Genomic DNA, 226,078 nt, shown 5'->3' on the forward strand with positions numbered 1-226,078 from the left:
CGAAGCCGCGCGACACGAAGCCGCGCAGTTCGCGTTGCAACATCACTGGGTCGGGCGTGGTCAGGCCGGTGTAGGCCAGGTCCGGCGGCACGCCGATTCCCAGCGTGCCCACCACCGCGCACGGGCCCAATTTTTCATGCGCCGCCAGGGCCTCGCTGAGCCACCAGGCGGTCGAGGTCTTGCCATTGGTGCCGGTCACGGCCAGCAGCGCGAGTTGGGTCGACGGCCAGCCGTAGAACGATGCTGCGATCGGCCCGGTGGCCGCCTTCAGTCCTTCATAGGCGGCGACCGAATCGCTCTCGAAGCCGTAGGCCTCCACACCCTCGCGCTCCACAAGGCAAGCCACCGCGCCCTGCGCCAGCGCCGCGTTCACATGCGCGCGGCCATCGACTGCCGCGCCAGGCCAGGCGATGAAGCCATCGCCATCGCCGACACGACGGCTGTCCGCATGCAGGTGCCCGCCCACGCGCGAGCGCAGCCAGTGGCCGGCTTCGTTGGGCGACTTGAAGCGGATGTCGTCCATCAGAAGCTTTCCTCCACGCCCTTGCTCACGACCGCCGGCTTCACCGCCAGGTCGGGCGCCACGTTCATCATGCGCAGGGTCTGCTGCACGACTTCGCTGAACACCGGTGCGGCCACGATGCCGCCGAAGTAGCTGCCCGCGGTCGGCTCGTCGAGCATCACCGCGACGATGATGCGCGGCTTCTCGATCGGCGCCATGCCGGTGAACCATGAGCGGTACTTGTTGCTCGCGTAGCCCTTGCCGACCTGCTTGTGCGCGGTGCCGGACTTGCCGCCGACCGAGTAGCCGATGGTCTGCGCCAGCGGCCCCGTGCCGCCGGGGCCGGCCGCCATCTGCAGCATGCGGCGCACGGCCTTCGCGTTCTCGGCCGAGAACACCTTCACGCCCACCGCGGGCACGTCGCTCTTGAGCATCGTCGCCGGGATCAGGCTGCCGTCGTGGGCAAACGCGGTGTACGAATGCGCCATCTGGAACAGCGAGGCCGACAGGCCATAGCCGTACGACATGGTCGCCTGCTCGATCGGCCGCCAGCTCTTCCACGGGCGCAGCCGCCCGGTCACGGCGCCCGGGAAGGTCAGCTGCGGCTTCTGGCCGAAGCCGAGCGAGCTGAAGGACTCCCACATCTCGCGCGGCGCGAGTTTCTGCGAGACCTTGGTGGCGCCGATGTTGCTCGACTTCTGGATCACGCCTTCGACGGTCAGCGTGCCGTAGTTGTGCGTGTCGCTGATGGTCGAGCCGGTGATGGTGAGCCGGCCGGGAGACGTGTCGATCAGCGTCTGCGGCGTCACGCGCTTGAGTTCCAGCGCGGTCGCGATGGTGATCGGCTTCATCGTCGAGCCGGGCTCGAAGGTGTCGGTCAACGCGCGGTTGCGCAGCATCTCGCCGGTCAGGTTCTGGCGCTTGTCCGGCACGTAGCTCGGGTAGTTGGCAAGGGCCAGCACCTCGCCGGTGATGGAATCCAGCACCACCACGCTGCCGGCCTTGGCCTTGTTGGTCGTGACCGCGTCGCGCAGCTTCTGATAGGCGAAGAACTGCACCTTGCTGTCGATGCTGAGCTGGATGTCCTTGCCGTCGACCGGCGGGATCGTATCGCCCACGGCCTCGACCACGCGGCCGAGCCGGTCCTTGATCACGCGGCGCGAGCCCGGCTTGCCGGCCAGGTCCTTGTCGAAGGCCAGTTCGATGCCTTCCTGCCCGTGGTCTTCCACGTTGGTGAAGCCGACCACGTGCGCGGCCGCTTCGCCTTCCGGGTACTGGCGCTTGTATTCCTTGCGCAGGTAGATGCCGTCGATGTTCAGCGCGGCGATCTGCTTGGCGATGGGCTCGTCGACCTGGCGCTGGATCCAGACGAAAGTCTTGTCCTCGTCGGCCAGTTTCTTGTCGAAGTCCTTCTGCGCCATGCCGAGCAGCTTGGCCACCTGCTTGAGCTTGGCCCGCACCTCGGGGTCGTCCCGCTCGATGTCCTCCGGGATGGCCCAGACGCTCGGCGCGATGACGCTCGACGCGAGGATCAGGCCGTTGCGGTCGAGGATGCGCCCACGGTTGGCCGGCAGCTCCAGCGTGCGGGCATAGCGCACCTCGCCCTGCCGCTGGAAGAAGGCGTTGTTGAGCACCTGCACATAGGCGGCGCGGCCGGCCAGCGCGAGGAAGCCGATGGCCACGCCGGCCACGATGAACTTGCTGCGCCAGACCGGGGTCTTGCTCGCGAGCAGTGGGCTGGTCGTGTATTGAACGCTGCGACGAGGCATATCAGTGGCCTTTCTTCGCAGGAGCAGCACCGGCGGGCAACGGTGGCGGCGGCGACACCACGGCCGGGATGACGCTGCCGTCCTGGCGGACGTAAAGCGTGATGGCGGGCGTGGTGGTCGCCATCTTCAGCTGCTCCTTGGCCAGCTTTTCCACCCGCAGCGGCGTGGCCTGGGCCCGCTTGTCGACCTGGAGGCGGTCGAACTCGACCTCGAGCCGGTGCGCCTCGGCATTGACGCGCTCCATCTCGGTGAACAGCTGGCGCGACCGGTACTGCGTATGCACGAGCAGCAACGCCGTCGCGAGGACGGCGATGAGCAGGAGCAGGTTGAGCCGGGCCATCTGTTCAGTTCTCTCTAGACGGTCTCGGTGCGCTCGGCCACGCGCAGCACGGCGCTGCGGGCGCGCGGGTTGGCCGCCACCTCGGCATCCGACGGGAAGATGCGCGCCACGCTGCGCAGCTTCATCGCCACCGGCGCGGCAAAGGGCGCGCGGCGGTCGTACACCTCGCGCGAATGCTTCGCGATGAACTGCTTGACGATCCGGTCTTCCAGCGAGTGGAAGCTGATCACCGCCAGCCGGCCCTTGGGTTGCAACACGTCGATGCTCGCTTCTAGCGCTTGTTGCAGCTCTTCAAGCTCGGCGTTGATGAAAATCCGAAGAGCCTGAAATGTGCGCGTTGCAGGGTTCTGGCCCTGCTCGCGGGTTTTGACCGCGCCAGCCACGAGCTCGGCCAGTTCGGTGGTGGTTGAAACTGGGCCCCGTTCCTGTCGGCGAGCAACAATCGCCTTTGCAATCGGAACAGCAAACCGTTCTTCGCCATAGTCACGTATTACCTCGGCAATCTGCTGTTGTTCGGCTGTCGCCAGCCAGTCGGCCACGCTCTCGCCGCGCGTGGTGTCCATGCGCATGTCGAGGGGGCCGTCGAATCGAAAACTGAATCCGCGCGCCGGGTTGTCGATCTGCGGCGAGCTGATCCCCAGGTCCATCAACAGGCCGGCCACGCTGCCCGAGGGCAACTCGCCGATGTCGCGGAAGCCCTGGTGACGGATGGAAAAACGCGCATCCGTGATGCGCGTTGCTTCGGCGACCGCTTCCGCGTCCTTGTCGAACGCGATGAGGCGGCCCTCCGGCCCCAGCCTTGAAAGGATGAGGCGGGAGTGCCCACCCCTCCCGAAGGTGGCGTCCACATGTGTGCCCGCTGCTGCCGGTGCGTCGGCAAACAGGGCGTCGACCGCTTCGTTCAACAAGACGGTCTTGTGGGTCCATTCGTTGTCCACGGTCGCCTTCAGAACGCCAGGTCCTGGATCGCGCCATCAGCCATGCCGGCGGCGAGTGCCTCGGCTTCCTTGGCGTCGTGCGTGGCCTTGTCCCAGAGCTCGAAATGGCTGCCCATGCCGAGCAGCAAGGTGTCTTTGCCGATGTTGGCGGCGGCACGCAGTTCCGGCGAGACGAGGATGCGGCCGGTGCCGTCCATGTCGACGTCCATCGCGTTGCCGAGGAACAGGCGCTTCAACCATTGGTCCTTGAGCGGCATCGCGGCGATGCGCTCGCGGAACTGCTCCCATGCGGGGCGCGGGAAGATCATCAGGCAGCCGTGCGGATGGCGCGTGATGGTGAGTTGGCCGTTGGCGGTCGCGCTGAGGACGTCACGGTGCCGGGTCGGCACGGACAGCCTCCCCTTTGCATCCAGACTCAGCGATGAAGCGCCTTGAAACACGAAAACGACCTTGGTTGTGAGACGGTGAAAAACCTCCGAATGGGGCTTTTACAGACACTTTTTCCCACTTAACTGCACTTTTTTGCACTGTAGCAGGAAACAAGTACGTCGCAACAGACGGTCGCGGCTATTTTTTGTAATGGAATCAACGACTTAGCGGCGTTTTCGAGGGCTCAAAAACGTGAATGTCGTTGAAAATGAAGCACTTAGATCACGCACTGAATGTGATGCGTGAAGCGGCCAGAGCGGCCGCGTGGCTCAGAGGATGAACCGGGAAAGGTCCTCGTTGTGACTTAATGCCTGCAGACGGGCGTCCACATAGGCGGCGTCGATGCGCACCGTCTGGCCTTCCAGCTTGGTCGCGTCGAAGCTGACTTCGTCGAGCAGGCGCTCCATCACCGTCGACAAACGGCGGGCGCCGATATTCTCGGTGCGCTCGTTGACCTCGAAGGCGATGCTGGCCAGCCGGGTGATGCCGTCGGGCGTGAATTCCAGCGTGACGCCCTCGGTGGCGAGCAGCGCCTGGTACTGCTTGACCAGCGAGGCGCGGGTCTGGGTGAGGATGCTCTCGAAGTCCGAGACGGAGAGCGAAGACAGCTCCACCCGGATCGGAAAGCGGCCCTGCAGTTCAGGAATCAGGTCGCTCGGCTTGCTCAGGTGGAAGGCGCCGCTGGCGATGAACAGGATGTGGTCGGTGCGCACCACGCCGTACTTGGTGCTGACGGCCGTGCCTTCGACCAGCGGCAGCAGGTCGCGTTGCACGCCCTGGCGCGAGACGTCGGGGCTGCCCGACGATTCGCTGCGGGTGGCCACCTTGTCGATCTCGTCGATGAAGACGATGCCGTTCTGCTCCGCGCTGCTGATGGCCTGCGCGCGCACCTCGTCTTCATTAAGGAGCTTGCCGGCCTCCTCGTCGACCAGGAGACGCATGGCTTCGGAAATCTTGAGCTTGCGCGTCTTGCGCTTCTGGCTGCCGAGCTGGCCGAACATGCCGCGCAACTGCTCGGTCATCTCCTCCATGCCGGCCGGGCCCATGATCTCCAGCGGGGCACGGGCCTCGGCCAGGTCGATCTCGATTTCCTTGTCGTCGAGCTGGTGCTCGCGCAGCTTCTTGCGGAAGGCCTGGCGGGTGGCGTTGTTGCTGTCGGCCTCGACCACGCCCTCGGCGTTGCGCGCCGATGGCAGCAGAACGTCGAGGATGCGGTCTTCCGCCGCGTCCTCGGCCCGCATGCGCACCTTGGCGCTCTCGGATTCGCGCGTCTGCTTGACGGCGATCTCGGCCAGGTCGCGGATGATGGAGTCGACGTCCTTGCCGACATAGCCCACTTCGGTGAACTTGGTCGCCTCCACCTTGATGAAGGGCGCGTCGGCCAGACGGGCCAGGCGGCGCGCGATCTCGGTCTTGCCGACGCCGGTCGGGCCGATCATGAGGATGTTCTTCGGCGTGATCTCGGCGCGCAGCTTGTCGTCCACCTGCTGCCGGCGCCAGCGATTGCGCAGCGCAATGGCCACGGCGCGCTTGGCTTGCGGCTGGCCGACGATGTGGTTGTCGAGTTCGGAGACGATTTCCTGAGGGGTCATGGACATGGTGGGACGGCGCAGCCTCAGAGCATTTCGACGGTGTGGTTCATGTTGGTGTAGATGCAGAGCTCGCCCGCGATCTCGAGCGATTTCTTCACGATCTGATCTGCCGGCATGTCGGTGTGGTCCAGCAAAGCCTTGGCCGCCGACTGCGCATAGGCACCGCCCGATCCGATCGCCACGATGCCGCCTTCGGGCTCCAGCACGTCGCCGTTGCCGGTGATGATCAGCGAGGTGGTGGCATCGGCCACGGCGAGCATGGCTTCGAGCCGGCGCAGCACGCGGTCAGTGCGCCAGTCCTTGGTGAGCTCGATGGCGGCACGCGCCAGTTGCCCCTGGTGCTTCTCCAGCTTGGCCTCGAAGCGCTCGAACAAGGTGAAAGCGTCGGCCGTGGCGCCGGCAAAGCCGACCAGCACCTTGCCGTGATAGAGGCGACGCACCTTCCGCGCGGTGCCCTTGATGACGATGTTGCCCAGCGTGACCTGGCCATCGCCGCCGATCGCGACCTGGTCGCCGGTGGGGGTCTTGCGACGCACGCTGACGATCGTCGTTCCGTGAAACTGTTCCATCGAAGCCACTTGGGGTTGTGGCGGGGCGATGCAAGCCCCGCCCGGTTAATTCGCGCGCACAGCGACCGAGGCGTGGTCGGCAATGCCGATCACCTTGAAGAAAGCGGCCAGCATGCGCTGCACGTCGACGAACTCGACCCGCTGGCCGCGCGCGGCGCGTGCCATCGCCCAATTGAGCAGGGTGCCGGCCGCGGCGAAATCCATGCGGACCAGGGCGGCGCACGACACCGTCGGCACTTCCGCGCCGACCAGCTCCGCGTCAAGCTCGTGCAGGACGTCGTGGCATTCGCCAGTCAACTCGCCGACCAGCAGGTTGTGGCCCGCGACCGCCGGCGCCGGCGCCGGCTCCACCGAAGTCCCGAGGCCCATGCGCACGCTGGCCAGCGACATGCCTGTCGAGGTCTTCGGCAGGGGCGCCGCCACGTCCACCGCGGCGTAGCTGCCGGCCGGGTCTTCCCAGGGCGGCGGCGACACCTCGTAGGTGATGCAGTAGTTGAGTGCCGTCAGCTCGAAACCGTCGACGTCGTTCATCACGCGCAGGATGGCCATGCGCAACTGCCACCAGACCGGCTCGATGTTGCGGTTGTTGGTGGGTGTGGCCGTGCCCAGCACGTCCAGCAGGTTGTCCGATCCCGCGAATCGCAACTGCACCGGCGAACCGGCCCAATGCTCCATGAGGGCGCGCAAGGGCCCGGCGGCTTCGGCGTCGATGCCCGAGAGATTGCGCCAGTCGAGCGTCCAGACCGGGCCGGCGCCGGAAAGAGCCTGCGTCAAGCCAGCCAGACCGCCGCGGGTCAGCTGCTGTGGACAGGACCAGTCCATGCCTTCCGGTGCGCTGACACCGCCATCGGGGTCGACCGCGCCGGCCACTTGCACCTCGCGCGCCAATGCGCGCAGCGAAATCCATTCGGGCCCCGGCTTCTTGAAGCGCTGGGCGTAGCGCATGCTCGTCTGCGAGAACTTGTCGAAATCGCCAGTGGCGCGATAGAAGTCGAGCAGGGCGCGCCAGATCTCGACGTTGTCGGCCTGCGGGCTCTCGGGCGCCAGCGTCTGGAGCAAGATCGCCTCGGCGCCGGGATCGTCGCCATGAGCGAAGCGGATCGCGGCCTCCTCGAGCCCGCTGTCGATGCCCGGGGGGCGCGGCAGGTTCGCCGCGTCGGACGCGGTGTCGGGAGGAATCGGAGGCGCCTGTCCCGGCTCGGTGTCCGCGTAGGCGCGGGCCTGTTGCGCGGCCATGGCGGCCGGCGTCATGGCCTCGCCATTGGCGCCCTGCTGGCGGTTCTTCCACCATTGCTGCGACATCTGCTCTTCGATCTCGTCGATCTTCTTGAGCGTGAGCGCGCGGCCCGCGGTCTTGCCGGTGGTGCTGCTGATGCTGAAGGAGGACGGCGTGGCGTCGCGCGAGCCGGCGGCTTCGCGTTGACGGAGCTTGCGCAGCATGTCGAATTCGCGGCGGCGCACGAAGTCATTGCGCTGCCGCCGCTCGATCATTTCCTTGAGCATCTCCCGGCTGTAGCCGGTGTCGGCCGAGCCGGCATCCTGCTCGTCCAGTTCTGCCCAGTCCTTGAGCGGGTTGCGGACGAACTTGGCTACCTTGGACAGCAGCCGGCCAGGCTCCTCTTTGGGCATATCAGTTCTTCACCACACTATCTATCGCGTGACCCGCAACGTATGAAACCCGGGCGCGCAATGCCTGTTCGTGGGCACCCGCGGAACCGGCTTTGCAAGGCCGCTGGGCGCGCCCCCTCGAGGGGGAGGCGCCGCAGGCGCTTCGGGGGTGGGCCTTCATGTCAGGAGCCCTTAATCACCGAACATCTTCTGCTTGAGCTCGCGGCGCTGTTGCGCTTCCAGCGACAGCGTGGCCGTCGGGCGGGCCAGCAGGCGGCCGACACCGATCGGCTCGCCGGTCTCGTCGCAGTAGCCGTAGTCGCCGGCGTCGATGCGCTGGATCGACTGCTCGATCTTCTTGAGCAGCTTGCGCTCGCGGTCGCGGGTGCGCAGTTCGAGGGCGTGTTCTTCCTCGATGGTGGCGCGGTCGGCCGGGTCGGGCACGACCACCGTGTCTTCGCGCAGGTGCTCGGTGGTTTCACCGGCGTTCTCGAGGATGCCCTGCTTCAGGCCGACCAGCTTGAGCCGGAAGTAGGCCATCTGCTTCTCGTTCATGTACTCGCTGTCGGGCATGGCGATGACTTCGGGATCGGTCAGCTGTTCCGGCGTCTTGGTCTTCCAGTTGTTGGCGAGCTTGGGGTCTTTCTTGAGCGCGACGTGCGGCGGCGGCACCAGCGCGGTCGAGGCGACCTGGGTGAAGCTGGACTTGGCGGCGGTGGAGGCCACGGACTGGGCCATCGACGGCACGGTCAGCTGGGACAGGCGCGAAACGCGTCCGACGCGGGGGGCCGGCGTGACAGGGGCCGGAGCGGGGGTGGGGGCGGCAGCCGTTTTTTTCATGGGGGTCGTGACAGAAGCGGAAGCGGAAGGGACGGCAGGATGACTGGCCGGTTTTGCGGAAGTGGCAGTGAGGGGCGCGGTGGAGCTGGTTTTCGTGGCGGAAGCCTTGGGCGCTTCTGGCGCAGCCTGCTTGCCGGCCGTCTTCTTGACGGCTGGTGCGGCGGACGCGGCCTCGGCGGCGGGTTTCTTCACGGTACTGGCTCCTAGGACGGGCTGGATCGCGCTCTACAGGTACTCTCTCCCCGCAAGAACGTTTGCGAACACATGCCTCGCGGGTTCCCGATTTTTATTGCAAGCTCGCCAGCAGCGACCACGGGTTATACCCCCGAATTCAGACCACGAACGCGCTCTCTACTGTGCCGGTAGTGACTTCTCTTCTGCCATGGCAAATGAAAGCGCCTCCCGGAACAGGCGCGCGATTGTATAGACGAAAGTGTCAAGCTGCCTTGAGGCAGCGCAAGACTTGACGCATTTCGGTTCCGGGAACACCAGTAAAGCGGCTTCGCCGGGGCGCCGGTCCATGCCTGGGACATCGTGGAACCGGCTTCGCCGGGCCACTGATGTCGCCCCCGGTGAGGGGGTGGAAGTCGCGCCACGCAGTGGGGCAGCGACCTGGGGGAGAGCTTAAACGAGGCACTGGTCGAGACCCTGCTCCAGGATCTCGCGCGGCAACTCGATGCCGATGAACACCATGCGGCTCTGGCGGGCTTCGTCCGGGCCCCAGGCCGGGCCAAGGTCGCTGCCCATCAACTGGTGCACGCCCTGGAAGATCACCTTGCGTTCGGTGCCCTTCATGTTCAGCACACCCTTGTAGCGCAGCATGCGCGGGCCGTAGATGTTGACGATGGCGCCGAGGAAGTCCTCCAGGCGGGCCGGGTCGAAGGGGCGGTCCGCCTTGTAGACGAAGCTCTTGACGTCGTCGTCCGTGTGGTGATGGTGGCCGTGGCCCTCGTGGGCATGCGAAGGATGGTCGCAGTTCTCGCCGTGTTCGTGGTCGTGATGGTCGTGGTCGTCTTCCTTGAGGAAGTCGGGGTCGATGTCCAGCTTGGCATTGAGGTTGAAGCCGCGCAGGTCGAACACGGAGGACAGGGGCACCTCGCCGAAATGCACGGTCTGCTGCGGCGCGCGCGGGTTCATGTGCTTGAGGCGGTGGATCAGCGCCTCCGTCTCGTCGGCGGCGACCAGGTCGCTCTTGCTGATGAAGATCTGGTCGGCGAAACCGACCTGGCGGCGGGCCTCCTGGCGGTCGTTCAGTTGCTGGGGCGCATGCTTGGCATCGACCAGCGTGAGGATCGAGTCGAGCAAATAGCTTTCAGCGATCTCGTCGTCCATGAAGAAGGTCTGGGCGACCGGGCCGGGATCGGCCAGGCCGGTGGTTTCGATGACCACGCGGTCGAAGTCGAGCAGGCCCTTGCGCTTCTTGGCGGCCAGCACTTGCAAGGCCTCGCGCAGGTCTTCGCGGATGGTGCAGCAGATGCAGCCGTTGCTCATCTGCACGATCTGCTCCTTCGACTCGGTGACGAGGATGTCGCTGTCGATGTTTTCCTCGCCGAACTCGTTCTCGATCACGGCGATCTTCTGGCCGTGGGCCTCGGTCAGGATGCGCTTGAGCAGCGTGGTCTTTCCGGAGCCGAGGAAGCCGGTGAGGATGGTGGCGGGGATGAGGGCCATGGGGTGCTCCGGTCGCTAAAACAGGGAAAGGGGCGAAAGTTTAGCGGGCTCGGAATGGGCCTGCTTCAGTAGGGCCGGGCTTGGATGCAGGGGATTCAGGGCCTTCTCACGACTACAAGCCCCTTGAGGTACTCGCCCTCAGGGAACTCGATGGTCATGGGATGGTCGGGGGCGGCGCCGAGGCGTTCGCTGATGTAGCCGTCGACGCCGGCATCCAGGCCGGCGGAGGCGACGATCTTGTGGAACAGGTCGGCGCCGATGCCGCCGGAGCAGGAGAAGGTCAACAGCACGCCGCCGGGCACCAGCAGTTGCAGGGCGAGGCGGTTGATGTCCTTGTAGGCGCGGGCGGCGCGCTCGGCATGGGCCACCGTGGGGGCGAACTTGGGCGGGTCCAGCACGATGGCGTCGAAGGTCTTGCCTTCGGCGATGAAGCGGCGCAGCGAGGCGTTGACGTCGGCGTCGAGGTACTGGTTGCTGGCACCCGCGAAGCCATTGAGGGCGACGTGGGCTTCGGCCCGCTTCAGGGCGGGCAGGGAGGAATCGACGGAGGTCAGTTCCGCGCCCGCCAGGGCGCCCGCGGCGCGCAGGCCGGCCAGGGCTGCGACGGTGAAGCCGCCGGTGTAGCAGAAGCAGTTCAGCACGCGGCGGAACTTGCGGTGCGCGGCGATCTGCGCGAAGCGCTGTCGGCTGTCGCGCTGGTCGAGGTAGAAGCCGGTCTTGTGGCCGGTGGCGATGTCGAGCGACAACTGCCAGTCGTGCTCGCGGATGGTGAGCTCGGTCGGACCTTCGCCGCGCAGCCAGCCGGTGGTGGGCTTCAGGCCTTCGCGCTCGGCGCCGCTGGCGTCGGAGCGTTCATAGAGCGTGGCCAGGCCGGTGGCGGCCAGCAGGGCATCGGCCAGTACCGCCTTCCAGCGCTCCACACCGGCGGAGAGGAACTGCGCGACCAGCGTGTCACCGTATCGGTCGACGATCAGCCCGGGCAGGCCGTCGGCCTCACCATGGATCAAGCGCACGCCATCGCTTTGCAGGTCGAACAGGCCGCGGGCGTTGACCGCACGGGCGACGCGCCCGGAGAAGAAGGCGGCATCGATGCGCTGCGCCTCGTCGAAGCTCCAGGCCCGGGCGCGGATCTTCGACACCGGGCTGAATGCCGCCCATGCCAGGAACTTGCCCTCGTGCGACTCGACACGCACCGTCTCGCCCGCATCCCCGCCGCCCTTGGCAATGGCCGATTCGAAGATCCACGGATGGCGGCGCAGCAGCGACCGCTCCTTGCCCGGCCGCAGCCGCAATGCTTTCATTTGGGTTCCCTGGTGGCCTTTGCTTTCGGCCGAGTCTCGGAGCGCACCTTGGCGCGTGGATGGGCCGCGTCATACGCCTTGGCCAGATGCTGGAAGTCCAGCCGCGTGTAGACCTGCGTGGTGGTGATGTTGGCGTGGCCGAGCAGTTCCTGCACCGCGCGCAGGTCGCTGCTCGATTGGAGCAGGTGGCTCGCGAACGAGTGGCGCAGCATGTGCGGATGCACGGGCGCCGGAAGGCCCGCCTTCAGGCTGCGAACGCGCAGGGCCTTCCAGACGGCTTGTGCTGAAAATCGCGCGCCGTTGCGACCGATGAAGAGCGCCGCGGCGCCTTGCGGGTCGCGCAACCGGGCCGCCTCCAGCGCGGCGCAGTCGTCGCGTACGGCAAGCCACGCGGTCAACGCCTCGCTGGCCTTGGCGCCAACCGGCACATTGCGCCGCTTGCCGCCCTTGCCCAACACCTGCGCCTCGCCCGCAGCCAGGTCCACCCAGCCACGCGCGACCGTGCTGGCCCGCACGTCCAGCCCGACCAGTTCGCTGACACGCAGGCCGCAGCCGTAGAGCAGCTCGACGATCGCGTGGTCGCGCGCCTCGGTCCACGGGTCGGCCTCGGCATCATGGTGTTCCGCCAGCCGCACGGCGTCGTCGACGGCCAGGGCCTTGGGCAGCGGACGGTCGGCCTTGGGAGCGTGCACGTCCTGCACCGGATTCGCGTCGACCAGGCGCTCATTGCCCATCCAGCGATAGAAGCCGCGCCAGCAAGAGAGCACCAGCGCAATGCCGCGCGATTCGCGCCCTGCCCCGTGCAACTGGGCCATCCAGCGGCGGATGTGGGCGGTCTGCACCTGCTCGAGCGGCATGTTGGCGGCTGCGGCCTTCTCGGCCAGCGTGCGCAGGTGGATCGCATACAGCTCGACCGTGCGCGCGGCCAAGCGGCGCTCGACGCGCACATGCTCCAGATACCGCTCGATCAGGTCCGAACCCACGGCGAATCTCCTTTCAGGTACACGCTACAAATAGCCGGCCAGCGCATTGTTGACGATCGCCAGCGGCTCGCGCACCACGCCCTTGAAGAACAGGAACGGGGCCCGCCCGCAGGTGGGCGATGCCGCCGCGTATTGCACGTCGAAGGCGCGGTCGAAGCCGCTCGCACGCGCCAGCCGCTCGATGCGCCAGAGGTGGTACGGGTCGGACACGACGATGACGCGCTTGACGCCGGCCGCCTCCAGCACCGGCCAGGACATGGCGAGGTTCTGGCGTGTCGATGACGACTGCGACTCTTGCAGCACGGTGCCGGTGAAGCCGACCTCCCGCGCATAGGCCTCCATGACCTGGGCCTCGATGCGCGCGTCCTCGGTGTCCTTGCCGCCCGACACGACGAGTTGCCGCACCTGGCCGCTGCGCGCAAGTTCGATGCCGCGATCGACACGATTGGTGAGGCAGGGATTGATCTCGCCGCTGAGATAGGCGCGGTTGCCGAGCACCAGCGCGGCATCGGCCTGCCCCGTGGGGGGATGCGCGATGCGTTCGTGCGCGTTCTGCCAGATCATGGCGGCCAGCGACCCGTGCAGCGCGCAGAGCACCAGCGCCGCGGACAGCAGGCGCCAGCGCCAGGCCTTCGCGCGGGCCAGCAGGTTCAAGGCCGCAGCCGCGAGAGCGCGGCCGAAGCCAGGTCGGCGATTCGCTCCAGGAAGTCGGTGCCCATCTCGGGATTGAAGCGTTGCGCATCAGGCGACGCCAGCACCAGCAGGCCAAAGGCCGGCGCGCCCGGCTCAGCGCGCAGCGGAATCAGCGCGATGGACACGGCGGCGCGCGCATCACCCAGCCAGTTGGCCGCCTCGAAGCCGGAATTGAGCCCGCAATACGGCGCGGTGAGCGAGGTGGCCAGCGTCTTCACGTCGTCCGTGACCCACTGGGCGTAGCCCTCACTCCAGTAGGGCACGTCGCAGTCCCACACCTTGATGGCGGTCTGCGGCACCATGAAGAGCGTCTGCAGGTCGGCGGCGATCTGCCAGGGCAGGCCGCGCGCGTCGCGCGTGGTCAGCAGGCCCCGCGTCCAGCGCTGCAACCGGTCGGCGGTGACGACGTTCTCGGTGCCGTGGCGCACCATGTCCATCACGCGGTGTTCCAGCGCCTTGATCTTCTCGCGCAGCATCTCGGCCTGGCGTTCCTGCAGGCTGACGGCGCGGTTGCCATGCGGGCTCGTCAGTTGCACCTGCGCTAGCAGTTGCGCATGGCGTTCGAAGAAGTCGGGCGTGTTGGCGAGGTAGTTGGCGATGTCGTCTTCGGTGATCGGATTCATGGCGTCGGAATGGGTGGGTTTCATGGCTGCTCGGGGACCTCGATGTCGCCTTCGAAGACGGTCACGGCCGGGCCGGTCATGAACACCGGCTGGCCGACACCCGCCCATTCGATGGTGAGGAGCCCCCCGCGCGTTTCCACGTCGACGCGATTGTCGAGCAGGCCGAGCCGGATGCCCGACACCACGGCTGCACAGGCGCCGGTACCGCAGGCCAGCGTCTCGCCCGCGCCACGCTCGAATACGCGCAGCCGGATCCGCGAACGGTCGACGACCTGCATGAAGCCGGCATTCACACGCTGCGGGAAGCGCGGGTGATGTTCGATGAGGGGGCCTTGCGTGGCCACCGGCGCGGTGTCGACATCGCGAACGACCTGCACTGCATGCGGGTTGCCCATCGACAGCACGGCGACGGCGAGGATCGCGCTCTCCGCATGGGTGCTGACGGCCAGGTGCCAGGTGTGCCATTTGCCCTCGGGCTGCGGCGAGAGGCCGGCCGTGTCGAAAGGCACCTTGTCGGGTTCGAAGATGGGCGCGCCCATGTCGACGGTGACGCGGCCGTCGGCGCCCATGCGCGGCTCGATCACGCCCGAAAGCGTCTGCACCCGCACCGCGTCCTTGGTGGTGAGGCCGCGCTCGCGCACGAAGCGCATGAAGCAGCGCGCGCCGTTGCCGCACTGCTCCACCTCGCCGCCATCCGAGTTGTGGATGACGTACTGGAAGTCGATGTCCGGCGCCGGCGAGGGCCGCACGGTCAGGATCTGGTCGGCGCCGACGCCGAAGTGGCGGTTGCCGAGGAAGCGGTATTGCGCAGGCGTGAGGCCGAGGCTGCCGCGGGTCTCGTCGAGCACGACAAAGTCATTGCCGGCCCCTTGCATCTTGGTGAAGCGAATTCGCATGGGCACGATTATCCTGCGCGGCATGCGGACCGCCTTCATCGTGTCGAGCGCGATCAATTCGAGCGCGGGCATGTTCACGCCGGAAGAACGGTTGCGGGACACGCTGGGCACGATCGATTCAATCCGCCTGCACGCGCCCGACGCGGCCATTCATTTGCTGGACATGTGCGGCGTCGGCCTACGGCCGGCGCAGACGCAACTGCTGTCCGCGCGGGTGACGCGGCTGTTCGACTACTCGGGGCTGCACGACGTGCAGGCGATCTGGAAGGTGCCGAACCTCGACGTGGTCAAGAACCTGACGGAAATGACCTGCTTTCATCATTTCCTGCACAGCCAGGAAGCGCTGCTGGGTGGCGTCGATCGCATATTCAAGATGTCGGGGCGGTACCGGCTGGACGAGCGATTTCGCATCGGCGACTACGACGATCCGCGCTGCCGGGGGCAGATGGTCTTCTCGGGCAGGTTCACGAGCCAGTTCACGCCGGAAGTCACGGGCAACGACCCCACGGACAACTTCCAGCTGATGTCGCGCCTGTATTCCTTCGATGCATGCCTGCTGCCGACGGTGCGCAGTGCCTACGGACGGATGATCGAGCGGATGGTCGAGCGGCTCAATGCGGGTGGCTATATCGACATCGAGCACCTGTTGCACCGGTACATGCCGCGTTCGCGCATCGTTATCCGCACGCCGATCGGGTTGTCAGGGAGGCTGGCGCCGAATGCGAGGGAAATCAGCGACTGAAGGCTCCCGTTGGGCCTTGTTCAGCCGCAGCGTGCGCCGACGATGCGGCCACTCGCCTCGACGTCGACATTCAGGCGCCTCGGATCCACGTCGCGCGCAGGCGGGTCGGTCGGCAGAACACTGCGCGCGCTGCGGGCACCAGTGCGCTGGCGCATGTCCTCCAGCAACTGCGCGTCGACCTGCTTGCCCAGCGCAAAGCGGGCTTCGGTGGAGCGACACTCTTCAGGCATGCCTTCGGCGAAACGAGGCGGCGGTGCCAGTTCAGACGACAGGGGCCGCACGTCGCCGCGCATCTGGCAGCCGGTCAGGCCGGCCGTGCCGAGCAATATTGCGCCTGTGATTCGCGCGCATTCCAGCCAGTTCATGTGGTACCCCCGCTTTCTCGTTTTCGACGGGTTGCATGGTAGCCCCGCAGTCCCGCCGTGCCGCCGATGCGACCCTCTGCGCAACATGAGATAGGCCGGCAGTTAAATCGGCCGCGGTGCGGGCGTCCGCGCGGTCCGTCGATGCGGGTGCAAATGGCGGGTACCGTAGCGCGATGAACACGCGCACTTCCTCCTTGCCTCGCCTCGTCTGGCCGGGCCAAGAGTTCCTGCCCGGTTACCTCGCGGCGCTGGAACGCGGCTGGTCACCCAACAACCTCCGCGCCGAAGCCGGGCGCGAGGAAATCGAAAGGATCCGGCAGGACGCCGACGCCTTCCTGGCTGGCCTGGTCGATCGCGAAGGCGCCGGCCCGCCCGTGCCCATGCCCGACGGCTCGACCGTGCCCAAGCTGCCGGGCTATCGCCGCTGGATCTGGGACGGGGAGTTCTGCGGCAGCATCGGCTTTCGCTGGCAGCGCGGCAGCAACACCTTGCCGCACTACTGCCTGGGACACATCGGCTATGCGGTGGTGCCGTGGAAGAGCGGGCGCGGCTACGCCACCGCGGCATTGCGGCTTTTGCTGCACGACGCGCCTGCCGAAGGCCTGCGATACGTGGAGATCACCACGGCGCCGGACAACCTGGCATCGCAGCGCGTGATCGTGCGCAACGGCGGCGTGCTGGTCGAGGAGTTCATGACCGTGCCGGCCCTCGGCGGCCATCGCGAACTGCGCTATCGCATCGAACTCGACGCACCACTCGCCTGAGACCAACATGCCCCCTCGCCGAAGTGTGCGGCGAGGAAGTCCAGGAAGCAGGCGATGCGCGCCGCGAGTTGCGTGTTCCGGTAGTAGACGGCGTTGATGGCCTGGCGCACTTCGACCGTGTCCTTCGCCAGCACCTGCACCAGGTCGCCGCGCTCGCGGTCGCCCGCGGTCATGAAGTCCGACAGGCAGACGATGCCCTGGCCCTGCAAGGCGAGGAGGCGCAGCGTCTCGCCATTCGAGGCGCCGATGGTCGACGTGATGGGCCACTCGTCGCCGTGCGCGCCGCGCAGGGGCCAGCGGTTCAGCGATTCGAGGTGCGTGAAGCCGAGCAGCGTGTGCTTGTCGAGATCGGCCACCGCCTTCGGCCGGCCGTGTGCCTTGAGGTACGCCGGGCTCGCAAGCAGGCGCAGGCGACTGGTCGCGAGGGGCCGCGCATGCAGCGTGGAATCGCGCAGATCGCCGATGCGGATGGCGACGTCGGTGCGGCGCTCCAGCAGGTCGATGTTGAGTTCGTCGGTGTTCAGCTCCAGCGTGATCTGCGGATAGCGGCGGCGGAACTCGGGCACCAGCGGCACGACGGCATGCAGCATGAAGGGCGTGGCGGCGTTCACGCGCAGGCGCCCGGCGGGCTGCTGGCGGCGCGCGGCCATGTGCTCCTCGGCATCGTCGATGGAGGCCAGGATGGCGCGGGTGTGGACAAGGAAGGCATGGCCCTCCTCGGTGAGCTCGATGCGGCGCGTGGTCCGGCGCAGCAGGGTGGTGTCGAGCTTCTTCTCCAGCCGGCCGAGCGCGCGGCTGACGCCGGAGACGGTCTGCCCCAACTGGTCGGCCGCGGCAGTGATGGAGCCCGTGCCGACCACGGCGGCGAAGGCCTGCAATTCCTCGAGGGTGGTTTTCATTGTTGACTCGCAGTCAACAGAATTGTGCCGACTGACGGGTTTTTCTGCAAAGACGATCGGCCGACACTCCGTGCCTTCCCACAGGAGTTGTCTTCCATGCCCATTGCCCTCTTCGCGCTGACGCTCAGCGCCTTCGCCATCGGCACGACCGAGTTCGTGATCGTCGGCCTGCTACCCACCGTTGCCGCGGATCTCGGCATCGACATACCCTCGGCCGGCCTGCTGGTCAGCCTCTATGCGCTGGGCGTTGCGATCGGCGCGCCGGTGCTGACCGCACTGACCGGCAAGGTGCCGCGCAAGCTGTTGCTGCTGGGGCTGATGGCGCTGTTCACAACGGGCAACCTGCTGGCCTGGCAGGCGCCGAGCTACGAGACGCTGGTGGCCGCACGCGTGCTCACCGGCCTCGCGCATGGCGTGTTCTTCTCGATCGGCTCGACGATTGCGACCGGCCTCGTCGCCAAGGACAAGGCCGCCAGCGCCATCGCGATCATGTTCACCGGGCTCACCGTGGCGCTGGTCACGGGCGTGCCGCTGGGCACCTTCATCGGCCAGCACTTCGGCTGGCGCGAGACCTTCCTGGCCGTGTCGGCACTGGGCGTGATCGCCTTCGTCGGCAGCTGGCTGTTCGTGCCGAAGGACATCCGCCACACGCCGCCGGCCTCGCTGGCGCAGCAGGCCAAGGTGCTGGCCGAGCCGCGCCTGCTGCTGGTCTATGCCAAGACAGCCATAGGCTACGGCGGCACCTTCATTCCGTTCACCTTCCTCGCGCCGATCCTCACCGACGTGGCCGGCTTCAGCGCCGGCGCGGTGGGCTGGGTGATGCTGGTGTATGGCGTGTCGGTGGCGATAGGCAACATCTGGGGCGGCAAGCTGGCCGACCGCATGGGGCCGATCCCGGCGCTGCGCATCATCTTCGCGCTGCTGGCCGCGGTGCTGCTGGTCTTCAACTTCACGGCGCCGCACAAGTGGCTGGCGCTGCTCACCGTGATGGCCTGGGGCGCGGTCGCCTTCGGCAATGTGCCGGGGTTGCAGGTCTACGTGGTGAAGCAGGCGGAGCGCTTCACGCCGCAAGCCGTCGACGTGGCTTCGGGGCTGAACATCGCGGCCTTCAACCTCGGTATTGCGGGTGCGGCCTGGGCCGGTGGGCTGATCGTCACGCACCTGGGGCTGATGCACACGCCTTGGATCGGCGCGCTGGTGGTGCTGGTCTCGCTGGCGCTGACGCAGTGGAGCGGTGTACTCGATCGCCGCTCCGGCATCCCGATGCGCACGCATGGGCCGGTTCCGGTCGGCCACTGAACTTCTCTTTTCATCTCAAGCACTGAAACCATGAACACGAACAACACCCTCCCCGCCTTCGGCCTCGGCACCTTCCGCCTGACCGGCCAGACCGTCATCGACTCGGTCAAGACCGGGCTCGCCCTCGGCTACCGGCTCGTCGACACGGCGCAGATCTATGGCAACGAGGCCGAGGTGGGCCAGGCCATCGCGGAAAGCGGCGTGCCGCGCAAGGACTTCTTCATCACCACCAAGATCTGGACCGACAACTACCCCCAGGCCAAGCTGGCGCAGAGCCTGAAGGACAGCCTCGCGAAGCTGCGCACGGACCATGTGGACCTGACGCTGATCCACTGGCCCTCGCCCGCCAACGCGGTGCCGGTGGCCGAGTTCATGGGCGCGCTGGCCGAGGCCAAGGCGCAGGGGCTGACGAAGCGCATCGGCGTGTCGAACTTCAACATCGCGCTGATGCGGCAGGCCATCGACACGGTCGGCGCGCAGGAGATCGCGACGAACCAGGTCGAGTTGCATCCCTATTTGCAGAACCGCAAGCTGGTCGAGTTCGCGCGCGGCCAGGGCATTGGCATCAGTTCGTACATGACGCTGGGCTACGGCAAGGTGCTGCATGACCCCGTGCTGCAACGCATCGCACTGGCGCATGGCGCGACGACGGCACAGGTGGCGCTGGCCTGGGCGATGCAGTCGGGGCATGCGGTGATCCCGTCCTCGACGAAGCCCGCGAACCTAGAAAGCAATCTGAAGGCACGGGCCCTGCGCCTGAGCAACGCGGAGATGGGGCAGATCGCCGCGCTCGACCGGGGTGAGCGCCTCGTCAGCCCAGACGGACTGGCGCCCCGCTGGGACTGATCAACGCGACTCAGCCCAGGCCCGCAGGATCGGCACCGCCTCCGCATCCAGCTTCTGTTCCGCCGGCAGCGCGCGCTCATGCAGCGGCGCGCCGGCTTCGGCACGCAAGGTCTCGACATCGATCGGGTGGCGATCCGCCGCGGAGACGTTGGCGAAGGCCTCGCCCGATTGCGCCAGAGACGCCGCGTAGTAGAGCTTCCGGATGCCCACGATGTGCATCGCCGCGGCGCAGAGCGCGCAGGGCTCGCACGAGGTGTAAAGGTCGCAGCCGGACAGGTCGACCGTCTCCAGCTTTCGGCAGGCATCGCGGATGGCTTCCACTTCGCCATGCGAGGTGGGGTCGAAATGCGCGACCGAATGATTGAAGCCCTCGCCGACCACCTCGCCGTCCTTCACCACCACCGCGCCGAAAGGCTCGGTGCCCGGCGTGTCCAGTGCGCGGGCCGACAGGGCCAGGGCGCGTCGCATGAATGTCTCGTCGTACAAAACTCACTCCTCAAATCAGGACGCCGTCGCGCGCGACGATCTGGCCACCGGCCACGACCAGCTTGCGCGCCGGCCGCGCCACGATGGCCTGGGCCACGGTCTGGGCATCGACCAGCACCAGGTCGGCGCGGTCGCCCGGCACCAGCCCGTAGGCCTCGAAGCCGCAAGCGCGCGCGCCGGCATGGGTCACGCAGTCCAGCGCGACGTCCAGTTCATCGTCGCGCCGCAGGTTGTAGCGCAGGCCGATCAGCATGGCGCGCTCCAGCATGTCGGGGTTGCCATAGGGCGACCAGGTGTCGCGGATGCCGTCGTTGCCGCCGAACACGGTCACGCCGGCATGTCGGCACACCATCAGGGGCGGAACGTTGCGCGAGGCCGAGCCGGTGGTGACCAGCACCACGCCCAGCGCCGCCATGCGCGCCAGCAGGGGATCGCGCTCGGCCGGCGCCAGGTCGCCCAGGCAGAAGCCATGACTGATCGCGACCTTGTTCTGCATGCCCAGCGCCTGCGTGCGGTCCAGGATCAGGTCGAGCGAGAACGCGCCCATCGCGCCGGGCTCGTGCAGGTGGATGTCGAGCGGGCACCCGTGGCGTTCTGCGAGGCCGAACAGCACGTCGAGCGAGCGCACCGGGTCGCCGTCGATGGCGCAGGGGTCGAGGCCGCCCAGCACGTTGGCGCCGGCCTTTATGGCCTGGTCGAGCAGTTCGGCCGTGCCCGGTCGGGTCAGCAGGCCGGATTGCGGAAAGGCGACGATCTGGATCTGCTGCCCCAGGCGCTCCATCGCCTCGCGCGTACGCACCACGCCTTCGAGGTGCCGCAGGCCGGCCTGCGTGTCGATGTCAACATGGGTGCGCAGGCGCGTTGTGCCGAGCGCCAGGAAGGCCCGGGCCAGGGCCAGCGACTGGTCGGCCGCATCATGGCCGCTGGCATGGCGGAAGGCACGCTCGTTGTCGATCTTGTCGACCAGGCGCGTGCCAACCTCGTTGCGGTACCAGTCCATGCCCCACAGCGTCTTGTCGAGATGGGTGTGGCCTTCGACCAGGCCCGGCAGCAACAAGGCGCCGCCGCCCTCTTCGACCGCGCAACCGGCCGGCGCCTGCAAGGACGGGCCGAGCACGGCGATGCGCCCGCCCTGCACCAGCACATCGAGCAGCGCACCGCCGGCGGGCCGCACGTCGCGGATCAGCAGCGAGGCCATGCTTCGCCCCGGATCGTCGTCAGCCATTCCCGGAGCACCTCAATGCTCCTCCAGCACCGAGATGATGTTGCCCGCCGGATCGCGAAACCACGCGATGACCGGGCCGCCCGGGTCGCGGCAGATGTCGTTGGAATCGGTCTCCAGCCCCGGCAGGTCGTAGGACTCGAAGCGCACGCCGCGCTCCTTCAGCGCGGTCACGGTCCGGTCGACGTTTTTCACCGGAAAGTTGAGCACGGTGTAGGTGGCCGGCGCGTGGTTGGGCTTCACGTAGACCAGCACCTTGGTTCCGCCGCCCAGGTGCAGCGTCATCAGGCCGTCGTCTTCCGACACGTCCAGCCCCAGCGTCTCGCCGTAGAACGACAGCGCGATGGTCATGTCGTCGACCGAATAACCGCTGAAGGCCTTGCTGTTTTTCAGCATTCGTCTTCTCCTTTGACTTGGCTCGTGGGGAAGCATAGCGTCCGCGCCGGCCGAACGGTTCAGGTCGCCGGCAGCTTGAAGTCGTCGCAAGATCCGGACCGCGCCTGCCGCCACGGGCAATGCGGGTTATCCGCAATCCGGGTTTCCGGGCGGGACAGCACGCCCGGGCCAGTCTCCCGATAATGCTGCGATGGTCCGCTCAAGCCAACAAATCCATCCGTCACGCACGCCCGCCCCCTTGCTGCCCGCCGCGACGGTGCTGCTGCTGCGCGACACGCCGGCCGGCCTCGAGGTGCTGATGACGCGGCGCTCCGACACCGCCAGCTTCGCGCCGGGCGCCTACGTCTTCCCGGGCGGTCGCATCGACGACAACGACGTCGAGGCGCGTCCCATCGCCGCACGCCGGCGCACGCAGAGCCGGCTACAGTTGACGCAATCGATCGCGGCCATCCGCGAGTGCTTCGAGGAACTGGGCATCCTGCTGGCACGCCACACCGACGATGGCCGCATGGTCAGCGGCGCCGAGGTGGCCGCCATGGACCGCGGCAATCCGCCCGCGATGCCGCTGGCCGCCCAGTGCGCGGTGAAGGGGCTGCGGCTGGCCGCCGACGAGATCTACACCTTCGCGCACTGGATCACCGACCGCGACCTGCCCAAGCGCTTCGACGTGCCATTCCTCGTCGCGCGCATGCCCGACAACCAGGTGGCCGTGGCCGACGAGGCGGAGCAGTTCGAGCCCTGCTGGGTGCGCCCCACCGATGCCTTGGAGCGCCATGCGAAGAAGCGCTTCTTCATGATCTTCCCGACCGTGCGCACGCTGGAGAAGCTGGCCGCCTTCGACACCGTCGACGCCGTGATCGCCGCCTGCGGCCGCGAGCAGCCGCTGTGGACCAGTTGCCCGCGCGGCGGCCTGCTGGGCGGCAAGGAGATGCGCTACATGGAGCACGAATCGCCTTTCGGCGAACTCGCTCTGGTCTGCCCGGACGGCCAGATGCTGCATGCGCTCGACTGGCAAGCCGAGGAGCCGGTGCGCCTGCTCAAGAACGTGATGCGCCTCACCGCGCCCAACCCCAGTGCGATGACCGGCCCCGGCACCAACACCTACATCGTGGGCGATGCGGCCACCGGCTACCTCGTGATCGACCCCGGCCCGAACCACTTCGATCACATCGGCCGCCTGTGGCGCATCACCCAAGGCGACATCCGCGCCATCATCTGCACCCATTCGCATGCCGATCATTCGCCGGGCGCGCTGCCTTTGCAGGCGCTGTGCAAGAAGCAACGCCCGCCGATCCTGGGCCTGCCTTCGGCGTCCAGCGCACGCGCCACCGCACGCTTCACGCCGGACCGCGCCTTGGCCAACCAGGAACGCATCACGCTGTCCGCGCAGGAATTGCCGGCCGACGGCGTGCCCGCCCCGACGCACACGCTGCGCGTGATCCACACACCCGGCCACGCGGCCAACCACCTGTGCCTGCTGCTGGAAGAGGACGGCCTGCTGTTCAGCGGCGATCACATCCTCAACGGCAGCACCACCGTGATCGATCCGCCCGACGGCAACATGACCGCCTACCTTCAGTCGCTGGACCTGCTCGACGAGACCTGCGTGGCGCATGCGGTCGAGTTCATCCTGCCCGCGCACGGCTACGTGCTGGGCCAGGCGCGCGGCGCCATCGCGCGCCTCAAGGCGCACCGCCTCAAGCGCGAGGCCAAGATCGCCGCCGCCATGCGCCAGCAGCCCGACGGCACGTCGGACGACTGGCTGCCCATCGCCTACGACGACGTGCCCTCGCGCATGTGGCCGGTCGCGGCGCGCTCGCTGCAGGCGCATGTGGAGCGCATTCGGTCGCTGGCGCAGACATGACGAAACAACGCGCCGACGCAGTCCAGGACGAGGAAGAAGGCATCCGCCTGGCCAAGCGCGTGGCCGCCATGGCCAACGTGTCGCGCCGGGAAGCGGAATTGCTGATCGAGAACGGCGCGGTGCGCGTCGATGGTCATGTTGTCGAAGTCCCGGCCCGGCGCGTGCGCGACGAACAGCAGGTCGAGATAGCCAGCGGCGCCCGCCCGGTGGCCGTCGAGCCGGTGACGCTGCTGCTGCACAAGCCTGCCGGCATCGCCTTCGATGCGCCGTTGGCCAAGCTGCTGGTGGCGAAGAAGCACAGCGAGAGTGACCGGCGGCCCGCGCTGCAGCGTCACTTTGCGGGGCAGCAATGCTTCACGCCGATCGAGACCGGCGCCAGCGGGCTGATCGTGTTCACGCAGGAGCCCCGCGTGCAGCGCAAGCTGGTCGAGGATGCCGGGCTGATCGAGAACGAAGTGATGGTGGATGTGGAGGGCCCGGTGGATGCCGCGGCGTTGCACCGGCTCAACCAGTCGCCCGTCATCGACGGCCGGGCCATGCTGCCAGCCAAGGTCAGCATCGGCCGCCAGACCGAGGCACGCACGGGGCTGCGCTTTGCCATCAAGGGCAGCTGGCCGGGCCAGATCGCGCAGATGTGCGACATGGTGGGGCTGCGCATCCTGCAGATGAAGCGCATCCGCGTGGGACGCTTGCCGTTGGCGGGGCTGGAAGTGGGGGAATGGCGCTTCATGGCGCCGGGCGAGCGCGTCTGAAATAAAAGTGTGAAGCACGCCTGTAAGCCGGATTCTGTGCACCGGATGCCTCTTGCGACGCACCCGGCGTGACCGCCATTAATCTGGGCCGCCGGTCACCCGGACGGCTCGATGCCACCTACCCGCCAGCTCAGCGGAACCACCTCGATACTGGCCTACTTGGTGTTGCTGCGCGCAGAGATTGCCCGTTTCACCCGATGCCGGGTTGCCCCGTCACCGACTCGTCTCTGTTGCTCTGATCCTCACCTCACGGTGGAGAGTCGTTAACTCCTGCGCTGTCCTGTGCAGTCCGGACGTTCCTCCAGTGCGCTCTTTCGAGACTTGCACCAGCGGCGGTCCGGCGTGCTTCACAGGCAGCATTATCCCGCCACAATCGCCGTCACCGTTTCTTGACCATCCAGGAGTCCGAATCCATGAAAGCCCAGAGCATCCTCGACACCATCGGCCGCACGCCGCACATCCGCATCCAGCGCCTGTTCGGCGATGCGACGCAGCAGGTCTGGATCAAGTCGGAGCGCGCCAACCCGGGCGGCTCGATCAAGGACCGCATCGCGCTGTCGATGGTGGAGGACGCGGAGAAGTCCGGTGCGCTGAAGCCCGGCGGCACCATCGTCGAGCCGACCTCGGGCAACACCGGCATCGGCCTGGCGATGGTCGCAGCCGTGAAGGGCTACAAGCTGGTGCTGGTGATGCCCGACTCCATGTCGGTCGAGCGCCGCCGCCTGATGCTGGCCTATGGCGCCAGCTTCGATCTCACGCCGCGCGCGGGCGGCATGAAGGCCTGCATCGCGCGCGCCGAGGAGATCGTCGCCTCCACGCCCGGCGCCTGGATGCCGCAGCAGTTCAACAACCCGGCCAACATCGACGTGCATGTGCGCACCACGGCCGAGGAAATCGCGGCGGACTTTCCGGAGGGCATCGACGTGCTCATCACCGGCGTCGGCACCGGCGGCCACATCACCGGCTGCGCGCAGGTGCTGAAGAAGAAGTGGCCCAAGCTCAAGGTGTTCGCCGTCGAGCCGGTCGCTTCGCCGGTGATCTCGGGGGGACAGCCTTCGCCGCATCCGATCCAGGGCATCGGCGCCGGCTTCATCCCGAAGAACCTGGACACCAGCCTGCTCGACGGCGTGATCCAGGTCGATGCCGAACCGGCCCGCGAGATGGCGCGGCGTTGTGCGCGCGAGGAAGGCATGCTGATCGGGATTTCATCTGGCGCCACGCTGACCGCCATCGCGCAGAAGCTGCCTGAGCTGCCGGCCAATGCGGTCGTGCTGGGGTTCAACTACGACACGGGGGAGCGGTATCTGTCGGTCGAAGGCTTCCTGCCCGCGTAGCCCTGGCCGCCTGTTGCGACAGATCGCCTGAGCGGGCCGGCAACGCGTGAGCGTTGGCCGGCCTTTCTTGTGGCTTCGAGCTCAGTCCTTGAGCCAGAGGCGCTTCAGGCGCTTGCCCTGTGGCGTGCGATACCGATCGAAATCGCTGCGATCGACAGTCAGTACGTTGTAGATGCCGGTCCTGTCCGCGGCGAACACCAGCGCCACGTCGGCCAGATCGGCGCCACCGTCGCTGCAGCGCTCTGTGAAATCGGCGATGGCCGCCAGATCTGCCGGGTCGCTCGACAGTACGGTCAAGCGTCCCGCGGCCGCCCAACGCAGCAGGTTGAGCCAGGCGGTGTCGTCGAGCAGGTGGCTCGCCTCGGTCAGCACTTCCCAGCAGGTATAGAGCCGTTGCCCAGCCAACTGCCGGAGCATGGCCACCGCGCCGGAGTGGTGCGCGTCGCCATCGTTGAAAAGGGCGACCAGGAAGCCGGTATCAGCGAGCGTATCCGTGCTTTTCACGCAGACGTTCCAGCACGGCACGCTTGGTCGGGTTGGCAACGCTCTCGGGTTGGCGCAGGCCGCCACCCTTGCCGATGTACATCGCGTCGATCTCGGCCACCAGTTGCTCGGCCGGCAGGACCTTGCTCGCGTAGGCGGCGATGCTGCGGCGGATGAACTCGGACTTGCTGACGCGCAGCGCGGCGGCCGCGCGTTCGAGCAGCGTTTCGTCTTCGGCAGGCAATCGGATGGAGAGGGTCATGGCAGCAGCGTGCGTATTACATGAGTGTAATACAATAGGGGTTCCGATTGCCGCCACCTGCCCGATCACCACGGGCCGCTCGCCATGATCCGCCTCTCCGAAATCAAGCTCCCCCTCGACCCGCCCTCCGACGCCTTGCCGCGCGCGGTGCACGGCCTGCTCGGCGTCGACGCCGACGCCATTGCCAACATCCATGTCTTCAAGCGCAGCTTCGACGCCCGCAAGGTCGACCTGTTGCAGGTCTACATCGTCGACGTGACGCTCACCGACCCGTCGCGCGAGGCGCAACTGTTCGCCAAGCTGGCCGGCAACCCGCGCGTGATGCCGACGCCGGACATGGTCTACCGCGTGCCTGCGCAGGCGCCCGCGGACGTTCCCGTGCGTCCGGTGGTGGTCGGCTTCGGCCCCTGCGGCATCTTCGCGGCGCTGATGCTGGCCAAGATGGGCTTCAAGCCGATCGTGCTGGAGCGCGGCAAGACGGTGCGCCAGCGCACCAGGGACACCTGGGGCCTGTGGCGCAAGAGCGTGCTGAATCCCGAGTCGAACGTGCAGTTCGGCGAAGGCGGCGCCGGCACCTTCTCGGATGGCAAGCTCTACAGCCAGATCAAGGACCCGCGCTTCCTCGGCCGCAAGGTGATGGAGGAGTTCGTCAAGGCCGGCGCGCCGCCGGAGATCCTCTACGTCGCGCATCCGCACATCGGCACGTTCAAGCTGGTGAAGGTCGTCGAGACGATGCGCGCGGAGATCATCGCACTCGGCGGCGAGGTGCGCTTCGAGCAGCGCGTGACCGACGTGCTGATCGAGGGCGGCCATATCCGCGGGCTGACGGTGCTGGACCAGGCCACGGGCGTGACGAGCCAGGTGCGCGCCGACCATGTGGTGATGGCGCTCGGCCACAGCTCGCGCGACACCTTCGCGATGCTGCATGAGCGCGGCGTGCACGTCGAGGCCAAGCCTTTCTCGATCGGTTTCCGCGTCGAACATCCGCAGGGCCTGATCGACCGCGCGCGCTGGGGCCGCCATGCCGGCCATCCGCTGCTGGGCGCGGCCGACTACAAGCTGGTGCACCACGCGAGCAACGGGCGCTCGGTCTACAGCTTCTGCATGTGCCCGGGCGGCACCGTGGTCGCGGCGACGAGCGAGCCGGGACGCGTGGTCACCAACGGCATGAGCCAGTATTCGCGCAACGAGCGCAATGCGAACGCGGGCATCGTGGTGGGCATCGATCCGCGCGATTTCCCCGGCTGGTCGGCCGATACGCCGGGGGATGCGCTGGCCGGAATCGCCCTGCAACGTGAATTGGAGTCGAATGCCTTCGTGCTCGGCGGCGGCGATTACCGCGCGCCGGGGCAACTGGTTGGTGACTTCGTTGCAGGCAATCCGTCGACTGCGCTCGGCAACGTCGAGCCCTCGTACAAACCGGGCGTGACGCCGACCGATCTGCACCAGGCGCTGCCCGCCTATGCCATCGAGGCCATGCGCGAGGCCTTCCCGGTGTTCGGCCGCAAGATCAAGGGCTTCGACCTGCACGATGCTGTGCTGACTGGCGTGGAAACACGCACGTCATCGCCCATCAAGATCACGCGCGGAGAAGACCTGCAAAGCCTCAACGTGCGTGGCCTCTATCCGGCCGGCGAAGGCGCGAGCTACGCGGGCGGCATCCTGTCGGCGGGCGTGGATGGCATCAAGGTCGCGGAAGCCGTGGCGCGCAGCGTGCTGGCCGATGCGGCGCAGGATCGGACGGCGAGCCTGTGATGCAGCCCTTCACACGTCCGACACTGGGCCAGTTCGCCGTGGCCACGCTGGCGATGGCCGTCGTGGTGCTGGCCTCCAACATCCTCGTGCAATTCGCCATCAACGACTGGCTGACCTGGGGCGCCTTCACCTATCCGGTGGCCTACCTGGTGAGCGACCTGGTCAACCGGCGCTTCGGCCCGGGCGTGGCGCGGCGCGTGGCCTGGTTCGGATTCGCGGTGGCCATCGTCGCCTCGCTGGCGCTGGCGCCGATGCGCATCGCGCTGGCCTCCGGCCTTGCATTCATCGCGTCGCAGTTGCTCGATATCCGCGTGTTCGACCGGCTGCGCCGCGCGCTGTGGTGGCGTGGCCCGCTGATCGCGACCGTCGTCGCGGCAGTGCTCGACAGCATCGTGTTCTGGGGTGTGGCCTTTGCCGGCGAAGGTGGGCCGTGGCTCAGTTGGGCCGTGGGTGACCTGATGGTCAAGCGGGGTGTCGGGGTGGCGATGCTGCTGCCGTTCAGGTTGCTGATGGGGCGGACGACCATGCCGCCCTCCGCTGCCATTGCCGGGTCGGACTGAGGCTCGCAAGAACGCCACTTGCCGTGTTCCGGTTACAGCGCCGAAATCCCGATTGAACGAAGCGGCGAAAAAAAGGGCCGGTCCATTCGACCAGCCCCTTTTTCATCGCGCGACGCGCGTGAACTTCGCTCAACCCTTCGCGTTCTGCAACGCCGCGATGCGCTCCTCGATCGGCGGGTGTGTGGCGAACAGCTGGCCCATCTTGCCGGTGATACCCATCGCCTCGACCGCCTTCGGCAGTTCGCCCGCGGGCAGGCCGCCCAGGCGCGCCAGCGCGTTCATCATCGGCTGCTTGCGGCCCATCAGTTGCGCGGCGCCCGCATCTGCGCGGAACTCGCGCTGGCGCGAGAACCAGGCCACCACGATGGCGGCGGCAAAGCCCAGCACGATGTCGAGCACGATGGTAGTAATCATGTAGCCGATGCCGGGGCCGGAGCTGCGGTCGTCGCCGCGGCGCAGGAAGGAATCGACCGCGTAGCCGATCACGCGCGACAGGAACACGACAAAGGTGTTCATCACGCCCTGGATCAGCGTCATCGTGACCATGTCGCCGTTGGCGATGTGCGCCACCTCGTGGCCGATCACGGCCTCGATCTCCTCGTGCGTCATGCCTTGCAGCAGGCCGGTCGACACCGCGACCAGCGACGAATTCTTGAAGGCGCCGGTGGCGAAGGCATTGGGCTCGCCTTCGAAGATGCCGACCTCGGGCATGCCGATGCCGGCCTTGTCGGCGAACTTGCGCACGGTGTCGACGATCCAGGCCTCGTCGGCGTTCTGCGGGTTGTCGATCATGCGCAGGCCCGACGACCACTTGGCCATCGGCTTGCTGATCAGGAGCGAGATGATCGCGCCGCCGAAGCCCATCACCAGCGCGAAGCCGAGCAGCGCCGTGAGGTTGAGCCCGTTGGCCGTGAGGTAGCGGTTGACGCCGAGCAGGCTCGCGACGACGCCGAGCACCGCGACGACGAGCACGTTGGTCAGCACAAAAAGAAGGATGCGTTTCAAGTTGATTTCTCCGTGGGGAACACCGGGTGACACCAGCGCGCAGATGAGGGCCGGGTGGTCCGATTCAAGCTGCGCTCATCGCTTTTCCCGTGTGGGTTGTTTTTCTACTCAGGGGAGCGGCGCGGACGAAAAACGTCAGGGTCATCATAGAAGCAAAAGTTCCTGTTGTCGGCCCACCAGCCGGGCACGCCGAGCACCGGCAAGGGCACGAAGGGCTTGGTCGCGAGGTGCGCTGCATCAAGGGCGGTGGCAATGGCCGCATCGTCATTCGGGATGGAGGGATCGGGGCCCGGTGCACGCAGGATATGCGCCGTGTGCTGCTTGCGCGGAAAGACCAGTTTTTCCATCAGGGCATGGCCGAAGATCAGGAGCCGCGCCTGCTGCCACAACGCGCGCTCGCTGACGAAAAGCCGCTGCCAGTCACGTGCGACGAGCGCGGCCCAAAGAGCCGGCGGCGCATCGAGCACGGCGCCGTTTTCGTCGAACAGCGTGAGTGCATCGCGCAAGGGTCCGCGCGTGGCACCGATACCGGCGCGTGCGATCTCGGCGGCCTGCAACTGGTTCAGGCGGCACTTGGCCTGCGGGCACTTCAACCACACGAGGCCGTTGAAGAAGTCGTGCATGTTGTCGCGCGTGGGCACGGTGCCAGTGCGGTGGATGAAGGCTTCGTAGGCTTCGTCGGCGGGCAGTTGGTCGTGCGGCACGAAGTGCGGCGAACCCGCTGGCGCCGCGGCCTGCAACGCTTGCGCGGTCGATGTACGCGCGGCGACGGGCTCCAGCGATTCGCCCGGCACGCGCCAGGGCGCCAGCCATTCGCGGGACCAGTCGATCGGCGGCATGCCAGTGAGTCGAAATGGGAGTTCGCCGGATGAGGAATATCCGGTTCGAGACGCTACGGTGCTGGCGCGCCGATCCAGCGGATGCGGTCCGGGTGCTGCAACACAGCGAACTCCGCCGGCAGCTTCTCGAACAACTTGATGGAACTGGCGTGCTTGCCGAGCAGCTTGGCTGCGCGCAGCGCCTGCGCCACGTCGTTGAGCGCGACCTCGGTGCCGTCGCGCAATGCGGGCACGGCCTGGAGGATGAATTCGGCGGCCTCCGATGCGGCCGATGCCTTGGCGCTTTTCTTGGCGGCGGACTTGGCTGCCGCCTTCCTTGTGGCGGGCGCCGCCTTGGCGCGAGGTGTCTTGGCGGGGGCGTCGCTCGGAGCCCCACTCGCCGTCTCGCTCACGGCCCCGTTGGAAGCGCTTCTTGCGGCGGCCTTTGCGGCAGTCTTGCGTGCCGCGGTGCGCGCGGCCGGCACGGACGGCGCCGCGGTCGTGCTGCTGCGAGCCGACTTGCTCTGATGCTGCAAGTCGGTGAACGCGTCGTAGGCCGCAGTGGTTTCGTCGCCGGTCTTGCCCTGCTGCCCGATGCCGCAGACGCGGCAGCCCTTCTCGCGCAGCCGGATCACCAGCGGCGCGAAGTCGGAGTCCGACGACACCAGGTAGACCACCTGCGGCCGCTCGCTGACGGCCAGGTCCATCGCATCGACGGCGAGCGCGATGTCGGTGCTGTTCTTGCCGGCCGCGAGGTTCACCATGGGCCGCACGCCGAGGCGCTTGAACAGGGACTGATGCTTCAAGGCGACTTCGGCCGTGCAATAGGCGCGCCGGATGTGCAGGTGGCCGTGCTCGGTCATCACCTTGTGCACCGCCTGCTCCATCACGTCGGCCGAGACGTTGTCGGCGTCGATCAGGAGCATCACCTTGGGCATGGCATTCATATGAGCAATCCAGTTCTTGGAGTTCGTCAGCCTCGGTACTTGACGGTGTTTGGCTGCTCAGGAGGGAGCAGTTCAAACTGTGCGGGAAAGCGTCGAAAGAGCGGCGTCGAACTCGATTTCTCGCCGAGCACGCCCGCATCGCGAAGCTTCCTCGCCGCTTTGCTGAGGTGCAAGGGCTTGTTGGTCCTGAGTTCAGGAAGGACGGCCAGGATATTCTTCACCGAGGGCACAGCCACCACGGTCGAAGAGACCGCCGGTGGCGTCGGCTTGACCTGATTCGGAGGCGCCTCCGTTGGCGCCGCGGTGGCTTGGCTCGGCGAAGCCTGCGCCGGCGCAGCGACCTTGGCCTCCGAATCGGGCGGCGACTCCGGCTCCACAACATCCAGCAGCACGACATCGTCGTAAAAGCTCTCGGAATTGGCGAAGATCTTGTTGGCCAGGCTGTAGCAGAGCACGCGGCAGCCCTTCTCTCTCAGCCAGGTGGCAAGCGGGACGAAGTCGGCATCGCCCGAGCAGATCGCGACGATATGGATGTCATTCGTGCACACCGCCTCCACCGCATCAATGACCAGCGCGCTGTCCGTCGTGGTCTTGTCGACGATCAGGTTGGCGACAGGCCGAACGCCGTGGCGCCACAGGACCGCATGAATGCTCTTGAGGCTTTCCGGCCGCCCGTACGCTCGTCGGTAAATAACGCGGTCCGCCAGGGAGCGGACCGTCAGCAGCACATGATCGAGCGCAGTCGCATCGTTCAAATTGTCTGCGTCAATGAAGACCGCCAGATTCTTTGCCGTCGTAGATGCACCGGCCCCGAGGGCACTCATTACACGAGTTTCCAGTTCAGCGTTTCGCCGCCGCGCAATGGCTTGAGCGTGGCGTCGCCGTAGGGCACAGTTTCCGGCACGGTCCACGTTTCGCGCTTCAGCGTGACGGTGTCGGTGTGGCGCGGCAGGCCGTAGAAGGCGGGGCCGTGGAAGCTGGCGAAGCCTTCGAGCTTGTCGAGTGCGCCGGCGTTGTCGAAGGCTTCCGCATACAGCTCGATGGCGGTGAGCGCGGTGTAGCAGCCGGCGCAGCCGAGTGCGTGCTCCTTGAGGTGTGCGGCGTGCGGGGCGCTGTCGGTGCCGAGGAAGAAGCGGTCGCTGCCGCTGGTGGCCGCCTCGACCAGCGCCAGGCGGTGTGTCTCGCGCTTGAGCACCGGCAGGCAGTAGTAGTGCGGGCGGATGCCGCCGGTGAAGATGGCGTTGCGGTTGTAGAGCAGGTGGTGCGCGGTGATCGTGGCTGCCGTGAATGGGCCGGCGTCGCGCACGTAGTGGGCGCCCTCCTTCGTGGTCAGGTGCTCGAACACGATCTTGAGCTCCGGGAAGTCGCGGCGCAGCGGGATCATCACGCGGTCGACGAAGGCGGCTTCGCGGTCGAACAGGTCGATGGCGGGGTCGGTCACTTCGCCGTGGATCAGCAGCAGCAGGCCGTGCTTCTGCATCGCTTCCAGCGTCTTGTAGGTCTTGCGGATGTCGGTCACGCCGGCATCGCTGTTGGTGGTGGCGCCGGCCGGGTAGAGCTTGAGGGCGCGCACGCCGGCTTGCGCGGCCAGGGCGATTTCCTCGGGCGGCAGCTTGTCGGTAAGGTAGAGCGACATCACGGGCTCGAACTTCAGGCCGGCCGGGACCGCGGCCAGGATGCGCTCGCGGTAGTCGATCGCCTGCTGCGCGGTGGTCACCGGCGGGCGCAGGTTGGGCATGATCAGCGCGCGGCCGAACTGGCGCGCCGAATGCGGCACGACGGCTTCGAGCGCGGCGCCGTCGCGCACGTGCAGGTGCCAGTCGTCGGGGCGGGTGATGGTGAGGGTGTCTGCGGGGCGGGTCATGGGGGCGATTCTCCCATCGCATCGGGCCGTATCGCGACGTAGCATCGGCCCATGACCACCTACCGAGGAAGCTGCCATTGCGGCGCCATCCGTTTCGAGATCGACACCGTGATCGACCGCGTCACGCAATGCAATTGCTCGGTGTGTACGAAGAAGGGCATCCTGCACCATCGCGTAGCGCCGGAGAACTTTCGGCTGCTCGGGGACGATGCGACTCTGGGCACCTACAAGTTCGGCACGCGTGTCGCGAAGCACCATTTCTGCACCACCTGCGGCATCCACACCTTCACCCGCCCGCGCGCGGCGCCGGAGCTCTACACCGTGAACGTGCGCTGCCTGGACGACTACGACTTGCAGGCCGAATCGCCGGAGATCGCGGCCTTCGACGGGCGGCACTGGGAGCAGGAAGCCGGCAAGCTGGCATAGGCGCGACAGGCGCTGCGCGGCAGGTCAAGGTAAGTCCTATACGCCCGGAATGTCACTGCGTTAGGATTCGGCGCGCCAAATGCCCGACTGGCGGGCGCGGCCCTTCCCCATTTCCCCGATGTCTTCCCCCAACGAATCCGGCCCCGTGCTGGACGCCGCGAGCCCCCTGCCCCCCGAGATCGAAGCCGCCGACGAACCCGTCAAGGTGCCGCTGGCCATCGAGGACTGGGCCACGGTGATCATCATGGGGCTGCTGGCCTGCATCACCTTCGCGAACGTGGTGGTGCGCTATGTCACCGACGCCTCCTTCGCCTGGACCGAGGAGTTCTCGGTGTTCCTGATGATCCTGCTGGCGATGGTGGCCGGCTCCGCTGCCGTGGCGCGGGACCGGCACATCCGCATCGAGTACTTCTCGGAAAGCGGCTCGATGGCGCGGCGCAAGCGCCTGTCGCAGTTCGGCGCGGTGATGGTCGCGGCGCTGTTCTTCCTGATCGCCGGGCTGAGCCTGCGGATGGTGTGGGACGACTACAAGTTCGAGGAGACCTCGCCCGGGATCGGCGTGCCGCAGTGGTGGTATTCGATCTGGTTGCCGATCGTGTCGACGGCGATTGCGCTGCGGGCCTGCGGGTTGTTCGTGCGACGTGGTCGCCGCGAAGAGGGAGGCGCGGAATGAAGGTGCTTGCTTCGCGTGATTCGCTGCTGCCGTTCGATGGAGCATCGGAATGATCGCCACCCTCCTCTTCGTCGCCTTCGTCGTGATGATGCTGGTCGGCGTGCCGATCGGCGCGGCGCTGGGCCTGGCGGGTGCGGCCTGCATCGCGCTGGCCAACGTGGACGCGCAATGGTTCGGGCTGCTGGCCGTGCCGCAGAACTTCTATGCCGGCCTGGGCAAGTACCCGCTGCTGGCGATCCCCATGTTCGTGCTGGTCGGCTCGATCTTCGACCGCTCGGGCGTGGCATTGCGGCTGGTGAACTTCGCGATTGCCATCGTCGGGCGCGGTCCCGGCATGCTGCCGCTGGTCGCGATCCTGGTGGCGATGTTCCTCGGTGGCATCTCGGGCTCCGGCCCGGCCAATGCGGCGGCCGTCGGCGCGGTGATGATTGCCGCAATGTCGCGCGCCGGTTATCCGCCCGCGTTCTCGGCCAGCGTGGTCGGCGCGGCTGCCGCGACCGACATCCTGATCCCGCCGTCGGTGGCCTTCATCGTGTACTCGGTGATGGTGCCGGCCGCATCGGTGCCGGCGCTGTTCGCCGCCGGCATGGTCCCCGGCGTCCTCGCCGGGCTTGCGCTCATCATCCCGGCGGTGTGGATGGCGCGCTCGAACAAGATGGGCGCGCTCGAGGCGACGCTGCCGCGGCCCGAGTTCTGGAAGAGTTTCCGTGAAGCCACCTGGGGCCTGGCCGCGCCGGTGCTGATCCTCGGCGGCATGCGCGCCGGCTGGTTCACGCCGACCGAGGCGGCCGTGGTCGCGGTGTTCTACGGGCTGTTCGTGGGCATGGTGATCTACCGGACGATCCGGGTGAAGGATCTGTTCGTGATCCTGCGCGAGTCGGGCGAACTGTCTGCGGTGATCCTGCTGGTGGTGTCGCTTGCGGGCATCTTCGCGTACTCGCTCGCAACGCTTGGCGTGATTGACCCGGTGGCCAAGGCGATCACCAATTCGGGGCTCGGCGAATACGGCGTGCTGGCGCTGCTGATCGTGATGCTGATCACCGTCGGCATGTTCCTCGACGGTGTCTCGATCTTCCTGATCTTCGTGCCGCTCCTGTGGCCGATCGTGCAGTTCTACAAATGGGACCCGGTGTGGTTCGGCGTGATCCTCACGCTGAAGGTGGCGCTGGGCCAGTTCACGCCGCCGCTGGCCGTGAACCTGATGGTGTCCTGCCGCATCGCCAACGTGCGCATGGAAGACACGGTGCGCTGGGTCGGCTGGATGCTGTTCGCGATGTTCCTGGTGATGGTCGCCGTGATCGCGTGGCCGCAACTGGCGCTGTGGCTTCCCGCCAAGCTTGGCTATTGATTTTTTGGTTCCAGAAGGAGACTGCTTTCATGACGTTCCGTCGCTCATTGCTCGGCCTTGCCGCCATCGCCACCGCGCTCGCCACTTTCTCGGCTGCGGCGCCGGCCCAAACGGCCTACAAGCCTGAATACAAGTTGTCGCTCGTGCTGGCGCCGCCGACCGCATGGGGCCAGGCCGGCAAGATCTGGGCGGACCTCGTGAAGGAACGGACGCAGGGCCGCATCAACATCAAGCTGTACCCCGGCGTGTCGCTGATCCAGGGCGACCAGACGCGCGAGTTCAGCGCACTGCGCCAGGGCGTGATCGACATGGCCGTCGGCTCGACCATCAACTGGTCGCCGCAGATCAAGCAGCTCAACCTGTTCTCGCTGCCCTTCCTGATGCCCGACTACGCGGCGATCGACGCGCTGACGCAGGGCGAGGTCGGCAAGGAGATCTTCTCGACCATCGAGAAGGCCGGCGTGGTGCCGCTCGCCTGGGGCGAGAACGGATATCGCGAGGTCACCAATTCGAAGAAGCCGATCAAGTCGCCGGATGACCTGAAGGGCATGAAGATCCGCGTGGTCGGCTCGCCGCTGTTCGCCGACATGTTCACCGCACTGGGCGCCAACCCGACGCAGATGAGCTGGGCCGATGCGCAGCCTGCGCTGGCCAGCGGCGCGGTCGACGGGCAGGAGAACCCGCTGTTCCTGTTCACCGTGCTGAAGATGCAGAACGTCGGCCAGAAGTACATGACCACCTGGGGCAACGTCGCCGACCCGCTGATCTTCGTGGTCAACAAGGAGATCTGGGCATCGTGGACGCCAGCCGACCAGGCGATCGTGCGGCAGGCGGCGATCGACGCGGGCAAGCAGGAGATCGCGCTGGCGCGCAAGGGACTGGTCGAGCCCGGCAAGCCGCTGCTGAAGGAGATCGAGGGGATGGGCGTGACGGTGACGCAGCTGACGCCTGCGGAGCGCGAGGCGTTTGTGAAGGCGACCCGGCCGGTTTATGCGAAGTGGAAGGGGACTGTGGGGGCTGACTTGGTGAACAAGGCTGAGAAGGCGATTGCCTCGCGCAAGCAGTAGACGCGCAGGGCGGGCACGCCGGCATGTTCGCCGAGTGCCCAATCACTGCCGTGCAATCGCGATCACAGGCCTCGGACCTGCATCGCCGACCACTGCCGGCGCCTCCCAGCCACCACCCAAGGCCTTGATCAGGCCGACGGTCGCCTGGTACTGCGCCGACTTCACCTGTAGCTGCTGACGCCGGTTCTGCAATTCGCTGCGGCGTGCATCGAGCAGGTCGAGCTGGCTGACGTAGCCATTGCGGTAGCGAGCGTCGCTGAGCACGGTCGCCCGGGTGGCCGACGCGACGGCGCGGGCCTGCACCACCGATTGCTCGTCGAGCAGGCGCAGCGCCGCGAGCTGGTCCTCGACTTCGCGGAAGGCGACCAGCACCTGCTCGCGGTAGCTGGCCAACGCGCCGTCGAGTTGGGCCGAGGCGCCCTTCAGGCCCGCTTCTCGCCGGCCGCCATCGAACAGCGGCAGCGATGCCAGCGCGCCGATGCCCCAGGAGCGCGCCGACCACTTGAGCAGGTCGCCGAGATCGGCGGACGCGTAGCCGCCCGCGCCTGTCAGCGAGAAGGTCGGGAACCAGTCGGTCTTGGCGACGCCGACGCGCGCCTGCGCGGCTTCCACCGTCCTTTGCGCGGCGGCCACGTCCGGGCGGCGTTCGAGCACGGTTGATGGCAGGCCTGCGGGAATCGTCGGCAGCGCGGTCGTCCAGGCCACCGTGCTCACGCTGAACTGCGAGGCGACCGCCCCGGTCAGCACCGCCAGCGCGTGCTCGACCTGGGCGCGCTGGCGGTCGAGCGCGAGCGCGTCGGATTCGTTGGAGGCGAGCTCGGTCTGCACGCGCGCCACGTCGAGTTCGGCCAGGTCACCGGCACGGTAGCGGCTTTCGATGAGCTTCAAGGTGCCTCGGTAGGCCTCGACCGTGTCGCGCACGATGGCGCGTTCATCGTCGAGCGCGCGCAGTGCCAGATAGGTCTGCGCGACTTCGGCCTGCACCAGCAAACGGGCGCTTTGCAGCAAGGCCTCGCGAGATTGCGCATCGAGCGCCGCCGCATTGCTTGCACCCGACAGGCGGCCGAACAGGTCGAGCTCATACGACACGGTCGCGCCCGCCGTGATGAGCGTGGCCGCGCGCTTGCTGCCGTCGCCACGGTCCAGACCCGCGCCGCGAATGGCACCCGCGCCCAAGCCCACCTGCGGCGAGCGATCGGCATCGACCGCGCGGGCAATGGCACGCGCCTCGGCCAAACGTGCGGCGGCTTGCTGCACAGTGGTGTTGGCGGTTGCGGCACGGTCCACCAGCGCATTGAGTTCGCTGTCGTTGAAGGCGCGCCACCAGGCACCATCAGCCTGCACCGGCGTCGCGGCCTTGGGCGCCACAGCGACGGCCTGCTCCTTGAACTGCGCAGGCGTGGTCACGCCGGATGAGAGATCCGCCGTCGAAGCACACCCGGCCAGCACGAGCGCCGCGACCAGCGGCAGCAAGGCGCCGCGCAGGGAAGAAGAAATACTTGTTGTCATGGTCAGGACTCCTGGCTCATTTATTCGTGCGACTGATGCGGGGCCGCAGGTTGCGCATTCAGCGCACCGCCGCCACTGCCGGTCTTGAAGGCTTCGAGGTGCGGCACCTCGCCATGCAGCTTGAGCGGCCGGTTGCCGGTCAGCCGACGCAGCACCACATAGAACACCGGCGTCAGGAACAGGCCGAAGGCCGTCACGCCGATCATCCCGGCGAACACCGCCACGCCCATCGCGCTGCGCATCTCGGAGCCCGCGCCCGTCGACAGCACCAGCGGCAGCACACCCATCACGAAGGCCAGCGAGGTCATCAGGATCGGGCGCAGCCGCAGCCGGCTCGCCTCGATGGCTGCCTGCACCGGCGTTCGTCCGGCAAACTCCAGCTCGCGCGCGAACTCCACGATCAGGATCGCGTTCTTCGCACTCAAGCCCACCAGCACGATCAGCCCGATCTGCGTGAACACGTTGTTGTCCCCGTGCGAGAGCCAGACGCCCGTCATCGCGGCGAGCAGGCCCATCGGCACGATCAGGATGATCGCAATCGGCAAGGTCAGGCTTTCGTACTGCGCGGCCAGCACCAGGAACACCAGCAGGATCGCCAGCGGAAACACGAGGAAGGCGGAGTTGCCGGCCAGGATCTCCTGGTAGGTCAGCTCGGTCCATTCATAGCTCACGCCCTTGGGCAGCGTCTCGGCCGCGATGCGTTCGATCGCGTCCTGCGCCTGACCGGATGAATAGCCCGGCGCGGGGCCGCCGTTGATGTCGGCCGCGAGGTAGCCGTTGTAGCGCATCGCGCGTTCCGGGCCGAAGCTGGACGACACCTTCATCAGCGCCGACAGCGGCACCATCTCGCCCGAATTGGAGCGCACCTTCAAGAGGCCGATGTCCTCGGCGCGTGCACGGTACGGCGCGTCGGCCTGCACGCGCACGCTGTAGGTGCGGCCGAACTTGTTGAAGTCATTGGCATAGAGGCTGCCGAGGTAGATCTGCATCGTGTCGAAGATGTCCGTCACCGGCACGCCAAGCTGGCGCGCCTTGGTGCGGTCGATGTCGGCGTAGAGCTGCGGCACGTTGACCTGCCAGCTCGTGAACAGGCCGGCCAGCTCCGGCGCCTTCTGCGCCTTGGCCATGAACGCCTTCACTGCCGCGTCCATCTGCTCGTAGCCCACCGAGCCGCGGTCTTCCAGTTGCAGCTTGAAGCCGCCCGTGGTGCCGAGGCCCGCCACCGGCGGCGGCGGGAACATCACGATGAAGGCGTCCTGGATGCCGGCGAACTGCTGGTTCAACTGGCCTGCGATGGCGCCGCCGCTCTGGTCCGCGCGCTTGCGCTCGTCGAAGGGCTTCAGCGTCGCGAACACGATGCCCGAGTTCGAGCTGTTGGTGAAGCCGTTGATCGACAGGCCCGGGAAGGCGATCGCGTCCTGCACGTTCGGGTTCTTCTTCATGATGTCGCCCATGCGATGGATCACGTCCTCGGTGCGATCCAGCGTGGCGCCGTCGGGCAGTTGGGCGAAGCCGATCAAATATTGATTGTCCTGCGCCGGCACGAAGCCGCTGGGCACCGCCTTGAACAGGCCGAAGGTCACGCCGACGAGCGCCAGGTAGATCACCAGCATGATCGTCTTGCGCGAGATCACGCCCTTGACGCCGGTGCTGTAGGCCTCCGAGCCGCGATGGAAGAAGCGGTTGAAGCCGCGGAACAGCCAGCCGAAGGCACGGTCCATGCCGCGCGTCAACGCGTCCTTGGGCTGGTCATGGCCACGCAGCAACAAGGCGGCAAGCGCCGGCGACAGCGTCAGCGAGTTGATCGCCGAGATCACCGTCGAGATCGCGATGGTCACGGCAAACTGGCGATAGAACTGTCCCGTCAAACCGCTGATGAAAGCCAGCGGCACGAACACCGCGACCAGCACCAGCGCGATCGCGATGATCGGCCCGGACACCTCCTTCATCGCCCGGTAGGTCGCCTCGCGCGGCGTCAGCCCCGCCTCGATGTTGCGCTCGACGTTTTCCACCACCACGATCGCATCGTCCACCACGATGCCGATCGCCAGCACCAGCCCGAACAGGCTCAGCGCATTGATCGAGAAGCCCAGCACATGCAGCACCGCGAAGGTGCCGACGACAGAGATCGGCACGGCCAGCAGCGGGATGATCGACGCACGCCAAGTCTGCAGGAACAGGATCACCACCAACACCACCAGCGCGATGGCTTCCAGCAGCGTGTGCAGCACCGACTCGATCGATGCACGCACGAACTGCGTCGGGTCGTAGGCGATGCGGAATTCCACGCCCTCGGGCATGTTCTTCGACAGCTCGTCCATGGTCTTGCGCACATTGGCCGAGATGTCGAGCGCATTCGAGCCCGGCGCCTGGAACACGCCCATGCCGACGGCCGCGTCGTTGTTCAGCAGCGAGCGCAGCGAATAGTCAGCCGCACCGAGTTCCAGCCGGCCGATGTCGCGCAGCCGGGTGACCGCGCCGTCGCTGCCGGTCTTCACGATGATGTCGCCGAACTCTTCCTCGTTCTGCAGGCGGCCTTGCGCGTTGATCGACAACTGCATGTCGACGCCGCTGAGACCCGGCGATGCGCCGACCACGCCGGCCGCGGCCTGGATGTTCTGGCTGCGGATGGCGGCGACCACGTCGCTTGCCGAGAGGCCGCGCTGCGCGACCTTCTGCGGGTCCAGCCAGACGCGCATCGAATACTCGCCGCCGCCGAAGATCTGCACCTGGCCCACGCCCGGGATGCGCGCGAGCCGGTCCTTCACGTTCAGCACCGCGTAGTTGCGCAGGTAGTTGATGTCGTAGCGATCATTCGGCGAGACGAGGTGCACCACCATCGTCAGGTCAGGCGCGCTCTTGACGGTCGTGATGCCGAGCCGGCGCACTTCTTCTGGCAGGCGCGGCTCGGCCTGCGAAACGCGGTTCTGCACGAGCTGCTGCGCCTTGTCGGGGTCGGTGCCGAGTTGGAAGGTGACGGTCAGCGTCATGACGCCGTCGGTGGTCGCCTGGCTGCCCATGTAGAGCATGCCTTCGACGCCGTTGATGGATTCCTCCAGCGGCATGGCCACGGTCTCGGCGATCACCTTCGGATTGGCGCCGGGGTACTGCGCACGGACCACGACCGAGGGCGGCGAGACCTCGGGGTATTCCGAGATCGGCAGGCCGCGCAGCGCGATCAGGCCGGCGATGAGCATCAGCACCGACAGCACGCCGGCAAAGATCGGCCGGTCGATGAAGAACTTGGACAGGTTCATGGTGTTCCTTCAGGGCGAGCGCGGGGCGCTTACGAATTCGAGGCGAGCTTGGGCGCGGCCGGGGCTTGCGCGGTCGCATCCATCGGCACGCTCTGCGGTGCCACCAGCGCGCCGGGGCGCACGTGCTGCAAGCCGTTGACCACCACGCGCTCGCCCGTCTTCAGGCCGGTGGCCACCACGCGCAAGCCGTTGGCCGGCGCGCCGAGCGTGACCTCGCGGTACTCGGTCTTGTTGTCGCCGTTGACGACCATCACGAACTTCTTGTTCTGGTCGGTGCCGATGGCGCGTTCGCTCACCAGCATCACGTGGCTGCTCTTGGCCTGGCCCATGCGGATGCGGGCGAACTGGCCGGGGATCAGCGCGCCGTCCTTGTTGTCGAAGGCCGCGCGCACGCGCACCGTGCCGCTCTTCGCATCGACCTGGTTGTCGATGAGCTGCAGCTTGCCTTCGAAGGGCGTGCCGCTGCTCGCGGCCGTGCCCATCTGCACCGGGATCTGGCTGATCAGGTTGCGGGCACTGGCGCCGCCGGGCATGTCCTTCAGCGCCTTGATGATCACGCCTTCGTCGGCGTCGAAGCTCGCGTAGATCGGGCTCACGGACACCAGCGTGGTCAGCACCGGCGCGCCGGGGCCGGCGGCCACCAGGTTGCCAACGGTCACCTCGACCTTGCCGATGCGGCCCGACACCGGCGCCTTCACCTGCGTGTAACCGAGGCTCAGGCGCGCGGTCTGCAACGCGGCCTGGGCGGCGCGCAGGTTGGCCTCTGCCTCCCGCTTGCCGTTGCTGCGCTCGTCGAGTTCGCGTTGCGCGATGGCCTGCTCGTTCCACAGGCGCGTGGCGCGGCCCTGCTCGCTGGTGGCCTGCGTGACGCGGGCTTCCGCTGCGGCGACCTGCGCCTCGGCACGGTCGACTTCGGCCGCGTAGGGCGCCGGGTCGATGGTGATCAGCAGGTCGCCCTGCTTCACCAGCGATCCCTCCTTGAAGTGCACCGCCTGCACGGCGCCGGCCACGCGCGAGCGCACGTCGACGCGCTCCACCGCTTCGAGCCGGCCGGAGAACTCGTCCCATTCGGTGATCTCGCTGTTGGCAACAGTTGCCACCGACACCGGGATGGCCTGCGGCGCCGGCGGCGGGTTGCTGGCGCCGACCTGCTCCGTGTGCAGGCTCACAAAGACGACGCCCGAGGCGAGGGCCAATGCCGCGGTCAGCGCGGTCACCGTCGGCCAGAGACCCTTGCGCGCGGCGGAGGAAATTTGTTGCTTGGTCATGATGTTTCGTCCTTCTGGGTCAATTTCGGAAAAGCGGTGCCACCAGCGCTCACATGGCGCTGGAAGGCGTTTTGTTCTGGAAGCCAAGGGCCGAGGTCTCCGTCGGCCGGGAATGCAGCGGCTGGCGCTCTTTGCGCCAACTCAGTCGTCTGTCGTGGTCACTCCGCCGGGGGCGGCGTCGTCGCGCTGAAGAACTCGCGGAAGTGCTGTTTCACCGTCACCGCACAGGGGCACTCGCCCGTCGCACCTTGCGACAAGGCCTCGGCCCATTGCGACGCGGGTGGCAGCACGATGCTCTGCACCTCGTTGCCGGCCGTGCGCAAGCGGCCCGCATAGGTCAGCGCCTCGTCACGCATCGCGTCGTCCTGCCCGACCAGCACCAGCGTGGGCGCCAACTGGCCGAGCCGCAACGACGCACCAGGCACCGCATAGGGATGCATCGCATCCTTCGGCTTGCCGAGGTACTTCGCCCATCCGGCCGCCCACTTGCACTGCGGCACGTCGTCCGTCGCCTTGCGCAGCGAGGGCGTGCCGACGCAGGGGTCGAGCATGGGCGACAGCAGGATCTGCCCGGCCAGCGGCGGATGGCCGCGATCCCGCGCGATCAGCGCCACCGCAGCGGCCAGGTTGCCACCCGCTTCCTCGCCCGCGAGGAACACGCGCGCACCCTTGCCGCCCAGCTTGGTGCGGTTCTTGTAGAGCCACTCGAGCACATCGAAGCCCACTTCGATAGCGCCGGGGAACGGGCTCTGCGTCGCCAGCGGATAGGCAAAGGAGACGACCACCGCGCCGGTGTCGGCCAAGAGCCGCGCCACCATGCGCCCGTCGTCCAGGTCGCCGCAGACGAAAGTGCCGCCGTGGAAATGCAGGATCAGCGGTGCGCCGGCCACGCCGGAGCGCTCGCCGTAGATGCGCACCTTGACCGGGTCGCGCCGAGGCAGGTCGATCTTCATGTCGCACTCGGTCACGCCCGGCACTTCGGTGCTTTCAGCGGGAGTGGTCGGGCGGGGTGACATGGGCTTGCCTTTGAAGGGTCAATACGAAACTGCGATGGTTTGAATATTAGGCGCTGGCGGCCCCTTGAAATCAACGCCAAACCTCTCACTCTGTTTCCGTCCGACGAACAATCGCGGGTTTTCTTGCGTGTGAGAATCCCGCTCCCCCGGCCGACTGGCCTGGGCTTCAGGAGCTGACCCCATGGACCCCATTCACGCGATGCGCGCCTTCGTCCGCGTCGTCGAAGCCGGCAATTTCACCCGCGCCGCCGATTCGCTGGACCTGCCCAAGGGCACGGTCACCAAGCAGATCCAGGCGCTGGAGGAGCGCGTGCAGGCCAAGCTGCTGAACCGCACCACGCGCCGCGTCACGGTCACGCCCGACGGCGCCGCCTACTACGAGCGCGCCGCCCGCCTGCTCAACGACTTCGACGACCTGGAGTCGAGCATGACCAATGCGCAGGCCAGCCCCAAGGGCCGGCTGCGGGTGGACGTGGGCTCCTCCACCGCCAAGCTCATCATCATCCCGGCGCTGCAGACCTTCTGCGACCAGTACCCCGACATCCAGGTCGACCTGGGCGTGACCGACCGTCCAGTGGACCTGATCGGCGAGAACGTCGACTGCGTGATCCGCGCCGGTGACCTGCAAGACCAGTCGCTGGTGGCGCGGCGCATCGGCACGATGCCCTTCGTCACTGTCGCCTCGCCGGCCTACATCGCGCGCTACGGCATGCCGAAGCACCCGAGCGAGCTGGAGAAGCGGCACCATGTCGTCGGCTTCTTCGCGTCGAACTCGCGGCGCAACTACCCGCACGAGTTCAACAAGGGCGACGAGCGCATCGAGCTGTCGGTGACGTACCGCGTGTCGGTGAACGAGAGCAATGCGCACCTGGCCTCGGTGCTGGCGGGCTTCGGCATCTCGCAGTGCGTGAGCTTCCAGGCAGCGCCGCACATCGAGAAGGGCGAGCTGGTCGAGGTGATGCCGGACTGGACGCGCGACCCGCTGCCGGTGCATGTGGTGTATCCGCCGAACCGGCACCTGAGTCCGAAGGTGCGGGCCTTTGTCGATTGGGCCGCGGAGTTGTTTGCGAAGCATCCCAACTTGCAGCGGACTTGAAGGGCCGGGGGCCGCGGTGCTCAGTCGCCGAGGAAAGCTTGTACCGCCGCCACGGTTCGCGCAGGATCCTCCTCATGCGGGACGTGGCCGAGGCCATCGAACACCTGCACGCGGCTGCCGGCGATGTCGCGTTCGAAGAGTCGAGCCTGTGCCGGCGGAATCAGCCGGTCCAGCGCACCCCAGAGGATCAATGCGGGCTGCTTGACCTGCGGGATCTGCGCCGAGAAGTCCTCGGTCTGCACCACCTTGAAGCGCTCGACCAAGGCTTGGCGATTGCCTTGGCGCAGCGTGATCTCGTAGTAGCGGTCAATGAGTTCCGGCGTGACCTTGGCCGGATCGCCATACACGTTGCGCACGCTCGACTCGATCATCCCGCGCGGCAGCAGGTTGTGCATCAGCGGCGCCATGAAGGGCAGGCGCGCGAGCCGGAAACCCAGCGGCACCGATTCCGACCGGAACGGGTAGCCCGCGGCATCGACCAGCACCAGCTTGCCGACACGCTGCGGATAGTCCACCGCCGTCTTCCACGCCACCCCGCCGCCGAGCGAGTTGCCGCCGACCACCGCCTGCCGGATGCCGAGCTTGTCCATCACGGCGACCACGAAGCGCGCATAGCGAGGCATCGTGTAGTCGCCGTCGGGCGCGGGGCCGGTCAGGCCGAAGCCGGGCAAGTCCATGCGCACCACGCGGTGCCTGGCCTTCAGCGCATCGGCCCAGCCGTCCCAGGTGTGCAGGCTGGCGGACGTGCCATGCACGAGCACGATGGGCATCGGATCGTCACGCCGGCCTTCGTCTCGCAGGTGGACCTGCATGCCTTCGATCTCCACGAACTGCGAGGGCGGCTGCGCCCAGCGCGGCTTGAGTTCGTCGACCGGACGGTCCGGCGCCCAGGGCGATGCGAGCGCCAAGGCCGGAAGGGCCAGCAACAACAGGATGATCGCGCGAGCGGCTTGGCGGAGATTCATGGGCGTCGGAGCGAATGGCAACCGCGCGAGTATTGCGCGCCCTCGCCCTGCGCCGAAGTCATGCCTGCGACCCGCGACCGGCCCCGGCAATTGCCGGACCATGCGGAGGCGCAAGGCGCCTGGATGATCGGGGACGACTACGACAGCGAACTCCGCTACGACGCCCGTTCCCTGCCGGCGCTTCAAGGCCTGGACAACCCTGAACGCGTGATTGAACCGATCGGATCGCTCAAGCGCTCGCCGACGCATGCAACGGGTCGTAGGCCGGCTCGCGCAAGATCTGATGCAACTGGCGCCGGCGAACGCCCATGTTCCCGCCGTCGAACAGCGGGAGCGCGATGGCGTCCTGCAACCAGCCGGCCAGGGGCAGTGCCTGGTCGTAGCTGTCGATGCCGACCACCCGCATCAGGTCGGTGATCACGCGGACCGCCGATTCGGAGCCGAAGATCTTGGACTGGAGTGCGAGCTCGAGTGCCCCCGGCAGTTGCTGGTCCATCGCGTGGCAGGCCTTCCAGCCCAGATACCTGGCTGCCTCGATTGTTGTCTTCGCGTCGGCCAGGGCATAGCCCACCGCCTGGTGTTCGATGATCGGGACCGGTCCGCCGCGATGTTCCGTCATGGCGAACCGGAGCGCGAAATCGAAGGCGGCACGCATCAGCCCCACGCCCATGATGCCGACCAGCGCAGCGGTGCCGGCGAAGCTGCCTTCGATGATCTCCTTGCCTGCGCCCTGCCCGCCCACCAGGTTGGCCTCGTCAACCGTGACGCCGCTCAGTCGGAATCTCGGCACCAGGTGGCCGCGGTGGCCCATGGCATCGAGGTCGCGCACGGTGCTCAGGCCTTGCGCGCCCCGGGGCACGGCAATGACAGAGATGGATCGGTCGGGCGGCGCCTGGGGATCGGTCCTGCAGACCACGCACAGGAGGTCGGCGCCCGCGCCGTCCCACCCCGTGGCGCTGGACACCCATTGCTTCTCGGCGTCGATACACCATCCTCCGTCGACCCGCCTGGCAGTGCTCCGGACCCCGGCGCCGGGCGCCGGCGAGGCGAAATTGGCGCTTCCGCCGGGTTCGCTGTTCGCCAGTGCCGCCAGCGGCGCTCCCTCCCCGCTCAGGAAGGGGGCGATGAACCGCCGCTGCTGTTCCGGGCTGCCGGCGATGAAGATCGGCGCGAGCCCCAGGATATTGGCGAACAGCGTCAACGACACATTGCAGTCCACCGCGTGGAACTCCTCGGCCGCGATGGCCATGTCCAGCAGCCCGGTCCCCTCCCCGCCAAAGGGCATCGGGATCAGGCGCCGCAGAAATCCCTCCCGGATGACCTGCTCGTACATCGGACGCGTCGCGAGAAATCGCTCGCGGGGCGTCGCGAGGTGCCGGATCGCGCCCGGAACCTGCGAGAGCACCTCACGCGCCACGCTGCGCGCGTGGCGTTGCAGTTCGCGTTGAATTGGACTGAAAGTGAAATCGATCGCCATGGCTTGCTCCGGTGATTGCTGATGGCCGGAGTCTGTTGCGCAGGGCTTGTGTTTTCGTGCACGGCGTCTTGTTGAAAGGCGCTCGCTGGCATACAACCCGTGGGTCATGAAGTCCTGGTCCACAGAAGCAGTTCCTGGCCCTGAACAGTTCGATTACTGGCGGGAAGTCGTGTGCGAGGCCTTTGCCGCGCTCGACCCGCGGCCCCTCGAGCCGGGCGTCAACTTCAGCAGCCGGGCGGACCTGAGCGAGATGGGGGCCGTCAACGTCGCTCGCATCCGCTCAGGTGCGCAGACCGTGGTGCGGGGGTTCGCGCAGATCAGGCACGATCCGCAGGACCGCCTGTTCGTCAACCTGCAACTGACGGGCCATGGTTTCGTGCGCCAGGGACATCGGGAGGCCAGGGTCATGCCCGGCTCATTCACGGTTGTCGATATCGCAAGACCGTACACGCTGCATTTCGAGGGGCGCTTCGAGCTCCTGTCGTTCCGGGTCCCACGCCACCTGTTGCTGCCTCGGGTCAGCGATCCGAACGGCCTCATGGCGCGGCCCCTGGGAGGGCCCAGCGGCACAGGATTCGTCGCCGCTTCACTCATGCGCTCGCTCGCGGAGGCCGGCACGGACAGCTTCGCCACGCAAGCGGCGGAGCGAATGTCCGTTCAACTGTGCGAGTTGATCTCGGACGCGGCGCGCGAGCCAGGTGCTGGCCGGGATTTCGGCGCCGAACCGTCGCAGGCCAACCGGCAGGCACTGGTGCGTGTCGTCAAGGCCTACATCCTGGGCGCCCTCGGTTCGCACGATCTCGGCGCCGAAGCGCTGGCAAGACGCTTCAACGTGTCGCCCCGCTACCTGCACAAGGCCTTCGCGCAGGAGCCGTCCAGCCTGGCCGCCTGGATTCGCGAGCAGCGCTTCGAGCGCTGTGCGTCGGACCTGGGCAATCCGCAAGACCGTCGTCCGGTCTCGGCCATCGCCAGCCGCTGGGGCTTCCAGGACATTCCCAACTTCACGAAGTCCTTCGGCATGCGCTATGGGTGCAGCCCCTCGGAATACCGTCGACTTCGGCGCCAATGAAAAAGCCCCGCAATGTGGGGCTTCGACAGGTGCGGGAAGGCAGGCTCAGTGCTGCAGGATCTTGTTGAGGAAATCCTTCGTCCGCGGCTGCCGGTTCTCCGGATGGCTGAAGAACTCGTCCTTCGAGCAGTCTTCCAGGATGCGCCCGCCCACGTCGATGAAGATCACGCGGCTCGCGACCTTGCGCGCAAAGCCCATTTCATGCGTGACCACCATCATGGTCATGCCTTCCTTGGCCAGCGTCACCATCACGTCCAGCACTTCGCCGACCATTTCGGGGTCCAGTGCCGAAGTGGGTTCGTCGAACAGCATCACGATCGGGTCCATGCTCAGCGCACGGGCGATCGCCACGCGCTGCTGCTGGCCACCGGAAAGCTGCCCCGGGAACTTGTCCTTGTGCGCCATCAGGCCCACGCGATCCAGCATCTTCAGGCCGCGCGTCTTGGCTTCGTCCGGGCTGCGGCCCAGCACCTTGATCTGCGCGATCGTCAGGTTCTCCGTCACCGACAGGTGCGGGAACAGTTCGAAGTGCTGGAACACCATGCCGACCTTGGAGCGCAGCTTGGGCAGATTGGTCTTGGGATCGTGCAGCGGAATGCCGTTGACCGTGATCTCGCCCTTCTGGAAGGGCTCCAGCGCGTTCACCGTCTTGATCAGCGTCGACTTGCCCGAGCCCGACGGCCCGCACACCACGACCACGTCGCCCTGCTTGATGCTGACCGAGCAATCGTTCAGCACCTGGACCGGGCCATACCACTTGGATACGTTCTTGATTTCAATCATTTCTCAACTCCGATCATCTGATGATGGCGATCTTCTTGTGCAGGCGCTTGACCAGATAGGACAGCGAATAGCACAACACAAAGTAGACAACGGCTGCCAGCAGGTAGGCCTCGATCGGCCGCCCGAAGTTCTTGCCCGCCGTCTCGAAGCCCTTGAGCAAATCATAGGCACCGATGGCATACACCAGCGAGGTGTCCTGGAACAGGATGATGGTCTGCGTGAGCAGCACCGGCAGCATGTTGCGGAAGGCCTGCGGCAGGATCACCAGCTTCATCTGCTGGCCGTAGGTCATGCCGACGGCCTGCGCCGCATGGACCTGGCCGCGCGGAATCGACTGGATGCCGGCGCGCATGATCTCGCTGAAGTAGGCCGCCTCGAAGGCGATGAAGGTGATCACGGCGGAGATTTCCGACCGGTAGTTCACGCCCACCTTGCCGAACATCGCGTAGAAGGTCGCGGGCATCAGCAGGAAGAACCACAGGATCACCATCACCAGCGGAATGCTGCGCATGCCGTTGACGTACAGCGCCGCGGGCGCGTCCAGCCACTTCTTGCCCGACAGGCGCATCAGCGCGAGCAAGGTGCCGAAGATCACGCCACCGATCGTAGCCACCACCGTCAGCGTCACGCTGAAGTAGAAGCCCTTGAGGACGAAGCTGCTGATGACGTCCCAGTTGTAGAAGCTCAGGTCGAGATTCATCATGTCAGTGTCCCCCTCCGCCGGCGCTCACGATGAAGCCGGGCACGCGGGTCTTGCGTTCGATGTACGACATGATCCGGTTGATGGTCAATGCGGAGAGGATGTAGAGCACCGTCACGGCCAGGTAGACCTCGATGCCGCGCGATGTTTCTTCCTGCACCTGCATCGCATACATGGTCATCTCGGAGATCGACACGGCAAAGGCCACCGACGAGTTCTTGAAGATGTTCATCGTCTCGCTCGTGAGCGGCGGCATGATGATGCGGTAGGCCATCGGCAGGATCACGTAGCGGTAGTACTGCGGCGTGGTGAAGCCCACCGCCATCCCCGCATAGCGCTGGCCCTTGGGCAGCGCCTGGATGCCGGAGCGCACCTGCTCGGCAATCCGCGCCGAGGTGAAGAAGCCCAGCGCCAGCACCACCAGCATGAACGGCGGCACGCCCTTCATGAACGGCACCAGCGCGGGAATCACGTGGTACCAGAGGAAGATCTGCACCAGCAGCGGAATGTTGCGGAACAGCTCGACCCAGGCATTGCCGAATCGAACCAGCCACGGGTTGTCGGGCAGCGTGCGGATGATGCCGATCAGCGAGCCCAGCACGAGGGCCACGATCAAGGCCACCAGGGCGACGGACACCGTCCAGCCCCAGGCACTCAGCATCCACTCCCAGTACGTCGGGTACTTGCCCCCGGGGTCTTCAGTCAGCCAGGCCCAGTTTCCCATCGGGATCTCCTCTCATCATTCGAATATCGGCGAACGCCGTTGTGAAGAAAGACGCCCGCCGAATGGGCGGGCGTCCTGCAAGTCAGCGCCGCACCGGGATCACTTCTTGGCCTGGTAGTCTTCCATCGGCTTGTCGTTCGGATTCGCCCATGCGTCCTTGGTCGCTTGCGACAACGGCAGGTTGATGGTGACGTTTGCCGGGGGGATCGGCTTCAGGAACCACTTGTCCCAGAGCTTGGCCATTTCGCCGCTCTTGATCTGGTTCTTGATGCTGTCGTCCACGGCCTTCTTGAAGGTCGGGTCGTCCTTGCGGATCATGATGGCGATCGGCTCCACGCTCAGCACTTCACCGACGATCGCGAAGTCCTTCGGCGACTTCGACTTGGCGATGTTGGAAGCCAGGATCGAGCCGTCCATCACGAAGGCATCGGCGCGGCCCGATTCGAGCAGCAGGAAGCTGTCCGAGTGGTCCTTGCCATAGAGTTCCTTGAAGTCGATGCCGCCGGCGCGCTCGTTCTTGCGCAGCGTCTGCACCGAGGTCGTGCCGGTGGTGGTGGCGACGGTCTTGCCGTTCAGATCCTTGATCGAGGTGATGCCCGAGTTGGCCTTGACGGCAATGCGCACTTCTTCCACGTACGTGGTGACGGCAAAGGACACGTCCTTGGCGCGCGTGGCGTTGTTGGTGGTGGAACCGCATTCGATGTCGACGGTGCCGTTCTGGACCAGCGGCACGCGGTTCTGCGAGGTCACCGGCTGGTACTTGGTTTCCAGCTTCTTGCCGACGGCCTTTTCCAGGTCCTTGATGATGTTGGCGCAGACGTCGTAGTGGAAGCCGGTGTACTGGCCGTTGCCCAGCGTGAACGACAGGCCCGACGATTCGCGCACGCCTTCGGTGATGACGCCCGAGGCCTTGATCTTGGCCAGCGTTTCTTCCGCGAATGCGCCGCCGGCGGCCAGTGCGGAAATCGCAAGCACCAATATCTGTTTCTTCATGAAGGCTCCTTGGAGGATAAAAAAGTGTGGAAATCGTCCGAAATTTTAAGCATTCACGTTTTCGGGAATACCCGCGCCTGCTTTCGGTGCATTGGGCACCCTCTCGGACTGAAGCAGGACGCGATTGTCACCTAGTGTTAAGCAGACTTTGTGCCCGACGGCTGCGCCGCAGGCGGCACGGGTGTGACCAATCTCACAGGCTGTGTCAGGTGTTCGGGCACCAGCAGCGCGGCCATCTGCTCGCGGGTCATGATGCCCAGCGATTCCGCCACTTCGTCGATGGGACCGCCGGTCTTGAGCGCGGTCTTGGCGATCAGCGCGGCCTTCTCGTAGCCGATGATCGGATTCAGCGCCGTGACCAGCGTGACCGATTCGCGCACCCGCTTCGCCAGGAATTCACGGTTGGGTTCGATGCCTTCCACACAATTCTTTTGCAGCGTGATGCAGGCATTGCTCAGGTGCTGGATGCTCTTGAACAGGCTCCAGCCCATGATCGGCTCGAAGGCGTTGAGCTGCAATTGCCCCGCCTCCGACGCGAGCGTCACGGTGATGTCGTTGCCGATCACCTCGAAGGCGACCTGGTTCATCACTTCCGGGATCACCGGATTCACCTTGCCCGGCATGATCGACGAGCCGGCCTGGCGCGCCGGCAGGCGGATCTCGCCGAAGCCCGCCTGCGGTCCGCTGGAGAGCAGGCGCAGGTCGTTGCAGGTCTTGCTGAGCTTGGTGGCCACGCGCTTCAACACGCCCGACAGTTGCACGAAGGCGCCCGTGTCCTGCGTGGCCTCGATCAGGTTGGCCGCCTGCTTCAGCGGCACCTGGGTCTGCTCGGCGAGGTACTGGCAGGCCAGGTTGGCATAGCCGTGCGGCGCGTTGATGCCGGTGCCGATGGCGGTCGCGCCGAGGTTGATTTCCTCGATCAGCGCGCGGGCCTCGCTCAATCGCTCCTCGTCCTCGCCGATCATGATCCCGTAGGTCAGGAACTCCTGGCCCAGCGTCATCGGCACCGCGTCCTGCAACTGGGTGCGGCCGATCTTCAGGATGTCTCGGAATTCCAGCGCCTTGGCCTCGAAGCTCTTGCGCAGGTCGGCCATGCAGGTCAGCAGCCGGCCGATGGCGAACCACAGCGCCAGCCGCACCGCCGTCGGGTACACGTCGTTGGTGCTCTGCGACGCGTTCACGTGATCGTTGGGATGCAGCGCGTCGTAGTTGGCCTTGCCGTGGCCCATCTTCTCGAGCGCGAGGTTGCAGATGACCTCGTTGGCGTTCATGTTGGTCGAGGTACCGGCGCCGCCCTGGATCACGTCGACCACGAACTCGTCGAGCAGCTTGCCTTCGATCAAGTCCTCGCAGGCGAGGATGATCGCGCCGGCGCGGTCCCGGTCGAGCGCGCCCAGGTGGGCGTTGGCGCGGGCGGCCGCCTTCTTCACATGGGCCAGCGCGCGCACCAGGTCCGGCATCGCCGAGATGCGGGTGCCGGAGATCGCGAAGTTCTCCACCGCGCGGGCCGTGTGCACGCCCCAGTAGGCGGCCGCGGGAATCTGCTTTTCACCCAGGAAATCGTGCTCGGTGCGGAAGGTGGAATCCATGGCTTGACCTCGCGTTGAAGAAGTGCGGCGACTGTAGTTTTGCGAGCCGGCCAGCGCCAATGCCGTATGCGCGCGCCGTCATGCGCGCTTGTCATAGTTTGGTCAGGCGCCGCTGCCGCGTGCGACCGCCACGGGGTTGGCCTTCAGGTAGGCCCACAACGCATCGGCCGCGCTCTTGCCGGCCGGCGCGGCTTCCACGGCGCTGCCCTTTCCCGCGCGACCCGACGTCTTGGCCGCTGGCGGCGCACTGGGCAACTCGCGGTAGGCCTGTATCTCCAGCGTGACATCCAGCCCCTGCACTTCCGGCGGCAGCGCGCTCACCAGTCGGCGCGCCTTCACCTCGCGCCGCACCGCGCTCTCGGGCAGGAAGGCGATGCCATGGCCTTCCAGCGCCATCACCTTGAGGCCTTCGGCCATGTCGGTCTCGTACACCCGATCGAGATGGATCGCGGTCCCCGACTCCTTGAGCAACTGGTCCACCACGCGGCCCAGGTACGCGCCCGGCGCATAGCCCAGGTACGGCAGCGGCCGGCCCGCACGGCCCGGCAGCCGGTAGCGCGGCGATCCATCGGCATCGGGCTTGACCCAGGCCGACACGCGCTCGTTGCCCAGGCTCACCATCTCGTAGCGGTTGGCATCGAGCTGCAGCGGCTGCGAAGGATGCTGGTAGGAGATCAGCAGGTCGCAGCTGCCCTCCACCAGGCGCAGCACCGCGTCATGCACGTTGAGCGCGATGAGCCGGCTCTTGATCGGCCCGAAGCGCTCGCGCAGCATCGTGACCCAGGCCGGGAAGAAGGTGAAGGCCAGCGTGTGCGGCACCGCGAACTCGATGACGTCCTGCGCCGCCGCGGTGTGGCCGCGCAGCATGGCGCGCGTGCTTTGCAGCCCTTGCAGCATTTCGAGCGCCTGGCCGTAAAGCGTCTGGCCTGCGGGGGTCAGGCTGGTGGGATAGGAGGTGCGGTCCACCAGGTCGGTGCCGGCCCAGCCTTCCAGCGCCTGGATGCGCCGCGAAAAAGCCGGCTGCGTCACATGCCGCAATTGCGCGGAGCGGCTGAAGCTGCGCGTCTCCGCCAGACTGACGAAATCTTCCAGCCACTTGGTTTCCATAAGTCGAAGGATTATGTTCTTCCGGCATGGGCTTGGAATCCCTCGCCGAGGCAGGGAAAACGCCAAAACCCCGCGACTTGCGGTGAGGTGCGAGAGGGCTAGGATGCCCAGGCCATGCCAACCAACGAACTGAACGAACTCAACGCCACCGACCTCTCCCGCCGCATCGCGCGCCGCGAGGTGTCCTGTGTCGAAGTCATGCAAGCCTCGCTTGCGCGCATCGACGCCCTCAACCCGCGCTACAACGCGATCGTCTCGCGACGCGATTCCGAAGCCTGCCTCGCCGATGCCCGCGAGCGCGACGCGCAGCTCGCGCGCGGCGAGCGCATGGGCTGGATGCACGGCTTCCCGCTGGCCGTCAAGGACCTCAGCCATGCGATCGGCCTGCCCACCTCGATGGGCTCGCCACTCGCACCCAAGACGCCTGCGCGCACCGACAGCCTGCACGTCGCGCGTGCGCGCGCGGCCGGCGCCGTCATCATCGGCAAGACCAACACGCCGGAGTTCGGCCTCGGCTCACACACTTACAACCAGGTCTTCGGCATCACGCGCAATGCCTGGGACCCGAGCAAGACAGCCGGCGGCAGCAGCGGCGGCGCGGCCGTAGCGCTGGCGCTGGGCATGCTGCCGGTGGCCGATGGCAGCGACATGATGGGTTCGCTGCGCAACCCGGCCGGCTTCAACAACGTGATCGGCATGCGCCCCTCGCGCGGCCGCGTGCCGGGCTCACCCGACGACGACCTGTTCTTCCAGCAACTGGGCATCGAGGGGCCGATGGCCCGCACGGTGGAAGACACGGCGCGCCTGCTCTGCGTGCAGGCCGGCTTCGACACCCGCGTGCCGCTGTCCATGACCGACCCCTTGCCCTCGGCCGACGCGCTCGACCTGGACGGCGACGTGAAGAAGGGCCTGCGCATCGGCTGGCTCGGCAGCATCTGGCCGGACCTGCCCCTCGAAGACGGCGTGCGCGAGCTCTGCGAATCCGCGCTGAAGACCTTCGAGGCGCTCGGCTGCGAGGTCGAGCCCTGCGTGCTGGACGTTCCGCGCGAACAGAACTGGACGGCCTGGCTGCGCCTGCGCCAGCTCATCGTCAGCGGCAAGCTCAGCGCCATGGGTGCCGACCCGGCGTACCGCGCGCTGATCAAGCCCGAGGCACTGTGGGAAATGGAACAGGGCAAGCAGCTCGATGCTGCTTCACTGCACCAGGCCACGGTGTTCCGGTCGAATGTGTACCGGGCCTTCGTGCGGCTCTACGAGCGCTTCGATTTCCTCGTCGCGCCGACCGCCCAGATGTTCCCCTTCGACGCCGAGATGCACTGGCCGCCGAAGGTCGCCGACGTGCCGAGCAAGACGTACCACCACTGGATGGAGATCGTCACGCCCTTCACGCTGGCGGGCGTGCCGTCGCTGAACCTGCGCGCGGGCTTCGGGCCGCAGGGGCTACCGATGGGGCTGCAGTTGGCCGGGCCGATCAATGCCGACCTGGCAGTGCTGCGCTTAGGGCATGCCTACGACAAGGCATGCGCGTGGTCAGGAATGCAGCCCCCTGTCTTGACCCCGGCTCAGAAGGTGTGAAGATTTCGTAGCGAGGGCGCCAGCCGGGAGGCCGGTTCGCGGAGCGGAACCGCACTCCCGTGCGGTGACAACGCAGTTGCGGCGAGGCTGACAACTGCGCGAAGCGCTTGTCATGCCGGAGCCAACACCGCAGACCCGAGATCGGCGTCCGCAGTAGAAAGATTCACACCTTCTTAGACCAGGTAAGTCTCCGCCAGCAACGCCCAGTACGCGGCCCCGATCGGCAGGTTGCCATCGTTGAAGTCGTAGGCCGGGTTGTGCACCATGCACGCCCCGTGTTCCTTGTCGCGACCATTGCCGATCAGAAGGTAGGAACCGGGCCGCTTCTCCAGCATGAAGGCGAAGTCCTCGCTGCCGGTGACGGCCGGGCCTTGCGGCTCCACATGCGCGTCGCCCACCAGCGCGCGACCGATGCCGCGGGCGAACTCGGTTTCATCCGGTGTGTTGACCAGCACCGCATAGCCCTTGCGATAGTCGATCTCCGCGCGCACGCCGAAGCTCTCCGCCTGGGCGATCACGATGGCCTTGAGCCGCTGCTCGAGCATCACGCGCATCTCGCGCGTCAGCGCCCGCACGCTGATCTCCATCGTCACGGTCTGCGGGATCACGTTGTTGGCCTTGCCGCCGTGGATGGCGCCCACGGTGACGATCCCCATCTCCTGCGGATCGGCATTGCGCGAGACGATGGTCTGCAGCGCCATGATGATGCTGGCCGCCGCCACCACCGGGTCCTTGGCGAAATGCGGCAGCGCACCGTGGCCGCCCACGCCGTGCAGCGTGACGGTCGCGTAGTCGGATGACGCCATCGCCGAACCTTCGCGGAACACCAGGTCGCCCTGGCGCCGGCCCGGCATGTTGTGCATGGCGTAGATCGAATCGCAGGGGTACTTGTCGAACAGGCCCTCGTCGATCATGCGCACCGCGCCGCCCATGCCTTCTTCCGCCGGCTGGAAGATCAGGTTGAGGGTGCCGGAGAAGTCGCCCTCCTGTGCGAGGTACTTGGCCGCGCCGAGCAGCATGGCCGTGTGGCCGTCATGGCCGCACGCATGCATGATGCCGGGGCGCTTGCTGCTGTAGGCGAGGCCGGTCTTTTCCTCGATGGGCAGCGCATCCATGTCGGCGCGGATGCCCACGCTGCGCGTGCCGTTGCCGCGCTTGATCTGGCCCACCAGGCCGGTGCCGCCGATGTTGCGTTCGACCTTGTAGCCCCACCGGTTGAGCCGCTCCGCGACGAGTGCGCTGGTGGCATGTTCCTCGAATCCGAGCTCCGGGTTCTCATGGATGGTCTGGCGCACCGTGATGAACTCGGCGGCGTGTTCGCGCATGTACTTCAGGTAGTGGTCGGGTGTCTTGGGCATGGTGATTCTTGAGCGTTGTGTTGTTCGTTGTCTTGAAAAATGGCGTGCCTCGGTTCAAGGACGCAATGCCATCGTCGCGGGCAAGCGCGTCCACGGCAGGTCGCCCGGCTCCACCGCCATCGGGCCGGCGGCCTTGGCGACGAGGATGGTGCTGGCGATGGGTGTGAAGTCGGCGCGGAAGTGCACCGAACTCTTGTTGACCAGGATCTTCATGGCTTCCGGCTCGATGCCGACATAGCGGAAGAATTCGCGGTCGAGCATCTGCGTCTTCTGGGAACTGACCACGACGAGCACGCCGTCGACGTCGAGGCAGGCGCTGGGGCCGAGCGAGACCTTGCTGCCCCGCCCCATCGGCCCCTTCATCATGACCTTGCCATCGCTGAGCTTGCGCACGACGGCGCGCACCGGCACCGGCGGATCGCTGAACTGCCCCGCCCAGGTCGGCACCGATTTGCCCAGCGTCACGTCGATCTGCGCGCCTTCGCCGGCGACATGCGCGGCGGCGGCGGCCTCGGGGTCGAACAGCAGGCCGATCGCCACCTTGCCCGGCATGCGCTCGCCAGCCTTGAGCGCGAGCAGCGCGCGCAGCATGCCGGTGGTGTTGCTGTCGCCGCCGGCGCCGGAGTTGTCCTGCGTGTCGGCGATGACTACGGGCTTGCCGGCATCGGCGGCCAGCGCCATGGCTTTGGAGACCGCGGCCTCGGGCGAGAGGATGTCGAGGATCCATTGGCTGCGCGGCTGGTCGGCGCGCTCGAACAGCGCCTGCGCGGCCGGCTCGGCCTCGTCCCCATAGCCCCAGACCACCGGTCCGCATTCCGAGATGTCGGCAGCCGGAAAACCCATGGCAAAGCTCAGCACGCTGTCGTGCTTCGCATCGAGCGACTTGAGCGTTTCATACACGCCATCAGCCGGGGCCATCATGGTGCACTGCGCATTGAGCGAGAGCAGGAATGACAGGCGGCGCACGGCCATCGGCTCCTTGCTGCCGCGCGCCAGGCGACGCTCCAACAGCTTTGCCGCCAGCCGGCCGGTGTCGGCCGTGTCCACGTGCGGATAGGTGCGGTAGGCGACGAGCGCGTCGGACACGTCCAGCATCTGGCGCGTGACGTTGGCATGCAGGTCCAGGCTGGCGACGATCGGCACCGCCGCGCCCACACGCGCACGGATGCGCGCGAGCAGTTCGCCTTCCGGGTCTTCCAGGTGTTCGGTGACGGCGGCGCCGTGCAGGTCGAGGTACACCGCGTCGACCGGGCCGCTGGCCAATGCCGCCACCAGGTCTTCGTCGATGGCCGCGGCGATGCGCTCGAAGGCATCCTTCGTGACATGCGCCGACGGCACGGCGCCGGCCCATGCCGATGGCGCCAGCGTCCAGCCGCGTTCCTCGGCATGGTCGATGAAGCCACTGATGGGCAGCGTCAGGCCGCGGTAGGCGTCGATGATGGCCTGGCCGCGCCGGTACGGCGGAAAGGCCGAGCCGGCTTCGAAGGCGGCCCAGTCGGCCTTGGTGGGAGCGAAGGTGTTGGTTTCGTGCTGGAAACCGGCGATGAAGACTCTCAAGTCAGGTCCTTTGGGTGAGCAGAATTTTTTCTTGTGGTCCCTGTGTCGGCACGGAATCTCAGGATCGGTGGAAGGCGAAGTCGCGCCCCGGCGCAGCCGCCAGCAGCCGGCGCGTGTAGTCCTGCTTCGGCTGGAAGAACACGTCCGACACCGCGCCCTGCTCCACGATCTGGCCCTGGTGCATGACGATCACGCGGTCGCAGATCTGGCTGGCCACGCGCAGGTCATGGGTGATGAACAGGATGCCGATGTGGGTCGCGCGCTGGATCTCGTCGAGCAGCTTCAGGATCTGCGCCTGCACCGACACGTCCAGCGCCGACACGGCCTCGTCGGCGATGATGAGCTTGGGCTTGCAGGCCAGTGCACGCGCAATCGAGATGCGCTGGCGCTGCCCGCCCGAGAACTCGCTCGGGTAGCGGCGCAGTGCCTCGGGCTTGAGGCGCACCAGGTGCATCAGGTCTTCCGCCTCCTTCCAGGCCTGGTCGCGGCTCACGCCGAAGTTGAGCGGCCCTTCGATGATCGAATCACCGACGGTCTGGCGCGGGTTCAGGGAGCGGTACGGGTCCTGGAAGATCACCTGCACGTCGCGGCGATAAGGCGACAGGCCGCGCCCCTTCAGATGCCCCACCGACTTGCCGCTGGCATGGATGTCGCCCGAGGTCGGATCGATCAGCCGCGCGATGCAGCGCGCCACCGTCGACTTGCCCGAGCCCGATTCGCCGACGATGCCCACGGTCTCGCGCGGACGCACCTTGAGCGAGACGTCGCGCACCGCGTTCACCGTGCGGCGCTTGCCGGGCCAGGAGCCGGTGGTGTACGTCTTGCAGATGTTCTTCGCGTCGAGCAGCGGCTCCGCGTCGGCGACCGGCGCACGCGCCTGCGAGGCCAACTCGGGCACCGCATCGAGCAGCATCTTCGTGTAGGGCTCGCGCGGGCGCGTCAGCACCTCGTGCTTGTCGCCCTTCTCGATCATGTGGCCGAGTTGCAGCACCACCACCTCGTCGGCAATCTCCGCCACCACGCCGAAGTCGTGCGTGATGAACAACACCGCGGTGCCGTTCTCGGTCTGCAACTCGAGGATGAGCTTGAGGATCTCGGCCTGCGTGGTCACGTCGAGCGCGGTGGTCGGCTCGTCGCAGATCAGCAGCACCGGCCTGAGGATCAGCGCGATGGCGATCACGATGCGCTGGCGCTGGCCGCCGCTCAACTGGTGCGGATAGGAGGCGTAGATGCGTTCCGGCTCCGGCAGCTTCACGCGCGCCATGATCGCGAGGATCTTCTGCCGACGCTCGGCCGCGCCCATCTGCACGTGCTGCACCAGCATCTCGTCGATCTGGTCGCCGCAGGTCATGACGGGGTTCAGCGCGGTCATCGGCTCCTGGAACACCATCGCCATCGAGGGGCCGCGCAGGTCGCGGAACTCGTTCTGCGGCGCGCCGACAAGTTCCTTGCCTTGCAGCTTGATCGAGCCCGCCGTGGGCGTGAGTCCCGAAGGCAGCAGGCCCATGACGGCATTGGCGATGACCGACTTGCCGGAGCCCGATTCGCCGAGCAGGCAGACGATCTTGCCGGGCGGCACGTCGAAGCTGATCTTCTCGACCGCATGCGGCCGGTCGCCGCCGCGCGGCAGCGAGATGGCGAGGTCGCGCACCGCGAGGACTGGCGTGGAGGAAGTGCTTGCGTTCATGGCTTCACTCGCCTCGCTTGTTGAACTTGGGGTCGAGCGTGTCGCGCAAGCCATCACCCATCACATTGACCGACAGCACCGTGAGCGCGAGGAAGATGCCGGGGAACAGCACGTTGTGCGGGTACTGGTTGAACTGCGCACGGCCCTCGGCCATGATGTTGCCCCAGGTCGCCATCTCGGCAGGCAGGCCCACGCCGAGGAAGGACAGGATGGCCTCGACCAGGATAGCCGTCGCGCACACGTAGGTGCCCTGGATGATCATCGGCGCGATCGCGTTCGGCATGATGTGCTTGAGCAGGATCTTCCACGTCGGCGTGTCGAGTGCGATGGCCGCTTCCACATACGGCTCCTCGCGCACGCTCAACACCACCGCTCGCACCAGCCGCGCCATGCGCGGGATTTCCGGCACGGCAATCGCGAAGATCACGATCGGCAGCGTGCCGCCGAACAACGCCACCAGGCTCACCGCAAAGAGGATGCCGGGGATGGCCATCACGCCGTCCATGAGCCGCATCACGATGCCGTCGAGCCGCCGGAAATAGCCGGCCATCAGCCCGACCGCGAGGCCGAACACCAGCGTGAACAGCGCCACCGCGATGCCCACCGTGATCGACACGCGGGCGCCGTACAGCGTGCGGCTCCAGATGTCGCGGCCCAGGCTGTCGGTGCCCATCACGAACAGGTGCTCGAAGGTGTTGCCGTCCAGGCTGTTGAACTCGCCGCGCGTGCCGGGCAGCAGGTTGGCGCTGCCCGGGTCGATCGCGCCGGGGTCGATGGTGCCCAGCACCGGCGCGGCGATGCCCATGAGGATCAGCACCACCAGCACGCTGCCCCCGATGCGTACCGACCAGTTGTCGAGCACGCGCTTCCACAGCGGTCGGCGCTTCTTCGCGGGTACCGCCGCCTCGACGGGCAGGGGTGCCTCGTCGAGCGCCGAAGTCATGTCGGTCATTTCTCTTGTTCCTCGACGCGCGGTCAGTAGCGGATGCGCGGATCGAACACCAGGTAGCTGATGTCGACGAGCAGGTTGACGGCGACGTAGATCACCGAGAAGAAGAGCGTGATGCCTTGGATCAGCGGAAAGTCGCGCGACAGCACCGCATCGACCGTGAGTTGCCCGAGCCCCGGAATCGCGAACACCGATTCGGTCACCACCACGCCGCCGATCAGCAGCGCGATGCCGATGCCGATCACCGTGACGATTGGCACCGCCGCATTCGCCAGCCCGTGCTTGATGAGCACGCGCGCTTCGGAGATGCCCTTGGCGCGTGCCGTGCGCACATAGTCCTCGGTCATGGCCTCGGCCACGGCGGCGCGCGTCACGCGGGCGATCAGTGCCACGTAGATGATCGACAGCGTGATCGCCGGCAGGATCAGGTTGCGCAGCCACGGACCGACACCGTCCCCTATCCGGTTGTAGCCCTGCACCGGCAGCCATTGCAGCTTCAGCGCGAAGATCCAGATCAGCACATAGCCGATCACGAAGGCCGGTATCGAGAAGCCCAGCGCGGAGAAGCCCATGAGCCCGCGGTCGAGCCAGCCCCCATGCCGCCAGGCCGCGATCACGCCCAGCGGCACCGCGATCAGGATGGTGAAGAGCAGCGTGACACTGGCCAGGGAGACGGTCGGCTCGATGCGCTGCGCGATGAGTTCCGTCACCGGCTTCTTCATGAAGAAGGATTCGCCCAGGTTCCCCTGCACGACCTTCCAGCCCCAGCGTGCGAACTGCGTGGGCAACGCATCGTTGAGACCCAGGTTCTCGCGCACCTTCTGCAAGTTTTCCGTGGTCGCGTTGTCGCCGACGATGTTGGCCGCCGGATCGCCCGGCGCCAACCGCGTCATGAGGAACACGATGAGGGCCACGACGACCAGCACCGGGATCGTGGCGACGATGCGCCGCAGGAGAAAGCTCAGCATGGGGCCGTGCTCAGTTCTTCTTCAGGCCCCAGAACACACCGACGGGCGATGGGATCAGGCCGGTGACCACGTCCTTGCGCAGTGCCGAATACAAGGTCCACTCGCCGATCGGCGCATACACAGCCGCGTCGATCACGCGTTCCTGGATGGCAGTCGCCAGCGGCTTGCGCTGCTCCTCGGTGGTGGCGGCGAGGAATTCGCCCTTGAGCTTTTCCAGCGGCTCGTCGGTGGTCCAGCCGAACCAGCCTTTCTCACCATTGCCGGTCATCGGTGCGAAGAACATCGGGTTCATGTTGTCGGCCACGCTCCAGGCCGTGATGAAGGCATTCCAGCCGCCTTCCGCCGCCGGCTTCTTGACCGCGCGGCGCGCGACCAGCGTCGGCCAGTCCATCGAGACCATGTCGACGTTGAAGCCAGCCTGCTTCAGCAAGGCGGCCATCACCGGCGGCAGCTTGTTGAGCGAGGTGAAGTTGGCCGGGTACATCAGCACGATCGGCTCATTCTTGTAACCGGCCTCCTTCAGCAGCGCCTTTGCCTTCTCGAACTGCGGCTTGCCGGTGAAGTAGGAAGTCTTGTCGGACCAGTAGGTCGAGCCCAGCGGATAGATCGAGGGATTGGGTTTGTAGAGGTCCTTGCTGATCATCTGCGCACGCAGCAACGCCTCCTGGTTCACCGCCATGAACGCGGCCTGCGCGATCTTCACGTTGTTGAAGGGCGGCACCATGCGGTTCAGGTGCAAGGCGAACGAGGCCGACGGCACCTGCTTGCCGAGTTCGATCTTGGGGTTGTCCTTGAGCGTCGCGTACTGGTCCGGCGGGGAGATCTCGAGCATGTCGACTTCGCCGTTGGTGAGCGCGTTGACCTGCGTCTGCGCATCGTTGAGCACGATCCACTCCAGGCGGTCGACGTTCACGATCTTGCCGCCGGCTGTGCCCGAGGCCGGCTCCTTGCGCGGCACGTACTTGGTGTTCTTGATGTAGACGACCTTCTCGCCCGGGCGGTATTCGTCGGTCTTGAAGATGTAGGGGCCGGAGCCGACGGTGCTGCTGATCTGCTGGTCGGCCGGCGTCTCGGCCACGGCCTTGGGCATGATGAACGGCGGATTGGCCGATGGCTTGGCGAGCGCCTCGATCACCATGCCGAAGGGCTCCTTGAAGGTCATCACGAAGGTCTTGTCGTTCTTCGCGTCCATGCTGCCCATGGCGGCCATCATCTTCTGGCCCAGCGCATCGCGTTGCGCCCAGCGCTTGATCGACTGGATGACGTCGGCCGAAGTGACAGGCTTGCCGTCGTGGAAGGCCAGGCCGTCGCGCAGCGTGAAGGTCCATGTCTTGCCGTCGGCGCTGCTGTTGTAGTCGCCCACCATCTGCGGGCTGACCTTGCCCTTGATGTCGACGCCGAACAGCGTGTCGTACACGTTGTAGCCATGATTGCGCGTGACGAACGCGGTGGTCCAGATCGGGTCGAGGATCTTCAGGTCGGACTGCGGCACCATGCGCAGGACCTTGGGCGCATCCTGCGCCAGCGCAACGCCGGCAGCGGTCGACATCAGGCCGCCGACAAGGAGGGTGAGGAGGGACTTCTTCAATGACATGGCTGGCAGTTCCTAAGGTGAAAAACAGGTCGCAGAGACGCGACAACAAAAATCAGCGGGGCTTCTTGCGTGGCAAGACGTCGAATCCGGACTCGACCTGGACGGCGAGCTTGGCCAGGCAGGCCTCGAACACCTCGACCTCTTCGCTGCTGAGCACCGACAGCAACGACTTCTCCATCTTCCGGCCGAGGCGATCGCACTCCTTGACGATCTCGCGGCCCTTCGCGGTCAGGTGCAACTGCACCCAGCGCGCATCCTCGGTGCCGATCTGGCGCACCAGCAACTCGCGCCGTGCCAGCGCAGTCACCAACTTGGACACCAGCGTCTTCTCGAGCCGTGCCTCGCTGGACACCTCGCCCTGCGTGATGCCGGGCCGGCGATGGGCCAGCCGCAGCACGCGAAGCTCGCGCAGGCTCACGTCGCAGGCCTCCTCGTAGATGGCGGAAGCCATCTGCTTGGCCTGGTCGTTGACGACGTCCATCCTGAAGGTCAGGAAATCTATGGCGGGGCGTGACATGCATCTCTCCTTTTTTATTTCTATCGGCAATAGTTGCTAGCTGCAACTATGTATGAACATTAGCAGCATCCGTGCCATCTGACGATCCCGGGGATTTCCCGATGTCGGCACCAGATTGGCGCATTTCAGAGGAACCGTTCCTGGGCGGAATCGATGTCGATCTCGACCCTGGCCGTCAACCGGGCCAGGCATTGCTCGAAGGATTGAAGTTCCGCATCGGACAGAACGGACAGCATCGATTTCTCCATCCTCCGACCCACGCGCTCGGCGCGCCGGACCACGTCCTGCCCGTACTCGGTCAGGAACAGGTGGCCCGACCGGGCGTCCTGCGCGCCGGTTTCGCGCACGATCAGTCCGCGCTCGGCGAGCGCCTTGACGATCCTGGAGCTGCTTGATTTCTCGAGTTCTGCGAGGCCGGCGACCTCGCCCTGGGTGATACCCGGTTGATGGGCCACGAGCCGCAGAACTCGCAGTTCGCGCAGGCTCACGCTGCACGACTGTTCATAGATGTCCGATGCGAGCGCCTTGGCCTTGCGGCTGAACACGTCCACCCTGTACGTGAGGAAGTCAATGGCTGCATGCGACATCCCGGCTCTCCCTGGTTGCAATTGGAAACAGTTGCCAACTGCAACCTCCCCTGGAAGCACCATAGCAGCATCCGTGGCGGGCCGTCATCCGCGATTGCACCGATATTCCACGCCGCGGGTTCGGTCCACGCTGGCGGGCTTTTCATCCGATCCACCGATTGGGAAGCGCCCGCACCGGGAAGGGGCGAAGCGACGGGCGCACAGCCACGGAACCGCCGCCTCGAGCGGCTGCCCGGGAGTCGCAGGCGCCCTGGGGTTGGCTACTGGACGGCCGTCACCACGCCCCGTCCGGAGAAGTGCCCCTCTGCATTGGCCAGGAAACGCAGGAAGGACGCCTCGGTCGCCTCCGGCGACCAGCCGGCCAGGTGCGGAGTGATGAGGAGGTTGTCGAAGCCGATGAGTTGCTCGGGAGGCTTTGGCTCGCTCTCGTAGACGTCGAGGCCGGCACCGGCGATGCGCTGCTCGCGCAGGGCTGCGGCCAACGCCTCCGTATCGACCACGCTGCCCCGGCCGATGTTCACGAGAAAGCCCTTGGGCCCCAGCGCATCGAGCACCTCTGCATTGACGATGTGCTTCGTCGCCGGGCCGCCGGGCGCCGCGCACACCAGCACGTCGGCCCATTCGGCGAGCGCCTTCAGGCTGTCGAAGTAGGGGAGCGGCGAGCCTTCCTTCGGCTTGCGGTTGTGATAGCCGACGGGCATGTCGAAGCCGGCCGCGCGCCGCGCGATCTTCTGCCCGATGGTGCCCATGCCGAGGATGCCCAGGCGCTTGCCGGAGACATTGGGCGGTTGCGGGATCGCGAGGCGCCACACGCCTTCGCGGCACTTCTGGTCGAGCATGCGGAAATTGCGCACCGCGGCGATGACGAGGCCGAAGGCATGGTCGGCCACGCAATCGTCGTTGGTGCCCTGCCCGTTCGCGACCACGATGCCGCGCGCACGGGCCGCGTCGAGGTCGACCAGTTCGAAGCCGGCGCCCATGCAGCAGATCAACTCGAGCTTGGGCATGGCGGCCATCTCGGCGGCGGTGACGCCGAGCACGCCGATGGTCAGCACCACGCGGTACTCCGCGCCGCGCTCGGCGATGGCGGCGACGCGATCGGCGGCGGTCGGCGCGTAGCGCATGTCGTAGTGCTCTGCGAGGCGGGCCTGGTGTTCGCTGGAGAGCGTGGTGGCCACCAGCAATGGAATCTTGTCGGACATTCGGTATCGGCTCCTGGGAAAAGCTAGAGGACAGGTGCGGCTTCGACTTGCTGCATGGACCACATCCGGGCGTAGCGACCATCCTGCGCGAGCAGGCCGGCATGGGTGCCGCGCTCGACGATGACGCCGCCCTCCAATACGAGGATTTCATGCGCATCGACCACCGTCGAGAGGCGGTGCGCAATGACCAGCGTGGTCTTGTTCCGCGCGGCGCTCTGCAACTCCGCCTGGATCGCGCGTTCGTTGGCGGAGTCGAGCGCCGAGGTGGCTTCGTCGAAGATGAGGATCGGTGGGTCCTTCAGCAGCGTGCGCGCGATGGCGACGCGCTGCTTCTCGCCACCCGACAGCTTGAGGCCGCGCTCGCCGACCGGCGTGGCATAGCCCTTGGGCGTGGCGGCAATGAAGTCGTGGATGCGCGCGGCCTTCGCGGCGGCCACGACCTCTTCGTGCGTGGAACCGGGGCGACCGTAGGCGATGTTGTATTCGACGGTGTCGTTGAAGAGGACGGTGTCCTGCGGGACGATGCCGATGGCCTGGCGCACGCTGGCCTGCGTCACGCTGCGGATGTCCTGGCCGCCGATGGTGATGCGGCCGCCGCCGGCGCCGGGCGACCCGACTCCGACGTCATAGAAGCGGTACATCAATCGAGCCAGCGTGGACTTGCCTGACCCCGATGGTCCGACCACCGCGACCGTCTTGCCTGCGGGGATCTCGAAGCTCACGTGCTTGAGGATGGGGCGCGAGGGCTCGTAGGCGAAGCTGACGTCTTCGAAGCGGACGGTGGCGTCGGGAGAGGTACCCTCACCTCGGCCCTCTCCCGCTCGCGGGAGCAGGTGCAGATTCAACGGCTTGGCATCGGGCGCGTCGCGCACCTCGCGCTCCTTTTCCATGAGCACGAACATCTTGTCGAGGTCGGTCAGGCTCTGCTTGATCTCGCGGTAGATCACACCCAGGAAGTTGAGCGGGATGTAGAGCTGGATCATGAAGGCGTTGACCATCACCAGGTCGCCCAGCGTCATGCGCCCCTCGACCACGCCAGAGGTCGCGCGCCACAGCATCAGCACCAGGCTCACCGCGATCAGCATCTGCTGGCCCGTGTTGAGCATGCTCAAGGTGCGCTGGCTCTTGATCGCGGCCTTGCGGTAGCGGTCCAGGCTGGCGTCGTAGCGCTGCGCCTCGAACTCCTCATTGTTGAAGTACTTGACCGTCTCGTAGTTCAGCAGCGAATCGACCGCGCGGCTCTGCGCCACCGAATCGAGCTCGTTCATGGTCTTGCGGAACTGGGTGCGCCACTCGGTCACCGTCACGGTGAAGGTGATGTAGAGCACCAGCGCCACCGCCGTGATCCAGACGAACAGCGAATCGAACTTCACGCCGAGGATGGTCAGCACCAGCGTCAGTTCGATGATGGTCGGCACGATGCTGTAGAGCGACATCGAGATCAGTGAATGCACGCCGCGCGTGCCGCGCTCGATGTCCCGCGTCATGCCGCCCGTTTGCCGCTCCAGGTGGAAGCGCAGGCTCAGCGAATGCAGGTGCCGGAACACCTCCAGCGAGATGCTGCGCGCCGCGCCTTCGGTGGCCTTGGCGAAGACCAGTTCGCGCAATTCACCAAACAGCGAGGTCGAGAAGCGCAGCAACCCGTAGGCCACGAGCAGGGCGATGGGCACCACCAGCAGCGCCTGCGCCATGTCGGGCTTGGGCGTCATGGTGTCGACCAGGTTCTTCAGCAACACCGGCACGCCGACATTGGCGACCTTGGCGCCCACCATGAAGCTCAGCGCCGCGAGCACGCGCCACTTGTATTGCCAGAGGTAGGGGAACAGGCGGCGCAGGGTCGCCCAGTCGGAACGGTCGCTGCGCTCCGGCGCGTGGGCGCCCGCGTGAGAAGGTTGAGAGAGTGTTTCGCCGCTGCGGCGCATGGATGACAATCGTGGATGTAGTTTTCTTCAGATTGTGCCCATGTCCCATACTCCAAGCGCCAATGCGGCCACGACCCTCAAGAGCCTGCCGACCGACATGGACCTGGTGCTCAAGGTCATCCCGATGCCGGCCGATTGCAATGCCAATGGCGACATCTTTGGCGGCTGGGTCATGGCCCAGTGCGACCTGGCCGGCTCCGTGATCCCGGCGCGCTATACGAAGGGGCGCATGGCGACCGTGGCGGTCAATGAGTTCGTGTTCAAGCAGCCCGTGCGCCTCGGCGACATCCTGTCCTTCTATTCGAAGCTGGTGAAGGTCGGACGCACCTCCGTCACGGTGACGGTCGAGGTGTTCGCCGAGCGCTTCAAGACGCAGGGCGAATACATCAAGGTGACGCAGGCGACATTCACCTACGTGGCCATCGACGGGAACGGCCGGCCGCGGCCGATCGAGCGGGACTGAAAGGAAACCCACCCCCGAATGCGCCTGCGGCGCTCCCCCTCAAGGGGGCGCACCCAGCGGCCCGGCAAAGCCGGTTCCGCGGGTGCCCCCGAACAGGCAATACTCGCGCTCGTTTCATATATCAGGGCTGGAAGCCGGAGTTCTTGACGACCGGCGCCCACTGCGCCTTGTAGGCGGCCAGCATCGCCACCGTCTGCGCGCTGCTGCTCGCCACCGGCACCATCTCCGCCGACTTGAAGCGGGCCTGCAAGGCCGGGTCGGCCATCGCCTGCTGGATGGCCGTGGCGATGGTGCGCTGGCGCGCGGCCGGCATCGAGGCTGCCGCATAGACCACGTTCCAGCCCGAGGCCGAGAGGTCCAGCCCAGCCTCCTTGAAGGTCGGCACGTCGGGCAACGTGGAGGAGCGGCGAACGCCGGACACGGCCAGGATCTTGATCTTGCCCGTCTTGGCCAGCGGCTCCAGCGCATCGAGCGAGTCGAAGGCGATCGGCACGTGCCCGCCCATCAGGTCGTTCATGAGCGGCGCGGAGCCCTTGTAGCCGACCACGGGCATCTTGATCCCCATCTTGTCGCCGAGCATCAGGCCAAAGAAGTGCGGCAGGCTTCCGGTCGCGGGCACGCCGGCCGCCACCTTGTCCTGGTTGGCCTGCATCCAGGCCCGCAGATGGCCGAATTCGCGCACCGGCACCGCCGGTCCGACCGCCACCCCGAAGTCGTAGCTCGTGATCTGCGAGAGCGCGACATAGTCCTTGTCGGGGTCGTAGCCGTTGTCCTTGAACACCAGCGGCGCGACCAGCATGGTGGCCGGGTTGGCCAGCAGCACCAGGTTCTGGCCCGAGGTGTCCTTGTAGACCTGCTGCGCGGCCAGGCGACCACCCGCGCCTACGCGGTTCTCGACGATGACGGTGACGCCAAGCCTGGGCGCGATGGCATCGGCCAGCAGGCGCGCCGCGCGGTCGGAGGTGCCTCCGGCCGGATAGGGCACGACGATCTTGAGGGTGCCGCCTTCGAGTGCGGGCGTTTGCGCCAGGGCAGTGCTGCCGAGCGCGGCGAGCACGGCGCCGGCGGCAAGGACTTGTCGTCTGGTGAGGGTCATGGGCTTCGTCTCCTGCGGATTGTTGTGTCGCGCACTCTAGCGCGAGCCACGCCGCGGAAACGAACCCGGGCGGCCAGCTCGCCGCCGTGCTGGATCAGACCTTCGAGAAGTCCGGCTTGCGCTTTTCCATGAACGCGCTGAAGGCTTCCTTTGCCGCCGGCGAGCGCATCGCGTTGGCGAAACTCACGCTCTCCACGCCGATGCGTTCCAGCACCGCGGGCTGCTGGCCCATCTTGAGCAGGCGCTTGGTCTCGACCAGCGCCGACAGCGGCTTGCCGGCGAGCTTGCGGGCCTGCGACTGCGCGATGCCGTTGGCTTCGGTCGGTGGCACGACACGGTTGACCAGGCCGACTTCCAGGGCGGCCTCTGCCATGAAGGGCTCGCCCAGCAGCAGCGCCTCGGCGGCGCGGTGGTAGCCGAACATCTGCGGCGCCAGGATGCTCGACGCGGCCTCCGGCACCAGGCCGAGGTTGACGAAGGGCATCGAGAAGGCGGCGTTGTCGCCCGCATAGACCAGGTCGCAATGGAACAGCAGCGTGGTGCCGATGCCCACCGCAGGGCCGCAGACGCTGGCGACGATCGGCTTGGGGAAGGCCGCGATGGTGCGCAGGAAGCGGATGGCCGGCGACTCGGCGTCAGTCGCCGCCGCCGGCTTGGCCGACTGCGCCATGAAGTCGCCGATGTCGTTGCCGGCGCTGAAGATGGTCGGGTCGCCCTGGATCAGCACGGTGCGCACGGCGGCGTCGTTTGCCGCCTGTTCGAGCGCATCGGAGAGCGCGTTGTACATCGCGCCGGTGATCGAGTTCTTGCGCTCGACGCGGTTGAAGGTCAGGGTCATCACACCGGCTTCGGTGTGGACGAGGATGTCGCTCATGGTGAGTCTTTTCCGTTCAAGGTGATTGAGGGGAACTGGGTGCGTGAAGAATCCGTAGCGAGCGGCTCGAGGTTGCGAGGAGGACCGGAACCGTACCCAGGTACGGTGAGGACCGCAGTCGCAAGATCGAGTCGCGCAGCAGGTTTATTCATGCACCCAGAAATTCTCTGACGAAGTCGAGGCGGTCCTGGCCCCAGAACATGTCCTGGCCGACGAACATGGTCGGCGCGCCGAACACACCGCGCTCGACGGCTTCCTGGGTGGTGGCCTTGAGCTGGTCCTTGGTCGCTTGCGCGTTGGCCAGCGCGAGCACGGCCGCGGGATCGAAGCCGGCAGCTTGCAGCACCTCGCCGACCACGGCCGGGTCGTTCATGTTCTTGCCATCGACCCAGATCGCGGTGTAGATCGCTTTCACGAAATCCGGGAAGCGCTCGGGCTGTTGCGCCTGGATGCCGGTGGCGGCACGCATCAGCAGCAGCGTGTTGATCGGGAAATGCGGGTTGTGCGCGTAAGGCACGCCGTAGCGCTTGGCGAAGCGCATCAGGTCCGTGGTCATGTAAGGACCCTTGGGCTTGATCTCGACCGGCGAATGGTTGCCGGTGGCCTGGAACACGCCGCCGAGCAGCATCGGCTTCCAGTTGATCGTGGCGCCGGTGTCGGCCGCGATGTGGGGCAACTGCGTCGCGGCCAGGTAGGCGGCCGGGCTGCCGAAGTCGAAATAGAAATCCACTGTCTTGCTCATGCCGTCTCCTTCGTTGTCATCGTGATCAGAACTTCTCGGACCAGGGGCGCAGGTCGAGCTCATGCGTCCAGGCGTCGCGCGGCTGCGCGTGCAGCATCCAGTACATGTCGGCGATGTGGTCGGGGTTCAGGATGCCGTCCTGCGCCTTCAGGGCGTAGCGCTCGGGGAAGTTGCTGCGGATGAATTCGGTGTCGATGGCGCCGTCGACCACGACGTGCGCGACGTGGATGCCTTGCGGGCCGAGTTCACGGGCCATCGCCTGGGCCAGTGCCCGCAACGCCATTTTCGCGCCGGAGAACGCGCCGAAGTTGGCCGCGCCACGCAGTGATGCGGTGGCGCCGGTGAAGATGATCGTGCCGCGGTGCGCGCCATCCGGCACATTGCGGGCCACCATCTTCTTCGCGACTTCGCGGCCGTTGAGGAAGCCCGAGAAGCAGGCCATCTCCCACACCTTGAAGTATTTGCGCGCCGTTTCGTTGAGGATGCTCTCCGGCACGTTGGCACCGATGTTGAACACCATCACCTCGATCGGTCCGATGGTCGACTCGATTTCCTCGACGAGCTTGATCACTTCCTCTTCCTTGCGTGCGTCGCAGGCAAAGGCGCGCGCCGCGCCGCCATCGGCCTCGATCTGCGCGACCAGGGGCTGCAACTTGTCCAGGCTGCGGCGCGTGACGCAGGCAACGTAGCCCTCGCGTGCGAAGCGGCGGGCGATGGCGCCGCCGGTGGCGTCGCCGGCGCCGACGATGAGTGCTGCTTTGGGCATCGTTATTCCTTGAAGTAGACGATCTGGTTGCTCGTGGCCAGCAACTCGCCAGCCTCGCTCCACAGTTGCGCGGCCTGGTCGAAGAAGCCATTGTGGAACCGTTGCCCGGTCGCGCGGCCGAGCAGGTAGCCCGTGCCGACCGCGGCCAGTTCGGTATTGCCCGCATGGAAGTAGGTCGTGATCGACACCGTGCCGGCCGGCACATGCTTCGCCCGGCGCAGCCAGACGCGCGGATAGAACATGTCGCTCATCGACGCCAGCGAAGCAAAGTCCAGTGCACGCGGCACGGCATCGCGCAGCCAGATGCGGGTTTCGCTGTGGTCGCCACTGCCGTCCCACTTGGTCGGCACGTGCCCGCTGATCGGCCGCATGTCGTACTGGTTCAGCCAGGCCACGCCCGAAGGCCCGATCCCCATGCGCGCGACCTCCGCCGGCGGCGGCGCCTGGGGCACCGGGATGTCGCTGGCGCGCCAGGTCTCGCGACGCGCGGCCGTGACCACCGTGGCCGTGGTGTTGACCTGCTGCATGCCGTTGGCATCGGCCTGCGTGATGTGGATGGTCCAGTGCTGCGTCGAACGGTTGGTGCGCACGGGCGTGGCCTGCACCTCGAACGCGCCTTTTTCGATGGCCGACGCATAGTTGACCGTGATCGCGATCGGCGCACCCAGCAACTCCGGATGCGACAGAACCGCCTGCAGCACGATCCCCGCCGTCATGCCGCCGAACGGCCCCACCATGTTCCAGTAGTCCGGGCTGGTGACGCCGAAGTAATGCCCCGCGCGTACAGGGCTGGGTTTCAGCGCGAGGGCCGAGTCGAAGGTGTGCGTGGCAGTCATGAGTCCAGTGTCTCTCCAATGATCCCTTCAAGCCGTCATGAAGGCGACGCGCGCCATGTCGACCCCGGTCCTCTCTCCCTCCCCGCCCTCAACGGAAGTTCGGCGTAGCGAGCGGGATGAGATGCAAGGCGCGGGTGTCAGGAAACCGGAGCGACCTGCAGGTCGTGAGGATTTCCTGACGGGCCCCGCAACGCCGCAGATCGCCCGCGCAGTAGCCGTCCTACACGCGTTCGAAGATGCCGGCGGCGCCTTGCCCCATCCCTACGCACATGGTCACCATGCCGTACTTCAGGTTCTTGCGGCGCAGCGCGTGCACCACGGTGGCCGAACGGATCGCGCCCGTCGCGCCCAGCGGGTGGCCCAGGGCGATCGCGCCGCCCATCGGGTTCACCTTGCTCGGGTCCAGCCCCAGCGTGTTCATGACCGCCAGCGACTGCGCTGCAAAGGCTTCATTGAGTTCGAACCAGTCGATGTCCTCATGCTTCAGCCCCGCATAGCGCAGGGCCGCCGGGATCGCCTCGATCGGGCCGATGCCCATGATGTGAGGCGGCACGCCCTTGCTGGCGAAGCTCACGAAGCGCGCGAGCGGCGTCAGGCCGTATTGCTTGATCGCCTTCTCGCTCGCGATGATCAGCGCGCCCGCGCCGTCGGAGGTCTGCGAGCTGTTGCCGGCTGTCACCGTGCCGCGTGCGGCGAACACGGTGCGCAGCTTGGCCAGGCCTTCGATCGTCGTGTCGGGGCGCGCGCCTTCGTCGAGGCTCACGGTGCGCTTCTTCGCGATCGATTCGCCGGTGGCGAGGTCGGGCGTGCGGTCGGTGACTTCGATCGGCGTGATCTCGTCGGCGAATTCGCCGGCGGCTTGCGCGGCAAGCGCCTTCTGGTGCGAGGCCAGCGCGAACGCGTCCTGCGCCTCGCGGCTCACCTTCCACTGCTGCGCCACCTTCTCGGCGGTCAGGCCCATGCCATAGGCGATGCCCACGTCGCCTTCACGCTCGAAGATCGAGGGCGACAGCGAGGGCGAGTTGCCCATCATCGGCACCATGCTCATGCTTTCCACGCCGGCCGCGATCATCACGTCGGCTTCGCCTACGCGGATGCGGTCCGCCGCCATCTGCACGGCCGACAGGCCCGACGCACAGAAGCGATTGACCGTGATGCCACCGACGCTGGTCGGCAGGCCGGCCAACACCGCGCCGATGCGCGCGACGTTCAGGCCCTGCTGCGATTCAGGAATCGCGCAGCCGCAGATGATGTCTTCGATGGCCTTGGGGTCGAGGTTGGGCACGGCGGCGAGCGCTGCCTTCAGCGTGGTCGCCAGCAGGTCATCGGGGCGGTAGTTGCGGAAGTAACCGCGATGCGACTTGCCGATCGGCGTGCGCGTGGCGGAGACGATGTAGGCGTCTTGGACTTGTTTCATTGAATCTGTTCCTGGTGTCTTGCCCCCTCTCCCGCCAGCGGGAGAGGGTTGGGGTGAGGGTCTGCGCCTTCCTGAAGCGCCCGAAGAATGACTTCCAGCACGGCTTCCGTCTGCGCCAGCACTTCGTTGTTCCAGAAGCGCAGGACGTGGAAGCCTTCGGCATTCATCAACGCCGTTCGGCGCTCGTCGTATCCGGCTTCGTCCACATGCTGGCCGCCATCGAGTTCGACAACAAGCCTGGCTTCCAGGCATGCGAAGTCGGCGAAGTACGGGCCGATGGGGCGTTGCCGGCGGAACTTGAAGCCTGCGAGGCGTCGGTCGCGCAGGTGGTACCAGAGCAGGGATTCGGCGTCGGTTGGGGATTCGCGCAAGGTTCTTGCCCTCACCCTAGCCCTCTCCCGCGAGCGGGAGAGGGGACCAGACGCCGAGTCGCCGCTCATGTTCACTCTTGCGTCAGTTGCGGACGGGCTTGCCCGTCGACAGCATCCCCATGATTCGCTCCTGCGTCTTGGGATGCACGATGAGCGAGCAGAACGCCTTGCGTTCCAGCGCCATCAGATATTCCTCGGTCACCAGCGAGCCGGCATCGACATCACCGCCGGTCACCACGTTGGCGATCAGGCTGGCGATGTGGAAGTCGTGTGCGCTGATGAAGCCGCCGTCGCGCATGTTCACGAGCTGGCCCTTGATCGTCGCGGCGCCACTGCGGCCGGCCACGCGGAAGCTGCGGCGCAGCGGGGCGCGATAGCCGGCGTCGGCCATGGCCTTGACCTGCTGTTGCGCCACGTAGAGCAGTTCGTCCTTGTTCGGCACGATCACATCGCTGTCGAGCAGGTAGCCGAGCTTCTTCGAATCCAGCGCGCCGGTGCCCACCTTGGCCATCGCCGCGGCGGTGAAGCCTTCGGTGAGGAAGGGCAGCAGGTCGGTGCCGGTCGATGCCGACGCGTTCTCGGCCGCACGGCGTGCGATGTAGGTCAGGCCGCCCGCGCCGGGGATCAGGCCCACGCCGACTTCGACGAGGCCGATATAGCTTTCCATCGCGGCCACGCGCTTCGACGAGTAGATCGCGAGTTCGCAACCACCACCCAGCGCCAGGCCACGTACGGCCGACACGACCGGCACGCTGCTGTAGCGGATCTTCAGCATGGTTTGCTGCAGCGCTTCTTCCGCGCCTTCGACCGCACCGATGCCGGCAACCACGAAGGCCGGCAACATCGCCTGCAGGTCGGCGCCGACCGAGAACATTTCGTCCGGCGACCAGATCACGAGGCCCTTGTATTCGGCTTCGGCCAGGTCGACCGCGGCGGCCAGCGCCTCGGCCACGTCGGGGCTGATCGCATGCATCTTCGAATGGATGCTGGCGATGAGCACTTCGTCGTCCAGCGTCCACACGCGCACGTCGCCTTCGTCGCTGATCGTCGTGCCGGCCTGGTTGGCGTCGGGCGCGTTGGCGCCGAGCACGCTCTCCGGGAACAACTGGCGCTCATGCACCGGCAGCTTGCGCTGCGGCACGAACTTGTTGGCCGATGCGCTCCACGAACCTTCGGGCGTGTGCACGCCACCGGCTTCCGCGACCGGGCCTTCGAACACCCACTTCGGCAGCGGCGCGTTGGTCAGCGCCTTGCCGGCATCGATGTCTTCCTGGATCCATTGGGCGACTTGCGTCCAGCCGGCTTCTTGCCACAGCTCGAACGGACCTTGCCTCATGCCGAAGCCCCAGCGCATCGCGAAGTCGATGTCGCGCGCGCTCTCGGCGATGGTCGCGAGGTGGATCGCAGCGTAGTGGAAGCTGTCGCGCAGGATGGCCCAGAGGAACTGGCCTTGCGGGCCTTCGCTCTCGCGCAGCAACCGGAGACGCTCGCCAGCCGGCTTCTTCAGCATGCGGCCATAGACCTCATCGGCCTTCTCGCCCGAGGGCACATAGTCGCCCTTGGCCAGGTCGAAGCGCAGGATGTCGCGGCCGGCCTTCTTGAAGAAGCCGCCCTTGGTCTTCTGCCCCAGCTTGCCCAGTTCCAGCAGCTTGGCCAGCACCGGCGGCGTCGCGAAGTTCGGGTAGAACGGATCGCTCTTCTCGTCCAGGTTGTCCTGCAGCGTCTTGACCACATGGGCCAGCGTGTCCAGGCCCACCACGTCCGCCGTGCGGAAGGTGCCCGAGCTTGCGCGGCCCAGCTTCTTGCCGGTCAGGTCGTCGACCACGTCCGGCGTCAGGCCGAACTTCTCGACTTCCTTCAGCGTCGCCAGCATGCCGGCGATGCCGACGCGGTTGGCGATGAAGTTGGGCGTGTCATGCGCGCGCACCACGCCCTTGCCGAGCGTGCTGGTCACGAAGGCCTCGAGCTGGTCCAGCACTTCCGGTTGCGTGGTCGGCGTGTTGATCAGCTCGACCAGGAACATGTAGCGCGGCGGGTTGAAGAAGTGAATGCCGCAGAAGCGCGGCTTCAATGCTTCAGGCAGCGCTTCGCTGAGCTTGGTGATCGACAGACCCGAGGTGTTCGAGGCCAGGATCGCATTCTTCGAAACGTGCGGCGCGATCTTCTTGTAGAGATCGAGCTTCCAGTCCATGCGCTCGGCGATCGCTTCGATCACCAGGTCGCATTCGCCGAGCTTGTCGAGGTTGTCGTCGTAGTTGGCCACTTCGATCAGCGAGGCGTCGGCCACGTCGCCGAGCGGCGCGGGCTTGAGCTTCTTGAGGTTGTCGATGGCGCGTGTGACGATGCCGTTCTTGGGGCCTTCTTTCGCGGCCAGATCAAACAGCACCACCGGCACGCGAACGTTGACCAGGTGCGCAGCAATCTGCGCGCCCATCACGCCGGCGCCGAGCACGGCGACTTTCTTCACTTGGAATCGGGACATTGAATTTCCGTCTGATGTTTCTTACTGCACGCGGACCCACGTCTGGGTGCGCCCGATGCCGAGCACCGAGCCGCGCACTTCCAGCTTCTTGCCGCCCTCGATCGGGGTCAGGCGAAGCGTGTAGTTCTTGCCGTTTTCGGGGTCGAGGATCTTGCCGTCTTCCCAGACGTCCTTGCCCTCGACCTTCTTGGCGCCACGGATGATCTCGAGGCCGACCATGGGCTTGCCCTTGCGGTCGTCGCTGCACTCGTCGCAGACCGCGTCCTGCTTGGCGTCCTTGCGCAGCAGCTTCTCGATGCGGCCGCTCACCACGCCACCGGATTCGGTGATGCGGATCTGCGACTTGACCTCGCTGGTCTTGTCATCGATGGTCTGCCAGGCGCCCACCGGCGTCATCTGCGCGAACGCGGACGTGGCGGTGGCTGCAAAAAGGATGGCGGTCAGTGCAAGCTTCTTCATGGTCGTCTCCTCGTTTTGTATTGCTTGGATCAGGCGAGCGCCGCGTCGGTGTCCATCAACACCTTGCTGCCGGTGCGCGCGTTGCGCATCAGCGTGGCGGTCTCGGTGAACAGCTTGGCGAAGTAGAAGCGCGCCGTTTGCAGCTTGCCGACGTAGAACGGGTCGGTGTTGCCGGCCGCGATCTCGCGCAGCGCCACTTGCGCCATGCGGGCGAAGAGGTAGCCGAACACCAGGTGGCCGGCCACGCGCAGGTAGTCCACAGCGGCAGCGCCCACTTCGTCGGGGTTCTGGAAGCCCTTGAAGCCCACTTCGGTCGTCAGCTTGGTCAGTTGCTCACCGAGCACGGCGATGGGCGTGATGAACTCGCTCATCTTCTCGTTGACGCCTTCTTCGGCGACCAGCGCGCCGATCAGCTTGCCGAACTTCTTCAGCGTCGCGCCGTTGTTCGACAGCACCTTGCGGCCCAGCAGGTCCAGCGACTGCACGGTGTTCGTGCCTTCGTAGATCATGTTGATGCGGTTGTCGCGCACGTACTGCTCCATGCCCCATTCCTTGATGAAGCCGTGGCCGCCGAAGACCTGCATGCAGGCGTTGGTCGAGATATGGCCGTTGTCGGTGATGAAGGCCTTCACGATCGGCGTCAGCAGCGCGACGAGTTCGCCGGATTCCTTGCGCACCTTCGCGTCGGGATGGTGGTGTTCCTTGTCCAGCAGCAGCGTGCAGAAGACCTGCAGCGCGCGGCCACCTTCGGCGTAGGCCTTGGCGGTCATCAGCATCTTGCGGACGTCGGGGTGCACGATGATCGGATCGGCATCCTTGTCCTTGGCCTTCACGCCGGAGAGCGAACGCATCTGGATGCGGTCCTTGGCATAGGCCAGCGCGTTCTGGTAGGCCACTTCGGTCAGGCCCAGCGACTGGTTGCCCACGCCCAGGCGGGCGGCGTTCATCATCACGAACATCGCGGCCAGGCCCTTGTTGGGCTCGCCGACCATGGTGCCGATGGCGCCGTCGATGGCGATCTGTGCGGTGGCGTTGCCGTGGATGCCCATCTTGTGCTCGAGGCCGGCGCAGAAGATCGGGTTGCGATCGCCCAGCGAACCGTCGGCCTTGACGTTGAACTTCGGCACCGCGAACAGGCTGATGCCCTTGCTGCCCTTGGGCGCGTCCGGCAGGCGTGCCAGCACGAGGTGGATGATGTTCTCGGCCATGTCGTGTTCGCCGGCCGAGATGAAGATCTTGTTGCCGGTGATCTTGTAGGTGCCGTCGGCCTGCGGTTCGGCCTTGGTGCGCAGCATGCCGAGGTCGGTGCCGCAGTGCGGTTCGGTCAGGCACATGGTGCCGGTCCATTCGCCGCTCGTGAGCTTGGGCAGGTAGGTCTTCTTCTGGTCGTCCGTGCCGTGGGCTTGCAGGGCTTCGTACGCGCCGTGCGACAGGCCGGGGTACATGGTCCACGCCTGGTTGGCGCTGTTGAGCATCTCGTAGAGGCACTGGTTCAGCACGTAGGGCAGGCCCTGGCCGCCGAAGGCCGGGTCGCACGACAGCGCCGGCCAGCCGCCTTCGACGAACTGCGCATACGCTTCCTTGAAGCCCTTGGGCGCGGTGACTTCGTGCGTGGACTTGTCGAGCGTGCAGCCCTCTTCGTCGCCGGAGATGTTCAGCGGGAAGGTCACTTCGGAAGCGAACTTGCCGGCTTCCTCGATCACCGCGTTGATGGTGTCGACGTCGGTCTCGGCATGCTTGGGCATGGCCTTGAATTCATCGGCCACATGAAAGACTTCATGCAGCACGAATTGCATGTCACGCAGCGGCGGGGTGTAGGAAGGCATGTGCGAAAGCTCCTGAGCAGGTCGATTGAAAGAATGAAAAAGGAATCAGCCTTGGCGCGAAGGCGCCGGCTGAGTGGGCGAGAGCCGCGGTGCGGACGGTGTCGCAAAGCGGTTGAGGATGTTTTCGAAGCCCTTGCGCGCCCGCTCGATGGAGCCCGGCGTGTGCAGGAAGCGTGCTTCGTAGTGGGACGCGAGGATCAGGCCGTGGATCTCGAAGGCGATCTGGCGCTCGTCGATGTCGGCACGAAAGTGGCCCTCGGCCGTGGCCTGTTGCACGGCGCGGAACATGGCGGCCTGCCAGATGCTGACCGACTCGACCAGCGCATCGCGCACCGGGCCCGGGCGGTCGTCGAATTCGGTGGCGCCGCTGATGTAGATGCAGCCCGAGTCGATCTCGACCGAGGTGCGCTTCATCCAGTTGTCGAACATGGCACAGAGGCGAGGCAGGCCGCGCGGCGACGACATGGCGGCGTAGAACACCTCCTGCTCAAAGCGGGCGTGATACTCGCGGACCACGGAGATCTGCAACTCCTCGCGCGAGCCGAAGTGGGCGAAGACGCCCGACTTGCTCATCTGCGTGAGTTCGGCCACGGCGCCGATCGACAGGCCCTCGAGCCCGATCTGGGCGGCCAGGTTGAGGGCAGCGTCGACAATCGCGGCCTTGGTCTGCTGGCCTTTCTGGGCGGTGCGGGAGCCTTTCGTGGACACGGCGGTGGCGGACATGAATGCTTATTTAAAAACGAACGGTCGTGCTATTTTGCAGTGAAACCGGATCGGGCAGAAGCGCAAAGCCCCCGAAGTTTGGTGGACTATTGCGCGACTTGGCGACTTTCGATGCCGTCTCCGCCGACACGAATCACAGCCGTCGAAGGCGATGCGCCCGCCTATGATCCAAGGCGCCACCAGGGAGCGCCGCCCGTGAAGAACCCCTCCGCCACCCCCATCGAGACCGAGTCCGACCGCCGGCTCGACGAGTCGCTGATCCGCACGCTGCATGCCCTGCTGCTGGAAGCGAGCGTGTCCGGCGCCGCCGCCCGCCTGGGCATCGCCCAACCCGCCATCAGCCGGCACCTGCGCGCGCTGCGCAGCCTGACCGGCGACCCACTGCTGGTGCGCGTCGGCAACCGCATGGTGCTGACCGAGCGCGCCGAATCCCTGCGCGCGCCGGTGCGCCGCATCCTTTCGGACCTCTCGCTGCTGCACGACGGCGCCGACGCCTTCGACCCCGCGATCGCGCGCACGCGCTTCATCCTCGCCACCTACGACTTCCTGCCGCGCCGCTTCTATGCCGACCTGGTGCGGCGCGTGACGCAGGCCGCGCCGGAGGTCGAGATCGTCATCCGCGGCCTCGGCGAACGCTTCGACCACTACAAGCAACTCGGAGAAGGCGAGATCGACGCGGCCATCACGGTCTGGCCCGAACTGCCGCCGCACCTGCGCGCCACGCCGCTGCTGGCCGACGACTTCGTTTGCGTGATGCGCAGGGGCCACCCGCTGGCCGCGGCGCCGCTCACGCTCGACGCTTATTGCCGTGCGGCGCACCTCGCCACGCTGGAGCAGGTGCCGGGCCAGGGGACCGTGATGGACGCACTGCTGTCGGAACTCGGCGTCTCGGTTCACACGGCGGTGCGCACGCAATACCTTGGCCTTGCCGCGGAGATGCTGGCCAGCAGCGACCTCGTCTTTGCCACCGGTCGGCTGCTGGCGGGACAACTGGTGGCCGACGCAGGGCTGGTGATCGTGCCCTTCCCGGCGCCGATCAAGCCGCTGCGCTTTCGGATGGTCTGGCACGAACGCAGCCACCGCAATCGCGCGCTCGCCTGGTTCCGCTCGGAGTTGGTCGCTACTGCGCGGGCGCTCAAGAACGAGCCCATAACACCGGCGCCATAACCTGCATCACGGCGCGCGGTCTGGCGTTGCAGACGGGCACTGCCTATCGTCGGAAGTTCGCCATTCGAAGGATTGAAGGACGTCCCCGACATGCTCTCGACCCAGGAACTCATCGCCCGGTTGCCCAAGGTGGAACTGCATTGCCACCTGACCGGCGCGCTGCGCCCGTCTACGCTGGCCGCGCTGGCCGCCCAATACGGCGTGCCGCTGCCGCGCGCGGTGGACCAGCTCTATGCCTACAAGGGCTTCTATGAGTTCATCGAGGTCCTGCGCCTCGTCTCCAGCGTGCTGCGCCGCGCCACCGACTTCTAACGCGTGATCTACGAGGCCGTCGAGGACGCATTCCGCAGCAGCAATGTCCGGCACCTGGAGATTTCCTTCAACCCGCAGTACTTCTTGCCCAACGGCGTCAGCTACGCCACCCAGGTCGAAGGCCTGGTCGCCGGCATCGAGGCGGTTGAACGCGACTTCCCGGTTTCGGTCCTGCTGCTGGCCGCCTTCGACCGCGAATGGAGCCCCACCAACGCCGACGAGGTAATGGACATGGTGCTCGCGCATCGGCATGAGCGCGTGGTCGGCATCGGGCTGGACGGCCCTGAACGCGCCGGGCCGCCGGCGAACTTCGAAGACTTGTACCGGCGCGCCAAGCAGGCCGGCCTGCACAGGACGGCGCACGTCTGCGAGGACAACCAGACCTTGCAGGAGGCGCCCCCGTCGCACCTCTATGACTGCCTCGACCTCCTCCATTGCGACCGCCTCGACCACGGCTACAACCTCATGGCCAGCCCCGAGGCCGTGCAGCGGGCGCGCGACAGCGGCGTGTACTTCACCACCTGCGGCATCACCAGTGTCTCGGCCAACCTGCCGCGGCGCCTGAATTCCATCGAGGCGATGCGTGCCGCCGGCCTGCGCATCACGCTGAACACTGACGACCCGACCATGTTCCACACCGACATGGCGCACACCTGGTGTCACGTCATCGAAGGCCTTGGCTGGGGCTGGCGCGAGGCCACGGCGCTGAGCCTTGGTGGCGTGGACGCGTGCTGGCTCGGCCAGGACACCAAGGCTTCCATGCGCCTCGAGTTCGAGCGTCAGATCCTGCAACTCAAGGCCGATTCGCTGGCGTCGCTTCCGCATCGCGCTTCCGTCCTTCAGGCAACCTCCACCGTCCACTGACCATGACCTTCCACACTTCCCGCCGTCGCGCGCTGCGCGCTTCCCTCGCTGCATTGGCGATGGCCGCCGCGTTCCCCGCGCTGGCCGACACCTGGCCCAGCCGGCCGATCACGCTCATCGTCCCTTATGCCGCCGGCGGCAACGTCGACGTGGTGGCCCGCTGGATCGCACCGGAACTTGCGAAGCGTCTCGGACAGCCCGTCGTCATCGACAACGTGACCGGCGCGGGCGGCGTCATCGGCACCGAGAAGGCCATCCGCGCCAAGCCCGACGGCTACACGCTGCTGCTGTCGGTGGAAAGCACCATCGTGATCGCGAAGATGGTCACGCCCGCCACCGTCAAGTACAACGGCCTGAAGGACCTGCAGCCCGTGTCCTTGCTTGGCTCGCAGCCTCTGGTGCTGGTCGGCAAGCCGGACCTGCCGGCGCAGAACGCCACCGAGTTGTTCGCCGCGATCAAGAAGAGCCCCGGCAAGTACAGCTACGCCACCTCCGGCGTCGGCACTTCGCTGCACTTGGGCGGCGAACTGCTCAAGCAGCGCGGCAGCGTTTCGATGGTGCACATCCCGTACCGTGCCGGCTCACAGATCGTGAGCGACCTCGCGGGGAACCAGATCGACCTGGCCGTGCTGCCGCTGTCGATGGTGATGCAGCAGGTGCAGGCGGGCAAGATTCGCGCGTATGGCGTGATGAGCGACACCGCATCGCCCGCGATGCCGGGCGTGCCGCCGCTTGCGCAGGTGCCGGCCTGGAAGGGTGCCGACGTGTCCGTGTGGCAAGGCGTGTTCGCGCCGGCCGGCACGGACATGGCCATCGTGACTCGCATCAACAAGGAGTTGGGCGAGATCCTGCAGACACCGGACCTGCAGCAGAAGTTCAACGAGTCCGGCAGCACGCGCCTGGGCCTCGGCCCGGTGGAGTTCGCGAAGTTCCTGCAAGGCGAGGACGCGAAGTTCGCGCGCGTGGTGTCGCAAGGTCACATCCAGGTCGATTAGTACGGTCTTCTGCGGTGGAGTGTTGGCGATCCGGGACGCCGAACCTAGAATCCCGACCGCAGGAGAGCGAGCGGCCAGGCCGCTCCACCGAAGGCGCAAACTCCCATGAACGCTCAGGTCGACCTTTCGCAGGGTCGTGTACTGCACCCATCGATATCGCCGTCTGGAGAGCCATCTGGCACACGCCCGATGCACCGAAGGAGCAACACCCCCGCGGGCGCGGCGGTCGAAACTCTCAGGTAACAAGGACAGGGGGAGCGGCTTTTGAAATCATTTCAAAGGACCTCCCATGCGCGTGATCGTGTTGGGCGCCGGCTTGCTCGGCGTCACCTCGGCCTATTACCTTCAGAAGCTCGGCCATGAAGTCACCGTGGTCGACCGCCAGGCCACCCCCGCCGCCGAAACCAGCTTTGCCAACGGCGGCCAGATCTCCGTCAGTCATGCAGAGCCCTGGGCCAACCCCAGCGCGCCGATGAAGGTGCTGCAATGGCTGGGCAAGGAAGACGCGCCGCTCCTGTTCCGTATCCGCGCCGACATGCGCCAGTGGCTGTGGGGCCTGCAGTTCCTGCGCGAGTGCACGCCGGCACGCACCCGGCACAACATCGAGCAGATCGTGCGACTGGGCACCTATAGCCGCAGCATGCTGCAGGCCCTGCGCAGCGACACCGGCATCGGCTACGACCAGCGCACCCAGGGCATCCTGCACTTCTACACGACGCAGAAGGAGTTCGACGGCGCCTTGAAGCCGGCCGAACAGATGCGTGCGCTGGGCTGCGAGCGGCTGGTGATCTCTGCCGATGAAGCAGTCAAGCTCGAACCCGCGCTGGCCCACATCCGCCCGCAACTGGCCGGCGCCACCTACACCGCCGAAGACGAATCGGGCGACGCCAACCGCTTCGCGCGCGAACTGGTCAAGCTCTGCGAAGCGTCCGGCGTGAAGTTCCTCATGAGCCACACCGTGACCGCGATCCGCGAGGCCGGTGGCAAGGTCGAGCATGTGGAGGCCACCGACATCGAGGGCCGCTTCCAGCGCCTGCAAGCCGATGCATACGTGATGGCCATGGGCTCGCTCAGCCCGATCTATGCGAAGCCGCTGGGCATCGAATTGCCGATCTACCCGGCCAAGGGCTATTCGGTGACGCTGCCGGTGAAGGACGCGTCGAAGGCCTACCAGGTCTCGCTGACGGACGATGAGTTCAAGTTGGTGTTCTCACGCTACACCTCGGATGACGGTCGCGGCGACCGCATGCGCATCGCCGGCACGGCCGAGCTCAACGGCTACGACCGCGACCTGAATCGCATCCGCTGCGAGGCGATCGTGCGGCGCGTCGAGCAACTGTTTCCTGGTGCCGGCGACACGACGAGGGCCCAGTTCTGGACCGGGCTGCGCCCGGCCACGCCGAGCAACGTGCCGATGATCGGCAAGACGAAGCTGCCGAACTTCTTCCTGAACACGGGGCATGGCACGCTGGGGTGGACGCATGCCTGTGGGTCGGGGAAGTCGATCGCGCACATCGTGAGCGGGCTGGCGCCCGAGGTCGATTTCGCATTCCAGCGTTGAGTGCATTGAAACATCGCCGCACGCGGACTTGACCAGACGCGAAGGTCGCCAAGAAACGCAAAGGACGCGAAGAATCCAGAAGAAAAGCTTCTGAATTCCTTTCGCGTCCTTCGCGGAACCGTCGCGTCCTCTGCGTCCGGTTCCCGTATTCAACTCTCAGCGGTCAGAGCTTGAACGGCACCACTTCCTGGCGCTGCTCGCCCAGGCCGTCGATGCCCAGCGTCATCACGTCGCCCTTCTTCAGGAACACGGCATTCGGCTTCTTGCCCATGCCCACGCCCGGCGGCGTGCCGGTGGTGATGATGTCGCCCGGCTCCAGCGTATTGAGCTGGCTCACGTAGCTCACCAGCTTGGCGACGTTGAAGATCATGGTCTTGGTGTTGCCGGTCTGCATGCGCTCGCCGTTCACGTCGAGCCACATGCCGAGCTTCTGCGGATTGGGCACTTCGTCGCGCGTGACGAGCCACGGGCCGATCGGGCCGAAGGTGTCGAAGCCCTTGCCCTTGTCCCAGGTCAGGCCGCGCTCGAGCTGCCATTCGCGCTCGCTCACGTCGTTGACGAGCACATAGCCCGCGACGAAATCCAGCGCTTCCTTCTGCGACACCCAACGTGCGCGCTTGCCGATGACCACGCCCAGTTCGACTTCCCAGTCGCCCTTGACCGAGCCCTTGGGCAGCATCACCGGATCGTCCGGACCCTGGATGCAGCTGATGGCCTTGGTGAACACCACCGGCTCCTTCGGGATCGGCATGCCGGACTCGGCCGCATGGTCTGCGTAATTCAGGCCGATCGCGATGAACTTGCTCGTGTTCGCCACCGGGCAACCCAGGCGCGGCTTGCCCTTGACCAGCGGCAGCTTGTCGGTCTTGAGCTTGCGGATCTTGGCCAGCACCTTGTCGTCGAGCTGGGCGCCGCCCAGGTCCGGGATCACGGCGCTGAGGTCGCGCAGTTGTCCGTTGTCGTCGATGAGGCCTGGCTTTTCCTTGCCGGGTTTGCCGTAGCGCACAAGTTTCATGTCGAAAGTCCTTTCAGAGAGGGATGGGAAGTGTAGTCAGCGCAGCGGGTCAGTAGGTGGCCCGGCCGCCGGACAGGTCGAAGGTCGCGCCGGTCGAGAACGCGCAGTCTTCGGTGCAGAGCCACGCGACCATCGACGCGATCTCCTCCGGGGTGCCGAAGCGACCCATCGGGATCTTCGACAGCATGAAGGCGATGAACTCCGGCTTCATCTGGTCGAAGATCGCGGTCTTCACCGCCGCCGGCGTCACGCAGTTCACGCGCACGCCGGTGCTGGCCAACTCCTTGCCGAGCGACTTGGTCAGCGCGATCACGCCGGCCTTGCTGGCGCTGTAGGCGCTGGCATTCGGATTGCCCTCCTTGCCCGCAACCGATGCGATGTTGACGATGCGCGACCAGGGCCGTTCGCGCAGGTGCGGCACCCATTCGCGGCAGCAGAGGAAGGTGCCGGTGAGGTTGACGTCGAGCACCTGGCGCCAGGCATCGACGGGATAGTCGGCCACGCTCGTGTTGGGACCGGTGATGCCGGCGGAATTGACCAGCGCATCGACCACGCCGCCCGCATCGCGCTGCGCGAGCGTGGCTTGCACGGCCTTGGCCACGCCGGCCGCATCGGACACGTCGACCGCGACGGCCTTGGCATTTGCACCGAGCCGTTGCGCCGCCGCTTCCACGGCCGCTGCGTCACGGTCCCACAGCGTGACGCTGCCGCCTGAATCGAGCAACCGCTGCGCAATGGCAAAGCCGAGGCCGGTTGCGCCGCCCGTGATGACCGCATGACGGCCGTCGAAGTCGAGGCGGTTCATATCGTGATGCCGCCGTCGACCGAGAAGGCCTGGCCGGTCGCGAACACCGCCTCGTCGCTCGCGAGGAAGACCACCACCGGCGCGATCTCCTCGGCCTGCGCCAGCCGGCCCATCGGCTGCCGCGCGATGAAGGCCTTGCGTGCGGCTACCGGGTCTTCGTTGGCATTGATGCGCTCGCCGAGCGAGGGCGTGTCGACGGTGCCAGGGCACACCGCGTTGCAGCGGATGCCCTGCGCCACGTAGTCGGCCGCGACGCTCTTGGTCAGCCCAAGCACCGCCGCCTTGGTGGTGCCGTAGACGTTGCGATTGGGCAGGCCCTTGATGCTGGAGCAAACGCTGGCCATGTTGATGATGCTGCCCGCGCCTGCGGCGAGCATGCGCGGCAGCACGGCCTGGATGGTCCAGAACTGGGCGCGCACATTCAGGTTGAAGGCGAACTCGAGATCGGCATCGGTGGCTTGCAGGATCGGGCCGTTGTGCACCACGCCCGCGCAGTTGAACAGCACGTCGATCGCCGGCATGCGCGCCACCAGCGCCTGGATCGCGGCCTTGTCGAGCACGTCGAGCACCAACGTCTGCACGTTGGCGGTGCCGGCATAGCTCTCCAGCAACTTCGGGTTGACGTCGGTCGCCCACACCTGCGCGCCTTCGGCCGCCATGGCCAACGCGGTGGCACGGCCGATGCCCTGCCCGGCCGCTGTGATGAGGGCCGTCTTGCCTTTGAGTCGCATGCTGTCTCCTGGATGGAATGAGGTGGCGAGTTGCCGAGAGGTACGGCCGCCGAGGGTTTCGCCCGATGGCTGCGGCGAGGCCGGGATCGTATTCTGAATTGGCCTTACCACTTGTCCAATTAAGGACAACCCTTAACATCCGGCCTGAAACGCCCCGCGACCTTACGCGCATCCCCGTGCCCCTGCAATCCATCGAACCCAAGCGCCTGTACCGGCAGATCGCCGACCAGTTGCGCGCACTCATTGCCAAGGGCGAATTCGCGCCCGGCGCGCGGCTGCCGGCGGAGCGCGACTTGGCGCGCGAGCTGGGTGTGAGCCGGCCCTCGGTGCGCGAAGCGTTGATCGCGCTGGAGGTTGAAGGCTGGGTCGAGGTGCGCACGGGATCAGGCGTGTACGTGCTCGATCGATCGAAGCGTTCCAGCGCTGCCGTCGAGGTCACCGAATGGGGCCCGCTCGAACTGATCCGCGCCCGGCGCGTGGTCGAGGGCGAGACCGCCGCACTGGCCGCGATGCATGGCAAGAAGCGCGACTTCGACGCGATGCGCCGCGCCGTCGACAACATGCGTGCACAGTCCGAGCAGAGCGTCATGCCGCTGGAAGGCGACCGCGCCTTCCACGTCGCCATCGTCGAGGCCAGCGGCAATGCGGTGCTGGTCGAGACGGTGCAGGGCTTCTGGGATTCGCGTGACGGCCCGCTGTTCACGCGGCTCGGCGGCTATTTCGAGAACGCCGTGTCCTGGCGCCATGCGATCACGGAGCACGATGCCATTGTGGACGCGATCGTCGCGCGCGACCCCGATGCAGCGCGTGCCGCGATGCATGCGCACATGGACAAGTCCCATCAACGTTACAGCGCCAGTTGGAGGCGCGCCAAGGCCGCCTGACCCGCATCACTCCATTGGTAATGCGCTTGCCGAAGAATCCTTTCCTGACCCCACGAATTCACGCCCTGCCCACACAGGAGAAAACACGATGACCCCCTTTATCCGACTCCATCCCGCCGACGACGTGGTCATCGCGCGCGCGCAACTGGTCGGCGGCACCACCGTCGAAGGCGTTGCGGTGCGCGGCCTGATCCCGGCCGGCCACAAGGTCGCGATGCGCGACATCGCCACCGGGGAACCGGTTCGCCGCTACAACCAGATCATCGGCTTTGCCAGCAAGCCGATCACGGCCGGCGAGCATGTGCACACGCAGAACCTGAACATGGGACCCGACAAGGGCCACTTCGAACGCGACTACGCTTTCGGCGCGGACGTGAAGCCCGTGCAACCGCTGCGGGAGGCGACCTTCCTCGGCATCAAGCGCGCCGATGGCCGCGTCGCCACGCGCAACTACATCGGCGTGCTGACCAGCGTGAACTGCTCGGCCACCGCGGCACGCGCGATCTCCGACCACTTCTCGCGCAAGACCAATCCTTCCGCACTGGCGGCGTATCCCAACGTCGACGGCGTCGTTGCGCTCACGCACGGAACCGGCTGCGGCATGGACACGGAAGGCTTCGGCATGCAGATCCTGGAGCGCACGCTCACGGGCTACGCGACGCATCCCAACTTCGCCGCCGTGCTGGTGGTGGGCTTGGGCTGCGAGGCAAACCAGATCAACGCCTGGCTGGCGACAGGCTCGCTGTCGGAAGGCGAGAACTTCCGCACCTTCAACATCCAGGACACGGGCGGCACCCGCAAGACGGTCGAGAAAGGCATCGCGCTCATCAACGAGATGCTGCCGCGCGCCAACGCGGTCAAGCGCGAACCTTGCAGCGCGTCGCACATCACGATCGGGCTGCAATGCGGCGGCTCGGACGGCTACTCGGGCATCAGCGCGAATCCGGCCCTGGGCCATGCGGTCGACCTGCTGGTGGCGCATGGCGGCACCGCGATCCTCAGCGAGACACCCGAGGTCTATGGCGCCGAGCATTTGCTGACGCGCCGCGCGGTCAAGCGGGAGGTCGGCCAGAAGCTGGTCGATCGCATCGCCTGGTGGGAGCACTACACCGCCATCAACGAAGGCGAGATGAACAACAACCCCTCGCCCGGCAACAAGGCCGGCGGGCTCACCACCATCCTCGAGAAGTCGCTCGGCGCGGTCGCCAAGGGCGGCACCAGCAATCTCGAGGCCGTCTACGAATACGCCGAGCCGGTGACGGCGCATGGCTTCGTCTACATGGACACGCCCGGCTACGACCCGGTCAGCGCCACGGGCCAGGTGGCCGGCGGCGCCAACATGATCTGCTTCACCACCGGCCGCGGATCGGCGTATGGCTGCGCGCCCTCGCCTTCGCTCAAGCTCGCGACCAACTCCACGCTGTGGAAGCGGCAGGAGGAAGACATGGACATCAACTGCGGCGAGATCGTCGACGGCACAGCCTCGATCCAGGAGATGGGCGAGCGCATCTTCCGGCTGGTGCTGGCAACCGCCTCGGGCGAGCACAGCAAGAGCGAGAAACACGGCTACGGGCAGAACGAGTTCGTGCCCTGGCAAGTCGGCGCCGTGATGTAGCGCGCAGGGCCATCGTCGCGCGGGCCCATCTTTTCAACCAAGACCTCACACGAAGAAGGAGACATTGAATGGCCACCACCGCTTTCGGCATCCTCGACGGTACGGGCTTCGAGCGCCTGGACCCGCGCTTCAACACCTGCATCCCCGGCCCCGAGCGCCTCGTGCGCCTGTGGACCGGCGGGCGCTGGTGCGAAGGCCCGGCCTGGTTCGCGGCGCACCGCACGCTGGTGTGGTCGGACATTCCCAACAACCGCATGATGCGGTACGACGAACTCAACAACACCGTCGGCCTGTGGCGCCAGCCGTCGAACAACACCAACGGCAACACGGTCGACAGGCAGGGGCGACTGATCAGTTGCGAGCACCTGGGCCGGCGCGTGGTGCGCAACGAGCCCGACGGCACGCAGACCGTGCTGGCCTCGCACTACCAGGGCAAGCGGCTCAACTCGCCGAACGACGTGGTCGTGCATTCCGATGGCGGCGTCTGGTTCACCGACCCGAGCTACGGCATCCTGTCGGACTACGAAGGTCTCGCAGCCGAACAGGAAGTGACTGGCTGCTATGTCTACCGCGTCGACCCGACGACGGGAGCCGTCGAGAAGGTGGCCGACGACTTCGTCAAGCCCAACGGCCTCGCCTTCTCGCCCGACGAATCGATGCTCTACATCGCCGACACCGGCGCCAGCCATGACGACGCCGCGCCCAAGCACATCCGCCGCTTCAAGGTGAATGCCGATGGCAAGAGCCTCGGCGCCAGCACGCTGTTCGCGGACTGCACCAACGGCCTGTTCGACGGCTTCCGCATCGACACCAAGGGCCGCCTCTGGACCAGCGCAGCCGATGGCGTGCATGCCTACGACCCCGACGGCACCTTGATCGGCAAGATCCTCGTGCCCGAGGTGGTGTCGAACGTCTGCTTCGGTGGCGTCAGCCGCAACCGCCTCTTCATCACCGCGACCACCTCGCTGTATTCGATCTACCTGAACGCCAGAGGACTCTGAATCCCCATGCCCCAAACCCTTGCAGCCGCCGTCCTGCGCACCCAGTGCGCCAACATCCTGAAGGCGGCCGGCAGCACGCCGGAAGAAGCGCAACAGGTCGCGGACAACCTGGTGCTGGCCAACCTCAGCGGCCATGACTCGCATGGCGTGGGCATGCTGCCGCGCTATGTCGATGCCATTGCCGAAGGCGGCCTCACGCCGAACGCCTCCGTGAAGGTCAACATCGACATCGGCACCATGATGTCGCTCGATGGCCAGCACGGCTTTGGCCAGATCGTCGGCGTGCAGGCGATGGAGCTGGGCATCGCGCGTGCGAAGCAGCACGGCAGTTGCATCTTCACGCTGGCCAGCGCGCACCACCTGGGGCGCATCGGTCACTTCGCGGAGATGGCGACGGCGCAGGGGCTGGTGTCGATGCACTTCGTCAACGTGCTGTCGCGGCCGGTCGTGGCGCCGTGGGGTGGTGGTGACGGGCGCTTCGGCACCAACCCGTGCTGCATCGGCATTCCGCTGGCGGGCGCAGAGCCCTTCTTGCTCGACTTCGCGACCAGCCGGGTGGCGCAGGGCAAGATGCGCGTCGCCCACAACAAGGGCGTGCGCGTGCCCGATGGCTATCTCATCGACGAACACGGCGCGCCGACCAACGACCCGGGCGTGGTGGTGGTGCCGCAGAGCAACGGGCTGTTCGGCGCGCTGATGACCTTCGGCGAGCACAAGGGCTATGGCATGGCGATGGCCTGCGAACTGCTCGGTGGTGCGCTCACCGGCGGCGGCACCTGGCATCGGCCGGCGGACACCGCGCGGACCGTGCTCAACGGGATGCTGACGGTGCTGATCGATCCTTCGAAGCTGGGCACGCAAGCAGCCTTCGAGCAGGAGGCGACGGCCTTCGTCGATTGGCTGCGCCAAAGCCCACCGGGCGCGGGCTACGACCATGTGCAGATTGCGGGCGAACCGGAGCGTGCGGCGCGCGTGGCGCGCGAGGTCGAAGGCATCTGGCTCGACGACGCGACCTGGGGCGAGATCGTTGCGTCAGGCGCGAAGGTCGGCGTGACCGTCGCCTGACTTGCTGCCTTACTCCCTCTCCCTCCGGGAGAGGGTTGGGGTGAGGGCACCGGGCGATTGCAAAGGCCGCGCCGGTTGCCAAGGCCCAGTGCCCTCACCCTGCCCTCTCCCAAAGGGAGAGGGGAAAGACCAAGTCAAAGCGGCGCGCGCGACGTGATCACCTGCCCCACACCCGCCGCCGCACGTGCCCGCACTTCGTCGAAGGTGGTCTGCCGCACGATCTCGCCATCCTCGAACACGGTCTGCAGCATGTCGGCCTGACCATCCGGCAGATCATCGAGGCGGCAAGCCGCAACGCTTCCAGCCGCGGTGCGCGTGAGCGTGATCCGCCCCTTCTTCGAAGCCTTCCCCATGTCCCCCACAGGCGACTTCCACACATCCCGCCACACCCCCTCCACCTGCATCGCCGAGCACTTCATCGCCCACTGCATCGTGTCCCGGTTGACTTGCTGCAACAGCCCGCCGCCCATGCCGAAGGCGATGTTTTCCGCAGAGAAACCGTTGTGGTACAGGTTCGACAGGCACAGCCTTAACGAGTCGAGGGTCACGCCATCGCCCTGGATGATCCGCACGTTGTTCAACGCGCGAAAGCCCTTGCTGTTGGTCGTGGTCCCGAAGCGCGCCGCGAGGATGTTCGCCACCCTGAGCACCGTCTCGGCCGGCTCGCCGCTGTCCGGCCGCACCACGAGCGTCGCGCCGGACTGCACGACCAGGTCCTTGAGTTCGGTGCCCCAGATGCGGTCGCAGGCATTGAAGATGTCGTAGCTGTCGCTCACCACGGCAAACAAGGCGCCCGGCTTGCCGAACTGCGCGACCATGTTGCGGTACGCATCCGACTCCCGCTCGCGCCCCCAGCCGGTGATGGTGCTGTGCTCGGCCGCGGGAATCGAGAAGCCGGCCATGTCGCAGTCGTAATAGCGCCGCCCCGCGACCAGCGCGATCACGGTGTCGGTGCCCATGAAGTTGACCAGGTGGGCCAAGCCACCGAGCGCCGCCGATTCCAGGCTCGACACGCCGCGCGCGCCGAAGTCATGCAGCTTGAACGGTATCTGCCCTTGCGGGTCGTCGCAGGTTGCTTCGAGGTAACGCAGCAGCGTCGCCTTGGCCGCAGCCGACAGCGTGGCCACGGTGGTCGGGTACCAGATGGCGCGCAGCAGTTCGGTTTCGAGGTAGCTGGTGAGCCAGAAGAAATCCGGGTCGGTGTTCTCGATGGTCGCGAGCACGTTGTGCACCGGCACCACGCTGCCCTCCGGCACGGCGCGGATGCGCACCGGCATGCGCCCGCCATGCTTCTCGATGAGACGCAGCCACCCTTCGCGATTGAAGGGCTCGCCATGCGCGGCCATGATCGCCGTGGCTTCGTCGACGTCGTCGATCGTCACCGGCGTGGAGAGGTATTCGCGCAGGTAAGCCTGCAAACCGAAGAACAGCGAATGGCTGAACGCGCCCCCACGCGACTCGATGTAGCTGAACACCGTCTGCGTCCCGGGCGGGTACTGCATCCAGTGCGACGCCTTGTAGGAGTCGGTGCGCAGCAGCAGGTTGCTGCCGAGCGACGAAGGGGAGAAATTGCTGCGAGACATGTGAAAGCTCCTTTCACTTTGGCGCCCGTCAACCAGGCGCCGTTTCTACAAAATGGCCCAGGCGCTCAGTGCTTGCCCAGGCCGCCCAGAAAGTGGTTGGCGATGAAGAAGTGGTCCTCGTACATGCACTCCTGCATGTCGAGGAACTCCGCGATCGGCACCCAGCGCACCGCAGCCGCGTCGTCGTCCGCGCGCACGTCCGACAGGCCCGTCCACTGGTTGTGCGACAACTCGAAGAAGAAGCCGTGCGTGATGGTGCGTCCACGTTGCGAGCGCTCCGGCGCGTCGAAGACATGACTGGCCTTCATGCTGCCGTTGAGCACGGGCACCGGCACCTTCAGCCGCGTCTCTTCTTTCAGTTCGCGGACCGCCGCATCCTGCAGCCGCTCGTGCTGCCCGACGAAGCCGCCGGGCAAGGCCCACGTCCCCTTGCCGGGATGGAACTTGCGCTGCACCAGCAGGATGTGTCCCGCCTCGACCACCACCGCATCGACCGTCGTGTAGATCGGCGGAAACTCACTGCCCGCATAGCGGTACTTGTCGCGGTAGTCGATGAGGAAGGCGCGCTCTTCGCACAAAGCCGCGTAGTCCTCGGTCCGCGTGAAGCGGTCCAGGAACGCAGCCGTGCCATCGGGCAGATCGGAAGGCGAGAGTTGTCCGCGCATCTCCGGGTCGAAGTAGAGGTTGCGCACATCGGTCGCGTGAATGCTCTCGACCGCATGCAGGCCGACGAACTCCCAGGACGGAAACAGCTTGAGATAGTAGCTCGACGCATCCTTGAGATGGCCGACCAGCGCGACCTTGGTCTTTGCGGGCTTGTGCCCATCCTGCACGATGAGCTTGTCGACCGCGGACTGGATCGATGCGATCCAGAGCTGGTCGTTGTAGGGCGAATCGCCCACCCCGACGACACTCACGCGCATCTGGTCGGCACTGCGCAGGCAGGCGCGCACCATGCGCTCGCGCTCGTCGAAGGTGAACGGGTTCTTCGCGCTGCGCGGTGTGCGGTCGGAGCCGACCACCACGATGACGCGATCAGCCGCGCGTGCGGCTTCCTCGATGAGTCTCTGGTGACCGAAATGGACGGGCTGGAAACGGCCGATGACGACCGCGTACGGGTACTTGCGTGTGCTCACTTGGGAATCCCCCAAAATTGGCGCGATCAACTCGCGCTTGCGCTCACGATAGCACCGGCGTTTGGATCGTTCAACACGCGGCCGCGAATTTCACACAAGGCGTGTGAAAAACGCATCAGCCCTGCCGCGCAGGCTCAGAGCATCAAACCGACGCTGGCTTCCAGATGTTCCGACGGCATGCGCCGGAAACCCGAGCGGGTGTAGCGCTGCAGTCGCCCCACCACAAAGGCCGTCAACGCCGCCGCGCGCACTTGCGCATCGACGGTGGGCGTGGCCGACCCTTCGGCCGTGGCCGCATCGCGCAGGGCTTGGCGCAAGGTGGATTCGATCTTGTCGAAGAACTGGTTCATTCGGTTTTGCAGGCGCTCGTTCTCGTAGACCAGCGCATCGCCGACCATGACGCGCGTCATGCCGGGATTCTTTTCCGCGAACTGGACCAGCAGGGAAATGATGCGGGCGGCCTGCTCGCTGCCCGTCCCGTCGCGCTCGGTGACCTGGTTGACCAGCGTGAACACGCTTTGCTCGATGAACTCGATGAGCCCTTCGAACATCTGCGCCTTGCTGGCAAAGTGCCGATAAAGCGCGGCCTCACTCACGTCGAGCTTGGCGGCCAGCGACGCGGTCGTGACCCGGTCCGCACCCGGCTGTTCCAACATGGTGGCCAGCGCCTGCAGGATCTGCACGCGCCGTTCCCCCGGCTTGGGACGCTTGCGCGGGCCGGCTGAATGGACTTCAGCCGGAACTGCCTCGCGGTGATCGCCTGACTCTTCGTCGTGCTGCATGTGTGCCGAGCAAATATGTAATGAAATGATTCTCGCACACGCTAGTTAGTACGCGCCTACTGGAAACGTACCATGGCGTGCGTAATCTGCAACATTTGCACACAAACAGGCCCGGATTCCGGGTTAATCCGAAGGCATTACGAACGCCGCCCGGCCGGCAGACCGGGGCCGGGCGCTTCAGCGGGCGCGGATCATCGTGCCGTAGGCCTGGTCCGTGAGGATTTCCAGCAGCATGGCATGCGGCACCCGGCCGTCGATGATGTGCACCGCATTGACGCCGCTCTTGGCCGCATCGAGCGCGCCCTCGATCTTGGGCAGCATGCCGCCCGAAATCGTGCCGTCGGCAAACAGTTCGTCGATCTCGCGCGCACTCAGGTTGGTCAGCAGCTTGCCCTCCTTGTCCAGCACGCCCGGCGTGTTGGTCAGCATCATGAGCTTCTCGGCCTTGAGCACGGTGGCCAGCTTGCCGGCGACCACGTCGGCATTGATGTTGTAGCTCTCGTTGTCCGCGCCGAAGCCGAGCGGACTGACCACCGGGATGAAGGCGTCGTCCTGCAGCGCCTTCACCACGCTGGGGTCGATGGCGACGATCTCGCCAACCTGGCCCACGTCATGGTGTAGGTCGGGGTCGTTGCGGTCGGGCATCTTGAGCTTCTGCGCCCGGATCAGGCCGCCGTCACGCCCGGTCAGGCCGACCGCCTTGCCGCCGGCCTGGTTGATCAGGCCCACGATGTCCTGTTGCACCTCACCGGCCAGAACCCACTCGACCACTTCCATGGTTTCCGAATCGGTGACGCGCATGCCCTGGATGAAGTGCCCCTTCTTGCCGAGCTTGTTGAGCGCCGCCTCGATCTGCGGGCCGCCGCCATGCACCACCACCGGGTTCATGCCGACCAGCTTGAGCAGCACCACGTCCTCGGCGAAATCGGCCTGCAATTCCGGATCGGTCATGGCATTGCCGCCGTACTTGATGACGATGGTCTTGCCGTGGAACTTGCGGATGTAGGGCAGCGCCTGGGCCAGGATCTCGGCCTTGTCGCGCGGGGGGATGTTCTGGATGTGATCGGTCATGGAAGTCACTCAAAAACGGAGTGCGCGGATTTTGCAGCCATTTCGTGAAACGCCGCGGAACCGCGGGGAGCCTATGGGCGCAGCCAGCGCGGCACCTTGAAGCGCACGATCATCAGGTAGGCCGAGACGTAGGTCGCGACGAACAGCAGGCAGAACAGCATCAACGCGATCGTGTTGTTGCGAAACAGGACCGCCGGCACCACCGACAGCGCGGCGAACATCCACAGGTAGGGCGAGGTGCGGTTGTTGCGGGCCAGCAGTTGGCGGGCTTCGTCATCGGCAAAGGCAACGCGCACGATGCGGCGGAAGATCAACTGGTGGAAGTGCAGCGCGTCCGCCGTACCGGGCGACTGGCCCCGCGCCAGCTTGCGGTAGATGGAGAACAGCGTCTCCCACACCGGGTAGATCAGCAGCAGCATCGGGAACCAGGGCGATACGGTCGGGTTGCGCTTGACCAGCGAAACGCAAGCCACCGCGATCACGATGCCCCAGACATAGGCGCCGCCATCGCCCGCGAAGATCTTGCCGCGCGGGTAGTTCCACATGAGAAAGCCCAGCGTCGCGCCGACCATGCAGATGACCATCGCGGCGAGTTGCCGGTCGCCGACCTGCAGCGACACATGAGAGATGGCGAGGCAGACCAGCACCGCCACCGTGCCGGCCAGGCCGTTGTAGCCGTCGATGATGTTGAAGGCATGCGGCAAGCCGCCGATGGCCAACGCCGCCAAAAGCATGCCGGCATAAGGCACGGCCTGCATCCAGCCGTCTACAGTGGCAAAGCCGGTGCGATAGACGCCCAGGTCGAGCAGCCAGCACAGCAACAGCGCCGACCCGATCGTGAGCGCCAGGCGGACGCGGACCGGCACTTTCTGCGTGACGTCCTCCGCGATGCCGCCAAGCACCGCCGGCGCAATGCACAGCAGCATCAGGCCAGAGGCGGTGACCGGCCAGCGCACATTGAACGGATCGCCAGGCCACCCGGCCGCAAGCCAGGCCACGCCGGTACCGATGAAAATGCCGGCCCCGCCGAGGCGCGGCACATGGCCCTTGTGGAAGCGCTGCGGCATGTCGTGCCCGTAGCGTCGCGCATGGCGGCGCCCACGGCGCATGAAAGCGAGCACGGCAATCGCCGAGACGAAGAAACTGATGACGATCAGGGCAATCATTGGGGGTGGAACGGGAACCTAGAATTCCCAACCGAAATTAGACCATGCCCACGCCCGCTTCCAGCCCCGCAAAGCCCATCACGGTGTCGATCGTGAGCCACGGCCAACTGGCATTGATCCTGCCGCTGATGGCGCAACTGGACCGGCACTGCGCGGCCGTGATCGAGAAGGTCGTGCTCACGACCAACATTCCGGAGCCCGACCTGGCCGCCGGCATGCAGTGGGGCTTTCCGGTCGAGCGCATCGACAACGCCACGCCCAAGGGCTTCGGCGCCAACCACAACCAGGCCTTCGCGCACTGCGGCACCGACTGGTTCCTGGTGCTGAACCCCGACATGCGCTTCGACAACGACGTGCTGTCGCCGCTCGTCGCGCAAGCCGCACCGGATGCCGGCCTTCTCACGCCGCGCATCCTCGAACCCGGGAAGACGGCGCCCGAGCAACACCGGGCCATCATCACGCCGCTGGAGATCCTCACGCGCAGGCGGCCGGGCTATGCGATCCCTTCCGTCCCGGCCTGGGTGCCGGGCCTGTTCATGCTGTTGCGCAGCCAGGCCTACGCACAGATCAAGGGCTTCGACGAACGCTTCTTCATGTATGGCGAGGACTTCGACATTTGTGCGCGTGTGCGGCTCGCGGGATGGAAGCTGCAGGTCGGCGAGAACCTGCTCGCGCGCCATGAAGCCCAGCGGGCCAGCCATGCGAGCCGACAGCATCTGTCCTGGCATGTCGGCAGCTTGCTGAGGGTGTGGACGTCGTCGGCGTTCTGGCGCTATCGCGCGTTGCCGCCGGCATAGGCCACGCGTCAACCGGACTCCAGCAGATCTTGCGCCACCGACTGCCAGCCGCGGTCGAAGCGCTCGTAGCGGCCGCGCGCCGCGGCCAGCAAGACAGGCACCCAACGAATCAAGCGCGAGGCCGGCAGCTCCGTCCTGAAGCGCTGGTGCGCCACCTTCTCGCGCTGCGCTTGCAAGCAAGCCGATGGCACCTGCGGGCCCAGCGATGCGAGGCGATCGAGCAGCACCTCGGCGCGGCGCAGGCGCTCGGCATGCTTGGTGCCGCGCGGCGCGATCGCCTTGGCCAGCTTTTCGCGCAACGTGGGGCGCCGCGCGCCGATCTGGTTGCTGGCGTGCTGGCGGTAGTCGATGAGGGGCTCGGGCAGCACATCCATGCGGCCCGTCGCGGCCGCGATGGCAGCGAGCCATTCGTCGTGAACCCACTCGGGCGGGAAAGGCAGCGCGGCGGACAGCAGGCTGCGGCGGAACACGGTGGTAGCGCCAGTGACGAGGTTGCGCCGCTGCAGGACGGCAAAGGCCTGCCCCGAAGCAATGCCGGCGAGTTCCGAGGGCTTGACTTCGAGCGCCTCGAACAGGGTCGAGCCCAATGGCGCCAGTTCGCCATCGACCAACCTTGCATCGGAATGCAGCAACAGCAGTTCCGGGCGAGAGCGAAACGCGTCCACTATCCGCGCGAGGCGGCCGGCATGCCAGACATCGTCCTGGTCGCACAGGGCGATCAACTCGGAACGGCAGGCGCGGATCGCCTGCTCGAAGTTGCGCGTCACGCCGAGGGCCGGCCGGTTCTCCAGCACGGTCAATGCAGGAGCCGTCGCGCCATGTCGCGCAAGCGTCGCGCGGACGATGGCGATGCTGTCGTCACGCGATTCGTCATCGGACACCACGATCTCGTCCGGCGGAGGCACCTGCGCGCAGACGCTCTCGACCTGCGCGGCGAGGTAGCGTGCGCCGTTGCGGGTGCAGAGGGCGACCGAGACGGACGGACTGTTCATGGGGCGTCAGGGCGCCTCGACGCGCGGCGGCCACGCGTAGCTGAAGTCCTCGGCGTCAGCGGTGAGGTTCGGGTTGTAGGCCGGGTCATGCCGAAGCAATTCGGCCCAACGCGACTTCATGTAGTTCTCCTCACGCAGGAAGCGCTCGCGCTTCTCCGGTGCGATGTCCTCGCCGCGCGTGGCGGATTCGTGATGCAGCAGGTCGGCATACGGCGTCCACACGTTGCGATAGCCCGCCTCGCGCAGTCGCAGGCAGAAGTCGATGTCGTTGAAGGCGACCTTCAATCGCTCCTCGTCGAGACCACCCACCTCTTCATAGACGGACTTGCGCACCACCAGGCACGCGGCGGTCACCGCCGAGAAGGACTGGATCAGTGCGGCCCGCCCGGCATAACCGTTCAAGCCCTTGGGCAGCCCCTTGTTCGCATGGCCCGCCACACCACCGCCGAGGCCCAGCACCACGCCCCCATGCTGCAAGGTCAGGTCCGGATACCAGAGCCGCGCGCCGACCGCGCCGACACCGGGCTGCAAGGCCAGGCTCACCATCTCGGAAAGCCAGTCCGCGGAGAGCACCTCGATGTCGTTGTTGACCAGCGCCACGACTTCGCCGCGGGCCTGCGCCACGGCCATGTTGTTCAGCGCCGAATAGTTGAACGGGCTGTCATCGCGCAGCACGCGGAAGTCGGGCCGCGTTGCCAGTTCCTTGAAATACGCCAGCACGGCAGGGTCGTCGGAGCCGTTGTCGACGATCAGGATCTCGTAGTTCTTGTACGAGGTCTTGCGCACAATCGAATCGATGCACTGCCGCGTCAGCGCCAGCCCGTTGCGCGTGGGGATGACGAGCGACACCAGCGGCGGCGAATCGGGCAAGGCGTAATGGGCGCGATAGCCGAAGCCGACGTACTCGGCCGTGGCGCGCACGCCGGTCCGCTCGAAGTGCTCGTTCAGTGCGCGCTCGCCGGCCACGGCCGCATAGGGCTTGGCATTCATCGAGCGGGCCGTACTCTCCGAATGGATGCGCCAGTGGTACAGCACGCGCGGCACGTGTTGCACCTGCTGCGGGCCGATGCGTTCCATGCAGCGCAGCACCAGGTCCCAGTCCTGCGAGCCTTCCATACCCTGGCGGAAACCACCCACCTCGCGCACGAGTTCGGTGGACAGCACGCCCAGGTGACTGAACACGTTCTGCGAGCGAAACAGGTCGGGATTCCAGTCGGGCTTGAAGTAAGGGTCGGAGCGCTGGTCCTTCTCGTCGATCTTGTCTTCGTCGGAATAGATCAGGCGCGCATCGGGATGCTTCTCGATGCAATCGGCGACCCAGAACAACGCATGCTCGGCCAACAGGTCATCGTGGTCCATGAGCGCGATCCAGGGCCCGCTCACCACCTCCAGCGCGCTGTTGGATGCGGCCGAGATGTGCCCGTTCTTGGGGCGGAACACGACCTTGATGCGCGCATCGTCCTGACTGTATTGGCGCAGCACCTCACGCACTGCCTCATTGGGCGAGGCGTCGTCGGCGATGCAGAGCTCCCAATGCGGATAGAGCTGCGAGCGCACCGACTCGATGGCCGCGCGCAGCCAGACCGGGTCGGGGTTGTAGGTGGGCATCAGCACCGAGATCAGCGGCGTCGCCGTCATCGCGGCCACGCGCGCGACGATGGCGGCGCGCTGCTCGGCGCTCAGCACGTCATGGGCCTGCACCCAGGCCGCATAGTTGTTGCCCGGCCGCGTGCGCCGGCGCAACTCCCACATCACGCCCTGGCGGCCCGCCTTGCGATAGACGCGCAAAGCCTGTGGCATGCGGCCCATCAGGCGTGGCCCGTGCTGCACGGCCTTGCCGGCGATGCGGAACAGTTGGGCTAGACGTTTCGTCGCCATGGTTCTTCCTTGGTATGCACGTCTATTTCGGCTGCGTGATGGCGGGGTCGAGGAAGGTGGCGAACTGCTTCACCCAGCGCGCCCGCACGTGCGATGCGTCCTTGTAGATCGTCACGCCGTCGGCATCGGTGCGCGTGCACTGGCCTTGCGGCGTGCAGAGCGTGGCCATGGGGTCGATCACGATGGCACCGTTCTCCTCCGCCACGCGCTTGAGCCGATCGTGGATGGCCTGCTGCGACGGCGTGACCTGCGCGGTCGGCGACTTGCGCGCGGCCGACATGTGCCCGAGGCGGCTGCCGCTGATCAGCGCCTTGGGTTCGAACTCGCCGTCGACCGGGATGTTGAGCACCAGGAACACCTTCTTTCCTGCCGCCTTCAGCGTTCGGATGTTGGCCGCCAGCGCATCGAATGCGCGGTCCACGCCGTCGCCGCCCCGAAGCATGTGGCGCGTGCCGCCTTCGCGCACATAGTAGTGGTCAGGCGCGGGCACATCGGGCGGCGGGGGTTGGGGGCCGACATCGAAGTAGCAGGCCCAGCAGCCGCCGAGCACCACCGTGTCGATCTGCGGGCTCATCGCAAATTTCAGCAGGGTCTGCACGCGCTCGGGGCAGCCCGGGTCGCGGTCTTCCACAAGGTTCGGGATCGGCGGGCAGGCGCCGCGCGTGGCGAAGTACAGGCTCTGCAATCGACCCGGCTCGGTGCGCGCGATCTCGAGGGCGCGCGGGCCGTATTGCTCCACATGGCTGTCGCCGAGCAGCAGCACATTACCCTTGCCCTCGCCGATGCGGTAGACCGGCTGGCCGTCGACCGCGATCTCCTTCATGCTGCCCGGGTAGTCCCAGTCGGTGCCGGCCGAGATGATCGCCTGCAAAGCGGGGTCGCTGTTGCGCGGCGGCAGGAGACGAGAGAACGCGATCGCGCCCACCGTGGCCAGCACCAGCATGCCGATCACCAGCCAGCGAATGGCCGCCGTGCCCTTGCTCTTGCGGATGGGTTGCTCGATGAAGCGATAGGTCAGCCAGGCCAGCGCCACCGCCGCCGCCACGGCGACGACACGCGTTGCGAGATGCGGCGTGCCGCCCTCCACCACACGCGCGTAGGCCAGCAAGGGCCAGTGCCACAGGTACAGCGGATAGCTGATGAGCCCGATCCAGACCATGGGCTTGGAGCCGAGCAGATGGCGGTTGAGCCACGCGCCCATGCCCGCCGAAATGCACAGGCAGGCCCCGAGGATCGGCAGCAGCGCCCACCAACCCGGGAAGGCCTTGCCCTTCTGGATCATGGCCAGGCCCAGCCCGATAAAGACCAGGCCGGCGAGGCTGCGCAGCCCCGCGCCGCTGACACGCGTCCCCGGCAGCCGCCGCAAATGGGCATGCGCGAGCAATGCGCCGGCGGCCAGTTCCCAGATGCGCGACAGCGGCGAGTAGAAGGTCGCATCGGCATGCCGGTGCACCCCGGCCACGTTCAGCAGAAAGGACAGGCCCGCGGCCACGCTCATCCAGAACACCAGCCCGCGCGGCCCCTTCCAGCGCCAGACCAGTCCGAGCAGCACTGGCCAGAAGATATAGAACTGTTCCTCCACGGCCAGCGACCAGAGGTGCAGCAAGGGCTTGGCCTCGGCCGCAGTGTCGAAGTAGCCTGCCTCGCCCCACAGCACGAGGTTCTGCACGAAGCCGGCACTCGCCATCAAATGCTTGCCCAATTGCCGGAACTCGTCCGACAGCAGCACGTACCAGCCGAATGCGAAAGTCGCCGCCATCACAGGCAGCAGCGCCGGGAAGATGCGGCGGATACGCCTTTCGTAGAACTCCCGATAGCTGAAGCCCGCGCCGCCGAGGCTGCCGAAAATGATCGTGGAGATCAGGAAGCCCGAGATCACGAAGAAGATGTCCACCCCGATGAAGCCGCCGCGCACCTCGGCCGGGAACGCATGGAACCCGAGCACGGAGACCACGGCGATCGCCCGCAGGCCGTCGATGTCGGGGCGGTATTTCGGATGAAGGAGGTGGGGCGCTTCTGGGTGTGGCGGCATGCTGGGACGGGTCGGGAAGGATTGGCCCGGTCGGCGCCGCGGTGTTGCGCAGCGGGATCGTGATTATCTTCGCAATGCACAGCCGACGAGGCCTGCGAAACACAGGTCAAATCGGGGATCACAGTCGCCGGCTCCCAAAAAGGGGGACGGTAAAATTGTTAACTATGAATACTTAAGGACAAGAATGCGGTTGCTTTCAGTGGTGCTTTCGGGGGGAGCGGGTTCGAGACTCTGGCCACTTTCTCGCCAGGCCTATCCGAAGCCATTCATGAAGTTGGGGGGCGCCACGCTGTTGCAGCAGGCGATCGAGCGCGGCCAGGCTTGCGGCACCGGCAAGCTGATGATCGTCACCAACAAGGACCACCTGTTCCTCACGCGCGACGTGCTGCGGCAGATCTCCGATCCGCCGGAAACCACCCTGCTACTGGAACCCAAGGGCCGCAACACCGCGCCCGCCATCGCACTGGCAGCGCTGCAATGCACGGCGCAGTTCGGCGGCGACACCGTGATGCTGGTGCTGTCGGCCGACCACCTGGTGCCCGACGTGGAGGCGTTCGTGGCCAGCGCCAGCGAGGCTTTCCGACTCGCGGAAGCCGGCAACCTGGTGCTTTTCGGCATCAGCCCGACCAGCCCCGACACCGGCTTCGGCTATGTGGAAGTCGAGCACGTGTCGCGCGAGAGCCAGCGGGTCAAGCGCTTCGTCGAGAAGCCCGACCTCGCTACGGCGCAGGAGTACCTTGCCACCGGGCGCTACTACTGGAACAGCGGCATGTTCTGCTTCACGGCGGATGCAATCCTCGAATCCTTCGAGCGGCATGCACCGCAGGTCCTCAGGGCCGCTCGCAACGCGCTGGCGTCGGCCAAGACCAGCGAAGACATGATGCAGTTCGACATGCACACCTTCGGCCTGCAGCCGGACATCAGCATCGACTACGCCGTGATGGAGCGCGCCGACAACGTCCACGTGGTGCCGGCCAAGTTCGGCTGGAGCGACGTGGGTTCCTGGCCGTCGGTGGCCAAGGCGCTGACGCCCGATGCGAGCGGCAACACGATGCCGGCCGACGTGGTCGCCATCGACACCACGGGCACGCATGTGCAGGTGCAGAGCCATGGCCCCAAGGTGGTCGCCACCGTAGGCGTGTCGGACCTGGTGATCGTCGACACGCCCGACGCGCTGCTGGTCGCGCACAAGGACCACGCCCAGCAGGTGAAGAAGGTGGTGGATACGCTCAAGGCGCGTCACCACGAGACCGTCACCCTGCCCGCAGTGGTGCATCGGCCGTGGGGCACCTATGCCTCGCTCAAGGAAGAAGACGGCTACAAGGTAAAACGGATCACCGTGCGGCCGGGCGCATCGCTCTCCCTACAATATCACCATCAGCGCGCCGAGCACTGGGTGGTGGTCACGGGGACGGCCATCGTCCAGATCGGAGACGTAGAACACAAAACAATGCCAGGGGAATATCGCTACATCCCCCTCGGCGAAACACATCGGCTGACCAACGTGGGCGACGAGGAGCTGGTGCTCGTCGAAGTTCAATGCGGGAGCTATCTCGGCGAGGACGACATCGTGCGCCTCGCCGACACTTACGGACGGGTATGAGTCAGGCACATTCGAATTTGCATCGCAGCGCGTGGGCTGATTGGTGGGAGGGCACGCGCCGCACCGACATCTGGTGGACGTTGGCATGGTTTGACATCGTGCTGCGCTACCGCCGCTCCATGCTCGGGCCCTTGTGGCTGACGCTGAGCATGGGCGCGATGATCGGTGGCATGGGGCCGCTGTACAGCTCGCTGTTCGGCACCGAGCTGAGCAAATTCTTTCCCCACCTCGCGCTGGGGATCATCTTCTGGGGCTTCTTCTCCAGCATGGTGACGGATGCCTGCAACACCTTCATCGGGTCGTCCAACTACCTCAAGCAGGGCTACTTCCCGATCAGTCTTTTCGTCTGGCGCGGCATGTCGCGCAACCTGATTGTTTTCGGCCACCAGATCGTTCTCTACATCCCGGTCGCGATCTGGGCTGGCGTCTCGCTGTCGTGGTCGGCGCTGCTGTTCATCCCGGCGTTCCTGATCCTGCTGATCAACGCACATGCGCTGGGGCTGGCGCTTGGGCTCGTCTGCACGCGCTTCCGCGACGTCACGCAGATCATCACGAGCGTGATGCAGATGCTGATGTTCCTCACGCCCGTGTTCTGGCTGCCTGAGAGCCTGCCGGGACGCGCCAAGTACGTGCTCTACAACCCGTTTGCGCAAATGCTGGAACTCGTGCGCGCACCGCTAATGGGCAACGTGGCGGATGCGCACAACTGGTGGGGCATCCTCGGCTGGACGACCGCGAGCGTGATCGCCTGCGCCATGCTTTTCTCGAAATACCGCCGCCGCGTGGTCTACTGGCTGTAAGGAACCATGGCCTCCATTTCCCTCCTAGACGCCTCGGTCAACTTCCCGATTTATGGCGCCGGCTCGGCCTCTCTGAAGAAAACGCTGGCCTCATCGGTCACGGGTGGCCGCTTCGGCCAGGACACGGGCGTGCGCGTGGTGCAGGCGCTGGGCAACATCAACCTTGAGTTGAAGAGCGGCGACCGCCTCGGCCTGATCGGCCACAACGGCGCCGGCAAATCGACACTGCTGCGCACGCTGGCGGGTGTGTACGAGCCCTCATCGGGGGAGTTTTCGCGGACCGGCACCGTGGCCAGTCTGATCGATCCGGCGCTGGGCATCGAGGCCGACGCGACCGGCGTCGAGAACATCATGCTGCGCGGCCTGGTCATGGGCATGAGCAAGCGCCAGGTCGACGATTTGACGCCAGGCATCTGCGAATTCAGCGGGCTCGGCGACTACGTCAACATGCCGGTGCGCACCTATTCCACGGGTATGTTGATGCGCCTGGCGTTCGCGATCTCGACCAGTATCGAGGCCGACATCCTGCTGATGGATGAGTGGCTGTCGGTCGGCGATGCGGAGTTCACCGAGAAGGCCGAGACGCGCATGAAGAGCGTCGTCGCCAAGTCGGGTATCCTGGTGCTGGCCTCGCACTCGCTGGACCTGATCGCGAAGGAATGCAACCGGGTGATCTATCTGGAGCACGGGCGGATGGTCGAGCCGACGGAGGCGCAGGTCGAGGCGCTGGAAGATGCCCGGGCCCGGGCCCGGCCCGCATCGACGACGACGGTCTGATCCTTCACTGGCGCTGCGCACTCCTGAGCGCGCGAATCTCTTCGATCCGCTGCCCGATGCGCTTGCCGGCGGCCTCCAGCGACAAGTTGGCTTCCGCACTGGCCTTGGCGCGCGCCCCGAGCGCCCGCGCTGCTTCCTGGTCGTCGAACACGCGACGCATCAATTCGGCCGCGTGCTCGGTCGACGGCTCGGCCCATTCGAGGTCAGCGTGATATGGCGGGATGTCGCGGCCGAGCTTCACCAGTTCATGGCGGACCAGCAGGCTGTTGCTCTCGTCCATGAAGTCCACGTTGCCGGAGAAGCCGGTGGCGATGACAGGCTTGCCCATGAGCATGGCTTCGGCCATGGTCAGACCCAGGCCTTCGCTGCGATGCAGTGACACATAGGCGTCGCAGGCCTCCATGAGCGAGAGCACCTCGTCGGGGCTGTAGACCGCGTTGATCACCTGGATGTTGGCGCCGGCCGCGGCGTCGTGCAGTTCCTGGAGTTGCACGGGATGGCGGTCGCCGAACGAGGTCTTCAGCACCAGGCACACCGCTTCATCGGGGCGGAAGGCGGCCTTGAATGCGCGGATCAGGCCCAGCGGATTCTTGCGCTCCATCACGCTCATCATGTGGAACGTGAAGAGGAAGGTGTAGCGCGTTGGGTCCAGCCCGAAGTGGGCACGCTCACGCCGCTCGAAGGGCGCCAGCTTCACGCCCGGGAACAGCGTGTGAACAGGCAGTGAAAAGCGCTCGCGCAGTCCGTGCGCGACGAACTCGGTGGCGGCCCAGATCTCGTCGACCTGCTGGACCTGCACGCTCCATGCCTCGGGAACCGAGTCGAACTCCCAATACCAGTAGCCGATGCGGTAGGTACGCGGCGCACGCTCGAACAGGTCGGCGCGCGCATAGGCATCGTCGAAGAAGGGCTCCGGCTGCGTGTGGATGATCGTGATGTCGTGCGACTCCATGCCGCGGAAATCGACATGGTGCGGGTCGTCCTTCGCGTCCGCGCGCACGTCGCGCAGCGACGCAGAGATCCCGACGCTCTCCATCGCATGCACCATCGACTCGACCGACACGCGCAACCCGGACGGATAGCAGAAGTGGCCGATCACGTTGACGCCGGGCTGCGCGAGCGCCGCGGCCACGGCCGGCGCGTCGAGTGCCGCGCACCATGCACGGACATGCTTGGGCAGGCCCGCCTTCGGCGAGGCCAACCACGCCAGCAGGCCCTGCGCCGCGTGCTCGTCGTCCAGTGCCCGGGGGTTGGCTGCACGCCAGGCATCGCGCACCTGGTAGCTCGTGCGGATCTGCTCGGCGGGTGCAATGTCGGGCTCCGGCCACCGGCGCCCGTCGAGCCAGCTGCCGGTCGCACCGTATTCCACGGCGAACCATCCAGCCAGCGCTTCCCTGCCGAACATCGTGGAGCCGTCAGGGTGTCGTGCCTGCCATGCGGGCGCGAATGCATGTGCCAGGCGCAACTCGCGCGCGGGATCCTGCGCGGCCTCGAGCAGAAGCCACCAGAGCTGCTCCAGTCGAAGGCCCGTCTGTCGAAGTCCGGTCCGCATGAACCAGCGGAACAACGCGGGCATCCCGACCGGCGTCAAACCGTGCGGCAGCACGGACCGAAGCGCCGAACTGCCCAGGTAGGCCTGTCGCGCCGCAGCGGAAAAGTCGCCCGCGAGCACACCGGCCACATGATCGAGTGCCGATGCATCGAGCCCCAATTCAACCGCGCCCGCGTGCAAGACCCAATCGCCCCAGTCGCCCTGCGCACCGCCGGCTGGTCCGTCGGGATATCGCTTCCGGAGATCGGCGCGGCGACGCCAGAGGTCGATGCAGAAGCGCGCGGCGCTTGGTGCGTCGGTGATCTCCGCGGGCGTGCACGGCGGGCATACCACGCGTTCCGCTGGCACCCCGGCCACTTGCGACAGGGCGCTGTCGTTGAAGAGGTCGAGCAGAGGGGGCGCCACGACCTTGGCGCCGCTTGCGCGCAGTTCAATGCGCAAGCGCTCCTGCTCGGCAAGGAATGCCAATTCGTCCGCCTGCGTCTGCATGGCCGCCCGGTCGCGCAGGAAGGCCATGCGCTGCGGCATCCGCCAGGGCGTTGCGAGCCACCAGGCGCCCTTGGCGGCCCGTCGTGCGTAGCGTGCGAAGACGTTGTCAACCATGGCGTGCGACGAAATCCTCGTAGGCATGGCGCAGGCCGGTGTCGAAGGGGGTTTGCGCCTTCCATCCCATGGCGGCAAGGCGGCTCACGTCCAGCAGCTTGCGCGGCGTGCCGTCGGGCTTGGTGGCATCGAGCTTCAGTTCGCCCTGATAACCGACGGTGGCCTTGACCAATTCCGCGACCTCGCGGATCGTCACGTCAGTGCCGACGCCGATGTTGACGAGCGGCGTGACCTCGGGCCGCGTGAGTTCCCCGAAGCGCTCGTCCGGCATTTCCAGCAGGAAGCGCACCGCGTCGCCGAGGTCCTGCGAGTACATGAACTCCCGCTTCGGCTTGCCCGAGCCCCACACCACGACCGATGGGTCGTTCCTGACCTTGGCCTCGTGGAAGCGCCGGATCAGCGCAGGCAGCACGTGCGAGTTCTCCGGGTGGTAGTTGTCGCCGGGGCCGTACATGTTGGTGGGCATCACCGCCAGGTAGTTCGTGCCGTACTGGCGATTGAAGGCCCAGCACGACTCCACCCCTGCGATCTTGGCCAGCGCGTAGGGACGGTTGGTCGCCTCCAGCGGGCCGGTCAACAGGTACTCCTCCTTGATCGGCTGCGGGCAATCGCGCGGGTAGATGCAAGACGAGCCGAGGAAGATCATGCGATCGATCCCCGCCTCGTGGGCTGCGTCGAACACGTTGAGCTGGATGCGCAGGTTGTTGTGCAGGAAGTCGACCGGGAAGTTGGAGTTGGCCATGATGCCGCCGACCTTGGCCGCGCACATGACGACGTGATCCGGCCGGTGCTCCAGGAAGAAGGCGCGCGTGGCGGCACGGTCCTCCAGGTCCAGTTCCGCGTGGCTGCGGGTCAAGATCTCGTAGCGCGGATCCGCTTTCAATGCCAGCAGTGTGGCCGAGCCCACCAACCCGTTGTGGCCCGCGACATATACCTTGGTTTTCTGCATGAGGTCCCTTGATTCTTGAAAGTGTTGCGGTGGAAGCAGCCTGCGCGACTCAGTGGCCGCGCAGGCTGCGGACCAGCCTCAGCACAGGATGCCAAATGAAGCGGGTCGCACGAAAGATCGCAAATCGCTGGGCCATTGCGCGTAGGCCACCTTGCTCATCGCCGGTCGGCGCCAGCGGAGGATGCTGGTATCGGCCTTCATAGAACACATCGCTCGGCGTCAGGACGAAGCGCACGAGTTCAGCCTCCGCATCCTCCCAGCGCGCACGGCCCTCGACGACGCCCCGCAGGCCCTGCGCTCCTAAGGCAACCGCGTCCTTGAAATCCAGAGGCCGTGGGTTGCGCGGGTCGTAGAGCAGCCCGTTGACGCCTGGCACGATGTACTCGTTCATCGTGCCGAAGTCCGGCGCGACAACGCATTGGCCTCGCCCCATGGCCTCCAGGAAGGACTGGCCGATGCCCTCCTCCAGCCGCGGCGCGAAGTAGACGTTGGCGCGCGCCATCACGGCATTCAGGTCGGCCTTGTTCTCGAACCAGGTCGATGTGGTGACGTGGTGCCGGGCGACATCCTCGGCCGACGGCAAGCTCGGCGGCGGCGTGCCCGGATCGGTCGCGAGGTGGATGTGGAGACTGTCGAAGGTCGTGTCGGCGATGAGCGCCCGGATGGTCTTCCAGGGCAGTTCCGCCTCGCGGCGCAACCAAAAGAAGCCATGCAGTCCTTGCTGCGGCGGCGCGGGCACCGCCTTGATTGGCTGGTAGTAGCGAACAAGGTGGCTTGCGATGCCGAACCCGGTCGTCATGCAATGGACCGCATTCGAGAAGTTCAGCACCTTGCAGCCCTGGAACGGCTCCCAGAAGCCCGACAGGTTGAACAGCGGACCTTGGCAGAGACCGAACTGATCCAGCATCGGGATGTAGATGACATTCGGGTGCACCCGCTTGAAATACGCATCCGGCGGCTGGCAATACGATTGGAACATGATGACGATGTCATACGACGCCACCTCCGACCACGCCACGCCCTGGCCGTCTTTCCACGCGTCATCCCAGAAGCGGTCGACCTGGTGGCCATGCCGGGCCAACACCTCCGGCAGGAATGCGTTCGATTGGGTGGTGCGATGAAATGAATGATCGACGTACGCGATGCGAGCCATGTCCTACCTTCTCACCGTGGCGTGGAGTCGCTTGGCCAGCGCGAACGCCGTGGGATTCCGGCGCAGGACGTCCTTGAGCGCGATCTTCATGAGTTGGCGGGCGCCGGGGGCGTTCCTTGGCGCTGTGGCGGCAGGCGACATGTCAGCTGGATGCTGAAGGGTATCCATCGAGACCCATCCGAGCGCCTGCATGAAATCCGCGTCCGACACATGCCTTGCGAACAGATCACGAAGGAACTCGGTGCGGTTGGTCGGAAAGCATCGAAGATCCGGTACGCCGGCAAACAGGTAAAAGCAGTGATAGAGCCCGGCGACGTCAGTTGGCGAGAGCAATGGAAAGCGCTCCGCGACCACCCGCATGCATTCCATGCTATGCCCGCGCGCATCGCTCGACGTGCCGCCCAACGAGTAGTTGACGGTCGCCTCGCGCGTGTAGATGAAGGTCACAGCGGCCTCCATGCAAGTCATGATCCACTTGAAGTCGGCCGCGATCTTGTACGACGTGTCATAGGGGCCGGACTTTTCGTACGCGCCCCGCGTCGCATAGATGCCATTGTGGCAATCGTTCGCGCACGTGAAATACGAGCCGGGGTGGACAAAGGCTGGCGCCCAGTCGCGTACTTCGTCGTCGACCTGGACCAAAGCGCCCGTGAAGAGCATGGCCGCGCTCGCGCCGTCGCCCATGCGTCGGACGACGATCTCGGCCGCATCCGGCTCCAGCCAGTCGTCGGAATTGAGGACACAGATCAGTTGTCCGCGTGCCAGCGGGATGGCCTTGTTGACGGCGTCGTAGAGGCCCTTGTCGGGTTCGGAGGCGTAGTAGTCGAGCTTGTCGGCGTAGCGGAGCACCACATCCATCGTGTCGTCCGTGGAGGCGCCATCCAGCACGATGTGCTCCACGTTGGCATAGGTCTGGGCCTGCACGCTCTCGATGGTCCGCGCCAAGGTGCGCGAGTTGTTGCGCACGACGGTGATGTAGGACACCAGCGGCGCGTCCTCCGTGCCGGACTTGACGAGGCCCCGCGTACGCAGCCCGCCCTCGGTGCGCGCTGTCGCTTTCGAAGGCGGCAATGCGTCTATCCAGAGGGGCCAGGTCCCCTTTGCCGCCGTGGCCGGCAGGGCGTCGAAGCGCCGGAAATGCGGGCCGTGGCTGCCGTTGCGATAGTCGACGATGTTCGCCTGCACGATGCCGTCGGGCCGGGCATAGCGGGTGGCCAACGCCCCGGGCGCCAGCACGTGCCGGCGTCGGTTGGAGGGACGCTCCACGTGTCTCTCGTGAGCCTGGATCAAGGTGTCCGAAATGATGTCAGCGCAACGCGCCCAACTGAACAGTCGGGCACGTTGCAGGCCAGCCTGCGCCAGTTCGCGGCGATAGGCATCAGACCTCGCGATCTGCCCGATCGCGTCCGCTACGCCGGCCACGTCGTCCGCATCGAACATCAGGCCGGCATCGCCAACCACTTCCGGCAGCGAAGAGTTGTCGGAACAGATCACAGGCGTGCCGCAGGCCATGGCTTCCAGCGGAGGGAGACCGAAGCCTTCGTAGCGCGAGAGGTAGGCAAAGCACATCGCGTCGCTGTAGAGTGCGGAGAGGTCCTCGTCGTCGACAAAGCCGGTCAGCACGATGCGGTGCCTCCACTTCCCGGCGGCGGCGAGCGCCTCGTTCACTCGCTCCAGTTTCCAGCCCGACATACCCGAGAGCACCAGATGCAGTTCGCTCGCTTCATCGGCCTCCAGGTGACGCACGAAGGCATCGACGACATGTTCGAGGTTCTTACGGATCTCGAGCGTGGCCAGGCTCAGAAGGTAGGGCACGCCTGCGGGGATGCCATAGCGAGCGCGCACGGCCACCTTCTTCGCTTCGTCGTCGCAGGGTCGGAAGGCGGCGCCTGCGGCGAGCGGGATCGCTGTGACTTGCCGAGGACTGAGGTCCGGCCGAGCCGCCAGCAGGTCTCTCTTTGTGCACTCGGAAATTGCGAAGATGACGGTGTGCTCGTCCAGGCTGTCGATGATGGCACGCACCTCCGCCGCCGCCACCTCTGAAAAATACTCCGGCCGATTGACGCCTATCAGGTCGTAGATGATGTGCGCCTGCAGAACGCGGTGATCGGCCAACCAGGCAGTGGGTGCAACCCCGAACGGCGAGAGCAGGATGTCCGCATCGTCGGAGGGCCGGTGGTCGGGCGCCTGGTGGCACGGGCCGTCCAGGCGGCTGGCATCGACATAGTCCGCAGCTCGTTCTTCATCCCCATCGCGATAGAAGAGCCGCGTGTCAAAGCGCCCGGAAGCCGTCAACAGCGGGAACACCTCATCGCAAACTCGATAAATCCCTGTCCTCACGCCTTGGGCCAGCACGTACATGTCAAGGGCCAGGCGAGGCTTCGATTCACTCATCGTTTCAATCAATCCAAAATTGTTCGTTGACCCGGCGAGCCATCTCCGCCGGGTGGCAAGATCCCTGCACTTGCCTTGGCCTGCAATGCCGAGAGTTCCGGCTTCATCCGCGACGCGCCACATCCATCACTGCCGGCGCCTCGCCAGCATGTCGAGGATCTGGAAACAAAATCCAGCCGGCCCCGACAATTGTGTCTTGAGAGTTTACGGAAGATAGTGAACACAGTCGCCGGAAGGCGGCACGATGCGGCGTTTCAGGCCGGGGCTGAGGCGGCGCAAAGGATTCTTTGCGGCAAAATCGTTTGATTTGGAGCGTGCTTCATCGGCCAATTGGCCTATGGCTTCGCCCCTACAGTTTACAAAGGACAACGATGAAGAAACGCGCGGTAGTGACTGGGATCACCGGCCAGGATGGCGCCTACCTGGCCCAACTGCTGCTGGGCAAGGGCTATGTGGTGTACGGGACGTATCGCCGGACGAGCTCGGTGAACTTCTGGCGAATCGAGGAACTCGGCATCCAGGACAACCCGGACCTGCACCTGGTCGAATACGACCTGACCGACCTGGGCAGTTCGCTCGGCCTCATCAAGACCGCCGAGCCCGACGAGGTCTACAACCTTGCGGCCCAGAGCTTCGTCGGCGTCAGCTTCGACCAGCCGACGACCACCGCACAAATCACCGCCATCGGCGCGTTGCACCTGCTGGAGGCCATTCGCCTGATCAATCCGAAGATCAAGTTCTACCAGGCCAGCACCTCGGAGATGTTCGGCAAGGTGCAGGCGATTCCGCAGGTCGAGGACACACCTTTCTATCCGCGCAGCCCGTACGGCGTGGCCAAGCTCTACGCGCACTGGATCACCGTCAACTACCGCGAGAGCTACGGTATCTTCGGCAGCAGCGGCATCCTGTTCAACCACGAAAGCCCATTGCGCGGACGCGAGTTCGTCACGCGCAAGATCACCGACAGCGTGGCCAAGATCAAGCTGGGCAAGCTCGACGTGCTGGAACTGGGCAACCTCGACGCCAAGCGCGACTGGGGATTTGCCAAGGAATATGTCGAGGGCATGTGGTTGATGCTGCAGGCGGCGGAACCCGACACGTTTGTCCTCGCCACCAACCGGACGGAGACCGTGCGCGACTTCGTTCGGATGGCGTTCAAGGGCGCGGGCATCGCCATCGACTTCAAGGGCTCTGGCGAAGCCGAGTCGGCCGTCGACACGGCCACCGGCAAGACCGTCATGCGCATCAACTCGAAGTATTACCGTCCGGCCGAAGTGGAGTTGCTGATCGGTGACCCGGCGCGCGCCAAGGCCAAGCTTGGCTGGGAGCCGAAGACCACGCTGGAGCAGCTCTGTCAGATGATGGTCGAGGCGGACTTGCGGCGCAACGCGCAAGGTTTCTCGTTTTGAGAATCCTCGTCACCGGCGCCGACGGGTTCACCGGACGCACATTCGACACGCGTGCGCGCGAAGCCGGTCACGAGTTGGTACCCCTTCGCAGCAACCTCAAGGACGCGGAGGGATTGAGGCGTGAGGTTGGAGAAATTCATCCGGACGCCGTGGTGCATCTGGCCGGCATCGCCTTCGTGGCGCATGCCAACGATGACGCGTTCTATGCAGTCAACGTCGTGGGCACCACCAACCTCCTAGATGCGCTGGCCCGACTGCCGGTGCCGCCCAGCATGATCCTGCTGGCCAGCAGCGCGAACGTCTACGGCAATTGCAAGCAGTCGCCAATCGCGGAGACGCAGGCGCCTGCGCCGGTGAATCATTACGGGATGAGCAAGCTGGCCATGGAATACATGGCGCGCACCTACATGGACCGCTTGCGGCTGGTGATCGCCCGTCCGTTCAACTACACCGGGCCCGGCCAGGACGTGAACTTCCTGATCCCGAAGCTGGCGAAGCATTTCGCACACCAGGCGCCGACCATCGCTCTCGGCAACCTGCATGTCGAGCGTGAATTCAACGACGTGCGCACGGTGTGTGACGCATACCTGTCGCTGCTGGCGCATGGCGAGCCGGGGCAAACCTACAACGTCTGCTCGGGCCGACCGTACAACCTGCAGCATGTGGTCGACCTGTTCGAGCGTCTGACGGGCCACACGATCAACGTTTCAGTCAATCCCGAATTCGTGCGGCCGAATGAAGTCCATCGGCTCTGCGGCGATCCGTCGAAGCTGGTCGCGCTGCTCGAGAAAGTCGGCGTTCACCTTGGCGTTCCGCCGCTGGAAGAAACGCTGAGGCGCATGCTAACGGTAGCTGTTCCGCGCGACCCGGTCACCTGATCTGACCCGAAGACTTAAGCGGCCTACCTCGTCGGGCTAGACATGATGGTCGATCTATGGGCGAATGAAGCACCGTCTCCGGAATCGTGGGTTGCGCATTCTGAGAGAGTCCTGACCACATGCGGCGGACTTCCCCAATCGCAAACCGTACAGAGACGAGCCATGGATTTGGCTGCCCACAAGGAAAGTATTTCGATTGCTGTGTGTGAAGCTGGGCGGGAGCCGAGCCATCTCGCGCCTACCTTCGGTCTTGGCGTGTAGGGGGTGTTCAATGCGCTGTGCAAGTACCGTCCGGTACGCCATCTCAGAGTGATCTATGCAGACCGGGTACGGGCTGTATCGAGAGTTGAACCGACACGGCTTCGTTGCAAGATAGATCGACAAAGCAGCCGGTGGTGATTGAACCTGGGCACCATGCTCCACAGTAATTGGATCCGCGGCCTTGACGGTCTTCCAAGGAATGCAGCGACGAATCGACTCGGCCTTGTGCAAGCCAGTGATCACATTGGAAGCGTTGTCGTAGTTGTCGCCCTTGCGGCAGACCGAACGCTCGATGCCAGCTCTGCAAGGCGCTCGCTGTAGCAAATGGTTACGAACCTCGCCCCTCTAGTCGAATGTCCAACCCATATGTCATACGGTTTATAGCCTCTATCCAGAAGTGTTGTTACAACGGACATCGACCTCGACACTGGAGTTAGCGGGCTGCATCTCAACTACCGCGCGTAAAGGTCGTTCGAAAACGCCATCTCTTGGGCGTCATGCTATATCTCGAGCAATAAATTCACGGACTCTGAGCTCACCCAAAATATCAGTGCGACATCTTAAGACAGTGAAAATACTGTATGTACGAAGCCTCAATATTCTCGGATATTTCCGCCCCTGCCACAAAATCTTCATAAAAGAAGATCCCTGATTGAGCCGTTTTTAGCATTTCGCGGACCCCCAGTCGATGCGCAATAAAAAAGCCCGATTTTCTTAGCAAAGAATCCAACTGCATAGGCGTATATTCGATAAAATGCTCAGGATGAATAAAGCCGCCTCCCACGTCGCGCGTATGAATTTGGGTGAGGAGTCTGTTAGGAGTATCCAAGCAAAAGGCCCCTCCTTCCTTAAGAACTCGATGCACCGAACGGCACATTTTTTCGCCTGCCTCCTTCGAGACGTGCTCAATTGACTGTCCCGACCAAACAAAGCCCACACTATTGTCATCGAAAGAATCCAATTCCGTCATGTCGTTAAAATGCAGAACAACATCACCAGAAACATCCTCTAAATCAATTTTTATTTCCTTGTACATATCACACCGACGATCCGGCGGCAAATCAATTAGGAACAGCTTACTGAACCGATGAGGATAGCCCATCCTAAAGAGAGGGCAATTTGCCCCCCCAAATCGAGCACTAGCTCTCCGGCCGGTAGAAAATTGGTTACCAAATTGATCCGTGCTTTGTGAATATACGCAAGATGGTTGTCGTAAGCATACTGCCGCTCTTCAATTGGGGACATTGACCTCTCCATAAAATCGTTGTAGGTTACACCCAAGTGAAGCTCAAAGCCAGCAACAAGGCGCTCGATCACATGCGATCTTGCGCGCCGCGCCACCTGCCAGGTTCGATACGTGCGGCAGCCGGGCGCCCGGATGGCGCCACCCGGCCATTTGGGCACCAAGTGCTGCCGAGAGGCAGTTTAAGAAGCCTGCGTTCGGTTCGACGCGCTCAAGATTATCAAATTGCCTGCGAGAGACGGTTCGCCCATAGCGCCTTCACCGGTTTGCTTATGCCATGGCGCTTGGCTTGGAAAGGGCGGCAGGGTACCGGAGGGATAGCGCATTCATCGGCCTACTGTGGCACTCGATCAGGTACGAGGTGGTGCGCTTGCAAACCTCGCTACCAACGCCAGCAGTGCACGTATCTATCTTCATCCAACGATGTACCTCAACTCGCTGCCCTGGCCTTATGTCAAGTCAGCGCGAGCTCGCTGCTTTGACCTAGTAGATCTTCGAATTCTGTTCACGCCAAGAAACAAACTCTTTTTTCCAACGATCATGGTAGCCTCATCTACTAAGCTTGCGATTTGATCGCCAGTCATTGTGAATGGCACTGCCGCGAGGACCGGGCACAATTTTTCTGTAATGGACAAGAATTTTTATCGAGCCTTCGAAGACAAGTTTCGTGGATCACGCGAGTTGATCCTTTCGCGACTGGCGATCTATCGCCCCTTCATCAAGGTCCTCAGACAGTATCTCGAGCAGGCAGCGGCGCTTGATTTGGGATGTGGCCGCGGGGAGTGGCTGGAGTTCCTAGGCGGGGAGGGCATAGATGCTCTCGGTGTCGACATAGACGAAAGCATGCTGAAGGCATGCGATGAGCGGCAACTCAAGACAAAATGCGAAGAAGCCGTCAGTTATCTTGCTGGCTTGCCCGACGAATGCCTTGCAGTTATCTCAGCTTTTCATGTCGTCGAACATATTCCGTTTGATCAGCTGCAAGTGTTGATCAAAGAGGCATTTCGTGTCTTGCGTCCTGGTGGACTGCTCATCATGGAGACGCCAAATCCCGAAAACATTCAGGTTGGCACTCATACTTTTTACATCGACCCAACCCACCGAAGGCCGATCCCTCCGGCCCTTCTTGCGTTTTTGCCCGAATATCGAGGATTCGCCACGGTAAAGATTTTACGGCTCCAGCATTCGGAGAGACTCGCCTCTTCGCCATCGCCCAGCCTTTTTGAGGTCCTAGAAGGAGTTAGCGCCGACTATGCCGTGATTGCTCAAAAAGCCGCGGCGCAGGCTGTGATGGCCGCCTTTGATGCCTTGTTCAATGCCGATCAGGGCCTGACGCTCCACACTTTGGCGAGCCGATACGATGCAGAGCAGGATCGACGGATCAAACAGACGCATTCTTTTGTAGAGCAATTTGCAGAGACTGCAAGTCTAGCGGCTACACATGCACATCAAGCTTTGAACGAGGCAAAACACGCAGAGACGTTAGTTCAGCGCGCCATCACGGCCCACGGCCTCATTGATAAGCAGCTTGCGCAATTCGAAACGGCGCTACAACGGCACGCCGAAGTCGAAGCCCTCACCGATGCGCGCTTCGAAGCCACATTGCGAGAGCATCGGGCGGCGGAAGCCCGCACCAATGCGCGATTCGACATCACATTGCGAGAACATAAAATAATCGCTGCCGCGGCAGAAGCTCGCATCAATGCGCGACTTGACACTGCACTGCAACAGCATCAATTGGAAAAAGCCGCGGCAGAAGCCCGCATCCGGGAAATGCTAAATAGCAACTCGTGGCGAATAACTGCGCCGCTGCGGTGGCTAAGTGAAGTTTTACAGGAATTCAAGTTAGCCCTTTCACATACCGGCAAAGCAGTTGTGCGCCACACTCTGCTTAAGGGAATGCATTTCGCATTCGATCGACCAAATTTACGCCGACTCTTGGCGAAATTGATTAGACACGTTCCTCGCGCACATCACCGTCTTAACATTTTTGCCATCCACTATGGACTGATCCCTCCGGCGCCAGTTACTGGCTCAAATCCCGAAGAGCCGAATCCGATATTAACACCGGATGCGCTTCGGATTTACGCGAAATTGAAAAAATCGATAGCAAATGACTGAATTGAAAAAATGAAAATTGTCATTGACATGCAAGGCGCCCAAACGGAGAGTCGCTACCGAGGCATCGGCAGATATACTATTGAGTTTGCTCGAGCGATCATCAGGAATTCGAGAGAGCATGAAATCATTCTCGCGCTGAACGGACTATTTCCGAGCACTATTGAGCCTATTCGCGCCGCTTTCAATGATTTGCTTCCTCAAGACAATATTCGTGTTTGGTATACCCCAGGACCTGTTGCGGAGGCGATACCAAATAATAACAAGAGACGGAGGGCGGCTGAACTTTTGCGAGAATCATTTTTGAAGAGTTTGCGAGCAGACGTAATCCATATTCCATCTCTCTTTGAAGGGTACGGAGATGATGCAGTCACAAGCATCGGGCGCTTAGATGTATCTACGAAAGTCAGCATTACTCTTTATGATTTGATTCCACTATTGAACCCAGAGCAATACCTTGCACCGAACCCAAGCTATTCCGAATACTACCATCGAAAACTGGAGTATGCAAAGCGCGCCGCACTTTATTTAACTATATCTGAATCATCTACCCTTGAAGCCATTGAGCACCTTTCGGCGCAGAGTCGTCGCGTCTTCAATACTTCGGTAGGCATCGATCCAGCTTTTCGACCCACTCATATAGGCAACTCGGAGCAAAAGTCTTTGCGTCAGCGATTTCTGCTGACGAAACCGTTCGTCTTGTATGCAGGTGGAGGCGATAAACGCAAAAACTTGCACCGATTGATAATGGCTTTTTGCACAATGCCCGAGTCACTGCGCAACGAATACCAACTTCTTCTCGTCGGAAAAATTGACGGCGAGGAAATTGAGAAATTCAAGAGGATTGCGGAGACGCAAGGCCTGCAGGACCAAAACTTGCGCTTTGCCGGCTACGTGAATGAAACCGACCTCATTAGTCTTTACAATCTTTGCGAACTCTTTGTTTTTCCTTCATGGCACGAAGGATTTGGGCTCCCGGCAGTGGAGGCCATGGCGTGTGGGGCACCTGTCATAGGGGCTTGTACCTCAAGCGTGCCGGAGGCCATTGGATTGCAAGAGGCTCTCTTCGATCCTTTTGACATCAATGACATTTCGCAGAAGATGGGGGCTGCATTGCAGGACGGGATGTTTCGAAATGTGTTACGTGAGCATGGCTTGCAACAGGCCAAGAAGTTTAGTTGGGACGAAACAGCACAAAAGGCACTCTTGGCTTGGACGACCGTGAGCGCGCACCAGGCTCCTCTTATCAGTCCTTCCAAGAAAAAAAAGCGCTTAGCCTATGTCTCGCCGCTTCCCCCTGAGCGAACAGGAATCGCAGACTACAGTGCAGAATTAGTGCCGAGTTTGGCGAAGCATTACGAGATCGAGCTCATCGTCGCCCAAGACAGCACAAACATTTCATGGGCTCAGCAGTATGGCAGCTTGCGAGATGTCGCCTGGCTTAGAGCCAACGCGTCCAAACTCGATCGTGTCTTATATCACGTTGGCAACTCTCCGTTTCATCAGCACATGCTTGGACTACTCGAAGAAATCCCAGGCGTGATCGTGCTGCACGATTTTTATTTAAGCAGCCTAATGCATTGGTGTGAGTTGACTAAAGGTGATGCCCACGCTTGGACGAGCCAGCTTTATTTGTCACACGGCTATGAGGCTGTTCGTCTTCGTTATCGCGCGGCCGATCGGGCCACACTCGTCTACCCAGTGAATTGGTCAGTAGTCCGAGGAGCGCAGGGAGTAATTGTCCATTCAGAATATTCACGGACACTTGCGCGCGATTGGTATGGAGCTAATGTTTGTGCTGCGTGGAAGGTTATTCCTCATTTGAGGGCATCTGAGACTCAAATGGACAAGGCTGAGGCGCGTAGGGAACTTGGAATCGGGCAGGGCGACTTCCTGGTGTGCTCTTTCGGTTTCATGGCGCCGACCAAATTCAATCACCGCCTGTTGGAGGCTTGGATCAATAGCCCGCTTGCGTCGGATGAACGTTGCCGCTTAGTCTTCGTTGGGGAAAACGATGGGGGCAACTACGGCGCCCTAATATTGGAGAAAATTTGTGGTAGCGGGTGCGCGCACCGTATAAATATAACTGGTTTTGCTTCGACCAAAATGTTTCACCAGTACCTAGCAGCAGCAGATCTTGCGGTTCAATTGCGAGTCGACTCACGCGGCGAGACTTCCGGCACGGTTCTTGATTGCATGAACAATGCGTTACCTGTAATTGTAAATGCCAATGGCTCGTTCGCGGAACTAGATCGCGAGGCAGTGTGGATGTTGCCAGATGCCTTCGACGACAATGAGCTGATTGCTGCCATGGAGAAACTTTGGCGCGATGTCGCGCTTCGCGATAATTTGGGGCATCGAGCGCGTCAAGTCATTTCGAAGAATCACGCACCCATTGAATGTGCCCAGCAGTATGCAGACGCGATTGAGAGTTTCTTTACTGAATCCAAAGCTGACGTACCCACTTTAATTGACGCGATTGCCAACGAGTGGCAGTCGGGGGCTTCAGATGATGCCGACCTTCAGGCGCTCGCAAGCGCTATCGCCGCATCCTTCCCCGTCCAGCAACCCGCCAAGAGCCTGTATTTGGACGTTACCGCGACCTGTAGCAACGACCTGAATACAGGCATTGAGCGCGTAGCCCGAGCGCTGACAATGATTCTGCTTGGGTCGCCTCTTAAAGGATACCGTACCGAACCCGTGTATCTCAGCCAAGCGGGCGGTAGGTGGCACTATCGTCACGCGCGACGCTATACGCTCGGTCTTCTTGGATGTCCGCAAGACGCTCTGACGGATGAGACCGTGGCCCCTCAATGCGGGGACATGTTGGTTGGCTTGGACATATCCGGCGACACGATGATCCGGGCAAGTCAGGCGGGTTTGCATGCCGAGTTCCGCGCGCAGGGTTGTAAGGTTTACTTCATGGTGTATGACCTTCTTCCGGTTTACATGCCTCAGGTCTTCCCCCCCGGAGCGGATAAAGGTCACGAAGACTGGCTCCGGTCCGTCGCAGCAGGGGACGGTGCTATTTGCATTTCTCGAACCGTCGCTGACGATCTCAACTGTTGGTTGAGAGAAAAGGGCGACCATAATTTGGAGAGACGGCCATTCCGGGTAATGTGGTCTCATCTTGGTGCTGATGTCGAGAGTTCGGCACCGAGTAGCGGTTTGCCTGGCAATGCGGGGACGGTTCTGGCTCAGATTGGCTCACGGCCCAGTTTCCTGATGGTAGGAACTATCGAGCCGCGCAAGGGGTATCTTCAGGTAATCAAGGCTTTTAGCCGACTCTGGGATAACGGGGTTGATATCAATCTGATCATCGTGGGGCGAGAAGGCTGGAAGGACCTGCCGCAGGCAATGCGGCGAAACATACCCGAGACTGTCGAGCAATTGCGGAATCATCCTGAATTGGAGACTCGCCTTCTTTGGTTGGACGGGATCAGCGACGAGTATCTTGAACTAGTCTATGCTGCGTCAACTTGCTTGATAGCCGCCTCCTACGGCGAAGGTTTTGGCCTACCTCTAATCGAGGCGGCGCAAAAAAGATTACCCATCGTTGCGCGCGACATACCGGTGTTCAGGGAGGTCGCTGGGAGCCACGCGCACTACTTTCAAGGCGAGGATGGTGACGCGCTCGCGGATGCGATACTGGATTGGTTGGCACTCCATGCTGATGGCAAGGCACCATTGTCCGATCAGCTGCCTTGGCTAACATGGGGACAGAGCGCGCGATCGCTAATTTATGCGCTCGATCTCGGGCAAGGCTGCTAACTCTGGAGATTGCTGGTGGACATGAATCGCCGGCGAAGATCTATACGATTTGGGTGAATGCTGCTCCTGTCAGCAAGGACGGACCCGTGCCTCCCCTGGTGGCGACAGGATGAATGCTTGCACGCCAATTGGCTAGCTAGGCTATCAGTGGAGAACGCATTCGATTTGCCTCTCCCTTTTCGGAAGCGCTCGCGAGTGCAAGGAATAATGTGAGGAAGTCGATTTGCCCGTCAAGCCGTGCACGAGTGCAATCAGTCTTTGGCAAATGGACATTCTTTTCTACGCTATGGACCTTCCGCTATCAATCCGGCACCAGTGATGGACTGGCGAAGCTGGCACCTGTCCAAACAAGCACCTAAAACTCTGATTATTCCTTTCAAGAACCCAGCAACTGCAAAAAATAGGTCGCACGCACCATGATGCTTTCAATCATTATTCCAGTTTTTAATGAAGCTGAAGCAATTTTGCCATTCTTGTCCGAAATCAGCAAGACTGTCAAATCCTTGCCGATCCAATATGAGCTAATTTTTGTGAACGATGGCAGCACCGACTCCACTTTGCAGACACTCTTGCAAGAGCAAGAAAAGGACCATTCAATTCGAATCATCGATCTAAGTCGGAATTTTGGCAAAGAGGCAGCGCTGACCGCCGGACTTACTGCAGCGAAGGGCGATGCTATCGTCCCAATTGATGTTGATTTGCAGGATCCTCCAGAAATTATCATCGAAATGCTGGGCAAATGGAAAGAGGGTTACGAAGTCGTTCTTGGACGTAGAATAAATCGTAATTCAGACAGTTGGGCAAAAAGGTCTACCGCGAATTGGTTTTACAGACTCCACAACAGAATTGCGCAACCACGATTACCAGAAGACGTCGGCGATTTTCGACTGATGGACCGAAAGGTTGTGATCGCATTAAATCGCCTTTTCGAATCTCATCGGTTCATGAAGGGCTTATTCGCATGGGTTGGTTTTCGGACCACTATCGTCGACTACGTTCGCGCCCCTCGATTTAACGGCACAAGCAAATTTAATGGATGGAAGCTTTGGAATTTTGCAATAGAAGGCATTACCAGCTTTAGCACGTCGCCTCTGAGAATCTGGACCTATGTAGGCTTAATAGTGTCGTTCGCCGCCTTTGCGTTTGGGGCGTTCATTTCCCTGCGAACTGCCATTTATGGGGTGGACGTGCCGGGATACGCGTCAATCGTGGTCGCGGTTACATTTATTGGCGGCTTACAGTTAACGGGGATTGGCGTACTAGGGGAATATTTGGGGCGAGCCTATATCGAGACGAAAAGACGCCCAATTTTTATTGTTCGCGAAATTTTCGAGATGGAAATTGGCACATCTCAAAACGACAACAGCCTATTGCCACCTCAAGCCTCCCGCACGGTACGCAGTCAACCGGGAAATTGAGAAGCTGAACCTCTTGCGCACGATTCAACGTGATTCATTAGCGAACCGACCAATCCATTGGATCGTTTTTGCGGAACCGAATTGTTGTATCCACTGATAACCAATGGTAAGGCAACACCCAATGAACCTACTCCTCCGGAAGTGCTTTAACAGCAACCTCGCACCAATTGCTTTTGGACTATGCGCGTTCCTCCTTGTTGTCGGCCCGCGCGTTTTGAACGTACAAAATGTGGCTTGGCTTTCTTCAGGCGACCCTGCCGCTCATTACTTGGGTTGGGCGTTCTTCAGAAAGTCTCCCTGGACATTTCCAATAGGATTAAATCCTAGCTATGGATTGGAGCTGTCAAGCTCAATAGTCTACTCAGACTCAAATCCGCTCCTTGCCTTTCTCTTCAAACCTTTTGACTTGATCCTTCCCGCGACTTTTCAGTACTTCGGATTTTGGTTGCTTGCTTGCTTTTTGCTGCAGGCATGGTTCGGTTGGAAAATTGCGGGTCTTTTCTGCGAGAGCACCAACGCGCGACTCGCTGCGACCGGGCTTTTTGTATTTTCCCCTCCCATGATGTGGCGCTTAAATGGCCATCTAAATTTAGTTGCGCATTTTCAAATTCTCGCCGCGCTCTATCTTACTCTCGCCCGATCACTACCCTCGCGGCCGGCAAAATGGATTGCATTGCTTGCTGTCGCAGCGCTTACGCATTCGTATCTACTTGCAATGGTAGGAGCGCTTTGGTTCTTCAACTTATTACAGCGCGTTTTTGATCGTGTCACACCACTGCGATCAGCGGGCCTTGAGTTCGTAATTGCGGTTGCTGTTACTCTCTTAGTCGCATGGCAGGCGGGGTATTTTGTCGTATCAAACGATCTTGCCGCCGGAGGGTTTGGATACTATCGAATGAATTTGCTGGCCCTGCTGGATCCGAGCGGCTGGTCTTACGTCCTTAAAGACATTCCCGAAAGTCCAGGCGAATATGAAGGCTTCAATTATCTTGGACTCGGAGTAATATTGCTCGGAGTTTTTGCGATTCCTGTGTTGTTGAAGACGCCAACACTTTTGTCCGCGAAGATTTTAAGATTTCGTTTTCTGTTTATCGTCTTTGTTTTGTTATCCTTATTCGCAATATCTCACAATATAGGCATTGCAAGCAAAGAATTTGACATCCCTATGCCTGACTGGTTTTTGAGAATCGCTGGCATTTTTCGCTCCTCCGGTCGAATGTATTGGCCCGTATTTTACGGCATTTTGATGGCAATGGTTTATTTTGTCGTAAGAGGATATCCGACAGTCGGCACGCGTCTCCTAATAATTGCAATTATCCTCCAAATTGTGGACGCCCATTCCGCATACAGCAAGATTCGTGCAAATCTCATGATTCCGGCATCGCGATTAGTTGACAGCTCTCTAACAAATAGTGATTTAAATTTAGCTGCCACTCACCGTCTAAAAGCAAGATGGATCCAACCCTCCAACGTTTCAGAGAACTGGAAGACGATAGCGTCCTTTGCCGTGACAAACGGACTCTCTACAGATGCCGTCTATCTTGCACGAGTGAGTTCGGTCGCTCTCGCAGAGGCAAGATCGAATGCACAGCGTATTTTGACATACGGACTTTTCGAGCGCGACTCCATTTATTTTTTTGATGAAACGAGTTTTCGCTCTATATTGATAAGAGGCCCCCGTCCGACTGATTTGCTTACAAATGTAGGCGGCCTACATGTTCTTGTTCCTGGTTGGAAGGAGTGCCGCCTATGCCCCAATCTTGGCGAGGAGGCAGCACTACCGCGCTGGACACCAGGAAAGCGCATGCTGACGAATGACGGCGGCGAGGGCAGCAACTATCTCGGTTCCGGCTGGTCGAATCCGGAGAAATGGGGTAATTGGAGCGACGGGTCTACGGCAGAATTGATAATCCCATTGGGCGATCGCATTCCGGAATCTTTGACTATAGAGTGGTTCGCCTTTGTGAGCAAAGCTCACCCAAAGCAATCAGTAGAAGTGGTTATCGGCGGCATGTCAATTCGGAAATTTGAGGTTACGTCGCCAGACAGAAACATAGTAGAAATCGAAATTCCGCGGTCAGCAATTGATTCAAATGGTTACGACCGTCGTCTGCCGGTGCAATTCAAACTTTCCAATAGTGTGTCGCCACTAGCGCTTGGAATTTCCGATGATTCGAGGAATTTAGGAATTGGAATATTGGCCCTTACTGTGCACTAACGGCGTGGCAGAAGCGATCAAAGAGTTCCAAATCAATAGTAGCGACACAATGCGTTTCTGCGCCACCCTGCGAGCGCGACGCTTTACCGCAAGCAGAGCTCGGACCATTTTATCAATTCACAACTATGGCCGTCGAGAACCTTATCTTCATGTGCGCGACATGTGACTGCGAGTTTCCTAGGAGGCGTCGAGATTGGTCGGCTCAGTTTCAGTTCGATCCCCCGCGCAGACCTTGATTAAGTCAATGCAAATGAGCTATACACGAACACCATTTCGCCAACTTGTCAAACTTTATGCCGCGATTCTCTCGACCGAGCGTTCAGTCGGCATGCTCGCAGACCGCAACACATCCTTGACAGAACAAGAGTTCAGGAGCGAGCTTTCGGCAATCCATGCGCAGCTTGCGATTCTTGATCGTACAGCGACAAAATGTGCCAGCAATCTGTCTACTCGATTGGAAGATCTTACAGCGACGGTCAAGGGCGAGCAATTTGCGGACTCACTACGACAGGGGGCGGTAGAGTTTGCTCCGCTTTTGCGGCAGATTCGTAGAGAAACACCAGATAACGTGGCGCTCCATGGGTGGAACTCATACTCTCAGTGCGATGAAGACGGAATTATTCGAGAGTGTTTGGCTCGGATCGCACAAGTTTCTAAGCCATCCAAGACGTTCATTGAAGTGGGTTGCGCAGATGGTCTTGAAAACAATACCCACCAACTGCTAATTGACTTGTACCGTGGATGCTGGCTCGACGGCGCCTCCGATAAGATCGCGCGAATCGGCGAAGCGCTTGGCTCACTAAGGTTTCCAAATCTTCTGGTAAAAGAAGAATATGCAACGCTCGCGACTCTCGATCCAATTATTTGCGAGTTCACAGGTTTTCTAGGAACAAAAAATCCCGACCTACTCACGTTCGACGTCGATGGCAATGACGCGCATCTAGTAGCTCGTACGTTGGAGTTAATTAGCCCGAAACTGTTGTGTGTCGAATACAACTCGAAATTTCCACCGCCCACGTCGCTAGTCATGAAATACAGAGAAAATCATGTATGGGGCAACGACGATTTCTATGGTGCTTCGCTGCAAGCTTGGATAGAGGTTCTGCCGGGCTACACGCTGGTCGCCTGCAATCTAAGCGGGGCGAATGCCTTTTTTGTACGCAATGATCTTATTGCGCCGTTCACTGTCTACGAGCCCTCAAAGCTCTTCCAGCCGCCCAGATATTGGCTGTGCGGGACGCGCGGTCACGGGTCGAGCATGAAATGGCTGCGTCAGGTCTGCGCGGATGCGGAACGACGTGAACGTCTCCAACAGGTATCGCCCCCAATCGTTACTCGAATTGTAGAGGCTCGCGTATTCGGCATCGATCCTTTCGACTTTGAGATCCATTCACGCGAAGATCGATACATTTCAACGCAACTGGCAACTGACGGCCATTGGGAGCCCTTCGAGACCGACGTTCTGCGGCGCCTTGCGCGACCAAGTGACTTCATCCTTGATCTCGGCGGAAATATCGGGTGGTACGGCGTCATTGCGTCAAAGGTAATTGGCAAGGACGGCCGTCTGCTAACGTATGAACCTGACCCCAGTAACTATGAGATCCTCAAGCGTAACCTCGCGCGCTGCTTACCTGGGCCATCGATTATCGCGCGCCAAGAGGCTGTTGGCGACCGAACCGGCTTGGTGAAGCTCTTTCTGTCGAGTTTCAACATGGGCGATCACCATCTATTCGACGATGGCGAAGCCCGTCAGGCGATTGAAGTTCCACTTAATCCTTTGGACACGATCCTGCGTCAGGAGGAGCGGCTACCTGACATAATCAAGTCGGATACGCAAGGGTCTGAGGGGCAAATCATTCGCGGTGCGCGCAATCTTTTTGCAGAAGGGTGGCGTCCAACTATGATTTTGGAGTTTTGGCCTTACGGACTAACATCGTCTGGCGACAACGCGCTTGACTTGTGGCACCAGTTGTGTTCTCTGGGCTATGAGATGTATGAGGTCAACGAAGAGCGCCCAAAGCTCTATCTAATCACTACCCCTATGATGCAGCAGCTGCTGAACACAGTCCTGACGGTCGAGTCGCAGGCGTTCATCAATATCTTGGCGATTCATCCATTTAGTGGAAGACTCGAGAGCGTTCGCGCCCTGATCTCAGGGGACGCGTAATAGCGTTCGGGCGTTGTATTAGAGCTCATCACTCGGCTCATGGCTTCCATTGATCTCGGAAAGAAGCCACGCCGAGTGGCCTTGCCACACCCATCAAGGAGCTGTCAGGATTTTTGTGTTCGAGGCCGGTTATTGAATTTGCTCTCGACTGATTTCACTTTTATGTCTTCAGGCCCCTGCCAGGCCGCCGGAGGCGCCCGGGTTGAGCCATGTACCCATGGTTCAACCTCCTGATTTTGCGTTGCCTTGGGCCGCATTCATGAAGCGCTCTTCATAGAGGATCGCGAACTGGTTCATCGCCTCCTTCCAGTTGTGCGCCGCTCGCCCCCAGTCGGCCGTGATGTTGCGCAGCGCCAGCCACAGCAGTTTGGAGGCTGCGTCATCATTGGGGAAGTGCCCGCGCGACTTGATGATCTTGCGCAGTTGCGCGTTGATGCTCTCGATGGCGTTGGTCGTGTAGATCACCCGGCGGATGGACGGCGGGAACGCGAAGAACGGAATCACCCGGTCCCACGCCCGGCGCCAGGCCGCCACCACGGTGGGGAACTTGGCGCCCCAAGGGCCTTGCGCGAAGGCGTCCAGCTCTGCCTCCGCCGCTTCGGCGCTGGCGGCCGTGTAGATCGGTTTGATGGCTGCGGCCAGCAGCTTGCGATTCTTCCAGCTTGCGTAGTCCATCGAGTTGCGAATCAGGTGCACGATGCACGTCTGCAGCGTGGTGGCCGGATACACCGCCGCCAACGCCTCGGGCATGCCCTTCAAGCCATCGGTGACGGCAATGAGGATGTCGTTGACGCCGCGCGTCTTCAGGTCATTGAACACCTTCATCCAGAATTTGGCCCCCTCGGTGCCCTCGATCCACAGACCCAGGATGTCGCGCGTGCCGTCGGGCAGCACGCCCAGGTCCAGGTAGATGGCCTTGTTGCGCACCACCGCGTCCTTCTTGATCTTCACGCGCAGCGCGTCGAAGAAGATCACCGGATACATCGGCTCCAGCGGGCGAGCATGCCAGGCGCCAACCTCGGCCATGACGGCGTCGGTGACCGAGCTGATGAATTCCGGCGAGACCTCCACGCCGTAGCTCTCCTGCAGGAAGCCCTGGATCTCGCGCATGGTCATGCCGCGTGCGTACATGGCCACGATCTTGTCGTCGAAGCCGGTGAAGCGGCGTTCGTGCTTGGGGATGAGCACGGGCTCGAAGCTGCCGGCGCGGTCGCGCGGCACCTCGATGCGCAGCGGTCCGTCACCGGCCAGAACGGTCTTGGCGCTCCTGCCGTTGCGCTGGTTGGCGCCACTGGCCTCGGGCTTGCTCGCGCCATTGGGGTAGCTCGATGAGCGCCTTCTTGAACGCGGCCGTCGCCTCGTTGACGGCCTCACCGGTCATGGGGCCGGTGACGAACTGGTCAATCAATTCCTTGGGAATCGACGGCAGCGCCGCCATCCGAGCGGCGATCGCCGCATTCTTCGCTTTTGCCTTGCTTACTGGCATACATGCTCCTGGTCGTCATGCTATGCCTCGAACACAAAATTCAGGACAGGCTCGCAACCGCGCCTTGCGAGACCGGCCGCCCCGATCAATCAAACCTCTCGCTCGCCTCAAGCGACACGCCCTGCGCATCCTTTGAGGACAAGACTGGCGCAAGCTGGATGTCCGGCCATTCGACGCCAACCTCGGCATCGTCCCAAGCAATGCACCGCTCGTACGCCGGCGCATAAAAATCCGTCGTCTTGTACAAAAACTCCGCCGATTCACTCAACACCAGAAACCCATGCGCAAACCCCACAGGCACCCAAAGCTGCTTGTGATTCGCCTCGCTGAGTTCCACCCCCACCCACTTCCCAAACGTCGGCGAAGACTTCCGAATATCCACCGCCACGTCAAACACAGCCCCGCGCACGCAGCGCACCAGCTTCCCCTGCGGCTGCTGGATCTGGTAGTGCAATCCGCGCAGCACCCCTTTCGCCGAGCGCGAATGGTTGTCCTGCACGAACTCGACGTGCTGCCCCACGGCCTCGTCGAAGGCCTTCTGGTTGAAGCTTTCGTAGAAGAAGCCGCGCTCGTCGCCGAACACCTTCGGCTCGATGACGATGACTTCCGGGATCGCGGTCGGCGTTGCCTTCACGAGCGCACCTCGTCGGTCAGCAGGTGCTTCAGATACTTCCCGTAGCCGCTCTTCTCCAGCGGGCCGGCGAGCTTGGCGAGTTGCTCGTTGTCGATGAAGCCGTGGCGCCAGGCAATCTCTTCCGGGCAGGCGATCTTGAGTCCCTGCCGGTGCTCCAGCGTCGCGATGAATTGCCCCGCCTCCAGCAGGCTGTCGTGGGTGCCCGTGTCCAACCACGCATAGCCGCGCTGCATGATCTGCACGTTGAGCTTCTGCAGGTCGAGATACGCCTGGTTGACGGCCGTGATCTCCAGTTCGCCGCGCGCACTCGGCTTCACGGCCTTGGCAATGTCGACGACCTGGTTGTCGTAGAAATACAGGCCGGTCACCGCATAGTTGCTCTTGGGCTGCAGCGGCTTTTCCTCGATGCTGCTGGCCTTGCCCTTCGCGTCGAACGCGACCACGCCGTAGCGCTCGGGATCCTGCACGTGATAGGCGAACACGGTGGCACCACTGTCCTTGGCGTCGGCATCCGCCAGCAGGGGACCCAGGTCATGGCCGTAGAAGATGTTGTCGCCGAGCACCAGCGCGCTGGGGGCATCGCCCAGGAAGTTGTCGCCGATGATGAAGGCTTGGGCCAGGCCGTCGGGGCTGGGCTGCACCGCGTACTGGAGGTTGATGCCCCACTGGCTGCCGTCGCCCAGCAGTTGCTGGAAGCGCGGCGTGTCCTGCGGCGTGCTGATGATGAGGATGTCGCGCATGCCGCCGAGCATCAGCGTGCTCAGGGGGTAGTAGATCATCGGCTTGTCGTACACCGGCAATAGTTGCTTGCTCATGGCCAGCGTGGCCGGATGCAGGCGGGTGCCGGAGCCGCCGGCCAGGATGATGCCCTTGCGCTTTGTCGTTGTTGTCATGGTTCTTCTTCGTGTTGTCCCGGGTTCTGTCAAAGTGTCTCGCGCAGCATGCGCGCCACGCCCGCCTGCCAGTGCGGCAGGTCGAGGCCAAAGGCGGACCGGAACTTGCCCGTGTCCAGCCGTGAGTTGTGCGGCCGTGTGGCCGGCGTCGGGAAGGCGCGGGTCGGCACGGGGTCGACCGTGTCGGGCGATGCCTTCAGCTCGACGCCCGCGACCTGCGCCTGCGCGAGCACATAGCGCGCATAGCCGTTCCAGGTCGTCTCGCCGCCGGCCACCACGTGATAGAGGCCGGCCTTGGACGCGTCGCGCAGCGTGTCGCGGATGGCATGTGCCGTCACGTCGGCCAGCAGCTCGGCGCCGGTCGGCGCACCGACCTGATCGTCGATGACGGTGAGGCGGTCCCGCTCCTTCGCAAGCCGCAGCATGGTCTTGGCGAAGTTGCCGCCGCGCGCGGCATAGACCCAGCTGGTGCGAAAGATCAGGTGCCGGGCGCAGTGCCGGGCCACGAGCTGTTCGCCTTCGAGCTTGGTCTGGCCGTAGACGCTCAGCGGGCCGGTGGCACTGTCCTCGCGCCAGGGCGCGGTGCCGCTGCCGTCGAAGACATAGTCGGTGGAGTAATGGACCATCAGCGCGCCAATCGCCTGCGCCGCTTCGGCCAGCACGCCGGGCGCTGTCGCGTTGAGCTTGCGTGCGAGTTCGGGTTCGCTCTCGGCCCTGTCGACTGCGGTGTGCGCGGCGGCGTTCACGACGACGTCGGGGCGCACCTTGTGGACCGTCTCGGCCAGTAGCTCAGGGTGGCTGAAGTCGGCGTGGTATTCGGTGCTGTGTGAATCCAGGGCCACCAACTCACCCAGAGGCGCCAGGCTGCGCTGCAACTCCCAGCCCACCTGCCCGCCCTTGCCCAGCAGCAGGATCTTCATGCGGCTGCCTTGGTGTCGTACTGCTTCTGCACCCACTCGCGGTACGCGCCGCTCTGCACGTTGCGCACCCATTCGCCGTTGGCCAAGTACCACTCGACGGTCTTGCGGATGCCCGTGTCGAAGGTCTCCGCCGGCTTCCAGCCGAGTTCGCGCTCCAGCTTGCGTGCGTCGATGGCGTAGCGGCGGTCGTGGCCGGGACGGTCGGTGACGTAGCTGATCTGCGCCGCGTAAGGCTTGCCGTCGGCACGCGGCTGCAATTCGTCGAGCAAGGCGCAGACCGTGTTGACGATCTCGATGTTGGGCTTCTCGTTCCAGCCGCCGACGTTGTAGGTCTCGCCCAGGCGGCCCGCCTCCAGCACGCGGCGGATGGCGCTGCAATGGTCCTTGACATAGAGCCAGTCGCGCACCTGCATGCCGTCGCCATACACCGGCAGCGGCTTGCCGGCGAGTGCGTTGACGATCATGAGCGGGATGAGCTTTTCCGGGAAGTGGAAGGGGCCGTAGTTGTTCGAGCAGTTGGTGGTGACCACCGGCAGCTTGTAGGTGTGGTGCCAGGCACGCACCAGGTGGTCGCTCGCGGCCTTGCTGGCGGAGTACGGGCTGTTGGGCTCGTACTTGTTGTCTTCCGTGAAGGCCGGGTCGGTGGCCGACAGCGAGCCGTAGACCTCGTCGGTCGACACATGCAGGAAGCGGAACGCCGCCTGCTGCTCCGCCGGCAGGGCCGACCAGTAGCCGCGCACCGATTCGAGCAGGCGGAAGGTGCCGAGCACGTTGGTCTGCACGAAGTCCTCGGGCCCGTGGATCGAGCGGTCCACATGCGACTCCGCCGCGAAGTTCACCACCGCGCGCGGCTTGTGCTCGGCCAGGAGCTTGTCGACCAGCGCGCTGTCGCCGATGTCGCCCTGCACGAAGAAGTGCCGCGGATTGCCTGCGAGCGAGGCGAGCGTCTCGGGGTTGCCGGCATAGGTCAGCTTGTCCAGATTGACAACGGGTTCGCTGCCCTGCTCGACCCAGTCGAGAACGAAGTTGGCGCCGATGAAGCCCGCGCCGCCGGTAACCAGAATCATGGAGTCCCCTGGATGCAAAAAATTGAAACCGGCTGTCTCCCAGCCGGCGAGCAGGCGATTATCCCTGCCCTGAACACGCGTGGCCGTGCCACATTGCCACCGGTCTGTCCCTTCGCGAACATGCTGGTTCCAGCACTTGCGAGGGTGATCCGGCGGCGGAACGCCCAAGGGCACGGCAGCGCAAGCACAATCAAGAAGCGCTTGCGCCATCGCCGCGGCGTACGATGGCCCGCCCCCGCGTCAACGGGCCGGAGCGCAGCCAGTATTGCAACAACCGCCCCTGAAGGAAATTGGACAAATGGCGACCCCCAAAGACGATGACAAAGCAGCCGACCGCATCAAGGAATCCGCTCAGCAGATCTGGCTGGCCGGCCTGGGCGCCTTCGCCAAGGCGCAGCAGGAAGGCGCCAAGGCCTTCGAGGCGCTGGTGAAGGACGGCACGGGCCTGCAGAAGAAGACCCAGCAAGCGGCCGAGGAAACGCTCGCACAGGCGCAGACCCGCATGGCCGGGTTCGCCAGCGAGTTCGGCGCCAAGGCGGTCGGCCAATGGGGCAAGCTGGAGAACATCTTCGAGGACCGCGTGGCGCGTGCCCTCGAAAAGCTCGGCATGCCCTCGGCCGCCGAGTTGACGGCGCTGCAGGCGCGCGTGGCGGAGCTCGAAGCCGAACTGGCCAGCCGCAAGGCGCCGGCCCGCACGGCCAAGACGGCAGCGAAAAAAGTCCCGGTGCGGCGCGTCAAGCGCAGCGGTCCTGCCGATCGCTGATCGCCAACGGACCGCGCTCGGGCGCATCCGGGATTCAGCCGCCGGCCCGCGCCGCATGCTGCACGGTTTGCGCTAGAGTCCCTCCAGAGTCAAAAACCGGGACAACGACATGGCCAAGAAGGCGCCACGCCGAACTGCGCAACGCATCCTGGAGGCGTCGCTCGACCTGTTCAACCGCTTCGGCGAACCGAACGTGTCGACCACGCTCGTCGCGGCCGAACTCGGCATCAGCCCCGGCAACCTGTACTACCACTACCCGGCCAAGGACGCGCTGATCAACCGCCTGTACGAGGACTACGAACAGGAGCTGAACGAACTGCTGAATGCCGCCGAAGGCGTGAACGACGTGGAGGACGCCTGGTTCTTCATGCACAGCCTGTTCGAACTGATCTGGCGCTACCGCTTCCTCTACCGCGACCTGAACGACCTGCTCAGCAAGAACCGCCTGCTCGAAACCCGCTTCCAGCTCGTGCTCGACAACAAGGCCCGCGCCATCCGCGCGCTGCTGGCCGGCATGGCCCGCGCCGGCCACCTGGAGATCGACCTGCGCGAGGTGGAGGCGCTGTCGCGCAGCATGGTCGTGGTGCTGACCTACTGGCTCAGCTACGAATACGTGCGCAACCCGCGCGAAGCACTGGAGCCGGCGCACGCCCAGGCCGCGCTCTTGCGCGGCGGCCTGCACACGCTGCACCTGCTGGCGCCCTACCTGGCGCCCATGCAGCGCAGCTATCTTCTGACATTGAGTGATGCCTATGCCCCCGATGAAGACGAGGCCCTGACAGCTTGACCACTCCTCCCGCCAACATCCGTGCCCAGTCGCTGTTGACGCCTGCGGGACCCACGGCGCGCCCGTGGACGCCCTTGCCCTACACCGACGTCGTGCGCTTCGAGGCCGGCGACCTGCTCCGGCACTGGACGCGGCTGCATGCCGGCCAGTGCCTGCCGCCGCCTGCGCCCGGGTCGCTGGCCGAAGGCTGGGCGCTGTACCACAGCGGAGATTTCGAGCGCGCGGCCGCCGTGGGCCTGGCGCACGGAAGCTTGGAAGGCCATGCGCTGGCCAACCAGGCCACCGCCATCTATGCCAACTACGTCGAGCCGCGCGAAGGCACCCGGCTGGCCTTGTTCCGTGAAGTCGCCGACCGTGCCGCGGCCCAATTGGCGCAGGAGCCCGACAACTGCCATGCCCTCTATTGGCAGGCCTACGCGCTCGGCAACTACAGCCAGGGCATCAGCGTGGCAAGGGCGCTGGCGCAAGGCCTGGGCAGCAAGGTCAAGCACATGCTGGAGCGCGTGATCGAGCTGCAGCCCGGCCATGCCGACGCGCACATCCAACTGGGCGTCTTCCATGCAGAGGTCATCGACAAGGTCGGCCCGCTCGTCGCCCGCATGACCTACGGCGTGCGCGCCGACGCCGCGCTGCGCCTGTTCGAGCGCGGCCTGGAACTGCACCCCGACTCCGCCGTCGGGCTGATGGAATACGCACGCGGCTTGCTCATGCTGGATGGCGACAGCCAGTTGCCCGAGGCAACCCGTCTCTACGAGAAGGCCGCAGCGATCCAGCCGATCGATGCGCGCGAGCGGCTGGAAGTGGAGTTGGCGCGCGCGGGGCTGGAAGACTGAATCGACGCAGCGTGCTGAGACAATGCGCCGCATGACCGATATCCAGACCCGCTTCGAAGCTGCACACGCGCAATCCAAACTGTTGTCCGAACGCCCGGACAACCCGACCCTCTTGAAGATCTACGGCTTCTACAAGCAGGCCACTGCCGGTGACAACACCGAGAAGAAGCCTGCCTTCAGCGACTTCGTTGCCCGCGCCAAGTGGGACGCCTGGACCAGCCGCAAGGGCATGAGCGCGGATGACGCGAAGCAGGGCTACATCGACCTGATCGAGTCGCTTCGCTAACGAATCGCCACGCCGATCAGGCGACGATGCCGCGTGCCCGCAGGCTCGCGATCTGCTCGTCGTTCAACCCCATCTCACGCAACACGGCGTCCGAGTCCGCGCCAAGCGCCGGCGCAGCGCGCCGATGGCTGGCGGGCGTCACCGACAACTTGGGCACGAAGCCGGGCAGCATGAGCATGCTGCCATCCGCCTGCGCAGTCGGCTGCAGCATGCCGCGCGCCGCGTAGTGCGGATCGGCGGCGATGTCGGCCACCGTGTAGATGCGGCCCGCCGGCACTTGCGCGGCCTCCAATGCGGCCAGTACTTCGGCGACCGTCCGTGAGGCGGCCCAGTCGCCGATGGCCGCGTCGATCATCTCCACCTGCGCCACGCGACCGGCATTGCTCGCGAGTGCCGGGTCGGCCGCCAGGTCGGCGCGGCCGATGCACTGCATCAGGCGACGAAAGATGCTGTCCCCGTTGCCGGCCACGATCGCATAGCCGTCGCTGCACCGATAGGCATTGGTCGGCGCGATGCCCGGCAATGCGCTGCCGGCCGCCTCGCGCACCGCGCCGAACGCGCTGTATTCGGGCAGCAGGCTTTCCATGCAATTGAACACGGCCTCGTACAGCGCCACGTCGATGACCTGGCCCTGGCCTTTCGGCATCGCCGCGCTTGCCGTGGTGTGGCGATGCTGCAACGCCAGCAGCACGCCGATCACGCCATGCAGCGAGGCCAGCGTGTCGCCGATCGACACGCCCACGCGCACCGGCACCCGCCCCGGCTCGCCCGTCAGGTGGCGCAGGCCGCCCATGGCTTCGGCGACCACGCCGAAGCCGGGACGATCCTTATAGGGCCCTGTCTGCCCATAGCCGCTGATGCGCAGCATGACCAGCGAAGGGTTCAACGCGTGCAGCGCTTCCGGGCCCAGGCCCCAGCCCTCCATGGCGCCCGGCCTGAAGTTCTCGATCAGCACGTCGGCCTCGGTGGCGAGTTGTCGCACGATGGCCTGCGCCTCCGCCTCGCGCAGGTCGAGGGCCAGCGAACGCTTGTTGCGCGATTGCGCCTGCCACCAGACGGACGTGCCGTCCTTCAGCATGCGCCATTGGCGCAGCGGATCACCCGAGCCGGGCGGCTCGATCTTGACGACCTCGGCGCCGAAATCGGCGAGCGTGCGGGCCGCGAACGGCCCGGCGATGAGTTGGCCCAGTTCAATCACACGCAACCCCGATAAGGGGCCGGCGGCCGGTGTTCGAATGGGCGATGAGGCAGTGGCTTGCATGGTCGAGAGTGTGCATGCGGGCAAGCCCCGCTTCATGTAACCCAAAAGCCTTCACGCAGGGAAAACACCTAGCGACGTGCGACTTGTGACGTTTGGCACTCATCCCTACAGTTCTTGAAACCGCGCTCGCACGCGGAGGCACTTGGGAGGGCATTGGCATGCTGCCAGACAGAGAAGTCGTTAATTTGTCACGGGAAGAGTCTTTCACCGCGAAGGTGGTGGGCTATCCGAGTCCGGCCGCGCGCTGGCACTTTCACCCTGAATTCGAGATCCACCTGGTCTTCGAGACCGAGGGGGTCTACTTCGTCGGCGACCACATCGGCCGCTTTCAGCCGGGTCACCTGGTGATGATGGGCCCGGACCTGCCGCACAACTGGATCAGCGACCAGCCCGCCGAAGGCACGGCGGACCCGCGCGGCATCATGGTGCAGTTCGGCGCCGCACTCGCCGACGGCATGGTGCGTACCTTCCCCGAGTTCCGCAAATTGGCGCCCTTGCTGGGCGAGGCCAATGCGGGTCTGGTGTTCAGCCCCGCCACCGCGACGGCGGCCCGGCCGATCATGGAGGAACTGGTCGGCGCCACCGGCCTTCGCCGGGTGGCGCTGCTGCTGTCGCTGTTCGAGTTGCTGTTCGCCGACGCCCAGCGCCGCCGCCTCGCCAGCGCCAGCTACAAGCCGGAGGCGCGCTCCTTCATGTCACATGCCATCAACCACGTGCTGGCGCACATCGGGCAGAACCTGCACACCGAGTTGCGCGAGCCGGTGCTCGCCGGACTGGTGGGACGCAGCCCCAGCGCGTTCTCGCGAGCCTTCCGCAAGCACACCGGCCAGTCCTTCGTGCGCTATGTGAACGAGTTGAGGATCAGCCGCGCCTGCGAACTCCTGGCCCACAGCGAGCGGCCGGTGCTGGATGTGTGCCTCGACGTCGGCTTCAACAACCTGTCGAACTTCAACCGCCAGTTCCTGATGCAGAAAAGCATGCCGCCTTCCAAGTTCCGCCGGCACCACCGCATGCAGGCGGCGGCATCCAGCGAGGGCGGCTACACCTCCGCCGCGTGACAGGCTTTCAGCCGGATGTGTCCGCGTCGCCGAGCAAGTCGTCGAGGTTGCGCGTGATCTGCTCCTCGATCTGCCGCGCGTAGGACTCCATCAGGAAGCCCAGCGTCATGCGCAGGGTGAAGTTGTCCTCGGTCACGCGCAGCGTGCCCTCCGCACCGGGGCGCGAGAACTTGGCGGTGTCGCTGACCCAACCTTCGGAATACTTGCAGTCCATGCCGTATTCGCTCTCGACCTTCTCGAGCCAGCCCCGCGCGACCTCGCGCGCGCCCTCCAGCCCCAGGGTGTGATTGCGTTCTATGTGGATGTCAGACACCGGGCTTTCCGTTCTCGTGAGTCATGTTTTTCAGGGCCTCCTCGCGTTGCTTCTTCGGCAGGTCGGCGAGCTTCGCGGCAGCCGCATGGAAGCGTCGCCAGTCGCGGCCCTCGCGCTCGTACAACGCCTCGAAGGCCGGCACTAGGTCATCGTAAACCGCCTGCGCGCCGAACAACGCATTATTGGCGCGCGCAACCCAGCGATCGTATGCGCCTTGCTGCGGTCCGCTCCAACCGGCGCGCATCGTTGCGTAGCGCGTGCGAAAGTCGTCCAGCGCGGCCTTCTTGCGCGCGTCCACGGCCTGCATGTCGCGGGTGCCGTTGTCGCTGTCGTCGTAGATCGCTTCCAGCTGGCGGCGGGTCTCCAGCGTGAGTTGGCGGAACTGCTGGCGGCGCTGGTCGAACTGCGCGTATTCGGTACGCGCCGCATCGCTGGCCTGGGTGGCGAGCCATTGCGCACCGCCGATGCGTTCCACCGCCGTGGCATAGGACTCGTTGAAGGCGGTGTCGCCCGGCACGTAGAGCACCTGGTGCGCCAGCTCGTGGAACATGAGGCGGGCCAGTTCGCCCTCGGGGTAGCCGATGAAGGTGGACAGCAGCGGGTCGCCGCCGGCCCAGTTGAGCCAACCCAGCGTCGAGTAGGCCGGGACCGGATACACGCCAGCCTCGAAGCCCTCGGCGCGCTGTGTCTCAGCCTCCGCCAGCGCATCGGCGTCGCGGTAGTAGCCCCTGTAGCCGACGCAACCCGCCACCGGAAAACACCAGGTCTTGAGCTTGAGCGAATAAGGCGGCGCGGCCACCACATTCCAGACGGCGGCGGCGCGATGCAGGTCGGCGTATTCGGTGTAGCTGGCGTTGTCGGGCAGCGCAAGCTCGGACACGGCAAAGCGCCGCATGCGCTGGGTGAGCGCCAGCTTGTCGCGCAGCGCGGTGGAGATCCCCGGATCGGCCAGCCATTTCGGCACGGGCTTGGCCGCGCGCATCAGGTCGAGGTGGCCATTGGCCGACTGCCAGTAGTAGCCCAGGTTGCTGCAGCCCGAGAGCGACGCCAGCGTGCCGGCCAGCACGGCCAGCAGCAGCCACGCGACCTTGCGGCGGCGCGTCATGATGCGGTGGCGGCAACACGCGCGTCGTCGCGCTCGACCTGCACCAGGCAATCGTAGAAGGTCGGGCCGCGGCCGATGTCGGTGAGGCGCTGGCTGGTGAGCTGGTTGACGTTGGTGCCGTCCATGCCCAGCTTGCGCCACCAGATGCCCAGGCCGTGCACGACACCGGCGCGGGCGCGGCGCGAGACTTCGGCGCGGCAGCGGTATTCACCGCGCGCATTGAAGACACGCACGATCGCGCCGTCGTCGATGCCGCGTGCGGCTGCGTCGTCGGCGTGGATCTCGAGCAGCGGCTCGACCTCGATCGCCCGCAGGCTGCGCACGTTGACGAAGCTGGAGTTGAGGAAGTTGCGCGCCGGCGGGGAGATCATCGCCAGCGGAAACTCGCGCGAACTGCCGGCGGGTTCGTAGTTGGGCACATGGTCGGGCAAGCCGTCCTGGCCCATCGCGACCAGGCGCTCGCTGAAGAATTCGCAGCGGCCCGACGGCGTCGGAAACCCACCGTCGGCAAAAGGTGCGTCGGGCAGCTTCAGGCTGGTGAAGCCTTGCGTTTCCAGTTCGTTGAAGTCGATCACGTCGGGCGCAAAGGCCTGCCGGCACAGCGCCTCGTCGTCGTCGCTGAAGCAAGGCTCGGTGAAGCCCATGCGGCGCGCCAGCTCTCGGAACACCCAGGCATTGCTGCGCGCCTCGCCGCGCGGGGCCACGGCCGGGCGGTTGAGCAGCACGTCCGTGTGGCCGTAGCTGGTGTGGATGTCCCAGTGCTCGAGCTGCGTGGTGGCGGGCAGCACGTAGTCGGCATAGTCGGCAGTGTCGGTCTGGAACTGCTCCAGCACCACGGTGAACAGGTCTTCGCGCGCGAAGCCGGCGACCACCTTGCCGGATTCGGGTGCGATGGCGACGGGGTTGCTGTTGTAGACCACGAGCACGTTGATCGGGTTGGCCGTGTCCAGCAGGGCGTCGCCAATGTTCGTCATGTTGATAGTGCGCGGCGTGCGGCCGGCGAGCAGGTCGGGGCGTTGCAGCGCGGCGCGGTCGACCGGGAAGAAGCCGGTCGCGCTCAGCAGCACGCCACCCGCGCGATGGCGCCAGGCGCCGGTCAGTGCCGGCAAGCAGGCAATGGCGCGCGCCGCATTGCCGCCGCCGCGCACGCGCTGCATGCCGTAGTTCATGCGGATCGCGGCCGGCTTCGTGGTGCCGTAGGCCTGCGCCAGCGCGACGATCTGCGCCTCGGGCACGCCGCAGACGGCTGCTGCGCGCGACGGCGGCCATTGCAATGCGCGTTCGCGCAATTGCTCCCAACCCAGCGTGTGCCGGGCGATGTAGTCGTGGTCGAGCCAGTCGTGCACGATGAGTTCGTGCATCAGCGCGAGTGCGAGTGCGGCATCGGTGCCCGGCAGCAGCGCGATGTGCTCGTCGCACTTGTCGGCGGTCTCGGTCTTGCGCGGGTCGATGCAGACCAGGCGCGCGCCGTTGCGCTTCGCCGCCTGCGCATGACGCCAGAAGTGCAGGTTGCTGCCGATCGAGTTGCTGCCCCAGATCAGGATCAGCTTCGCTTCCGCGAAGAACTCGACCCGCATGCCGACCTTGCCGCCCAACGTAAAACTTAAGGCTTCACCACCCGCGGTCGAGCAGATGGTGCGGTCCAGCAGCGATGCACCGAGCTTGTGGAAAAAACGACGATCCATCGATTCGCCCTGCACCAAGCCCATCGTGCCAGCGTAACTGTAAGGCACAATCGTATCTGAATGTTTCGTCAGCTTCAGGCGTGCCGCGATTGCGTCGAGCGCCTCGTCCCACGAGACCGGGGCGAACTGGCCGGAGCCCTTGGGTCCGGTGCGGCGCAATGGGGTGGTCAGGCGCTCGGGGTGGTCGTTGCGCTCGATGTAACGCGAGACCTTTGTGCACAGGACGCCGGCGGTATGGCTGTGATCGGGGTTGCCCTGCAACTTGACCGCGACGCCGTCCCGCACGGTGGTGACCAGCGCGCAGGTGTCGGGGCAGTCGTGCGGGCAGGCGCCGCGCACGACGGTGGCATTGGCGAATGGAGTTTTTTCGGTGGGCGCCAGGGCATCAAGCATCGGGCGAGTCTAGTGAGTTGTGCACGCACCTTGCGTGCTGAGGGGTTCCGGAATGTTGAATCGCAGACAGTTTTCCATGGCGGCTGCCGGTGCGGCAGCGCTGGGCAATTTCCAGATCGCGCGCGCGCAGAGCGAGACGCCGATCGTGCTGGGCCAGTCGGCACCGTTTACCGGTCCGTCGGCGCAGTTGGGCATCCAGTTCTACCAGGGCGCCAAGCTGTATCTGGACATCTACAACGCCCAGCCGGGGCGCGACGTGCAGTTGAAGTTCCTCGACGACGGCTATGAGCCCGAGCGCACAGTCGCCAACACGCGCAAGCTGATCGACGAGGACGTGTTCGCGCTGTTCGGCTACATCGGCACGCCGACCAGCCTGGCCGCGCTGCCGCTGACGGTGAAGGACAAGGTTCCTTTCGTCGCGCCGTTCACCGGTGCGATGGCCCTGCGCGAGCCGTTCCAGAAGAACGTGTTCCACCTGCGCGCCTCGTACAACGACGAGACGGCGTTGATCGTGCGGCAACTGACGTACCTGGGCCTGAAGCGGATCGCGGTCTTCTATCAGAACGACGCGTATGGCAAGGCGGGTCTCGACGGTGTGACGCTGGCGATGGGGCAGCAGGAACTGAAGCCGCTGGCGCTGGGAACGGTGGAGCGCAACTCGGTGGAGGTGGCGGCTGCCGTGAAGCACATCGTCGCGGCGCAGCCGGAGGCGATCGTGCAGATCGGCGCGTACAAGGCATGCGCGGCGTTCATCCGGGAAGCGCGCAAGGCGGGCTATGGCGGCACGTTCTTCAATGTGTCGTTCGTTGGGACGCAGGCCTTGGCGGACGAGTTGGGCAAGGACGGCGCGGGCGTCGTGGTGTCGCAGGTCGTGCCCTCGCCCTACAACCCGGCCAACGGGATCACGCGCGAGTTCTCCGAGGCGGTGCGCAAGAGTGGCGGCAACACCAAGGCGAACTTCTCGAGCATGGAAGGCTACCTGGCAGCGAAGGTGCTGACGGAGGGGCTGAAGCGCGCGGGTGGCAAGCCGACGCGCGAGACCCTGATCACCGGGCTGGAAGCGATCGACAAGCAGCAGTTTGGCGGGTTCGACGTGTCGTTCTCATCGAAGAACCATGTGGCTTCGAAGTTCGTGGAGTTGTCGATGATCACGGGGGATGGAAGGGTTCGGACATGATGGGGACGCTTGCGTCTCTGGAATTGCTCGTTGATTTGTTGATGCCGGTTCGTTCTCCCTGGTAAGAGCGCCCGGCACGCGGTACGGACCGGCCGACCCTACTGCACCGGCCCCTTCGGGGCTCCCTTGCAGTGCTCGCATTTGGCGGGGTCCACATGAACTCGCTGCGCTCAAACAGCATGTGGCCCTGATCCGCCAAATGCTGCGCGCTTCAGCGGCGCACAAGGGATCGACCAACCCGCACCGCGCACCGGGCTTGGGGGTGATCGAATGCCGCGTCCTCTTTTGGGGGGGCTGCCCTCACTCCGGCCCTCTCCCAGAGGGAGAGGGAGCAATACCGCGCAACTTGTCCACGGCGGTGGGTGGGGTTCGGTGCGCGACAGGTGCCGCCTCTGTGCCGCCGAAGCGCGCAGCGATCCGCGGATCAGGGCCACGTGCTGTTTGAGCCGAAGGCGAGTTCACGTGGACCCCGCGGATCGTGAGCACTGCAGGGGAGCCCCGAAGGGGCCGGCACAGTGAAGGCACATGGCGTGCACCGCACGCCGCCCACCGCCGCGCCCCGTTTGCAAATCACAGGCCGCGCCGGAACCTCAGCCCGTCAACCCATCCACCGCCTGGAACATCGCCTGCCGCGCCTGGCTGATGATCTGCCCCTTCCACGCATCGGTGTCTGTGTAGAACGCATCCATCATCTGCGCGTGGATGGTGTCGGCCAGTTCCGGCGCGGCGCCGGGATGCGCGTGCAGCCAATGGTCGGCGCGCAATGCGCCCATGACTTCGAGCAGCGGCTGCGTGCCGTACTCCAGCGCGATGGCGGTGAACTCCGCCCGCGAACACTCCTCGTAGACCGCGTTCATCATCAGCCCGGTCAACTTGGCCGAAGTCGACGTGCCGTCGTAGATCGACGTCACCGGCGCCTTGTCCGTGCCCCACCAGGCATTGGCGCGGGCATACGCGGCCTTGTCGTCGCGGCAGGCGAAGATGCGTTCGCCGATGCCGTTCGGGCCCAGGCCCGTGTGCAGGTCGATCCAGGCGATCTTGCGGGCCTGCTGCGCCTGGGATCGCAGCACCTGCCGGAAAGTGCTGTTGCTCCAGGTCGGCGCCTTGCCACCGAAGAACAGGCCGTCGTCGAACTGGTACTGGCCACCGCTGATCGCGAGTTGATAAGCAGGCAGGCCGTGCTTCTCGACCCATGCGCCGATCTCGGCATCGTTCTTCGGCGCGGGCGGCCATTCGGCGGGCAACAGCAACGAATGCAGCTTGGCATAGCCCGCGTTCACCGGGAGCGGCTGGCTGAAGTCGACGAAATTGCGATTGAGGTCCACGTTCTCATGCGTAACGCGTCGGCCATGCGCGAAACCGTGGGGGTTGAGCGCATGCAGGTACAGCACCGCGACACCAGCCTTGGCGGCCTTGTCACGCCATTCGGCGTCATGCAGCGCAAAGCCTTGCACGCCGCTGCCGCAATGGCCTTCGATGCCGTGGCAGGCGCTGCTGACGATCAGCAGATGCTGCGCATCGGGCGAACCATCGAGCGCGACATCCATCGACAGGTCCTCGCCGTTGGGGCCCTTGAGGGGATGCGGATGCGCATCGACCTTGAGGCCGGCGGCAACACAGCCTTGCAGGAACTTGCGGCGCGCTTCGGCGTAGGTGGGCGAAAAGGCTTCGACAACCCCGATCACGCTGCACCACCCGGCTTCAGGAACTGCTCCGCAATGCTCACCCAGCAGGTCGCACCCAGCGGGATCAGTTCGTCATTGAAGTCGTAGCTCGCGTTGTGCAAGGTGCAAGGCCCACCGCCGTGATGCATGGCGCGATGCGACCCGTCGCCATTGCCAATGAAGGCATAGGCACCGGGCTTGGCCTGCAGCATGAAGGAGAAGTCCTCGGCGGTCATCGCGGGATCCTGCGGCAGCACGTTCTCTTCGCCCACGATGCCGGCCATCACGCGGCGTGCGAAGTTGGCCTCGTCCGGCGTGTTGATGGTCGGCGGGTAGTTGCGCACGAACTCGAATTCGCACTCGGCGTTGTGCACCGCGCACAGGCCCTCTGCGACCTGCTTCATGCGCGCCTCGATCAGGTCCAGCACCTCCAGCGAGAAGGTGCGCACCGTGCCGCGCAATTCGACGTTGTTCGGGATCACGTTGACCGCCTCGCCGGCATGGAACATCGTGACCGAGATGACGCCCGCGTCGGTCGGTTTCTTGTTGCGCGTGAGGATGGTCTGGAAGGCCTGCACCATCTCGCAGCCGATCGGCACCGGGTCGATGCCGGTGTGCGGCAGCGCCGCATGGCCGCCCTTGCCGCGGATGACGATGCGGAACTCGTTGCTCGAGGCCATGCAGGGGCCGGGGCTCACCGCGAACTGGCCGGCCTTCATGCCGGGCCAGTTGTGCATGCCGAACACGGCCTCCATCGGGAACTTCTCGAACAGGCCTTCCTTGATCATCTCGCGGGCGCCGCCGCCACCCTCTTCCGCGGGCTGGAAGATCAGGTAGACGGTGCCGTCGAAGTTGCGGTTCGTCGCCAGGTGCTGCGCCGCCGCCAGCAGCATCGCGGTGTGGCCGTCATGGCCGCAGGCGTGCATCTTGCCGTGGTGCTTGCTCGCATGTTCAAAGGTGTTGAGCTCGGTCACGGGCAACGCATCGATGTCGGCGCGCAGGCCGACCGCACGTTTGCTGCTGCCGTTCTGGACGATGCCGATGACGCCGGTGGTACCGAGCCCGCGATGGATCGGGATGCCCCATTCGGTGAGCTTGGCTGCGACCACGTCGGCCGTTCGCACTTCCTGGAAACACAACTCGGGATGGGCATGCAGGTCGCGTCGAACCGCGGCGATGCCGGCCGCCTGGGTGACGAGGGAATCGATGAGTTTCATGGTGCGGACAGTCTAGGCCTTGCTGCAAAGGCTCGCATGGGCGACTACCCGATTCCCTCGCGGTGCGCTCAGCGGCCGGTTTCCTTGAGCCAGGCTGCGCGCGCAGAAAGCGCTGTGTCGGTGAAGTCGGTGAACAACCCGTCCACGCCGAGCCGGTAGTACGCAAGGTACTCGTTCTTCGGATCGCCCTTGTAGTCGCTGGCGAGCCGCCGGCTCTCGTTGCGGAAGGTGAACGGGTGGACGAACAGGCCGGCCTTGTGCGCATCGGCCACCAGCGTGGTGGGCGGCATGGAGACGGAATCCGCGTCGTTGAGCTTGCCGTCGCCGTTGATGTCCACCTGCTTGCCATCGGCGCCGATGGTTCCCCTGGTGCTGATGATGTAGCGCTTCCACGGGCCGATGCCGTCGGCATAGGTGGCGATCTCGGCCAGGCCGGCCGGCGTCGCCATCACGGCGAACGTGCGCTTGTCGCCGGCCTTGGTCCATTCGTACGGGCGCTCCACCGGAACCGCGTAGGTCATGGCGCCGGTCTTCGGATCGATGCCGTCGCCGTCGATCAACTGGATCAGCTTGGTCTTCAGGCCCTTGCCCTTCATGTACTTGAGGCTGCCGGGCTCGAAGGACTGCACGTACACCGGCGCCGTCTTGCTGTTGAGGCCGGCCTTGTCGAGCATGGCGATGAGCTTGTCTTCCATTGGCAGGCCGAGGTCGCGGAACCAGGTGGGGTTCTTGGTCTCCGGGTAGATGGCGATGGGGCGCCCCGTTTCCCTCTGCTTCGCGGCGGCCAGGTCAAGCACTTCCTGGAAAGTCGGAACCTTGTAGAGGCCATTGAACTGCTGCGGGCGCTCGGGGTCGGTGGAGATCGCGCCGAGCGTCTTGATCTCGGCCAGCGTGAAGTCCTGGCTGAACCAGCCGGTCTGCGTTTCGCCGTCGACCTGCATCGTCTTCTTGCGCGAGGCGAACTCGGGTTTGGTGGCGACGTTGGTGCTGAGCGCGAGGTTGGGGTCGTGGCGCGTGATCAGCACGCCGTCCTTGGTGACGATGAGGTCCATCTCGATCACGTCGGCGCCGAGTTCGATGGCGCGTGTGTAGGCCTCGATGGTTTCCTCCGGGACGTAGCCGGAGGCGCCCCGGTGCGCCACCACCAGCGGCGGCCGGCCGTCGAGCGTAGGCAAGGGCCGCTGGCCGACACCAGCCGTCGTGCAGGCGCCCAGCGCGGCCAGCGCCGCGGCGGACAAGGCCATCGACACCGCGCGTGATGCAGGAAATGCGGAAGGAAGTGCGGAAAGGATTGCGCGCATAGGTTCTTCTCTTTCTCTCGCCGTTGAAAACCGAGAGCCTACCTTCGTCATGTGTCAGCACTTGTCACAACTTGCCTGCGCCTGGTTTCCGTGGCGCGCCTCCATCGCATTGAGGATGAATTTCGAGAACGAACGCACACGCGGTTGCCAAGCGTTGCAAGGGGGCGACGCAGCACTTGCAGTTCCGTGAGAATGAACCCATGCCACACGTTCTCTCCAGCCGCAGCCTGCACATCGCGCAAACCCTGGTGCGGATGAACACCGTCAGCAGCAGGAGCAACCTGGAACTGATCGACTTCATTCGCGACCACCTGGCCGGCATCGGCGTGCGCAGCCGTATCACCCGCAATGCCGACCGCACCAAGGCCAACCTGTTCGCCACGCTGGGCGCGGGCAAGCCGGCCGGCGTGATCATCTCGGGCCACACCGACACGGTGCCGTGGGACGGGCAGGACTGGAGCGTGGACCCACTCTCGGGCATCGTGCAGGCCTGGCCCGAGGGCGTGGGCGAGGATGGCGAGGTCGCGCATTCGGTGCCGCGCCTCTATGGCCGCGGCTCGGCCGACATGAAGAGCTTCATCGCCATCGCGCTGGCCAATGCCGAGCGCTTCATCGAAAGCAACTCGCCCTTCGCGGTGCACTTCGCGTTCAGCTACGACGAGGAGGTCGGCTGCTTCGGCGTGAAGGAATTGATCGCCGACATGAAGGAGGCCGGCATCAAGCCGCTGGCCTGCATCATCGGCGAGCCGACCGAGATGGTTCCAGCCATCGCGCACAAGGGCGTATACCGGTACAGGTGCTGCGTGCGCGGCAAGGAGGCGCACTCGTCGCTGACGCCGAACTCGGTCAACGCCATCGAGATGGGCGCCCGCGTGATCGGCAAGCTGCGCGACATGGCCGAGGGCTTCGAACTGAGCGAGCCGCGCTACGAAGGCTTCGACGTGCCCTACAGCACGGCCAGCGTGGGCCAGTTCCGTGGCGGCATGGCCGACAACGTGGTGCCGCGCGACGCCGAGTTTCGCTACGAGTTCCGCAACCTGCCGACCGCGGACGCGCAGGACATGCAGAAGGAGGTGCTGGCTTTTGCCGCGAAGACCGAAGTCGCGATGAAGAAGGTCGCGCCCGAGGCCGGCTTCACCTTCGAGACGATCTGCGAAGTGCCCAGCTTCATGGGCTCGGCCAACGACCCGGTCACGCGCCTGGCCCAACGCCTTTCCGGGGAAGCACGCGTGACGCAGATCGCCTTCGGCACCGAGGCCGGTCTGTTCAAGAGCGCCGGCATCCCGACGGTGGTGTGCGGCCCCGGCAGCATCCACCAGGCGCACCAGCCCGACGAGTTCGTGACGCTGGACCAGTTGGCCCGCTGCGAAGAGTTCATGCGAGGCCTGGCGACGGTCAAGTCGATCGGGTGACATGAAGCGCGTCGCGCTGGCCCTGCTGTGCGGTGCGGCGCTGCTCTATGCGCTGTCCAGCGTCATGGACGCACGCTACCCGGATGCAGCATGGGGCGCGTGGGGCTACGTCGCGGCCTTTGCCGAAGCGGCGATGGTCGGCGCCATTGCCGACTGGTTCGCGGTGGTCGCGCTGTTCCGGCATCCGCTCGGCCTGCCCATACCGCACACGGCCATCATCCCGAGCAACAAGGACCGCATCGGCGCCAAGCTCGCCGGCTTCATCTGCAACAACTTCCTCGGCACCGAGCAGGTGCTGGCCAAGCTGCGCGAGTTCGATGCCGCTGGCCGGCTGGCCGACTGGCTGGCCCGGCCCGCCAGCGCCGACAAGCTCGGCGAATGGGGCGTGCTGGCCGCACGCTACGGGCTCTCCGCCTTCGACGATGCGCGCGTGCGCGACTTCCTCGGCAACATTGCCAAGGCAGGCATTGCGCAGCTCGACATCTCCCGCGCCGCCGGGCAGGCGCTCGAAGCCCTGACCGCCGGCGGCCGCCACCAGGCCCTGCTGAACGACGCGCTGGCCCAGATCTCCGAACTGCTGGAAGGCGAGACCGCGCAGGCGCAGATCACCGAGGCGATTGCGCGCGAGGTCAAGTCGCTGCGCTTCGTCGGGCTGGACCAGGTCGCCGCGCGGCTTGGCACGAAGAAGGTGGTGTCGGCCGTCGCCAGGAGCCTGGCCGAGATCGCGTCCGAGCCGGACCATCCGTTGCGCGCGCGTTTCGACGACGCCATGGCCGTGTTCATCGCCCGGCTTCGGCATGACCCCGCTTTCCAGCAACGTGGCGAGGACATCCGCGCCGAACTGATGGCGCACCCTGCCCTCGGCGAGTACCTCCACGGCCTGTGGGACGCGTTGCTCGGCTGGCTGCGCGACGACCTGGGCCGAGCCGACTCCATCATCGGCCAGCGCATCGCCGCCTTGACCTCGGCGCTCGGCACGCGCCTGCAGGCCGACACGGAGATTCGCCAGTGGATCAACGAGCAGGTCGAAGCCGCTGCGCCGCTGGCCATCGAACGCTACCGCGAGGACATCCGCCGCTACATCGTCGAGCGCGTCGGCCAATGGAACGCCCACGAGATGACCCGCGAGCTGGAACAGCACATCGGCCGCGACCTGCAATTCATCCGCATCAACGGCACGCTGGTCGGTGGCTTGGTGGGTCTGGTCATCCATGCGGTGACGCATTGGGTCCGCGGCTGATCGGGAAAGCAGTACTTTCGACCAGATTGCAACTGATCCGACACAACTGTATCTTTGTGTGTCCGAGAAAGGCTGCTTCGATGGACCTGGATTTTCATGTGCAAAAGATCGACGCGCTCACGCCTCGCGCCGCCAAGATCGCCCTGCGAATGCTGGATGGCGACCCGCGCATTCCTACCGAATGGGTCGTGACCCTGCGCCCTGCCCTGGTGGGCCGCAGCACCGAGTCGGAGGGATTCAAGAGCACCGACTGGATGACGATGGCCGCCATCGAGAAGCCAGCGATCCGCCGCGTGGCCGAGTTCTTCGAGAGCCGCGAGCAGCGGCATGCGCGACTTTGGGTAATGAGCCTGCGCAAGGCGTCGCAGCAATTGAATGATCGGCGAGCGGCCGATACGGTCAACGGATCGCTGGCGGGCTGAACGTACAGCGCCCCGATGGCGCTCAGTTCGCCAGCATCCGCTCCTGCGCAATCACCAGCAGCCCATCCATGATCAGGCTCTCGACCAACTCGAAGGGCGACACCATCGACGGCGCCATCTTCCAGCCCGCCCCGCCGGCCATGTAGCGCACCGGCTCCGCGCGGCAATGCTTGCGCACATGCTCGACCATGCGCTCCACCGCACCCGCGATGGCGTAGGTGCCGCCGCTGGTGAGCGCATCGCTGGTGTTGGTCGGGAAGTCGGTCACCTCGCCGGTCGGCACATGCAGGCCCGCCGTGCCCGACTCCAGCGCCTTCAGCATGATCCCGTGGCCCGGAAGGATCAGTCCGCCCAGGAACCGGCCGTTCACGTCGATGGCTTCCACCGTCACGGCCGTGCCGATCAGCACCACCACCATCGGCCGCGCCGGCCCCTCGCGCAGCATGCGGTGCCGCGCGCCGATCATCGCCACCCAGCGGTCGGCGCCCAAGCGCGTCGGATGGTCGTAGCCATTGATGATGCCGGCCTCGGCCGAGCTCGACACCACCCAGCGCGCGGCGCAGTCGAATCGTTCGTGGATCTGCTCCTCGGCGCGGCGCCGAAGCTGGTCGCCGGCCACCACGCAACCGAGCATCGAGCCGGGCTGCGGCAAGTCGGCCCAGGCCCCCTCCGCGAGGCTTTCGATGTGGTCGAGGAATTCGGCCCCGTGTCCCAGCAGGTTGGCGCCGGGACGCGGCGCATCGTACATGGCCCACTTGAGGCGCGTGTTGCCGATGTCGATGGCAAGAAAGGTCATGCGCGGCATTATGCTGAGCCCTTTTGATTAACACAGGGACACACAGTCATGCGCAGCGTCATCCTCGAATCGTTCGGCAACCCCCAGGAGGTCCTCACGCTGGGCGAGCGCCCCCTGCCCGAACCCGGCCCCGGCCAGGTTCGCGTGCGAATGAGCATGTCGCCGATCCACAACCACGACCTGGCGATCGTGCGCGGCGTGTACGGCTACAAGCCGCCGCTGCCGGCCACGCCGGGTACGGAAGCGGTCGGCACCGTCGATGCGCTCGGCGAGGGCGTGACCTCACCTGCCAAGGGACAGCGCGTGATGATGGCGGGCGCCACCGCGACCTGGGCCGAGTATTTCCTTGCACCGGCCGCCAAGCTCATCCCCGTGCCCGATGCACTGCCCGACGAGGCAGCCTGCCAACTCATCGCGATGCCGCTGAGCGCCGCGATGCTGCTGGAAGACCTGCAGCTGAAGCCTGGTGAATGGATGGTGCAGAACACCGCCAACGGCGCGGTCGGCAAGACCGTGGCGGGGCTGGCCAAGGCGCGCGGCATCCATGTCGTGAACCTGGTGCGGCGCGATGCGGGCATCGCCGAACTTGAAGCGCTCGGCATTGCCAACGTCGTCTCCACGGAGCAAGCGGGCTGGCAGGAGCGCGTGAAATCGATCACCGGCGAGGCGCCGATCCTGCGCGCGGTCGACTCGATCGGCGGCGACGCGGCGAACCAGATCGCCGGCGTCATGGCGGTCGGCGGCACGCTGGTGTCCTTTGGCGCGATGTCGGGCAAGCCGCTGGTGATCGGCGCCGACAACCTGATCTTCAAGCAGGCCACGGTCAAGGGCTTCTGGGGCGCCAAGCGCAGCGAAAGCACGCCGCCCGCTGAGTTGGCGAAGCTGATCGGGGAGTTGATGAAGGCGGTGGCGACCGGGGCGCTCAAACTGCCGGTGGAGGCTGCGTTCGACATTGCCGATGCAGCCAAGGCCGCTGGCGCGAGCGATGTTCCCGGTCGCACCGGGAAGATCGTGCTGACGGCGAAGTAGGACGCTGGATCAGTTCTGCTTCCACGGCAGGCCGCGGAAGCGCCAGCCGCCGACATGCCCGCGCTGGCCGTGCTCGTCGGGGTTGCCTTCAAAGCCTTCGAGGATGTTGTAGGCCTCGATGCCCAGCTCGGTCGCACGCTTTGCGGCTGAAATCGAGCGCACGCCACTGCGGCACAACATGACCGCCTTTCGACCCTGCGGCACCGCCGCACGCAGGCCTTCGTCGAAACCCGCGTTCAGCGCCATGCCCGGCCATTGCTTCCAGGCCAGGCCGACGCTGCCAGGCACATAGCCCACCCATTCGCGCTCGGCGTCGCTCCGGACGTCAACCAGCACCGCCTCCCCGCTGGCCACCCATTGGGCGGCCAGCATCGGACTGATGTCGCCCGCGTAGCCCGCTGCGGGCTGGACGGCGCCGGAGGGCGCGGAAGTTGCAGTGGAGGAGGAGGTCAAGGCGGTCATGCGCAAATTCTGCCACTCGTGGACGGATCGCGAGTGACAGAAAAAACATCCATACACCATCCGTACACCATCCATATGGATGGTGTACGATGCGCCCATGCCCTCCTCCAGCCTTTCCACGCAGCCGCGCGCCAAGCCGCCCGCCGAGTCCGAAAAGATCACCATCAACCTCGGCTACATCGACCTCGGCCAGGTCGACCTGCTGGTGGCCGAGGGTTTCTATTCGAACCGCACTGACTTCATCCGCACCGCCATCCGCAACCAACTCACCACCCACGGCGATGCGGTGAAGCAGGTGGTGGCACGCAAGACGCTGGTGCTGGGGCTGCAGAGCTTCGGCGTGGCGGAACTCGAGGCGGCACGCTCGGCCGGCCAGATGCTCGACATCCGCGTGCTGGGCCTGGCGAGCATCGCGTCCGACGTGTCCGTCGAGTTGGCGCTGGCCACCATCCAATCCATCACCGTGCTCGGTGCGCTGCAGGCCAGCGCCGCCGTGAAGGCCGCCTTGGCCAGCCGCATCCACTGAACAAGGATCCACCATGAACCCCGTACTCCAGCGCCTGATGAACGAGGCCACGCGGCTCACCCGCAGCGGCAACCTGCAGGCTGCGACTGCGGCGATCCAGCGCGCGCTGCACATAGGCAAGTCGCGCCGTGCCGAAACCGCGACACCGCCGCCAGCGCCCACGCCCGACGGAGATGTGATCGAGGCCGAAGTCCGCGTGATCATCGACCCGCAGCCGCCGGCCGGGTTCACCCGCGCGGAGCCGGTCGAGGTCGTCGAACCTGTCGAGATCGACGAGCCGGTCATCGTCCAGGACCTCCCCGAGACCGAGCAATGGACCGACGGCCGCTTCGCCCACGGTGGACGCACCCTGGCCTACAAGCTCTACCTGCCGCCTCGCTCGGCAGTCGCGGCGGCCGAGCCGATGCCGCTGGTGCTGATGCTGCACGGCTGCACCCAGAACCCGGCCGATTTCGCGGCCGGCACCCGCATGAACGACCTGGCACGCGCGCAAGGATTTGCCGTGCTCTACCCGGCGCAGACGCAGCAGGCCAACGCGCAGGGTTGCTGGAACTGGTTCAAGCCGCAACACCAGCAACGCGGCCGGGGCGAGCCGGCCTTGCTCGCGGCGCTGACGCAGAACGTGATGGCCGACCATGCCATCGATCCGGCGCGCGTCTATGTGGCCGGCTTGTCGGCCGGCGGCGCGATGGCGGACATCCTCGGACGCCGCTACCCGGACATCTTCGCGGCGGTCGGCGTGCATTCGGGCCTGCCGGCCGGTGCCGCCAGCGACCTGATGTCGGCCCTGGCCGCGATGCGCGGCGGCACCGCGGCCACCGCGCCGCATGCCGGCAAGGCGCCGCCCGTGATCGTGTTCCACGGCGACGCGGACGCCGTCGTGCATGCGAGCAATGGCGCCGCGATCGTCGCCGCGGCGCATGGCGGCTTCGCAGGCGCCGACGGCGCGCCCCAGATCATGCAAGGCCAGTCTCCCGGCAACCAGCGCTTCACCCGGAGCACCTGGCCCGCCGCCAACGGCCGGGCCACCATCGAGCACTGGCAGCTCCACGGCGCCGGGCACGCCTGGGCCGGCGGCAGCCGCAACGGCAGCTTCACCGACCCGAACGGCGTCGACGCCAGTGCCGAAATGTGGCGCTTCTTCCTGGCCCATCCCCGACGCTGACCGTCGCCCGCCCTACATCCTGTGACCCAATCCGTCGCAGGTTGACATTTCTTTGCGTGGCAACTGCCAGCCGAATGCGATGCTGGCGCGTTGATCCATGACGCCCTCCTGACTGGCGTCCACTTCATGACCCTTTCTTACAGATTTTTCTCGTCCCGCACGGCCCGTTGGATCCTGGCTCTCGCGCTGGCCTGCACCGGTGCGCAAGCCATGGCGCAGGAAGATCCGCCCGGCCGCGTGGCCCGACTCAATGCGCAGCAGGGCACGGTGAGCTTCTCACCGGCCGGTGACGATTCCTGGTACGACGCCATCCCGAACCGGCCGCTGACCACCGGCGACCGGCTCTGGTCGGACCGCAATGCCCGCGCCGAACTCTTCGTCGGCTCCGCGGCGCTTCGGCTGGACAGCAACACCGCCATCGAGTTCACCGAAATCAACGACCAGGCCATCCGCATCACCGTCCAGCAAGGCACCGCGCAGCTTCGCGTGCGTGACGACCTGAGCGGGCAGAAGGTCGAGGTCGACACCGGGAACCTCGCCTTCGTCGTCCAGCAACCCGGGGACTACCGCGTGCAGGTCGATTCGCAAGCCGACCTGACCCAGGTGATGGTGGCCAGCGGCGCCGGCACGGCCTACGGCGAGAGCGGCGAGCAGACCATCGTCTCGGCGCGCCAGCAGATCGTCGTGAACGGCCGCAACCTGGCCAATGCCGCCACCGCGCCGATGCCGCTGGACGATGCCTTCGAACGCTGGGTGGCCGAACGCAGTCGCGCCGAGGACGCCTCGATTTCCGCACGCTACGTGTCGCGCGAAACAGTCGGCTACCAGCAGCTCGACAACTATGGCGACTGGCAGAACGACAACGACTACGGCCCCGTCTGGTATCCGCGCAACGTGGCATCCGACTGGGCGCCCTACAGCGACGGCTACTGGGTAAGCGTCGCACCCTGGGGCTGGACCTGGGTCGACAACGCGCCATGGGGCTTCGCGCCCTTCCACTACGGGCGCTGGGCGCAGGTCGGCAATCGCTGGGGCTGGGTGCCGGGGCGGCAGCAATCGCGGCCGGTGTATTCGCCGGCGCTGGTCGGTTTCGTGGGCGGCGGGCGAGGTGGTTCGGCGCAGGTGCCCATCGGCGGTGGGCGCAACGGCATCGGCTGGTTCCCATTGGCGCCCGGCGAGGCGTGGCGGCCCGGCTACCACGCCAGCCAGCGCTATGTGGAGCAGGCCAATCGCATGGCGCTCTACAACCGGCAGCCACGCAACGACTTCTACGCCAACCAGCGCCAGCAAGCCGTGACCGTGGTGCCGAGCGACGTGTTCGGCCGCGGCCCGATCGGGCGGCGCGACCACATCCGCATGCCCGCGGCCGCCTTCGCCGGCGTGCCGGTGGCCAATGCACCGGGGATTGCACCGCCGTCGCACTTCGCACCGCAGATCGGCAGCGCGCCTTCGGGCTTCATGGGCCGTCCGGCCACGGCCATTCCGCCACCGCAATGGCAGCAGCGGGATCGGCAGCAACAGCAGTACGGCTACCGGCCACCGCAGGAATGGCGGCAGCCGCAGGATGGGCGCCAGCCACAGGACTTCCAGCGGCAGCAGCCCGGGCAACAACCGCCGCGCGGCCTTGCGGGCCCGTCGCCGCAGCAATTGCAACAGCAGCAGGTGCAACAGCAGATGCAGGCCCAGCAGCAACAGCAGCTGCAGCAATACCAGCAGGCCGTGCAGCAGCAACAAGCCGTCCGCCAGCAGCAAGAAGCGCAGCAGCGCGCGGCCCAGAACCAGGCGGTGCAGATGCAGCAGCTCCAGGTGCAGCAACAACAGCAGGCGCTTCGGCAGCAGCAGGAAGCGCAGATGCGCCAGGCGCAACTGCAGCAGCAACAGCAGATCCAACAGCAGCAGGCCATGCGCCAGCAGCAGGAGATGCAGCAACGCGCCGCGCAGGCGCAAGCGCAGCAACAAGCCCTCGCCCAACAGCAGGCGATCGCGCAGCAACAGGCGCTGGCCCAGCAGCAGATGCAAGCCATGCAGCAACAGCAGCAGGCGATGCAGCAGCGTGCGCAGCAGATCCAGCAGCAGCAACAACAAGCCGCGCAGCAGCAGCGTCAGCAGGCCCAGCAACAGCAACAGCAACAACGAACGCAACAGGGCCTGCCCGGTGAGATCCGGGACGGCTCGCGGCAACGTCGCCTCCCAGGCCAGCAGGGCGGCGACGGACCTTGATTGAGCGCCCCCAAGGACGCGCATCGGTCAGGAAGACTTTGATCGAGACCTGTGCGACACCGCTGCCGGCTACAGTCGGCAACGGAGGTTCCCGATGCGCACTTTTGACTTCGATCTCTTCGTGATCGGCGGCGGCAGCGGCGGTGTCCGCGCCGCCCGCATGTCGGCCGCCCGCGGCGCCCGCGTGGCACTGGCCGAGGTGGCCGAGCTGGGCGGCACCTGCGTCAATGTCGGCTGCATTCCCAAGAAGCTCTACAGCTACGCGGCTGGCTATGCGGAGGCCTTCCACGAGGCGCCCGGCTACGGCTGGAACGTGGGCCAGCCAAGCTTCGACTGGCAGGTGCTGAAGAAGCATCGCGCCGCAGAGATCAAGCGCCTCAACAACACCTACCGCGCCCTGCTCGATGGCCCCGGCGTCACCATGCTGCCGGACTGGGCGTCGCTGGCCGATGCGCACACGGTCGTGGTCGACGGCAAGCGCCACACCGCGAAGAACATCATCATCGCCACCGGCGGCATGCCCTTCGTGCCGCAGTTCGTCGGGCGCGAGCACGTGGTGGTGTCGGATGCGATGTTCGACCTGGAGCCCTTCCCCAAGCGATTGGTCGTGGTCGGCGGCGGCTACATCGCCTGCGAGTTCGCGTCGATCTTCAACGGCCTCGGCGCGCAGGTCACGCTGCTGCAACGCCGCACGCACATCCTCACCGAGTTCGACGAGGATGCTCGCGCCTTCCTCGCGGGCGAGATGAAGAAGGCCGGCATCGACATCCGCTTCAACGCGCAGATCAGCTCGATCACGCGCGGCGCCGACGGCCTCGACGTGATGCTGGACCGCGGCATGCAGTTGCAGGCCGACGTGGTGCTCGGCGCCACCGGCCGCGTCGCCAACACGCAGGGCCTGGGCCTGGAGAACGCCGGCGTGGCGCTCGACGACAAGGGCGCGATCGTGGTGGATGCGCAGTACCGAAGTTCGGTGCCCTCGATCTACGCGCTGGGCGATGTCTCCACGCGCCTGCAGCTCACCCCGGTGGCGCTGGCCGAGGCGATGGTGGTGGTCGACGAACTGTTCCCCGATCCGAAGCAGGCCAGGCGGCCGCGTCGCAAGGTCGACTACGAGTTCACGCCCACAGCCGTGTTCACGCATCCCAACGTCGGCACCTGCGGTTACACCGAGGCCGGCGCGCGGCAGAAGTTCGGCGAGGTCACGATCTACAACAGCGAGTTCAAGGCGCTGCGGCACACGCTGTCGGGCAGCAAGGAACGCACCTTCATGAAGATCATCGTGGAGAGGAAGACCGACCGCGTGGTGGGCATCCACATGGTCGGCGCCGACGCCGGCGAGATCGTGCAGGGCTTTGCGGTGGCCATGCGCGCGGGCGCGACCAAGGCCTGTTTCGACAGCACCATCGGCATCCATCCGACGGCGGCGGAAGAGTTTGTGACGATGCGCGAACCGTCCCCTTGAACTGCAAATACATCGGTGCAAACTATGGCGAATGACTTTTCCGGGAGGAAGGCACGCCATGGCGACCCAAACGAAAACTTGTGTTTACACCATCCTCGTCGGTGAATACGAAGCACTGAACGAACAACCCGTCGCGGCGCGTTCCGACATTCCCTTCATCTGTCTCACAGATGACAGCAGACTCACCAGCCAGACCTGGAAAGTGGTGCATGTGCCGACCGCCTTCGGCATGGATCCGGTGCGCAGCCAGCGCATCCACAAGATCTGTCCGCACCTGGTCGACGCATTCGCCGAGTTCGATCGATCGCTGTACATCGACAACTCCGTCATCCTGAGCGCGACGCCCGAGGAGATCATCGAGCGCTATCCGATGACAGCGGGCATCGGGCTTCCGACGCACAGTTTTCGCGAGAGCGTGATGGATGAATTCATCGAGGTCGCACGCCTGGGCTTCGACGAGCAGGTGCGCATCTTCGAGCAACTCAACCACTACATGACGCAGGGTGATCCGAGCCTGGCCGAGCGGCCGCATTGGACCGCGATCCTGCTGCGCAACCACTCGGACCCGCTGGTGCGCAAGGCGATGGGGCGCTGGGCGTCGCACGTGCTGCGCTACTCGCGGCGCGACCAGCTGTCCTTCAACGCGGCATTGCGCGATGTCGGATTGACGCCCGATCGCTGGGACATCGACAACCACCAGTCCTGGTTCCACACCTGGCCCCACATGCCGCATCGCGAGCGCTTTGCCGGACCGCGCAATCCAATGGTGTCGCACATGCCGCCGAATGTGCGGATCCGCCTGGAACAGGAGCAGGCCGCGGCGGCGAAGCAGGCGGCAGACACGCTCCGGGGCCAGCTCGAATCCATGACCGCCGAGCGCGATCAGGCGCGCGGCGAGCTCGAGGACGCGAAGCGCCAACTGGGTGCATGCCGGATGCAGCTGGAGCATGAGAACCAGCTGCTGCGGGACAGCCTGGAGAGCGCCCGGCGCGAGGCCGACGCGACGATCGCAGCGACGGTCGCCGCGATCCATGCCAGTACCAGCTGGCGCGTGGCGGCGCCGCTGCGGCAGCTCAAGCGCTGGATCGCCTGACTTCGCGCTTTGTCGGACCGATGCGCGCGGGTGTGGCGTAGGTCTTCCCGAATATTCCGGACAGGCCCGGCGACATTGCACAATGAGCCATGCCCTACATGCCCCCTTTCACCCCGCCGGCCCGCTTCAACGATGCGACAGAGGCGCTGGCCCGGGTCCGCGCCATCTACGACGAAGGCCTGGAGCACCTGCGCGACGCGATGCAGCGCTTCGTGGCCGGCGCGTCGCTGCCGGGACGCATGCGCGCCTGCTACCCCTTCGTGCGGGTGCACACGCACACGGTGTCGCGCCACACGCCGCCGGAGAACGCCGGCCTGAGCTATGGCTTCGTGGCCGGACCGGGCCGGTATGAGACGACACTGACGCGGCCGGACCTGTTCGCGCGCTACTACACCGAGCAGTTCCGCCTGCTGCTGGAGAACCACCAAGTGGAGCTGGAGATCGGCACCAGCAGCCATCCGATCCCGATCCACTTCTCCTTCGCGGAGAACGATCACATCGAAGGCACGATGAGCGTCGAGCGGCGCGCGCTGATGCGCGACGTGTTCGACCTGCCCGACCTGGGCGCGATGGACGACGGCATTGCCAACGGCACGCACGAGGCGCGGGCCGGTGAGCCACAGCCGCTGGCGCTGTTCACCGGTGCGCGGGTGGACTATTCGCTGCACCGGCTGCGCCACTACACGGGCACGGCGCCGGAGTGGTTCCAGAACTTCGTGCTGTTCACCAACTACCAGTTCTACATCGACGAGTTCGTCCGGCTGGGGCACGAGGCGATGATGGACGAGAACAGCGAGTACGTCGCCTTCATCGAGCCGGGCAATGTGGTCACGCCGCGGCGCGGCCTGAAGCCGGACGCGGCCGGTGGGTATGCCCGCCTGCTCGACGGCACGCAGGGCACGCCACCGCCGCGCCTGCCGCAGATGCCGGCCTATCACCTGGTGCGCTCGGACGACAGCGGCATCTCGATGGTGAACATCGGCGTGGGGCCGGCCAATGCGAAGACGATCACCGATCACATCGCGGTGCTGCGGCCGCATGCGTGGATGATGCTGGGCCACTGCGCGGGTCTACGCAATGCGCAACAACTGGGCGACTACGTGCTCGCTCATGCCTATGTGCGCGAGGACCATGTGCTGGACGAGGAGTTGCCGCTGTGGGTGCCGATTCCGGCGCTGTCGGAGATCCAGTTGGCGCTGGAGAAGGCGGTGGCCGAGGTGACGGGTTTTCACGGCCCGGAACTCAAGACGATCATGCGCACGGGCACGGTGGCCAGCACGGACAACCGCAACTGGGAACTGCTGCCGGACAACCGGCCGCAACGGCGATTCAGCCAGAGCCGTGCGGTGGCGCTGGACATGGAGAGCGCGACCATCGCGGCGAACGGCTTCCGCTTCCGGGTGCCCTACGGCACGCTGCTGTGCGTGAGCGACAAGCCGCTGCACGGGGAGATCAAGCTGCCGGGCATGGCCAACCATTTCTATCGCGAGCGGGTGGAGCAGCACCTGCGCATCGGCATGGCGGCGATCGAGATCCTGCGCAGCGAAGGGACGAGCCGGCTGCACAGCCGGAAGTTGCGGAGTTTTGCGGAGGTGGCGTTTCAGTAACGCTTCTATTGCGCTCGCTTTGGAGAGCGCCCGTCACGCGATACCCCTCTGGTCGCCTTCACTGTGCCGGCCGCTTCACGGCTCCCCTCCAGTGCTCGCGTCTTGCGGGGTCCATGTGAAACTCGCCTTCGGCTCAGACAACACATGGCCCTGATCCGCGAAACGCTGCGCGCTTCGGCGGCACAGAGGCGGCGACCCGCGGGGCATCGCATGCCGGGCTTGGGGGTGATCAACGGCCCAAGCGCTTTCGAATGCCTCAAGCCTCCAGTTCGAAGCGCTCGCGGAAAGCTTCGCAAAATGCCGCGCTGCCGGTGATGGACAGGCTGAAGCAACGGCGCGGCGTCGCGCCGGGTTCATCGGTCACGCTGACATCGCAGTCCCACTCGCCGCCCTCTTCCACCGGCGCCCGGCGGCCCGCGAACGTCGCCTCGGCCCATGCAATAACGGTGGCGATTTCGGCCTCTACGTCCGCCGCATGCTTCCATTCGACGGACGCCATCGCGTCGAATACTCCGGTGTCGTCGCTGCCTTCGCTGTAGTCGAAATCAAGCCAGCGCAAGCTCACGGCTTGCCGCCTGTCGCAGCGCGGGCAGCCGCTTCGCGCAGCTTGTCCTTCTTGCTCGGGCGCTTGCCCTTGATGCCGCCGTTGGGCGACTGGGCGCCGGGTGCGGTCAGGGGCGTCGCCGATGCCGCAACGGCAACCTCGACCGGCTCGAAGCCCGCGATGCGCTCGCGCGGCACGCTCAGGCCCTGGCGCTTTTCGATGAGCCGGAAGTGCGCCTCGGCATCGGCAGGGATGAAGCTCACGGCCAGGCCACTTTCGCCGGCGCGGCCGGTGCGGCCGATGCGGTGCACGTAATCGGTGGCCGAGCGTGGCAGGTCGTAGTTCACCACCACGGGCAGTTGCGCGATGTCGATGCCGCGCGCCGCGAGGTCGGTGGCGACCACCACCTGCACGCGGCTGGCCTTGAAGTCGGCGACGACCTGGGTGCGTTTGCCCTGGCTCAGCATGCCGTGGAAAGGCTCGGCCTCGATGCCGGCCTTGCGCAGCTTGTCGGCGACGATCTCGGCGGCATGCTTGGTCGCGACGAAAGCCAGCACGCGGGTCCATTTCTGCTCTTGAACGAGATGCCGCAGCAACTGCGTGCGGCGGCCGGTGTCGACCTCGATCGCGCGCTGGGCGATGTCGGGCACCGTGGCTTCCGTGGCTTCGACCTCGATGCGCAGCGGGGCGTTCAACAACTGCGCCGCCAGCGCTTCGACGGCGGGGACGAAGGTCGCGGAGAAGAACAGGTTCTGCCGTTGCGCAGGCAGCAGCCCGAGGATGCGTTGCAGTTCCTCCGCGAAGCCGAGGTCCAGCAGCCGGTCGGCCTCGTCGAGCACCAGGGCCGACACGTTGCCGATCTTCAGCGCGTTGTGGTCCAGCAGATCGATCAGGCGACCGGGGGTCGCCACGACGATGTCCGCGCCACCGCGCAGGGCCATCATCTGCGGGTTGACCGAGACGCCACCGAACACGACCGCGATCTTGGGCCGCTCGGGCAAGTGCTGGCCGAGGATGCGCAGCGTCTCGCCCACCTGCGCCGCGAGTTCGCGCGTGGGCACCAGCACCAGCGTGTGCACCGTGCGGCGCGAGCGGTGCCGGGGTGCCTCGGCCCAGCGTTGCAGCAAGGGCAGCGAAAATGCGGCCGTCTTGCCGGAGCCGGTCTGCGCCAGGCCCAGCACGTCCTGCCCGCGCAGGATGGCCGGGATGGCGCTGCCCTGGATCTGCGTCGGCGCGAGGTAGCCCGCGCCGGTGGCGGCTTGCGAGAGAGCGGGCGCGAGGCCGAGTGATGGAAATGGCATGAAGGGCAATGAATGGCGATGAACAAATCGGACAGCGGCAGCCGCCTGGTGTACTCCACCGAGACGGGCAGGGTCTGCCCCGGGTGCGGCCAACCGGTTGCGGCCTGCACGTGCAAATCGAAGTCGACGGGAATTCCCGTCACAGACGGCATTGTGCGTGTGTCGCTGGACACCAAGGGCCGCAAGGGCAAGGGCGTGACCGTGGTCAAGGGTGTGGCGCTCGACGCAGCGGCCCTCGCGCTGCTGGGCAAGCAGCTCAAGTCGGCCTGCGGATCGGGCGGCACGACGAAGGACGGCGTGATCGAAATCCAGGGCGACCATCGCGATACCGTCATCGCCGCGCTGCAAAAGCAGGGCATGGTCGTGAAGCGCGCTGGCGGCTGAACTTGAGACCTCGCTGAAATGACCCCCGAAGACCTCGAAAAGCTGGTGACGATGCCGATGCCCTTCGGCAAGCACAAGGGCGTGCTGATCGCCGACCTGCCCGGCAACTACCTCACCTGGTTCGCGCGCGAAGGCTTTCCCAAAGGCGAGATCGGGCGGCTTCTGCAACTGATGCACGAGATCGACCACAACGGATTGAAGGGGCTGCTCGCGCCATTACGCAGGCGATAAGCCAGGCGCCGTTCGCAGAAGGCCTATTCCGGCAGCAGGAAACTCATCGGCCGCCGGCACAAGCGCGAACGCACCGCGGCCCGGATGCGTGCCCGATCCATGCCGCTCACGTTGTGCGCGCGCAGCGCGACCCGGAAGGCGCAAAAGAAGCTGACGCCGACGTTGAGCAACCCCAGCATAGGAATCGCCGCCACGCTCCACCACAGCAGCGAGGACTTCAGCACCTCCGGCCCGATCGTCGCCGCCGCCACGGCGATCTGCCCGGTGGACAGCGTCACGTGCGGCACCTCCAACGGCAGGCCGAAGAAGGCCGTGACCACCGGCACCAGTCCCATCATCATCCCGAGCGAGATGTTCGCGGCCAGTCCCGAGACATGGGTGCGCAGGAACCCCGCCCAGCGCTGCGCCCGCGCCACGCCGAGCGCCCGGGTGATGCGCGGGTTGTAGCGGATGGCCGAGTCGATGCGGTGCAGCACGAAGAAGTTCTCCGCCCAGCCGGCGATCAGGCTGCTCGCGAACAGCACCACGCCGGTGGCCGCGGCCATCGGCACCAGCGGTCCGTAGAGGCGCAGCGAATGCAGGGTCTCGTGGGCATGGTGCTCGTCGATCGCATGGATGCCGAACACCCACACCAGCAGCAGGTACAGCAGCAGCGCCGTCGGCGCGACCAGGAACACGTTGCCCAGCACGGCCGCCACCTGCGAGCACACGAGGTTCGCCACCTCGTCCACGAAGGATTCGACCGCGCCCGCCGAATCCAGGTCCTTGAGCTTGGCGGCCATGGCCGGCGCCGTCATGGCCGGCTGCTTGGTGGCCAGCGTCGCGTGCGTGAACTGGATGACGATGAAGCTCAATGCATAGAGCACGCCCACGCCGAAGCCGGTCCAGAACGCGGTCAGGGCCAGTGCCAGCCAGCCGAACTTGAGCAGCACCGTGAAGCCGGTGATGAAACCGCCGCCGGCCGCCGACAGCAGCATGCCGCGGTATTCCGCCCGGTCGCGCGTGATGTAGTGCTCGCCGACCTCGGCGCTGCGCTCCACGACCTTGGCGGCCAGCAGCGAGGAGTTGTTGGCGATCAGTTGGCGGATGCTGTTGCGCTCGCCGCCGGCCAACACCAGGCGCGCCACCAGTTGCGCCATGGTGCGCTGGTGCTGCTCCGACAGCAGGCAGTCGAGCAGGTCGCGAATGCGCACGAGGCGTGCGCGCAACTGCCGCAGCTTGAACACCAGTTCCACCGAGATGCCGTTGTCGTCGAGGTGGGTGTACACGGCATTGGCGGCAGCGCGACATGCTTCGAGCCGGTTGCGGAAGGCCAGGAACGCCGCCTGCAAGGTCTCCGGGTCGCGCGGCTGCCGCACCAGTTCCTCGCGCAGGGCATCCAGGTCGGGCATGAGCTGGTGGAAGGGCTCGCTTTCGCGCAGCGATCCGCTCATGCCAGCACGCAACTCGGCCGAGAAGCCGGTCGCGACCACCTGGCTGGCGCAGAAGGTGATGGCGTCCAGCACGCTGTGCTGCCATCGCGGCAGGCCCTCGACAAGGTCCTGCGACGCCAGCTTGCCAATGCGGCCGAGCACATCGATGTCCAGTTGCTGGATCCATGCGGCATCCGAATCGCGGGGCAAGGCCAGCCGCATGAGGCTGGAGGCGTCGGTGGTCTCGGGCGTGCCCGGCAGGAACCTGTGGTGCAGGCGCTCGACGACTTCGCTCAGGAAGGCGCCGCGCGACGGGATCCCGTGTTCGGCCAGCCAGGAGGTCAGGTCGACGGTGCGCCCGAACACCAGCCACCAGGCGCGCAACCGCTCGTGGATTTCCGGCCGGGCTTCCACGGCGTCGAGGATCTGCCCCACGCGCTCGCCGGCAAGCTGCGGCGAGGACCCATCGCCGCGGATCCAGTCGAACAAATCGATCAGCCAGATGTGCCGCTGGGCCAGGCTGGCCTGCGGATCGAGCCGGTGCAGGAGCGCGTCGAGGTCGTTGGTCGCCGCGAGCCTGTTCATGCCGTCCGGCCCCGCGACGCCTCCGCGCCCTCGCGCAACCAGCGGGCCACCACCTGCGGCACGCATTCGGTCGCCTTGCCGCGCAGCCATTCGAATCCGTCGGGAGGGCTGTCGAGCTCGGGCGCCACGACCACCTTGTCGGCCGATGCCGGCGCCGCATACGCCAGCGACGCGGCGGGGAAGACGGACAGCGAGGTGCCCACCACCAGCAGGCGTCCGGCCGCTGCAACGTGAGCCCTTGCTTCCTCCAGATGCTGCACGGCTTCGCCAAACCAGACGATGTCCGGCCGGAGCTGGCTGCCTTGCGGGCACAGCTGGCCCATGTGGATCGGCTCGGCGCCGATGCGCTGGCGCAGGCCGCTGCGCTCGCCCCGGGCAAAGGCCAGCTCGCCATGCACATGCACCACCCGAGTCGAGCCGGCACGTTCATGCAGGTCGTCCACGTTCTGTGTGACGACGACCACGTCGAAGGCTTTCTCCAGTTCCGCGATGGCCCGGTGCGCCGCGTTCGGCTGCGCCTGCGCGGCCTGTTGGCGCCGCTCGTTGTAGAAGGCCTGGACCACTTCGGGATGCTTGCGCCAGCCTTCGGGGCTGGCCACCTCCTCCCATGCGTATTGCCGCCAAAGGCCACCCGAATCGCGGAAGGTGGGCAGGCCGCTTTCGGCACTCACGCCGGAGCCCGAGAAAATCACGATCCGGCGAAGGTCGGGGCGGGTCATGGTTGCGTATGCTTCCGTGATGGGGCGGCCAGCATATCTGGAGGGGTGGGCGGCCAGCAAGCGAGCGAAAGACTGACAAGGCACCGGCATCCTTGCACGACTCACCCGGGTCGAAGCAAAAGGCACGCTTGCACTTACTTTCGCACTTTCAGCTAGGTACGGATTTCGTTGGCAGCACCTACGATCGCTGCCATGAATCGCGCATGGGGACGGATGGATGATTGTCGGCATTGACCTGGGTACGACCAACAGCCTGGTGGCTGCGTGGCGCGGTGGCCAGTCCGTCCTGATCCCGAACAGTCTTGGCGAGGTGCTGACGCCCTCGTGCATCAGCATCGACGACGATGGCACTGTGCTGGTCGGCCGCGCCGCCCGCGAGCGGCTGCAGACCCATCCCGACCGCACCGCCGCTGTCTTCAAGCGCTACATGGGCAGCGACAAGACGCTGCGCCTGGGACAGCGCGACTTCCGTCCGGAGGAGTTGTCGGCGCTGGTACTCAAGTCGCTCAAGGCCGATGCCGAGGCCATGCTCGGCGAGCCGGTGACCGAGGCGGTCATCACCGTGCCGGCCTATTTCTCCGATGCCCAGCGCAAGGCCACGCGGGCCGCCGGGCAACTGGCGGGCCTGCGCGTCGACCGCCTGCTCAACGAACCGACCGCCGCGGCGCTGGCCTACGGCATGCACCGCATGGGCGCCGAGACACGCTTCCTGGTGTTCGACCTGGGCGGTGGCACCTTCGACGTGTCGATCCTGGAGCTGTTCGAGGGCGTGATGGAAGTGCGCGCCTCGGCGGGCGACAACTTCCTGGGCGGGGAGGATTTCGTCCACTGCCTGGTCGACCTGTTCTTCGAGCGCAAGTCGCTGCCGGCCGGGCTGCGAAAGGACGCGCTGTTCATGCAGCGGACGTTGGCGCAGGCCGAGGCAGCCAAGCGCGAGCTCAGCGGCCAGGCCCGCACGTCGATGTCGGTGCGCCTGGACGACGAAACCATCACGCTGGCGCTCGACGAGCCCACGCTGGAGCAAGCCTGCGCGCCGCTGCTCAAGCGCCTGCGCACGCCGGTGGAGCGCGCCTTGCGCGATGCCAACCTGCGCGGCGCCCAGCTCGACAACGTGGTGCTGGCCGGCGGCGCGACGCGCATGCCCATGATCCGGCGCCTGGTCACCACCATGTTCGGCCGCTTCCCGGCGATCGACTTCAATCCCGACGAAGTGGTGGCGCTGGGCGCCGCGGTGCAGGCCGGCCTGAAGGCCAAGGATGAGGCGCTCAAGGAAGTGGTGATGACCGACGTGTCGCCCTATTCCCTGGGCGTCGAGATCAGCCGGCGGCTGTCCGAGACCATTGCGGCGCACGGCCATTTCGACCCGATCATCGAGCGCAACACGCCGGTGCCGGTGAGCCGCGTGAAGACCTACCTGCCCATGACCCACGGCCAGCAGTTCGTCGACCTCAACATCTTCCAGGGCGAGGCTCGCATGGTGAAGGACAACGTGCACCTGGGCCGCCTGCGCGTGGAGATGCCGCGCGGCGCGACGGACGATGCCGGCGTCGAAGTGCGCTTCACCTACGACGTCAACGGCCTGCTGCAGGTGGAGGCCACGCTGCGCAAGACGCAGCAGACCTCCAGCCTGGTGATCGAAGGCAACCCCGGCCTGCTCACCGATCAGGAGATCGCCGAGCGCCTGCGCTCCCTGGCCGAGCTGAAGATCCACCCGCGCGACACGCTGGAGAATCGCACGCTGATGGCGCGCGCCGAACGCATCTACCAGCAGCTGCGTGGCGAGGTGCGCGAATGGCTGGGCGCACAGATCACCACCTTCGAGCAGGCCTTGGCCGGCCAGCAGCAGCGCGCCATCGCGTCGATGCAGCGGCAGCTCGAAGAGCACCTGAACCGCATCGAGCGGGACGGCTACATCATGGATACCGACTGATCGTGGCGGCCAGGCAAATGGACGACGACACGCCGGAATTCCTCCAGGTGCTGGGCCTGGACAGCGATGCCAGCGCGCGCGAGATCCGTGGCGCCTACGCGCGGCAGCTCAAGCGGATCGAGCCCGCCGCACAGCCGCAGGCCTTCCAGGAGCTGCGCGAGGCCTACGAGTTCGCCCTGCACTGGGTGGCCGAGGATGCGAAGCCCGCGCGCCATGCGGAACCGGCCACGCCGGAAAGCGCCCGCCAGTTGCAGCATGCCAATGCGCAGGCTACCGCGCGCGCCATGTTGGAGGAATTCAAGCTGTCCATCGCCGGCCAGCCGCCGCGGGATACCGAGGACGCGCGCCTGCGCCTGCGCGCCGCGCTCGACGATCCGCGCCTTCAGGACCTGGACGCGCGCTTCACCTTCGAGGGCGGCGTTGCCAACCTGCTCGCAGATGGCTGGCGGCCGGGCCACCAGCACCTGTTCGGTCCCGCCGTACTCTGCTTCGAATGGCGCACCGACCGGCCGCGCCTGAAGGCCTACGGGCACTCGGGCACGATCATCGACAAGGCCATCGGCGAACTGGAAATCCACCAGACCCAGCCGGCCGCGCGGCGCGAGGAACAGCGCGAAGTGATCCGCGACCTGCGCAGGGAGACCCCGCCGGCGCGCGGCGAGGCGAGCTACAGCCCGGACTTCATGCGCCAGGTCATCGCGAGCTATCCGAACTGGCTGCATGTCGTCACCCATACCGCGAACCTGACGCTCTGGCACGAAGACGGCATCGCGGCATCGCGCCGCTCGCGCTCCGAGGCCGCACGGAAGCTCGGGCGTGCGGTGGGCATGGCCGTGAAGTGGCTGCTGGTGCTGGCGGTGGCCGGCGTCCTGGCCTGGGCATGGCTGTCGGAAGGCGACGTGATACCGCATGGCGCCGGCTTGGCTGCGTCCCAACCGGACGATGCGTCGGGGCGGGGCGCACTGGAGACGCCGCCGGCCGCGCGCGCCGTTGACGACGCGAAGTAGAACGGATGAGCAGCGAAGTCCTTCCGTCCTTTCTCGCCGCACTCGAGCTGTCGCCAGCCGCGCAGGAGCGCGACGTGCGCCGCTCCTATGCGCAACGCCTCAAGAAAATCGACCAGGAGACCGACCCGCACGGCTTCCAGGCCCTGCGCGATGCGTACGAAGCCGCGCTGAACTGGGTCCGCAGCCCGCGCGATGAGGCACCGGTGGCGCCGGTCGTGGTGCAGCAGGCGGTCCGTCCAGACCCGTCGGCCACGGCCCAGGAGGTGCTGAGGGCCTTGTCGCAATCGATGGTCGCAGAGCCCCTGGTCAACCTGCGGATGGCGGAGGATCGCCTGCATGCTGCGCTGGATGACCCGCGTCTGCTGGACCTGGATGCACGCTGGATGTTCGAGGGCGGCATCGCGGTGCTGATCGCGGAAGGCTGGCAGCCCGGGCATGAGTTCCTGGTGCCGGCGGCGATCGAGCTCTTTCGCTGGCGCGTGGAGCATTCGCGGCTGCAGGGTTTCGGCCGGGCGGGGCAGATCGTCGACAGCGTGATCACCGAGCTGGACCTGTACGAGCAGCACGCGCCCGACCTCCGCCTGTCGCTGGACAAGGTGGTGCGGCTGCTGCGGGGGCACGAGCGGCCCGAGGTCGGCTTCCTGATGACGCACATGCAGTTCGTCGAGCACATGGCGCGGGCGTATCCGCACCTGGTCCATGTGATCACCCATCCGGGGAGCATCCAGCAGTGGCGGGAATGGGAGGCGCAGGCGATCGCGGCGCGGCCAGCGCCGGTCCAGGAACCACCGCGGCGTGGGCTCATGCGCATCGTGGACCGCAGGCCCGGGTTGATATTGCTTGCGATGCTGGCGGTCGCGTTCGCCCTGCTCTTCTTCACGGCGCCGAAGTCGCCTGGCCGGTCTGCGCCTGGCACGGCTTCCGGCACGCCGGCAGTCACGGCGCCGTCAGCCACATCGCAGGCCCCGTCGCACACGGCGCAAGAGCTTGCCTTGAAGGCGGGCAAGGAGGCGATGGCTCGCGCCATGAAGCCCGCGGAATACGAGCGTCCACCGGCGGTGGTCTATCCGGCGGCCTCACAGCGCCTCGGAGAGACCGGCAAGGCGCTGATCCAGGTCATGGTTCGCCGAGATGGAACTCCCGGCGAGGTCGAGGTGTTCCAAAGTTCAGGCTACGAAAAGCTGGACCGCGCAGCGCTCGACGGCGTTCGCGGCGCCAGCTTCGTTCCTGCGAAGGGCCGCGATGGCCAGCCGGTCAATGCCTGGTTCATCGTCCCGATCAACTTCACGCAGGACAAGAAGTAGCGTCCCGCTACATCGGCGCCATCTCGAAGCGCAGCGCTGCCCGCTTCATCGATGCGGTCGCGGCGAGTTCGGTGACATCCACCGGCTTCCCGACGAAGGCGATGCGCAGGTAGGGCACCGGCACCTGCAGGAGGCGGAAGGCGCGCAGCAGGATCTGCGCAGCCAGTGCGCTGTCAGGTCCGCCGACCGCGAGGTTGACCGGCTCGCTCTCACCGCGCGCCATGACCAGGGCCAGGTCCGACACCATCGGCGAGGACGCGGCGACGAGTGCGGAAAAAGCTTCGGGCGACAGCGGCGGCGAGCCGTCGGCGGGCGGCGCTGGCGCCGGCACCCAGACGGTCAGCATCTGGTCGCTCAGCTTCATTTCGGGGCCGAGCGACTGGTAGCCGATGCGGGCCACCAGGTCCGGCGTCAATTGCGGCGGTGCACTGGCGCAGGCCCCGAGCATGGCGCTCGCCGCCACGGTGCCCGCGGCAAGCAGCCGCCGCACATCACGTCGTCTCATCGATAGGCTCCTGCATAACGGTCGATCGTCAGTCCCTTCATGTCGATGCCAGGCTTGCGGCCCGAGATCACGTCGGCCATCACGCGACCGGTGCCGGCGGCCATGGTCCAGCCGAGCGTGCCGTGGCCGGTGGCCAGGTACAGGTTGGGCAGGCGCGTGGCGCCGATGACGGGCGTGCCGTCGGGCGTCATGGGGCGCAGGCCGCACCAGAACTCGGCGCGCCCGGTGTCGCCGCCGCGCGGGAACAGGTCGCTGACCACGTGCTCCAGCGTCTGGCGGCGCGCCTCGTGCAGCCTGAGCGTGTAGCCCGCCAGCTCGGCCGTGCCGCCGACGCGGATGCGGTCGCCCAGGCGCGTGACGGCGACCTTGTGGGTCTCGTCCATCACGGTGGACTCCGGTGCGCCGGTGGCGTCGGTGATCGGCACGGTGATCGAGTAGCCCTTGACCGGGTACACCGGGATGCGAATGCCCAGCGGCGCGAGAAGCAAGGGCGAATAGCTGCCCAGTGCGACCAGGTAGGCATCGCCCTTGACGGTGCCGGCATCGGTGACCACGCCGTCGATCTGCTGCGCGCCGGGCTTGAGCCGCTCGATGCGCGTGCCGTAGCGGAACTGCACGCCCTGCTGCACGGCCATCGCGGCCAGCGCCTGGGTGAACTTGAAGCAGTCGCCGGTCTCGTCACCGGGCAGCAGCAGGCCGCCGGCGAACTTGTCGCGCACGCCGTGCAGCGCGGGCTCCTGCCGCACGCAGCCGTCGCGGTCGAGCAGTTCGAAGCGGACGCCGTAGCGCTGGAGCACGGCGATGTCGGCGGCGGTGTGGTCGAGCTGGGCTTGTGTGCGGAACAGCTGCAGCGTGCCCTGCATGCGCTGGTCGTACTGGATGCCGGTCTGGTCGCGCAGTTCCTCCAGGCATTTGCGGCTGTACTCGGCCAGCCGCACCATGCGGCCCTTGTTGACTTCGTAGCGCGCGGCCGTGCAGTTGCGCAGCATCGACAGGCCCCAGCGCACCATGCCCAGGTCCAGGTGCGGCCGGACCACCAATGGACGGTGGTGCATCAGCAGCCACTTGATCGCCTTGACCGGTACACCGGGCCCGGCCCAGGGCGCCGAATAGCCGGGTGACACCTCGCCGGCATTGCCGTAGCTGGTCTCCCGTGCGGCCGCGGACTGGCGGTCGATCACCGTCACCTCGTGTCCTGCCACGGCGAGCTGGTAGGCCGCGGTGACGCCGATGACGCCACTGCCGAGCACGACAACCTTCATTCGTTTCCTTTGGTGCGCCTCGGGGAGGGCGTCAAGGCAGTGTAGATTGGGTTTTCGATATCAATGCTCCTTGACGCCAGGCGTCTTCCGCGATGCATCTATGGCGAACAACTTGGGCTTGTTCGGGGGCACCCGCGGAACCGGCTTCGCCGGGCCGCTGGGTGCGCCCCCTTGAGGGGGAGCGCCGTAGGCGCATTCGGGGGTGGGTCATCCTTCACCAAACAACTCCGGCATTTCCCGATGTGCCTTGGCCGTGACCGTCAGTTCGCGACCGTCCAATGCCTGCCGCACCCAGCCGCGCCGCAGCGACAGTTGCAGCCAGGCCGCGGCCAGCGCGCCACCGAGATGCGGCCGGCGCTCGCTCCAGTCGAGGCAGGCGCAGGCGAAGCGGCGACGTGCCTGGCGCGCGGCGGCGATGTCCAGGCCCAGGCTTTCGAGGGCCAGCGCGCCATGGGTGGTGAGTTCGTACACGCCGCCCTGTGCCACCGCCTCGATCCAGCCCTGCGCCAGCAACTGGTCATGCAATGCGACGCCGGCCGCGCCCGCCATGTGGTCGTAGCAGGTGCGCGCGGCGCGCAGGTTGGTGGGCGTACTGGGCTTGAAGCTGCTGCGCGTGGCGCCTGCGACGACGAGCAGGCCTTCCAGCGCCGCGGCCACGTCGTTGCCTGCCAGGCGAAAGTAGCGGTGCTTGCCCTGCGCCACCGACTCGACCAGCTTCTGCTCGCGCAGCCGTGCCAGGTGGGCGCTTGCGGTCGAGGGCGCGACGCCGCCGACGGTGGCCAGTTCGGTCGCGGTGCGGGCATGCCCGTCCATCAGGCTGCACAGCATGCGCGAGCGCGCCGGCTCCGCGATCGCGGCGGCCACGCGGGCCAGGTGGGTGTCGGCTTGATCGCTGGCGTCGTCATCCATGCTTCGATGGTAGACGAAGCATGCAATCCGGATCAACTGCAATATGGGAGTCATGAACCCTGCCAACGCCATCGATGCGGTGACGCATGCCGATCCCTATCCGTACTACGCGACCCTGCGCCAGGGTCCTCCGCTTGTGTTCGACGACATGCTCCGCCTGTGGGTCGCAAGCCGTGCCGACGTGGTGGCCGCCGTGCTGGGCCATCCGGCATTGCGAGTGCGTCCGGTGGCCGAGCCGGTGCCGCGCGCGATCGCCGATGGCCCGGCAGGCGCGGTGTTCGGGCGGCTGGTGCGCATGAACGATGGCCCGCTGCATGCCGTGCATCGGCCCCTGCTGCAACGGGCGTTGGCCGGGCTCGACCCGCAGGTCACGCGCGCTGAAGTGCTGGGCGTGGCCCGACGGCTGGCGTCCGGCTCGCTCGATGAATGGATGTTCGCGATGCCGCTGTGTGCGTTGGCGCACCTGCTGGGATTCGCGGAAGAGGATGCGCCGCGCATCGTGGCCGATGCGCGCGCCTTCTCGGCCTGCCTGTCGCCGCTGTCGACGCGCGATCAGCTCGATGCGGCGGACGGCGCGGTCTTGTCGTTGAGCGATCGCTTTCGCCATCTGATTTCCGAGCGTCGCATCCGCAACGGCAGCCTGCTCGACGCCGTGCTGGCACAGGCACGCGACGACGACATGGTCAATGCCGACACGGTGCTGGCCAACCTCGTCGGACTCTTCTCGCAGACTTGCGACAGCACTGCCGGCTTGATTGGCCAAGCCGTGGTGGCGCTGGCGCGCGAGCCCGGTCTTGCCGCCGCCGCCGACGCGCACGGCGACGGCTTCGCGTTGCTCATCCAGGAAGTTGCGCGCCACGACCCGCCGGTTCAGAACACGCGGCGCTTCGTGGCCGATGCGTGCACGGTGGCCGGCGTCAATCTGCGGCCGGGCGATGCGCTGCTCGTCATCCTTGCCGCCGCCAATCGCGATCCTGCATTAAACCCCGACCCGGATGCATTCCAACTCGAACGCGCCGCGCGACGCAATCTCGGCTTCGGACTGGGCGCGCACGCGTGCCCGGGCCAAGCGTTGGCGCAGGCCTTCGCGGCCTCCGGCGTGCAGGCGTGGGTCGAACAGGGCATCGACCTCGACGCGATGCGTCGATCAGGATGGGACTACCGTCCCTCGGTCAACGGCCGCATCCCGTGCTTCCGGGCCCAGGATGCGCAGTGAGCGCCGACGCGAAGCAAGCTCAGTTCGTCGACGCCACCGGCTGCGCCGCGGCCGGCGCGAACGCGCGCCTGTCGGTGCACAGCTTGCCGGCGTCCGTGGCGAAGCTCTGCACCGCGTTGGCCATGGCCGCATTCAGCACGGTCATGTATTCGCCATTGCCGTTGTTCCAGTTGCCGATGGTGCCCATGCCGTGGTAGCGGCGTGTCACCGGGCCGTCCGGTGTCTGGAAGCTGGCCTGGAGCACGACGTGCGATACGAGGTTCAGGCCCGCGGACCAGGCATGCGCCAGGCGCAACCCGAAGCTGGCGCCGACCTGGTTGCTGGTATCGGCTGTGGGTGCCGCGCCGTCCTGCGGTTGGAAGCCCATGGCACGCGTGGACTCCAGCGCCTGGTGCGTCCACTTGACGACGTCTCCGCTGCGGATGGACTCCACGACCATCGGCGCGTGGATGCCGAACATGAGCGCACCGACGGTGCCGGGGTTCGACCGAAGGTCCTCGATCGGCCCGAGGAAGAGCGCGCAATTGCGTGCCAGTTGCGCCGTGGTGTCCGCGACCGGCGGCCCGTTGGGGCGCTGCGTGGTGGGGGCCGCGACGGGCGCCATGTAGACCATGTTGAGCGGTTCGGCGGCATCGAAGGCGTGCGCGAGGCAAGGCAGCAGGGCAGCGCCGGCGGCCAACGTCAGGCAATGCAGGGCTTTCATGGTTGCGCTCCCTGGTCGACGGAGAACATGCCGACCGTGTCGACCCGGCGGATCGTGCGCGTGCCGCGGCGGTCCACCAGCACGCCCGAGAAGGTGGCCTTCATGCCGTTGGCGATCAGGTTGAACGACTCCTTCTTCGGCTCTACCGCCCCGACGGCCGGCTTGGCCTGCGCATCGATGTCGAGCGCGACCATTCGCAAGGTCTCGGTGATCGACTCGCGCATGTACGAACGCAGCAGGCGGCCATCGTCGGCCGTCAGCTTGGCGATCACTTCCGCCCGCGTGCCGGCCGGCAGCGGTGCCTGGTACACCGCGTTGCCATAGTACGAACGCTCGGCCTGGCCGTCCTGCCAGAGGTTGATGCCGGTGCGGGTAGTGAAGGCGCCAAGGCCAGGCTCAAGTGCGTATTGCACCAGCAAGGTCATGTAGGCATCGCCCTTGGCCGTGGCGGCGATGCGTTCGTCGCGCTCACGCTGCACGGGCATGGTGGACAGCACTTCGGCCGATTGGAGGCGCAGGGGAAAGCTGGCCTCGGTGGCCTGCTTCAGGGCGACGCGCGCCTCCTTGCGGAAGTCGATGTCGAGCAGCGGGTCCACCGTCGCCTGGATCTCGGCGGCCATGCCCTTCTGGCGGGACTTCTGGACCTCCACGTCGATGAGAACGCCGATCAGCCCACCCGGCGCGGCGGACGCACCCGGCGCCGTCGCGCTGAACATGAACCCATCCTGCGCCACGACGACGCGCACATCGACCGCCTTGATCTTCTGGCGGTTTTCGGCTGACAAGGGTTTGTGGAACTGGGCACAACCGGCCAGGCACAGGGCCATGGCGGCCACCAGCAAACGTTGAATTGACAAGACTTCCTCCCGGGGACATTGCTTCTTGGATCGCCCGGGAAATCTACCTCAGGGTTCCAGCGGCAACGATGGGGGTAGACCCCATCGCAACGAAAGTGCTAGTGGAAGCCGGTGCATTTGCACGACCTGCATCACCAGCAAGCGTTGCGCGCCGGGGTAGGCAGCGACTTGCTTCTCATCCAGCACGATCTGCACCTTGGCCGCGAGGTACAACAGGTCGCCGTTGTCGTAGTCGATGAACAGCAGTCCGGCGCGCGGCGACAGCAGCAGGTTGCCGAGCGTGTTGAAGAAGAAGTTGCCAAAGTAGTCGGGCACGACCAAGGTGCGCTCGTCGACGACATGCACGAAACCGCGCGGCCCGCCACGATGCGACACGTCGACGCCATGGGCCCGTGCCGCACCTTGCGAGCGCGCTTGCGGATGCGCCGTGGCAATGAAGAAGGTGTCGGCTTGCGCGATGAAGCGCATGGCTTCGGCGTCGAGACGGTCGGCGTGTTGGGGCGGCATGGCCGCGTCATCGCCCGCAATGAACGAAGGCTCGCGCGGCCAGATGTACTTGGGGCAGTTGCCGAAGCTTTGCGTGATGCGCACCGAGAAGCCATCGACCCCGACGCGGTCGACGATGCCGTTGGCCCGGTTGCGCCGACGCGTGTGCGGCTGGATGCCGAGCAGGCCGATCGATGCACCCGCCTTGAGCGACGCCGCCGCCGGGTCACCCGGCAGCGGCAAGGCCGCGATGTCGAGGTGACGGTCGTCGGGTGAGCGGATGAATCCGGGGGGCGCGGCCAGCACCGACGCCCACGGCTGCCCGTCCTCGTCGACCAGCCCCGTCAGCAGGAACGGTAGAAGCGCGAAGAAGCTGCGGTGCTGTTCCGGCATCGCCTCGCGCATGATGCGCGTGCCGACCTCCTCCAACTTGGCGCGCGAGCCGGCATGGGCCTGCAACGCCTTCTCGCCTTCGTGGAAGGGCGCGTCGGCTTCGAGAACATCGGGAGTCATGGTCATGGGCCTCACAGAAGAACGTGGATTCATTGTTCTTTCTTTCACCCTCCGGATGAATCACCCTCCGTGCACTGCACTGCTGCGTTTTTCGGTCTAATGCGGCGATGGATCGCCTCAAGGCCATGCAGACTTTCGTGCAGATTGCCGACCAGGGCAGCCTGACCGGCGCGGCGCGCGTGCTCGACAGCTCGCTGCCGGCGGTGGTGCGCTCCCTGGCCGCGCTGGAGGCGCACCTGGGCGTGCGCCTGTTCCACCGCACCACGCGTCGCAACGCGTTGACCGAGGAAGGCCGCAACTACCTGCAGAGCGCACGCGAGGTGCTGGCCGCCGCCGATGCGGCCGACCAGGCACTCAAGCGCGAGGCGCGCGAACCCGCTGGCCAGCTCACCATCACCGCGCCGGTGCTGTTCGGCCACATGTACGTGTCGCCGGCCGTCACGCGTTTCCTGCAGCGCCATCCCCAGATGCGATGCAGCGTGCTGCTGCACGACCGCAAGGTCGACCTGCTGGAGGAAGGCATCGACGTGGGCATTCGCATCAGCCCGCTGGAGGATTCGTCGCTGGTGGCGCAGACGCTCGGCACGATCCGCACGATGGTGGTCGCGAGCCCGGCCTGGCTCAGGCAGCAGGGCGTGCCAGCGCATCCGCGGGACTTGCAGGGCGCCGAGTGCGTGCGCATCCACCAGAGCATGGTCGGCGACTGGACCTTTCGCGAGCCTGGGAGCGGCAAGCCGATCCGCGTGCAGACGGACGGCCGGCTCTCGTTCAACCACATCGCGCCGGCCGTCGAGGCCTGTGCGGCGGGCATGGGCTTCGGCATGTTCCTGTCGTACCAGGTGATGCCGCAGGTCGCGCAGGGCCGGCTTCAGATCGTGCTGCAGGACTTCGAGGCGCCGCCGCGGCCGGTCAGCGTGATCTACCCGCATGCGCGGCTGATGCCCGCGCGCACGCGGGCCTTCGTCGACTGGATGAAGCAGGAGTTCAGCGGGTTCGCGCTGTGACGTCAGGCGGCGGACTCGCTCACAATGCGCCGGTGACCTCCCCCGCCCTCTTCCATGTGTCGCAGCTCAGCAAGCGCTACGGCGACACCACCGTGGTCAGCGACCTGTCCTTCGACATCGCGCCGGGCGAATGCCTGGGCGTGATCGGGCCGAACGGCGCCGGCAAGACGACGACGATCCGCATGTGCCTCGGCCTGACGGTGCCGGACACCGGCGACATCACCTACCGCAACGGCGGTACCGCGCCCCTGCAGATGCCGCGCGATGCGCTGGCCATCAAGTCGCAGATCGGCGTGGTCACGCAGTTCGACACGCTCGACCCGGACTTCAGCTGCGCCGAGAACCTGGTCGTCTACGGCCGCTACTTCGGCTTCTCGAAGGCGCAGATCCTGCCGCGCATTCCGAAGTTGCTGGAGTTCGCGGCCCTGTCGCACAAGGCCGATGCCAAGCCGGGCGAGTTGTCCGGCGGCATGCGGCGCCGGCTGTCGCTGGCCCGTGCGCTGGTGAACGACCCCAAGCTCCTGCTGCTCGACGAACCCACCACCGGCCTGGATCCGCAGGCGCGGCATTTGATGTGGGAGCGGCTGCAGGTGTTGCTGCAACAGGGCAAGTCGATCCTGTTGACCACCCACTTCATGGACGAGGCTGAGCGCCTGTGCTCGCGCCTGATCGTGCTGGACCATGGCCGCAAGATCGCCGAGGGCAGGCCACGCGACCTGATCGCCGAGCACCTGGAGCCGGACGTCATCGAGGTCTATGGCAACGGCGCGCTCTCGCTGGCCGAGCGGCCGGAACTGAAGGCGCTGGCGGCGCGCGTCGAGGTCAGCGGCGAGACGGTGTTCTTCTACACGCAGGATGCGCGCGGCCTGCTGCAGGCGCTGGCGTCGCACCACGGCCTGCGCACCTTCCACCGGCCTGCGAATCTCGAGGACCTGTTCCTCAAGATGACCGGGAGGCAGATCCGTGAAGACGGCTGAACTTGTTGCACGAAAGGAAGCCACATGCCCGCTTCTGCATCACTGAGCGAACCTGAGTCGGTCTGGCGGGCCCCCACCCTGTCGATGCGCTGGTGGCCCGTGTTCCTGCGCAACCTGCTGGTGTGGCGCAAGCTCGCGGTGCCGAGCCTCATCGGCAACATCGCCGAGCCGCTGATCTGGCTGGTGGCCTTCGGCTACGGCATGGGCATGCTGGTGGGCGAGGTGGATGTCGGCGGCACCAGGGTGCCCTACATCCTGTTCCTGGCCAGCGGCTCGATCTGCATGAGCGCGATGAACGCGGCCTCCTTCGAGGCGCTCTATTCCGCCTTCTCGCGCATGCATGTGCAAAAGACTTGGGACGGCATCATGAACGCGCCGGTCGGGCTGGACGACATCGTGATGGCCGAGATGCTCTGGGCCGCCTTCAAGTCGATCTTTACCGTGACCGCGATCCTGTTCGTGATGCTGGGCCTGGGCATCAGCCACAGCCCGAAGCTGCTGGTTGCCTGGGTGGTACTCGTGGGCTCGGGCATCACCTTTTCGTCGATCGCGCTGATCTTCAATGCGCTGGCCAAGGGCTACGACTTCTTCACCTACTACTTCACGCTGTTCCTCACGCCGATGATGTTCCTGAGCGGCGTGTTCTTTCCGCTGGAGCAGTTGCCCGGCGTGGTGCGCGCGGTGGCGGCCTGGCTGCCGCTGACCAATGCGGTACTGCTGGTGCGGCCGCTGTTCATGGACCAGTGGCCGGCCGACTGGGTGCGGCATGTGCTGGTGCTGGTCGTGTACACCGTGATCGCCTTCTGGGCCGCCTTGGCCCTCACGCGCAAGCGCTTCAGTGCCTGAGGGCGCGCAGAATCCCGACATGCGAATGCTCCGATACGTCCTGATGAGTTTGCTGATGGCGCTGCTTTGCGCGCAGGCCATTGCGCGGCAAAGCGTGGTCGACATCCCCACGCGCCCCGGCGTCACCGAACGCGCGCTCTGTGTCGAGCCCGACGTGGGCGCCCCGCGCGCCGCCGCCGTCTTGCTGCCGGGCGGACACGGCTCGCTCAAGCTCTATCCGAACGGCAGCATCGGCTGGGGCGACCTGGGCTTCCTGGTCCGCACGCGCGAGCAGTTCGCCGCGCAGGGCATCGCGGTGCTCGTGCTCGATGCGCCTTCGGACAAGCGCTCCGGTCTCGGCGGCTTTCGCGACACGGCGGAGCACGCGACAGACATCGGCGCGGCCATCGCCTGGCTGCGCGAGCACGCGGGCGTGCCGGTCTGGCTGGTCGGCCACAGCCGCGGCACCGAATCGGCTGCGTCGGCCACCTTGCGGCTCGGCGCACCACCGGCCGGACCGGATGGCCTGGTGCTGGCCTCCAGCATCCTGGCCGACAGCAGTTTGGTCTCCGGCAAAGCCGTGACCCACTACGCCATCGAGCAGGTGAAAGTGCCGGTGCTGGTGCTGCACCATGAAGCGGACCCTTGCAGCGTCACGCCGCCGGGCGAGTTGCCCTCGCTGGCCGACAAGCTGCCCAAGGATGCGCGCACGAAGGTGGTCCGCCTGTCGGGCGGGCGGCAGGTCGGCGATGCCTGCGGTCATGACGGCCTGCACGGCTTCGGCGGGCTCGATGCCCTTGCCGTGAAGACCATCGCCGACTTCATGCTGGAGGCCCCGTGACGTCAGCCACTCCCTTGCACATCGGCATCGTCGGCTGCTCGGCCGAAGGCGCCGCGCTTTGCTACAAGACCATCTGCGTCGAGGGCGCCTTGCTGCTCGGCCCGCATGCGCATCCGGAGGTGTCGATGCACACGGCCTCGCTGGCCGACTACGTGCGCTGCCTGGAGCGCAATGACATGCAGGGCATCGCCGGGCTGATGCTGGCTTCGGCCCACAGGCTCGCGCGGGCCGGCGCGGACTTCCTGGTCTGCCCCGACAACACCATCCACCAGGCGCTGCCGCTGGTCGCGCCGGCCTCGCCGCTGCCGTGGCTGCACATCGCCGAGGTGGTGGCGGCGGAGGCGCAGCGGCGCGGCTTCCGGCGCCTGGGCCTGCTCGGCACGCGCTGGCTGGTCGACAGCAACGTCTATCCGGAGAAGCTGACCTCGCGTGGCCTGCAGTACGTGCGCCCGACCGCCGCGGAGCGCGACGACAGCAACCACATCATCATGGACGAACTGGTGCGCGGCATCTTCAAGCCGGGTTCGGTGGCGCGCTACCAGCGTGTGATCCAGCGCCTCAAGGAAGACGACGGCTGCGATGCGGTGGTGCTGGGCTGCACCGAGATTCCGCTGATCGTCGACGACAGCAACTCGATGCTGCCCACGCTGGATTCGACGCGCCTGCTGGCGCGCGCGGCGTTGCGCAGGGCTGTCGGAACGCCCTGAATCTCGTCACGGTTGCAGGTTGGCTGCCGGCTTCTGCCGGCGGAGATCGCGTAGAGCAGAGTTCATCAATGCTTTACATCGCGAGTCAGAATCACTAAAATGTTCAACGATGTTAAACACAAGGAGGTGACGCAATGGAAGTGGTTCTGAGGAAATATGGCAACAGCACGGTGGCGGTCATGCCTCCCGCCGTGCTGCGCGATCTGGGACTCAAGTCAGGCCAGACGATGAGCCTGGAGACCACGGCCGAGGGCAGCATTGTGTTGTCACCAAAGCGCCGCTTCACGCTCGCCGAGTTGCTGAGTCAATGCGACACGAAGGCTGAGCCGCCGGCGGACATGGCGCTTTGGGACACATCCAGGCCGGTCGGTAACGAAGTATGGTGAGAGCGGCCAGCTTTGATCGAGGCGACGTCGTAAGCGTGAGTCTGGACCCCATCGTCGGACATGAAACCCGTGGGCAGCGCTTCGCCTTGGTCTTGACGACGAAGGAATTCAACCGCTTCGGAGACGTGCTGGTGGCGCCGATCACGCAAGGCGGCGATTATTCGCGCTATGCCGGCTTTGCAGCGTCCCTCATGGGCACTGGATGCAAGACGCAAGGCGTCGCGCTGATGAACAAGATTCGGATGCTCGACCTTGCAGCCCGTGGCGCGCGCAAGGTAGAGCGCGTTCCGCAGGAAGTCATTGATGACGCGTTGGGACGGCTCATGGCGCTCTTTGAGTAGTCGAGGAACCGGCGGCTGCCGATCGACCCGACCTACGAAAACTAGAGCCGCCTTCCCCGCGGCACCACGCTCAACTGCATCGTCGCCGTCGCAGGCGCCGCAGTCAGCGTGGCCTGTTGCGGCGCGATGTCGATGAGCTGGTCCGCATGCCAGACCTTGATGATCGCCGCGCCTTCGGGCACGTTGAGCGTGGCCACGCCCTCGGCGTTGGTCAGCGATGCCCAGGGCGAATCGCTCACGTAGACATAGCCGCGCATCGAGTTGTGCAGGTGGCAGCCGAGCAGCACCGCGCCGGGCTTGTCGAAGGTGGCGTCGGCCGACTTGGCCGCCTTGCCTTCCGCCTTGCCGTCGATGCGCAGCTCGAAGCCGCCCGCGGCATCGTCGTTGAACTGCGCGATGCCGGCGGCCGAGGCGCGCACGTGGTGCTCCCACGGGTCGTTGTTGACGAAGTGCGCCTTCGCGCCCACCGCCACGACGCTGACCGCCGGCACGAAGCGCATGTTCTGCTGGCTGATGACCACGTCCTTCGGCAGCCCGGCCGGCGTGGTGGAGCGGCCCGCGCTGACCACCACCACGACCGCGTTGGTGACGGGCTTGCCTTCCTTGTCGAGCACGCTGACCTGCAGCGAGGTGTTGGCCGCCGCGAAACCGGCGAGTGCGAGCAATGCCGCGGCGACGAGGCCGCGTGTCCTGGTCTTCATGGGACGCCTTCCTGGAGCTTGTGGCGGATCAGGACGGGATGATGTGCCAGACCTTCAGGTAGTTGTCGCCGTACTTGTCGCCCGGCTCCTGGTCTTCCGGCCAGGTGTAGAGCGGCTTGCCGCGGAAGGCCCACTGCTTCTTGCCGTCGTCGCGGGTGATGATGGTGTAGTCACCGCCCGCCTTGGCGCCGTCGGCGGCAATGACCGGCGGCCACTTGACCGCGCAATCGCCGTTGCAGACCGACTTGCCCGAGTTCGCCACGTCCTTGTCGAAGGTGTAGAGCGTCAGGCCCTTGGCATTGACGAGCATCCCGCCCGCGGCCTTGACCGGCAGGTTGGTCGGCGCCGTCGCGCAACCGGCGAGAACGGCAAGACTCAGGGCAATGCAGACAACCAGTTTCATGAACTTCCTCGACGTGGCGTGTGAATGATGGGCGCGAGATTACACATTTGGATACATTTGTGCGAGAGGGTGGACCCGGAAAATTTTCACGCTCAGCGGCAAATGCGCGCCGCGGACAGAATCGGCGCATGACCGATCTATCCCAATTCCCCATCACAGCCAAGTGGCCCGCCACGCACCCCGACCGGCTCCAGCTCTATTCGCTGCCCACGCCCAACGGCGTGAAGGTGTCGATCATGCTGGAGGAGACCGGCCTGCCTTACGAGGTGCACCTGGTCGACTTCGGCAAGCACGACCAGATGACGCCGGAGTTCCTGTCGCTGAGCCCCAACAACAAGATCCCGGCGATCCTCGACCCCAACGGCCCGGGCGGCAAGCCGCTGGGGCTGTTCGAATCGGGCGCCATCCTGGTGTACCTGGCAGGCAAGACCGGCCAATTGATGCCCAAGGACGATGCCGGCCGTTACGAGACCCTGCAGTGGCTGATGTTCCAGATGGGCGGCATCGGGCCGATGTTCGGCCAGGTCGGCTTCTTCCACAAGTTCGCCGGCAAGGACTATGAAGACAAGCGCCCGCGCGACCGCTACGTGGCAGAGGCCCGGCGCCTGCTCGCCGTGCTGGACAAGCACCTCGAAGGCCGACAGTGGATCATGGGTGACGAATACACCATCGCCGACATCGCGAGCTTCCCGTGGATACGCAACCTGAACGGCTTCTACGACGCGGGCGAGCTGGTGGGCTTCAATGACTTTGCCAATGTGGCACGCGTGCTGGCGGCGTTCGTCGCGCGGCCGGCGGTGGCCAAAGGGCTGACGATTCCTGCGCGGCCTGCGTGATGACTCAGTGGTAGTCGTCCTCGCGCTGGTGGCGGATCGCGGCGATCGTGACGATGTCGCCGGGCTCGATCTCGAACAGCGCAACGTAGCCAGTGCGACCGAACGGAATCACGAGTTCGCGCACATAGGAGCTGGCGCCGGCCTTGCGGCACGTGAACGGCGTGAAGCGCAGCGTCGCAATGCCCTGCCTGATCGCATCGTCGGCGCGCTCTGCCAGGTCCAAGTCACCGCCGACGGCCAATTGTCTTTCGAGGATGAAGTTGAAGAGGCGCCGCAGATCATCACGCGCTTCCGGCGTGAATCGAACCCGGTAAGTCACCGCGCGGCTTGCGCAAGTCGCGATCTCGCCTCAGCAAGCTGGGCCGCAAGGCCTTCGAGGACCTCGTCCGCCTCGATGTACTGGCCCGACTTCCTTGCCTTGGCAAGCGAACGCATGCCGCGTGCTACGAAATCCGCTTGCTCCATGCGCTGACGAACCGTATTCCGAACCGCGGTTTCCACGAAGCTGGAAAGCGATTCGTCCTCGCCCAGTACTTGCTCGATTTGCGCACGGAGTTCCGTCGCGACGCGGACAGATGGAATGGTTGCGGATTTCATGCGGCAAATGTAGCGCATTTGCGAGACAAATGCCCCTCGTCGTCACCGCTCCGCCCTCGCGCCCCGCACCCGCTCCTCGATCCACCGCGCGAACCCGCGCTCCGCCTGCAACCTGAATTCATTGCGCGCCTGGTTGCAGGCCGCATGCGCGAGCCGGCGATGCTGCTGCTTGCGCACGCTCCCCAGCGTTGCGTCGTTCAGGTGCTCGATGGTGGCGGACTCCGGCCTGCCGTGCGGCTCGTCGAAATCCATGGGCAGCTTGCACCAATGGCAGTTGGGGCCGAAGGTGGATCGGAGGGCTTGGACGCTCATGGGCTTGGACTGTACCGGCGCCGCTGGCGCTGACGACGCTTGTGCGTGACGTACTCAGGGGGCTGCCGTCGATACAAGGGTTAACCCTTGGTTTTTGTTAAAGTCCGCTTCCGCCATCAGGTAGCCGACAGCGATCCAGGCGCATCATCCAGCCCCCACAAACCCGACGGCGGCGCACCGCAGACGGAGACACCCATGTTCGGAATGAGCAAAGACATCTTCCTGATGGTCGACGCCTTGGTCGCCATCGTCCTCCTGATCCTGCTGATCACGCGCTGGCGCTTTCATCCATTCATCGCGCTGACGCTGGCGGCCGGCTTCCTCGGCCTGACCTCCGGCATGCCGATCAGCCTCTTGATGAAGTCCTTCCAGGACGGCTTCGGCGGCGTGCTCGGATTTGTCGGCATCGTGCTGGGCCTGGGCACCATGCTCGGCAAGATGATGGCTGCGTCCGGGGGCGCGGACCGCATCGCGCGCACGCTGGTCGACGCCTTCGGCAAGGAGCGCGTGCATTGGGCCATGATGCTCGCCGCCTTCATCGTGGGTATCCCGCTGTTCTTCGAGATCGGCTTCGTGCTGCTGATCCCGCTGGTGTTCATCGTGGCGCGGCGCACGGGCGTGTCGATCATCAAGGTCGGCATTCCGCTCTTGGCGGGGCTGTCGGTGGTGCACGGCCTCGTGCCGCCGCATCCGGGGCCGATGATCGCCATCGGCATCTTCGGCGCCGACATCGGCAAGACCATCTTCTACGGCCTGCTGATCGGGCTGCCGACCGCGATCATCGCGGGCCCGATCTTCGGCAGCTTCATCGCCAGGTACGTGCCCGGCCACCCGTCGGAAAAACTGATGGCGCAACTGGGCGAGGAACCCGAGGCGCGCGACCTGCCGGGCTTCGGCATCACGCTGCTCACCGTGCTGCTGCCGGTCGGGCTGATGATGCTCAAGGCGCTGTCGGACATCGCGCTGGACGAGAAGAACCTCATGCGCCAGTGGCTGGACTTCATCGGCAACCCGATCACGGCGCTGCTGGCGGCGCTGCTGCTGTCGATCTACACCTTCGGTTTCCGGCGCGGGTTCGACAGCAAGCAGATCCTCAAGCTGGTCGACGAGAGCCTGGCGCCGACGGCGGCGATCATCCTCATCATCGGTGCGGGGGGCGGCTTCAAGCAGATGCTGATCGCCAGCGGCGTGGGCGATGCGATCGGCAAGATGGCGTTGCAGGCGCACCTCTCGCCGATCCTGCTGGCCTGGCTGGTTGCCGGCGTGATCCGCGTGGCGACGGGCTCGGCCACGGTCGCGACCATCACCGGCGCGGGCATCGTGGCGCCGCTGGCGACGATGGTGCCGGGCGTGAACCGCGAGTTGCTGGTGCTGGCGACCGGGGCCGGCTCGGTGATCCTGTCGCACGTCAACGATGCGGGCTTCTGGCTGGTCAAGGAGTACTTCAACATGAGCGTGCCGGAGACCTTCAAGACCTGGACGGTGATGGAGACGCTGGTGTCGATCGTCGCGCTGGTGTTCATCCTGTTGCTCGGAATGGTGGTTTGAGAACGCGTGGATGCGGATAGAGTGACGACCGCCGCGCCGTGCGGCACAACGACTGTGAGACCCGCATGACCACCCGCATCGCCATCGGCGTCGACATCGGCACCACCAGCACCAAGGCCGTCGCCTTCAGCGTCGAGGGCAAGGTGCTGTCCCATCACGCGGTCGACTATCCGCTGCTGCGGCCCGAACCGGCCGCGGCGGAGCAGGATCCGGAGCAGATCTTCCAGGCGGTGCTCGCGGTGATCGCGTCCTGCGTCGCGCAATGCGAGGCGGCGCCGGAGGACGTGGTCTGCGTGTCCTTCAGCGCGGCGATGCACAGCCTGATCCTGGTGGACGCCGAGGGCACGCCGCTGACCCACAGCATCACCTGGGCCGACAACCGCGCCGTGTCGTGGGCCGAGCGCATCAAGACCGAATGGAACGGCGACGCGATCTACCGGCGCACCGGCACGCCCATCCATCCGATGTCGCCGCTGGCCAAGCTGGTGTGGCTGCGGCACGACCGGGCCGAGTTGTTCGGCAAGGCAGACCGCTTCGTCGGCATCAAGGAGTACGTGTTCTTCCGGCTGTTCGGGCGCTGGCTGGTGGATCATTCGATTGCCTCGGCCACCGGGCTGTTCAACCTCTCGACGCTGGATTGGGATGCCGAGGCCTTGCAACTGGCCGGTGTGAAGCCCGGGCAGTTGCCGCAGCCCGTGCCGACGACGGAGCATGTCGCGGGGCTGGCACCCGCGGTTGCCAAGCGATTGGGCCTGGCGGTGGACACGCCTTTCGTGCTCGGCGCCAACGACGGCGTGCTGTCCAACCTGGGCGTGAACGCGATCTCGCCCGGCGAGGTGGCCGTCACCATCGGCACCAGCGGCGCGATGCGCACCGTGGTCGACAAGCCGCAGACCGATCCGTCCGGCCGCACCTTCTGCTACGCGCTGACGCAGCGGCACTGGGTGGTCGGGGGGCCGGTGAACAACGGCGGCATCATCCTGCGCTGGGTGCGCGACGAGTTCGCGGCGGCCGAGGCGGAGACGGCCAAGCGCCTTGGCATCGACACCTACGAAGTGCTCACGCGCATTGCCGAGCGCGTGCCGGCCGGCGCCGAGGGGCTGCTGTTCCACCCGTTCCTCGCGGGCGAACGTGCGCCGTACTGGAATGCCAACCTGCGCGGCTCCTTCTTCGGCCTGGGCATGCACCATCGCAAGGAGCACATGATCCGCGCGGCGCTGGAGGGCGTGATCTTCAACCTGCACAGCATCCTGCCGGCGGTGGAATCGATCATCGGGCCGAGCACCACGATCAAGGCGACCGGCGGCTTCGCGCGCTCGGGCCTGTGGCGCCAGATGATGGCGGACGTGTTCGACCGCACGGTGGTGGTGCCGGAAAGCTTCGAAAGCTCATGCCTGGGTGCGGCGGTGCTGGGACTGTATGCGCTGGGGCATGTGGATTCCATCGAGGTCGTGGCCGGCATGGTCGGCGCGACGCATCGGCACACGCCGAATCCGCGCAACGTCGCCCTCTACAAACGGCTGCTGCCGATCTACTCGGCCTTGCCGGAGAAGCTGGCGGCGGAATACCGGGCGATTGCGGCGTTTCAGCAGGGGGAGTGATCTTGTTTCGCTGCGGAGGACACCCGATGCCCTCGGCCCGTGGAACGGTCCGTGGCGCTTTCAGTCGCCCTTGCGCCAGAACCGTTTCGCCTTGGCGAGTTGGCGCAGCGCCTTGCGACAGCCGCGCGCCGCGGCGGGTTGTTGCGCCGTCAGCCAACCCACGGCGAACCAGGCGTGCGGGTCGGTCGCGGTGGCTTCGCGGTACGTTGCAAGCGCAACCGTCTCGTCGTTGAACTCGCCCAGCGCATCCTGCGCCGGCACCAGGCTCGCGACGTAGCGCTTGACCTCGGCCTTGTCGAACAGCGGAGCCACGAACTCGGCCAGGTAGCGCAGCCGCTTGAGGCGCTTGCGGGTGCGGTGCTGCGCTTCGGCAGGGAGCGACTCGAAGCGCTTGCCGTCGCGCACGACCTGCTTGTGAAGCTTGCCCAGCCGCGCCTGCAGGATCTGGCGCACGGCGGCCGCATCGACCTGCGCCGTCGTTGCGTCGTCAGCCGGCGATGCGGTGAAACCAATCAGCGACACCAGCGCGGCCTGGAACGCCGGCGCACGCACCACCTCACCGGCAGACGGGGCCGGCTGCGCATCGTCGGATGACTTCATGGCGATGGCCGGCGCCCCAGCGGCGTCGAATCGGGGCTGCATGACCGACAGCAGGAGTTCCCGATCGCGCTGTGCACCGAGCGCGCGGAACACCTCGACCAGCGGCGCTTCCCATGCCGCATCGAAGCGCCCCGGCGCGAGCCCTTCCAGTTCCCGCAGCGCAGTGCGCGTCCGCCGGATGCCGATGCGCAACTGATGAATCACCTCGGCGTCCTCGCTGCCCGCGGCAATGGCGCTGGCGTTGGGGAGGATCTGGGCCAGGCAGGCGGCCAGCACCGCGCGTTGCACGACGTCGCCCGTGATCGCGTTCGAGCCATACACCGGCGGCGACGCCTTGACCGGACGCTCGCCCTCCTCCGCAGCCATCAACCGCTGCCCGCGCTCCGCCTTCGTGACCGTGCTGAACCACAGCCCATGCCGCTGCGACCAGCGCAGCGCAAGCGCGACCAGATCCTCGACGCGGCCATCGACCAGTTCGAGTTCCAGTTCGCAGACCTGCGACGCGCGCCCCTCGCGGCCGTCCGCTGGCGGCGTCATGACCTTGCCGGTGTCCAGTGCCAACTCGACAGTCGTGTCGCCTTCGCGCTCGTTGCGTGCCAGGCGCCAGATGTCGGTGCCGAAGGTCTCGACCAGCGGGATCGCGCCGTGGTCCAGCAGTTTGTCGAGCAGGTCGCCGACCGGCGTGCCGGCATGGCGCTGCGGATCATGCGCCGGCGCTGCGGCGCCGCCGCCCAGGTCGACGTTGTGTTCCAAGCGGTGCAGCGGCCCGTCGCCGAGCGCCTTGGCGGTCTGCACCCAGCGCCGCCCTTCCTTGCGCAGCCGCAAGGCCACGCCGCGCGCGGCGAGCAAGCCGTCTGGCGTGTCGAAGTAGTGCGCCTGCATGTGCTGGCGGACGGCCTTGGCGGCGCGGATGTCCTGCTCGACCGCCTTGAGATGGCGCGCGGGCACCTGGAACTTGAATTCGATTTCCATGAAGGCCTTCGGGTGGGATGCGGCAGATGTTGGCATGTCGTGCAACGCTTGCACATCGGGCGCACACGGATAGCCGGCACGGCCACGCTAATATGCCGGTGCGTCCAGGCTCCAGACAAAAAACGAACATGCAGCGACCTGAGGGAGAGGCGAGAGAGGCATTCCCCACGGCATTCCAGGCCGTGCTGCTGTATGTCGCGCTGCTGCTTTGCGAGCTGTTGGTCGGCGCGGCCTTGCGCGACATGCGCGGCCTCACAGAGTTGGCCTCCGACCAGACCAGCGCGCTCACCCTGGTGCTCGCCCACGGCTGCGTGTTCGTGGTGGTGATGCATTTCCAGAACATCACCTACCGGAGCCTGTTTCATCATTCACCGGCCTCCCGCCGGGCCACGCTGCTGCTCGTGGTGCCGCCGGTCCTGCTGCTGGTGCCGGCGCTGATGCTGACGATCTCGGCCGTGCTGGAGGTGCTGGTGCGCCTCGCGCCCATGTCGACCGGGCAGGAGCTGATGTTCCAGCGCATGAGCGACAACGGCATCGCCTCGCTGATGGCCACCTGCCTCCTGGCGCCGGTGCTGGAGGAGATGCTGTTCCGCGGCATCGTGCTGCGCGGCTTCCTGCGGCAGTATTCGCGCGGGCACGCGATCCTGGGGTCGGCCATCCTGTTCGGCGCGGCCCACATGAACCTCTACCAGTTCGTGGTGGGCCTCGCGATGGGCCTGGTGCTCGGCTGGCTCTACGAACGTACGCGCTCGCTCATCCCCTGCATTGCGCTGCATCTGGCCTACAACAGCGGGCTGGTCGGGATGGGTCGGCTGCTGGACAGCCAGTCGGGCAACTTCTCGCTGGCCAGCGTTGCCACGGTCTGGCTGGTGTCGCTGGCCGCGGCCGCCTGCGGCACGCTGGCGCTGCGGCGCATGCTGTCGCACCGGCCACGCTGACGGCATCCCGCGCTGCCGGCCGCCCCAGCTAGTTTCCGCAAGCCCCGGCGCGCCCATGCGCCTAGAGTGGGCGCCACCATGCAGTACACACACGAACATCTCGAGATCCAGAAGACGATGCGCCGTTTCATCGACGAGGAGATCAATCCGCACGTCGACGAATGGGAAGAGGCCGAGGCCTTTCCCGCGCACCAGGTCTTCAAGCGCATGGGCGACCTGGGCCTGCTCGGCCTGAACAAGCCGGAGGCCTTCGGTGGCGGCGGGCTCGACTATTCATACGCCATGGCGCTGGCCGAGGCGCTGGGCCACATCAGTTGCGGCGCGGTGCCGATGGCCATCGGCGTGCAGACCGACATGTGCACGCCGGCGCTGGCGCGCTTCGGCAGCGACGAGCTGCGCCGCGAGTTCCTCGCACCCGCGATTGCCGGCGACATGGTCGGCTGCATCGGCGTGAGCGAGCCCGGCGCCGGCAGCGACGTGGCCGGCCTCAAGAGCGTGGCCCGCAAGGACGGCGACGACTACCTCATCACCGGCCAGAAGATGTGGATCACCAACAGCTTCCAGGCCGACTGGATGTGCATGCTTGTCAACACCAGCGAGGGCTCCGCGCACCGCAACAAGTCGCTGGTGATGGTGCCGATGAACCTGCCGGGCATCGAGAAGGCCAGGAAGATCCGCAAGATCGGCATGCATTCGAGCGACACCGGCCTGATCTACTTCGACGACGTGCGCGTGCCGCAGCGCTATCGCATCGGCGAGGAAGGCCAGGGCTTCGTCTACCAGATGCAGCAGTTCCAGGAGGAGCGGCTGTGGGCGGCGGCGAGTTCGCTGGAGCCGATGGAAGACTGCATCCGCGACACCATCGAATGGGCGCAGCAGCGGAAGCTCTTCGGCGGCACGCTGGCCGACCAGCAATGGGTGCAGTTCAAGTTGGCCGAACTCAAGACCGAGGTGGAGGCCCTGCGCGCCCTCACCTACCGCGCCTGCGACCTGCATGTGGCGGGCGAGGACGTGACCGAGCTGGCATCGATGGCCAAGCTCAAGTGCGGGCGCCTCACGCGCCAGGTGGCCGACACCTGCCTGCAGTTCTGGGGCGGGATGGGCTTCACCTGGGAGAACCGGGTGTCGCGGCTTTATCGGGATGGGCGGCTGGGGTCGATCGGCGGCGGGGCTGACGAGGTGATGCTGGGCATCCTGGCGAAGACGATGGGGATTGCGAAGCGGCCTCCGCGGTAGGACGACCCGTGCACGTGTCGCGGCCGCTTGCGCGAACGGCCGCACGCTGTGCCTGCGGCGCCCGGAATTGCGTTTTCCCTGCCTGCCGTCCCAGAATCGCGAACACTCCGGGAGACCAGCATGGCCAGCATCAGCGGTATCGCCCACATCCAGCTTTCCGTCTCCGACATGGCACGCTCGGTGCCCTTCTACGAGAAGCTGCTGCATGCCATGGAAATGGTCACGCTGGTCAACACGCCGCAGTTCTTCTATTGCATCGGCGGCAAGACCGGCGTTGCCATTTCTCCCATAGAGCCAGAGTTCCGGGACCAGCCTTTCAACCAGCGTCGCGCGGGCCTGCATCACCTGTGCTTTCGCGCCAGGACGCGGGCCGACGTGGATGCGCTTTTCGAGGTGGCGACGGATCTCGATGCGAAGATCGTTCGCCGGCCCACCGAGACGGACTGGGCGCCGGGCTAATACTCCGTTCTCTTCGAGGATCCGGACGGCATCCGCATCGAAGTCAACTTCGTTCCAGGCAAGGGACACCTGAACTGATACAGCCCCGCCGCCTGCCGGGCACCCACCTTGCGCGACGCAAGGCGGGCAGGCTCGCAATTACTTCCGCACCTTCCCCACTTCCGCCATCAGCTCCTTCACCGTCGCCTCGCCCACGGTCGCGGTGTACTTGTCGATCACCGGCTTGACCTTCTCGCGGAGCTTTGCCACTTCCGCCGGCGGCAGTTCGCTGACGGTCATGCCGGCGGTCTTCAGCGCGGCCAGGGCGCTGTCGGCCGCGCCGCGCGACACGCCGCGCTGGAAGGCCGTGGCCTCGGCGGCGGCGTCGGAGATGATCTTCTTCTCCTCGTCACTCATCGAGTCCCAGGTCTTCTTGCTGATGATCAGCGCCTGCGGGTTGTAGATGTGGCGGGTCTGCGTGATGTACTTCTGCACCTCCGCGAACTTCGACGACAGGATCACCGTGTTCGGGTTCTCCTGGCCGTCCACCGCCTTCTGGTCCAGCGCCGGGTACAGCTCGGGGAAAGGCAGCGGCGTGGCGTTGGCGCCCAGCGTGTTGAACAGGTCGACGTAGATCGGCGACTGGATCACGCGGATCTTCAGGCCGGCGATGTCGTCGGCCTTGGTGATCGGACGCTTGCTGTTGGTGAGGTTGCGAAAGCCCAGGTCCCAGTAGCCCAGGCCTTTCAGGCCCTTCTCGTCCAGCTTGGCGAACAGCTTCTGGCCGAAGGGGCCGTCGGTCACGGCATCGGCTTCCTGTCCGTTGTTGAACAGGAAGGGGAAGTCGTAGACCGCGAACTCCTTGACCTGCGCGCTGAGGATGCCGGCGTTCAGCACCGTGATCTCGATGGTGCCGCCCTGCAGCGCCGACACCGTCTGCAGGTCGCCGCCGAGCGTGCCGCCCGCGAACAGCTTGACGCTGATCTTGTTGCCCGACTTGGCGGCCACGATGTCGGCGAACTTCTGCGCGCCCTGCGCCTGCGGATGGCCGGTCTGGTTCTGGAACGCGAACTTGAGGGTGCGTTCCTTCACCTGCGCGCCGGCGCTGGCCATGGCGAGCACGGCGGCAGTGGCGATGAGTGTCTTCCAGAGCTTCATGAGCATGTCTCCTGTCTTCCTATTGAATCGAAAAGCGATGAATCGGTATCAGTTTTTCATCACGCTATCGCGTGACCCCGACGTATGCAACCTGAGCGTGCCTTGCCTGTTCGCGGGCACCCGCGGAACCGGCTTTGCCGGGCCGCTGGGTGCGCCCCCTTGAGGGGGAGGCGCCGTAGGCGCTTCGGGGGTGGGCCTTCATCTCAGCCACTGAAGAACTTCGCCGGCCAGATCACCAGTTGTGGGAACAGCACCATCAGGAACATCACCGCGAACTCCGCGATCATGAATGGCACCACGCCCTTGGTGACATCGTCCATCGATATCTTCCCGACCCCGGCCACCACGTTGAGCACCGTGCCCACCGGCGGCGTGACCAGCCCGATCGAGTTGTTGATGATGAACAGCACGCCGAAGTAGACCGGGTCGATGCCCGCGGCCTTGACGATCGGCATCAGCACCGGCGTGAGGATCAGGATGGTCGGCGTCATGTCCATCGCGGTGCCGACGATCATCACCAGCACCATGATCGCGAGCATCAGCAGGATCTTGTTGCCCATGAAGGGCTGCAGCAGGCCGACCACCTTCGACGGCAGGTCCGCCACGGTGATGAGCCAGGCGCTGACCATCGCTGCGGCAATGAGGAACATCACGATCGCGCTGGTCTTGGCCGCGCCGACGAAGATGCCGTAGAGGTCCTTCCACGTGATCTCGCGGTAGACCACCATCGACACGAACAGCGCATACACCGCAGCGACCACGGCCGCCTCGGTCGGCGTGAACACGCCCATGCGCAGGCCGACCAGGATGATGATCGGCAGGAACAGCGCCCACAGCGCATCGCGGAAGGCGCGCAGGATGTCGGCGCCCGACTTGCGCGGTGGCGGGATGATCTTCTCGCGCCGCACAAGCCAGGCCCATGTCAGCCACAGCGCGCCGCCGATCATGAGACCCGGTGCGATGGCCGCGAGGAACAGCTTCGAGATCGACACGTTGGCCGCGACGCCGAAGATCACCAGCCCGATGCTCGGCGGGATCACCGGACCGATCACGCCGGTGGCGGCGATCAGGCCGGCCGAGCGTGCCTTGTCATGTCCCGCGCTCACCATCATCGGCAGCAGCAGCGCGGTCAGCGCCGCGGCATCGGCAACGGCCGAGCCCGACAAGGCGGACAGCAGGCATCCAGCCAGGATGGTCACGTAGCCAAGCCCGCCCTTCACGTGCCCCACCAGCGCCATCGCGAAGTTCACGATGCGACGGGACAACCCGCCGACGTTCATGATCTCGCCGGCCAGCATGAAGAAGGGCACCGCCAGCAGCGGGAAGCTGTCGGCGCCGCCAATGACGTTCTGCGCAAGGATCTGCGCGTCGAACAGGTCGAGGTGCCACATCAGCGCCACGCCGCTGGCCAGCAGCGAGAACGCGATCGGGATGCCCATGGCCATGGCCAGCAGCAGCGAGCCGACGAATACGAGGATGGTCATGGCTTGCGGCCTCCGTGCGAGGCGTCCGCGCCGTGGGGTCCGAGAATCTGCTGCAACTGCACCGACTCCTCCGACTCCTGGATCATCACCAGGTCTTCATCCGAGATCTGCCCGGTGAGGATGCGCACCAGGTCGAGCAGCAGGATGCCGCCGGCCAGCACCGCGAACACGATGCCCACGCTGTAGACGATGGCCATCGAGGCGCCGGTGACCGGGGCGGTCACGTCCCAGTTGATGCGCGTCTGCGCCAGGCTGCCCTGGAACAGCAGCCAGGTGATGTAGATCATGATGAGGTGGCCGGCCACGGCGCAGAACTTCTTGCCGATGGGCGGCAGCTTCTGCACCACCATGTCCATGCCGAGGTGGCCATGCTCCTTCAGTGCCACGATGGCACCGAGGAAGGTGACCCAGATGAAGAGCCAGCGCGAGACTTCCTCGGACACCGTGATGCCCGAGTTGAACCCGTAGCGCAGCACCACGTTGCCGAACACCAGCACCACCATCACCGCGAGGAAGAACGCGATGACGGCCTCGACGGCCTTGCAGGCGCGGTCGATCCAGCGGTTCATGCCGCAGCTTCGCTTTCGCGCAAGGTCTCGACCAGCGCACGCAGGGCCGCCAAGTACGAGATCGGACCGAGGCCCTGGATCGTTGCCTTGACAGCCGGCGAGATGATCGAGTGCGCGCGCCATGCCTCGCGTGCGGCGATGTTGGACATGTGGACCTCCAGCGTAGGGAACGGCATGGCCTTGATGGCGTCATGCAGCGGGACGCCATGTTGCGTCAGGCCGGCCGGATTGACCAGCGCGCCCTGCGCCACGTCGATGTTCTCGTGCAAGAAGTCGATCAGAGCGCCTTCATGGTTCGACTGCAGGATGTCCAGCGTCACGCCGAGTTCGGCGGCCAGCTTCTGCAAGCGTTCGTTGATCTGGGCCAGCGTGGTGTGGCCGTAGATGTGCGGCTCGCGCCGACCGAAGAGGTTGAGGTTGGGTCCATGCAGGACAAGGATCTTCATGGTGCTCACTTGCGGATGCGCGCGAGTTCGTCGTTGTAGAGCTTGACCATGACCGGGTCGTAGCTGGCGGCGAACTTGTCGGTGACCGGCTTGGCGATCTGGCGCATGCGGGCCTGCTCGGCGGGGCTCACCTCGTTGTATTGCATGCCCTTGGCCTGCAGTTCACCCACCGACTTCTGTGCCGCGGCACGGCTCACCTGGCGCTGGTAGCCGCGTGCCTCGTTGGCGGCCTCGTTCATCCACTTCTGTTCGCTGGGCGAGAGGCCGTCCCAGAACTTCTTGCTCACCAGCACGATGTTGGCCGCATAGACGTGGTTGGTCGCGCTCAGGTACTTCTGCACCTCGAACATCTTGTTCGACAGGATCACCGAATACGGGTTCTCCTGCCCGTCCACCGCCTTGGCCTCCAGCGCGCCGTACAGCTCGGCAAAGGGCATCGGCACCGGGTTGGCCTTGAAGGACTTGAAGGTCTCGAGGAACACCGGGTTGGGGATCACGCGGATCTTCAGGCCGTCGAGGTCTTCCGCCTTGGTGATGGGGCGCTTGCTGTTGGTGACGTTGCGGAAGCCCAGGTCCCAGTAGCCCAGCGCGACCAGGCCCTTCTCCGGCAGCTTGGCGATCAGCGCCTGGCCCAGCGGGCCGTCCAGCAGCGCATCGGCTTGCGCGAAGTTGCTCACCGAGAACGGGAAGTCGACCAGGCCGAACTCCTTCACGATGCCCGCGAGCGAGGTGGTGGCCGGCGCCGACATCTGCTGCACGCCGCCTTGCAGCGCGGACTGTTGCTGCAACTCGTTGCCCAGTTGCGAGGCCGGGAACTCCTGCACCTTCATCTTGCCGCCGCTCTTGGCGGCGAGCAGTTCGGCGAAGCGCTTGACGCCGAAGCTCACCGGATGGTCTGCATTGTTCAGGTGGCCGAAGCGGATCACGCGCTCCTGCGCCTCCTGCGCGACGGCGGAGGCGACCATGGCCAGGGACAGGCCGGCGGCGGCCAGCGAACGAAGAAGAAGGGTTCTCAAGACGGACTCCAGGCAAGAAGGATCGGGCGGGCCGCGGACGTGTTTCGACACGACTGTGGCCGGATGCGGCGCGATGTTAGATTTTGTGGAAAACTTTTCCACTAGGGAAAACGCTTGCGCGTTTCTGGGATTACAGTGACGATTCCGCACCACGAGACGAGGCCGATTCCACAGGCCGCGGGCACAACGACATGAGCGCAATCATCGAACGCAGCTTCAAACTGATGGAGCACCTGGCAGCGCATCCGGAAGGCCGGCCGCTTTCTTCGCTGGCCGCCGACCTCGGCATGCCGCTGAGTGCCACGCACCGCCTGCTGGTGGAACTGGTGCGTTGCGGCTATGTGCGACAGGACCAGAGCCATGGCGACTACACATTGACCATCAAGCTGGTGTCGCTGGGCCTGAGCTTTCTCAGCAACAGTGGCATCGTCGACGTGGCGCAACCATTGCTCGACAACCTGGCCAACGAAGCCGGCGAACTGGTGCGCCTGGCCGTGGTCGACGGCGACGACCTCACCTTCGTGGCCAAGGCCCAAGGCGCGCGGCGCGGGCTGCGCTACGACCCGGACATGGGCCTGTCGGTCAACCTTTCATGCAGTTCGGCGGGGCACGCATGGCTGTCGACGATGACGGACGAGGAAGCGCTGGAACTGGTGGCGCGCCAGGGCTTCGGCAAGCCGGGGGAGTTCGGCCCGAAGGCGCCGACCACCGTGAAAGCCGTGCTGGCCTACGTGCGCGCGGCGCGCAAGCGCGGCTTCAGCATGATCAACGAGGTGTTCGCGCCTGCGATGACGGCGATGGCGGCGCCGGTGCGCATCGGCAATGGCAGGACCATCGGTGTCATCACCATTGCGGGGCCGCTGGTACGTCTGACCGAGGATCGCATGCTCGAACTGGGCCCGGCATTGTTGGCGACCGCGGAAGACGTGGCGCATGCGAGCGGGGCCTCGGCGATGTTCAAGCGCAGGGCTTGACCTCCCGACTTGGCCCCGGTTAGATCCGCCTGGACTCCATCGGCGTCACGCTGAGATACAGCGGCTGCGTCCCGCGCAGGATTCGCAACACGCAGTGCTTTCCGATGCGCGATTCGTCGAGCAGGCGCTGAAGGTCGTCGACCGTGCGAACCGCCGCGCCGTCGATGCCAACGATCAGGTCATCGGCCAGCAGCCCGGCCAAGCCGGCGGGCGATCCCGGCTGCACCTGCGAGACGCGCACGCCACTGGCCTGTTCGACGCCGAGGAAGCGGGCCACGCGACGCGACATCGGCACGGTCGCGCCAGACAGTCCGATGAACGCCCGCCGCACGCGACCATGCGCGAACAGTTGCTGCACCACCCACTTGGCCGAGTTCACTGCCACCGCGAAGCAGATCGCCTGCGCGCCCGGGATGATGGCCGTGTTGACGCCGATCACGCGTGCCCGCGTGTCGAGCAGCGGCCCGCCCGAATTGCCGGGGTTGAGCGCGGCGTCGGTCTGGATCACGTTGTCGATCATCCGGCCCGTCTTCGACGGCAGCGAGCGGCCGAGCGCCGAGACAATGCCGCTCGTCACCGTATGGTTGAAGCCCAGTGGATTGCCGATGGCGATGGCCACCTGGCCCACGCGCAGCTTTGACGAGTCGCCCAGTTCGACGTGCGACAGCGCACGGCTCGCGCCAATGCGCAGCACCGCCAGGTCGGTCTCCGGGTCTTCGCCGACGAGTTGCGCGTCGCTGCGCGTACCGTCCGGCCGCAGCACCTCGAGCGAGGTGGCGCCGTGCACGACATGGCTGTTGGTCAGCAGGTAGCCGTCGGGTGTGAACAGAAAGCCGGAACCGGTGCCGCCCTGCCGGCCGCGGGGGCTGGTCTTGTGCGCCGCGATGGCGACCACCGCGTCCTGCACCTTCTCGACGGTCGAGGCGACGGTCTCGGAGTAGGCGTCGAGAAGCTCGTCGTCGCTTGTGAAGTCTGGTCGTGCGCCCATGATTGGGCTCAGTTGGTGGTCGATTGCGCGAACACAAGACCGCGGCGTCGCGGCCCCTCGCATGCCGTCGATCAGGACTCAGCGGCCACGGCTTCGAACTGCCGGTACAGCTCCGGCTGGAACCACCGTTCGCGAGCGTTGTAGCGGCGCTCGCCCGAGATCACCGGCACGTCCTGATGCTCCGCGGCCGAGTGGAAGGTCAGCTCCAGCTGCACGCCGTTCGGGTCGAAGATGAACAGTTGCCAGAGCGGCGTGGCCGGCACCAGGTTCTCGCGGTACGGCAGGCCGTAGCGCTCGAAGCGCTCCTTGAAGGCGCCGTAGCCCTGGCATGTGACGGAGACGTGGTCGATGGCAGCCGTTCCCGTCTGCACCGTGCCATCGGCCTCCTTCGCGGCATCGCCCGCATAGAGATGGAAGATCGCCTCCGCGCCCGCCTGCGCTGGCTTGAGCCATGCGCCGGGAAAGCCGATGGGCGGACGATCGGCGACGACCATGCCGAGCACCTCGGTATAGAAGCGCACCGTCGCTTCGAGATGGGCCGTCTTGATGGCCGTGTGGAAGAGCTGGCCGAACAACATCGCGCATGCCTCCTGCCGCTGAAAAACGCGGAGGAGCAGGATACGGCAACGCCGGAAAAATCGCTTGCGCGTCAATGCGCGTGGGCCCGCGTTGACTTCGCATTTTCCGGAACGCATCATCCCTGCGGCCCGATGCCGGCACACCGCGCGTTGCAGCCATCCACACGGAGAAAACACCACATGAAGACCATCAAGGGGCCAGCGATTTTCCTGGCCCAGTTCGCCGGTGACACGGCGCCCTTCAACTCGCTCGACAACATCGCCGCATGGGCCGCGGGCCTCGGCTACAAGGGCGTGCAGATCCCGAGCTGGGACGGCCGGCTGTTCGACTTGAAGAAGGCCGCCGAGAGCAAGACCTATTGCGAGGAGGTGAAGGGCACGCTCGCTTCGCACGGGCTGGAGATCACCGAGCTCTCCACGCACTTGCAGGGCCAGCTCGTGGCGGTGCATCCCGCGTACGACGCCGGCTTCGATGGCTTCGCCGCGGCCGAAGTCCGCAACGATCCGGTCAAACGGCAGCAATGGGCGGTCGAACAACTGCACTTCGCGGCGAAGGCTTCGGCCAATCTGGGATTGACGTCGCATGCCACCTTCTCCGGCGCTCTGGCCTGGCCCTACTTGTACTCCTGGCCGCCGCGCCCGCCGGGCCTCATCGAGGAAGCCTTCGACGAACTGGCCCGGCGCTGGAAGCCGATCCTCGACGCCTTCGACAACGCGGGCGTCGACGTCTGCTACGAGATCCACCCCGGCGAGGACCTGCACGACGGCGTGACCTACGAGATGTTCCTGGAACGCGTCGGCGGCCACAAGCGCGCCTGCCTGCTCTACGACCCGAGCCACTTCGTGCTGCAGCAGCTCAACTACCTCGACTACATCGATAACTACCACGAGCGCATCAAGATCTTTCATGTGAAGGATGCGGAGTTCAACCCGACCGGCAAGCAGGGCGTGTACGGCGGCTTCCAGTCGTGGATCAACCGCGCGGGGCGCTTCCGCTCGCTGGGCGACGGGCAGGTGGACTTCGCGGCGATCTTCTCGAAGATGGCGCAGTACGACTTCCCGGGCTGGGCGGTGCTGGAGTGGGAGTGCTGCATCAAGCATCCGGAGGACGGCGCGCGCGAAGGTGCGACCTTCATCGCGGACCACATCATCCGTGTGGCCGACCGGGCCTTCGATGACTTCGCGGCAGGGGGCATCGACACAGCGGCCAACAAGCGGGTGCTCGGCATCGGCTGACACCTCGTCGCCGTCGCATCGCTTAGAGTGACGGCGACATGCTTGCCAACCTCACCCCCTTCCTCCTGCACTGGGCCATCACGGCCCTGTCCCTCTGGATCGCCAGCCTGCTGTTCCGCGGACTCAAGTTCGACAGCACCGGCGCGCTGATCGGCTCGGCCCTGCTGCTGGGCCTGGCCAATGCGGTGGTCAAGCCGCTCTTGATCGTGCTGACCCTGCCGCTCACGCTGGTGACTTTCGGGCTGTTCCTGCTCGTGATCAATGCGCTGATGATCCTGCTGGTCGCGGCGCTGGTGCGCGGCTTCCACGTGTCGGGCTTCTGGACGGCGTTGTTCGCGAGCATCTTCATCTCGGTGCTCAGCATCGTGATCGGTGGCTTCTTCGTGGGCGGCACGCCGGACACCCAGATCCAGATGCCTAGCAGCGGGCAATGGTTGTAGCGGCCTGCGGGGCCACCTGAAGTCAGGTTTGCGAGCCGCGATCTGCTATTTTTTTTATAGCGCCAGACAACGCTACGCGTTAGTGCGTACGGACACAGTCAGTTAACAGTCAGTCTGTTGAGCCGATGCTTCCCTGACCAACTGGGGACACATCCGCATGCGCATCAAGAGCCAGACCGACTTCTTCTCGGGAGTCATGTTCGCCGCCGTCGGGGGCGCTTTCGCCATCGGCGCCACCACCTACAACATCGGAGACGGCGCCCGCATGGGGCCGGGTTACTTCCCGCTAATGCTGGGGATCATCCTCGCGATCCTCGGCGTGATCATCATTGCCGAGGGGCTGATCGTCGAGACCGCTGATGGCGAGCCGATCGGCAAGTGGGCCTGGAAGCCGCTGTTCTTCGTGATCCTGGCCAACCTCGCGTTCGGCGTGCTGCTGGGCGGCTTGCCGAGCATCGGCGTGCCGGCGATGGGCATGATCATCGCGATCTACGCGCTGACCATCATCTCCAGCCTTGCCGGTGAACACTTCAAGCTGCGCGACGTGCTGGTGCTCTCCACCATCCTTGCGGTCGGCAGCTACATCGCCTTCATCTGGGCGCTGAAACTCCAGATCCAGGTCTGGCCCACGTTCATCACGGGCTGAGGAGAGCTGCACCATGGAACTCTTTCATAACCTCTCGCTCGGCTTCGGTGTTGCGTTCACCTTCACCAACCTGCTGTACTGCCTGGTCGGTTGCATCCTGGGGACGCTGATCGGCGTGCTGCCCGGCATCGGCCCGGTCGCGACGATCGCGATGCTGCTGCCCGCCACCTATGCGCTCCCGCCCGTGTCGGCGCTGATCATGCTGGCCGGCATCTACTACGGAGCGCAATACGGCGGCTCCACCACCGCCATCCTGGTCAACCTGCCGGGGGAATCGTCCTCGGTGGTGACCTGTATCGACGGCTACCAGATGGCGCGGCAGGGGCGAGCGGGTCCGGCACTCGCTGCGGCCGGCCTGGGCTCGTTCTTCGCGGGTTGCGTCGGCACGCTGATCCTGGCCGCCTTCGCGCCGCCGCTGACCGAGTTGGCCTTCAAGTTCGGTCCGGCCGAATACTTCTCGCTGATGTGCCTGGGCCTGATCGGCGCCGTGGTGCTGGCCTCGGGCTCGCTGATCAAGGCGGTGGCCATGATCGTGCTGGGCCTGCTGCTGGGCATCGTCGGCACCGACGTGAACTCCGGCGTGGCGCGCTTCAGCTTCGACGTGCCGGAGCTCACCGACGGCATCGGCTTCGTGGTGATCGCCATGGGCGTGTTCGGCTATGGCGAAATCATCGGCAACCTGTCGCAGCCCGAGCATGAACGCGAAGTGTTCACCGCCAGCGTGAAGGGCCTGTGGCCGACCAAGGACGACTTCAAGCGCATGGCACCCGCGGTGATGCGCGGCACCACGCTCGGCTCGGCGCTGGGCATCCTGCCCGGTGGCGGTGCGCTGCTGGCGGCTTTCGCGGCCTATGCGTTGGAGAAGAAGATCAAGATGCGGCCCGGCGAAGTCGCCTTCGGCAAGGGCAACATCCGCGGCGTGGCATCGCCGGAGTCGGCCAACAACGCCGGTGCGCAGACCTCCTTCATCCCGCTGCTGACGCTGGGCATTCCGCCGAACGCCGTAATGGCGCTGATGGTCGGCGCCATGACCATCCACAACATCCAGCCAGGCCCGCAGGTGATGACCAGCAACCCGGAACTGTTCTGGGGCCTGATCGCCTCGATGTGGATTGGCAACGCAATGCTGATCATCCTGAACCTGCCGCTGATCGGCATGTGGATCAAGCTGCTGACGGTGCCCTACAAGTTCCTGTTCCCGGCGATCGTGCTGTTCTGCGCGATCGGCGTGTATTCGACCAACAACAACACCTTCGACATCTGGATGGTCGCGGCCTTCGGTTTTATCGGCTATCTGTTCCTCAAGCTCAAGACCGAGCCTGCGCCGCTGCTGCTGGGCTTCATCCTGGGGCCGATGATGGAAGAGAACCTGCGGCGTGCGCTGCTGCTGTCGCGGGGGACCTGGAGCGTGTTCGTCACCCGGCCGCTGTCGGCCGGGCTGCTGCTGGCGGCGCTGCTGCTGCTGGGGATCGTGTTGCTGCCTTCGATCAAGTCGAAGCGGGAAGAGGCGTTTGTGGAGGAGTGAGCGTCTGCGCCGCTGCTTGCGCAGCGACATGGAAGGAGCCGCCCCAGGGCGGCTTTTTTCATGGCCGTTTGCCGACCTGATGCAGTGCCGCACTGCATCGTCATTTGGCAACTGCGCCGGTGATCCTTGACCATGCGACGACGCGGACTACGATGCGTCCGATGCCCCGTTGCGGATCGCATCAGATCAGCACTCCCGCCATGAACACGTCATGAAGACCCAGTACTACACCGCCTCGAGCCTTGACGGATTCATCGCCACGGAGGATGACTCGCTCGACTGGCTTTTTCCCCTTGGCGACGTCAACGACACGAGCTATCCGGGCTTCATCAAGGAGGTCGGAGCGATCGCGATGGGCTCGTCCACGTACGCGTGGATGCTCCGGCATGTCGTCAAGCCGGGAGCCGGCCAGGAAGCGCCGTGGCCCTATGCGCAACCGACCTGGGTGTTCTCATCGCGCCAGCTTGAACCGATAGCAGGGGCGGACATCCGCTTCGTGCGGGGTGACGTGCGCCTCGTCCACGACCAGATGCGGCAGGCCGCTGCGGGCAAGAACCTCTGGGTCGTCGGCGGCGGGGATCTGGCGGGCCAGTTCCACGACGCGGGGCTGCTGGACGAAATCATCGTTCAGATCGGGTCGGTCACCCTGGGCCAAGGCAAGCCGCTTCTGCCTCGCCGGATCGCGGGTGCCGCAGCGCTGCGGCTGACATCCGTTCAAAGCGTCGGCACCGGCTTTGCGGAACTGCGGTACGAGGTACCCGCACGGCCATGATCGCCATGCGTCCCTTGGTGCCTTGCACACGCCGTAGCGCGATCGCCCATGCCGCGATCATGCTTGTCGCAGGCCAATCGTGGGCGGTGGGGCATTCGTCTGCAAGCGAGCCGGACCGCAAGTGGTACGAGGCCGCCGCTGCGCAGAGGAAGCTCGCCGAATCATGGGGCGATCAGTCCTACGGCGCCGTGCTCGTATTGGATGGCACAGTCGCCGGCGAAGGTCCGAGCCGGGTGGTGAAAAACCAGGACGCCGACGCGCATGCCGAGCGCGAAGCCATCCGGGATGCGCAACGGCGTCTGGGACGCACGGATATGGCGGGCTCGGTGCTGTATTCGACTTCGCGACCCTGCGCCTTGTGCGAAGCCGCGGCGGCACGAGCGGGGGTGAGCCGCATGTATTTCGGTCCATCGCTCGTTGACGCCGGTGTGCCGCGGCCTGTTGCGCAGTGACGTGACCTACACCAGTTCCTTGCAGGCAACAAGCGCCGGGTCCACCTCCACCGCAAACGGCATCCGATCCAGGACATCCGCCTGGACATCCACCCCCGGCGGCACTTCGATCAGCCGCAGGCCATTCGGCGTCAACTGGAACACCGCCCGCTCGGTGACGTAGAGCACTTCCTGCCCATCCGCCCGCGCCCGCGCACCGCTGAAGGTGATGTGCCGCACCTTCTTCACCAGCTTCGAGACATCCCCATGCCGCCGGATGGTCACCTCCTCGCCCTCATGCTCCACCACCAGCCCCTTCGCCTCGAAGGTGCCGCAGAACACCACCTTCTTCGCGCGCTGCGTGATGTCGACGAAGCCGCCCGGGCCGACGATGCTGTCGCCCAGCCATGACACGTTGACGTTGCCTTCCGCATCCAGTTCGCCCATGCCGAGGAAGGCGATGTCGACGCCGCCGCCGCTGAAGAAGTCGAACTGCTCGGTCGACTTGACGATGGCGCTGGGATAACGGGTCGCACCGAACAGGTGGCCGCCGAGCAGCTCGCCGTTGTGCGGGCCTTGCTCGATGGTGGTCCAGCCGATCTCGCGGGCTTCGGCCTGGGCCACGGCCGGGATGCCATCGGGCACACCGAAGCCGAAGTTGACGCACGCGTCGGCGCGCAGTTCCTTCGCGGCGCGGCGGGCGATGAGATAGCGCACGCCATCCGGCAGCGGCATGGCGGCACGGGTGGCGGGCGCGCGTTGCATGCCACTCATGCTGAGATCGTAGGCCGCGCCGGTGGTCTGGGTCTGCGCCGCGAACTGGCAGACCATGTCGACCAGCACGCCCGGCACGCTGACATCGCGGGCTGGCGAGATCGATTCATCGAGCACGTCGCGCACCTGCGCCAGCACCTTGCCGCCGCAGTTGTGCGCCGCCATCGCCGCCGCGAAGGCGTCCATTTCAGACGGTTCTTCGCGCGAGGTGAGGTTGCCTTGCGGGTCGCAGGCGGTGCCGCGGATCAGCGCGAAGTCGACCTGGATCGGCTTGTACCAAAGGAGCTCCTTGCCGCCCAACTTGATCACTTCGACCAGGTCTTCCGTCGCCTTGTCGTTGCAGCGCCCGCCGCCGTGGCGTGGGTCGGCAAACGTATGCAGGCCGATGTGCGTGACCAGCCCATGGCGGCCTGCGCCCGTCTCACGCATCAGCGTCTGGATCGGCCCCGCCGGCAACGTGTAGGCCTCGATCTCGTTGGTTCGCGCCAGCTCCTGCATCTTCTTCGACCAGCTCCAGTGGCCGCCGATCACGCGCTTGACCATGCCCTTGTGCGCGAAGCGCGTGATGCCGGTGGCGACGCCGTCGCCGATGCCCAGGCCGTGGATCAGCGTGAGGTTGCGCGGGTGCCCCGTGGTGAGGAAGCGCTTCTCGATCGCCTCCGCGATGTGATCGGCCTCCTGCAAGCCACCGCCGGAGCCGCTGAGCACCACGGTCGCGCCATCGAAAACTTCGTTTGCCATTTGCTCGGCGCCAACGATTCTGACTTTTTTCATTGCACTTCCTTGTGATTGCGCTTGACCGACGGGCCAAACGTCTGCCATGATTGTAATAACTAACCAGTTACATACATCAGGGTTTCACCCTAAATTCCAAGGAGACCAGCATGAAATTGACGATGGAACACACGCAAGTCGCCGACATGGCCCGACGCTTCGCCAACGAGGTGATCCGCCCGCAAGCGGAGCGCCTGGACCGGGAAGAAGCCTTCGCCGGCGACATCTATGCAGCGATGGGCGAGAGCGGCCTGTTCGGCATCACGGTGCCGGACACCTATGGCGGCGCCGGCCTGGATTGCCTGGCCTACAGCATCGTGATGGAGGAACTGAGCCGCGGCTACGGCTCCATCGCCGACCAGTGCGGCCTGGTGGAACTGCTGACCACCCTGCTCTGCGCCCACGGCACCGACGCGCAGAAAGAACAGTGGATCGAGCCGCTGATCCGTGCGCAGAAGCGCGGCGCCTACTGCATCACCGAGGCCGGTGCGGGCTCCGACGTGTCGGGCGTGAAGACCACCGCGGTGCGCCAGGGCGACGGCTGGGTGCTCAACGGCGCCAAGCTGTGGATCCACAACGCGCCGGTGGCCGACGTGGCCTTCGTGCTGGCCCGCACCGACCCGGCGGCCGGCAAGCGTGGCATGAGCATCTTCATCGTCGACTGCCACTCGGCCGGTGTCTCGCGCGGGCCGAAGGAACACAAGCTGGGCCAGCGCTCCTCGCAGGTCGGCGAGTTGGCCTTCAACGACGTGGTGCTGCCGGCGGATGCCATGCTCGGCACCGAGGGCCGCGGCTTCCACATGATGATGAGCGTGCTGGAGAAGGGCCGCATCGGCATCGCCTCGCTGGCCGTCGGCATCCTGCAAGCCGGGCTCGACGCCTCGGTGGAGCAGGCCAAGATCCGCAAGCAGTTCGGCGCGCCGATCTCCGAGTTCCAGGGCATCCAGTTCATGCTGGCCGACATGGCCAAGGACACCGAAGCAGCGCGCCTGCTGGTGCGCTCGGCGGCTTCGAAGATCGATGCCGGCGAGGATGCCACCGCCGCATCGTCGATGGCCAAATGCTTTGCCGGTGACGCCGCCGTAGCGCACAGCAGCAACGCGATCCAGATCTTCGGCGGCAGCGGCTACATCCGCGGCTACGAGGTCGAGCGCCTGTACCGCGACGCCAAGATCACGCAGATCTACGAAGGCACCAACCAGATCCAGCGCGTGATCATCGCGCGCAATTTGCTGAAGTAGGCCCACCCCCGAACGCGCCTGCGGCGCCTCCCCCTCAAGGGGGCGCACCCGGCGGCCCGGCAAAGCCGGTTCCGCGGGTGCCCTTGAAATGGGGCTGCATCAGGCTTTACGGCTAAACCACAACACGACAAAGCGGAGTCAATCCCATCATGAAGAAGACAGCCATCGTCAGCGGCGCATCGCGCGGCATCGGACGCGCCACCGCCCTCGCCCTCGCAGCCGAAGGTTTCGACATCGCGGCGCTGGCCTGGAAGGACGGCGAGAAGCTCGAACAGCTCAAGGCCGACGTGCTCGCCACCGGCCGCCACTGCCAGGTCTACGAGATCGACATCGCCGACCGCGCGAGCCACCAGCCCTTCGTCGATGCGGTGGTGGCCGAGTTCGGCGAGATCCATTGCATGGTCAACAACGCGGGCGTGTCGGTGCTGCAACGCGGCGACCTGCTCGAAGTCAGCGAGGAAAGCTACGACCGCTGCTTCGACACCAACACGCGCGGCACCTTTTTCCTGTCGCAGGCCGTGGCCAAGCACATGGTCGCGCAACAGCGCCAGGACGGCATCTACCGCAGCATGGTGTTCGTCACCTCGTCGAACGCCGCAGCGGCAACGGTGGAGCGCGGCGAATACTGCATGTCGAAGATTGCGCTGCACATGGCCTCGCGCCTGTTCGCGATGCGGCTGGCGCCGCTGGGCATCGGCGTGTTCGAGGTACAGCCCGGCCTGATCCTCACCGAGATGACCGCGCCTTCCAAGCCCAAGTACGACGCGCTGATCGCCAACGGCATGACCATCGAGCCGCGCTGGGGCATGCCGGAAGACGTGGCCCGCGTAATCCGCACGATGGCCGCCGGACTGCTGCCTTACACGGTGGCGCAAGAGGTTCGCGTGGATGGCGGCCTGCTGATCCAGCGCTTCTGAACCCAACGAAGAAATTCAAGGAGACACGACAACATGACCGACCTCAAGCTCCCCGACACCGCCGGCCGACTCACGCCCTACAGCCTGCAAGGCACCCCTTGGACTGCACAAGCGCCAGCCTGCGCCTTCAACCGCGTGGTGTTCTCCGCGGCGCACGTGGTGGCCGACCCCTTCGCCGACGTGGCGCCATCGAGCGGCGGCAAGATCGACTGGGAAGCCACGCTGCAATACCGCCGCTACCTGGCCGAACTGGGCCTCGGCATCGCCGAAGCCATGGACACCGCGCAGCGCGGCATGGGTCTCTCCTGGGCCGACTCGCTCACGCTGATCCGCGAGACGCAGAAGGCCCTGAGCGGCACCAACGTCCCCATCTACAGCGGCTGCGGCACCGATCATCTTGACCCGGCCACCGTGCGCACGCTCGACGATGTGACCGCCGCCTACCTGGAGCAGGTCGATGCGATCCAGCACTCCGGTGGCCGCCTGATTCTCATGGCCAGCCGCGCGCTGGCCCGCGTGGCGAAGACGCCCGACGACTACCTCAAGGTGTACCGCACGGTGCTCGCACGCGCCGAGCATCCCGTGGTGCTGCACTGGCTCGGCGACATGTTCGACCCGGCGCTCGCCGGCTACTGGGGCACCGACGACCTCACCGCCGCCCGCGACGTCGCGTTGCAGGTGATCGCCGAATCCACCAGCAAGGTCGACGGCATCAAGATCTCCCTGCTCGACAAGCAGCGCGAGATCGACATGCGCCGCATGCTCCCGGCCAGCGTGAAGATGTACACCGGCGACGACTTCAACTACCCGGAACTCATCGCGGGTGACGAGGTGGGCTACTCGCATGCGCTGCTCGGCATCTTCGACGCGATCGCGCCGGCAGCCTCGCACGCGCTCACCGCGCTGGCACAGGGCGACAAGCAACGCTTCCTCGACATCCTCGAACCCACGGTGCCGCTGTCGCGCCGCATCTTCGGCGCGCCGACGCAGTTCTACAAGACCGGTGTCGTGTTCCTCGCCTGGCTCAACGGCCACCAGTCGCACTTCGTGATGCTGGCCGGCCACCAGGCGATGCGCCCGCTGCCCTACTTCGTCGACATCTTCCGCATGGCCGACCAGGCCGGCCTGCTGCGCGACCCCGAACTGGCCGCGTCGCGCATGCGGCAGTTCCTCGCGCTGCACGGCGTGCAAGGCTGAAGGCGGACAAGCGATGGGCGAAATCCTCTCGTCGCGCGAAGGCGCGGTGCTGACCCTGCGGCTGTCGAACCCCGGCAAGGCCAATGCGCTGGACCTCCACATGCTGGGCCAGCTCGACCAGCACATCGATCAGGTCGAGCAGGACGCGAGCGTGCGTGCGGTGGTGCTGCGCGGCACGATCGGCGGCACCTTCTCGTCCGGCGCCGACATCGCGCAATGGGCGCCGATGACGCCCGGCCAGTTCGCCGATGAGTGGATCGCACACGGCAACCGCGTGTTCGGCCGGCTCGAACGGCTGCGCTGCCCGACCGTGTCCGCCATCGAGGGCCTCTGCTTCGGCGGCGGCCTGGAACTGGCGCTGGCCACCGACCTGCGCGTGGGCAGCCACGCGGCGCGACTGCGCTTCCCGGAAGTAGGCATCGGCGCGATGCCGGGATGGGAAGGCGGCAGCCGCCTCGCACACATCGTCGGCCGCGGCCGGGCACTGGAAGCGGTATTGACCTGCCGCGAACTCGACGCCGCCACCGCGCACCAGTGGGGCGCGCTGAATGCGGTGTGGCCCGCGACCGCCTTCGAGACCGCGCTCGGCCGCTTCGTCGAGACGCTCTGCCGCGTGTCGCCCACGGCCGCGTCATGGTCCAAGGCAGCCATCGTGCGCGGCGACGAGGAACCCGCCGCGTTCTATGCCGAAGCCGCCCGCGCCGTGAAGGCCAGCGCCGACGCCGCCATCGGCATCGCGGCCTTCAAGGCCAAGAAGTCCGCCATCTTTTGAATACCCAGGAGGAGACAACCCATGCATGACAACACCCTGCCGACCACGCCCCGACGCTTCCAGATGTTCATCGACGGCCGCTGGACCGATGGGCACGGCGACCAGTTGACGACGCGCCACAGCCCCGGCCACGGCGTCCCCGTGGCGCAGTGGCCCGCCGGCACCGCACAGGACGCCAAGGACGCGATCCGCGCCGCCCGCACCGCCTTCGACACCGGCCCGTGGCCGCGCATGCCCGCAGCCGAACGCGCCAAGGTGCTGTTCAAGGTGGCCGACCTCATCGAGCAGAACGTCGACGAACTGGGCCTCATCGAATGCCTGGAAACCGGCAAGCCCATCAGCCAGGCCAAGGGCGAGGTCCGCGGCGCGGCGGACGTATGGCGCTTTGCCGCGGGCGCCTCGCGCTCGATGGCGGGCGAGACGCTCAACAACCTCGGCGACCGGCTGCTGGCGCTCGTGCTGCGGCAGCCGATCGGCGTGATCGGTGTCATCACGCCGTGGAACTTCCCCTTCTTCATCCTCGCGGAGCGCCTGCCCTTCCTGCTGGCCGCCGGCTGCACCGCCGTCGTCAAGCCCTCGGAAGCCACCAGCGGCACCACGCTGCGCCTCGGTGAACTCTTGCAACAGGCCAGGCTGCCCGATGGCGTGGTCAACCTGGTCAGCGGCCACGGCGCCGAGGTGGGTCAGGTCATTCTCGACAGCGACCTGGTCGACATGGTTTCGGTCACCGGCTCGACCGCTACCGGCCGCAAGGCGATCCAGGCCTCCGTCGGCAACATCAAGAAGCTCGGCCTGGAGTTGGGCGGCAAGAACCCACACATCGTCTTCGCCGATGCCAACCTCGACGATGCGGCCGATGGCGTGGCCTTCGGCATGGCCTTCAACGCGGGCCAGTGCTGCGTCGGCGCGAGCCGGCTGGTGGTGCATCGCTCGGTGGCCGAGGTGTTCACGCAGAAGCTCGCGGCCAAGATGCGGCGCATCGTGGTCGGCGATCCGCTCGACCCGGCCACGCAGGTCGGCGCGCTGTTCGACGAGGCGCATATGCGCAAGGTGCTGTCGTACATCGACGGCGGCGTGGCACTCGGCGCAACCGTGGTGGCCGGCGGCGGACGCACCGGCTGCGAGAAGGGCCACTTCGTGCAGCCCACGCTGCTCACCGACGTCACGCCGGAGATGCCGCTGCTGCGCGACGAGATCTTTGGCCCGGTGCTGGCCGTTGTTCCCTTCGACACCTTCGAGGACGCGATCCGCATCGCCAACGACACCGAGTTCGGCCTGTCCGCCTCGATCTGGACGCAGGACGTGAACCTCGCCCTGCGCGCCATGCGCGAAGTGCAGGCGGGGCGTGTGTGGATCAACACGACGTTGGACAATGGCCCCGAAGCGCCGATGGGCGGCATGAAGCAATCGGGCATCGGCCGGGATGCGGGGCTGGCCGGCATCGAGGAATACACCGAAGTCAAGACGGCGCACATCAACCTGCAGCCGCGCACTCACTGGATTGGAGCGAGCGATGGACTATGACTACATCGTGGTTGGCGGCGGTTCCGCAGGTTGCGCACTCGCGGCCCGGCTGTCCGAGGATGCCGACGTCAAGGTGCTGCTGCTGGAGGCCGGCCCGCGCGACAGCAGCCCGTGGATCCACATGCCGGTCGGCTTCTACAAGATGACCGCCGGCCCCATGACCTGGGGCCTGAAGACCGCGCCGCAGAAGCATGCGATGAACCGCGAGATTCCGTATGCGCAGGCGCGCGTGCTGGGCGGCGGTGGGTCGATCAACGCCGAGGTGTTCACGCGCGGTTGTGCGCAGGACTATGACGCCTGGGCCAACGACTTCGGCTGCGACGGCTGGTCTTTCGAAGAGCTGCTGCCGCTGTTCCGCCGCTCGGAGGACAACGACACGCTGTCGGGGCCGCTGCATGGCATCGGCGGGCCGCTGGGCGTCTCCAACGGTGCGCCGCACCGGATGACGCAGGCTTTCGTGCAGGCCTGCCAGCAGATGGGCATGCCCTACAACCCGGACTTCAACGGTGCAACGCAGGCCGGCGCCGGCGCCTACCAGACCACGACGCGCAACGGCAAGCGCTGCTCCGCGGCGGTGGGCTACCTGCGGCCCGCGCAAGGGCGGCGCAACCTCACGGTGAAGACGGATGCGCTGATCAACCGCATCGTCATCGAGAAGGGCCGCGCGGTGGGCGTGGAGGTGATCGAGGCGGGGCGGCCGAGCGTGGTGCGTTGTGCGCGTGAAGTGCTGGTGACCTCGGGTGCGATCGGCTCGCCCAAGCTGATGCTGCTGTCGGGCATCGGCCCGGCCGACCAGCTCCGTGCACTCGGCATCAATGTGGCAGCCGACCAGCCCGAGGTGGGACAGAACCTGCACGACCACTTCGGCATCGACATCGTCTACGAGCTGAATGGCCCGAACAGCTTCGACAAGTACGCGAAGCCGCACTGGATGGCCTGGGCGGGCTTGCAGTACGCGCTGTTCAAGAAGGGGCCGGTGGCGTCGAACATCGTGGAAGGCGGCGCGTTCTGGTACGCGGACCACAACGAGCCGACGCCGGACTTGCAGTTCCACTTCCTCGTCGGCGCGGGCGTGGAAGCCGGCGTGCCGAAGATCGAATCCGGCTCCGGCGTGACGCTGAACTCGTACGCGGTGCGACCGCATGCGCGCGGCTCGGTCACGCTCGCCAGCGCCGATCCGCGCACCATGCCGGTCGTCGACCCGAACTTCCTCGGCGACGAACGCGATGTGAAGACTTCCGTCGAGGGTGTTCGACTCAGCCGCGAGATCTTCCGTCAGTCGGCGCTCGCGAAGTACATCCGCAAGGAGCACTTCCCCGGCGACCGCGTGTCGACGCCAGCCGAGCTCGAATCGTATGCACGACAGTTCGGCCGCACTTCCTACCACCCGGTAGGAACCTGCCGCATGGGCGGCGATGTGAATTCCGTGGTGGACCCGGAACTGCGCGTGCGGGGCATCGAGGGGCTGCGCATCTGCGACAGCTCGGTGATGCCGCGGCTGGTCAGCTCCAACACCAATGCGCCGTCGATCGTGATCGGCGAGAAGGCGGCGGAGTTGATTCGTGGTGGTGGCAAGGCGCCTCGGCGGGCAGCCCAGCCCTGGATGGCCGAAGCGCGCGCGAACGGCGCCTCGGCGGCCTCGCGCTCACAAGCCATGGAGACGACGAATTGAACCCCACGCAAAGGCGCAAGCTGGGCCGGGTCGACCTCGATGTCACGGCCTTCGGCTTTGGCACGGCACCTGTCGGCAACATCTTCCGCGCCGTGCCAGAGGTCGAGTCGGATGCGATGTTCAACGCGGCCTGGGACGCGGGCGTTCGCTACTTCGACACCGCGCCCATGTACGGCCACGGCCTCTCGGAACTGCGCACCGGGCAGAGCCTGCGGTGGAAGAACCGTGACGACTTCGTGCTGTCGTCCAAGGTCGGCCGGGTGCTCAAGCCCGCCCGCCGCTCGGACATCAAGTTCGCGCCCTGGGTCGACGCCGCGCCGTTCACGATGCACTTCGACTACAGCTACGGCGGCACGATGCGCTCCTTCGAGGACTCGCTTCAGCGCCTCGGCCTGGAGCGCATGGACATCTGCTTCATCCACGACATCGATGTCTTCACGCGCGGCACGGACCAGCCCGCGGTGTTCAAGCAGGCGATGGATGGCTGCTGGAAGGCATTGGAGAAGCTCCGTTCCGAAGGCGTCGTCAAGGCCATCGGCGTGGGCGTCAACGAATGGGAGGTCTGTCATGAAGCGCTGCGCCAGCGCGACTTCGACTGCTTCCTGCTGGCGGGCCGCTACACCTTGCTCGAACAGGATGCGCTCGATGAATTCCTGCCGCTGTGCGAGCAGCGCGGCGCGGCCGTGGTCGTCGGCGGAGGCTTCAATTCCGGCATCCTGGCAACCGGCGCGAAGCCGGGTGCCAAGTACAACTACGCGCCGGCGCCAGCCGCGATCATGAAGCGCGTGGCCGACATCGAAGCCGTATGCGCGCAGTACCAGGTGCCGTTGCCGGCCGTGGCATTGCAGTTCGTGGTCGCGCATCCCGCCATCCCATCCTTCATCGCCGGCACGCGCACCGTCGAGCAACTGGAACAGAACCTGCGCTGGTTCGCCCATCCGATTCCGCCCGAGCTCTGGGGCGACCTGAAGCGCAAGGGCCTGCTGCGCGAAGACGCGCCGGTGCCTTCCGCCTGAAGCGCAGCGACTAGAAGCGACCGGCAGCCCGCCGAACGACCACCGGCGCCTTGGCGGGCGACTTCTCGCCCTTGGCCGTCGACCCCGTCCGCGGCGCTCGCTTGGCAGGCTTGCGCCGGCCCTTGAGAGACTCGATCAGGGAGATGGCTTCCTTGTCGAACTTCGCGTTGTCGTCGGGCATGGGTGCCTCCGGAGGGTGCGGGGGGCGAATCATACGGCCGCGGGAATTTCGCCGCACGGACGCGAGAGATGCCAGGTGCCTTGCGACCCGGTTGCTCTCCGCGGCCGGGCGGAGCCATCGTCCCACGCGGTGCGCACCAAACTGTAGCTGCCGCACCATGAAGAAGCCAATTGGGCACCAATATTGCTTGCATCGCGATCCATGCGCCGGCGAAGGGCTGGCAACGCACCACTCTCAAGCAGTATCGGTACCAAACTTTCATGGATGCACTACATCGGGGCGCGGATGCGCTGTTCATTCTTCTCGGCGCGATCATGGTCCTGGCGATGCACGCGGGCTTCGCCTTCCTGGAACTCGGCACGGTCCGCAAGAAGAACCAGGTGAATGCACTGGTCAAGATCCTGGTCGATTTCTCGGTGTCGACGGTGGTCTACTTCCTGGTCGGCTACGGCGTCGCCTACGGCGCGCACTTCTTCGTCGGCGCCGAGTCGCTGGCGCAGCAAAACGGCTATGAGCTGGTGAAGTTCTTCTTCCTGCTGACCTTTGCCGCCGCCATTCCCGCGATCATTTCGGGTGGCATCGCGGAACGCGCGAAGTTCTGGCCGCAACTCATCGCGACGGCGGTCATCGTCGGGCTGGTGTACCCCTTGTACGAAGGCATCGCCTGGAACAAGGCCTTCGGCATCCAGGGCTGGATCGAATCGGTGACCGGGCATGCGTTCCACGATTTCGCAGGCTCCGTGGTCGTGCATGCGGTGGGCGGCTGGCTGGCGCTGCCGGCGGTGCTGCTGCTGGGCGCGCGCCGCAACCGCTACCGAGGCGACGGGTCGCTCAGCGCGCATCCGCCATCGAACATTCCCTTCCTGGCACTGGGCGCGTGGGTGCTGTGCGTGGGCTGGTTCGGCTTCAACGTCATGAGCGCGCAGAGCATCGACAAGATCTCCGGCTTGGTGGCGGTCAATTCGCTGATGGCGATGGTGGGCGGCACGCTGGTGGCGCTGGCCATGGGCAAGAACGATCCGGGCTTCGTCTACAACGGCCCGCTGGCCGGGTTGGTCGCCGTGTGCGCGGGCTCTGACCTGATGCACCCGATCGGTGCCCTCGTGGTCGGTGGCGTGGCGGGCGCGATCTTCGTCTACATGTTCACGCTGACGCAGAACAAGTGGAAGGTCGACGACGTGCTGGGCGTCTGGCCCCTGCACGGGCTGTGCGGCACCTGGGGCGGCATCGCGGCCGGCATCTTCGGCCAGCAGGCGTTGGGCGGGATCGGCGGCGTCAGCTTCATTGCGCAACTGATCGGTGTGGCGATCGGGGTCGCCTGGGCATCCGTTGCCGGTGTGGTGGTCTACGGCGCGCTGAAACGCACGATGGGTCTGCGGCTGACGCAGGAAGAGGAGTACGACGGCGCCGACCTGTCGATCCACCACATCAGCGCCACGCCGGAGCGCGAAGTCAACTGGTGATGCCGGCGCGGTGGCTGCCACGTTGCAGCCAACGCCATCCGCTCAGTGCTGCAACACCTGGTTTGCACGGTGTCGCCAAAGCATGAAGCGGCTACGCATTGCGGGCAGACAACGCCTGCTGCTGGAACGCGCCGGGCGAGACGCCCATCTGACGCCGAAAGGCACGGCTGAAGTTGGCGGCATCGCTGAACCCCAGCTGTTCCGCGACCCGTGAGACGGTGGCGCCGCGCTGCAGCAGCAACTCGCGCGCCCGCTCGAGGCGCACCTGTTGGGAAAGGTCCCTGAAGTTCAGGTGCTCCTTCTTCAGGTTGCGGTCGACTGTGCGTGCAGAGATGTTCATGCGCTGGGCGATGTCCTCCAGCGTGACCTGCTGGCCCTGGGCTTCGCGCAAAAGCATGACGACATAGTCGCCCCATCCGCGGTCGGGCACCGGTCGCCGCTGCAGCGACTGCAGCCGCTCCTCGATCTGCTCGACGACCTTGGGCTCTGCCATGGGAAGCGGGCGGTCGAGCAGTGCGGCATCGAACGCCATCGCGATGCCGGGCAGTGCGCTGTCGTCGAAGCGAAAGCGTGCGGGTATCAACGTGGTGTAGCGTGCGTGGTGTGCCGGCGCGGGCATCCCCATGCAAGCCTCGTAGGGCACGCCTGCACCAAGAACCATCTCGAGCTGGTTGTGCACGGACACCGCTATAAGTTCCATCACGAAGCGCATGGCCTGCACCGGCATAGCGACAACCGGTGTGAAGACAACCTGCCCGGCGCCTGCCTTGCGCGTGTACTGCATCGCGAACAACTCATTGATGAGGTGGTAGTAGCGACTCGCCAATCGCAACATCTGGTCGAGGTCACGGCAACTGAGCAAGGCATAGCCCAGCATGTCGTGGGAGTTCAGCTTGATGCTTCGCGCGGTTTCGAATGCGAGGTCGGTGCGGCCCGTCAGGCGGTTGGTAGCGATGACCAGCGCCTCCACTTCGGGTGGAGAAAGCATTCCGTCGCTGCGCTCCATGCGCCCGGCGTCGATCTTCGCAAGAGCGAGCAGTCCAGCCGTGTCCACGCCCTGGGCGGCAAGCATGCCCAGGAGCGGCGAGAAGTAGCGGGTTGGAACAGACTTGCGCGACGGGATCATGCTGGGCTGGCAATCCGGTGAGCATCTTGAACGCGACGCCAGCGGCGCGCAACCGCGTCTTCGTTTTTCGTTCGTCGCGCGATGTGCTGTCAGAAACTGACCAGCAAGTGTCGGCATCTGACATTTTCCATTTGCCGCCCCGATCGGATCATCGGTGCATACCCACTCAACGAAAGCAAACGATGATTCTCGGCAACCCGAACCTGGACGTGCGCAAGACCAACCGTGCCATCGATGCACTGCTGGAAGTGACGACCAATCCCCGCCATCGCTTCATGCTGGAGGCCTACCACCGCCACCGCTTCCTGGAGATCGCCGGCCGCTACGAGGAGATCTTCGCGCCCGACATGACGGTGCAAAGCCCCACGTACCACTTCGAGGTGGCCGGCAACAGCGCCACGCTGGAGGGCCGGGACGCAGTCAAGGGCTTCTACGCGGTCTGGGCACAGACGCACCAGTCGATCTTCTATGCAGAGGACGAACAGATTGCGGTGGCCGACAACTTCATTGCCTCCGTCTCGACCATGTACCAGCAGACGCATGGCAGGACACTCATGGCGAACGGCATCCAGGTGGAGGACGAGAACGCCTACTACCTGATCCGCATCCCCGGCATGCAGATGTTCTGGCCTTACGACGACCAGGGGCGCCTCATGGGCGAGGACGTCTGGGAACCTAATCCGGCCGCGCGCACGCTGACGAAGCTCGACCCTTCGGAGGTGTTGACCAGTGAAGAGTCCGGCAGATTGCTGGCCCCGTTCATCAAGCCATTGGGCTCTTTCAGGGAAGCCATGCTGGAAACCGCGTAAGCGCGCTCCTGATGGCGTGCGCCCCGCTCGCGGCGCACGCTTCGCGTTGTGCTTACGGCTGGCGGCGGCGCAGGACGGTCGGGTCGTTCCCGCCAGCCCTTTTGCCGCGGTCGACGATCGTCACTGCTTCGCCGACGACTGCTGGGCGGAATTGGACGTTGACGCAGAGCCGCCGGCCTGCGAGTTGGCCGCGGACTGCGCGGCCTGCGCCTTGGCCTGAGCCTTTTCCTTGTCCTTCTTCGCGGCCTCGTGATGGCTAACGGCGCAACCGCCGGCCGCCCCCAGCACCGCGTGATCGCCAGCGACATGGCCTGCGACGGCCCCGACCGCTGCGCCGGTCACGCAACCTGCGTTGACTGCGCCGCTCGCGAAGCCGAGCGCCAAAACGACCGCACCAAGCAATGTGTTTTTCATGAGTCACTCCAAGTTTCGGGAAACCCGACGGACTCACGGTAGGCCGACTGCCAGGCCACCCACCCGACCGAAATCGCCCCTCATGCAGTAGGCGGCCACGCATTCCCGACCTCGGCAGCCGCCGACGGCGGGCTGATCCCCTCAAATAACCAATAGGTTACTAGGCTAAACCCTATGGACGAAGCTCTTCCACAGGAGAACAATAACCATCCAGTTAGTTACATCCCGAGTGAACACCCTCTAACTTCAAGGAGACAGTGCATGGCCTTCATCAAGAACTACATCGACCAGCAAATCACGCGCCGCCGCGACTTCCTGCTGGCCAGCGCCTACGGCCTGGTCGGCGCGGCCGCCGCCGGCAACCCGCTCGCGGCCTTCGCGCAGGCACAAGGCAAGCCGGCCGTCGCCTGGAGCTACCGCGACCGCAACAACCCGTACTGGCACGCCATCGCCTCCGGCGGCGAATCCTTCTGCGAAAGCGTCGGCATGAAGAAGTCCGACATGGTCCACCTGCTCAACAACGGCAGCTCGCAGAAGTCGCTGTCGGACATCCAGGCCTTCCTGTCGAAGACCGGCGGCAAGGCCGCGATCGCCTGCGATGCCAACGACGCGCCCAACTGCCGCCCCATCGTCGAAGCCGTGAAGAAGGCCGGCGCCTTCGTCTCGACCATCTGGAACAAGCCGGACGACCTGCATCCCTGGGACTTCGGCGATGCCTGGGTCTCGCACATGACCTGGTCCGACGAGGGCCCGGCCGAGCAGACCGCGCGTGCCCTCTTCACCGCCATGGGCGGCAAGGGCGGCGTCGTCGGCGTGGGTGGCATCGCGGCCAACAACCCGGCCGTCGAGCGCCTCAACGGCATGAAGAAGGCGCTGAAGGACTTCCCCGGCATCACGCTGCTCGACTACCAGCCGGGCGACTGGTCCACGCAGAAGGCCAACCAGGTGATGTCGGGCTTCCTCACGCGCTTCGGCGACAAGATCGGCGGCGTGTTCTGTGCCAACGATTCGATGGCCTACGGCGTGCTGGAGGCGCTCAAGGCCGAGGGCCGCAAGGTGCCGGTGGTCGGCTACGACGGCAGCCCGGAGGCGGTCGACCTGGTCGTCAAGGGCGACCTGCTCGCCACCGTGTTCACCAACCCGCACTGGGGCGGCGGCATCACTGCGGCGCTGGCCTACTACGCGGCCATTGGCAAGTTCAAGCCATCCGCCGAGCCGAAGGAGCATCGCGAGTTCTACGGTCCCTCCGTCGTCGTCACGCAGAAGGACGCGGCCGAGTTCAAGAAGAAGTACATCAGCAGCACGCCGAAGTACGACTGGACCGACTTCTGGGGCACCTCCGGCGGCCAGATCAAGTACGGGGCCAAGGCGTGATCGCGCACATGGATGCATCGGGCTCGGCGCGCGCAGCCACCAAGGCTGACACGACGCCCCCCGCGCGCACGGTGAAGACGACACGCTCGGTGTCGTGGATGCAATGGGCGCCGCTCCTGGTGCTCGGCGCACTGGTGCTGGGCTTCGCGGCGGCCAACCCGAAGTTCATGACGCTGGCCAATTTCGCGCGGATCGCGATCGCGGCCGCGCCTGCACTGATGGTCGCCGTGGGCGTGACCTTCATCATCGTGATGGGCTCCATCGACCTGTCGATGGAAGGCACCATCTCCACCGCCGCCGTGCTGTTCGCGCTGATGTTCAAGGCCCTGGGCGGCGAGATGGCCGGCTGGGGCTGGGTGGCGATTCCGGCGGCGCTCGCAGTCGGTGCGGGCATCGGCCTGGTCAATGGCCTGGTGCACGTCAAGCTGAGCATCCCCTCCTTCATGTCGACGCTGGCGATCGGTTTCGTCGGCATGGGCCTGTCGGTGGTGCTGACGGGCGGCGACATCCTGCGCGTGGACGACGACGTGTTCCGCGCGCTGATCTTCGTGCGCATCGGCGGCTTTCCGCTGATGGTGTTCGTGGCGATCGCGCTGGTGTTCGTGGCCTGGTTCATCCAGCGCAAGACGATCCTCGGGCGGCACTTCTATGCGGTGGGCGGCGGCGAGGACCTGGCGCATGCGAGCGGCCTCAACGTCAAGCGCGTGCGCATCATGGGCTTCATGCTGGCGGGCGTGTTCTATGCGCTGGCCGCGATCTTCGCGGTGGCGAAGGGCGGCATGGCGGAATCGCTGACGGGGTCGAACTTCATGTTCGCCTCGATCACGGCGGTGGTCATCGGCGGCACCTCGCTGATGGGTGGCAGCGGCGGCGTGTGGAACGCGGTGGTCGGCGTGCTGATCGTCAGCGTCATCAACAACGGCATGGTGGTCGTCGGGCTGCCCAACTACTTGCAGGACGGCGTGCTCGGCGTGCTGGTGATCCTCTCGGTCGCATTGGCGATCAACCGCAAGAACCAATCCCTCGTGAAGTGAGAACGCCATGCTTGAATTCAAGAAAGTGGAGAAGCGCTTCCCCGGCGTGCATGCGCTGAAGGGCATCGACTTCCGCATCGAACGCGGCGAGATCGTCGGGTTGGTGGGTGAAAACGGCGCCGGCAAGTCGACGCTGATGAAGGTGCTCTACGGCGCCTACCAGCACGACGGCGGCGAGGTGCTCATCGACGGCAAGCCGGTCGCCTTCGCCAACCCGCGCGAGGCGATGCTCAAGGGCATCGGCATGGTGTTCCAGGAACAGTCGCTGATCCCGAACCTCTCGGTGATGGAGAACATCTTCCTCGGCTTCGAGCAGCGCTTCGTGCGCTGGGGCGTCGTCAACTGGAAGAAGATGGCCGCGGCGGCGCGCGTGCAGCTGGCCAAGGTGGAGCTGGACATCGATCCGCACATGGAACTTTCGAAGCTGTCTTTCGCGCAACGCCAGCTGGTCGAGTTGGCCAAGGTGATGGCGCTGGAGGAACGCGTCGAAGGCGACCTGGTGATCCTGCTCGACGAGCCTACCTCGGTGCTCGCGAAGGATGAAGTGCAGCTGCTGTTCCGGCTGATCCGCCGGCTGCGTTCGCGGGCTTCCTTCATCTTCGTCTCGCACCGCATGGACGAGGTGATCGACATCTCCGACCGGATCTACGTGATGAAGGACGGCGCGGTGGTCGATGTGGTCGATGGCAGCACCGCGGTGGCCAGCAGCATCCAGGAGAAGATGGTCGGCCGGGAGATCAGCACCGCCTACTACCGCGAGGAAAAGCAGAAGCCCTGCACCGACGACGTGCTGGTCGAGGCCGAGGGCTTGAGCCATGCCGGCAAGTACGAGGACATCAGCTTCCGGCTGCGCCGCGGCGAGGTGCTGAGCCTGGTCGGCGTGGAAGGCTCGGGTGGCGAGGAGATCATGCGCACGGTGTTCGGCTTGGAGAAGCCGACCGGCGGCACGCTGCGCATCAAGGGCAAGGCGGTGCGCCGCTTCAACGCGGCCAATGCGGTGAGGCACGGCATCGGCTACATCCCGCGCGAACGCAAGATCGAAGGCATCGTGGGTGGCATGTCGGTGTTCGAGAACATGACGCTTTCGCAGATGCGCAACTACAGCCGCGGCGGCGTGCTGAAGCGTGCCGCCGAACGCGCCACCGCGCAGCAGTGGGTGAAGCGGCTGGAGATCAAGACGCCTTCGGTCGATGCCAACGCCGGCAAGCTCTCCGGCGGCAACCAGCAGAAGGTGGTGATCTCCAAGTGGCGCAGCAGCGGCTCGGACGTGATCCTGCTCGACCATCCCACGCGCGGCGTCGACATCGGCGCCAAGGAGCACATCTACGAAGTGATCCGCGAGATGTGCGACGACGGCTGCGGCGTGCTGCTGATGGCCGACACGCTGGAGGAGGCGATCGGCCTCTCCCACACCATCGCCGTGCTGCGCGATGGCAAGGTGCAGCAGTGGTTCGACTGCGTGCCGGGCCACAAGCCTTCCCTGTTCGACCTCGTCCATCACATGACTTGAAGAGCCCGCCATGAACTTCGAAAAACTCCGCCCTCACCTGCCCTGGCTCACGCTGCTGATGCTCACGCTGGCGGTGAGCGCCATCAATCCTGGCTTCCTCTTGCCGTCCAACTTGTTGCAGATGACGGCCGATGTGTCCACGCTGTTCGTGATGGCGCTGGGCATCACGCTGGTGATCTTCATCGGCGGCATCGACCTGTCGGCGCAATCGGTGGCCAACATGACGACGGTGCTGGCCACCTTGTCGCTGCCCTTCCTCGGCATCTGGTCGGCGATTGGCGTGGTACTGGCGGGTGCGCTGATGGGCTTCGTGTCGGGCTATGCGTCGACGCGACTCAAGGTGCCGTCGTTCATATCGACACTGGCGATTGGCGGCATTGCCTTGTCGATCGCACAGTACGCCTCCGGGCAGCGCGCGATCTTCATGGATGCGGGGATGCGTGAGCAGGCGTTCGGCTGGGTGACGGCGAGCACGGCGGGCATTCCGCATGAGGTGCTGATCGCAGGCGCGCTGCTGGCGGTGATGCTGTTCGTGGAGCGCCGCACCACCTTCGGCCGTGCGCTGAAGGCTATCGGCGCGGGCGAGCCCGCAGCAGCTGCATCCGGCCTCAACGTGGACCGCTACAAGATCGCCGTCTACACGCTGTCGGGGCTCATCGCGGCCTTTGCAGGGCTGCTGTTCTCGGTCAAGCTGGCAGGTGGCGCGCCCAACCTGGCGGAAGGCTTCCTGCTGCCGGCCATCGTCGCGGTACTGATCGGCGGCACGCCGCTCACGGGCGGTGTCGGCGGCGTGCTCAACACGCTGATCGGCGCGCTGATCGTGGCGGTGATCCGCACCGGCATGGTGTACCTGGAGGTACCGGCGACGGCGCAGCAGATCGTGTTCGGTGTCGTGCTGACCGTGGCGATCGCGCTGACCATCGACCGCAGCAAGCTCGCGACCGTCAAGTAACTACCGAGTGCAATTGGGCTGGCCTTGCCCTAACATCGGCACCCTCTTCCACACACAGCGACAAGATCCATGGGCGAAAAGATGCCATTCCGCGCACGCGACCCGGCGGCCACCAAGGCCGACATCCTCGCGGCCGCCAAAGTCGAGTTCGCGAAGCTCGGACTCGGCGGCGCGCGCGTCGACGTGATCGCGGAGATGTCCGGCGCCAACAAGCGGATGATCTACCACTACTTCGGTGGCAAGGAACAACTGTTCGAAGCCGTGCTGGACGAGGCGTACGCGGGCATCCGCGGCAGCGAGCAGGGACTGGGGCTGGAGAGCACGCCGCCGGTCGAGGCGCTGAAGAAGCTGGTCGAGTTCACCTGGCAGTACTACCTCGACAACCCCGAGTTCATCACGCTGGTCAACAGCGCCAACCTGCACGAGGCGAAGCACATTGCCGGCAACAAGCAACTGCGCAAGCTGCAGAAGGCCTATGTGGAAAGCGTCGACGCGATCCTCCAGCGCGGCGTGGCCGAGGGTGTGTTCCGCCGCGACATCGACGCCACGCAGCTGTGCATCACCATCGCCGCCATCGCCTTCTACTACCTCACCAACCGGCACACCGGGCAGGTGCTGTTCGGCTTCAACTTCGTGAGCCGGGATGCGCTCGCCACGCGCTTCAAGTTCAACATGGACACGATCCTGCGGCTGGTGCTGGTCCACCCGGACAAGGCGTAGCAGACTCTGCGGGTCGCGGCTACATCCACCGCCTGCCCGACCCCACCGGGCGAGGGCTTGAAACGGGCAGTCACGACGCCCTCTTCGGCGCGGCCTATCATCGCGGGCTCATCTGAGGACTCCGCATGACATCCACCACCACCAGCTACCCCGACACCCGCCTCCTGATCGCCAATGAATGGGTCGACGCCGCCAGCGGCAAGACCATCGACGTCATCAACCCGGCCACCGGCAAGCCCATCGGCAAGGTCGCGCACGCCGGCATCGCCGACCTGGACCGCGCCCTGGCCGCCGCGCAGGCCGGCTTCGAGAAGTGGCGCAAGACGCCCGCCAACGAGCGCGCCATCATCATGCGCAAGGCCGCCGGCCTGCTGCGCGAACGCGCCGGCGACATCGGCCGCATCCTGACGCAGGAACAGGGCAAGCCGTATGTCGAGGCGCGCGGCGAAGCCACCGCCGGCGCCGACATCATCGAATGGTTCGCCGACGAAGGCCGCCGCCTCTATGGCCGCATCGTGCCTTCGCGCAACCTCAACGCCTCGCAACTGGTGATGAAGGAAGCCATCGGCCCGGTCGCCGCCTTCACGCCCTGGAACTTCCCGATCAACCAGATCGTGCGCAAGATCGGCGCGGCGCTGGCCAGCGGCTGCTCCTTCCTGTGCAAGGCGCCGGAAGAAACACCCGCCTCTCCCGCCGCCCTGATGCAGTGCTTCGTCGACGCGGGCATTCCGCCCGGCGTGGTGGGCCTGGTGTATGGCGACCCGGCCGAGATCTCCGGCTACCTGATCCCGCATCCGATCATCCGCAAGGTGACCTTCACCGGCTCCACGCCCGTGGGCAAGCAACTGGCCTCGCTGGCCGGCCTGCACATGAAGCGCGCGACGATGGAACTGGGCGGCCACGCACCGGTGATCGTCGCGGCCGACGCCGACATCACTCTGGCGGTCAAGGCCGCGGGCGCGGCCAAGTTCCGCAACGCCGGCCAGGTCTGCATCTCGCCGACCCGCTTCCTGGTGCACAACAGCATCCGCGCCGAGTTCGCCAAGGCGCTCACCACGCAGACCGAACGCCTCAAGCTGGGCGACGGCCTCACCGAAGGCACGACCCTCGGCCCGCTCGCCAACGCCCGCCGCATCGGCGCGATGGACAAGATCCTGGCCGATGCCCGCAAGGCCGGCGCCAAGGTGCTGACCGGCGGCGAGCGCGTAGGCACGGACGGCAACTTCTTCGCACCGACGGTGCTGGACGAGGTGCCGCTGGAAGCCGACGTGTTCAACAACGAGCCCTTCGGCCCGATCGCGGCCATCCGTGGCTTCGATTCGCTGGAAGAGGCGATTGCCGAAGCGAACCGCCTGCCCTACGGCCTGGCCGGCTATGCGTTCACGCAGTCGATCAAGAATGCGCACATGCTGGCGCAGCAGGTCGAAGTGGGGATGCTGTGGATCAACCAGCCTGCGGCGCCTACGCCTGAGATGCCGTTCGGCGGCGTGAAGGATTCGGGCTACGGGTCGGAAGGTGGACCGGAAGCCATGGAAGGCTATGTGGTGACGAAGGCCGTCTCCATCATGGCGGCCTGAAGGGGTATCCCCAAACTCCCTCTCCCCGGCGGGGAGAGGGAACAAGACACATCAGGGAGCGTAGTCCGCCACGACCTTCCACTTCCCATCCACGATCTGCGACAGGCGCGACTGGTCGTTGCCCAGGCGCTTGGTG

The 226,078-nt window shown here is 65.6% G+C and carries 209 protein-coding genes, 1 other RNA gene, 2 pseudogenes and 1 riboswitch (2 of these 213 only partly in view); of the genes and pseudogenes, 93 read left to right on the plus strand and 119 right to left on the minus strand.

Features of this window, described 5'->3' with window-relative positions:
- The 15 genes from WKW79_RS08690 to dapF all read right to left on the minus strand — a co-directional run.
- Positions 1-523: the 5' end (the start) of a UDP-N-acetylmuramoyl-L-alanyl-D-glutamate--2,6-diaminopimelate ligase gene (locus WKW79_RS08690; RefSeq protein WP_340334738.1), read on the minus strand. 977 nt of this gene lie to the left of the window's left edge; 523 of the gene's 1,500 nt are visible here — the first part of the coding sequence; its start codon is at positions 521-523; its stop codon lies off the left edge, out of view.
- Positions 523-2,271, minus strand: coding sequence for a peptidoglycan D,D-transpeptidase FtsI family protein (locus tag WKW79_RS08695; protein ID WP_340334739.1), 1,749 nt, complete (start codon positions 2,269-2,271; stop codon positions 523-525). Before WKW79_RS08695 ends, WKW79_RS08690 begins: the two co-directional genes overlap by 1 nt.
- 1 nt (position 2,272) lies before the next feature.
- Entirely contained in the window at positions 2,273-2,611 is a 339-nt protein-coding gene (gene ftsL, locus WKW79_RS08700; RefSeq protein WP_340334740.1) for a cell division protein FtsL, read from the minus strand.
- A gap of 14 nt (positions 2,612-2,625) precedes the next feature.
- Positions 2,626-3,549, minus strand: a complete 924-nt coding sequence (gene rsmH / locus WKW79_RS08705; protein ID WP_340334741.1) for a 16S rRNA (cytosine(1402)-N(4))-methyltransferase RsmH — start codon at positions 3,547-3,549, stop codon at positions 2,626-2,628.
- A gap of 8 nt (positions 3,550-3,557) precedes the next feature.
- Positions 3,558-3,989: a division/cell wall cluster transcriptional repressor MraZ gene (gene mraZ / locus WKW79_RS08710; RefSeq protein ID WP_340334742.1), complete on the minus strand. Its 432-nt coding sequence runs from the start codon at positions 3,987-3,989 to the stop codon at positions 3,558-3,560.
- Positions 3,990-4,247: 258 nt separating this feature from the next.
- Positions 4,248-5,576, minus strand: coding sequence for an ATP-dependent protease ATPase subunit HslU (hslU, locus tag WKW79_RS08715; RefSeq protein ID WP_340334743.1), 1,329 nt, complete (start codon positions 5,574-5,576; stop codon positions 4,248-4,250).
- 17 nt (positions 5,577-5,593) lie between these two features.
- Positions 5,594-6,139, minus strand: coding sequence for an ATP-dependent protease subunit HslV (hslV, locus tag WKW79_RS08720; RefSeq protein ID WP_340334744.1), 546 nt, complete (start codon positions 6,137-6,139; stop codon positions 5,594-5,596).
- A 45-nt stretch (positions 6,140-6,184) separates the two neighbouring features.
- Positions 6,185-7,768 carry an STAS domain-containing protein gene (locus tag WKW79_RS08725; protein WP_340334745.1) on the minus strand — a complete coding sequence of 528 codons (1,584 nt, stop codon included), beginning with the start codon at positions 7,766-7,768 and terminating at the stop codon, positions 6,185-6,187.
- 171 nt (positions 7,769-7,939) lie between these two features.
- Positions 7,940-8,587, minus strand: coding sequence for an RNA polymerase-binding protein DksA (gene dksA / locus WKW79_RS08730; RefSeq protein WP_422823841.1), 648 nt, complete (start codon positions 8,585-8,587; stop codon positions 7,940-7,942).
- Between the two features lie 624 nt (positions 8,588-9,211).
- Positions 9,212-10,258, minus strand: coding sequence for a CobW family GTP-binding protein (locus WKW79_RS08735; protein WP_340334747.1), 1,047 nt, complete (start codon positions 10,256-10,258; stop codon positions 9,212-9,214).
- 95 nt (positions 10,259-10,353) lie between these two features.
- The gene (locus WKW79_RS08740) at positions 10,354-11,559 is read right to left on the minus strand and encodes a class I SAM-dependent rRNA methyltransferase (protein WP_340334748.1); all 1,206 of its coding nucleotides are present in this window, start codon (positions 11,557-11,559) and stop codon (positions 10,354-10,356) included.
- Positions 11,556-12,542, minus strand: a complete 987-nt coding sequence (locus WKW79_RS08745; protein ID WP_340334749.1) for a tyrosine recombinase XerC — start codon at positions 12,540-12,542, stop codon at positions 11,556-11,558. Before WKW79_RS08745 ends, WKW79_RS08740 begins: the two co-directional genes overlap by 4 nt.
- A 24-nt stretch (positions 12,543-12,566) precedes the next feature.
- Entirely contained in the window at positions 12,567-13,196 is a 630-nt protein-coding gene (locus WKW79_RS08750) for a YdcF family protein (RefSeq protein WP_340334750.1), read from the minus strand.
- Positions 13,193-13,882: a DUF484 family protein gene (locus tag WKW79_RS08755; RefSeq protein ID WP_340334751.1), complete on the minus strand. Its 690-nt coding sequence runs from the start codon at positions 13,880-13,882 to the stop codon at positions 13,193-13,195. The genes WKW79_RS08750 and WKW79_RS08755 overlap by 4 nt, the downstream gene beginning before the upstream one ends.
- Entirely contained in the window at positions 13,879-14,754 is an 876-nt protein-coding gene (gene dapF, locus WKW79_RS08760; protein ID WP_340334752.1) for a diaminopimelate epimerase, read from the minus strand. The genes WKW79_RS08755 and dapF overlap by 4 nt, the downstream gene beginning before the upstream one ends.
- On the opposite strand from dapF, the gene WKW79_RS08765 reads away from it, so the two are divergent.
- Positions 14,753-15,496 carry a hypothetical protein gene (locus WKW79_RS08765; protein ID WP_340334753.1) on the plus strand — a complete coding sequence of 248 codons (744 nt, stop codon included), beginning with the start codon at positions 14,753-14,755 and terminating at the stop codon, positions 15,494-15,496. The genes dapF and WKW79_RS08765 overlap by 2 nt on opposite strands.
- Positions 15,497-15,516: 20 nt before the next feature.
- Here the strand turns inward: WKW79_RS08765 and WKW79_RS08770 are convergent, their stop codons facing one another.
- Positions 15,517-15,861, minus strand: coding sequence for an I78 family peptidase inhibitor (locus tag WKW79_RS08770; RefSeq protein ID WP_340334754.1), 345 nt, complete (start codon positions 15,859-15,861; stop codon positions 15,517-15,519).
- Positions 15,862-16,034: 173 nt separating this feature from the next.
- Between WKW79_RS08770 and WKW79_RS08775 the strand changes: the two genes are divergently transcribed.
- Positions 16,035-16,625, plus strand: coding sequence for a GNAT family N-acetyltransferase (locus WKW79_RS08775; RefSeq protein WP_340334755.1), 591 nt, complete (start codon positions 16,035-16,037; stop codon positions 16,623-16,625).
- Here WKW79_RS08775 and WKW79_RS08780 read toward each other — a convergent pair.
- The gene (locus WKW79_RS08780; RefSeq protein WP_340334756.1) at positions 16,592-17,524 is read right to left on the minus strand and encodes a LysR substrate-binding domain-containing protein; all 933 of its coding nucleotides are present in this window, start codon (positions 17,522-17,524) and stop codon (positions 16,592-16,594) included. The genes WKW79_RS08775 and WKW79_RS08780 overlap by 34 nt on opposite strands.
- Positions 17,525-17,620: 96 nt before the next feature.
- Between WKW79_RS08780 and WKW79_RS08785 the strand changes: the two genes are divergently transcribed.
- Together WKW79_RS08785 and dkgB are read left to right on the plus strand one after the other, a co-directional pair.
- Positions 17,621-18,823, plus strand: coding sequence for an MFS transporter (locus tag WKW79_RS08785; RefSeq protein WP_340334757.1), 1,203 nt, complete (start codon positions 17,621-17,623; stop codon positions 18,821-18,823).
- A gap of 30 nt (positions 18,824-18,853) precedes the next feature.
- Positions 18,854-19,669 carry a 2,5-didehydrogluconate reductase DkgB gene (dkgB, locus tag WKW79_RS08790; protein WP_340334758.1) on the plus strand — a complete coding sequence of 272 codons (816 nt, stop codon included), beginning with the start codon at positions 18,854-18,856 and terminating at the stop codon, positions 19,667-19,669.
- On the opposite strand, the gene WKW79_RS08795 is transcribed toward dkgB, so the two are convergent.
- Genes WKW79_RS08795 through WKW79_RS08805 form a run of 3 tightly spaced genes read right to left on the minus strand, consistent with a single transcriptional unit; the run spans position 19,670 to position 21,773 of the window.
- A complete protein-coding gene (locus tag WKW79_RS08795; protein WP_340334759.1) occupies positions 19,670-20,137 on the minus strand; it encodes a nucleoside deaminase in 468 nt (155 codons plus the stop codon). It lies immediately after the preceding gene.
- Positions 20,138-20,165: 28 nt separating this feature from the next.
- Complete coding sequence (locus tag WKW79_RS08800) at positions 20,166-21,353, minus strand: amidohydrolase family protein (protein WP_340335177.1); 1,188 nt, start codon at positions 21,351-21,353, stop codon at positions 20,166-20,168.
- Positions 21,354-21,392: 39 nt separating this feature from the next.
- Positions 21,393-21,773: a VOC family protein gene (locus tag WKW79_RS08805; RefSeq protein WP_340334760.1), complete on the minus strand. Its 381-nt coding sequence runs from the start codon at positions 21,771-21,773 to the stop codon at positions 21,393-21,395.
- 190 nt (positions 21,774-21,963) lie between these two features.
- Here WKW79_RS08805 and WKW79_RS08810 point away from each other — a divergent pair, with 190 nt between their 5' ends.
- Together WKW79_RS08810 and WKW79_RS08815 are read left to right on the plus strand one after the other, a co-directional pair.
- On the plus strand, positions 21,964-23,637 hold the full coding sequence (locus WKW79_RS08810) for an MBL fold metallo-hydrolase (RefSeq protein WP_340334761.1): 1,674 nt from the start codon (positions 21,964-21,966) through the stop codon (positions 23,635-23,637).
- Complete coding sequence (locus WKW79_RS08815) at positions 23,634-24,389, plus strand: RNA pseudouridine synthase (protein WP_340334762.1); 756 nt, start codon at positions 23,634-23,636, stop codon at positions 24,387-24,389. Before WKW79_RS08810 ends, WKW79_RS08815 begins: the two co-directional genes overlap by 4 nt.
- A gap of 7 nt (positions 24,390-24,396) precedes the next feature.
- Here the strand turns inward: WKW79_RS08815 and rnpB are convergent.
- Positions 24,397-24,738, minus strand: an RNA gene (gene rnpB, locus WKW79_RS08820) — RNase P RNA component class A.
- Positions 24,739-24,802: 64 nt separating this feature from the next.
- On the opposite strand from rnpB, the gene cysK reads away from it, so the two are divergent.
- Positions 24,803-25,723 carry a cysteine synthase A gene (cysK, locus tag WKW79_RS08825; RefSeq protein ID WP_340334763.1) on the plus strand — a complete coding sequence of 307 codons (921 nt, stop codon included), beginning with the start codon at positions 24,803-24,805 and terminating at the stop codon, positions 25,721-25,723.
- A gap of 81 nt (positions 25,724-25,804) precedes the next feature.
- On the opposite strand, the gene WKW79_RS08830 is transcribed toward cysK, so the two are convergent.
- Together WKW79_RS08830 and WKW79_RS08835 are read right to left on the minus strand one after the other, a co-directional pair.
- On the minus strand, positions 25,805-26,227 hold the full coding sequence (locus WKW79_RS08830) for a type II toxin-antitoxin system VapC family toxin (protein WP_340334764.1): 423 nt from the start codon (positions 26,225-26,227) through the stop codon (positions 25,805-25,807).
- Positions 26,202-26,468: a ribbon-helix-helix protein, CopG family gene (locus WKW79_RS08835; protein ID WP_340334765.1), complete on the minus strand. Its 267-nt coding sequence runs from the start codon at positions 26,466-26,468 to the stop codon at positions 26,202-26,204. The genes WKW79_RS08830 and WKW79_RS08835 overlap by 26 nt, the downstream gene beginning before the upstream one ends.
- Before the next feature lie 84 nt (positions 26,469-26,552).
- Between WKW79_RS08835 and WKW79_RS08840 the strand changes: the two genes are divergently transcribed.
- Positions 26,553-28,223 carry an NAD(P)/FAD-dependent oxidoreductase gene (locus tag WKW79_RS08840; protein ID WP_340334766.1) on the plus strand — a complete coding sequence of 557 codons (1,671 nt, stop codon included), beginning with the start codon at positions 26,553-26,555 and terminating at the stop codon, positions 28,221-28,223.
- Entirely contained in the window at positions 28,223-28,783 is a 561-nt protein-coding gene (locus WKW79_RS08845) for a VUT family protein (RefSeq protein WP_340334767.1), read from the plus strand. Before WKW79_RS08840 ends, WKW79_RS08845 begins: the two co-directional genes overlap by 1 nt.
- Positions 28,784-28,912: 129 nt before the next feature.
- Here the strand turns inward: WKW79_RS08845 and htpX are convergent, their stop codons facing one another.
- The 5 genes from htpX to pyrC form a co-directional block, all read right to left on the minus strand.
- On the minus strand, positions 28,913-29,788 hold the full coding sequence (htpX, locus tag WKW79_RS08850) for a protease HtpX (RefSeq protein WP_340334768.1): 876 nt from the start codon (positions 29,786-29,788) through the stop codon (positions 28,913-28,915).
- A 104-nt stretch (positions 29,789-29,892) separates the two neighbouring features.
- On the minus strand, positions 29,893-30,627 hold the full coding sequence (locus WKW79_RS08855) for a DUF3025 domain-containing protein (protein ID WP_340334769.1): 735 nt from the start codon (positions 30,625-30,627) through the stop codon (positions 29,893-29,895).
- A 53-nt stretch (positions 30,628-30,680) separates the two neighbouring features.
- On the minus strand, positions 30,681-31,553 hold the full coding sequence (locus WKW79_RS08860; protein WP_340334770.1) for an NYN domain-containing protein: 873 nt from the start codon (positions 31,551-31,553) through the stop codon (positions 30,681-30,683).
- Between the two features lie 26 nt (positions 31,554-31,579).
- Positions 31,580-32,377: an NYN domain-containing protein gene (locus tag WKW79_RS08865; protein ID WP_340334771.1), complete on the minus strand. Its 798-nt coding sequence runs from the start codon at positions 32,375-32,377 to the stop codon at positions 31,580-31,582.
- Complete coding sequence (gene pyrC / locus WKW79_RS08870; protein WP_340334772.1) at positions 32,377-33,417, minus strand: dihydroorotase; 1,041 nt, start codon at positions 33,415-33,417, stop codon at positions 32,377-32,379. Before pyrC ends, WKW79_RS08865 begins: the two co-directional genes overlap by 1 nt.
- Positions 33,418-33,468: 51 nt before the next feature.
- On the opposite strand from pyrC, the gene WKW79_RS08875 reads away from it, so the two are divergent.
- The 4 genes from WKW79_RS08875 to WKW79_RS08890 all read left to right on the plus strand — a co-directional run bounded on the left by WKW79_RS08875 (position 33,469) and on the right by WKW79_RS08890 (position 36,931).
- Positions 33,469-33,843 (plus strand): GFA family protein, encoded by a 375-nt coding sequence (locus WKW79_RS08875; protein WP_340334773.1) that lies wholly within the window; start codon positions 33,469-33,471, stop codon positions 33,841-33,843.
- 118 nt (positions 33,844-33,961) lie between these two features.
- Positions 33,962-34,516 (plus strand): TRAP transporter small permease, encoded by a 555-nt coding sequence (locus WKW79_RS08880; RefSeq protein ID WP_340334774.1) that lies wholly within the window; start codon positions 33,962-33,964, stop codon positions 34,514-34,516.
- 49 nt (positions 34,517-34,565) lie between these two features.
- Positions 34,566-35,864 (plus strand): TRAP transporter large permease, encoded by a 1,299-nt coding sequence (locus tag WKW79_RS08885; RefSeq protein WP_340334775.1) that lies wholly within the window; start codon positions 34,566-34,568, stop codon positions 35,862-35,864.
- Between the two features lie 29 nt (positions 35,865-35,893).
- Positions 35,894-36,931, plus strand: coding sequence for a DctP family TRAP transporter solute-binding subunit (locus WKW79_RS08890; protein ID WP_340334776.1), 1,038 nt, complete (start codon positions 35,894-35,896; stop codon positions 36,929-36,931).
- Positions 36,932-36,973: 42 nt separating this feature from the next.
- On the opposite strand, the gene WKW79_RS08895 is transcribed toward WKW79_RS08890, so the two are convergent.
- From WKW79_RS08895 to WKW79_RS08910, 4 genes are all read right to left on the minus strand, one after another.
- Positions 36,974-38,440: an efflux transporter outer membrane subunit gene (locus tag WKW79_RS08895; protein ID WP_340334777.1), complete on the minus strand. Its 1,467-nt coding sequence runs from the start codon at positions 38,438-38,440 to the stop codon at positions 36,974-36,976.
- A gap of 20 nt (positions 38,441-38,460) precedes the next feature.
- The gene (locus tag WKW79_RS08900) at positions 38,461-41,697 is read right to left on the minus strand and encodes an efflux RND transporter permease subunit (RefSeq protein ID WP_340334778.1); all 3,237 of its coding nucleotides are present in this window, start codon (positions 41,695-41,697) and stop codon (positions 38,461-38,463) included.
- A 29-nt stretch (positions 41,698-41,726) separates the two neighbouring features.
- Positions 41,727-42,965: an efflux RND transporter periplasmic adaptor subunit gene (locus WKW79_RS08905; RefSeq protein ID WP_340334779.1), complete on the minus strand. Its 1,239-nt coding sequence runs from the start codon at positions 42,963-42,965 to the stop codon at positions 41,727-41,729.
- A gap of 158 nt (positions 42,966-43,123) precedes the next feature.
- A complete protein-coding gene (locus WKW79_RS08910; RefSeq protein WP_340334780.1) occupies positions 43,124-43,981 on the minus strand; it encodes an alpha/beta hydrolase in 858 nt (285 codons plus the stop codon).
- A gap of 181 nt (positions 43,982-44,162) precedes the next feature.
- Here WKW79_RS08910 and WKW79_RS08915 point away from each other — a divergent pair, with 181 nt between their 5' ends.
- Positions 44,163-45,077 carry a LysR family transcriptional regulator gene (locus tag WKW79_RS08915; RefSeq protein WP_340334781.1) on the plus strand — a complete coding sequence of 305 codons (915 nt, stop codon included), beginning with the start codon at positions 44,163-44,165 and terminating at the stop codon, positions 45,075-45,077.
- A gap of 20 nt (positions 45,078-45,097) precedes the next feature.
- Here WKW79_RS08915 and WKW79_RS08920 read toward each other — a convergent pair whose 3' ends face one another.
- Complete coding sequence (locus WKW79_RS08920; protein WP_340334782.1) at positions 45,098-46,042, minus strand: alpha/beta fold hydrolase; 945 nt, start codon at positions 46,040-46,042, stop codon at positions 45,098-45,100.
- A gap of 229 nt (positions 46,043-46,271) precedes the next feature.
- Entirely contained in the window at positions 46,272-47,519 is a 1,248-nt protein-coding gene (locus WKW79_RS08925) for an acyl-CoA dehydrogenase family protein (RefSeq protein ID WP_340334783.1), read from the minus strand.
- Between the two features lie 106 nt (positions 47,520-47,625).
- Between WKW79_RS08925 and WKW79_RS08930 the strand changes: the two genes are divergently transcribed.
- Positions 47,626-48,588 (plus strand): AraC-like ligand-binding domain-containing protein, encoded by a 963-nt coding sequence (locus WKW79_RS08930; RefSeq protein ID WP_340334784.1) that lies wholly within the window; start codon positions 47,626-47,628, stop codon positions 48,586-48,588.
- A gap of 45 nt (positions 48,589-48,633) precedes the next feature.
- Here WKW79_RS08930 and WKW79_RS08935 read toward each other — a convergent pair whose 3' ends face one another.
- The 6 genes from WKW79_RS08935 to WKW79_RS08960 form a co-directional block, all read right to left on the minus strand.
- Positions 48,634-49,371, minus strand: coding sequence for an amino acid ABC transporter ATP-binding protein (locus WKW79_RS08935; protein WP_340334785.1), 738 nt, complete (start codon positions 49,369-49,371; stop codon positions 48,634-48,636).
- A gap of 13 nt (positions 49,372-49,384) precedes the next feature.
- The gene (locus tag WKW79_RS08940; RefSeq protein ID WP_340334786.1) at positions 49,385-50,074 is read right to left on the minus strand and encodes an amino acid ABC transporter permease; all 690 of its coding nucleotides are present in this window, start codon (positions 50,072-50,074) and stop codon (positions 49,385-49,387) included.
- Position 50,075: 1 nt separating this feature from the next.
- A complete protein-coding gene (locus tag WKW79_RS08945) occupies positions 50,076-50,795 on the minus strand; it encodes an amino acid ABC transporter permease (protein WP_340334787.1) in 720 nt (239 codons plus the stop codon).
- Positions 50,796-50,894: 99 nt separating this feature from the next.
- Positions 50,895-51,788, minus strand: a complete 894-nt coding sequence (locus tag WKW79_RS08950) for a transporter substrate-binding domain-containing protein (protein ID WP_340334788.1) — start codon at positions 51,786-51,788, stop codon at positions 50,895-50,897.
- Positions 51,789-51,925: 137 nt separating this feature from the next.
- Positions 51,926-53,377, minus strand: a complete 1,452-nt coding sequence (locus WKW79_RS08955) for an aspartate ammonia-lyase (RefSeq protein ID WP_340334789.1) — start codon at positions 53,375-53,377, stop codon at positions 51,926-51,928.
- A 102-nt stretch (positions 53,378-53,479) separates the two neighbouring features.
- Positions 53,480-54,484: a LysR substrate-binding domain-containing protein gene (locus tag WKW79_RS08960; RefSeq protein WP_340334790.1), complete on the minus strand. Its 1,005-nt coding sequence runs from the start codon at positions 54,482-54,484 to the stop codon at positions 53,480-53,482.
- A gap of 114 nt (positions 54,485-54,598) precedes the next feature.
- Here WKW79_RS08960 and WKW79_RS08965 point away from each other — a divergent pair, with 114 nt between their 5' ends.
- Positions 54,599-56,059 carry an amidase gene (locus WKW79_RS08965; RefSeq protein WP_340334791.1) on the plus strand — a complete coding sequence of 487 codons (1,461 nt, stop codon included), beginning with the start codon at positions 54,599-54,601 and terminating at the stop codon, positions 56,057-56,059.
- A 173-nt stretch (positions 56,060-56,232) separates the two neighbouring features.
- Here WKW79_RS08965 and WKW79_RS08970 read toward each other — a convergent pair whose 3' ends face one another.
- The 10 genes from WKW79_RS08970 to WKW79_RS09015 all read right to left on the minus strand — a co-directional run bounded on the left by WKW79_RS08970 (position 56,233) and on the right by WKW79_RS09015 (position 68,400).
- Positions 56,233-57,417, minus strand: a complete 1,185-nt coding sequence (locus tag WKW79_RS08970; RefSeq protein ID WP_340334792.1) for a M20 aminoacylase family protein — start codon at positions 57,415-57,417, stop codon at positions 56,233-56,235.
- Positions 57,418-57,471: 54 nt separating this feature from the next.
- A complete protein-coding gene (locus WKW79_RS08975; protein ID WP_340334793.1) occupies positions 57,472-58,974 on the minus strand; it encodes a M81 family metallopeptidase in 1,503 nt (500 codons plus the stop codon).
- A 58-nt stretch (positions 58,975-59,032) separates the two neighbouring features.
- Complete coding sequence (locus tag WKW79_RS08980) at positions 59,033-60,661, minus strand: dipeptide ABC transporter ATP-binding protein (RefSeq protein WP_340334794.1); 1,629 nt, start codon at positions 60,659-60,661, stop codon at positions 59,033-59,035.
- A gap of 4 nt (positions 60,662-60,665) precedes the next feature.
- A complete protein-coding gene (locus WKW79_RS08985; protein WP_340335178.1) occupies positions 60,666-61,604 on the minus strand; it encodes an ABC transporter permease in 939 nt (312 codons plus the stop codon).
- Between the two features lie 32 nt (positions 61,605-61,636).
- Positions 61,637-62,578 (minus strand): ABC transporter permease, encoded by a 942-nt coding sequence (locus tag WKW79_RS08990; protein WP_340334795.1) that lies wholly within the window; start codon positions 62,576-62,578, stop codon positions 61,637-61,639.
- Between the two features lie 10 nt (positions 62,579-62,588).
- Complete coding sequence (locus WKW79_RS08995) at positions 62,589-64,172, minus strand: ABC transporter substrate-binding protein (protein ID WP_340334796.1); 1,584 nt, start codon at positions 64,170-64,172, stop codon at positions 62,589-62,591.
- 52 nt (positions 64,173-64,224) lie between these two features.
- Positions 64,225-64,689: a MarR family winged helix-turn-helix transcriptional regulator gene (locus WKW79_RS09000; protein ID WP_340334797.1), complete on the minus strand. Its 465-nt coding sequence runs from the start codon at positions 64,687-64,689 to the stop codon at positions 64,225-64,227.
- 125 nt (positions 64,690-64,814) lie between these two features.
- On the minus strand, positions 64,815-65,234 hold the full coding sequence (locus WKW79_RS09005; protein WP_340334798.1) for a MarR family winged helix-turn-helix transcriptional regulator: 420 nt from the start codon (positions 65,232-65,234) through the stop codon (positions 64,815-64,817).
- Between the two features lie 302 nt (positions 65,235-65,536).
- Positions 65,537-66,478 (minus strand): 2-hydroxyacid dehydrogenase, encoded by a 942-nt coding sequence (locus tag WKW79_RS09010; RefSeq protein ID WP_340334799.1) that lies wholly within the window; start codon positions 66,476-66,478, stop codon positions 65,537-65,539.
- 23 nt (positions 66,479-66,501) lie between these two features.
- The gene (locus WKW79_RS09015; protein WP_340334800.1) at positions 66,502-68,400 is read right to left on the minus strand and encodes an ABCB family ABC transporter ATP-binding protein/permease; all 1,899 of its coding nucleotides are present in this window, start codon (positions 68,398-68,400) and stop codon (positions 66,502-66,504) included.
- A 40-nt stretch (positions 68,401-68,440) separates the two neighbouring features.
- Here WKW79_RS09015 and WKW79_RS09020 point away from each other — a divergent pair, with 40 nt between their 5' ends.
- A complete protein-coding gene (locus WKW79_RS09020; RefSeq protein ID WP_340334801.1) occupies positions 68,441-68,863 on the plus strand; it encodes an acyl-CoA thioesterase in 423 nt (140 codons plus the stop codon).
- 121 nt (positions 68,864-68,984) lie between these two features.
- Here WKW79_RS09020 and WKW79_RS09025 read toward each other — a convergent pair whose 3' ends face one another.
- The 11 genes from WKW79_RS09025 to WKW79_RS09075 all read right to left on the minus strand — a co-directional run bounded on the left by WKW79_RS09025 (position 68,985) and on the right by WKW79_RS09075 (position 80,455).
- A complete protein-coding gene (locus WKW79_RS09025) occupies positions 68,985-69,959 on the minus strand; it encodes a tripartite tricarboxylate transporter substrate-binding protein (RefSeq protein WP_340334802.1) in 975 nt (324 codons plus the stop codon).
- Positions 69,960-70,053: 94 nt separating this feature from the next.
- Positions 70,054-70,833, minus strand: a complete 780-nt coding sequence (locus tag WKW79_RS09030; RefSeq protein ID WP_340334803.1) for an enoyl-CoA hydratase — start codon at positions 70,831-70,833, stop codon at positions 70,054-70,056.
- Between the two features lie 148 nt (positions 70,834-70,981).
- The gene (locus WKW79_RS09035) at positions 70,982-71,575 is read right to left on the minus strand and encodes a 2-hydroxychromene-2-carboxylate isomerase (RefSeq protein WP_340334804.1); all 594 of its coding nucleotides are present in this window, start codon (positions 71,573-71,575) and stop codon (positions 70,982-70,984) included.
- Positions 71,576-71,600: 25 nt separating this feature from the next.
- Positions 71,601-72,341 (minus strand): SDR family oxidoreductase, encoded by a 741-nt coding sequence (locus WKW79_RS09040; RefSeq protein ID WP_340334805.1) that lies wholly within the window; start codon positions 72,339-72,341, stop codon positions 71,601-71,603.
- A 2-nt stretch (positions 72,342-72,343) separates the two neighbouring features.
- Positions 72,344-73,177, minus strand: a complete 834-nt coding sequence (locus tag WKW79_RS09045; protein ID WP_340334806.1) for an acyl-CoA thioesterase — start codon at positions 73,175-73,177, stop codon at positions 72,344-72,346.
- 220 nt (positions 73,178-73,397) lie between these two features.
- Complete coding sequence (locus WKW79_RS09050) at positions 73,398-74,594, minus strand: acetyl-CoA C-acyltransferase (RefSeq protein WP_340334807.1); 1,197 nt, start codon at positions 74,592-74,594, stop codon at positions 73,398-73,400.
- Positions 74,591-75,034: an endonuclease domain-containing protein gene (locus tag WKW79_RS09055; protein ID WP_340334808.1), complete on the minus strand. Its 444-nt coding sequence runs from the start codon at positions 75,032-75,034 to the stop codon at positions 74,591-74,593. Before WKW79_RS09055 ends, WKW79_RS09050 begins: the two co-directional genes overlap by 4 nt.
- A 13-nt stretch (positions 75,035-75,047) precedes the next feature.
- Positions 75,048-77,447: a 3-hydroxyacyl-CoA dehydrogenase/enoyl-CoA hydratase family protein gene (locus WKW79_RS09060; protein WP_340334809.1), complete on the minus strand. Its 2,400-nt coding sequence runs from the start codon at positions 77,445-77,447 to the stop codon at positions 75,048-75,050.
- Between the two features lie 21 nt (positions 77,448-77,468).
- Positions 77,469-77,906: a DUF2147 domain-containing protein gene (locus WKW79_RS09065; protein WP_340334810.1), complete on the minus strand. Its 438-nt coding sequence runs from the start codon at positions 77,904-77,906 to the stop codon at positions 77,469-77,471.
- 29 nt (positions 77,907-77,935) lie between these two features.
- Positions 77,936-79,732 (minus strand): acyl-CoA dehydrogenase C-terminal domain-containing protein, encoded by a 1,797-nt coding sequence (locus tag WKW79_RS09070; protein WP_340334811.1) that lies wholly within the window; start codon positions 79,730-79,732, stop codon positions 77,936-77,938.
- 45 nt (positions 79,733-79,777) lie between these two features.
- Positions 79,778-80,455 (minus strand): TetR/AcrR family transcriptional regulator, encoded by a 678-nt coding sequence (locus WKW79_RS09075; RefSeq protein WP_340334812.1) that lies wholly within the window; start codon positions 80,453-80,455, stop codon positions 79,778-79,780.
- A 195-nt stretch (positions 80,456-80,650) separates the two neighbouring features.
- Here WKW79_RS09075 and WKW79_RS09080 point away from each other — a divergent pair, with 195 nt between their 5' ends.
- From WKW79_RS09080 to WKW79_RS09095, 4 genes and pseudogenes are all read left to right on the plus strand, one after another.
- Positions 80,651-81,622 (plus strand): LysR family transcriptional regulator, encoded by a 972-nt coding sequence (locus WKW79_RS09080; protein ID WP_340334813.1) that lies wholly within the window; start codon positions 80,651-80,653, stop codon positions 81,620-81,622.
- A 90-nt stretch (positions 81,623-81,712) separates the two neighbouring features.
- Positions 81,713-82,798 (plus strand): annotated as a pseudogene (add, locus tag WKW79_RS09085) (adenosine deaminase).
- A 2-nt stretch (positions 82,799-82,800) separates the two neighbouring features.
- A complete protein-coding gene (locus tag WKW79_RS09090) occupies positions 82,801-83,793 on the plus strand; it encodes a Bug family tripartite tricarboxylate transporter substrate binding protein (protein ID WP_340334814.1) in 993 nt (330 codons plus the stop codon).
- 153 nt (positions 83,794-83,946) lie between these two features.
- A riboswitch (glycine riboswitch) is annotated at positions 83,947-84,055 on the plus strand.
- Between the two features lie 27 nt (positions 84,056-84,082).
- Positions 84,083-85,354 (plus strand): D-amino acid dehydrogenase, encoded by a 1,272-nt coding sequence (locus tag WKW79_RS09095; RefSeq protein WP_340334815.1) that lies wholly within the window; start codon positions 84,083-84,085, stop codon positions 85,352-85,354.
- A 163-nt stretch (positions 85,355-85,517) separates the two neighbouring features.
- Here the strand turns inward: WKW79_RS09095 and WKW79_RS09100 are convergent, their stop codons facing one another.
- Genes WKW79_RS09100 through WKW79_RS09110 form a run of 3 tightly spaced genes read right to left on the minus strand, consistent with a single transcriptional unit; the run spans position 85,518 to position 87,905 of the window.
- The gene (locus tag WKW79_RS09100; RefSeq protein ID WP_340334816.1) at positions 85,518-86,369 is read right to left on the minus strand and encodes a fumarylacetoacetate hydrolase family protein; all 852 of its coding nucleotides are present in this window, start codon (positions 86,367-86,369) and stop codon (positions 85,518-85,520) included.
- A 49-nt stretch (positions 86,370-86,418) separates the two neighbouring features.
- A complete protein-coding gene (locus WKW79_RS09105; protein WP_340334817.1) occupies positions 86,419-87,174 on the minus strand; it encodes an SDR family NAD(P)-dependent oxidoreductase in 756 nt (251 codons plus the stop codon).
- Complete coding sequence (locus WKW79_RS09110; protein ID WP_340334818.1) at positions 87,171-87,905, minus strand: SDR family oxidoreductase; 735 nt, start codon at positions 87,903-87,905, stop codon at positions 87,171-87,173. The genes WKW79_RS09105 and WKW79_RS09110 overlap by 4 nt, the downstream gene beginning before the upstream one ends.
- A gap of 176 nt (positions 87,906-88,081) precedes the next feature.
- Here WKW79_RS09110 and WKW79_RS09115 point away from each other — a divergent pair, with 176 nt between their 5' ends.
- The 4 genes from WKW79_RS09115 (at position 88,082) to WKW79_RS09130 (ending at position 92,470) form a co-directional block, all read left to right on the plus strand.
- Positions 88,082-88,789: a FadR/GntR family transcriptional regulator gene (locus tag WKW79_RS09115; protein ID WP_340334819.1), complete on the plus strand. Its 708-nt coding sequence runs from the start codon at positions 88,082-88,084 to the stop codon at positions 88,787-88,789.
- Between the two features lie 88 nt (positions 88,790-88,877).
- The gene (locus WKW79_RS09120; protein ID WP_340334820.1) at positions 88,878-90,404 is read left to right on the plus strand and encodes a UxaA family hydrolase; all 1,527 of its coding nucleotides are present in this window, start codon (positions 88,878-88,880) and stop codon (positions 90,402-90,404) included.
- Between the two features lie 68 nt (positions 90,405-90,472).
- Complete coding sequence (locus WKW79_RS09125; protein ID WP_340334821.1) at positions 90,473-91,405, plus strand: SMP-30/gluconolactonase/LRE family protein; 933 nt, start codon at positions 90,473-90,475, stop codon at positions 91,403-91,405.
- 6 nt (positions 91,406-91,411) lie between these two features.
- Positions 91,412-92,470, plus strand: coding sequence for a malate/lactate/ureidoglycolate dehydrogenase (locus WKW79_RS09130; protein WP_340334822.1), 1,059 nt, complete (start codon positions 91,412-91,414; stop codon positions 92,468-92,470).
- Positions 92,471-92,604: 134 nt separating this feature from the next.
- Here WKW79_RS09130 and WKW79_RS09135 read toward each other — a convergent pair whose 3' ends face one another.
- The 5 genes from WKW79_RS09135 to WKW79_RS09155 all read right to left on the minus strand — a co-directional run bounded on the left by WKW79_RS09135 (position 92,605) and on the right by WKW79_RS09155 (position 98,208).
- Positions 92,605-94,053 carry a nicotinate phosphoribosyltransferase gene (locus tag WKW79_RS09135; RefSeq protein WP_340334823.1) on the minus strand — a complete coding sequence of 483 codons (1,449 nt, stop codon included), beginning with the start codon at positions 94,051-94,053 and terminating at the stop codon, positions 92,605-92,607.
- A 65-nt stretch (positions 94,054-94,118) separates the two neighbouring features.
- The gene (locus tag WKW79_RS09140) at positions 94,119-95,189 is read right to left on the minus strand and encodes a bifunctional nicotinamide-nucleotide adenylyltransferase/Nudix hydroxylase (protein WP_340334824.1); all 1,071 of its coding nucleotides are present in this window, start codon (positions 95,187-95,189) and stop codon (positions 94,119-94,121) included.
- 134 nt (positions 95,190-95,323) lie between these two features.
- Positions 95,324-95,971, minus strand: a complete 648-nt coding sequence (gene slmA, locus WKW79_RS09145; protein ID WP_422823850.1) for a nucleoid occlusion factor SlmA — start codon at positions 95,969-95,971, stop codon at positions 95,324-95,326.
- Positions 95,972-96,148: 177 nt separating this feature from the next.
- Positions 96,149-97,042 (minus strand): acetylglutamate kinase, encoded by an 894-nt coding sequence (argB, locus tag WKW79_RS09150; RefSeq protein ID WP_340334825.1) that lies wholly within the window; start codon positions 97,040-97,042, stop codon positions 96,149-96,151.
- A gap of 71 nt (positions 97,043-97,113) precedes the next feature.
- Positions 97,114-98,208: a glycosyltransferase family 4 protein gene (locus WKW79_RS09155; RefSeq protein WP_340334826.1), complete on the minus strand. Its 1,095-nt coding sequence runs from the start codon at positions 98,206-98,208 to the stop codon at positions 97,114-97,116.
- Positions 98,209-98,252: 44 nt separating this feature from the next.
- Between WKW79_RS09155 and WKW79_RS09160 the strand changes: the two genes are divergently transcribed.
- Positions 98,253-99,005 (plus strand): glycosyltransferase family 2 protein, encoded by a 753-nt coding sequence (locus tag WKW79_RS09160; RefSeq protein ID WP_340334827.1) that lies wholly within the window; start codon positions 98,253-98,255, stop codon positions 99,003-99,005.
- A gap of 8 nt (positions 99,006-99,013) precedes the next feature.
- Here the strand turns inward: WKW79_RS09160 and WKW79_RS09165 are convergent, their stop codons facing one another.
- Genes WKW79_RS09165 through WKW79_RS09175 form a run of 3 tightly spaced genes read right to left on the minus strand, consistent with a single transcriptional unit; the run spans position 99,014 to position 103,907 of the window.
- Complete coding sequence (locus WKW79_RS09165) at positions 99,014-99,997, minus strand: glycosyltransferase family 2 protein (RefSeq protein ID WP_340334828.1); 984 nt, start codon at positions 99,995-99,997, stop codon at positions 99,014-99,016.
- Between the two features lie 6 nt (positions 99,998-100,003).
- A complete protein-coding gene (locus WKW79_RS09170; protein WP_340334829.1) occupies positions 100,004-101,875 on the minus strand; it encodes a glycosyltransferase family 2 protein in 1,872 nt (623 codons plus the stop codon).
- Between the two features lie 22 nt (positions 101,876-101,897).
- Positions 101,898-103,907 carry an acyltransferase family protein gene (locus WKW79_RS09175; protein ID WP_340334830.1) on the minus strand — a complete coding sequence of 670 codons (2,010 nt, stop codon included), beginning with the start codon at positions 103,905-103,907 and terminating at the stop codon, positions 101,898-101,900.
- Positions 103,908-104,091: 184 nt separating this feature from the next.
- Here WKW79_RS09175 and WKW79_RS09180 point away from each other — a divergent pair, with 184 nt between their 5' ends.
- From WKW79_RS09180 to WKW79_RS09190, 3 genes are read left to right on the plus strand one after another with little or no spacing between them, the layout of a single operon-like run.
- On the plus strand, positions 104,092-105,510 hold the full coding sequence (locus WKW79_RS09180) for a mannose-1-phosphate guanylyltransferase/mannose-6-phosphate isomerase (protein ID WP_340334831.1): 1,419 nt from the start codon (positions 104,092-104,094) through the stop codon (positions 105,508-105,510).
- A gap of 17 nt (positions 105,511-105,527) precedes the next feature.
- Positions 105,528-106,310, plus strand: a complete 783-nt coding sequence (locus WKW79_RS09185; protein ID WP_340334832.1) for an ABC transporter permease — start codon at positions 105,528-105,530, stop codon at positions 106,308-106,310.
- 6 nt (positions 106,311-106,316) lie between these two features.
- Positions 106,317-107,087 carry an ABC transporter ATP-binding protein gene (locus WKW79_RS09190; protein ID WP_340334833.1) on the plus strand — a complete coding sequence of 257 codons (771 nt, stop codon included), beginning with the start codon at positions 106,317-106,319 and terminating at the stop codon, positions 107,085-107,087.
- A gap of 4 nt (positions 107,088-107,091) precedes the next feature.
- Here the strand turns inward: WKW79_RS09190 and WKW79_RS09195 are convergent, their stop codons facing one another.
- From WKW79_RS09195 to WKW79_RS09210, 4 genes are read right to left on the minus strand one after another with little or no spacing between them, the layout of a single operon-like run.
- Positions 107,092-109,242 carry a glycosyltransferase family 4 protein gene (locus WKW79_RS09195; protein ID WP_340334834.1) on the minus strand — a complete coding sequence of 717 codons (2,151 nt, stop codon included), beginning with the start codon at positions 109,240-109,242 and terminating at the stop codon, positions 107,092-107,094.
- On the minus strand, positions 109,235-110,191 hold the full coding sequence (locus WKW79_RS09200; protein ID WP_340334835.1) for a GDP-L-fucose synthase family protein: 957 nt from the start codon (positions 110,189-110,191) through the stop codon (positions 109,235-109,237). The genes WKW79_RS09195 and WKW79_RS09200 overlap by 8 nt, the downstream gene beginning before the upstream one ends.
- Before the next feature lie 49 nt (positions 110,192-110,240).
- Positions 110,241-111,344, minus strand: a complete 1,104-nt coding sequence (locus tag WKW79_RS09205; protein ID WP_340334836.1) for a glycosyltransferase — start codon at positions 111,342-111,344, stop codon at positions 110,241-110,243.
- 3 nt (positions 111,345-111,347) lie between these two features.
- Entirely contained in the window at positions 111,348-113,861 is a 2,514-nt protein-coding gene (locus WKW79_RS09210) for a glycosyltransferase (RefSeq protein ID WP_340334837.1), read from the minus strand.
- A 248-nt stretch (positions 113,862-114,109) separates the two neighbouring features.
- Here WKW79_RS09210 and gmd point away from each other — a divergent pair, with 248 nt between their 5' ends.
- Together gmd and WKW79_RS09220 are read left to right on the plus strand one after the other, a co-directional pair.
- On the plus strand, positions 114,110-115,147 hold the full coding sequence (gmd, locus tag WKW79_RS09215; RefSeq protein ID WP_340334838.1) for a GDP-mannose 4,6-dehydratase: 1,038 nt from the start codon (positions 114,110-114,112) through the stop codon (positions 115,145-115,147).
- Positions 115,144-116,025, plus strand: a complete 882-nt coding sequence (locus WKW79_RS09220) for a GDP-mannose 4,6-dehydratase (RefSeq protein ID WP_340334839.1) — start codon at positions 115,144-115,146, stop codon at positions 116,023-116,025. The genes gmd and WKW79_RS09220 overlap by 4 nt, the downstream gene beginning before the upstream one ends.
- A gap of 808 nt (positions 116,026-116,833) precedes the next feature.
- Here WKW79_RS09220 and WKW79_RS09225 read toward each other — a convergent pair.
- Positions 116,834-117,322: a methyltransferase domain-containing protein gene (locus tag WKW79_RS09225; protein WP_340334840.1), complete on the minus strand. Its 489-nt coding sequence runs from the start codon at positions 117,320-117,322 to the stop codon at positions 116,834-116,836.
- An 834-nt stretch (positions 117,323-118,156) separates the two neighbouring features.
- Between WKW79_RS09225 and WKW79_RS09230 the strand changes: the two genes are divergently transcribed.
- From WKW79_RS09230 to WKW79_RS09250, 5 genes are all read left to right on the plus strand, one after another.
- Positions 118,157-119,650, plus strand: coding sequence for a class I SAM-dependent methyltransferase (locus tag WKW79_RS09230; protein WP_340334841.1), 1,494 nt, complete (start codon positions 118,157-118,159; stop codon positions 119,648-119,650).
- 9 nt (positions 119,651-119,659) lie between these two features.
- Positions 119,660-123,418 (plus strand): glycosyltransferase, encoded by a 3,759-nt coding sequence (locus tag WKW79_RS09235; RefSeq protein ID WP_340334842.1) that lies wholly within the window; start codon positions 119,660-119,662, stop codon positions 123,416-123,418.
- Between the two features lie 416 nt (positions 123,419-123,834).
- Positions 123,835-124,836, plus strand: a complete 1,002-nt coding sequence (locus tag WKW79_RS09240) for a glycosyltransferase family 2 protein (RefSeq protein ID WP_340334843.1) — start codon at positions 123,835-123,837, stop codon at positions 124,834-124,836.
- Positions 124,837-124,957: 121 nt separating this feature from the next.
- Positions 124,958-127,054 (plus strand): DUF6311 domain-containing protein, encoded by a 2,097-nt coding sequence (locus tag WKW79_RS09245; protein WP_340334844.1) that lies wholly within the window; start codon positions 124,958-124,960, stop codon positions 127,052-127,054.
- A 250-nt stretch (positions 127,055-127,304) separates the two neighbouring features.
- On the plus strand, positions 127,305-129,221 hold the full coding sequence (locus WKW79_RS09250; protein ID WP_340334845.1) for an FkbM family methyltransferase: 1,917 nt from the start codon (positions 127,305-127,307) through the stop codon (positions 129,219-129,221).
- Positions 129,222-129,443: 222 nt separating this feature from the next.
- Here the strand turns inward: WKW79_RS09250 and WKW79_RS09255 are convergent.
- The 5 genes and pseudogenes from WKW79_RS09255 to rfbB all read right to left on the minus strand — a co-directional run bounded on the left by WKW79_RS09255 (position 129,444) and on the right by rfbB (position 134,221).
- Positions 129,444-130,707, minus strand: a pseudogene (locus WKW79_RS09255) (IS256 family transposase).
- A gap of 85 nt (positions 130,708-130,792) precedes the next feature.
- Entirely contained in the window at positions 130,793-131,341 is a 549-nt protein-coding gene (gene rfbC / locus WKW79_RS09260) for a dTDP-4-dehydrorhamnose 3,5-epimerase (protein WP_340334846.1), read from the minus strand.
- The gene (rfbA, locus tag WKW79_RS09265) at positions 131,338-132,234 is read right to left on the minus strand and encodes a glucose-1-phosphate thymidylyltransferase RfbA (RefSeq protein ID WP_340334847.1); all 897 of its coding nucleotides are present in this window, start codon (positions 132,232-132,234) and stop codon (positions 131,338-131,340) included. Before rfbA ends, rfbC begins: the two co-directional genes overlap by 4 nt.
- A gap of 29 nt (positions 132,235-132,263) precedes the next feature.
- Positions 132,264-133,154, minus strand: a complete 891-nt coding sequence (rfbD, locus tag WKW79_RS09270; RefSeq protein WP_340334848.1) for a dTDP-4-dehydrorhamnose reductase — start codon at positions 133,152-133,154, stop codon at positions 132,264-132,266.
- Positions 133,151-134,221 carry a dTDP-glucose 4,6-dehydratase gene (rfbB, locus tag WKW79_RS09275; RefSeq protein WP_340334849.1) on the minus strand — a complete coding sequence of 357 codons (1,071 nt, stop codon included), beginning with the start codon at positions 134,219-134,221 and terminating at the stop codon, positions 133,151-133,153. Before rfbB ends, rfbD begins: the two co-directional genes overlap by 4 nt.
- 298 nt (positions 134,222-134,519) lie before the next feature.
- On the opposite strand from rfbB, the gene WKW79_RS09280 reads away from it, so the two are divergent.
- The 4 genes from WKW79_RS09280 (at position 134,520) to WKW79_RS09295 (ending at position 136,890) form a co-directional block, all read left to right on the plus strand.
- On the plus strand, positions 134,520-134,984 hold the full coding sequence (locus WKW79_RS09280; protein ID WP_340334850.1) for a phasin family protein: 465 nt from the start codon (positions 134,520-134,522) through the stop codon (positions 134,982-134,984).
- A gap of 109 nt (positions 134,985-135,093) precedes the next feature.
- Positions 135,094-135,771 (plus strand): TetR/AcrR family transcriptional regulator, encoded by a 678-nt coding sequence (locus tag WKW79_RS09285; RefSeq protein ID WP_340334851.1) that lies wholly within the window; start codon positions 135,094-135,096, stop codon positions 135,769-135,771.
- A gap of 17 nt (positions 135,772-135,788) precedes the next feature.
- Positions 135,789-136,604 (plus strand): tetratricopeptide repeat protein, encoded by an 816-nt coding sequence (locus WKW79_RS09290; RefSeq protein WP_422823864.1) that lies wholly within the window; start codon positions 135,789-135,791, stop codon positions 136,602-136,604.
- 31 nt (positions 136,605-136,635) lie between these two features.
- Complete coding sequence (locus WKW79_RS09295) at positions 136,636-136,890, plus strand: acyl-CoA-binding protein (RefSeq protein ID WP_340334852.1); 255 nt, start codon at positions 136,636-136,638, stop codon at positions 136,888-136,890.
- 16 nt (positions 136,891-136,906) lie between these two features.
- Here the strand turns inward: WKW79_RS09295 and WKW79_RS09300 are convergent, their stop codons facing one another.
- Positions 136,907-138,151: a CaiB/BaiF CoA transferase family protein gene (locus tag WKW79_RS09300; protein ID WP_340334853.1), complete on the minus strand. Its 1,245-nt coding sequence runs from the start codon at positions 138,149-138,151 to the stop codon at positions 136,907-136,909.
- 158 nt (positions 138,152-138,309) lie between these two features.
- On the opposite strand from WKW79_RS09300, the gene WKW79_RS09305 reads away from it, so the two are divergent.
- Positions 138,310-139,209, plus strand: a complete 900-nt coding sequence (locus WKW79_RS09305) for an AraC family transcriptional regulator (protein WP_340334854.1) — start codon at positions 138,310-138,312, stop codon at positions 139,207-139,209.
- A 7-nt stretch (positions 139,210-139,216) separates the two neighbouring features.
- On the opposite strand, the gene WKW79_RS09310 is transcribed toward WKW79_RS09305, so the two are convergent.
- Genes WKW79_RS09310 through WKW79_RS09320 form a run of 3 tightly spaced genes read right to left on the minus strand, consistent with a single transcriptional unit; the run spans position 139,217 to position 142,705 of the window.
- Positions 139,217-139,522, minus strand: coding sequence for a polyhydroxyalkanoic acid system family protein (locus WKW79_RS09310; RefSeq protein ID WP_340334855.1), 306 nt, complete (start codon positions 139,520-139,522; stop codon positions 139,217-139,219).
- Positions 139,515-140,627, minus strand: a complete 1,113-nt coding sequence (locus tag WKW79_RS09315; protein WP_340334856.1) for an aminopeptidase — start codon at positions 140,625-140,627, stop codon at positions 139,515-139,517. Before WKW79_RS09315 ends, WKW79_RS09310 begins: the two co-directional genes overlap by 8 nt.
- Positions 140,624-142,705 (minus strand): molybdopterin-containing oxidoreductase family protein, encoded by a 2,082-nt coding sequence (locus WKW79_RS09320; RefSeq protein ID WP_340334857.1) that lies wholly within the window; start codon positions 142,703-142,705, stop codon positions 140,624-140,626. The genes WKW79_RS09315 and WKW79_RS09320 overlap by 4 nt, the downstream gene beginning before the upstream one ends.
- A gap of 52 nt (positions 142,706-142,757) precedes the next feature.
- On the opposite strand from WKW79_RS09320, the gene WKW79_RS09325 reads away from it, so the two are divergent.
- Positions 142,758-143,882 (plus strand): ABC transporter substrate-binding protein, encoded by a 1,125-nt coding sequence (locus WKW79_RS09325; protein WP_340334858.1) that lies wholly within the window; start codon positions 142,758-142,760, stop codon positions 143,880-143,882.
- 590 nt (positions 143,883-144,472) lie between these two features.
- On the opposite strand, the gene WKW79_RS09330 is transcribed toward WKW79_RS09325, so the two are convergent.
- The 3 genes from WKW79_RS09330 to WKW79_RS09340 all read right to left on the minus strand — a co-directional run bounded on the left by WKW79_RS09330 (position 144,473) and on the right by WKW79_RS09340 (position 148,007).
- Positions 144,473-145,567 carry a M14 family metallopeptidase gene (locus WKW79_RS09330; RefSeq protein WP_340334859.1) on the minus strand — a complete coding sequence of 365 codons (1,095 nt, stop codon included), beginning with the start codon at positions 145,565-145,567 and terminating at the stop codon, positions 144,473-144,475.
- A complete protein-coding gene (locus tag WKW79_RS09335; RefSeq protein WP_340334860.1) occupies positions 145,564-146,763 on the minus strand; it encodes a M20 aminoacylase family protein in 1,200 nt (399 codons plus the stop codon). Before WKW79_RS09335 ends, WKW79_RS09330 begins: the two co-directional genes overlap by 4 nt.
- A 68-nt stretch (positions 146,764-146,831) precedes the next feature.
- Positions 146,832-148,007 (minus strand): glycerophosphodiester phosphodiesterase, encoded by a 1,176-nt coding sequence (locus tag WKW79_RS09340; RefSeq protein ID WP_340334861.1) that lies wholly within the window; start codon positions 148,005-148,007, stop codon positions 146,832-146,834.
- 257 nt (positions 148,008-148,264) lie between these two features.
- Here WKW79_RS09340 and argE point away from each other — a divergent pair, with 257 nt between their 5' ends.
- From argE to WKW79_RS09355, 3 genes are all read left to right on the plus strand, one after another.
- Positions 148,265-149,476: an acetylornithine deacetylase gene (gene argE / locus WKW79_RS09345; RefSeq protein WP_340334862.1), complete on the plus strand. Its 1,212-nt coding sequence runs from the start codon at positions 148,265-148,267 to the stop codon at positions 149,474-149,476.
- A gap of 1 nt (position 149,477) precedes the next feature.
- On the plus strand, positions 149,478-150,716 hold the full coding sequence (locus WKW79_RS09350) for a DUF445 domain-containing protein (protein ID WP_340334863.1): 1,239 nt from the start codon (positions 149,478-149,480) through the stop codon (positions 150,714-150,716).
- Positions 150,717-150,796: 80 nt separating this feature from the next.
- Entirely contained in the window at positions 150,797-151,138 is a 342-nt protein-coding gene (locus WKW79_RS09355) for a hypothetical protein (protein ID WP_340334864.1), read from the plus strand.
- 22 nt (positions 151,139-151,160) lie between these two features.
- Here the strand turns inward: WKW79_RS09355 and WKW79_RS09360 are convergent, their stop codons facing one another.
- Positions 151,161-151,934 carry a type III pantothenate kinase gene (locus tag WKW79_RS09360; protein ID WP_340334865.1) on the minus strand — a complete coding sequence of 258 codons (774 nt, stop codon included), beginning with the start codon at positions 151,932-151,934 and terminating at the stop codon, positions 151,161-151,163.
- A gap of 48 nt (positions 151,935-151,982) precedes the next feature.
- Between WKW79_RS09360 and WKW79_RS09365 the strand changes: the two genes are divergently transcribed.
- On the plus strand, positions 151,983-152,963 hold the full coding sequence (locus WKW79_RS09365) for a zinc-binding dehydrogenase (RefSeq protein WP_340334866.1): 981 nt from the start codon (positions 151,983-151,985) through the stop codon (positions 152,961-152,963).
- Positions 152,964-152,972: 9 nt separating this feature from the next.
- Here WKW79_RS09365 and WKW79_RS09370 read toward each other — a convergent pair whose 3' ends face one another.
- A complete protein-coding gene (locus tag WKW79_RS09370) occupies positions 152,973-153,425 on the minus strand; it encodes a rhodanese-like domain-containing protein (RefSeq protein ID WP_340334867.1) in 453 nt (150 codons plus the stop codon).
- A gap of 97 nt (positions 153,426-153,522) precedes the next feature.
- Between WKW79_RS09370 and WKW79_RS09375 the strand changes: the two genes are divergently transcribed.
- From WKW79_RS09375 to WKW79_RS09400, 6 genes are all read left to right on the plus strand, one after another.
- Positions 153,523-153,951, plus strand: a complete 429-nt coding sequence (locus WKW79_RS09375; RefSeq protein WP_340334868.1) for a CopG family transcriptional regulator — start codon at positions 153,523-153,525, stop codon at positions 153,949-153,951.
- Between the two features lie 13 nt (positions 153,952-153,964).
- On the plus strand, positions 153,965-155,116 hold the full coding sequence (locus WKW79_RS09380) for an extracellular catalytic domain type 1 short-chain-length polyhydroxyalkanoate depolymerase (RefSeq protein WP_340334869.1): 1,152 nt from the start codon (positions 153,965-153,967) through the stop codon (positions 155,114-155,116).
- Positions 155,117-155,242: 126 nt separating this feature from the next.
- Positions 155,243-157,336 (plus strand): DUF6600 domain-containing protein, encoded by a 2,094-nt coding sequence (locus WKW79_RS09385; RefSeq protein ID WP_340334870.1) that lies wholly within the window; start codon positions 155,243-155,245, stop codon positions 157,334-157,336.
- A 94-nt stretch (positions 157,337-157,430) separates the two neighbouring features.
- Positions 157,431-158,801, plus strand: coding sequence for a glutathione-disulfide reductase (gene gorA / locus WKW79_RS09390; RefSeq protein WP_340334871.1), 1,371 nt, complete (start codon positions 157,431-157,433; stop codon positions 158,799-158,801).
- Between the two features lie 58 nt (positions 158,802-158,859).
- A complete protein-coding gene (locus WKW79_RS09395) occupies positions 158,860-159,894 on the plus strand; it encodes a glycosyltransferase domain-containing protein (protein ID WP_340334872.1) in 1,035 nt (344 codons plus the stop codon).
- Positions 159,895-159,983: 89 nt separating this feature from the next.
- The gene (locus WKW79_RS09400; RefSeq protein WP_340334873.1) at positions 159,984-161,501 is read left to right on the plus strand and encodes an AMP nucleosidase; all 1,518 of its coding nucleotides are present in this window, start codon (positions 159,984-159,986) and stop codon (positions 161,499-161,501) included.
- Positions 161,502-161,757: 256 nt separating this feature from the next.
- Here WKW79_RS09400 and WKW79_RS09405 read toward each other — a convergent pair whose 3' ends face one another.
- Both WKW79_RS09405 and WKW79_RS09410 read right to left on the minus strand, forming a co-directional pair.
- The gene (locus WKW79_RS09405) at positions 161,758-162,066 is read right to left on the minus strand and encodes a hypothetical protein (protein ID WP_340334874.1); all 309 of its coding nucleotides are present in this window, start codon (positions 162,064-162,066) and stop codon (positions 161,758-161,760) included.
- Complete coding sequence (locus tag WKW79_RS09410; protein ID WP_340334875.1) at positions 162,063-163,346, minus strand: DEAD/DEAH box helicase; 1,284 nt, start codon at positions 163,344-163,346, stop codon at positions 162,063-162,065. The genes WKW79_RS09405 and WKW79_RS09410 overlap by 4 nt, the downstream gene beginning before the upstream one ends.
- 12 nt (positions 163,347-163,358) lie before the next feature.
- Here WKW79_RS09410 and WKW79_RS09415 point away from each other — a divergent pair, with 12 nt between their 5' ends.
- Together WKW79_RS09415 and WKW79_RS09420 are read left to right on the plus strand one after the other, a co-directional pair.
- Positions 163,359-163,730, plus strand: coding sequence for a translation initiation factor Sui1 (locus WKW79_RS09415; RefSeq protein WP_340334876.1), 372 nt, complete (start codon positions 163,359-163,361; stop codon positions 163,728-163,730).
- Between the two features lie 18 nt (positions 163,731-163,748).
- Entirely contained in the window at positions 163,749-163,961 is a 213-nt protein-coding gene (locus WKW79_RS09420) for a DUF3820 family protein (protein WP_340334877.1), read from the plus strand.
- Positions 163,962-163,984: 23 nt separating this feature from the next.
- Here WKW79_RS09420 and WKW79_RS09425 read toward each other — a convergent pair whose 3' ends face one another.
- A complete protein-coding gene (locus WKW79_RS09425) occupies positions 163,985-165,958 on the minus strand; it encodes a site-specific recombinase (protein ID WP_422823857.1) in 1,974 nt (657 codons plus the stop codon).
- A complete protein-coding gene (locus WKW79_RS09430; protein ID WP_340334878.1) occupies positions 165,955-166,677 on the minus strand; it encodes an SIR2 family NAD-dependent protein deacylase in 723 nt (240 codons plus the stop codon). Before WKW79_RS09430 ends, WKW79_RS09425 begins: the two co-directional genes overlap by 4 nt.
- A gap of 217 nt (positions 166,678-166,894) precedes the next feature.
- On the opposite strand from WKW79_RS09430, the gene WKW79_RS09435 reads away from it, so the two are divergent.
- The 3 genes from WKW79_RS09435 to WKW79_RS09445 are packed head-to-tail and all read left to right on the plus strand — an operon-like array spanning position 166,895 to position 170,918.
- Positions 166,895-168,607 (plus strand): Hsp70 family protein, encoded by a 1,713-nt coding sequence (locus WKW79_RS09435; RefSeq protein ID WP_340334879.1) that lies wholly within the window; start codon positions 166,895-166,897, stop codon positions 168,605-168,607.
- A gap of 2 nt (positions 168,608-168,609) precedes the next feature.
- The gene (locus WKW79_RS09440; protein WP_340334880.1) at positions 168,610-169,614 is read left to right on the plus strand and encodes a hypothetical protein; all 1,005 of its coding nucleotides are present in this window, start codon (positions 168,610-168,612) and stop codon (positions 169,612-169,614) included.
- Between the two features lie 5 nt (positions 169,615-169,619).
- Positions 169,620-170,918 carry an energy transducer TonB gene (locus WKW79_RS09445; protein WP_340334881.1) on the plus strand — a complete coding sequence of 433 codons (1,299 nt, stop codon included), beginning with the start codon at positions 169,620-169,622 and terminating at the stop codon, positions 170,916-170,918.
- A 7-nt stretch (positions 170,919-170,925) separates the two neighbouring features.
- Here WKW79_RS09445 and WKW79_RS09450 read toward each other — a convergent pair whose 3' ends face one another.
- The 3 genes from WKW79_RS09450 to WKW79_RS09460 form a co-directional block, all read right to left on the minus strand.
- The gene (locus tag WKW79_RS09450) at positions 170,926-171,423 is read right to left on the minus strand and encodes a hypothetical protein (protein WP_340334882.1); all 498 of its coding nucleotides are present in this window, start codon (positions 171,421-171,423) and stop codon (positions 170,926-170,928) included.
- A complete protein-coding gene (locus WKW79_RS09455; protein ID WP_340334883.1) occupies positions 171,420-172,685 on the minus strand; it encodes a D-amino acid dehydrogenase in 1,266 nt (421 codons plus the stop codon). Before WKW79_RS09455 ends, WKW79_RS09450 begins: the two co-directional genes overlap by 4 nt.
- 207 nt (positions 172,686-172,892) lie before the next feature.
- On the minus strand, positions 172,893-173,594 hold the full coding sequence (locus tag WKW79_RS09460; RefSeq protein ID WP_340334884.1) for an ArsR/SmtB family transcription factor: 702 nt from the start codon (positions 173,592-173,594) through the stop codon (positions 172,893-172,895).
- A 52-nt stretch (positions 173,595-173,646) separates the two neighbouring features.
- Between WKW79_RS09460 and WKW79_RS09465 the strand changes: the two genes are divergently transcribed.
- Entirely contained in the window at positions 173,647-174,810 is a 1,164-nt protein-coding gene (locus WKW79_RS09465) for a cytochrome P450 (protein ID WP_340334885.1), read from the plus strand.
- A 19-nt stretch (positions 174,811-174,829) separates the two neighbouring features.
- Here WKW79_RS09465 and WKW79_RS09470 read toward each other — a convergent pair whose 3' ends face one another.
- From WKW79_RS09470 to WKW79_RS09480, 3 genes are read right to left on the minus strand one after another with little or no spacing between them, the layout of a single operon-like run.
- A complete protein-coding gene (locus WKW79_RS09470; RefSeq protein WP_340334886.1) occupies positions 174,830-175,513 on the minus strand; it encodes a hypothetical protein in 684 nt (227 codons plus the stop codon).
- Positions 175,510-176,370 (minus strand): hypothetical protein, encoded by an 861-nt coding sequence (locus tag WKW79_RS09475; protein ID WP_340334887.1) that lies wholly within the window; start codon positions 176,368-176,370, stop codon positions 175,510-175,512. The genes WKW79_RS09470 and WKW79_RS09475 overlap by 4 nt, the downstream gene beginning before the upstream one ends.
- Before the next feature lie 48 nt (positions 176,371-176,418).
- Positions 176,419-177,369 (minus strand): pyridoxamine 5'-phosphate oxidase family protein, encoded by a 951-nt coding sequence (locus tag WKW79_RS09480; RefSeq protein ID WP_340334888.1) that lies wholly within the window; start codon positions 177,367-177,369, stop codon positions 176,419-176,421.
- 107 nt (positions 177,370-177,476) lie between these two features.
- Here WKW79_RS09480 and WKW79_RS09485 point away from each other — a divergent pair, with 107 nt between their 5' ends.
- From WKW79_RS09485 to WKW79_RS09515, 7 genes are all read left to right on the plus strand, one after another.
- Positions 177,477-178,373, plus strand: a complete 897-nt coding sequence (locus WKW79_RS09485) for a LysR family transcriptional regulator (protein WP_340334889.1) — start codon at positions 177,477-177,479, stop codon at positions 178,371-178,373.
- Between the two features lie 32 nt (positions 178,374-178,405).
- Positions 178,406-179,350, plus strand: coding sequence for an ATP-binding cassette domain-containing protein (locus tag WKW79_RS09490; RefSeq protein WP_340334890.1), 945 nt, complete (start codon positions 178,406-178,408; stop codon positions 179,348-179,350).
- Positions 179,351-179,374: 24 nt separating this feature from the next.
- A complete protein-coding gene (locus WKW79_RS09495; RefSeq protein WP_340334891.1) occupies positions 179,375-180,196 on the plus strand; it encodes an ABC transporter permease in 822 nt (273 codons plus the stop codon).
- Between the two features lie 19 nt (positions 180,197-180,215).
- Positions 180,216-181,016: an alpha/beta hydrolase gene (locus WKW79_RS09500; protein ID WP_340334892.1), complete on the plus strand. Its 801-nt coding sequence runs from the start codon at positions 180,216-180,218 to the stop codon at positions 181,014-181,016.
- Positions 181,013-181,723, plus strand: a complete 711-nt coding sequence (locus WKW79_RS09505) for an aspartate/glutamate racemase family protein (protein ID WP_340334893.1) — start codon at positions 181,013-181,015, stop codon at positions 181,721-181,723. Before WKW79_RS09500 ends, WKW79_RS09505 begins: the two co-directional genes overlap by 4 nt.
- Positions 181,724-181,857: 134 nt before the next feature.
- The gene (locus tag WKW79_RS09510; protein ID WP_340334894.1) at positions 181,858-182,109 is read left to right on the plus strand and encodes an AbrB/MazE/SpoVT family DNA-binding domain-containing protein; all 252 of its coding nucleotides are present in this window, start codon (positions 181,858-181,860) and stop codon (positions 182,107-182,109) included.
- Positions 182,103-182,450 (plus strand): type II toxin-antitoxin system ChpB family toxin, encoded by a 348-nt coding sequence (locus tag WKW79_RS09515; RefSeq protein WP_340334895.1) that lies wholly within the window; start codon positions 182,103-182,105, stop codon positions 182,448-182,450. The genes WKW79_RS09510 and WKW79_RS09515 overlap by 7 nt, the downstream gene beginning before the upstream one ends.
- Positions 182,451-182,491: 41 nt before the next feature.
- Here WKW79_RS09515 and WKW79_RS09520 read toward each other — a convergent pair whose 3' ends face one another.
- Together WKW79_RS09520 and WKW79_RS09525 are read right to left on the minus strand one after the other, a co-directional pair.
- Entirely contained in the window at positions 182,492-183,151 is a 660-nt protein-coding gene (locus WKW79_RS09520) for a cupredoxin domain-containing protein (RefSeq protein ID WP_340334896.1), read from the minus strand.
- Between the two features lie 28 nt (positions 183,152-183,179).
- Positions 183,180-183,554, minus strand: coding sequence for a COG4315 family predicted lipoprotein (locus WKW79_RS09525; RefSeq protein ID WP_340334897.1), 375 nt, complete (start codon positions 183,552-183,554; stop codon positions 183,180-183,182).
- Positions 183,555-183,682: 128 nt separating this feature from the next.
- On the opposite strand from WKW79_RS09525, the gene WKW79_RS09530 reads away from it, so the two are divergent.
- Positions 183,683-184,390 carry a glutathione S-transferase N-terminal domain-containing protein gene (locus WKW79_RS09530; RefSeq protein WP_340334898.1) on the plus strand — a complete coding sequence of 236 codons (708 nt, stop codon included), beginning with the start codon at positions 183,683-183,685 and terminating at the stop codon, positions 184,388-184,390.
- 4 nt (positions 184,391-184,394) lie between these two features.
- On the opposite strand, the gene WKW79_RS09535 is transcribed toward WKW79_RS09530, so the two are convergent.
- From WKW79_RS09535 to WKW79_RS09545, 3 genes are read right to left on the minus strand one after another with little or no spacing between them, the layout of a single operon-like run.
- Positions 184,395-184,709 (minus strand): type II toxin-antitoxin system RelE/ParE family toxin, encoded by a 315-nt coding sequence (locus tag WKW79_RS09535; protein WP_340334899.1) that lies wholly within the window; start codon positions 184,707-184,709, stop codon positions 184,395-184,397.
- Positions 184,706-184,987, minus strand: coding sequence for a YlcI/YnfO family protein (locus tag WKW79_RS09540; RefSeq protein ID WP_340334900.1), 282 nt, complete (start codon positions 184,985-184,987; stop codon positions 184,706-184,708). The genes WKW79_RS09535 and WKW79_RS09540 overlap by 4 nt, the downstream gene beginning before the upstream one ends.
- A 42-nt stretch (positions 184,988-185,029) precedes the next feature.
- Positions 185,030-185,239: a hypothetical protein gene (locus tag WKW79_RS09545; protein WP_340334901.1), complete on the minus strand. Its 210-nt coding sequence runs from the start codon at positions 185,237-185,239 to the stop codon at positions 185,030-185,032.
- A gap of 255 nt (positions 185,240-185,494) precedes the next feature.
- Here WKW79_RS09545 and WKW79_RS09550 point away from each other — a divergent pair, with 255 nt between their 5' ends.
- Entirely contained in the window at positions 185,495-186,847 is a 1,353-nt protein-coding gene (locus tag WKW79_RS09550) for a GntP family permease (RefSeq protein WP_340334902.1), read from the plus strand.
- Between the two features lie 65 nt (positions 186,848-186,912).
- The gene (gntK, locus tag WKW79_RS09555) at positions 186,913-188,448 is read left to right on the plus strand and encodes a gluconokinase (RefSeq protein WP_340334903.1); all 1,536 of its coding nucleotides are present in this window, start codon (positions 186,913-186,915) and stop codon (positions 188,446-188,448) included.
- Between the two features lie 60 nt (positions 188,449-188,508).
- Here gntK and WKW79_RS09560 read toward each other — a convergent pair whose 3' ends face one another.
- A complete protein-coding gene (locus WKW79_RS09560; RefSeq protein ID WP_340334904.1) occupies positions 188,509-190,020 on the minus strand; it encodes a CYTH and CHAD domain-containing protein in 1,512 nt (503 codons plus the stop codon).
- Positions 190,021-190,148: 128 nt separating this feature from the next.
- Between WKW79_RS09560 and WKW79_RS09565 the strand changes: the two genes are divergently transcribed.
- The 3 genes from WKW79_RS09565 to WKW79_RS09575 all read left to right on the plus strand — a co-directional run bounded on the left by WKW79_RS09565 (position 190,149) and on the right by WKW79_RS09575 (position 192,653).
- Positions 190,149-190,958: a CPBP family intramembrane glutamic endopeptidase gene (locus WKW79_RS09565; protein ID WP_340334905.1), complete on the plus strand. Its 810-nt coding sequence runs from the start codon at positions 190,149-190,151 to the stop codon at positions 190,956-190,958.
- Positions 190,959-191,036: 78 nt separating this feature from the next.
- Positions 191,037-192,194, plus strand: coding sequence for an acyl-CoA dehydrogenase family protein (locus tag WKW79_RS09570; protein ID WP_340334906.1), 1,158 nt, complete (start codon positions 191,037-191,039; stop codon positions 192,192-192,194).
- A 120-nt stretch (positions 192,195-192,314) separates the two neighbouring features.
- Positions 192,315-192,653 carry a VOC family protein gene (locus tag WKW79_RS09575; RefSeq protein ID WP_340334907.1) on the plus strand — a complete coding sequence of 113 codons (339 nt, stop codon included), beginning with the start codon at positions 192,315-192,317 and terminating at the stop codon, positions 192,651-192,653.
- Between the two features lie 138 nt (positions 192,654-192,791).
- Here WKW79_RS09575 and WKW79_RS09580 read toward each other — a convergent pair whose 3' ends face one another.
- From WKW79_RS09580 to WKW79_RS09600, 5 genes are all read right to left on the minus strand, one after another.
- Complete coding sequence (locus WKW79_RS09580; RefSeq protein WP_340334908.1) at positions 192,792-193,790, minus strand: TRAP transporter substrate-binding protein; 999 nt, start codon at positions 193,788-193,790, stop codon at positions 192,792-192,794.
- 203 nt (positions 193,791-193,993) lie between these two features.
- Positions 193,994-195,274, minus strand: a complete 1,281-nt coding sequence (locus WKW79_RS09585) for a TRAP transporter large permease (RefSeq protein WP_340334909.1) — start codon at positions 195,272-195,274, stop codon at positions 193,994-193,996.
- A complete protein-coding gene (locus tag WKW79_RS09590) occupies positions 195,271-195,843 on the minus strand; it encodes a TRAP transporter small permease (RefSeq protein WP_340334910.1) in 573 nt (190 codons plus the stop codon). Before WKW79_RS09590 ends, WKW79_RS09585 begins: the two co-directional genes overlap by 4 nt.
- Complete coding sequence (locus WKW79_RS09595; RefSeq protein ID WP_340334911.1) at positions 195,840-196,289, minus strand: type II 3-dehydroquinate dehydratase; 450 nt, start codon at positions 196,287-196,289, stop codon at positions 195,840-195,842. The genes WKW79_RS09590 and WKW79_RS09595 overlap by 4 nt, the downstream gene beginning before the upstream one ends.
- Positions 196,290-196,294: 5 nt before the next feature.
- Complete coding sequence (locus WKW79_RS09600) at positions 196,295-197,254, minus strand: TRAP transporter substrate-binding protein (protein ID WP_340335180.1); 960 nt, start codon at positions 197,252-197,254, stop codon at positions 196,295-196,297.
- Between the two features lie 242 nt (positions 197,255-197,496).
- On the opposite strand from WKW79_RS09600, the gene WKW79_RS09605 reads away from it, so the two are divergent.
- Positions 197,497-198,279, plus strand: a complete 783-nt coding sequence (locus WKW79_RS09605) for an IclR family transcriptional regulator (protein WP_340334912.1) — start codon at positions 197,497-197,499, stop codon at positions 198,277-198,279.
- Between the two features lie 19 nt (positions 198,280-198,298).
- Here WKW79_RS09605 and WKW79_RS09610 read toward each other — a convergent pair whose 3' ends face one another.
- Together WKW79_RS09610 and WKW79_RS09615 are read right to left on the minus strand one after the other, a co-directional pair.
- Positions 198,299-199,267 carry a S1C family serine protease gene (locus WKW79_RS09610; RefSeq protein WP_340334913.1) on the minus strand — a complete coding sequence of 323 codons (969 nt, stop codon included), beginning with the start codon at positions 199,265-199,267 and terminating at the stop codon, positions 198,299-198,301.
- A gap of 71 nt (positions 199,268-199,338) precedes the next feature.
- Positions 199,339-199,845 (minus strand): VOC family protein, encoded by a 507-nt coding sequence (locus tag WKW79_RS09615; protein WP_340334914.1) that lies wholly within the window; start codon positions 199,843-199,845, stop codon positions 199,339-199,341.
- A gap of 180 nt (positions 199,846-200,025) precedes the next feature.
- Between WKW79_RS09615 and WKW79_RS09620 the strand changes: the two genes are divergently transcribed.
- From WKW79_RS09620 to WKW79_RS09645, 6 genes are all read left to right on the plus strand, one after another.
- Entirely contained in the window at positions 200,026-201,081 is a 1,056-nt protein-coding gene (locus tag WKW79_RS09620; protein WP_340334915.1) for a sugar phosphate isomerase/epimerase family protein, read from the plus strand.
- 38 nt (positions 201,082-201,119) lie between these two features.
- Positions 201,120-201,521: a phage holin family protein gene (locus WKW79_RS09625; protein ID WP_340334916.1), complete on the plus strand. Its 402-nt coding sequence runs from the start codon at positions 201,120-201,122 to the stop codon at positions 201,519-201,521.
- Between the two features lie 157 nt (positions 201,522-201,678).
- Complete coding sequence (locus WKW79_RS09630; RefSeq protein ID WP_340334917.1) at positions 201,679-202,167, plus strand: tripartite tricarboxylate transporter TctB family protein; 489 nt, start codon at positions 201,679-201,681, stop codon at positions 202,165-202,167.
- Between the two features lie 13 nt (positions 202,168-202,180).
- Complete coding sequence (locus WKW79_RS09635; protein WP_340334918.1) at positions 202,181-203,692, plus strand: tripartite tricarboxylate transporter permease; 1,512 nt, start codon at positions 202,181-202,183, stop codon at positions 203,690-203,692.
- A gap of 211 nt (positions 203,693-203,903) precedes the next feature.
- Positions 203,904-204,464, plus strand: a complete 561-nt coding sequence (locus WKW79_RS09640) for a dihydrofolate reductase family protein (RefSeq protein ID WP_340334919.1) — start codon at positions 203,904-203,906, stop codon at positions 204,462-204,464.
- The gene (locus tag WKW79_RS09645; RefSeq protein WP_340334920.1) at positions 204,461-204,916 is read left to right on the plus strand and encodes a deaminase; all 456 of its coding nucleotides are present in this window, start codon (positions 204,461-204,463) and stop codon (positions 204,914-204,916) included. Before WKW79_RS09640 ends, WKW79_RS09645 begins: the two co-directional genes overlap by 4 nt.
- A 6-nt stretch (positions 204,917-204,922) precedes the next feature.
- On the opposite strand, the gene WKW79_RS09650 is transcribed toward WKW79_RS09645, so the two are convergent.
- Positions 204,923-206,410 (minus strand): CoA-transferase, encoded by a 1,488-nt coding sequence (locus WKW79_RS09650; protein ID WP_340334921.1) that lies wholly within the window; start codon positions 206,408-206,410, stop codon positions 204,923-204,925.
- Between the two features lie 143 nt (positions 206,411-206,553).
- On the opposite strand from WKW79_RS09650, the gene WKW79_RS09655 reads away from it, so the two are divergent.
- From WKW79_RS09655 to WKW79_RS09685, 7 genes are all read left to right on the plus strand, one after another.
- Positions 206,554-207,684, plus strand: a complete 1,131-nt coding sequence (locus WKW79_RS09655) for an acyl-CoA dehydrogenase family protein (RefSeq protein ID WP_340334922.1) — start codon at positions 206,554-206,556, stop codon at positions 207,682-207,684.
- A gap of 149 nt (positions 207,685-207,833) precedes the next feature.
- The gene (locus WKW79_RS09660) at positions 207,834-208,601 is read left to right on the plus strand and encodes a 3-ketoacyl-ACP reductase (RefSeq protein WP_340334923.1); all 768 of its coding nucleotides are present in this window, start codon (positions 207,834-207,836) and stop codon (positions 208,599-208,601) included.
- A 33-nt stretch (positions 208,602-208,634) separates the two neighbouring features.
- Positions 208,635-209,798: a dihydrodipicolinate synthase family protein gene (locus WKW79_RS09665; protein WP_340334924.1), complete on the plus strand. Its 1,164-nt coding sequence runs from the start codon at positions 208,635-208,637 to the stop codon at positions 209,796-209,798.
- Between the two features lie 13 nt (positions 209,799-209,811).
- Positions 209,812-210,570 (plus strand): enoyl-CoA hydratase/isomerase family protein, encoded by a 759-nt coding sequence (locus WKW79_RS09670; RefSeq protein ID WP_340334925.1) that lies wholly within the window; start codon positions 209,812-209,814, stop codon positions 210,568-210,570.
- 21 nt (positions 210,571-210,591) lie between these two features.
- A complete protein-coding gene (locus tag WKW79_RS09675) occupies positions 210,592-212,094 on the plus strand; it encodes an aldehyde dehydrogenase family protein (RefSeq protein WP_340334926.1) in 1,503 nt (500 codons plus the stop codon).
- On the plus strand, positions 212,084-213,766 hold the full coding sequence (locus WKW79_RS09680) for a GMC family oxidoreductase (protein ID WP_340334927.1): 1,683 nt from the start codon (positions 212,084-212,086) through the stop codon (positions 213,764-213,766). The genes WKW79_RS09675 and WKW79_RS09680 overlap by 11 nt, the downstream gene beginning before the upstream one ends.
- Positions 213,763-214,782 (plus strand): aldo/keto reductase, encoded by a 1,020-nt coding sequence (locus tag WKW79_RS09685; RefSeq protein ID WP_340334928.1) that lies wholly within the window; start codon positions 213,763-213,765, stop codon positions 214,780-214,782. The genes WKW79_RS09680 and WKW79_RS09685 overlap by 4 nt, the downstream gene beginning before the upstream one ends.
- A 10-nt stretch (positions 214,783-214,792) precedes the next feature.
- On the opposite strand, the gene WKW79_RS09690 is transcribed toward WKW79_RS09685, so the two are convergent.
- Complete coding sequence (locus WKW79_RS09690) at positions 214,793-214,963, minus strand: hypothetical protein (protein WP_340334929.1); 171 nt, start codon at positions 214,961-214,963, stop codon at positions 214,793-214,795.
- Positions 214,964-215,223: 260 nt separating this feature from the next.
- On the opposite strand from WKW79_RS09690, the gene WKW79_RS09695 reads away from it, so the two are divergent.
- A complete protein-coding gene (locus WKW79_RS09695; protein WP_340334930.1) occupies positions 215,224-216,426 on the plus strand; it encodes an ammonium transporter in 1,203 nt (400 codons plus the stop codon).
- 91 nt (positions 216,427-216,517) lie between these two features.
- Here the strand turns inward: WKW79_RS09695 and WKW79_RS09700 are convergent, their stop codons facing one another.
- On the minus strand, positions 216,518-217,552 hold the full coding sequence (locus tag WKW79_RS09700; protein WP_340334931.1) for an AraC family transcriptional regulator: 1,035 nt from the start codon (positions 217,550-217,552) through the stop codon (positions 216,518-216,520).
- 182 nt (positions 217,553-217,734) lie between these two features.
- On the opposite strand from WKW79_RS09700, the gene WKW79_RS09705 reads away from it, so the two are divergent.
- Positions 217,735-218,361, plus strand: a complete 627-nt coding sequence (locus tag WKW79_RS09705; RefSeq protein ID WP_340334932.1) for a hypothetical protein — start codon at positions 217,735-217,737, stop codon at positions 218,359-218,361.
- A 120-nt stretch (positions 218,362-218,481) separates the two neighbouring features.
- On the opposite strand, the gene WKW79_RS09710 is transcribed toward WKW79_RS09705, so the two are convergent.
- Positions 218,482-218,775 (minus strand): hypothetical protein, encoded by a 294-nt coding sequence (locus tag WKW79_RS09710; RefSeq protein ID WP_340334933.1) that lies wholly within the window; start codon positions 218,773-218,775, stop codon positions 218,482-218,484.
- 261 nt (positions 218,776-219,036) lie between these two features.
- On the opposite strand from WKW79_RS09710, the gene WKW79_RS09715 reads away from it, so the two are divergent.
- From WKW79_RS09715 to WKW79_RS09740, 6 genes are all read left to right on the plus strand, one after another.
- Positions 219,037-220,149 carry a sugar ABC transporter substrate-binding protein gene (locus tag WKW79_RS09715; protein ID WP_340334934.1) on the plus strand — a complete coding sequence of 371 codons (1,113 nt, stop codon included), beginning with the start codon at positions 219,037-219,039 and terminating at the stop codon, positions 220,147-220,149.
- 8 nt (positions 220,150-220,157) lie between these two features.
- Positions 220,158-221,183, plus strand: a complete 1,026-nt coding sequence (locus tag WKW79_RS09720) for an ABC transporter permease (RefSeq protein ID WP_340334935.1) — start codon at positions 220,158-220,160, stop codon at positions 221,181-221,183.
- A 7-nt stretch (positions 221,184-221,190) separates the two neighbouring features.
- Positions 221,191-222,693 (plus strand): sugar ABC transporter ATP-binding protein, encoded by a 1,503-nt coding sequence (locus WKW79_RS09725; protein WP_340334936.1) that lies wholly within the window; start codon positions 221,191-221,193, stop codon positions 222,691-222,693.
- Between the two features lie 10 nt (positions 222,694-222,703).
- Entirely contained in the window at positions 222,704-223,645 is a 942-nt protein-coding gene (locus tag WKW79_RS09730) for an ABC transporter permease (protein ID WP_340334937.1), read from the plus strand.
- A 69-nt stretch (positions 223,646-223,714) separates the two neighbouring features.
- Positions 223,715-224,365 (plus strand): TetR/AcrR family transcriptional regulator, encoded by a 651-nt coding sequence (locus tag WKW79_RS09735; RefSeq protein ID WP_340334938.1) that lies wholly within the window; start codon positions 223,715-223,717, stop codon positions 224,363-224,365.
- Positions 224,366-224,490: 125 nt separating this feature from the next.
- A complete protein-coding gene (locus WKW79_RS09740) occupies positions 224,491-225,942 on the plus strand; it encodes an NAD-dependent succinate-semialdehyde dehydrogenase (protein WP_340334939.1) in 1,452 nt (483 codons plus the stop codon).
- Between the two features lie 51 nt (positions 225,943-225,993).
- On the opposite strand, the gene WKW79_RS09745 is transcribed toward WKW79_RS09740, so the two are convergent.
- Positions 225,994-226,078 carry the end of an ABC transporter substrate-binding protein gene (locus WKW79_RS09745; RefSeq protein ID WP_340334940.1) on the minus strand. 1,082 nt of this gene lie beyond the right edge of the window, so the window shows 85 of its 1,167 coding nt (coding positions 1,083-1,167); its start codon lies beyond the right edge, outside the window; it ends in the stop codon at positions 225,994-225,996.

The organism is Variovorax robiniae (genome assembly GCF_037889955.1).
GTDB classification, from domain to species: Bacteria; Pseudomonadota; Gammaproteobacteria; order Burkholderiales; family Burkholderiaceae_C; genus Variovorax; species Variovorax robiniae.

Excerpts from the sequence above, each read along its gene's own strand:
- WKW79_RS09430 (WP_340334878.1), bottom strand. The coding sequence starts at position 166,677 with ATGACCCGCCCCGACCTTCGCCGGATCGTGATTTTCTCGGGCTCCGGC.
- cysK (WP_340334763.1), top strand. The coding sequence starts at position 24,803 with ATGAAAGCCCAGAGCATCCTCGACACCATCGGCCGCACGCCGCACATC.
- ftsL (WP_340334740.1), bottom strand. The coding sequence starts at position 2,611 with ATGGCCCGGCTCAACCTGCTCCTGCTCATCGCCGTCCTCGCGACGGCG.
- WKW79_RS09455 (WP_340334883.1), bottom strand. The coding sequence starts at position 172,685 with ATGAAGGTTGTCGTGCTCGGCAGTGGCGTCATCGGCGTCACCGCGGCC.
- WKW79_RS09725 (WP_340334936.1), top strand. The coding sequence starts at position 221,191 with ATGCTTGAATTCAAGAAAGTGGAGAAGCGCTTCCCCGGCGTGCATGCG.
- WKW79_RS09615 (WP_340334914.1), bottom strand. The coding sequence starts at position 199,845 with ATGTTGTTCGGCCAGCTCTTCCACACGGCCATCAAGACGGCCCATCTC.
- WKW79_RS09240 (WP_340334843.1), top strand. The coding sequence starts at position 123,835 with ATGATGCTTTCAATCATTATTCCAGTTTTTAATGAAGCTGAAGCAATT.
- WKW79_RS09100 (WP_340334816.1), bottom strand. The coding sequence starts at position 86,369 with ATGAAACTTGTGCGCTACGGCAAACCCGGCAAGGAAAAGCCAGGCCTC.
- WKW79_RS09525 (WP_340334897.1), bottom strand. The coding sequence starts at position 183,554 with ATGAAACTGGTTGTCTGCATTGCCCTGAGTCTTGCCGTTCTCGCCGGT.
- argE (WP_340334862.1), top strand. The coding sequence starts at position 148,265 with ATGCCACACGTTCTCTCCAGCCGCAGCCTGCACATCGCGCAAACCCTG.
- WKW79_RS09250 (WP_340334845.1), top strand. The coding sequence starts at position 127,305 with ATGAGCTATACACGAACACCATTTCGCCAACTTGTCAAACTTTATGCC.
- WKW79_RS08920 (WP_340334782.1), bottom strand. The coding sequence starts at position 46,042 with ATGAATCTCCGCCAAGCCGCTCGCGCGATCATCCTGTTGTTGCTGGCC.
- dksA (WP_422823841.1), bottom strand. The coding sequence starts at position 8,587 with ATGAAAAAAACGGCTGCCGCCCCCACCCCCGCTCCGGCCCCTGTCACG.
- WKW79_RS09060 (WP_340334809.1), bottom strand. The coding sequence starts at position 77,447 with ATGTCCCGATTCCAAGTGAAGAAAGTCGCCGTGCTCGGCGCCGGCGTG.
- WKW79_RS08935 (WP_340334785.1), bottom strand. The coding sequence starts at position 49,371 with ATGATTGAAATCAAGAACGTATCCAAGTGGTATGGCCCGGTCCAGGTG.
- WKW79_RS08880 (WP_340334774.1), top strand. The coding sequence starts at position 33,962 with ATGTCTTCCCCCAACGAATCCGGCCCCGTGCTGGACGCCGCGAGCCCC.
- gmd (WP_340334838.1), top strand. The coding sequence starts at position 114,110 with ATGAAGAAACGCGCGGTAGTGACTGGGATCACCGGCCAGGATGGCGCC.
- WKW79_RS08815 (WP_340334762.1), top strand. The coding sequence starts at position 23,634 with ATGACGAAACAACGCGCCGACGCAGTCCAGGACGAGGAAGAAGGCATC.
- rfbD (WP_340334848.1), bottom strand. The coding sequence starts at position 133,154 with ATGAAGATCCTGCTGCTGGGCAAGGGCGGGCAGGTGGGCTGGGAGTTG.
- WKW79_RS08770 (WP_340334754.1), bottom strand. The coding sequence starts at position 15,861 with ATGAACTGGCTGGAATGCGCGCGAATCACAGGCGCAATATTGCTCGGC.
- WKW79_RS09190 (WP_340334833.1), top strand. The coding sequence starts at position 106,317 with ATGGCCTCCATTTCCCTCCTAGACGCCTCGGTCAACTTCCCGATTTAT.
- WKW79_RS09350 (WP_340334863.1), top strand. The coding sequence starts at position 149,478 with ATGAAGCGCGTCGCGCTGGCCCTGCTGTGCGGTGCGGCGCTGCTCTAT.
- rfbA (WP_340334847.1), bottom strand. The coding sequence starts at position 132,234 with ATGACAACAACGACAAAGCGCAAGGGCATCATCCTGGCCGGCGGCTCC.
- WKW79_RS09090 (WP_340334814.1), top strand. The coding sequence starts at position 82,801 with ATGACCTTCCACACTTCCCGCCGTCGCGCGCTGCGCGCTTCCCTCGCT.
- WKW79_RS09610 (WP_340334913.1), bottom strand. The coding sequence starts at position 199,267 with ATGGGCGCACGACCAGACTTCACAAGCGACGACGAGCTTCTCGACGCC.
- WKW79_RS08875 (WP_340334773.1), top strand. The coding sequence starts at position 33,469 with ATGACCACCTACCGAGGAAGCTGCCATTGCGGCGCCATCCGTTTCGAG.
- WKW79_RS09395 (WP_340334872.1), top strand. The coding sequence starts at position 158,860 with ATGGCGACCCAAACGAAAACTTGTGTTTACACCATCCTCGTCGGTGAA.
- pyrC (WP_340334772.1), bottom strand. The coding sequence starts at position 33,417 with ATGACCCGCCCCGCAGACACCCTCACCATCACCCGCCCCGACGACTGG.
- WKW79_RS08695 (WP_340334739.1), bottom strand. The coding sequence starts at position 2,271 with ATGCCTCGTCGCAGCGTTCAATACACGACCAGCCCACTGCTCGCGAGC.
- WKW79_RS09590 (WP_340334910.1), bottom strand. The coding sequence starts at position 195,843 with ATGAACCGCTGGATCGACCGCGCCTGCAAGGCCGTCGAGGCCGTCATC.
- WKW79_RS08805 (WP_340334760.1), bottom strand. The coding sequence starts at position 21,773 with ATGCTGAAAAACAGCAAGGCCTTCAGCGGTTATTCGGTCGACGACATG.
- hslU (WP_340334743.1), bottom strand. The coding sequence starts at position 5,576 with ATGTCCATGACCCCTCAGGAAATCGTCTCCGAACTCGACAACCACATC.
- WKW79_RS09030 (WP_340334803.1), bottom strand. The coding sequence starts at position 70,833 with ATGAGCGACATCCTCGTCCACACCGAAGCCGGTGTGATGACCCTGACC.
- WKW79_RS08985 (WP_340335178.1), bottom strand. The coding sequence starts at position 61,604 with ATGACTTCGGCGCTCGACGAGGCACCCCTGCCCGTCGAGGCGGCGGTA.
- WKW79_RS09640 (WP_340334919.1), top strand. The coding sequence starts at position 203,904 with ATGAAGACCCAGTACTACACCGCCTCGAGCCTTGACGGATTCATCGCC.
- WKW79_RS08995 (WP_340334796.1), bottom strand. The coding sequence starts at position 64,172 with ATGTCATTGAAGAAGTCCCTCCTCACCCTCCTTGTCGGCGGCCTGATG.
- WKW79_RS09565 (WP_340334905.1), top strand. The coding sequence starts at position 190,149 with ATGCAGCGACCTGAGGGAGAGGCGAGAGAGGCATTCCCCACGGCATTC.
- WKW79_RS09635 (WP_340334918.1), top strand. The coding sequence starts at position 202,181 with ATGGAACTCTTTCATAACCTCTCGCTCGGCTTCGGTGTTGCGTTCACC.
- WKW79_RS08915 (WP_340334781.1), top strand. The coding sequence starts at position 44,163 with ATGGACCCCATTCACGCGATGCGCGCCTTCGTCCGCGTCGTCGAAGCC.
- WKW79_RS08925 (WP_340334783.1), bottom strand. The coding sequence starts at position 47,519 with ATGGCGATCGATTTCACTTTCAGTCCAATTCAACGCGAACTGCAACGC.
- WKW79_RS09070 (WP_340334811.1), bottom strand. The coding sequence starts at position 79,732 with ATGCCTTCCTACACCCCGCCGCTGCGTGACATGCAATTCGTGCTGCAT.
- WKW79_RS09335 (WP_340334860.1), bottom strand. The coding sequence starts at position 146,763 with ATGAAACTCATCGATTCCCTCGTCACCCAGGCGGCCGGCATCGCCGCG.
- WKW79_RS09660 (WP_340334923.1), top strand. The coding sequence starts at position 207,834 with ATGAAGAAGACAGCCATCGTCAGCGGCGCATCGCGCGGCATCGGACGC.
- WKW79_RS08810 (WP_340334761.1), top strand. The coding sequence starts at position 21,964 with ATGGTCCGCTCAAGCCAACAAATCCATCCGTCACGCACGCCCGCCCCC.
- WKW79_RS09110 (WP_340334818.1), bottom strand. The coding sequence starts at position 87,905 with ATGCGACTCAAAGGCAAGACGGCCCTCATCACAGCGGCCGGGCAGGGC.
- WKW79_RS09480 (WP_340334888.1), bottom strand. The coding sequence starts at position 177,369 with ATGACTCCCGATGTTCTCGAAGCCGACGCGCCCTTCCACGAAGGCGAG.
- WKW79_RS08945 (WP_340334787.1), bottom strand. The coding sequence starts at position 50,795 with ATGGGAAACTGGGCCTGGCTGACTGAAGACCCCGGGGGCAAGTACCCG.
- WKW79_RS09285 (WP_340334851.1), top strand. The coding sequence starts at position 135,094 with ATGGCCAAGAAGGCGCCACGCCGAACTGCGCAACGCATCCTGGAGGCG.
- WKW79_RS09045 (WP_340334806.1), bottom strand. The coding sequence starts at position 73,177 with ATGACTGCCACGCACACCTTCGACTCGGCCCTCGCGCTGAAACCCAGC.
- WKW79_RS09120 (WP_340334820.1), top strand. The coding sequence starts at position 88,878 with ATGACCCCCTTTATCCGACTCCATCCCGCCGACGACGTGGTCATCGCG.
- WKW79_RS09705 (WP_340334932.1), top strand. The coding sequence starts at position 217,735 with ATGATTCTCGGCAACCCGAACCTGGACGTGCGCAAGACCAACCGTGCC.
- WKW79_RS09355 (WP_340334864.1), top strand. The coding sequence starts at position 150,797 with ATGGACCTGGATTTTCATGTGCAAAAGATCGACGCGCTCACGCCTCGC.
- WKW79_RS09095 (WP_340334815.1), top strand. The coding sequence starts at position 84,083 with ATGCGCGTGATCGTGTTGGGCGCCGGCTTGCTCGGCGTCACCTCGGCC.
- WKW79_RS09210 (WP_340334837.1), bottom strand. The coding sequence starts at position 113,861 with ATGTGGCGCGTCGCGGATGAAGCCGGAACTCTCGGCATTGCAGGCCAA.
- WKW79_RS09445 (WP_340334881.1), top strand. The coding sequence starts at position 169,620 with ATGAGCAGCGAAGTCCTTCCGTCCTTTCTCGCCGCACTCGAGCTGTCG.
- WKW79_RS08980 (WP_340334794.1), bottom strand. The coding sequence starts at position 60,661 with ATGAACGCAAGCACTTCCTCCACGCCAGTCCTCGCGGTGCGCGACCTC.
- WKW79_RS08940 (WP_340334786.1), bottom strand. The coding sequence starts at position 50,074 with ATGATGAATCTCGACCTGAGCTTCTACAACTGGGACGTCATCAGCAGC.
- WKW79_RS09225 (WP_340334840.1), bottom strand. The coding sequence starts at position 117,322 with ATGTACAAGGAAATAAAAATTGATTTAGAGGATGTTTCTGGTGATGTT.
- WKW79_RS09470 (WP_340334886.1), bottom strand. The coding sequence starts at position 175,513 with ATGAAAGCCCTGCATTGCCTGACGTTGGCCGCCGGCGCTGCCCTGCTG.
- WKW79_RS09040 (WP_340334805.1), bottom strand. The coding sequence starts at position 72,341 with ATGCCCAAAGCAGCACTCATCGTCGGCGCCGGCGACGCCACCGGCGGC.
- WKW79_RS08895 (WP_340334777.1), bottom strand. The coding sequence starts at position 38,440 with ATGACAACAAGTATTTCTTCTTCCCTGCGCGGCGCCTTGCTGCCGCTG.
- WKW79_RS09165 (WP_340334828.1), bottom strand. The coding sequence starts at position 99,997 with ATGAACAGTCCGTCCGTCTCGGTCGCCCTCTGCACCCGCAACGGCGCA.
- WKW79_RS08900 (WP_340334778.1), bottom strand. The coding sequence starts at position 41,697 with ATGAACCTGTCCAAGTTCTTCATCGACCGGCCGATCTTTGCCGGCGTG.
- WKW79_RS09600 (WP_340335180.1), bottom strand. The coding sequence starts at position 197,254 with ATGGTCGCCTCCGCCGTCGCGCAGGAGGCGCAGGAGCGCGTGATCCGC.
- WKW79_RS09380 (WP_340334869.1), top strand. The coding sequence starts at position 153,965 with ATGAACCCCGTACTCCAGCGCCTGATGAACGAGGCCACGCGGCTCACC.
- WKW79_RS09530 (WP_340334898.1), top strand. The coding sequence starts at position 183,683 with ATGACCGATCTATCCCAATTCCCCATCACAGCCAAGTGGCCCGCCACG.
- WKW79_RS09035 (WP_340334804.1), bottom strand. The coding sequence starts at position 71,575 with ATGAGCAAGACAGTGGATTTCTATTTCGACTTCGGCAGCCCGGCCGCC.
- WKW79_RS09560 (WP_340334904.1), bottom strand. The coding sequence starts at position 190,020 with ATGGAAATCGAATTCAAGTTCCAGGTGCCCGCGCGCCATCTCAAGGCG.
- WKW79_RS08960 (WP_340334790.1), bottom strand. The coding sequence starts at position 54,484 with ATGGAAACCAAGTGGCTGGAAGATTTCGTCAGTCTGGCGGAGACGCGC.
- WKW79_RS09580 (WP_340334908.1), bottom strand. The coding sequence starts at position 193,790 with ATGAAGCTCTGGAAGACACTCATCGCCACTGCCGCCGTGCTCGCCATG.
- WKW79_RS09465 (WP_340334885.1), top strand. The coding sequence starts at position 173,647 with ATGAACCCTGCCAACGCCATCGATGCGGTGACGCATGCCGATCCCTAT.
- WKW79_RS08890 (WP_340334776.1), top strand. The coding sequence starts at position 35,894 with ATGACGTTCCGTCGCTCATTGCTCGGCCTTGCCGCCATCGCCACCGCG.
- WKW79_RS08785 (WP_340334757.1), top strand. The coding sequence starts at position 17,621 with ATGCCCATTGCCCTCTTCGCGCTGACGCTCAGCGCCTTCGCCATCGGC.
- WKW79_RS09160 (WP_340334827.1), top strand. The coding sequence starts at position 98,253 with ATGCCCACGCCCGCTTCCAGCCCCGCAAAGCCCATCACGGTGTCGATC.
- WKW79_RS09365 (WP_340334866.1), top strand. The coding sequence starts at position 151,983 with ATGCGCAGCGTCATCCTCGAATCGTTCGGCAACCCCCAGGAGGTCCTC.
- WKW79_RS09545 (WP_340334901.1), bottom strand. The coding sequence starts at position 185,239 with ATGGATTTCGACGAGCCGCACGGCAGGCCGGAGTCCGCCACCATCGAG.
- WKW79_RS08860 (WP_340334770.1), bottom strand. The coding sequence starts at position 31,553 with ATGAATGCCATGCCCAAGGTGATGCTCCTGATCGACGCCGACAACGTC.
- WKW79_RS09055 (WP_340334808.1), bottom strand. The coding sequence starts at position 75,034 with ATGAGCGGCGACTCGGCGTCTGGTCCCCTCTCCCGCTCGCGGGAGAGG.
- WKW79_RS09620 (WP_340334915.1), top strand. The coding sequence starts at position 200,026 with ATGAAGACCATCAAGGGGCCAGCGATTTTCCTGGCCCAGTTCGCCGGT.
- WKW79_RS09370 (WP_340334867.1), bottom strand. The coding sequence starts at position 153,425 with ATGACCGCCTTGACCTCCTCCTCCACTGCAACTTCCGCGCCCTCCGGC.
- WKW79_RS09680 (WP_340334927.1), top strand. The coding sequence starts at position 212,084 with ATGGACTATGACTACATCGTGGTTGGCGGCGGTTCCGCAGGTTGCGCA.
- WKW79_RS09025 (WP_340334802.1), bottom strand. The coding sequence starts at position 69,959 with ATGACCCTCACCAGACGACAAGTCCTTGCCGCCGGCGCCGTGCTCGCC.
- WKW79_RS08855 (WP_340334769.1), bottom strand. The coding sequence starts at position 30,627 with ATGCCGCCGATCGACTGGTCCCGCGAATGGCTGGCGCCCTGGCGCGTG.
- WKW79_RS09420 (WP_340334877.1), top strand. The coding sequence starts at position 163,749 with ATGACCCCCGAAGACCTCGAAAAGCTGGTGACGATGCCGATGCCCTTC.
- WKW79_RS08765 (WP_340334753.1), top strand. The coding sequence starts at position 14,753 with ATGGGCACGATTATCCTGCGCGGCATGCGGACCGCCTTCATCGTGTCG.
- WKW79_RS09195 (WP_340334834.1), bottom strand. The coding sequence starts at position 109,242 with ATGGTTGACAACGTCTTCGCACGCTACGCACGACGGGCCGCCAAGGGC.
- WKW79_RS08990 (WP_340334795.1), bottom strand. The coding sequence starts at position 62,578 with ATGCTGAGCTTTCTCCTGCGGCGCATCGTCGCCACGATCCCGGTGCTG.
- WKW79_RS09235 (WP_340334842.1), top strand. The coding sequence starts at position 119,660 with ATGAAAATTGTCATTGACATGCAAGGCGCCCAAACGGAGAGTCGCTAC.
- WKW79_RS09375 (WP_340334868.1), top strand. The coding sequence starts at position 153,523 with ATGCCCTCCTCCAGCCTTTCCACGCAGCCGCGCGCCAAGCCGCCCGCC.
- argB (WP_340334825.1), bottom strand. The coding sequence starts at position 97,042 with ATGACCGATCACATCCAGAACATCCCCCCGCGCGACAAGGCCGAGATC.
- WKW79_RS09050 (WP_340334807.1), bottom strand. The coding sequence starts at position 74,594 with ATGAAACAAGTCCAAGACGCCTACATCGTCTCCGCCACGCGCACGCCG.
- slmA (WP_422823850.1), bottom strand. The coding sequence starts at position 95,971 with ATGCAGCACGACGAAGAGTCAGGCGATCACCGCGAGGCAGTTCCGGCT.
- WKW79_RS09105 (WP_340334817.1), bottom strand. The coding sequence starts at position 87,174 with ATGAACCGCCTCGACTTCGACGGCCGTCATGCGGTCATCACGGGCGGC.
- WKW79_RS09155 (WP_340334826.1), bottom strand. The coding sequence starts at position 98,208 with ATGATTGCCCTGATCGTCATCAGTTTCTTCGTCTCGGCGATTGCCGTG.
- WKW79_RS09645 (WP_340334920.1), top strand. The coding sequence starts at position 204,461 with ATGATCGCCATGCGTCCCTTGGTGCCTTGCACACGCCGTAGCGCGATC.
- WKW79_RS09540 (WP_340334900.1), bottom strand. The coding sequence starts at position 184,987 with ATGAAATCCGCAACCATTCCATCTGTCCGCGTCGCGACGGAACTCCGT.
- WKW79_RS09740 (WP_340334939.1), top strand. The coding sequence starts at position 224,491 with ATGACATCCACCACCACCAGCTACCCCGACACCCGCCTCCTGATCGCC.
- WKW79_RS09605 (WP_340334912.1), top strand. The coding sequence starts at position 197,497 with ATGAGCGCAATCATCGAACGCAGCTTCAAACTGATGGAGCACCTGGCA.
- WKW79_RS08775 (WP_340334755.1), top strand. The coding sequence starts at position 16,035 with ATGAACACGCGCACTTCCTCCTTGCCTCGCCTCGTCTGGCCGGGCCAA.
- WKW79_RS09125 (WP_340334821.1), top strand. The coding sequence starts at position 90,473 with ATGGCCACCACCGCTTTCGGCATCCTCGACGGTACGGGCTTCGAGCGC.
- WKW79_RS09200 (WP_340334835.1), bottom strand. The coding sequence starts at position 110,191 with ATGCAGAAAACCAAGGTATATGTCGCGGGCCACAACGGGTTGGTGGGC.
- WKW79_RS09130 (WP_340334822.1), top strand. The coding sequence starts at position 91,412 with ATGCCCCAAACCCTTGCAGCCGCCGTCCTGCGCACCCAGTGCGCCAAC.
- WKW79_RS09230 (WP_340334841.1), top strand. The coding sequence starts at position 118,157 with ATGGACAAGAATTTTTATCGAGCCTTCGAAGACAAGTTTCGTGGATCA.
- WKW79_RS09735 (WP_340334938.1), top strand. The coding sequence starts at position 223,715 with ATGGGCGAAAAGATGCCATTCCGCGCACGCGACCCGGCGGCCACCAAG.
- WKW79_RS08865 (WP_340334771.1), bottom strand. The coding sequence starts at position 32,377 with ATGAGTGCCCTCGGGGCCGGTGCATCTACGACGGCAAAGAATCTGGCG.
- WKW79_RS09575 (WP_340334907.1), top strand. The coding sequence starts at position 192,315 with ATGGCCAGCATCAGCGGTATCGCCCACATCCAGCTTTCCGTCTCCGAC.
- WKW79_RS09630 (WP_340334917.1), top strand. The coding sequence starts at position 201,679 with ATGCGCATCAAGAGCCAGACCGACTTCTTCTCGGGAGTCATGTTCGCC.
- WKW79_RS09450 (WP_340334882.1), bottom strand. The coding sequence starts at position 171,423 with ATGAGACGACGTGATGTGCGGCGGCTGCTTGCCGCGGGCACCGTGGCG.
- WKW79_RS09385 (WP_340334870.1), top strand. The coding sequence starts at position 155,243 with ATGACCCTTTCTTACAGATTTTTCTCGTCCCGCACGGCCCGTTGGATC.
- WKW79_RS09315 (WP_340334856.1), bottom strand. The coding sequence starts at position 140,627 with ATGACGCGCCGCCGCAAGGTCGCGTGGCTGCTGCTGGCCGTGCTGGCC.
- WKW79_RS09550 (WP_340334902.1), top strand. The coding sequence starts at position 185,495 with ATGTTCGGAATGAGCAAAGACATCTTCCTGATGGTCGACGCCTTGGTC.
- WKW79_RS09570 (WP_340334906.1), top strand. The coding sequence starts at position 191,037 with ATGCAGTACACACACGAACATCTCGAGATCCAGAAGACGATGCGCCGT.
- WKW79_RS09730 (WP_340334937.1), top strand. The coding sequence starts at position 222,704 with ATGAACTTCGAAAAACTCCGCCCTCACCTGCCCTGGCTCACGCTGCTG.
- WKW79_RS09520 (WP_340334896.1), bottom strand. The coding sequence starts at position 183,151 with ATGAAGACCAGGACACGCGGCCTCGTCGCCGCGGCATTGCTCGCACTC.
- WKW79_RS09695 (WP_340334930.1), top strand. The coding sequence starts at position 215,224 with ATGGATGCACTACATCGGGGCGCGGATGCGCTGTTCATTCTTCTCGGC.
- WKW79_RS09655 (WP_340334922.1), top strand. The coding sequence starts at position 206,554 with ATGAAATTGACGATGGAACACACGCAAGTCGCCGACATGGCCCGACGC.
- WKW79_RS09485 (WP_340334889.1), top strand. The coding sequence starts at position 177,477 with ATGGATCGCCTCAAGGCCATGCAGACTTTCGTGCAGATTGCCGACCAG.
- WKW79_RS08955 (WP_340334789.1), bottom strand. The coding sequence starts at position 53,377 with ATGGATTCCACCTTCCGCACCGAGCACGATTTCCTGGGTGAAAAGCAG.
- WKW79_RS09280 (WP_340334850.1), top strand. The coding sequence starts at position 134,520 with ATGGCGACCCCCAAAGACGATGACAAAGCAGCCGACCGCATCAAGGAA.
- WKW79_RS09510 (WP_340334894.1), top strand. The coding sequence starts at position 181,858 with ATGGAAGTGGTTCTGAGGAAATATGGCAACAGCACGGTGGCGGTCATG.
- WKW79_RS09710 (WP_340334933.1), bottom strand. The coding sequence starts at position 218,775 with ATGAAAAACACATTGCTTGGTGCGGTCGTTTTGGCGCTCGGCTTCGCG.
- WKW79_RS09425 (WP_422823857.1), bottom strand. The coding sequence starts at position 165,958 with ATGAACAGGCTCGCGGCGACCAACGACCTCGACGCGCTCCTGCACCGG.
- WKW79_RS09460 (WP_340334884.1), bottom strand. The coding sequence starts at position 173,594 with ATGGATGACGACGCCAGCGATCAAGCCGACACCCACCTGGCCCGCGTG.
- WKW79_RS09715 (WP_340334934.1), top strand. The coding sequence starts at position 219,037 with ATGGCCTTCATCAAGAACTACATCGACCAGCAAATCACGCGCCGCCGC.
- WKW79_RS09415 (WP_340334876.1), top strand. The coding sequence starts at position 163,359 with ATGGCGATGAACAAATCGGACAGCGGCAGCCGCCTGGTGTACTCCACC.
- WKW79_RS08950 (WP_340334788.1), bottom strand. The coding sequence starts at position 51,788 with ATGAAGAAACAGATATTGGTGCTTGCGATTTCCGCACTGGCCGCCGGC.
- WKW79_RS09175 (WP_340334830.1), bottom strand. The coding sequence starts at position 103,907 with ATGCCGCCACACCCAGAAGCGCCCCACCTCCTTCATCCGAAATACCGC.
- WKW79_RS09320 (WP_340334857.1), bottom strand. The coding sequence starts at position 142,705 with ATGCTTGATGCCCTGGCGCCCACCGAAAAAACTCCATTCGCCAATGCC.
- WKW79_RS08755 (WP_340334751.1), bottom strand. The coding sequence starts at position 13,882 with ATGAAACCCACCCATTCCGACGCCATGAATCCGATCACCGAAGACGAC.
- WKW79_RS08725 (WP_340334745.1), bottom strand. The coding sequence starts at position 7,768 with ATGCCCAAAGAGGAGCCTGGCCGGCTGCTGTCCAAGGTAGCCAAGTTC.
- WKW79_RS09010 (WP_340334799.1), bottom strand. The coding sequence starts at position 66,478 with ATGTCCGACAAGATTCCATTGCTGGTGGCCACCACGCTCTCCAGCGAA.
- WKW79_RS09665 (WP_340334924.1), top strand. The coding sequence starts at position 208,635 with ATGACCGACCTCAAGCTCCCCGACACCGCCGGCCGACTCACGCCCTAC.
- WKW79_RS09325 (WP_340334858.1), top strand. The coding sequence starts at position 142,758 with ATGTTGAATCGCAGACAGTTTTCCATGGCGGCTGCCGGTGCGGCAGCG.
- WKW79_RS09065 (WP_340334810.1), bottom strand. The coding sequence starts at position 77,906 with ATGAAGAAGCTTGCACTGACCGCCATCCTTTTTGCAGCCACCGCCACG.
- WKW79_RS09700 (WP_340334931.1), bottom strand. The coding sequence starts at position 217,552 with ATGATCCCGTCGCGCAAGTCTGTTCCAACCCGCTACTTCTCGCCGCTC.
- WKW79_RS09170 (WP_340334829.1), bottom strand. The coding sequence starts at position 101,875 with ATGGCGACGAAACGTCTAGCCCAACTGTTCCGCATCGCCGGCAAGGCC.
- WKW79_RS08795 (WP_340334759.1), bottom strand. The coding sequence starts at position 20,137 with ATGCGACGCGCCCTGGCCCTGTCGGCCCGCGCACTGGACACGCCGGGC.
- WKW79_RS08965 (WP_340334791.1), top strand. The coding sequence starts at position 54,599 with ATGCCAACCAACGAACTGAACGAACTCAACGCCACCGACCTCTCCCGC.
- WKW79_RS08840 (WP_340334766.1), top strand. The coding sequence starts at position 26,553 with ATGATCCGCCTCTCCGAAATCAAGCTCCCCCTCGACCCGCCCTCCGAC.
- WKW79_RS09075 (WP_340334812.1), bottom strand. The coding sequence starts at position 80,455 with ATGTCCGCCACCGCCGTGTCCACGAAAGGCTCCCGCACCGCCCAGAAA.
- WKW79_RS08780 (WP_340334756.1), bottom strand. The coding sequence starts at position 17,524 with ATGAAAACCACCCTCGAGGAATTGCAGGCCTTCGCCGCCGTGGTCGGC.
- WKW79_RS08800 (WP_340335177.1), bottom strand. The coding sequence starts at position 21,353 with ATGGCCTCGCTGCTGATCCGCGACGTGCGGCCCGCCGGCGGTGCGCTG.
- rfbB (WP_340334849.1), bottom strand. The coding sequence starts at position 134,221 with ATGATTCTGGTTACCGGCGGCGCGGGCTTCATCGGCGCCAACTTCGTT.
- WKW79_RS09400 (WP_340334873.1), top strand. The coding sequence starts at position 159,984 with ATGCCCTACATGCCCCCTTTCACCCCGCCGGCCCGCTTCAACGATGCG.
- WKW79_RS09360 (WP_340334865.1), bottom strand. The coding sequence starts at position 151,934 with ATGACCTTTCTTGCCATCGACATCGGCAACACGCGCCTCAAGTGGGCC.
- dkgB (WP_340334758.1), top strand. The coding sequence starts at position 18,854 with ATGAACACGAACAACACCCTCCCCGCCTTCGGCCTCGGCACCTTCCGC.
- WKW79_RS08735 (WP_340334747.1), bottom strand. The coding sequence starts at position 10,258 with ATGGCCCTCATCCCCGCCACCATCCTCACCGGCTTCCTCGGCTCCGGA.
- WKW79_RS09180 (WP_340334831.1), top strand. The coding sequence starts at position 104,092 with ATGCGGTTGCTTTCAGTGGTGCTTTCGGGGGGAGCGGGTTCGAGACTC.
- WKW79_RS09720 (WP_340334935.1), top strand. The coding sequence starts at position 220,158 with ATGGATGCATCGGGCTCGGCGCGCGCAGCCACCAAGGCTGACACGACG.
- WKW79_RS09295 (WP_340334852.1), top strand. The coding sequence starts at position 136,636 with ATGACCGATATCCAGACCCGCTTCGAAGCTGCACACGCGCAATCCAAA.
- WKW79_RS09650 (WP_340334921.1), bottom strand. The coding sequence starts at position 206,410 with ATGGCAAACGAAGTTTTCGATGGCGCGACCGTGGTGCTCAGCGGCTCC.
- WKW79_RS09000 (WP_340334797.1), bottom strand. The coding sequence starts at position 64,689 with ATGTCACGCCCCGCCATAGATTTCCTGACCTTCAGGATGGACGTCGTC.
- WKW79_RS09515 (WP_340334895.1), top strand. The coding sequence starts at position 182,103 with ATGGTGAGAGCGGCCAGCTTTGATCGAGGCGACGTCGTAAGCGTGAGT.
- WKW79_RS08910 (WP_340334780.1), bottom strand. The coding sequence starts at position 43,981 with ATGTCACCCCGCCCGACCACTCCCGCTGAAAGCACCGAAGTGCCGGGC.
- dapF (WP_340334752.1), bottom strand. The coding sequence starts at position 14,754 with ATGCGAATTCGCTTCACCAAGATGCAAGGGGCCGGCAATGACTTTGTC.
- WKW79_RS09625 (WP_340334916.1), top strand. The coding sequence starts at position 201,120 with ATGCTTGCCAACCTCACCCCCTTCCTCCTGCACTGGGCCATCACGGCC.
- WKW79_RS09300 (WP_340334853.1), bottom strand. The coding sequence starts at position 138,151 with ATGCAAGCCACTGCCTCATCGCCCATTCGAACACCGGCCGCCGGCCCC.
- WKW79_RS09595 (WP_340334911.1), bottom strand. The coding sequence starts at position 196,289 with ATGAAGATCCTTGTCCTGCATGGACCCAACCTCAACCTCTTCGGTCGG.
- WKW79_RS09015 (WP_340334800.1), bottom strand. The coding sequence starts at position 68,400 with ATGCGCCGCAGCGGCGAAACACTCTCTCAACCTTCTCACGCGGGCGCC.
- WKW79_RS08845 (WP_340334767.1), top strand. The coding sequence starts at position 28,223 with ATGCAGCCCTTCACACGTCCGACACTGGGCCAGTTCGCCGTGGCCACG.
- WKW79_RS09675 (WP_340334926.1), top strand. The coding sequence starts at position 210,592 with ATGCATGACAACACCCTGCCGACCACGCCCCGACGCTTCCAGATGTTC.
- gorA (WP_340334871.1), top strand. The coding sequence starts at position 157,431 with ATGCGCACTTTTGACTTCGATCTCTTCGTGATCGGCGGCGGCAGCGGC.
- WKW79_RS09690 (WP_340334929.1), bottom strand. The coding sequence starts at position 214,963 with ATGCCCGACGACAACGCGAAGTTCGACAAGGAAGCCATCTCCCTGATC.
- WKW79_RS08970 (WP_340334792.1), bottom strand. The coding sequence starts at position 57,417 with ATGCCCAAGACACCCGACCACTACCTGAAGTACATGCGCGAACACGCC.
- WKW79_RS09435 (WP_340334879.1), top strand. The coding sequence starts at position 166,895 with ATGATTGTCGGCATTGACCTGGGTACGACCAACAGCCTGGTGGCTGCG.
- WKW79_RS09410 (WP_340334875.1), bottom strand. The coding sequence starts at position 163,346 with ATGCCATTTCCATCACTCGGCCTCGCGCCCGCTCTCTCGCAAGCCGCC.
- WKW79_RS09245 (WP_340334844.1), top strand. The coding sequence starts at position 124,958 with ATGAACCTACTCCTCCGGAAGTGCTTTAACAGCAACCTCGCACCAATT.
- WKW79_RS09205 (WP_340334836.1), bottom strand. The coding sequence starts at position 111,344 with ATGGCTCGCATCGCGTACGTCGATCATTCATTTCATCGCACCACCCAA.
- WKW79_RS09340 (WP_340334861.1), bottom strand. The coding sequence starts at position 148,007 with ATGGCCTTGTCCGCCGCGGCGCTGGCCGCGCTGGGCGCCTGCACGACG.
- hslV (WP_340334744.1), bottom strand. The coding sequence starts at position 6,139 with ATGGAACAGTTTCACGGAACGACGATCGTCAGCGTGCGTCGCAAGACC.
- WKW79_RS08885 (WP_340334775.1), top strand. The coding sequence starts at position 34,566 with ATGATCGCCACCCTCCTCTTCGTCGCCTTCGTCGTGATGATGCTGGTC.
- WKW79_RS09305 (WP_340334854.1), top strand. The coding sequence starts at position 138,310 with ATGCTGCCAGACAGAGAAGTCGTTAATTTGTCACGGGAAGAGTCTTTC.
- WKW79_RS09670 (WP_340334925.1), top strand. The coding sequence starts at position 209,812 with ATGGGCGAAATCCTCTCGTCGCGCGAAGGCGCGGTGCTGACCCTGCGG.
- WKW79_RS08740 (WP_340334748.1), bottom strand. The coding sequence starts at position 11,559 with ATGAAAGCATTGCGGCTGCGGCCGGGCAAGGAGCGGTCGCTGCTGCGC.
- WKW79_RS08835 (WP_340334765.1), bottom strand. The coding sequence starts at position 26,468 with ATGACCCTCTCCATCCGATTGCCTGCCGAAGACGAAACGCTGCTCGAA.
- WKW79_RS09135 (WP_340334823.1), bottom strand. The coding sequence starts at position 94,053 with ATGTCTCGCAGCAATTTCTCCCCTTCGTCGCTCGGCAGCAACCTGCTG.
- WKW79_RS08930 (WP_340334784.1), top strand. The coding sequence starts at position 47,626 with ATGAAGTCCTGGTCCACAGAAGCAGTTCCTGGCCCTGAACAGTTCGAT.
- WKW79_RS09500 (WP_340334892.1), top strand. The coding sequence starts at position 180,216 with ATGCGAATGCTCCGATACGTCCTGATGAGTTTGCTGATGGCGCTGCTT.
- WKW79_RS08905 (WP_340334779.1), bottom strand. The coding sequence starts at position 42,965 with ATGACCAAGCAACAAATTTCCTCCGCCGCGCGCAAGGGTCTCTGGCCG.
- WKW79_RS09585 (WP_340334909.1), bottom strand. The coding sequence starts at position 195,274 with ATGACCATCCTCGTATTCGTCGGCTCGCTGCTGCTGGCCATGGCCATG.
- WKW79_RS09020 (WP_340334801.1), top strand. The coding sequence starts at position 68,441 with ATGTCCCATACTCCAAGCGCCAATGCGGCCACGACCCTCAAGAGCCTG.
- gntK (WP_340334903.1), top strand. The coding sequence starts at position 186,913 with ATGACCACCCGCATCGCCATCGGCGTCGACATCGGCACCACCAGCACC.
- WKW79_RS09495 (WP_340334891.1), top strand. The coding sequence starts at position 179,375 with ATGCCCGCTTCTGCATCACTGAGCGAACCTGAGTCGGTCTGGCGGGCC.